This is a genomic window from Ferrovibrio xuzhouensis, from assembly GCF_042648965.1.
Lineage (GTDB): Bacteria > Pseudomonadota > Alphaproteobacteria > Ferrovibrionales > Ferrovibrionaceae > Ferrovibrio > Ferrovibrio xuzhouensis.
The window spans coordinates 1-220,804 of record NZ_JBHRYJ010000002.1; the positions used below are offsets into that span (position 1 = coordinate 1).

Sequence of the window (220,804 nt, forward strand, 5' to 3'; positions counted from 1 at the left end):
GGCGCGTGGTGAACAGCGCCATGGCGATCCAGCCGCAGCTGAGCAGCCCGAGACCGATCCACAGCCCCGCCGCAAACAGCGCAAACAGCGCGAGGATCAGGAAAAGAGCAATGACGACCTGATCCATGGCGTTATTCCGTGTGGGCGATTTCGCTGCTGTCGCTGCCTGGCACCTTGCCGCGCAGCACCAGCACGAATTCCTCGATGAAGGCGATGCAGAACACCACGGTGCCGAGCGCCATGCCGATCTGGGGAATCCACATCGGTGTCGCATCGTTGGCCGACGAGATGTCATGGAACTTGTACGACCACCAGGCCATCTTCACGCTGTAGAAAGCAAAGGCGCCCGAGGCGAGGATCGCCAGCACCAGGCAGAAAATCTCGAAGCCGCGGCGCGGCGTGCCGGAGAAGCGGCTGATGATCAGGGTGACGCGGATATGGTCGCCGCGCACGAAGGTGCCGGCCAGCGCCAGGAAGGACGCGGCGGCCATGCAGTAGCCGGAATAGGCATCGAGGCCGCGCAGATAGAAGCCGAACTGCCGGCCGGCGATGCTGACCAGGATGGTGACCAGCAGGGCGATCATGAACAGGCCGGCCAGCCAGAGGCAGGCGCGATAGAGCGGAGCAAGCGGCGAAGAGGGCATCGAAAATCCGGACGCGACGGCGGAAAGCGGCGGAGCAGAAACGATCCGGGCGGGCTCTGGGAGAGCCCGCCCGGGGGAACTTACATTTTCTTGTAGGCGTCGACGATGGCCTGACCGTCGGCGCCGGTCTTCTTGACCCATTCGTCGATCATGGTGGCGCCGACCTTCTGCAGGCCCGCCTTCAGTTCCGGGCTCGGCGGCTGCACCTTCATGCCACCCTTGACCAGGGCGGCCTTGGCCTCCTCGGTCTCGACCTTCGAGGCCTCCCAGCCGCGCTTTTCGGCGGCGGCGGCGGCATCGGTCAGCGCCTTCTGGGTGGCGGCGTCGAGCTTCTTGAAGGCATCGGTGTTGAGCAGCACGAGGTTCTTCGGCAGCCAGGCCTGGGTGTCATAGAAATACTTCAGGCTTTCCCAGACCTTGCTGTCGCGGCCGGTCGATCCCGAAGTCATGAAGGTGGTGACCACGCCGGTCGCCAGCGCCTGCGCCAGTTCGGCGGCCTGGATGGTCACCGGCTGGGCGCCGACCAGTTCGGCGATCCGCGAGGTGGCCGGGCTGTAGGCGCGCCATTTGCTGCCCTTCAGATCCTCGATCTTGTTGACCTCGGTCTTGGAGTAGATGCCCTGCGGCGGCCACGGCACGGCATAGAGCTCCATCATGCCCTGCTCGGCCAGCTTCTTGTCGATCACCGGCTTCTGCGCCTTCCACAGCTTGGCGGCATCATCGAAGCTGGTCGCCAGGAACGGCACGCCATCGGCGCCGAACACCGGAATCTCGTTCTCGACATTGACCATCAGCACTTCGCCGAGCTGCACCTGGCCGGTCTGCACGGCGCGCTTGATCTCGGGTGCCTTGAACAGCGAAGCGCCGGGATGCACGGTGATGTCGAGCTTGCCGCCGGACAGCTTCTTCACGTCCTCGGCGAACTGCATCAGGTTCTTGGAATGGAAATTGGACGCCGGATAGGCGCCGGGCAGGTCCCACTTGGTCTGGGCCTGTGCGCCGAGACCGACCAAAGCGGTACCCAGCACGGCTGCGGAAAGCCACGTCTTCAAAGACATTTGTCAGATCTCCCCATTGAGACAGGCGCCTGCCACCACACCGGCACACGCGCACTGAAATTAGTTTGTCATCGTATAATGCGCTTTGGCAAGACGAACCCGCACAGAAAGCAGCCTGCCGACAAAAGCGGCAGTGCTGCCTCTCAAGTGGTCAGAATGCGACCTATCGACAGCGCCATCTGTCATGATGCGGTCATCGCGGCTGGCTAGAGCAAGGTCCGGAACAATTGGGCGGCGCCGCCGAACCGGCTAGGATGGCGGGGGAAACGGCGGGACGCGCCGGAACGGTCGCGACAGAACGGGGCGCGGGACGGACATGGTGGCTGCAGTTGCGAAGGACGACGCCGAGCGTCCCGCCGGGAGTCCGGCATCGCCCACAGGGCCGCAGGCGCCGGCATCATGGCGTGCGCGGGTTTCCTGGGCCTTCTTCGACTGGGCCAACCAGCCGTATTTCACCGTCATCACCACCTTCATCTTCGCACCCTACTTCACCGCCAGGGTGATCGGCGATTCGATCGAAGGCCAGTCGCTGTGGGGTTTCGTGCAGGCCTTCTCGGCCGTGCTGGTGGCGCTCGGTGCGCCGTTTCTCGGCGCCATCGCCGATGCCGGCGGCCGCCGCAAGCCGTGGCTGCTGGGCTTCCAGGCAATGCTGGCCTTCGGCTGTGGCCTGCTGTGGCTGGCGCAGCCGGGCCAGCCGCAGCTGCTGCCGCTGGTGATCGTCGGTCTCGTGCTGGCCAATGTTGCCGCCGAATATTCCATCACCTTCAACAACGCACTGCTGCCGGGACTGGAAACGCCGCAGAAGGTCGGCTGGCTCAGCGGGCTCGGCTGGGGCATGGGCTATCTCGGCGGCCTGATCGCGCTGTTCGGCGTGCTGATCGTCTCGCAGCCGGAGCTGATCGGCATTACGCCGCCGCCGGGCCAGGCCCTGCTCGGCCTGCAGCGCGCGAGTTTCGAGGCCGAACGCATCATCGGCCCGGCCACGGCGCTGTGGCTCGCGGTCTTCGTGGTGCCGATGTTCCTGTTCACGCCCGACCGGCCCGGCAGCGGCCGGCCCTTCACCGAAGTGGCCCGCGAAGGCTTCCGGCGCGTCATCGGCACCATCCGTCACATGCGGCAGTACGGCAATCTGCTGCGCTTCCTGATCGCCTTCATGATCTATTACGACGGCCTGGTGGCGGTGATCGGCTTCGGCGGCATCTACGCCGCCGGCATTTTCGGCTGGGGCACCACCGAGCTTGGCATTTTCGGCATCCTGCTCAATGTGATCGCGATCCCCGCGGTGATCGCCGGCGGCTGGCTTGACGACCGCTTCGGCTCCAAGCGCGCCGTGCAGTTCGCCATCGTCGCCGTGGCGCTCGGCACGCTCGGCATCCTGTCGATCACGGCCGACAGCATCTTTTTCGGCATGGCGGTGGCGCCGCGGCAGCCCGGCGCCAGCCTGTTCAGCGCGGCCGGCGAGCGGCTGTTCTTCGTCTCGGCGGCCCTGCTCGGCCTCGGCATGGGGCCGATGCAGGCGGCCAGCCGCACCCTGGTGGCGCGGCTCAGCCCACCCGACATGGTCGGCGAATTCTACGGCATCTTCTCGCTGTCGGGCCGCGCGACCACCTTCCTGGCGCCGCTGCTGATCGGCATCGCCACCGCGGTCTTTCACACCCAGCGGATCGCCGCCGCCATCGTGCTGGCCTTCCTCGCCATCGGCTTCGTGCTGCTGTGGAAGGTGCGCGAGCCCGGCCATACCTGAAAAAAGCCCCGGTTCTCACCGGGGCTTTTGTCGTCAGGCCGTCTTGGCAAACGGCCGGGCCGGTTTCTCGATGCCGGCCAGCCGCTGTTCCTCTTCCAGCATGTAGTCGCGGGTGATCGGCAGGGTGCCGATCTGCTTGGTCAGCTGGGCCTGGAACACCATGTGGCCCCAGTGCCGGAAGGTGACTTCCGAGGCGGCCAGATAGAATTCCCACATGCGGCAGAAGCGCTCGTCATACAGCGTCCTCGCCTTGTCCCACTGGGCGAGGAAGCGCATCCGCCAGTGCTTCAGCGTCTCGGCATAATGCAGGCGCAGGATCTCGATGTCCGTCGTCCACAGCCCGCTGCGCTCGATGGTCGGCATCACCTCCGACAGGGCGGGGATATAGCCACCCGGGAAGATGTACTTGCGGATGAAGGACGGCGTGGTGCCGGGGCCTTCCGAGCGGCCGATCGAGTGGATCAGCGCCACGCCATCGTCTTTCAGCAGGCGATGCACGCCGTTGAAGTATGCGGCGTAATGCGGCACGCCGACATGCTCGAACATGCCGACCGAGACGATGCGGTCGAACTGGCCGGCCAGCTTGCGATAGTCGCAGATCTCGAACGTCACGCGATCGGCAAGGCCGCGCTCCTCGGCGCGCCGCTTGGCGATGGCGTGCTGTTCGTGGCTCAGCGTGATGCCCAGCACCTCGACGCCGCAGGTCTCGGCGAGATAGAGCGCCAGCCCGCCCCAGCCGCAGCCGATTTCCAGCACCTTCATGCCGGGTTTCAGCCGCAGCTTGGCGGCGATATGCCGCTTCTTGGCCAGCTGCGCCTGTTCCAGCGTGGTATCCGGCGTCGGGAAATAGGCGCAGGAATACTGCTTGTCGGTATCGAGGAACAGGTCGTAGAGCCGGCCGTCGAGATCGTAATGGTGGCGCACCCGGCGCGAGGCGGCGGCTTCCGGATTGAACTGGTGCCACCAGCGCATCAGTTTCTCCCAGCCGCGCTGGGCTGCCTGGAACGGCAGCTCGCCCTGCGGTCCGAGATTGCGCACCACGGTCTCGAGGAAGTCATAGATGCTGCCCCGCTCCAGCACGAGGCGGCCGTCCATGAATGCCTCGCCGACGGCGAGCTTGGGGTTGAGGGCGATCCGCCATGGGGTCAGGGCCCCGTTCAGCCGCACCACAACCGTACTGTCATTCGCCGGCTCGCCGTAATGATATGACCGGCCTTTCGGGTCGATCAGGGTCAGCGAACCGAGTTTGACGACCCGTCTGAGGAGGTCATCGAGCAACATGCGAAATCTCCTTGGCAAAAAAAGAGATAGCGCCCCATCCGGATGTTATAGTGGCGCCCTCGGGGGGCGACGACAAGGGGGGATATTCGCGTGGCGGCTGCTGAAACTTTCGGTAGGCGGCGGAGGGTGTCCATTCTCGCGGTGCTGTTGCTGGCCGGGTGTCTGGCCGGTTGCATGGCCCATGGCGACCCCGAGGAGGCCCGCTTCGACCCGACGCTCTGGCGCAGCGACAGCGACTGGGACCGCGCCATGGCCCGGAGCGAGGCGGCGCTGGCGGCCGATCCGGCCAGCGGCGTGCTGCGCCGCAGCGGACGGCTCGAGCTCACCCTGCAGGACGGCCGGACGCTGGCGGTGGCCGAGGATCGCGCCTGCAAAACCCCGCCGCGCGACCTGTGGCACGACTGCCTGCGCAAATACGCGATCTGGCATTTCCCCCGGCGCGGCTTCTGGCTGCTGGCGGTGCGGCTCTATGCCGGCGAGGCCTATGCGCTGGTCGATACCCGCAGCGGCCGCGAGACCCGGATGATCGGGCCGCCGCATTTCGCACCCGACGGCCGCAGCCTGATCGCCGTCAATGCCGCGCCCAAGGGCGGCGATACGGTCAGCGGCATCGAGGTCTGGTCGCTGGCCGGCCCGGCGCCGGAACTGGTGTTTTATCGCGGCGCCCATCTGGAAGAGGGCTTCAGCTTCGTCGACTGGGCCGGCGACCGGATCGCGCGGCTGACCGTGCAGACCCACGAGCGGGCGCCGCGCGAGGCGACGCTGTATTTCGCCAACGGCCGCTGGCAGCTCAGCCGGCCCTACTGATCAGGATTTCGGCTGATCAGGCGCCGGTGCTGAGCGGCGCGGCGGCCGCAGCGGCGCCGAGCTGGCCCACGGTGTCGACGATCAGGTCGTATTTGACGGTGACCACCATCATCTCGCGGAACCAGTTGACCACATCGCCCCAGGGGTCGTTCACCTTGGCGAGTCCGGAGACGAAGGCCACCACGGTGCCGACCTCGATCTGGCCCCGGGCGGCAAACCAGCCGCCGACGCCCAGCGCCGCGGCGACGCCGAGGTGGTGCATCAGGTTCATCAGGAAGTTCATGCTAAACTTCAGCTTGTAGATGCCCATGTTGAGCGTGAAGACGGTATTGATGCGGGCGTCCTGCGCCGCGACCGGGAACGACGGGTCGTGGTTGCTGGTGATGATGCCGCCACTGACCTCGCGCAGCACCGTGATGCGGCTGCGGACGCGGCGGTTGATCGCCCGCTGGATCAGCGGCACGATCACCATCTGCGGCGAAAAGACGGCGATGCTGAGCAGGGCGATTTCCGGCTGCAGGTAGATCATGTAGCTGAAGACGGTGAGCAGGATACCGCCCTGCAGCAGCGGCTCCGACGTGCTGATGCCGACGAAGCCGCCGATCGGTTCGGCTTCCGACAGCACCATGGAAATCTCGACGCCCTCGGCCTCGGCGGCATGGCCGTTGGCAAGGCCGGGGATGATCAGGCCGTGGATGGTGCGGCGCAGGTGACGGACGGCAGTCTCGCTGACCCAGCTGCGATAGATGTTCAGCACCAGCTTCAGCGCGCCCTCGGCCAGCGCCACGCCGGCGTAACCGATCGCCAGCCACAGGATCGCCGTGGTGGCGCCACGATGCACGGCGTCGTTGACGATGCGGCGCTGGAATTCCAGCGGAGCGGCATTGAGCAGGAAGACCGCGACCGAGAGAACCGCCAGCAGCAGCTGATGATGGCCGGTGTAGCGCCAGATATAACCAAACAGGGTTCCCGGCAGCGCCGCCGCCGGACCAGGCTGCGGTGCCTGCGGATCTGGAATGCCGATGGCGGCCACGGTCCTGCCCCTCTCCCCTCACATCAGGGCGGGGCGGCGCGCCCGCTCAGTCCTGCGGCCAGTTGTCGGCCCAGACGATGCCCTGCTTGTCCATCATACGCCGGAAGGCCGGCCGGACATAGGTGGCCGCGACGACCCGGCGGATATTCGGCCAGCACCACATCGGCCGCGGCATGCCGCGGCTCCAGCGCGCCAGCATGGCCAGCCAGATGTCGCACAGCGTGAACTGCTCGCCGGCCATCCAGGCCTGCCCGCCGATGCCGTCGTCGATCACCTGGAAGGCGCGGTAGAGTTCCTGTTCGGACGCCGCCTTCAGCGCCGCCTGGCGCTCCGGCTCGGCGAAGGTCCAGTCGGGGTGGAACCAGCCCATATAGGCGGCCTGCACGGTGTTGGTCATGTAGGTCAGCCACTGATAATAGCGGCCGCGCGCCTCGGTGCCGACCGGCGGGGCCAGATTGGCCTCCGGGTGCCTGTCGGCCAGATACTGGCAGATCGCCGCTGTCTCGAAGATGACGAAATCGCCGTCGACCAGGGTCGGGATGCGGCCGTTCGGGTTGAGCGTCTTGTAATCGGCCTGCTGGTGCTGCTTGGCTGCGACGTCGATCCGCACCAGCTCGTAAGCGACGCCGATTTCCTCCAGCACGGCCTGCGGCGCCATCGCCGCGGAGCCCGGGGACCAGAACAGCTTGTACATGGCGGTGCGCTCCCTCGTGGACTCAGTGGCGGAAATGGCGCATGCCGGTGAACACCATGGCGAGACCGGCCTTGTCGGCGGCATCGATGACTTCCTGGTCGCGGATCGAGCCGCCGGGCTGGATCACCGCGGTAGCGCCGGCCTCGACCAGCACCTCGAGCCCGTCGGCGAACGGGAAGAAGGCGTCGGATGCCGCGACCGAACCCTTGGTCAGGGCGTCGGGCAGGCCGGCAGCCTTGGCGGCATCCTGCGCCTTGCGATAGGCGATGCGGGCCGAATCGACCCGGCTCATCTGGCCGGCGCCGATGCCGACCGTGGCGCCGTTCTTGGTGAAGACGATGGTGTTCGATTTCACATGCTTGGCCACGCGGAAGGCGAACAGCATGTCGGCCAGCTCTTGCGGCGATGGGGCGCGTTTGGTGACGACCTTCAGTTCGGCCTCGGTGACCCGACCGGCATCGCGGGTCTGCACCAGGAAGCCGCCGGCGACCGACTTGACGAACCAGCCCGGGCTGAGCGGATCGGCCATGCCGCCGGTCAGCAGCAGGCGCAGATTCCGCCTTGCCGCCAGCAGTGTCTTGGCATCCTCGTCGGCGTCGGGGGCGACGATCACCTCGGTGAAGATGGCGCCGATCTTCTCGGCGGTCGCTTTGTCGAGTTTGCGGTTCATGGCGACGATGCCGCCATAGGCCGAGGTGCTGTCGCAGCGCAGGGCGGCGTCCCAGGCCGCCGCAAGGCTGTCGGCCATCGCCACGCCGCAGGGGTTCGCGTGCTTGATGATGGCGATGGTCGGCTTGTCGGAGAATTCGGAGGCCAGCTCGAAGGCCGCATCGGTGTCGTTGAGATTATTGTAGCTGAGTTCCTTGCCCTGCAGCTGCTGCGCCGTGGCGACGCCCGGCCGCTGTTCGCCGGTCACGTAGAAGGCCGCCTGCTGGTGCGGGTTCTCGCCGTAACGCAAAGTCTGCTTGCGCTCGGCCGACAGCAGCAGGGTGGGCGGGAAGCTCTCGCCGTTCTGGCGCGCGAACCAGGTGGCAATCATCGAATCATAGGCGCCGGTATGGGCATAGGCCTTGGCGGCCAGTTCACGCCGCAGCCCGAGCGGCGTTGCGCCATTGTTGGCCTTCAGCGCATCAATGATCTTCGCGTAATCGGCGACATCGACCACCACGTTGACATAGCCGTGGTTCTTCGCCGCCGAGCGGATCATCGCCGGGCCGCCGATGTCGATATTCTCGATGCAGGTGGCGAAATCGGCGCCCTTGGCCACGGTGGCGGCAAACGGATAGAGGTTCACGACGACAAGGTCGATCGGCGGGATGCCGTGCCTGTCCATCGCCGCCTTGTGCTCGGGCTCGTCGCGGAGCGCCAGGATGCCGCCGTGGATGGTCGGATGCAGGGTCTTGACCCGGCCGTCCATCATCTCGGGGAAGCCGGTATGCTCGGCGACCTCCTTCACCGCGATGCCGGCATCCTTCAGGGCCTTGAAGGTGCCGCCGGTGGACAGGATCTCGATGCCGAAGCCGCTGAGCGCCTTGCCGAAGTCCACCAGGCCGGTCTTGTCGGAAACGGACAGCAGGGCGCGCCCAACTTTTACAAGATCGGCAGGGACAAGATCGGTCGACATGGCGGGGCCTCGGCAGGCTGGACGGGGAGAAGAAAGAGAGATGGCGGCGCGGTCATAGCATGCCGGGCGGGCCGGTGAAAGCCGGTCGAAAAATCCCGGAAAACCGGGCCTGCGTCAACGGGTTAGGGGGTTTGTGCGGCGTCGCGATCCGTGCTACACGAGGCCCCCATGCACGCCTATCTGGAATTCGAGAAGCCCATCGCCGAACTCGAGGCGAAGATCGCCGAGCTGAAGCAGCTGGCGGCCGACGGCAGCACAGACATCACCGACGAACTGGAGCGGCTGGAAGCCAAGGCCGAACAGCAGCTGCGGCAAACCTATGCCAAGCTGGGCGCCTGGCAGAAGACCCAGGTCGCCCGCCATCAGGACCGGCCGCATTTCGCCGATTATGTCGCCGCGCTGATCGAGGATTACACCCCGCTGGCCGGCGACCGCGCCTATGCCGAGGATGCCGCCATCGTGGGCGGGCTCGGCCGGTTCCGCGGCCGCGCCGTCATGGTGATGGGCCACGAGAAGGGCCGCGGCATCGACGGCCGCGTGAAACACAATTTCGGCATGGCCAAGCCCGAGGGCTATCGCAAGGCGATCCGCCTGATGCGGCTGGCCGAGCGCTTCCGCCTGCCGGTGGTCACCCTGGTCGATACCGCCGGCGCCTATCCCGGCGTGCAGGCGGAAGAACGCGGCCAGGCCGAGGCCATCGCGCGCGCCATCGACTGCTGCCTCGACCTGCGGGTGCCGCTGGTCTCGGCCATCGTCGGCGAGGGCGGCTCCGGCGGCGCGGTGGCGCTGGCGGCGGCCAACCGCGTGGTGATGTTCGAACATGCGGTCTATTCGGTGATCTCGCCGGAGGGCTGCGCGGCGATCCTGTGGGGCGACGGCGGCCGCGGCCCCGATGCGGCGGCGGCGTTGCGCATCACCGCCGAGGATCTCGTGAAGCTGAAGGTGGTCGACGAGGTGGTGAAGGAGCCGCTCGGCGGTGCCCATCGCGATCCCAAGACGGCGATGGCCGATCTCGGCGACGTGCTCGACCGCCATCTGCGCGACCTTGCCGGCCAGGAGCCGGGATCTTTGCGCGAATCGCGGCGCCGCAAGTTCATCGAAATGGGTAGCGTCGGGCTCTAGAGGCCCAGAACAGACGCATGGTTGGCCTGGGCGACGGCGGTCGACAAGGGCCGCCGACATGAACCGATGTCAGCGCGGTGGCTTGGATGGCGGCTTGTCTGTTCCGGCGTCCGTTCTGTTCGTCGCCGATTCCGGACGAGCGGGTGTTCCGAGATGAGCGCTCGTCCAGGGTGGGGTATCGCTGGCCGGAAAGGACCCGACGTCGGCCTCCTCAACCCGATCGCGGGCCGGTTCGGAGCCCTGTGTGGCCGCAGTATTTGCCGGTATCCGCTTATGCTTTTTAAGCATGATGCCCTCCGTTGCTGAATGAAAGACGATCCGGGCCATGTCCTGGCGGGGACTGCGTTCTAATCGTGGGCAATCGTTTTGTCGGTGAATAGATAATCCTTGAGTTCCTTGTCGAAGCTCGGATCCTTCCGGCGAATCCATTCCAGCAGCATCGCCGCATGTTCCTTTTCCTCGTCCCTGTTGTGGGCGAGGATGGCTTTAAGGCTTTTGTCGGTGCAGGCATCCGCACGTTGCTGATACCAGTCGATGGCTTCCAGTTCTTCAATGAGTGAAGCGATTGCCCGGTGCATGTTGCGCGAATCCCCGGACAATTCGCTGACGGGTTCGTGCAGGCCTTCAAGTGCCATGATGTTTCTTCCTTCCGCTCACTGCCTGGCGACATCCACCCGCTTTCGCAGGCCATTCCCGGCATTCTGGATATCTGTCGGGGCCGGCCTGGGCCTTGATGCATGTCAACGACCGGGCCGTTCTTCGCGGCGCAGGCAACGCCGGCCTGCACTGCGGTCTATATGCCGCCGATATGCGCCGTCACCAGCGGCGCGATTTCGGCGGCGCGTTCCTTTGCGAAATCGTGGTCGCCGCCGGCGATGATGTGCAGCCGCGCATGCGGCAGCAGCCGTTCGAGATGCCGGCCGACGCCGACCGGGCTGATCGCATCGGCGTCGCCCCACAGCAGCAGCGTGGCCTGCGCGATCCTGCCGATCTCCGCCGTATGGTCGGGCTTTTCCGTCTCGATCCAGCGTGCGGCAGCGGGGAAGGCGGCGCGATACGCCGGGCGCCAGTCGGCGGCGCCGAAGCGGCCCATGTCGAGGCCTCCCGAGCCGGCCGTCAGCACCAGCTTTGATATCCTGCCCGGAAACCGCAGCGCCAGCCTGAGCGCGACGATGGCGCCCATCGACTGCGCGACCACCACGGTGTCGCCTTCCGCCAGATGGCGCTCGGCCCAGGCGGTCAGGGCATCGAATCCGTCGAAGCCTTCGCGATGGCCCTCATGGCCGAGGCCCGGCCAGTTCAGGTAGGTCTTGGCCCAGTCTGCCGGCAACAGCGCGCCAAGCGGGTGCCAGAAGGGGGCAGCACCGCCGGCACCGGGAAGAAACAGCAGGTGCGGCGCGGTCGTCATGCCCGCGTCTGTGCCGCGTAGGCCACGGCGATCGCGGCCGCCAGCCGGGCGTTGTTCTGTACCAGTGCGATATTGGCGGCGAGGCTGCGGCCCTCGGTCAGCGCGGTGATGCGGGCCAGCAGGAAGGGCGTGACGTCCTTGCCGGCAATGCCATGCACTGCCGCCTCGGCCACGGCGGCGGCAATGCTGTGCTCGATGGCGTCGCCGTCCAGCGCGTCGGCCTGCGGGATCGGGTTGGCGATCAGGAGCCCGGTGCCGGAGCCGAGCTGCTCGTGCAGGCGGATGGCGGCGGCGAGGGCGACCGGATCGTCGAGCCGCTGCGGCGTCTTCGCGCCGGACGTGCGGGCATAGAACGCGGGGAAGTCATCGCTGCCGACGGCGATCACCGGCACGCGCTGGGTTTCCAGCACCTCCAGCGTCTTCGGAATGTCGAGGATCGATTTCGTGCCGGCGCAGACCACCGCGACAGGGGTGCGGCCGAGCTCGATCAGGTCGGCCGAGATGTCGAAGGTGTTTTCCGCGCCGCGATGCACGCCGCCGATGCCGCCGGTGGCGAAGATGCGGATGCCGGCCCGGGCCGCCAGCAGCATGGTGGCCGAAACCGTGGTGCCCGCCGTGGCGCCCTGCACGGCCAGCACGGCCAGGTCGCGGCCGGACGCCTTCGCCGCGCCGCGGTCGGCGGCAAAGGCTTCCAGCAAAGCCTCGCCGAGGCCGATATGGAATTGCCCGCCGACCAGCGCGATGGTGGCCGGCACCGCGCCGGCGTCACGCACGATGGCCTCGACGCTGCGTGCCATCGCCAGGTTGTCGGGATACGGCATGCCATGGGTGATGATGGTCGATTCCAGCGCCACCACGGCGCGGCCGGCGGCGATGGCCTCGGCAACCTCGGGGGCGATGAGGAGCGGGGCGGCAGTGCTCATGACTGCGAATCCTAGCACAGGCATGGCGGCGTGGCACGCCGCCGACGGCAGGATCAGCGGCGTTGCATCGGGTCGCCGAGCGGCCAGTTGAGCAGGGCTTCGGGCACACGATAGATGTGGCGGACATCCTCGGCCCGCTTCATGAATGCGGCCAGTATCTCGGGATCGAAATGGCCCGGCTGGGTGCGATGGTCGCCTTCGGCGATGACGCGCACGGCCTCGTCGTGATCGGTGCCCTTCTTGTAGGGCCGGTCGGCCCGCAGCGCGTCGTAAACATCGGTCAGCGCGACGATGCGCGCGAAGAGCGGGATGTCCTCGCCGGCCAGGCCGCGCGGGTAGCCGCCGCCGTCGTGGCGTTCGTGATGGAACAGCGCCACCTCGGCAGCGCAATCGAGCCAGGGATGGCCGAGGCCGGACAGCAATTCATGGCCGCTGCTGGAATGGCGCTTCATCAGGCGTAGTTCGGCTTCCTCCAGCCGGCCGGGCTTGAACAGCACGGCATCGGGGATGGCGCATTTGCCGATGTCGTGCAGCAGGGAGCCCACCTTCAGTGCGCCGATCGCCTCGGTGTCGAGACCGAGCGCCTCGCCCAGCATCGCACTGCTATGCACCATGCGGCAGCCATGCTCGTAGGTGGCCGCATCCTTGGCATGGGCGGTGCGGGCAAGACCGCGGACAACCGGATAAATCTGCAAAAGCGACGAATCGGATACGGACATGACGGACGAATACGGACCTCCCGGCACGACGCCGGGCTTGGAGCTGCCGGATTATCCCTAGGCGGAGCAATCGGCAAGCCTGCACCGGCAAATTACAGGAGAATACCTGATGTTATCGAGTCACTATAAGTGGTGATTTCCCGTCGTCCAATCAGTTTTTAAAACCTCAGGAAGCATTAATTCAATATCATCCGCCTCCTGATGGTATATGGGATGCCGCCGTCAGCCCGGCCGCTTCTTCACCAGCTGGCTGCCGAAGAAGCTCATCACCGTCTCGCCCTTCTGGTTCTCGACCCAGTATTTCATCTTCACGATGCCGCGGTCGGGCTTGGACTGGCTCTCGCGTTTGCTCTCGATGCTGGCCTTGCCGTACAGCGTGTCGCCCGGCCGCACCGGCAGGTACCAGCGCAGCTCGTCGAGACCCGGCGAGCCCATGCTGCCTTTGCCGAGCAGGCCGGCCTGCAGCAGCATGCGGAAGCCGAGCAGGCCGGTGTGCCAGCCCGACGCGATCAGGCCCTGGTAGATCGAGGCTTCGGCCGCCGTCTTGTCGAGATGAAAGGGCTGCGGATCGTAGCGGAAGGCAAAATCGAGAATGTCGGATTCTGTAATACTCACGCCATCGGCGGTGATGATCTCGCCGGTGTCGTAGTCTTCGTAGTAACGCTCGCTCTTCGGCATCGTCCCGTCTCTCACAGGCTGTGTTTGCTGAAAAAATCCCGCAGGTCCTCGATGAAGGCCTGCGGCTGTTCCATCGCCACGAAATGCCCGCCCTGCGGCAGGTCGCGGCGCCGCACGACATTGTAGCCGCGTTCCAGCCAGCCGGCCGGCGGCGGCGGCACCAGGTCCCAGGGCGGCAGCAGGAAGCCGGTCGCCGGCGTGATGAAGTCGCCCGGCTGCAGCGCCAGGCCATGGGTCTCGGCGGCGGCGCGGTACAGCCAGGTCGCCGTCACCATGCTGCCGGTCAGCCAGTAGTACGCCACGTTGGCGATGATGTGGTCCATGGCGAAGGGCGGATCGCGCTCGGCCCGGCCGCGCGGGAAGCCGTGGAATTTCTCGACGATCCAGGCCGCCATGCCGGCCGGGCTGTCGGCCATGGCGAAACCGAGCGTCGATGGCTTGGTCGCCTGGATCGCGTGATAGCCGGACTCGGAGGCCTGCAGCTTTTTCACCCGCCGGATCCAGTCGGTCTCGGCGGCGCTGAGCGGCGGGCCATCCTTTGTCAGCGGCGGGCGCAGCGGCACCATGTTGAGATGCAGGGCCGCGACATGTGCGGGGAAATCGAGGCCGAGCCAGCTCGAGACGATCGAGCCCCAGTCGCCGGCCTGCACGAAAAAGCGGTCGATGCCGAGGCCGTCGACCATCAGGTCGCGCCACAGCCGGGCGATGGCGCGCGGCCCGATCGGGCGGTCCAGCGGCATCGAGAAACCATAGCCCGGCAGGCTCGGGCAGATCACCGTGAAGGCGTCTTCCGCCTTGCCGCCGAAGCGTTCGGGATGTGCCAGCGGCTCGATCACCTCGAGGAATTCGAACACCGAACCGGGCCAGCCATGGGTCAGCAGCAGCGGCCGGGGGGCCGGCCCCGAGCCGGGCTCGACCAGCACATGCACCATCTGCGTGCCGCCGCCGTCATCCGGTCGCTGCAGCGGCAGGCGGTATTGCGCGAAGGCATTCAGCCGGGCCTCCCAGCGCCGCCAGTCGAAACCCTTCTGCCAGCGCGCCACGAAGCGGCGCATGTAGTCGCCGTTGCTGCCGTACTGCCAGGCGGCACCGGCCGGCTCGGCCGGCCAGCGGGTCAGCGCCAGCCGCTGGCGCAGGTCGGCCAGCGCCGCATCGGGGATGGCGATGCTGAATTTTTCCGCCGTCGCGGCGAGGCGCATGTCAGGCCGCCCGCTTCAGCGTCGCAGTCAGCAGGCCGGCGCCGACCAGCATGGCGCCGCCGGCGCGGTTCATGGTTTTCAGCAGCCGCGGGCTGGCGACGGCGCCGCGGGCGCGGCCCATGGCGAGGATATAGCCGCCCTGGATCAGCGCCGCGAGGACGTCGAAGGTGATCATGAACACCAGCACCTGCGGCCACAGCGGGCGGGTGTGGTCGATGAACTGCGGCAGGAAGGCGGCGAAGAACAGGATGCCCTTCGGGTTCAGCAGGGTGACGAGGAAGGTCTGCATGATGGCGCGGCCGGCGCCGCCGCGCGACTGGACCAGCGGCTTCAGTTCGGCCGGCGCGCTGCGCCACAGCTTGATGCCGATCCACACGAGATAGGCGGCGCCGAGCCATTTCATCACCAGGAAGGCGGTGGCCGAGGCGGCCAGCAGCGCGCTGAAGCCGAGCACCGACAGCGTGATGGCGCAGACATCGCCGAGCGTGACGCCGATCAGGCTGAGCAGGCCGATGCGGGCGCCGCTCGCCATGGTATGGCCCATCACCATCAGCGTGGTCGGGCCGGGGATGGCGATCAGCAGGGCCGCCGCGGCGGCAAAGGCGAGCCAGATTTCAGGACTGACGGGCATGGCGATTCCTCCGGTATTTCCTGCCAGCCAGCCACAGGCCGGCGCGGCTTTGCAAGGCTTCCCATGGGGCAGTGTGAACGGATCATAAAGAGAACAATAATCTTGACAATATCAGTTTATTATCCTATTTATGTTCACTATAAATCCCAAATAGCCGGAGATCGCCATGCCGACGCCGCTGGATGAGAGCGATATCGACCGCCTGTTCAGGTCACCGCCCGTCCCGGAACCCGATCAGGACCCCTTCGGCCGCATCGGTGAGGGCGACCCGGCCTGGGACCGCGCCCGGGCCGTCTGGCTGGATGGCGCCTCGCTGGACGACCTGTTCGGCGGCAGCCAGTTCGACCTGAACGGCAGCGTCGGCGCCAACCAGCCGAACCAGCGCGGCGATGTCTTCAAGATGCAGGGCCTGCTGCATCGCGAAGGCCATCTCGATGCCGAGGCGACCGGCGGCCCGACCGGCTACTGGGGCGGCCGCGACGATGCCGCCCTGCGCGGCTTCCAGAAGGAAAACGGCCTCGCCGTCGATGGCTGGGCCGCGCCGGACGGCGAGACCATGACCTGGCTGCGCGACGCCTATCGCAGGTCGCAGCAGAACTACCCGTTCGGCGCGCAGCCGCTCGCCACGCCGACACCGGATGCACAGGCACTGGATGCGCAGGCACCGGACCTGCAGGCGCCAGTCAGGCAGGCACCAGTCAGGCAGGCGCAGGCCGCGCCGTCGCCGCCCCTGAAGATGACCGCAGACAGCGAGTCCCGCGCTCCGGGCGACGACGACAGCCGGGCGGTTCTGCGCAACAATACCCGCCAGCTCGCTGTCACGCTCGGCCTCGATCCGGCGAAGATCGATCTCGACAATCCGCAGACCCTGCGCGCGCTCGGCGCCGCGCGCTTCTACCATTATCTCGATCGCGAGCAGCAGTATAAGGCGATGCAGGATATCGAACGGCTGGGCAAAAGCGACCCCAGGCTGGCCGGCCGGCTGCGTGGCAAGATCGCCGACAGCATCTTCAGTCCGGTCTGGGAAATCCCGATGATGACGCCGGAGCGGCTCGAACAGGCGATCCGGGAAACCGAGACCAGCAAGACGGCGGCGAAGGTCATGGACGGTTTGATCGATGTCGGAACCACACTGTTGCCGGTGCCGAAAACGGCAGCCCTGATTCCGCGCGCCGGTGTGGCGGCCGGCAAGAGGGGCGCTGGCCTGCTGGAAGGCGGCTATGACCGGATGCTCGGGCAACTGAAGGCCGAGCAGAGGCGCCGCGCCGGCGGGCCCTAGGAGGGCCGGCGGAGGGGAGGGCGGCCGTCAAACCGGCGCAGCACCCAACCGATCGCGACCGCGACCGGCACGGCCATGCACAGATATACGGTAAAGTACCAACGCCATTCCCAGGCATCTTCGAACAGCAACATGGCCCGTTTCCAGGTGGTGATGCGCCGGCACAGCCGCCACCGGCGCAACGTGCGTGGCGACAGCCAGACCGGATAGGTCGCGATCATGAGCAGCACGGCCGCAGAATGGTGCCAGACCGTCTGCTTGGGCAGGTCGTAGCCGAGACTCCGTTCCAGGCGGTCACGCCGCGTGCGGGTCGGTCGTTCAGGGTCGGCTGGAGTCATGGTCGCAGCATAACATGCGGCAGACCGGCGCCGCCGTCATTTTGCGCATACACGCATACACCGCACGATCAGAGGCCGTCGATCGCCAGTGCGGCGAAGGTGGCCAGCCAGTGCTCGCCGCCGTATTCGCCGCTTTCGAGAAACGGCAGGCTGGCGGTCTCATGGGCCTCGGCCATGGCCAGCAGGGCCGGGCGCTGCGTTTCGGGCAACGCTGTGGCGATGCCGCGCAGGCACCAGGCGCGGCTGAGGTTGAGGCCGTCGAGATGCACGCCCTTGGCATCGCCGCGGTCGGCGACGATGGCGGGGACAAAACCCGGGCGCGGCAGGAAGGCGCCGAACCATGCGGCGAAGTCCGCTGCCGGCAGCACATGGCGCATCAACAGGGCCTCGGTCAGGGCGCCGGACAGGAAATCGTCGCCATTCGGTTCGTAATGCGCCGGGTAATCCGTATCGCGCAGGAAGACGCGCCGCGCATAGGCGGCAATCGCCGGCTCCAGCGTCGGTTCCTGCACGATGCGCGCGTACTGCAGCGCGGCGATCAGGCCGAAGGCGGTGTTGAAATGGGTGCCGACCCGGATCGGGTAGGTCAGCTTCGCCAGATAGGCCGGGAACAGTGCGATGATGCGCCGCTCCAACGGCGCCAGCGCCATGCGCCAGCCGGCGGCCTGCGGATGCCGCCATTGCGACAGTTCGGCCGACAGTGCCAGCAGCCAGCCCCAGCCATAGGGCCGCTGCCAGGTGCCGCGACCCGGCGCGTCGAGATAGGCGGCCTCGCCCTCGCCGGCCTCGGCCGTGAAATGGGCGGCGAACAGGGCCTCGGCTCGTGCCGCACCGGCGATCTGCGGCTGCCGGCGCAGGCAGCGCGCCAGCAGCCACCAGCCATGCACGCAGGAATGCCAGTCATAGCTGCCCCAGAAGATCGGATGCAGCCGGTGCGGCGGCAGTACGTCTTCCGGGCCGTGCATGAAATGCGTCAGGTTGTTCGGATATTCGCGGTCGAGGTTGCGCAGCGGCAGGGCGGCGAAGCGCGCCGCGCGTTCCGCCGTCAATTGGCCTGCCGCCAGGCCGCTGCCGCCCATCGCCGGCTTACCGGCCGTGGCAGTGCTTGTACTTCTTGCCCGAGCCACAGGGGCAGGGGGCGTTGCGCGGGGTGTTCTTCCAGGTCGATGCATCGTTCGGATCGACAGCGGCATTGCGGCCGCCATGCACCGGACGGGCGGGCAGCAGGCCCTGCGCCGCATCGGAATCGCTGTCGGCCTCGATGTCCTCGCCGCGGCTTTCGTGCATCGGCACCGACGGCCGGGCGAACAGCTCGGCCGGTGGCTCTTCGGCACGGATTTCGACGCGGGCGAGAATGGCGGTGATCTGCTCGCGCAGGCGGACCAGCATCTGCTGGAACAGCGCGAAGGCCTCGCGCTTGTATTCGTTCAGCGGGTCCTTCTGGGCATAGGCGCGCAGGCCGACCGCCTGGCGCAGGTAGTCCAGGTGATGCAGATGTTCCTTCCAGCTCTGGTCGAGCACCTGCAGCAGCAGGCTGCGCTCGACCATGCGCATCACGTCGGGGCCGAAATTGGCGGCCTTCTCGGCCATCCTGCGGTCGACCGCGTCCAGCAGCCGCTCGCGGATCTGCGCGTCGGCGATGCCCTCTTCCTTGGCCCAGTCGGTGACCGGCAGGTCGAGGCCGAAGATGCGGGCGATTTCCTGCTGCAGCCCGGCGGCATTCCACTGCTCGGCATAGGCCTTTTCCGGGATGTGGGCGGCAACCAGGTCCTCGACGATCTCGTGACGCATGTCGGCGACGGTCTCCGACAGGTCGTCGGTGCTCATCATCTCGATGCGCTGCTCGTAGATCACCTTGCGCTGGTCGTTCATCACGTCGTCGAACTTCAGCAGGTTCTTGCGGATTTCGTAGTTGCGCGCTTCGACCTTCTGCTGCGCCTTTTCCAGCGCCTTGTTGATCCACGGATGGATGATCGCCTCGCCCTCTTCGAGGCCGAGCCGCTGCAGCATGCTGTCCATGCGCTCGGAGCCGAAGATGCGCAGCAGGTCGTCTTCCAGCGACAGGAAGAACTTCGAGGCACCCGGATCGCCCTGACGGCCGGAGCGGCCGCGCAGCTGGTTGTCGATGCGGCGGCTTTCATGGCGTTCGGTGGCGATCACGTAAAGGCCGCCGGCGGCCAGTGTCTTTTCCTTCTCGGCGGCGACTTCGGCGCGGATCTGCGCCACCATCTTCTCTCTGACCTCGCCATCCATGCCCTGGGTTTCGGCGAGGATGCGCATCTCGGCGTTGCCGCCGAGCTGGATGTCGGTGCCGCGGCCGGCCATGTTGGTGGCGATGGTCACCGCGCCGAGCCGGCCGGCCTGCGCCACGATGAAGGCTTCGCTGTCGTGGTGGCGCGCGTTCAGCACGTTATGCTTGATCTTGCGCTGGGTCAGGAAGTCGGACAGCAGTTCCGACTTCTCGATCGACACCGTGCCGACCAGTACCGGCTGGCCCTTTTCGCGGCATTCGGCGATCAGCTTGACGATCGCCTCGTATTTCTCGCGGGCCGAGCGGTAGACCTCGTCATCCTGGTCGAGGCGGGCGACCGGCACGTTGGTCGGAATCTCGACAACCTCGAGATTGTAGATGTCGGCGAATTCGGCGGCTTCCGTCGACGCCGTGCCGGTCATGCCGGCCAGCTTCGGGTACATGCGGAAATAATTCTGGAAGGTGATCGAGGCCAGCGTCTGGTTCTCGGTCTGGACCGTGGCGCCTTCCTTGGCCTCCAGTGCCTGGTGCAGGCCGTCGGAATAGCGCCGGCCTTCCATCATGCGGCCGGTGAACTCGTCGATGATGATGACCTTGTCGTCCTTGACGATGTAATCGACGTCGCGGGTGAACAGGGCATGGGCGCGCAGGGCCTGGTTGGCGTGATGCACCACGGCGATGTTGTCGATGTCGTACAGCGACTCCGACTTCAGCAGGCCGGCGTCGCGCAGCAGCTGTTCGATATGCTCGGTGCCGGCTTCGGTGAAGTTCACCGTGCGCTGCTTCTCGTCCTTCTCGTAATCGGTTTCGACCAGGCTGGGGATCAGCGCGTTGACCTTGACGTAGAGGTCGGTGGTGTCTTCCGACGGACCCGAGATGATCAGCGGGGTGCGCGCCTCGTCGATCAGGATGCTGTCGACCTCGTCGACGATGGCGAAGTTGAACGGCCGCTGCACCATCTGCTCGCGCTGGAACTTCATGTTGTCGCGCAGATAGTCGAAGCCGTATTCGTTGTTGGTGCCGTAGGTGATGTCGCAGGCATAGGCGGCCTGGCGCTCGGCGTCGTCGATGCCGTGCACGATGATGCCGGTGGTCAGCCCCAGGAAGCCGTAGACGCGCCCCATCCATTCGGCATCGCGGCGGGCGAGGTAGTCGTTGACGGTGACGACATGGACGCCCTTGCCGCTGATCGCATTGAGATAGACGGCCAGCGTGGCGACCAGCGTCTTGCCTTCACCGGTCTTCATCTCGGCGATGCGGCCGTCATGCAGCACCATGCCGCCGATCAGCTGCACGTCGTAGTGGCGCTGGCCGAGCACGCGCTTGGCCGCCTCGCGCACCACGGCGAAGGCTTCCGGCAGCAGGTCGTCAAGCTCGGTGCCGCCATTCTGGCTGCCCAGGGCGACGCGCTGCTTGAACTCGGCCGTCTTGGCCTGCAGCTGCGCGTCGGTCAGCCCGGAAATCTCCGGCTCAAGATCGTTGATCGCCTGAACCGTCTTGATATAGCCCTTGACCGCCCGGTCGTTGGCCGAACCGAACAGCTTCTTGGCAAGCGCGCCGAACATCCACCACTCCCGCGTATTCCGGCCCCGATTTGTCGGCTGGAGAGACTTAAATCCGCGTGGCCAATAAGGAAACCGGCCACGGAAACCCGCGAGACAGATAAGCACTGGGGGGGCCGATGTCAACGAAGCCGCCCTGCGTCATAGCCACTCGCGGGCCGCCCCGCCCCGCCGTTGACCCGCGCCGATTCAAGGGGTTACATGCGACTGTCACGTTCCGGTGTTCTGCTTGCCGGCAGTACGGGCCGTGACATCCGCCTCCTGCCCCGCCGCCCCCGTATTCAAGGTTCTGTCCGTGTCCCAGACCGCCGCCGCGCCCGTCCCCGCCCTCGACCCCGTCCCGCTGGCTCAGGCCCTGATCCGCTGCCCGAGCGTCACCCCGGAGGACAAGGGCGCGCTCGGCGTGCTGGAGGCGGCGTTGGCCCCGCTCGGTTTCCGCTGCGAGCGGCTGCGCTTCAGTGCCCCCGGGACCCCGGACGTCGAGAACCTCTACGCCCGCTGGGGCAGCGGCGGCCGCAATTTCTGCTTCGCCGGCCATACCGACGTGGTGCCGGTCGGCGACATGGGCGCCTGGACGGTCGATCCCTTCGCCGGCGACATCATCGACGGCCAGCTCTATGGCCGCGGCGCCACCGACATGAAGTCGGCGATTGCCGCCTTCGCCGCTGGCGCCCAGCGCTTTCTGGCCGCCCGCAACGGCCGCCTCGACGGCTCGATCAGCCTGCTCATCACCGGCGACGAGGAAGGCCCGGCCGTCAACGGCACCACCAAGGTGCTGCAGTGGCTGGCCGAGAAGGGCGAGACGCTGTCGGCCTGCGTGGTCGGCGAGCCGACCAATCCGCTCCGGCTCGGCGAGATGATGAAGATCGGCCGCCGCGGCTCGCTGACCGCGCGGCTGACCGTGCACGGCATGCAGGGCCATGTCGGCTATCCGCATCTCGCCGACAACCCGATCCCGCGGCTGCTCGACATCCTGACCCTGCTGAAGACGCGTAGGCTCGATGCCGGCAACGTGCATTTCGAGCCGTCCAATCTCGAGATCACCACCGTCGATGTCGGCAATCCGGCCAACAACGTCATCCCGGCCAGCGCGAAAGCCGTGCTCAACATCCGCTACAGTACCGAACAGACCGCGGCCGGCCTGAAGGACTGGATCCGGCGCTCTGTCGCCGCCGTCTGCGGCCCGGAAGAGAACGGCGGGCGCTATGACCTGGTGCTGGAAGACGGCGCCATGCCGTTCCTGACCGAGCCCGGGCCGTTCGTCGCCGCCATGGCCGAGGCGGTCGAGGCCGGCACCGGTCGCAAGCCGGCGCTGAGCACCACCGGCGGCACCTCGGATGCCCGCTTCATCCAGGCCTTCTGCCCGGTGGTCGAGTTCGGCCTGATCGGCCAGACCATGCACAAGGTCGATGAGCGCGCCGGCGTGGCCGATATCGAGGCGCTGGCGCGGGTCTACGAAGGCATGCTGCAGCGCTATTTCGCGGCGGCCTGAGCCGCATGGCGCTGCCCGGACGGGACGAATGCCTGGCTGCGCTGCGCGGCTTCGTCGCCGTGCTGCGCGGCGATCCGCAGGCGCCGCGCTATTACGATCTGTCGGTCGACGGCGTCTGGCGCTCGTTCTGGCCGGGCCTGCTGCTGACCATCCCCTACACGCTGCTGCTGCCGGCCGCCGATCCCACCGTCACCACGGATGTCGGCGCGCTGCTCGGCCAGTTCGTGCTGCAGCTCGCCGTCTGGTTCGTCTATCTGGCGGTGATGATGGTGTTCTGCCGCGCCTTCGGCCTGACGGCGCGCTATGCCGTTTTCGTCATCCTGTACAACTGGGGGCAGGCAGTGCTGCTGCTGAGCATCCTGCCGGTGCTGGCGCTGGCCGCCGCCGGCCTGCTGCCGGCCGCGGTGCCGCAGGGCTGGAGCCTGCTGCTGTTGCTGTTCTGGCTGTTCGCGGTCACCCGCATGGCCCGGGTCGGCCTCGGCGCCGCGCTCGGCGCTGCCGTGCTGGCCGGCCTGCTCGACCCGGCGGTGACGGAGTTATTGCACCGCTTGGTTGATTTGATACTGTAACGTAACTTACGAAACCGAGCGGGGGCGAAGGGTGCTGCAACGGCTCCTGGCATTCTTCCTGCCGGCGCCGGTCAGCGATGCGGCGCTGCTGGCAGACCTGCGGCACGAGCAGATCCGCGCCATCACCCGCAACGTCACCGCGCTGAACATGTCCCGCCTCGGCCTTGCCGGCGTCAGCATCCTGCTGCTGGCCGGCCAGGTGCCGCCGCTCCTGCTGGCGGGCTGGATCTTTGCCTTCCTCGCCAAGACGGCGGTCGACGAACGCCAGTGGCGGCGCCACCGCGCGGCGGCGATGGCCGGCCGCAGCACGGAGCGTGATCGCAATGCGCTGGTGATCGATGCGGTGGTCTTCGCGCTGATCTGGTGCGCCTTGCTGCTGTTCCTGCTGTTCGACCTGCCGCTGATCGATACGGCCCTGCTGCTGCTGCTGGTCGGTGCGGTGATGATCTTTTCGATCATGACGCTGCATCCGGTGCTGGGCGCGGCCTATGCCTATATCGTCCCGATCTCCGGCATGATGCTGCTGCTGATCCCGCTGCTGCGCCAGCCGCATGCCGGTGAACAGTTTGCACTGCTGGCCATGCTGCTGCTGATGGGCACGCTGGTGGCGCGCGCCAGCCACCTGACCTTCGTCGAAGGCGTGCTGATCAAACTGCAGAACCGCCGGCTGTTCGAGAGTTCGGAAATGGCCAGCCGCGCCAAATCGGACTTCATCGCCAACATGAGCCACGAACTGCGCACGCCGCTCAACGCCATCATCGGCTTTGCCGAGGTGATGCGCGCGGCGCCCTACGGCCCGCTGGAGGCGCATTACAGCGACTATGTGCAGGACATCGAATCGAGCGGACGCCACCTGCTGGCGCTGATCAACGACATCCTCGACCTGTCGAAGATCGAGGCCGGCCGGATGGACCTGCGCGAGGAAGCGAGCGATGTCGCCGAGCTGGCCGATGGCTGCCTCGGCCTGCTGCGGCCGCGGGCCCAGCAGGGCGGTCTGAGCCTCGTCAGCAAGTTGCCGCCCGACCTGCCGGAATTCTGGCTCGATCCGCTGAAGTTCCGCCAGGTGCTGCTCAACCTGCTGAGCAATGCCGTCAAGTTCACCCCGGCCGGCGGCCGTGTCACCGTCAGCGCCGCGCCGGCCGGCGACGGCGACTGGGTCGTCACCGTCGCCGACAGCGGGATCGGCATGTCCCCCGAGCAGATCGCCGTGGCGGTACAGCCCTTCGGTCAGGTCGACAACAGCCTGTCCCGTGCCCATGCCGGCACGGGACTCGGTCTGCCGCTGGCCCGGCGGCTGATGGAGCTGCACGGCGGCGCGCTGGACTTGCACAGTGCCCCGGGGCAAGGTACGCAGGTCAGGATTCGGCTGCCGGCCAGCCGGCTGCTGCACCAGGCCATGGCCCGGGCCGCCGACACCTGAAGGCAGGCAACGATAATGGCACCGGGGATCGTCTCAAACCGGGGATCGTCTGAAGCTGGCGGTCGTGTGAAATCGGGGATTGTGTGAAATGGACCAGACTCTGCGTCAGCGCCTGATCGATATGGTCGAGGAGGCCCGCCGCATGCGCAATGCGCTGGCGGCCGATGGCAGCCTGTTCGTCGGCTATAACGATACCATGCGGGCGACCCATAATGCCCATGCCCGTTCGCTGGCCGATATCGTCGACAGCCAGGGCTGGCCGGATACCGCCACTGCCGGCGCCGACGGCGCCGCAGCCGCCTGGATCATCGCCCAGCATGCCATCGGCCTGCCGCGTTTCATGCGCGCCTGCCTGGAGATGATCGAAGAGGCGGCGGCCCAGGGCCGCGTGCCGCGCTGGCAGGCTGCCCTGCTGACCGACCGCGTCCGCTGGCTGGAAGGCCGGCCGCAGGTCTATGGCACCCAGTTCGACTGGAATGCCGCCGGCGAGCTGGTGCCGCTGCCGATCGAGGATGAAGCCAATGTCGACAGCCGTCGTGCGCTGGCCGACCTCACCACGATGGCCGAAGGGACCAAGCAGCGCCGTGAGGAAGCCCGGCAGAGCGGCGAGACCGCGCCGGGCGACTGGGCGGCCCGCCAGGCGGACTTCGAGGCCTGGGCCAAGGCGATCGGCTGGCGCAGCTGACGCTGCGCGGGGCGACCGGCTGGCGCAGCCAGGCAGCGCCGTTTAGTAATCCACCCGCATCAGGTAGAGGCCGTCCGGTGGCGCTGTCGGCCCCGCCGCGCTGCGCTCGCATTTTTCCAGCGCCACGCGCACGTCATCCGCCGACCAGCGCCCTTCGCCGACCAGCTTCAGCGTGCCGACCATAATGCGCACCTGGTTGTGCAGGAAGCTGCGCGAGCGGACGGTGACATGGACCTCCTCGCCGCTGCGCGTCACCGCCACTGCATCCATCGTGCGCAGGGGCGATTTCGCCTGGCATTCGCTGGACCGGAAACTGGTGAAGTCGTGATGGCCGACCAGCGCTTGCGCCGCCCGGTGCATGGCATCGGCATCCAGCGCCACCGGCACATGCCAGACCCGGCCGGCTTCCAGGCCCGGCGGCGGCCGGCGGTTGAGGATGCGGTACAGGTAATGCCGCGCCGTGGCCGACAGCCGGGCGCTGAATTCGGCATCCACGATGGCGGCATCGAGCACGGCGACGCGGGCTTCGCGCAGGTAGAAGTTCAGGCCGTCGCGCAGCCGGTCCGGTGTGAAATCGCGGTCGCGGTCGCGGTCGAGGTCGAAATGTACCACCTGGCCGCGGGCGTGCACGCCGGCATCGGTGCGGCCGGCGACGATGGTGTCGACGTTCTGGCCGCTCATCGCCTGCACGGCGTCTTCCAGCGCCTGCTGCACGCTGGGCTGCCCGGCCTGGCGCTGCCAGCCGGCGAAATTGCTGCCGTCGTATTCCAGCGTGAGGCGGAAGCGCGGCATCAGGCGAGCCGCGTGCCGCGCGGCAGCGGATGGCCGTTCAGGAAAGCCTGCACCGGCACCGGGCCCTTGCCCGGCCGCTGCAGCCGCACCAGTTTTAGTGCTCCGTCACCACAGGCCACCGTGCCGGCATCGTCGAGCAGGGTGCCGGGTGCGCCGCTGCCGGCCACGGGTTCGGCCGCCAGCAGCTTGATGCGTTCGCCGTTCAGCTCGAAGAACGTGCCCGGCCCCGGATTGAGGGCGCGCACGGCACGGTCGATCGCGGCGGCCGGCTGCGTCCAGTCGATGCGGCCCTCGTCGCGGGCGAGCTTGGCGGCATAGGTCACGCCGTCTGCCGGCTGCGGCTGCGGCGCAATCCGGCCGGCGGCAAAGTCGTGCATCGCGCGCACCATCAGCGGCGCGCCGATGCGGGCCAGTTCGTCATGCAGGTCGCTCACCGTCATGCGCGGGCCGATGGCGACTTTTTCGCAGGCCAGCACCGGGCCGGTATCGAGGCCGGCATCCATCTGCATGGCGCAGACACCGGTTTCGGCGTCGCCGGCCATGATGGCGCGCTGGATCGGTGCGGCACCGCGCCAGCGCGGCAGCAGCGAGGCATGCAGGTTGAAGCAGCCGAATTTCGGCGCGTCGAGCACCGTCTGCGGCAGGATCAGGCCATAGGCCACCACGATGGCGGCATCGGCGGCGAGCGCGGCAAACTCGGCCTGCGCCTCGGCGGTTTTCAGCGAAACCGGATGGCGGACGGCCAGGCCATGGCGCTCGGCCGCTGCCTGCACCGGCGAAGGGGTCAGCTTGTGGCCGCGGCCGGCCGGGCGCGGCGGCTGGCTGTAGACGGCGGCGACCGTGTCGCCGGCGCCGAGAAAGGCCTCCAGCACCGGCACGGCGAAATCGGGCGTGCCCATGAAGACGAGGCGCAAGGACATGGATGGGGCCCGGCTCAGCCGGCTTCGGCGAGGCGCTTCTGCTTCAGCAGCTTGCGCAGGATCATGTTGCGCTTCAGCGCCGAAATATGGTCGACGAACAGGATGCCGTCGAGATGGTCCATCTCGTGCTGCAGGCAGACCGCCAGCAGGCCATCGGCCTGCAGTTCCTGCCGGTTTCCGTTGTAGTCGAGGTGGCTGACCCTGACCTCGGCGGGACGGGCGACCTCGGCATACTGCTCGGGCAGCGACAGGCAGCCCTCTTCGTAGACCTTGTCGTCGTCGGAGATCCAGGTGAATTCCGGATTGATGATGAACAAGGGCTGCTTCTCTTCGTCCTCGCGCGCGATGTCGATCACCAGCATGCGCTTGGCGATGCCGACCTGGATGGCGGCCAGCCCGATGCCGGGTGCCGCATACATCGTTTCCAGCATGTCGTCGAGCTGGCGGCGCACGTCGTCGGTCACCGCATCGACCGGGGTCGAAATGGCTTCAAGGCGCTTGTCGGGCGCCGTGATGATCGGCAGGAGGGCCATGGGATAGTTCCGGGTCGGTTCGGTTACATTCGTCGGCGCCAGATAGGATGCGGACTGGCGGTCAGTCAAGCCCGCTGCTATCTAACCCTGTATGGATATAGTGATTTATGCCGGTTTTGCCATCCTGGCAGCCCTGCTCGGGCTGGTCCTGTGGCGGCTCTCTGCCCGCCCTGCCGGGCCGGCCGGACAAAGCCCTGAACAGGCGGCGGAATTGGCGACGGTGCAGGCCGAACTGAAAGCCGCCCTGGCCGGCCGGACCGAAGCCGACATGGACCGCACCCAGTTGCGCGGCCGGCTGGAAACCGCACTGGCGGCGCAGTCGACGGCGGAAACCCGGCTGGCGGAACTGATGGCCCAGCTCGACAGTGCACGGACGGCGCTGGCCGCCGCGGAAGCCGCCCGCGCCGAGGCCGACAAGGACCGCATCCAGCATGAGCGCAGCGCTGCGCTCGACCGCCAGAAGCTGGCCGAGCAGGAAAAGCGCTTCGCCGATTTCGAACAGACGGTCAAGCAGATGACCGAGGCCGCCAAGGCGGCGACCCTGGAGACCGGCAAGCAGTTGAGTTCGATGCTGCTGGAGACCCACAAGCGCGAGGCCGACGAGCAGAAGAAGCTGTCCGAGGAAAAGGTCAAGCAGACCACCGAGGGCCTGCTGCAGCAGGTCACGGTGATCACCGATACGGTGACCCGCCTGCACCAGCAGGTCGGCGACAGCCGCAAGACCATCGACACCGTGCACCGGGCACTGTCGCATCCCGGCGGCGCCGGCCGGCTCGCCGAGATCGGGCTGGAGAACACGCTGAAGGCCTTCGGCCTGCAGCCGGGCCATGATTTCATCATCCAGTATCATGCCGCCGGCGACGGCGAGCGCGGCAGCCTGCGCCCCGATGCCGTGGTCTTCCTGCCCGGCGATGCCGTGCTGGTGATCGACAGCAAGGCCAGCAAGGTGTTGCTCGATCATGCCGAGGCGGAAGACGAGACGGCCGCGGCCGCCGCCCTGCAGCAGCTCGCCCAGCGCATGACCCTGCACCTGCGGGCACTGGCGGCGAAGGATTACGGCAATGCCGTGCTGGCGACCTTCCGCGAGCTGAAGCGTGGCGGCAGCCTGAAGCGCAGCATGACCGCCATGGTGCTGCCCAACGATGCGGCGATCGAGAAGCTGCGCCGCGCCGATCCGGATTTCGAGCGCCGCGCGGCCGAAGCCGATATCGTCATTGCCGGTCCCTCTGCGCTGGCCGCCATCATCGCGGTGTCGCGCATGCAGATCGACAGCGGCCGGCAGGCGGAAAACCTGGAACAGATCGTCGATGCGGTAACCAGGCTGGTGGAGAGCACCGGCACGGCCTTGTCGCTGGCGGAACGGGTCGGCAAGGGGCTGCAGCAGGCCACCGAGCAGTTCGATGCCTTCAGCCGCTCGGTGAACCGCCGCCTGCTGCCGCGGGTGCGCAACCTCGCCAAGCTCGGCATCCGGCCCGGCAAGGCGCCGCAGGCGCTGCCGGGCTTCGAGGTCACCATCCGCAACACCGACGATATCATCGATGCGGAATCCGAAGAGGTCATGCCGCGCCTGCCGGGCCTCGGCGACGGCGAGGGCAAATAATGACGGCAGAGCAGAATATGGGTAGCAGCACCTATGCGCCGCGCCGCATCGCCGAGATCGTCGCCGGGATCTGCGACGGCGATCCGGACGACCGCATCACCCTGCACGAGCTGCTGGACCTCTTCGAGGTACGCGCCTTCGGCTTCCTGGTGCTGGTGTTTGCGCTGCCGAACGGCATTCCGGCACCGATCGCGCCGGGCCTGTCGGCGATCCTCGGCGCGCCCCTGCTGCTGCTGTCGGGCCAGATGGTGCTCGGTTTCGATCACCCGTGGTTTCCGAAATCCTGGCTGCGGCGCAGTTTCCGCCGCGCCGACGTGGCCCGCATGCTGCGGCCGGCGATCCCCCGGCTGCAGAAGGTCGAGAAGTATCTGAAGCCGCGGCTGGAGCGCATCGCCGGCTGGCGGGCGCGCCGGCTGATCGGCGCCATCGTGCTGTGGAACGCCATCCTGCTGTCGCTGCCGATCCCGTTCGGCAACCTGATCCCGGCCTGGGCGATCATCCTCGCCGCGCTCGGCCAGATCGAGCGCGACGGCATGCTGGTGCTGTCGAGCCTGGTCGTCAGCGTGCTGGCCACCGGCTGGGTCGGGCTGCTGGTCTTCGGCGGCCTCGAAATCATCCGCAAGCTGCTCGGCATGTAGACGATGACGGCCACCATGACCGCAGACGAGATCATCGCCGCGCTCGGCCTGCAGCCGCATCCCGAAGGCGGCTATTTCATCGAGACCTTCCGCGATGCGCAGACCGATGCCGCCGGCCGCTCGCGCTCGACGGCGATCTATTTCCTGCTCAAGGCGGGCCAACGCTCGCACTGGCACCGCGTCGATGCGGTCGAGATCTGGCACTGGCATGCCGGCGCGCCGCTGCGCCTCAGCCTCGCCGCGAAAGAAGGCGCCGCCGTCACGCAGTTGACGCTCGGCCCCGACATCGCCGCCGGCCAGCGGCCGCAGGGCATCGTGCCGACGCGCCACTGGCAGGCGGCCGAATCCCTGGGCGAGTGGACGCTAGTGGGATGCACGGTCGCGCCGGCCTTCGACTTCAGCGGCTTCGACCTCGCGCCGCCGGGCTGGGCGCCCTAGTCTCGAAATAGCGGCTTGGCGTGGTCCCCAGGCTGCGGCGGAACATCGCCGTGAAGGCCGCCGTCCCCGCATAACCCAGATCGGTGGCGACAATCCCGACCGGCTGGCCGGCGGCGAGGCGTGCCAATGCTTCGGCCAGTCTTGCCTGCTGGCGCCATTGCTGGAAGCCGATGCCGGTCTCGCGGCGGAACAGCCGTGCCAGGGTGCGGCTGCTCATGCCGGCGTCGCGGGCAATGTCTTCCAGCGGCAGCTCCTCGCCGATGCGCGCCTCGATCTGGCGGCAGACCGCCTGCAGGCGCACATCGCGCGGCTGCGGCAGATGCAGCGGCAGCGCCTCGACGGCGACCAGCTCCTGCAGCAGCAGGCGGGCGACCGCCGCGCCGCGGCTGTCGGGCGCATAGTCGAGCGGCTCGTCCATCAGCGCGAGGATCAGCTCGCGCAGCAGGCCCGAGACCTCGATCACCCGGCATTGCGCCGGCAGGCCGGGCGCGGCATCGGGCTCGACATACAGCGTGCGCATCTGCACCGGCCCGACCATGCGGACCTCGTGTTCGCAGCCGGACGGAATCCACACCGCGCGCTGCGGCGGCACGATCCAGATTCCTTTCGGTCTGGCCGCGGCCTGACCGGCCGGCATTTCCTCGGCGGTGATCCGCATCACTCCGCTGACGGCATAGAGCAGCTGGGCGCGCCGGTGGCTGTGCGGCGCGATCTCCTCGCCGGGCGCATAGTCCTTGGGCATGGCGGCGACCGGCCGCGGCGCATGCTGGTAGTCCTCGGCATTGATGCTGCGGTCTGGCCTGACAGCGCGGGGCATGTCCGATTCTCGATATAAAATGGCAGGACGGTGTTTATCTGACACCCCTAGGATCGAGGCTGCAACAGGATTCGGAGTCAGGACCATGAGTGCAGCAGCCGGGGCCGACAGCCGGCGGGTGATCGCCTTCGTCAACATCGCCCACAGCATCGACCACATGTTCGTGCTGATCTTCCCCGCCGCCGTACTGGCGATGGGCGGCAGCTTCCAGCGCTCCTACGGCGAGCTGCTGGCGCTGTCGGTCGGCAGCTTCATCGCCTTCGGTGCCGGCTCGGTGCCGTCCGGCTGGCTCGGCGACAAATGGAGCCGGCGCAACATGATGGCCGTCTTCTTCTTCGGCATCGGCGCCGCCACCATTCTCGTCGGCCTCAGCACCAGTGTGGTCATGCTGGCGGTGTCGCTGACCCTGATCGGCCTGTTCGCCTCGATCTACCATCCGGTCGGCGGCGCGCTGCTGGCCAGCCACACGACCCGGCTCGGCCGCGACCTCGGCCTCAATGGCGTCTGGGGCAATCTCGGCATCGCCTTCTCGGCGCTGATCACCGCCGGCGTCGCGCAGTATCTCGGCTGGCGCTTCGCCTTCTTTATCCCGGGCGGGCTGTCGATCCTGATCGGCATTGCCTTCGTAAGCCTGGTGCCCGACGAGCGCAATGCGGCGAAACGCAGCCCGGTCCGGGCGCAGCCTGCCGTGGTGCGCGCCACCGCGATCCGCGCCTTCGGCGTCATGGCGGCGATCACCATTTTCGGCGGCGTGGTGTTCAGCGCCGCCACCGTCTCGCTGCCCAAGCTGTTCAACGAACGCCTGCTCGGCTTTGTCGATTCCCCGGTGGCGGTCGGCGCGCTGGTCGCCGCCGTCTATGTCACCGGCGCGGTGGCGCAGCTGATCATCGGCCGCCTGCTCGACCGCCACAGCCTGCGCAGCATCTTCATGCCGCTGGCGCTGCTGCAGGCGCCCTGCCTGTTCATCGCCGCCTCGGCCGGCGACTGGGCGCTGCTGCTGGCGGCGGCCGGCCTGATGTTCGCGGTGTTCGGCCAGGTCACCATCAACGACGCACTGGTGGTGCGCTTCACGACGGACGAATGGCGGGCGCGGGCCTATTCGCTGCGCTACCTGCTGTCCTTCGGGGTCAGCGCCGCCACCGTGCCGATGGTCGCCTTCCTGCATGACCACGGCGGCGGCTTCCCGGTGCTGTTCCAGGTGCTGGCCGGCTGCGGGCTCTGTGTCTTCCTGTCCACCCTGTTCCTGCCGTACAGCCGGTCGGAACCGGCGCCGGCGCGGCCCGTGCCGCTGGCCGACGCCGCCGACTGATCCGGCCGATCAGTTCAGACCGGCAAGCCCGTCCAGCCGGGCGAGGTGGTCGCCGTCCAGAACGAGCCCCGCAGCAGAGATGTTGCCGTGCAGATGGGCGCGGCGCGAGGTTCCGGGAATCAGCAGGATGTTCGGACTGCGCTGCAGCAGCCACGCCAGCGCCACGGTCTGGACGGATTGCCCGAAATCGTCTGCCACCTGTTTCAGTCCGTCGTTCTGCAGGGGCGTGAAGCCGCCCAGCGGGAAATAGGGGACATAGGCGATGCCGTCCGCGGCCAGGGCGTCGATCATCGCGTCGTCGTCGCGATGCACCAGGTTATAGTGGTTCTGCACACAGACGACCGGGGCAATATCCCGCGCGATCCGTACCTGCGCCGCATCGACGGTGCTGATGCCGATATGAGCGATCAGGCCTTCCTCCTGCATCTGCCGCATCACCTGCATCGGAGCGGCGATATCATCCCCGGGCCCGCCTATCCGCAGGTTCACGATGGCCATCCGGTCCAGCCCCAGCCGCTGCAGATTGTCCTCCACCGATTGCCGCAGGAAGTCCGCGCCGTGCTCGAGAATCCAGCCGCCCTTCGCATCGCGCCAGGCGCCGATCTTGGTCACCAGGGTCAGGTTGTCGGGATAGGGGAACAGCGCCTCGCGGATCAGCGCGTTGGTGACATGGGGGCCGTAGAAATCGCTGGTGTCGATATGGTCGACGCCCAGCGCAATCGCCTCGCGCAGCACGGCACGGGCCTCGGCGGGATCTGCCGGGGCGCCGAAGACATGGGGGCCGGCGAGCTGCATGGCGCCGTAACCCATCCGGTTCACCGAGATGGATGTCCCGGGAAAGGTGAAGCGTCCGGCGGCGGCGGCGTCCGGGCGGGCATCTGGTTTTGCTTGGGTCATGAGGAATCTCCTTTGCCCGCCTTACATAGCCGTTCGGAAAGATTTGATAATCTGGCTACAGGCGAATAGCTTGTTCGGAATGCCGAACAATAGCCTGAACCCTTCTCTCGATGATCTGGCCATCTTCCTCGCGGTGACCGAGGCCGGCGGCTTCCGCACGGCGGCGCGCCGTCTCGGCCTGTCGCCGTCGACCGTCAGCGAGACGATCACGCGGCTGGAAGCCCGGCTCGGGGCGCCACTGCTCACGCGCACCACGCGCAGCGTCATGCCGACCGAGGCGGGTCGTGCACTGGCCGGCCGCATCGCGCCGCTGCTGTCCGAGGCGCGGCTGGCCCTGGACGATGCCGCCAGCTCGCAGCAGGAGGTGCGGGGCCGCCTGCGGCTCAACGTCCCGGGTGCCGTGATGGTCGATATCCTGCCGCCGCTGATCGACCGGTTCCTCAGGGCCTATCCCGACGTGCGGGTCGAGGTGGTGGTAGACGATCGTCTCGTCGATGTGACGGCGGCGGATTGCGACGCCGGAATCCGTTACGACGAGCATCTGGCCCAGGACATGATCGCGGTGCCGATCGGTCCCCGGGTCCAGCAGGGCGCCCTCTGTGCGGCGCCATCCTATCTGCACGACCATGGCGTACCGGCCCATCCGCGTGACGTGCTGCGCCATCACTGCATCCGCACCCGCTTTGCCAGCGGCGCGCTGACCGGCTGGCACTTCGAGAAGGCGGGTGAGGTGCTGACGTTCGATCCGCCGGCGCGGCTGGTGCTCACTACGGCTTCGGCCGGTGCGGCGATCGATCTGGCCGCTGCCGGGCACGGGCTGCTCTACACCTTCCGTAACTGGCTACAGCCGCATTTTGACAGCGGCGCGCTGACGCCGGTCCTCCCGGACTGGTGGCCGCAGTTCGACGGGCCGCGGCTCTATTTTTCCGGCCGCCTGATGCCGACGCCGCTGCGCGCCTTCGTCGATCTGGTCTCCGCAGCCCGGTCCGTGGCGGGCTGATCCGCCTGTGCCGGCTGCCGCTAGGCTTTCTTCTGCCTGAGGTCGCCGGTGCCGAGCAGGGCGCCGGCGATGATCAGGGCGCAGGCCAGCGCGACGCGCCAGCTGGCCTGGCCCTGGCCGAAGGCGATCAGCAGCAGGGTCGACAGCAAGGGCGCCGCATAGGCCATGGAGCCCAGCGCGCGGATGTCGCCGCGCTTCATGCCGTGGTCCCAGCAGAAGAAGGCGAGCCCGACCGGGCCGAGGCCAAGGCCGAGCACGGCGAGCCATTCGCCGGTCGCCGCCGGCCAGACGCTGGTCTCCAGCGCGAAATGCATCCCCCAGGAAAGCAGCGCCGTGGCGATGCAGAAGCCGCCGACCGCATCGGTCGGCACCGCGGCGAAACGGCGCGACAGCACCGAATAGGTCGACCAGGTCAGCGCCGCCGCCAATGCCGCCGCATAGCCGGCCAGATGCTGTGCCTCGAAGGCGACCTCGCCCCGGCCGAGCACGAGGTTGACCGTGCCGATCAGGCCGAGCGCCACGCCGGCGAGGTGGAACCAGCGCAGCCGCTCGCCCGGCAGCAGGCCGGAGAAGACGACGATCAGCAGCGGCCAGAGGTAGTTGATCAGGCTGGCTTCCAGCGGCGGCGCCAGCTTCAGCGCCAGGAAATACAGCGCGTGATAGCCGAGCAGGCCGCTGACGCCGAGCGCCCAGGCCAGCGGCGGCTGGCGCAGGTGGCGCAGCGGATTCTCGCCGCGCGCCAGCCACAGCGCGATGGCGGCGAGGCCGGCGACCGAAAAGCTCATGGCGTTGAGCTGCAGGGCAGGGATCGACGGCGTCAGCGCGGTGAACAGCGCCAGCGCCGCCCACAGCAGGATGGCGATGCCGCCGATCAGGGTGGCGCGGCGCCGCGCTGCGGATTCAGGGGCGGTCATGAAGAAGTGGGCGCGGGCGTCAGGCGGTGCGGGCGCCGTCAAGGCGGTAGAACAGCGGCGAGCCGTCGCCCTCCAGCAGCCTGAGCGTGCCATGCAGCAGGATCGGCTGGTCGGTATAGGCGACCGGCCGGGCGGCGCGCACCGCCATGATGCGGCCGAGGTCGCCCATCATGCAGACCGGGCAATGGAACTGCAGGCCGCCGAGCAGGAAATCCCTGTGCTGCGGGCCCTGCTGGATCGGCATCATGTAGCCGCTGATCGCGACTTTCGTTTCATCGAGACCACGCAGGCCGGCCGGAAAGCGGCTGACCGCGTCGTCGCGAAAGCGCTCAGGGCCGGCCTTCGCCAGGTCGTCCCAGTCGAGCGCGCCGGGCACGGCCGGCGCCGACAGGCGGTAATGCGCCGGCGCCGGTTCCAGCGACATGGCGCGGGCAGCTTCGGGCTTCAGCGCGAAGCCGCCGGCGGCTGCGGCGGAGAGAGTGAAGGCGGAGAGGAACTGGCGGCGCTGCATGGGGTTTCCCCGGCTGGGCGATGATGTGGCGGATACTGTACCGCCGGAATGGCTGCGCGCAAGTTAACGCCCGATCCTGCTTAATGGCATGTCCTGCTTGATGGCCTGGCCTGCGGCTCAGTGCCGCGGCCCGCCGCGGCCGGCCGAGTCTGGCTGGTTTTTGGGCATATTTCCCGCGTGCGTCCGGCCGGGAAGTTGCCTATAAACCGCTTGGGGGTCCAGCGACCCCGGCCAGCGGAGGTTGCCAGCATCGGCAGGCCGGCTGGCGGCCCCGCACGGGCCCGAACGACAGGACGCCCCGTCCATGCTGACCACCAGGCAGAAGACCCTGCGCAGGTTCTGGTACGCCACCGCCAAAATCGAAGACCTGAAAAACGGCCCGCAGCCGTTCCGCCTGATGGGCGAGGACCTGGTGCTGTTCCTCGATGCCGAAGGCCATCCGGCGGCGCTCGCCGACCGCTGCTGCCATCGCACGGCAAAGCTCTCCAAGGGCTGGTGCGAGAACGGCAACATCGTCTGCGGCTATCACGGCTGGACCTATGACCGCGACGGCAAATGCGTGCGCATCCCGCAGTATCCGGAAGGCAGCCCGGTCTCGGGCAATATCGCCACGCCGGCCTATCGCTGCCAGTCGCGCTACGGCTATGCCTGGGTGGCGCTCGACGAGCCGCTCGCCGACCTGTTCGAGATTCCGGAAGACAGCGATCCGGCCTTCCGCCGCATCGACCAGTTCTATGAGGAATGGGCCTGCGCGCCGATCCGCATGATGGAGAATTCCTTCGACAACGCGCATTTCTCCTTCGTGCACAAGGCGACCTTCGGCCAGATCGACCAGCCGAAGCCCGAGAAATACGAAATGCAGGAAACCGATTACGGCTTCTATGCCGAATCGACGGTCCCCATCCTCAATCCGCCGATCGCCCATCAGGTCACCGGCAGCACCGCGCCGACGACGCAGCGGCATATGCGCAATGCCTGGTACATGCCGTTCAGCCGCCGGCTCGACATGGAATATCCGTCCGGCATCCGCCACATCATTTTCAACTGCGCGACACCGATGGATGACGGCCGCATCAAGCTGGTGCAGTGGCTCTACCGCAACGACACCGAGGCTGATTGCCCGACCGCCAAGCTGATCGAATGGGATGCGGTGATCACCGCCGAGGACAAGGACATCCTCGAATCGACCAATCCGGATGCCTGCATCGATATCAGCCGCCGCATCGAACAGCATATGCCGTCCGACCGCGGCGGCATGATCATGCGCAAGCGCCTGCTGGAGCTGTTCCGCCAGCAGGGCGAGGGCGAGATCTACGGCGGCATGCCCGACGCAGCGCTGCGCAGCGCGGCCGAGTGACGCTTCAGCCGGCGGCGGTTTGCCCGTCGCCGGTTTCATTCACCGAGGCCCTATTCGCCCAGATACGTGCAGGATTCGCCGAGGCTGTCGCGGTACAGCGTGACGCGGCTGAGGCCGGCGACATCCGGCGCCAGGCAGCGCCAGATCCATACCGCCAGGTTTTCCATCGTCGCCGGGCCGAGGCCTTCGACCTCGTCGAGGAAATGATGATCGAGCCGCGCGCGGATGGCGGCGAACAGCTGCTCCAGTTTCTCGAGGTCGATCACCATGCCGGTGGCCGGATCGGGCCGGCCGCGCACGGCAACCCGGGCGCGGTAGGAATGGCCGTGGATGCGCCGGCTGCCCTCGGCGCCGATGTCGCGCTGCAGGGTATGCGCCGCCTCGAAGCGGAAATCCTTGGTCATTTCCAGGAGTGCGGGGAGCATCAGGGAATTCCGATCAGCTTGTGGGTCTGCAGGCTGAGTTGCCATTGCGGATGATCCTTGCAATAGGCGACGGCGGCGGCGGTATTGGCCAGCCGGTCCGGCCCGTCCATCGGCTGCAGCAGGAAACGGGTGAAATCGAGCCCGAGCAGTGCCGCCGGATCGAGGCCGGCCTGCGGATAGACCAGTTTCAGTTCGGCGCCGCGGCGCTGTTGCAGGACCGTGCCGGCCTTGGGGCTGACGCAGATCCAGTCGAGGCCGTCGGGTGCCGCGAGCGTGCCGTTGGTCTCGACCGCGATCTCGAAGCCCTCCGCATGCAGCGCATCGACCAGTGCGGCATCGAGTTGCAGCAAAGGTTCGCCGCCGGTGCAGACGACGAAACGCCGCTCCCGGGCCGCGCTGCCCCAGACGGCGGCGATGGCTCCGGCCAGTGCGGCGGCATCATTGAAACGCCCGCCATTCTCGCCGTCGGTGCCGACGAAATCCGTGTCGCAGAAGCGGCACACGGCCGTGGCGCGGTCAGCCTCGCGGCCGGACCACAGGTTGCAGCCGGCAAAACGGCAGAACACGGCGGCGCGGCCGGCCTGGCCGCCCTCGCCCTGCAGCGTCTTGAAGATTTCCTTGACCGCGTAGCTCATGGGGTTCCGTGCCGGGCAGTCTGGCCCGGCGGGCGCGCACTCAACAGCAAACCGGGCAGGCTTGCAAGCCGGGGAAGTAAGTCACGGGCCGGCAAAAGTAAAACGCCCGCCGGATGAGCGGCGGGCGGTGCAGAACAATTTCGCAGGCTCTCAGCGCTTCTTCGCGGCGGCCTTCTTCTTCACTGCCGGCTTGCGCGCAGCCTTCGGTGCCGGCAACAGGCGGGCGACGAAATCCGGCAGGGCAAAAGCGCCGAAATGGATTTCCGGATTGTAGTAGCGCAGGCCCTTCAGGCCGGCGCGGTCGTAACGGGCGAAGATCTGGCGCGGGTCGACATCGGTGATATCGGCATCCGACGCCCAGGTCATCGACATGAAGCCGCACACGTAAGTCGGCACCACGGCCAGATACGTGCCCGAATGCGCCCAGATCTTCTGGAACAGCTTGATCGCGTCGGTCAGTTCCGGGCCCTGCATGTGCGGCACGCCGTTCTGGGCGACGAGGATGGCGCCCGGCTGCATCACCCGGCGGCAATTATCATAGAAAGTTTTGGAAAAGAGCACTGTAGCGGGGCCGACCGGATCGGGCCGGTCGACGATGACGAGGTCGTAGCGTTCCTCGGTCTCCGCCACCCAGGCGGCGCCGTCGCCGACAATGAGGTTGGTGCGCCTGTCGGCAAAGGCCTTGCCGCAGATCTTCGGCAGGTACTTCTTGGCGATGTCGATCACCATGCCGTCGATCTCGACCATGGTGACGCGCTTGACGCTCTTGTGCTTCAGCACTTCCTCGAGGATGCCGCCGTCGCCGCCGCCGACGATCAGCACCGACTGCACCTTGCCATGCGCCAGGATCGGCAGGTGGGTCAGCATCTCGTGGTAGACGAATTCGTCGCCCTCGGTGCATTGCACGACGCCGTCCAGCGCCAGCATGCGGCCGAAGCGGCCGGTCTCGAAGACGCGGACCTTCTGGTATTTCGACTTGCCCTCGAAGAGGACCTTCTTGATTTCGTGACTCTGGCGGAACCCGGAATACAGCGTTTCGTTAAACCAGGTGGTCACAGAATCAGTCCCCGCTTCATCTCGGTGCACTGGATGCTGTCGGGCAGGAAGGCGCGACGCAGCACCGGAATCGCCTTGGCCGGCTGGCAGTCGCCGCAGACGAAGACATCAAGTGCGGCATAGCCCTTCTCGGGCCAGGTGTGGATCGACATATGGCTCTCGGCCAGCACGGCGACGCCGGAAATGCCGCCATTGGGCTCGAAGTGATGCAGGTCGATGTTGAGCAGGGTGGCGCCGATCTCGGCGACCGCCTCGGTCAGGGTCTGCTTTACCAGGGCCAGATTGTCGAGATGCTTGCCGCCCCAGAGATCGATGATCAGGTGCAGGCCGGCATAGCGCACGCCATCCTTGCAGATGAAATGCTCGTCGGCGGCAGCCTCCGCCGGAGCGGGGGGCACTTCGTACAGGGCGGGCTTGAGGGCCTTCTTGGTCATAACGGTCTCTCCACCAAGGGGGAGCCACTGCGCGGCTCCGCAAAGAAACAAGGTCCGATTGGCAGAGAGACTGTTGGGAAAGCCCCGTGGTTCCGGCCGGCAAGATGTGAATGCCGGCGGCCAGTGCGCCACTTTCCAAACAGTCTCTGGGAGGGGGGTATGCGGCACAACTCCCGCAGATGCAAGTGAAATTTGCCCTTTCAGGGGGCTTTTTTTGCCCACTGCCACATGTGGTGTGGAGTGTGACAGCGATGGGGCCGCAGCGTGTCAGAATCTTGTCCGCAGCGCATCCTGCGGCTCATCTTCGGTCGCGGCTGCGATCAGCCAGGCTCCGCGGCATCGGCGAAAAACTGGCAGGCGAGCAGCATGTCGATGGTCTCGCCATCGGCGGCCAGCGGCAGCCACAGCGTCTCGTAATCGTACCAGCGGTCATCCATGAACTGGCGATTGCGGACCAGCAGGGGCTGCTGGTGTTCGAGGATGAGCGTTATCCGGCCGATCAGCAGGCGGCCGTATTCCCGCGTCGGCATCTCGTCCAGCCACAGGCCGGTGGGATCAAAACCAAGCCGCGCGGTCTGGTTGGTGCCGACCAGGCGCAGGCGAAAGCGCAGCGGATCGCGATGCACCTCGATCAGCGTGAGATTGCCCAACGCGCCGCGCATCTGCAGCGGGTCGAGATCGGCGCGGGCGGGAAACCGGCGCCCCCCGCGGCAGGCCAGCCAGTAGCGGTAAAGGTCTGCGGCGGCGGCGAACCGGCATTCCCCCGGCTGCGGCGACCAGATCAGCTGGCCCTGATCGACGGCGGCGGCCATCATGGCGTCAGATCCTCCTCCCGTTGTCTCGGGTGGCCATATAAACAGGCTTTTGCTGTAAAAATATGAGCTTGCGCAGGGATGGCGGCAAGGGCCGGCTGGCCCTCGGGTCAGGGGTCGTTTCGATAGGGGGATTTGGTGGAGCCAAGCGGGATCGAACCGCTGACCTCCTGCATGCCATGCAGGCGCTCTCCCAGCTGAGCTATGGCCCCATAAAATCACGGACTTCGAAGCTTCGATGAAGCCGGGGTCCGTCGGCGGGGGCGGACCATAAGCCGCCCCCCGGTACTTTGCAAGTGTTTCATCAGCCGGATCTGCCGAACCGGATGTCCGGCAGATTCCGGCCGTTTCCGGCCTCCCTGGCGGCCAGGGAAGCCGGTCGTGGCGTCAGCGTTCCTCGTCGCCGTCCGGCGCAGCGTCGACGTCGATTTCCTCGGCGACGTCGTCTTCCTCGAACTCGTCGGCGTCGTCGATCACGTCGTCATCGATCTCGGTATCGTCGATCTCGGCATCGGCGTCGTCAGCCACCACCTTGACCGGCGGCTTCGGCACCGGCTTGACCTCTTCGACCTTGGCCGGGCGACGGCTCTTCACCAGCACTTCCGGATTGAACTCGGTGCCGCATTTGGGGCACAGGATCGGCGACTTGCTGAGATCGTAAAACGCAGCGCCGCAGCTCAGGCAGCGACGTTTGGTGCCCCATTCGGGTTTGGCCATCGACAGAATCTCCATGCCATGGGCGGCCGGATACGCGCCCGAAAAAACCGGTTCCGGCACCGTGCCCGGCCGGCTGGCCGGGGCGGCGCGATTGTGTTAAAGAAGCGCGCCCTGTCAACCCGTAATGCCGGTCTTATTTTCGCGCCGGCCGCGGCCCCACCTTCAGCGAGCGAGCCGGCCCGCCCATGACTGCCGCCCCCGATCAGTCCCCCCGCCCGTATCATGCCCGTCCGGGCCAGGCCCTCAGCGGCCGCATCGCCGTGCCGGGCGACAAGTCGATTTCGCACCGGGCGCTGATTTTCGGCGCGCTGAGTGTCGGCGAGACCCGGGTGACCGGCCTGCTGGAGGGCGAGGATGTGCTGCGCACCGCCGCCGCCATGCGGGCCATGGGCGCCGAGGTCGAGCGTCTGGGGGAGGGTAACTGGCGGGTCTGGGGCGTCGGCGTGGGCGGCCTGAGCGAGCCTGCCGACGTGCTCGACATGGGCAATGCCGGCACCGGCGCGCGGCTCGTCATGGGCCTGGTCGCCAGCCACGATTTCACCGCGGTGTTCACCGGCGATGCCTCGCTGCGCCGCCGGCCGATGGGCCGGGTGATCGACCCGCTCAGCCGGCTTGGCGCCAGCTTCAGTGGCCGCAGCGGCGGCCGCCTGCCGATGGCGGTGACCGGTACGGCGCATCCGCTGCCGATCGAATACGAACTGCCGGTCGCCTCCGCCCAGGTGAAATCCGCCGTGCTGCTGGCCGGACTGAACACGCCGGGCATCACCACGGTGATCGAGCCGGAGCCGACCCGCGACCATACCGAAAACCTGCTGCGCCATTTCGGCGCCAGCGTCGCCGTCGAGACGACCAGGGCCGGTGGCCGCGTCATCCGGCTGACCGGCCAGCCGGAATTTCGCGCCGCACCGATCGACGTGCCGGGCGATCCGTCGTCGGCCGCCTTCCCGATGGTCGCGGCGTTGCTGGTGCCCGGCTCCGAAGTGACCGTCGCCAATGTCGGGCTCAACCCCCTGCGCACCGGCCTGTTCACCACCCTGCAGGAAATGGGTGCCGAGCTTGGCTATACCAACCGCCGCGAGGCCGGCGGCGAAGCGGTCGCCGATATCGTGGTGAAGTATGCGCCGCTGCGCGGCGTCACCGTGCCGCCGGAACGCGCGCCCAGCATGATCGATGAATACCCGATCCTGTTTGCCGCCGCCGCCTGCGCCGAAGGCGACACCGTGGTACGCGGCGCCAGGGAGCTGCGGGTGAAGGAAAGCGACCGGCTCGGCCTGATGGCGCGCGGCCTGAAGGCCTGCGGCGTCGATCTCGACGAATTCGAGGATGGCCTCGTCATCCGCGGCAAGGGCCGGCCGCCGCAGGGCGGCGTCAGCATCGCCACCGAACTCGATCACCGCATCGCCATGTCGTTCCTGGTGCTCGGGCTGGCGGCGACGGACGGCATCGCCATCGACGATGCCCGCGTGATGGACACCAGCTTCCCCGGCTTCATCGGCCTGATGCAGGGCCTGGGCGGCAGCCTCGCGCCGCAGGACACCTAGACGGGCTGCGCCCGTGCCGGCTTGAAGATCAGGCCGAGCGCCACCGCGACCAGCGCCAGCGCGGCGAATTCCGGCCACTGCGGCTGTTCGCCCAGCACCACCATCGAGGAAAACACGCCGACCACCGGGATCATCAGGGTGCTCAGCCCGCTGATGCCGGCCGGCAGGATGCGCACCAGCGTGTTCCAGGCCCAGTAGCAGAACACGAAGCAGACCGTCGCGTTGTACAGCATGGCGAGCCAGGCACCGGTCGAATAGACGAACCAGCGGTCGGTCTCCAGCAGCGGCGCCAGCAGGAAGATCGGGATGCCGCCCAGCACCATCTGCCAGCCGACGAAGGGCACGGCGCCCATCGGTACGGCATAGAGCTTGGTCAGCAGGGTGCCGATCGCCCAGCTGATCGCGGCGCCCAGCACCAGCAGCACGCCGAGCGGCGATGACACCATCGACTGCCATTCGCCGCCGACCAGCACAGCAAGTCCGGTCAGGCCGATGCAGAGCCCGGCGAGCTTCCAGCCGGACAGGCGTTCATGCAGTACCAGCGCGCTCATCGGCAGCAGCCACAGCGGCATGGTGAAGGCAAGGATCGTCGTGCGCCCGGCCGGCAGCATGCCCAGCCCATAGAGCACGAAGACATTCCAGCCGGTGATGGTGAACAGGCTGATCGCGGTAAGCTTCCAGCCATAGCCGCGCGGGATGCCGAGCGGCATGCGCTTCCACAGCGCGATGGCGAACAGGCCGACGGCACCGCCGCCGAGGCAGACGGTGCGGAAGGTGAAAACCGGCACTTCGCTGAGTGCGATCTTCATGATCGGCCAGTTGACGCCCCAGAACAGGGTCAGCAGTGCCAGCAGGGTCAGCGCATAAGCGGAAATCGGCGGATGGGCGGCAGCGCTTGGGCGCGCGGCGGCGGCAGTCTGGTCAGGCATCAGGTTCGGTTTCTTGGGGGGTTCCGGTTTCTCGGGCGAGGCTTATCGTTTGTATGCTGACAGCCTAGCCCGCATGGCCGGGGAAGGCTAGAGCAGGTCCAGCACCCGTTCCGGCGGGCGGCCGACCACGGCCTTGCCTTTGTGCACGAAGATCGGCCGCTCCAGCGCCGCCGGATGCGCGGCGAGGCCGGCGATCAGCGCCGCCTCCGGCATGTCGGGGCTGAGGCCTGCCTCGGCGCCTTCCTTGCGGCGCAGGATGTCGGCGGCCTGCAGGCCGAGCTGCCCGAGCAGGGTTTTCAGCATCGCGGCCGAGGGCGGAGTCTTCAGGTATTCGACGATTTCCGGCTGCACGCCACGCGCTTCCAGCAGGTCCAGCGCCTGGCGCGATTTCGAGCAGCGCGGGTTATGATAGAGGGTGGCTGCGGCCATGGTCACGATCCTGTCGTTTCATTGCCTTAAGAATGTTGTAATAACCGTGACTTAGCACCGCACGCCAAGAGTTGCAATTTGATGACCAGGGTATAAATACTGGGGTGCATGACCCGTCACTGGACCCTCGACGACATCCCCTGGGCTGAGTTCGACCCCGGCAAGGTCGACCCGGAGCTGCTGCGCGCCGTAAAGGCGGCCGCGCTGGTCGAGCATAATGCCGACGACTACGTCACCTACCTCTGCAACGTCTTCGCCGATGACGCGGACTTCGTTGCCGCGGCCCGGCAGTGGGGCACCGAGGAGGTCCAGCACGGCCAGGCGCTGGCCCGCTGGGCCCAGCTTGCCGATCCGGCGTTCGACCCGGCGCTGGCGCTCAGGCGTTTCACCGAGAATTACCGCCTGCCGCTCGAGGCGACCCAGTCGGTGCGCGGCAGCCTGAATGGCGAGCTGGTCGCGCGCTGCGTCGTCGAATGCGGCACGTCGAGTTTCTACAGCGCGATCCGCGATGCCACCGACGAGCCGGTGCTGAAAGCCGTGGCCGCCCGCATCGCCGCCGACGAGTTCCGGCATTTCAAGCTGTTCTACGACCATCTGCAGCGCTACCAGGCCAGGCAGCCGATGGGCCGTCTGCGCCGCCTGTTCGTGGCGTTGACCCGCATGCAGGAAGCCAGCGACGACGAACTTGCCATGGCCTACTGGTGCGGCAACGGCTGCCAGGGCGCTTATGACCGCAATGCCCAGAGCGCGTCCTATGAACGGCGTGCCAGCGGGGTCTACCGCTTCGGCCATATCCAGCGCGGGCTGGGGATGGCGCTGAAGGCCTGCGGCCTCGATCCCCAGGGCTGGTTCAGCCGGCGGTTCGCGGCCCTGGTCTGGTATCTGCTGCGCCGCCGCCAGCGTCGGCTCGCTACCATCGCCGCCTGATCATCGACTCTTCGTCTGAGCATCGCTGCCGGACTTGCCAGCGGCGGCCGGAAGGTTACGCTGGTCGACATGGAAACGCGGTCAATGCCAAAGGGCCGGCACATGACGCCGGTGGCGGAAAAGGATCTCGATCCCCGCCTGCACGACATGCTGCGTTACTGGCGGGCGCGCTGCCGCGATGGCCGGCTGCCGGGGCGCTGCGATATCGACCCCATCGAGCTGAAGGCGCTGCTCGGCAATATCCTGTTGATCGACGTGGTGCGGCAGGCCGACGGGACGCTGCGCTTCCGCTACCGCCTGTTCGGCACCGAATTCATCTTCTATCACGGCCGCGACCTGACCGGCCGCTGGCTCGACGAGATTGCCAATGTCGGTTTCCGCGACGAACTGCTGGCACTGTATCGCGCGGTGGTGACGAACCGCGAGATGCGCACGCTGTCCTACGATTATCTGGTCGACGGCCTGCGCCACCGCTTCCAGGCGGTATTGCTGCCGCTCGCCACCAATGGCTGCGAGGTCGATATCGTGCTGGGCTGCGGGGTGCGCATCGCCGTCTACTAGCCGCGCCGGGCACCTGTCCTAGCCGGCGGTGTGGGTTTCCAGCCAGTCGGCGACGATGCCGATGACGTCGGCTTCCTTCGGTTCGCCGAAGATGAAATGCCCGAGCCCGGCAATCTCGCGATAGACCGCATGGCCGCGATAGCGGCCGGCAACGGCGCGGCAGGTCGCCGCCGGGGTGACCCGGTCGTCGTCGCCCGACAGCACCAGCAGCGGAATCTTCACGCGATGCGCCGACACATGGCTGCCGGCATGCCAGTCCATCCACCACAGCAGCATCTCGAACAGCGCATGGCCGGATTCCGGCACCAGGCGGGCGAAGATGTCGCGCTGGCGCGCCGGCGGCACGCGCACCAGCGAATATTCCGCCGCCATGGCGAAGTCCGGCGCCAGCGCCTTGTGCCACAGGCTGCCGGTCTTCATCAGCAGGCCGGCCGGGCCGGCGACCTCGCCGAGGCTGTGCGGCAGCAGGCCCCAGGGTGCCACCGGCGCCAGCAGCACGGCGGCGCGCGCCAGCCCGCGGGCGGCAAGCTGCTGTGCCAGCAGGCCGCCCATGGAGTGGCCGACCAGCACCGGCTGCTGCGGCAGGCGGGCGATCTCGTCCTCGAGGAAGCGGCGGTAATCGGCGAGCCGCTGGTTGTGCAGCTCGGGGTGCGGCGGCTGGCCGGCGAAGCTGCTGCCGTGGAAAGGCAGGTCCGGCGCATGGGTGCGCCAGCCGCGGCGGCTGAGCTCGGCGCGCAGCGGCTCGAACATCCAGCCGCCGACGAAGGCACCATGCAGCAGGACGATGTCGCCGCGGCTCATGCTTACGTGCGCACGCGGTCGGCGAATTCGGCGACGATCATCTCGTAGATCGGCCGCTTGAACGGCACGATGATGTCGGGCAGCGAGCGGAACGGCGCCCAGCGCCAGGCGTTGAACTCGGGATGTTCGGTGGCAATGTTGATGTCGCTGTCGCGGCCCTTGAAGCGGGCGAGGTACCATTTCTGGCGCTGCCCGCGATAGCGGCCCCGCCACACCTTGTCGGCGAGATCAGGCGGCAGGTCGTAGGACAGCCAGCCGCGGCTTTCGGCGATCACCTCGGCCTGTTCCGGCGCGACGCCGATCTCCTCGCCCATTTCACGGATCACCGCCGTCAGCGGATCCTCGCCGGGATCGATGCCGCCCTGCGGCATCTGCCAGGCTTCCGCGGTCTGGTCGATGCGCCGGGCGACAAAGACGAGGTCGTCGGCATTGAGCAGCGCGATGCCGACGCCCTCGCGATAGGGACGGGCATCGACGGGCGGCAGCGAACTCATGGGGCAGGCAACTCCGGGTCAGCGGACGGAAGCGGGCGGCGGATCAGTACGCCGGTATTGTTTCGGTATTGCGGCGTTATTGCGGCGTCTGCCGGTTGGCGATGGCCGAGACCGGCACGAGGTCGAAGCCTTTGGCATTCAGCGTGCCGGTCCAGGCCAGCAGGCGGTCCAGCGTGATCGGATAGGGCCGCGCCGACCCGACGGCGACGCCGCCGACCCGCGCGGTGCGCTCCAGTTCCTCGAGCCGCGCCTCGATCAGGTCGCCGACCGGCTGCTGGTCGATCTGCCGGTTGCTGTAGGCATAGACGCCGCCGGCCTCGCGCACCACGCGGGCGGCCACGCTTTTCGGCGCCGTGCGGATGTCGACGAACATCAGGCCGCGCGCCTTCAGCCGCTCGGCGACGAAGCCCATGTGATCGGGCGACGAGGTATATTTGCTGCCCATCAGGTTGGCGAAGCCGATGTAGCCGCTGGCGCGCGACAGCGCCCAGTCGAGCCGGCGGATATTCTCGTCCTCGTTCAGCGAGGTCAGCAGCGTATAGGGGCCGGGATCGCTGGACGGATAGTCGAAGGGCTCCATCGGCAGGTCGAGCAGCGCTTCATGGCCGATGGTACGCGCGCGTTCGACCATCGGCTTCAGGTCCTGCGCATAGGGATTGAAGGAAAAGCTGATCTCCGGCGGCAGGCGCTCGGCGGCCAGCAGGGTGAGCTGCTGGTTCAGCCCCATGTCATGCAGCACGATGGCGATGCGCGGCCGTGTCGCCGGCGCGGTGACGGGCCGGGCATAGGCCGTCCACGGCTGGCGGCCGTCACTGCCGATCTTCGGCACCGGACCGCGCGGCGTCAGTTCGGTCAGCATCGGATCGGGCGCCACCAGCAGACCGCTGGGCAGCCGGCCGACATCGGGCGGCGGCGCCTTGACGGCGGCCTTCTGCTCGGGTGCGAGGCGCGCTTCCGGCGGCAGGGTCAGGCGGGTGACGCCGATCACCACCTCGGAGCCGGGCAGGAACGGCAGCGACTGTCCGGTGGTGACCAGCCAGCCGCCGGCGCCGGCCAGCAGCAGCAGCACGCAGGTCCAGGCGCCCAGCAGCATCCGCCGGTTTACCGCGCCGAGATCGCCGCGCAGGAAGGGCGGCCAGAAGATGTAGCCGAGGTAGCGGAACAGCTTGTGCTTGAAGCCCTCGCGGCGCGGCGGCGCGGCCGGTGCCGCGGGCGTCTCGTCTTCGTCGCCGGTGATGGTCCGGATCAGGTCGGCATCGTCGTCGCCCGCGCCGTCATCCGCCATCGCCGTGGTCATCGCCGCCGCGAAGGATTCCTCCGCGGCGGGTTTGCTCTTGCGGCGGCGGCCGAACAGCCGGCCGAACAGGCCGCGCCTGCCGGCCGCTGCCGGCGCAGCGCGGTCGTCGGGATCGGCATGCAGGTCACTGTCGGCCATGGCGGCGTCCGTGCATGTCGTCCGCCCGCGGCTTCACGTGCCGGCGGCCGTTATTTCTTGGCCGTCGGCTTGGGCGGGGCGCGCAGCACTTCGAGCGCCGCCTGCAGCACGACGTCGGGACTGTCCTTGCCCGGCATGGCAGCCTGCGGCGCCTTGTCGTCGGCCGCCGGCGCCTTGTCGGTCTCATCCGAGGTATCGTGCTTGTCGGTCAGCTCGCGCCGCGCCTTCAGCGCCGCGGCGATCAGATGGTCGCGCTCGTTCCAGGCCTCGACATCGGGGGTGATGCCGACCTTGTCGATCGACCGGCCCGACGGCGTGAAATAGCCGGCGGTGGTGATCTTCATGCCGCCGAACTCGCCGAGCGGGATCATGGTCTGCACCAGGCCTTTGCCGAAGGTGGTGTTGCCGACGATGATCGCGCGGTGATGGTCCTGCAGCGCGCCGGAGACGATCTCTGAAGCAGATGCCGTACCGCCATTCACAAGCACGGCGATCGGCTTGCCGTCGGCGATATCGCCGCGCTTGGCGTTGTAGCGCTGGCCTTCCTCGGCATTCGGCCGCAGCGACCGGGTCGAGACGATCTCGCCCTGGTTCAGGAAGGCGTCAGAGACCGAGATCGCCTGGTCGAGCAGGCCGCCCGGATTCTCGCGCAGGTCGATGATGTAGCCCTTCAGCGCCGGGCCCATCTCGGTCTTCAGCTTGTCGATGGCCGCCGTCATGTCCTGGGTGGTGTGTTCGTTGAACGAGGTGATGCGCACATAGGCGAACTCGCCCTCGCGATGCGAGCGGACCACCTGGGTCTTGATCACCGCGCGGGTCAGCTTGACGTCGAAGATCTTGGCGCTGGCGTCCACGCCGCGGCGCACGGTCAGCACGATGCTGGTGTTGGGGGCGCCGCGCATCTTCTCGATGGCTTCCTGCAGCGGCTTGCCCATTACCGGCGCACCGTCGAGATGGGTGATCAGGTCGCCCGGCAGCAGGCCGGCCTTCTGCGCCGGCGTATCGTCGATCGGCGACACCACCTTCACGAGACCATTCTCCTGGGTAACCTCGATGCCGAGACCGCCGAATTCGCCGCGGGTCTGCACGCGCGCTTCCTGGAAGCTGCGCGGCGGCATGTAGACCGAATACGGATCGAGCGAGGCGAGCATGCCGTTGATGGCCGCCTCCATCAGGTCGTCGTCCTTGGTCTCTTTGTAATAGTCGTTGCGGACGCGCTCGAAGATCTCGCCGAACAGGTTGAGCTGGCGATAGGTCTCGTTGTCCTGCAGCGTGCCGACCTTGCTCGGCGCCGCGAACAGGGCCACGGAGCCCATCAATGCGAAGGCACAGACGCCGCCGAGTAAAAAGTTGCGCATCAGCCGCTTACCTTTCTGTCGCCCGAGGCCAGCCAGGGCAGCGGATTGACCGGCTCGCCCTTGCGCCTCAGTTCGAGATACAGGACCGGCTTCTCGCCCGTCCCTGACGCCCCGGCCTGGGCCTGCCCTGCCTGGACCGGTCCAGCCGGGGCAGCACTCATCTGGCCGACCGGTTCACCGGCCAGAACCCACTGACCGACCGAACGGTCTATCCGCCCGAAGCCGGCCAATAAGCTATGATATCCACCGCCATGCGCGATTATCAAGAGTTGCCCGTAGCCGCGGAAGGGGCCGGCGAACATCACTTTCCCGTCAGCGGGGGCCACCACCTGGGCGCCGGAGCGGGTTTCGATGCGGATTCCGCGTAACGGCAATCCGTTTTCATCGGTCTGGCCGAACCTGGAAACAATATGACCGCGGGCCGGCAGGGCGGCGCTGCCGTCCAGCGCTGCATAAGAATCGGGCGGCTCGCGACCGGCGGGTTTTGCCGGAGTGGCGCGATTGCGCGCCTCGGCGGCCCGGCGTTCCTGGTCGCGGCGCTCCTGTTCCATCAGCCGGTCGACCAGGGCGCGCAGGTCTTTCGCCTGTGCCGCCAGCTTGTCGCTGCGCTCGCGCTCGGTGGTGCGCTCGCCGGCGGTCTGCTCGGCGGCGGCATTGGTCTGCGCCTGCATGAATTCCAGTTCGCGGCGTTCCTGGTCGAGCCGGGCGATGGCGGCGCCGAGCTTTTCCTGCTGGCTTGCGACACCCTGTCGCAGCCGGGTCAGCCGGGTCAGTTCGTCGCGCAGTTTCGCGGCGCGGCTTTCGATCTCGGGGATCAGCGCCGCCATCAGCTGGCTGGCGCGCACCATGTCGAGCGCCGAGCCCGGCGCCAGCACCATGGCCTCCGGCGGCTGGCGGCTGAGGCGGGCCAGGCTGGCCAGCGTCTCGCCCAGTTCGGCGCGGCGGGCATCCAGCGCGGTCTGCGCGGTTTTCTCCTCGGCCAGCAGGCCGGCCAGCTTGTCCTCGGTGGCGGTGACCAGGTCTTCCTGGGTCTGCAACTTGCGGGCGGCGACCACCAGTTTCCGTTGCAGGTCGCGCTGCTGCTGCGCCAGCTTGGCGGCTTCCTGGGCCAGGCCGCGTTCGCGGTTACGGCTTTCCTGCAGCTGCTTCTGCACGTCCTGCAACTGCTGCTGCGGCGCCGGCTGGTCGGCCCGGGCGGTAAGCGGCAGGACGGCCGTCGGCAGGGCGGCGAGCAGCAGGATCAGTGCCGCCCGGTTGCGCAACAAAGGCGGCTTACGCAAGGCGGCGCGCGCTGCCCTTCGCGGTGGCTGCACCGGGCTGCGCGAGATTGTGTCCGGTCATCGCGGCGGGCTGGGGCAGGCCGAGGAAATGCAGCAGGGTCGGCGCGATGTCGCACAGCCGGCCGTCGTTGAGGCCATAGCCGTCGCTGCGCGGGCCGACCAGCAGGGCCGGGACCAGATTCGTCGTATGCTGGGTATGCGCCTGCCCGGTGGCGGGATCGCGCATCTCTTCCAGGTTGCCATGGTCGGCGGTCACCAGCATGACGCCATCGGCCTCTGCCACTGCCTGCTCCAGCCGGCCGAGCGCGGCGTCGATGGTCTCGGCCGCCGTGATCGCGGCGGGCAGCGAGCCGGTATGGCCGACCATGTCGGGATTGGCGAAATTGGCGATGATCAGGTCGTATTTGCCGGACGTAATCGCCGCCACCAGCTTGTCGGTCAGTTCCGGCGCCGACATTTCCGGCTGTAGGTCATAGGTCGCCACCTTCGGCGAAGGCACCAGGATGCGGTCCTCGCCGGCAAACGGCTGCTCCTCGCCACCGTTCATGAAGAAGGTGACATGGGCGTATTTCTCGGTCTCGGCGATGCGCAGCTGGGTACGGCCGGCCTTGGCGAGCGTCTCGCCGAGCGTGTCGGGATAGCTGGCCGGCGCATAGGCGGTGACGAGGAAGGGATTGAGCGCGGTCGAGTATTCGGTCAGGCCGACGGCCCCGGCGAATGTCACCAGCCGCGCCCGGTCGAAGCCGTCGAAATGCGGATCGAGCAGGGCGGTGAGGATCTCGCGGGCGCGGTCGGCGCGGAAATTCGCCATCAGCAGGCCGTCGCCGTCCTGCATGCCGGCAAAACCGTCGATGGCTGTGGGCAGGACGAATTCATCGGATTTCTCGGCGACATAGGACTGCTCGACGGCCGCCTCGGCGGTCGCGGCCGTCTCGCCCCCGGCATCGGTCAGCGCGGCATAGGCCAGCGCGACGCGCTCCCAGCGCTTGTCGCGGTCCATGGCATAGAAACGGCCGGACAGCGTGGCAAAACGGATGCCGTCGGTGCCGGCGATGGCTTTGCGGAAATCGGCAAGATACTCCAGCGCGCTTTTCGGCGGCGTGTCGCGGCCGTCGGTGAAGGCATGGATCAGCACCTGCACGCCCGCCGCCGCAAAGATCTTCGCCACCGCGGCCATATGGTCCTGGTGCGAATGCACGCCGCCCGGCGACAGCAGGCCGAGCAGGTGCAGCGCGCCGCCGCTCTGCTTCAGCTTCGCGATCAGGCCGGTGATGGCGGGATTGCCTGCCAGGCTGCCATCGGCAACGGCATTGTCGAGCCGGCCGAGGTCCGGCACGGCGATGCGGCCGGCGCCGATATTCATGTGGCCGACCTCGGAATTGCCCATCTGGCCGTCCGGCAGGCCGACATCGCGACCCGAGGTGCCGATGCGGGCGAAGGGGCGGGTTTCCAGCAGGCGGCGATAGTTCGGCAGCCGCGCCTGGGCCAGCGCGTTGTCGGTCGGGTCGTCGCGCAGGCCCCAGCCATCGAGGATGCAGAGGATGACGGGCGTCTTGGCGTCGGCGGTCTGGGTCATGGGTGCGGCGGTGTCACGGAAAGGGCGGAAAATTCAGGTCTCTAGATAGCGCATGCCGGTGTCGCCGTCACGCCGGGCTTTCCGGTCGCAGTGATCGATTCCGGCGATTTTCCCGCAGAACCGGGGCGATTCGATCCCCGGCCATCAGTCGCGATGATAGGGGTGGCCGGTCTGCAAGCTCCAGGCCCGGTACAGCTGTTCCAGCAGCAGCACCCTTGCCAGCAAATGCGGCCATGTCATGGCGGACAGCGACAGGGCCAGGCGGGCTTTCGCCAGCAGTTCCGGGGCAAGGCCGTCGGCGCCGCCGATCAGGAAGGCGATTTCCTGCTCGCCGCCATCGCGCCAGCCGGCCAGGGTCTCGGCGAATTTGCGGCTGGTCAGGCTCTTGCCGTGTTCGTCCAGCGCGACGATCACGGCGCCTTTCGGCAGGGCGGCCAGCAGCAGCTCGCCCTCGCGGGTCTTGCGCTCGGCGGCGCTGCCGCCCTGCTTGCGGTCCTCGACCTCTTTCACCGTCACCGGCCAGGGCAGGCGGGCGCGATAGTCTTCCAGCAGGCTCTGGGCCGCGTCATGCTTGGCGCGGCCGGCCCGGCCGACGCAGGCAATGGTGATCTTCATGGGGCGATTTTCATCGCCCCGGTCTGGCCGATATACCTGACCTGGGGCGATGCTTTCGTCAGGCCGCGGCCGGTTCCGGAATCGTCGCGCCCCACATCTTTTCCAGATTGTAGAAGCCGCGCACATCCGGGCGGAACAGGTGCACCACGATGTCGCCGGTATCGATCAGCACCCAGTCGCCGACCGCCTTGCCCTCGGCCTTCAGCTTGCGGCCGACGGTGGCGCTGACCCGCTCGACCAGATGCTCGGCCATGGCCGCGACCTGGCGCGACGAGCGGCCCGACGCGATCACCAGGTAATCGGCGACCGACGACTTGCCGGTCAGGTCGATCGACACGATGTCCTCGGCCTTGTCGTCGTCCAGCGATTTCAGGATCAGCTTGTGCAGCTTCTGCACTTCGGCGGGGATGCTCGACTTTTTCGGTTCGGGCTGTTTCGCGGCCTTTGGCTTTGCGGCGGTCCTGGCCGTCACCTTGGCCGTCTTGGTGACCTTGGTGGTCACGGTCTTCGCCGGAACCTTCTTGGCGGATGTCTTCTTGGCCGGAACCTTCTTGGCCGGAACCTTCTTGGCCGGGGTCTTCTTGACCGCTGCCGTCTTGACCGGGGCCTTTTTGGCGGCCGGCTTGCTCTTTACTGCGCCTTTTGCGGTTTTGGCGGCCTTGGGCTTGGACCCTGCGGTCGCGGCAGCGCGTTTGCGCGTCGTCGTGGTTGCGATGGCTAGACCCTCCTCGATTGCACCCCGATCCGGGGCAGCGGGGCCGTGCCCGAATCGGAGCCAGTCTACCCCGACTCGGGTTTACCGACAATTACAGCCTGATGAATCCTGCCGGCTGTGGCCGGCCAGTCACAGGCTGGCGGGGCACAGGCTGGCAGGTCACAGCAGCCACAGCCAGGTGACCAGGGCGAAGACCGGCAGCAGCACCGGCACCGACCAGGCCATGAAGCCGAAGAAACTCGGCATGCGGACTCCGGCCTGCTCGGCGATCGCCTTGACCATGAAATTCGGCGCATTGCCGATATAGGTCAGCGCGCCCATGTAGACGGCGCCCATCGAGATCGCCAGCAGGGTGCTGGCCATCGGGCCCATCAGTGCCTTGGCGTCGCCGCCGGCCATGTTGAAGAACACCAGGTAGGTCGGTGCATTGTCGAGGAAGCCCGACAGCACGCCGGTCAGCCAGAAGTACATCTCGTCGCGCGGCCCGCCCTGCGCATCGGTGGCCAGCGTGATGATGTCATGCAGCGCGCCATGCTCGCCGGCGCGCAGGATGGCGATCACCGGCACGATGGTCAGGAAGATGCCGGCGAACAGCTTGGCGACCTCGACGATCGGCTCCCAGTTGAAGCCGTTGCCTTCGCGCGTCTCGCGCCGGGTGATGACCAGCGACAGGATCGTCAGGCCGAGCAGGATGGCGTCGCGGGCGAGATTCTGCGGCTTCACCTCGATGCCCCAGACATCGAGGCTGAAATGCGGCTGCCACGAGCCCGACATCAGCACGGCACCGATGACGCCGACCAGCAGGAAGATGTTGAGGCCGCCCTGGATGCGGATCGGCGTGTCCGGCGTCGGATCGCGGGTGACGCCTTCCTTGACGTAGAAATAGCGGTCGACGAGGTAGAACACCGCCAGCAGGATCACGCTGACCAGCAGGGTCGGCGCCAGCATCGCCTCGAAGGTCCAGAAGAAGCTGACGCCCTGCAGGAAGCCGAGAAACAGCGGCGGATCGCCCAGCGGGGTCAGCGCGCCGCCGACATTGGCGACCAGGAAGATGAAAAAGACGAAGACATGGGTGCGATGGTACCGGTTGTCATTGGCATTCAGCAGCGGGCGGACCAGCAGCATGGCGGCGCCGGTGGTGCCCATCCAGCTCGCCAGCACGGTGCCGGCGGCGAGCAGGCCGGTGTTCAGGCTGGGGCTGCCGTGCAGGTTGCCGACGATGCGCACGCCGCCGGCGATGGTGAACAGCGACAGCAGCAGGATGGTGAACGGCAGGTATTCATGCAGGGCGACTTCCAGCACCACATGGGCGGCACCGCCGAGGCCCGACTGCAGCGCGAAGGGGACGAGGAAGGCGAGCCCCCAGACGGCGGCGATCTTGCCGTAATGGTGATGCCAGAAGGCCGGCGCGATCAGCGGGAACAGCGCGATCGACAGCAGGATGCCGGCAAACGGGATGCCCCAGACCAGGCCCATGGATGCGCCGTCGACGGCAGCCGCCTGCGCCGGCAGGGCGACGCACAGCAGGATTGCGGCCGCGCCGGCACTGCGGATCATGGGCAGGATCATGCGGAAAACCCCCTCGTTATCGGATTCGCGTTTCTTGCGTTCCGATATGGGGAGGCGCCGGCGAGTCTGCAACCCCGCGATGGCGGGAAACGGCGCTAAAGCACGAAGAACAGCAGGGTGACGATGACAAAGCTGGGGATCAGGATGGCGCCGCTCCAGGCCATATAGCCGAAGAAGCTCGGCATCTTCACGCCCTGCTCCTCGGCAATCGCCTTGACCATGAAGTTCGGCGCATTGCCGATGTAGCTGTTGGCGCCCATGAACACCGCGCCGGCCGAGATCGCCATCAGGGTCGCCGACAGCGGCCCCATCAGATGCTGGGCATCGCCACCGGCCATGTTGAAGAACACCAGATAGGTCGGCGCATTGTCGAGGAAGCTCGACAGGATGCCGGTCAGCCAGAAATACATGATGTTGTTCGGCGCCCCGTCGGGATGCGAGGCGAGGCTGACCAGCGGCGCCAGCGCGCCGTCGGTGCCGGCGCGCAGGATGGCAATGGCCGGGATGATGGTGACGAAGATGCCGGCGAACAGCTTGGCGACCTCGACGATCGGTCCCCAGGTGAAGCCGTTGCCCGCGCGCGTCGCCTTGCGGGTCAGCACCAGCGAGGCGCCGGCGATCGCCAGCAGCAGCAGGTCGCGCGCCAGGTTCTGCGTCTCGACATGCACGCCGCCGATCTCGACGCCGGTACCCGGATGCCAGGTGCCCGACAGCAGCACCGCCAGCACCACGGTGCCGAGCAGGATCAGGTTGATGCCGCCCTCGATGCGGATCGGGCTGTCCGGGGTCGGATCGGCCCGGGTGATGCCTTCCTTGCGGTAGAGGTACAGGTCGACGCCGTAGAACACGGCGATCAGCAGCACGACCACCAGCAGGGTAGGAAAGAACACCGCCTGGGTGGTCCAGAAGAAATCGACGCCCTTGAGGAAGCCGAGGAACAGCGGCGGATCGCCCAGCGGGGTCAGCGCGCCGCCGACGTTCGAGACCAGGAAGATGAAGAAGATCACCACATGCACGTTGTGGCGGCGGTTGTCGTTGGCGCGCAGCAGCGGCCGGATCATCAGCATCGAGGCGCCGGTGGTGCCCATCCAGCTCGCCAGCACGGTGCCGACGAGCAGCAGCGCGGTGTTCAGGCTGGGGCTGCCGTGCAGGTTGCCGGTCACCCGCACGCCGCCGGCCACCGTGAACAGGGCGAACAGCAGGATGATGAAGGGGATGTATTCGTGCAGCGCGGTTTCCAGCAGGGTATGCACGGTGATGCCGGCACCCTCGATGGCGATGAACGGCAGGATCACGCAGAGCGACCAGAAGGCGGCGACCTTGCCGTAATGGTGATGCCAGAAGCCGGCGAGGAACAGCGGCATCAGGGCGATCGACAGCAGGATGCCGGCGAACGGCAGGGTCCACAGGATGCTGAGGTCGCGGCCATCGATGCCGGCTTCGGCGGCATGGGCCGGCAGGGCGGGCAGGATGGCGACCGTTGCCGCCGCGAGCAGGGCCGGCAGGGCGCGGCGCAACAGGCGGCCGCACGCGAAACGGGCAATCGTCATAACCAGTAATCCCCCAAGAAAACCTGTGGCGGCGGAGATTAGCCGCTGCGTCCCGCCACCTCAACCCGTCACCCGGGCCCTCGGCCGCGGACCGGGCGCGGGGCCGGCGCAGGCATCGGCGAAGTCAGGCATCGGCACCCGACCGCCTTGCGGTCAGGCATCGGCACCCGACCGCCTTGCGGTCAGGCATCGGCACCCGACCGCCTTGCGGTCAGGCATCGGCGAAGGGCGGGCGATCCTCGGCGATGCCGGCCGGGTCCTGGTGGATGATCACCTCGGCGCCGGGGAACAGCTCCAGGATCTGCGCCTCGATCTCGTCGGAGATGCGATGCGCCTCGCGCAAGCTCATGCGCGGATCGAGTTCGAGGTGGAACTGGATGAAGGCCTGGTTGCCCGACTGCCGGGTACGCAGGTCATGCAGGTCGCGCGCATCCGGATGCGCCAGCACCACGGCGCGGATGCGTTCGCGGTCGCTGTCGGCCAGTTCGCGGTCCATCAGGTGGTCGAGCGCGCCGCGCACGATGTCGAAAGCGCTCTTGACGATCACCGCGGCGATGGCCAGCGCACAGGCCGGATCGAACCAGGTAAGATTGCTTTGGGTGCCGATCAGCAGTGCCACGATCACCGCGGCATTGGTCAGCAGGTCGCCGACGTAATGCAGGCGGTCGGCGGTCACCGCCAGCGATCCGGTCTGCTTCACGACATGGCGCTGGTACAGCACCAGCGCGGCGGTCAGCGCAATCGACAGCAGCATCACGGCGATGCCGGCAATGCCATGCTGCACCGGCTGCGGGTCGCTCAGGCGGTCGATCGCCTCGACGACGAGGAACAGTGCCGAGCCGACGATCAGCGCCGCCTGGCCCAGACCGGCCAGTGCCTCGGCCTTGCCGTGGCCGAAGCGGTGTTCGGCATCGGCGGGGGTAAGCGCGTGACGCACCGCCAGCAGGTTGGCCAGCGAGGCGACGGCGTCGAGCAGGCTGTCGACCAGCGAGGCCAGCATGGCGACCGAGCCGGTGGCGAGCCAGGCCGCCAGCTTGGCGGCAATCAGGATCACCGCCACCAGCACCGAGGCATTGGTGGCGCGCCGCATCAGCCGCGCCTTCAGCGCGGGATCGGCCGCCACATAGGCCTGCGGTCCGCTCATGGCCGAAGTTCGCTCATGACAGGGGCCCACTCATGACAGGGGCCCGCTCACGGGAACAGCCGTTCCGTGCTCCAGCTTTCGCCGGAGCGGGTATAGACCAGCCGGTCGTGCAGGCGGAACGGCCGGTCGGCCCAGAATTCGATGCTGGCCGGCGCGATGCGGAAACCCGACCAGTGCGCTGGCCGCGGCACCGCGCCGATGGCGTATTTCGCAGCATACTTGGCGACGGCGGCTTCCAGCGCGAAGCGGCTTTCCACCGGCCGCGACTGCGCCGAAGCCCAGGCGCCGATGCGGCTGTCGCGCGGCCGCGAGGCGAAATAGGCATCGGCCTCGGCGTCGCTGACAATGGTGACGGCGCCGCGGATGCGCACCTGGCGACGCAGGCTTTTCCAGTGGAACACCGCCGCCGCCTGCATGTTGGCCAGCAGCTCGCGGCCCTTCTGGCTTTCGAAATTGGTGTAGAAGACGAAGCCGCGCGCGTCATACTCCTTCATCAGCACCATGCGCACGTCGGGCAGGCCGCCGGTATCCGCCGTGGCCAGCGCCATGGCGTTGGGGTCGTTGGGTTCGCTCTTCACCGCCTCGGCAAGCCAGGCGGCGAAATGATCGAGCGGATCGGCATAGGCATCCATCGGGGTACCGTGACGGTTCGGGGTTACCGCAAACGCGTCGCAAGTGCTTGATCGGCGGGCCGGATCGGCACAGCGGCGGGCGCGGCAATGGTACGGGCCATATAGCCCAGGCCGCAAGATTTCCCAACCCCTGCCGCAATGCCGCCGCAATCCCTGCGCAGGATTTCCGCCATATCCCCGTGGAGAAACGGCAGGGATATGACACACAAGGATTCGAAAACCATGCACATCCTGCATCAGCGTTTTGCCACCGCCGCTGCCGCGCTTGCGATCGCCGGCATGCTGGCGGCCTGTGCCGACAGCGGGCCGAAGCAGAATGTCGGCACCGTGCTCGGTGGCGTCGGCGGCGCTGTCGCTGGCGCCCAGTTCGGCAGCGGCAAGGGCCGCCTGGTCGGCGTGGCCGCCGGCACCCTGCTCGGCGCCCTGGTCGGCTCGGAGGTCGGCAAGTCGCTCGACAAGGCCGACCGCACCTATCTGGAACGCTCCAACCAGCGCGCGCTGGAAACGGCGCCCTCGGGCACCCAGGTCTCCTGGCGCAACCCGGACAGCGGCAATGCCGGCACCATCGTGCCGCAGCCGGCCTATCAGGCCAGCAACGGCCAGTATTGCCGGGAATTCCAGCAGACCATTACGGTCGGCGGCGATACCCAGCAGGGCTACGGCACTGCCTGCCGCCAGCCCGACGGCACCTGGAAGATCGTCCAGCAGTAAGTTTTACCCGCGCGCCGGCTCCCCCCCGCCGGCGTGCATCCTTCCCCCCAGACTCAAACGGCGTGCCCCCTCGGACACGCCGTCTTTTTTTGTGGTTTGCCGGCCACCGCCGCCGGGCTAGACTGGCCGGGCGTCAGAATGACGCCGACCTACCCGCAGGAAGCAGGCCAAGAATGGTCACCGAGATTGGCGGCGAGTCCGCTCCCCCGTCCACTACGCTGTCCGCTCCCCGGGCCGCAGCCGGCGGCAAGATCGTCGCCGCGCGCGATGCCCTGGCGGCATTGTCCGCCCCCCGCAAGAAGACCGAGGCCGAGCAGAAGCTCGACGCGATCCTGCGCGACCTCAAGACCACCAGGGGCAAGGCGGCGCAGGAGGCCGCCCGGCGCAAGCTCGACCGCATCAAGGCGAAACTCGAGGCGCTGAAACTGGCGGCCGGTTCGGCAGCGGCCACCGGCGATGCGAAGCTGGCGCGCCGGGTGGCGAAAGAGATCCGCGATGCCGCCCGGGATCTCGGCCGCGCGCTGGCCGATGCCGGTTCGGGCGGCGGCAGTGCCGTTGCGACGGCGGCTTCGGCCGGAGTTGCGGCTGCGCCGGCTGAAGCGGCGGCCCCTGGTGCGGATGACAAATCCTCCACCGCCGTGCCGTCCTCTCCGCCGGCGGCCGGCAGCGACGATCTCGCCAGCCTGAAGGCCGATGCGCAGGGCGTGCTGAAAGAGCTGAAAAAGATCCTGCGCAAGCTGCGCGAGACCGGCTTGCATCCGGGCCTCGACCGGAAGGATCGCGCTGCGATGGAGCGGATGCTGGCCGAGGCCGACCGCAGCCTCGCCGGGCTTGCCGCGGCGGCGGCACCGTCGGTTGGTGGCACGGTCGACCTGGTCGCCTGAAATCAGGCGCTGCCGAAAATCACGCTGGCATTCACCCCGCCGAAACCGAAGGCATTCGACATCACATAATCGACCAGCTTGCGCCTGGCCTGCTGCGGCACGAGATCGATGCCGGCGGCTGCTTCGTCGGGCTGTTCCAGGTTCAGGGTCGGCGGCAGCAGGCCGTTGCGCAGCGCGAGGATGCTGTAGATCGCTTCCACCGCGCCGGCGGCACCGAGCAGGTGGCCGATCGCCGATTTGGTCGAGGACATCGACAGGCCGCTGGTGTCGTTGCCGAACACCGCCTTCACGCCGGCAAGCTCGGCGGCGTCGCCGACCGGCGTCGAGGTGGCATGGGCATTGATATAGCCGATCTCGGTCGGACGCAGGCCGGCGGCCTTCAGGGCGATCTGCATGGCGCGCCGCGGCCCGTCGCCGTCCTCGCGCGGCGCGGTGATGTGATGGGCATCCGCCGTGGTGCCATAGCCGAGCAGCCGCGCCAGGATGGTGGCGCCGCGCGTTTTCGCATGGGCGGCCGATTCCAGCACGACAATGCCGGCACCCTCGCCCATCACGAAACCGTCACGCGCGGCATCGAAGGGCCGCGAGGCTTTCGGCGGGTCGTCGTTATGGGCAGTGGCGAGCGCGCGGGCGGCGGCAAAGCCGGCGATGCTGACCCGGTCGATGCAGGCCTCGGCGCCGCCGGCGATCATCACGTCGGCCTCGCCGGCGCGGATCGCGCGGGCCGCATCGCCGATCGCCTGGGCCCCGGCGGCACAGGCGGTGACCGGGCAGCCGATCGGGCCGGCGAGGCCCCAGCGGATCGAGGCATGGCCGGCAGCGAGATTGCCGAGGAAGGAGGGGATGACGAAGGGCGACAGCTTGCGCGGGCCGGCGCGTTCCACCGTGCGGGTCGCTTCGGCGATGGCCGGGAAGCCGCCGATGCCGGTGCCGATGATGCAGCCGGCCCGCGTGCGTGCCTCGGCGTCTTCAGAAGGCTGCCAGCCGGCCTGGCCGATGGCCTGGGCGGCGGCGGCCAGCGCGAACTGGATGAAGCGGTCCATCTTGCGGCGGTCTTTCGGCGGTGCCGCCGTTTCCGGATCGAAGCCCTGCGGATCGTCGGCGATATCGGGCACGATGCCCGCCACCTTGGCCGGCAGGTCGCCGGTCTCGAAGCCGGTGATCCGCCGCAGGCCCGAGGCGCCGGCGGTCAGCCGCTGCCAGTTGGTATCCACGCCGCTGCCCAGCGGGGTGACGAGGCCGAGGCCGGTGACGACGACATCCTGATCCTGCATGAACCCGCTCCGTTAATAAATGTATATGCATACAATGCAGGTGCATGTAATGGGCCGGCGGGGGATTTGCAAGACCCGGCAAAGCGGCTATCAAGAGGGCATGCCGCGCAAATCATCCCGCAAATCCGCCCGGAAAACCGCCGATGCCGTCGATCTTACCTTCCGACAGCTCGATGTCGAGGGCTGTACGTCGATGCGGCTGCAGGCGGCGGCGAAGCTTGCCATGCAGGTCTACGCGCGGCATTTCGCCGACAGCGGTGTGACCTCGCCGCAATTTGCCGCCCTGGCCTTCCTGTACCGCGATGGCGGCCTGTCGGTCGGCCGGCTGGCAGAGCTGCTGGATACCGACCAGACCACGGTGACCCGCAACCTGCGCCTGCTGGATCAGCGTGGCCTGGTGCGACAGGAGGTATCGCCGGAGGATCGCCGCCGTCGCATCGTCCAGATCACCGCCGATGGCCGCCGGATTTTCCGCGCCGCCCTGCCGCACTGGCAGCAGGCGCAGGCCGAACTGGCGCGCCGGCTCGGCTCGACCCAGACCGCGCAGCTCAACCGCCAGCTCGACGGCGCGCTCGACCGCCTGCGCGACAGTCAGGGCGGCTAGGCGCCGGTCTTCGCGTTCGCCGGCGCCGGCCGCAGCATGCCGAGAATGCGCCGGGTGCGGCCGCGGCCATCCGTCTGTGCCGCGCCGACCGATTCCCGCGGGCTGCCGTCGCGCAGGCGAAAGCGCACGCTGTCCTCCGCGGCGCCGCTGCGCAGCCGCTGCATATGGCTGCGCACCGCATCGCGATCCTCCGGCAGCACCTGGTCGAGCAGGCCGGCGAGCGCGGCCGGGCAGGATTGCGGTTCCAGCCCGATCAGGCGGTAGTATTCATCCGACCAGGTGGTCAGCTCGCTTTCGGCATCCCAGGTCCAGCTGCCATGCCGGGCCATCTGCTGCGCCGCGGTGAATTCGTTGAGCACCGACCGGTAGGATTCCTCGGCGGTCACGCGGGCCGCTTCGGCCCCGGCGCGGGCGTTGTCGAGTTCGCCGATCAGTTCGGCATTGCGCAGGCGCAGCGCGAAGCCGAGCCGTTCGCGGCGGTTGCTGCCATGGGCGGTCAGGCTCATCGCCGTGCCCAGCACCAGGCCGAGCAGCATCATGTAGATGGCCGGCAGTTCGCCGGACAGGGCGGTGCGGATGCAGACCGGCACCGACATGGTCAGCAGGAAGGCATAATAGGAGGGCAGATGCAGCGCCCGGGCATTCATGCTGGTGAAGGCGAGCCCGCCCCAGGCCACCGTCATCACCATCTGCAGCGGCAGATTGTGCACCGGGAAATACAATGTGCCGAGGATGCCCCAGGTCAGGCCGGTGATCCCCGAACCGATCATGAAGCGCCGGGCCCAGGGCGCGGGATCGCCGAAATCACCGGCGAGATCGAGCAGCCGCTGGCGCTGGCGGTCGAGATACCAGGTGCCGAGCGTGTAGAGCGCGGTCAGCCCGAGGATGCTCCACCAGTCGGCATAGTCGCGGAACACCAGAAAGGCGCCGAACAGCATCGGATAGGGGACATAGCGCAGCGGCCAGCTCATCTGGTATAGCCGCTCGACCATCAGGCGGTCGATTTCCGGGCCGCGGCCTTCGAGGAGGGTTTCGTCCTCCTCGCTCAGGCGTCGCAGCAGGGCAGGCGATACCCCGCGCCGGTCTGTCATGTGAACCCGTCCCCCGCTGACGTCATGCGCCAGCCGGCATCCCACGGCGGCATGGCGGGCGAAGCCTAGCACCCGCCGGTTGGGTAAGGCCAGCGATCCGGCCCGGCGGTCCCGGGCGGTCAGACCCGGGGCGGTCAGCCTCAGGGCAGTTCGGCGCGCAGTTTCTGGCGCAGCACGTCGATCGGCACCAGCTTGCCCTCGACCACGATGTGCCAGAAGGTCCAGCCGTTGCAGGCGGTCGCGCCCATCACATGGGCGCCGATCTTGTGGATCGAGCCGCTGGCATCGGCGGTGACCAGGCTGCCGTCGGCGCGCACTTTGGCGGAATGCCGCCGGGTCGGGTCGACCAGCACGGTGCCGGCCGGCAGCAGGCCGCGCTCGACCACCCAGCCGAACGGAATGCGCGGTTCGTCCTTCTTGGACCGCGTCACCTCGACATCGTCGGGCGTCGAGGGCTGCACGGTGGCGATGCGCCGCTCGGCGGCTTTCGCATAGGTCTTGTCGCGCTCGATGCCGATGAAATGCCGGCCGAGCCGCTTGGCGACGGCGCCGGTGGTGCCGGAGCCGAAGAAGGGGTCGAGGATGACGTCGCCAGGCTTGGTCGAGGCGACGATCACCCGGTGCAGCAGGGCTTCCGGCTTCTGGGTCGGATGCGTCTTGGCGCCGTCGGCACCGCGCAGGCGCTCGCTGCCGCCGCAGATCGGGATCAGCCAGTCCGAGCGCATCTGCAGGTCGTCGTTCAGCGCCTTCATGGCGTCGTAGTTGAAGGTATAGCCCTTGGCATCCTGGCTGCGCGCGCACCAGATCAGCGTCTCATGCGCATTGGTGAAGCGCTTGCCGCGGAAGTTCGGCATCGGGTTGGACTTGCGCCAGACCACGTCGTTCAGCATCCAGTAGCCGAGATCCTGCAGCTGGGCACCGAGCCGGAAGATGTTGTGATAGCTGCCGATCACCCAGATGGTGCCGCTCGGCTTCAGGATGCGCTGCGCCGCCGCCAGCCAGGCCTTCGAGAAGGCGTCGTATTCCGAGAAGCTGGCGAACTTGTCCCAGTCGTCGTCGACCGCGTCGACCACGCTGTCGTTCGGCCGGCGCAGTTCGCCGGTGAGCTGCAGATTGTAGGGCGGGTCGGCGAAGATGCAGTCGATCGATTCCGCCGGCAGGGCATTCATCTGCGCGATGCTGTCGCCGAGCAGGATCCTGTCGAGCGGCAGTTCGGGATGCGGCTCGGCGGCGCCGGCGCGCACCGCTACCGGGGCCGCCTTGAGCGCCTTGACCCGGCCGGTCTTGCGGCCGCTGTCGGGATTGGCCGTGACCAGGCTCAGATGCCCCTTGCGAAAGGGCTTGCGGGTCGGGTCGGTAAAGCTCGGCGCCATGTGCGGATCATCCCCCAGAAGTGACCCGCAAGTCATTAGATTCTTTGGATTATCAACTGGTTAACATGGATTCATCATCTGCAATTACCACATCTTGAGTCAGCAACCGCCTCAGAGGCGCAAAACCTAGTCTGTGGTGCGGCGAGATGCCGGCGGCGCGCAGGCCGGCCTGATGCGCCGCCGTGCCGTAACCCTTGTTCGCGGCCCAGGCATAGGCCGGATAGCGGCTGTCGAGCCGGGTCATGGCGCGGTCGCGGATCACCTTGGCGACGATGGAGGCGGCGGCGATCGACAGGCTGAGTGCATCGCCGTCGACCACGGCAGTGGCCGGGCAGGCGAGCTGCGGACAATGCTTGCCGTCGACCAGCGCATGGGCCGGCCGGACCGGCAGGGCGGCAACGGCGCGCCGCATGGCCAGCAGGGTGGCGCCGAGGATATTCAGCCGCTCGATCTCGGCGACGCTGGCGGCGCCGATGCCGATGCTGGCGCTGGCCAGCACGGCGGCGAACAGCGCCTCGCGCCGCGCCGCCGTTAGTTTCTTGGAATCGTCGATGCCCGGCGGCAGCCGGGCCGGATCGAGAATGGCGGCCGCGGCAACCACCGGCCCCGCCCAGGGGCCGCGCCCGGCCTCATCGATGCCGCAGACCGGTCCGGAAAACTGCGCCTCGATGCGGAAATCCGGCAAGCTGCCCTCCTGCGGCCATGAATCGCCGATAGCCTTGCGACAGCTTGCCGTGTCGCCGCTGCCTATGGAAGACTCCGCGGCAGGATATGGAGGAACCGGAGACATGAGTGCAGTGCCCGCCAGCCATCCTGACGGCGAGATCCTGACCCGCCGCGAAGGATCGGTTTTCGTCATCGGCCTGAACCGGCCGGCCAAGCTGAACGGCTTCACGCCGAAGATGCTGCGCGAGCTGGCCGCGGCCTATACCGCCTTCGAACAGGACGCCGGGGCGCGGGTCGCGCTGCTCTATGCCGAGGGGCCGCATTTCACCGCCGGGCTCGACCTGCCCAGGGTCGCACCGCTGATGGGCGAGAAAAACCTGCTGGCCGCACCGGGCCAGATCGACCCCTGCAACAACACGGCGCCGTTCCGCAGCAAGCCGGTGGTGGCCGCGGTGCAGGGCATCACGTTTACAATCGGCATCGAGCTGATGCTGGCCGCCGATGTCGTGGTGGCCGCCAGCGACTGCCGGTTCAGCCAGCTGGAAGTGAAGCGCGGCATCATGGCCACCGGCGGCGCCACCATCCGCATGGTCGAGCGCGCCGGCTGGGGCAATGCCATGCGCTATCTGCTGACCGGCGACGAGTTCGATGTCGCCACCGCGCTCAGGCTCGGTTTCGTGCAGGAGGTCACCGAGCCGGGCGGCCAGTTCGTCGCGGCCATGACCATGGCGCAGCGCATCGCCGCACAGGCGCCGCTGGCGGTGGCGGCCACGCTGCGCAACGCGCGGCTGGCCATCGAACATGGCCCGGCGGTGGCCGTGGAGGACTTCCGGCCGACGCAGGCGGTGCTGATGCGCAGCGACGACGTGAAGGAAGGCGTCGCCAGCTTCGTCGAGCGCCGTACCGCGCTGTTCCGCGGGTGCTGATGCCATGAAACCCTGGCGCACGGGACTTCTTGCTGCCGGCCTTGCCCTCGGCCCGGTCCTCGGTCTGGCCGGTGCGGCGCTGCCGGCAGTAGCACAGGTCTTCATGTCGCCGGAGGACGCCAAGAAGGTTGGCGCCCAGGAGCATCCGAAGATCCTGCAGCAGTTCGGCGGCGCCTATGACGATCCGGAGGTCGGTGCCTATGTCGCCGGCATCGCCGGCCGGCTGGCCGGCCAGTCGGGCATGGACCCGGGCAGCTTCACGTTTACCGTGCTGAACTCGCCGGTGGTCAATGCCTTCGCCCTGCCGGGCGGCTATGTCTATATCACCCGCGGCACGCTGGCGCTGGCCAACAACGAGGCGGAAGCCGCCGGCGTGCTCGGCCACGAGATCGGCCATGTCATCTCGCATCATGCCGAGAAGCGCTACGACAAGTCGGTCTTCACCAATCTCGGCGTCGCCGGCGCCTCGATCCTCGGTTCGATCTTCCTGGGCTCAGGCGCCGGCGACCTGATCGGCCAGGTCGGCAGCACCGCCGGCGGCGCCTATCTGGCGAGCTACAGCCGCGAGAACGAGTTCGAGGCCGACCTGATCGGCGTGCGGCTGATCGGCCGGGTCGGTTACGGCCCCGACGCGCAGGCCGCCTTCCTGCAAAGCTTAACCGACTACAGCACGCTGGAAACCAGGCTGGCCGGGCAGGCGGGACAGGACCGCACCATGGACCTGTTCGCCAGCCATCCGCGCGGGCCCGATCGCGTGCAGGCGGCGATCCAGGAGGCCAACAGCTTCCCGTCCAGCCCGATCTATCGCCGCGACGACTACCTCGCGCATATCGACGGCATGGTCTACGGCGACGATCCGAAGGAAGGCGTGGTGCGCGGCCATACTTTCATGCATCCGGCTTTGCGCTTCAGCTTCTCGGTGCCCGATGACTGGCGCATCGTCAATTCCAGCGACGCCGTGCTGGCCAGCGGGCCCGGCGGCAAGCTGCAGTTCGATATCGAGACCGACAAGAAGAAGGTGAAGGCCTCGCGCAATGCGCTGGATTACCTGACCCGCATCTGGGTGCCGAACCTGCGGCTGCGCGATGCCGAGACGATCACGGTCGGCGGCATGCCGGCGGCGACCGGCTCGGCCCGCGTGCAGCTCAAGAGTGGCGGCAATTCCGACCTGCGCTTCGTCGCCGTCGGCTTTCCCACCGACGATATCCTGCGCTTCGTGGTGATCGCCCCGGCCGGCGGCCTGGGCAAGATCGAACCCGCGATGATCCGCAGCGTGAATACGCTGAAGTATCTCTCCGAGGCGGAAGCAAAAGCGATCCGGCCGCTGCGCCTGAAAATCGTGACGGTGCAGGCCGGCGACACCGCGGAGAAGCTGGCCGAGCGCCTGCCGTTCACGCGGCTGAAGACCGAGCAGTTCCGCGTGCTCAACGGCCTGCGCGACGGCGAGACGCTGCAGGCGGGCCAGAAGGTGAAGCTGGTCGAATAGGCCAGCGGGGCGCGGGTCAGTGCGCCGTGCCGCCGCTCTCCGAGCCGAGGCCCGGCAACTCGCCGAGCTGGCGGCGCAGGCGCTTCAGCGCCTGGTGTTCGAGCTGGCGCACACGCTCCTTGGAGATACCGAGCCGCACGCCGAGGCGTTCCAGTGTCACGGTTTCCTCGCTGAAGAACCGCGCATGCAGGATCGCCTTCTCGCGGGCCGGCAGGGTGGCCAGCGCGGCACCGATCCAGCCGGCGCGGCGCCGCGCATCGACGCGCAGGATGGTGCTTTCCTCCGGCGTCGGCCGGTCGTCGACCAGCAGGTCCTGCCAGGCGGACTCGCCGTCCTCGGTGACCACGGCGTTCAGCGAGCGGTCGACCGCGGCCAGCCGGCTTTCCATATGGCTGACATCGGTCTCGCTGACATTGAGCTGATGCGCCAGCAGACGGCGGCCCTCGTCGGTCAGCGCCTCGCGGCCGCCGCCCTCGATGCGGGCGCGCAGACGACGCAGGTTGAAGAACAGGGATTTATGTGCGGCGGTCGTGCCGGTACGCACGATCGACCAGTTGCGCAGCACGAAATCCTGGATCGCCGCCCGGATCCACCAGGTGGCATAGGTCGAGAAACGCACCTCACGTTCCGGCTCGAAACGCGCGGCCGCCTGCATCAGGCCGAGATTGCCTTCCTGGATCAGGTCGTTCAGCGGCAGGCCGTAGTGGCGGAAGCGCACCGCGGTGGCGATCACCAGCCGCATATGCGGGGCGACCAGGCGATGCATCGCGGTCTGATCCTGGGTTTCGCGCCAGCGCTTCGCCAGCGCCACCTCCTCGTCGGGAGAGAGGAGCGGCAGGCGCATCGCCCGACGCACGAAGGCGCGATCACTGGCGTCGGATGAAGCAGCACCCGAACGTACATAAGTCCGGTCACGTGTCATGGCAGCCTCGCTGGTCACCATGATTTACGCATGGAAACGGGGCGCGGATCACCTCACGCTTTCGTGTTTTTATTTATACGTTGGTATGACGGCCCTACTGCCGCGGCAGTGGAAAATCAGCGTGCGATCTCGGCCGGTTGCACCGGGCGCCAGGCACCGGGCAGGTTCACGCTGAGAAACCGGCAGACCGCGCCCTCGGCGTTGGCGAGCGGCAGGATCAGGCGCTTCCAGGCGGTGACCGAGACATGCGGCGGCGGCCGGTGATGGCTGAAAACCGGCGCTCCGCGCAGGGCCACCACGCGATAGATCGCGCGGAACAATTGTGTTGCATAATTGTTGTTGTCGATCTCGGAAACCCGCCGCCCGGTCATGTCCTCGCCGTACATCTCGGCGACCCGGGTGCCATAGAGGCGGAAGCGGCCGTCCCAGCCGTCATCCTCGACGTCGATCAGCAGCACATAGCCGAGCGCCGGCCGCAGGTTGAAGGGCGAAATGTCGGACGCCAGCGGCATCGGGCGGTCGCCGCGAATCTCGTGCCAATAGGCAAGGGCATGATGCAACTGGGGTTCCGGGCAGAGCGTGGCATCGGGCTGCCAGACCAGGTCGACCAGGGAGGCGCCGCGCTCCGTCATGTGACGGTCGAGCACCTCGCGGTTATCAGCGAGGAGCGCATCCACCAGAGGCTGCATCACCAGTCTGTCACTCATATCGGGGATATGATAGCAGGCGGGCTCAGATCGCGAAACTCTCCACGACGGCGCCATCGAGGCCGAAACAGGCGACATTCAGCGGCCCGCCGAAGCCGGCCCCGCCGTCGAGGCAGCAGGTGAAGGCATCGAGATGGGCGCCTTCCCCGCGCGGGTTGCAGCCGCTGATGACGCGCCGGAAACCGGCATAGGGTTGCGGCATGCCGCGGAAGGAGGGTGAGCCCCACCACAGGTGATCGGCCTGCGCCTCCAGCGACGCATGGGGGTCGACGCCGGCATGGACGAACAGCAGTTCGCCGCCGGCGGTAAACGCCGAGCGGCGGAAGCTGCCGAACAGGTCGTCATGGCCGGGATGCTTGCGGATCGCCGCGCGCAGCGTGTTGGTCCAGCGGCTGACCGCCAGCGCGCCGTCGCGCAGGATGCCGCGCACCTGCTGCGGATCGACGCCATAGCCGCGCAGGGTCGGCTCCAGGCCATGACGCAGCATCCAGTCGAATACCTCGCCGGGGCCCGGCGCGAACTGGATCTGCAAAAGCTTGCGCCACATTTCCTCCTGCGCACCGCGCAGATAGACGATGTCCTCCGCCTCGACACCGGGCAGACAGAGGAAATCGCGGCGGAAGGCGAGCAGTTCGTCGAAGGTGGCGATCGAGTCGGCGCCATGGCCGACGGTATTGCCCAGATAGATCAGCCGGTCGCCGGGCAGCAGCCGGGCAGCCAGTTCCTGGTGGGCGTCGCGCAGGCGGCCGAGTTCAGCGTGGATCGCCGCCACCGCCCAGATGCGTCGCGCATGGCGCAAGACCGCGAAGGCCTCTGATGAGGCCGGCTGACCTGCCGCCGGGGCGGCTGCGGTGGTGACATGGGGCGCGGACAAGTCGCTCACGAATCGGGTGAAATAAAACGGGTCCGGCAACCGATGCTACCGGACCCAACCCTTAAAACGAAGAGAAAAGGCAAAAATCAGGCGACCTTGAGAATCTTCTCCAGTTTCTTGGTCGCCGAATCCTCGTCGATCCGCTCGACCGCCGCCAGTTCCCGCATCAGGCGGTCGAGGGCCGACTCATAAATCTGCCGCTCGGAATAGCTCTGGTCGGGCTGGCCGGCATTGCGATGCAGGTCGCGCACCACCTCGGCAATCGATACCGGGTCGCCGGAATTGATCTTCGCCTCGTATTCCTGGGCGCGGCGGCTCCACATCGCCCGCTTGACCCGGGCGCGGCCCTTCAGGGTCTCCAGCGCGGACTTCATTTTCTGCGGCGAGCTGAGCTTGCGGATGCCGACCGAGGAGACCTTGGACAGCGGCACGCGCACCGTCATCTTGTCGCGTTCGAATTCGACGACCATCAGTTCAAGTTCGAAGCCGGCAACCATCTGGCGCTCGATGCGCAGAATCTTGCCGACGCCATGGGTGGGGTAAACGACGTGATCGCCTGCGGCGAAATCCATTTTCACTTTTGACGGAACCGGTTTGAGTTGCACGACTTTGGCCTGCTGGGCCGGCTGCTTGGGTTCGGGGGCGGCCGGGCGCACCGGCTGCGGCAGGGGGCGGGTCGGCGGCGCCGAAACGGCCATCGGCCGGCTGGGCGGCACCGGCTTTGCGGCAACAGCCTTGGCCGGCGCGGCCTTGGCCGGCGCGGCCTTGGTCGCCGGTGCCGCCTTGGCGGCCGGCATCTTGGTGGCGGCCGGCTTTGCAGCGGCAGCCTTGGCCGGCGCGGCCTTGGCGGCCGGCTTGGCCACCGGCTTTGCCGCAGCCTTCGGGGCCGGCTTCACCGGGGCCTTGGCGGCGGTCTTGGTCACGGGCTTGGCGGCGGGCTTGGCTGTCTTGGTGGCGGATTGCTTCACGGTGGCCGGTTTCTTGGCGGTGGCGGCACGAGCGGCCGGGGCCCTGGCCGCCGGTTTGGCGGTCTTCACCTTGGCCGGGCTGGATTTGGCCTTGGCCGGGCTGCTGGTCTTGGTCTTCTTCACTGGCCACCCTCGCTTGCTATCGCCCCGCCGAACAGCCACCCCGCAGGTTCGAACCCGAACCTGGCCCCAGTTGCATGCATCGGTCGAAACTAATCGCCTCGGATGCAGCCTCCGGTATGTAAACCCGGAAAACCGCTCCGCCTGTCCGGCCATGATCTGCGGACAGGGTTATTGTTCAGTTACAAACATACCACAGGCGGGGGGTTATGGACAGCAACCACATGGGCGCACACCGTTTGTGCGGCGCCCGTGCCGGTCGAAAGCGGCGCTTAACCGTTGCCGGTACCGGGTTTCGGGCTGAAATGCTTCTCGAACTTGCCCTCGACGCCTTTCCACTGGTCGGCATCGGCGGGGGCTTCGCCCTTGCGGGTGATATTCGGCCATTTTCCGGCATATTCCCGGTTCATTTCGACCCAGGCCTCGGCGCGGCCATCGGTATCGGGAATGATCGCCTCGGCCGGGCATTCCGGCTCGCAGACGCCGCAGTCGATGCATTCATCGGGGCTGATGACCAGCATGTTCTCGCCGACATAAAAACAATCGACCGGACAGACCTCGACGCAATCCATGTACTTGCACTTGATGCATTGCTCGGTCACGACATAGGTCATCGGCGGAACCCTCGCTGAACGGCCGGTTGCTGTGCCCCGCAGGCGCAGCCGCTGCGTCATATGGGGCGGCAGCGGCGGACGGGTAGCACAGCAGTATCAGCCGGTCAATTATTTGTATACATACAATACGGGGGACTCAGGAGTCCGGCTGTCCCGGCGGGATTTCGGCATAGGTCGCCCGGGCCTCGGGTGCCGGTCCGCGCCGGGCCGGCAGGCTGAGGATGCGCAGCACCCGCACCCCGGCGGGCAGGGGCAGGGTCAGCACGTCGCCCGGCCGCACGAGGGCATGGGGCTTGTCGACCACCCGGCCGTTGATGCGGATGCGGCGCTTACCCGACAGTGACTGGGCCAACGCGCGCGACTTGCAGATCCGCACCATCCACAGCCATTTGTCGAGGCGCAGGCTGCCTGCGCTTTCCGCCATCGGTCCCGAATCGGTCATAGATGCCATGATAGCGCGTGGCTGGCGCGGGTCACGGCGCTGCGATAGATTTGCAACTATGCCAGATCGTCAGCGCACGCTCATTCTCACCGGCGCCAGCCGCGGTATCGGCCACGCCACCGTGAAACGCTTCTCCGCAGCGGGGTGGCGGGTCTTCACCGTGTCGCGCCAGCCCTTTTCGGAACACTGCCCGTGGGAGGGCGGTGCCGAAAGCCATGTCCAGATGGACCTCAACGACATCGGAACCCTGCCGGCGACGATTGCCGACCTGAAAAAGCGGCTGCCCGACGGCAAACTCGATGCGCTGGTCAACAACGCGGCGATCTCGCCGAAAGGCCCCGGCGGCAGCCGCATGGGCGTGCTGGATACCGACCTCGCCGCGCTGATGCATGTCTACAACGTCAACCTGTTCTCGGTGGCGCTGCTGGCCAAGGGCCTGTTCGACGAGCTGAAGGCGGCGCAGGGCTCGATCGTCAATGTCACGTCCATCGCCGGCGGCCGCGTGCATCCCTTCGCCGGCATGGCCTATGCGACGTCGAAGGCGGCGCTGGCGGCGCTGACCCGCGAGATGGCCTGGGAATTCGGCCCCTACAACGTGCGGGTCAATGCCATCGCGCCGGGCGAGATCGACACCTCGATCCTGTCGCCGGGCACCGACGAGATCGTGCGCCGCGACATCCCGATGCACCGGCTCGGCAAGCCGGAGGAAGTGGCCTCCACCATTTATTTCCTGTGCACCCAGCCATCGTCCTACGTGAATGGCGCGGAAATTCACATCAACGGCGGCCAGCACGTCTGAGTTTCCCGCCGGGTCTTGTGGTTTTGTGTCGGGTGGATTAACCTGAAGCACACTCCCGCTGCGTATTATGCTGTCCCGGATATGCCGGGTGGCGCATCGCTGCGGGTAAGGAGCTGCTATTGTGCTGCACGGCAAACGCATCCTGCTGGTGATCTCGGGCGGCATCGCTGCCTACAAGGCGCTGGAGCTGATCCGCCGCCTGCGTGAACGCGGCGCTTCCGTGCGCTGCGTGATGAGCAAATCCGCGCACCAGTTCGTCACGCCGCTCAGTGTGGCCGCGCTCAGCGGCGACAAGGTCTACGACAGCCTGTTCTCGCTGACCGACGAAGCCGAGATGGGCCATATCGAACTGTCGCGCGATGCCGATCTGCTGGTGGTCGCGCCGGCCAGTGCCGATCTGCTGGCGCGCATGGCGGGCGGCCTCGCCGATGACATGGCGGCCACCGTGCTGCTCGCCACCGACAAGCCGGTGCTGGCCGCGCCGGCGATGAACGTGCGCATGTGGCTGCACCCGGCGACCCGGCGCAACATCGCGCAGCTTAAAAAAGACGGCGTGCGTTTCGTCGGCCCCGATGATGGCGACATGGCCTGCGGCGAATACGGCCCCGGCCGCATGGCCGAGCCGCTGGCGATCGTCGCCGGCATCGAGGCCCTGTTCGCCGATCCGCCGCCGCCGGCACCGCTGCTGCTGCGTCCCGCCGACGCCAGGGCCGTGGCGGCGAACGGCAACGGCGGCGGCGGTCTTGCCGGCCGCCGCATCATTGTCACCTCGGGGCCGACGCACGAGCCGATCGATCCGGTGCGCTACATCGCCAACCGCTCGTCGGGCAAGCAGGGCCATGCGATTGCCGCGGCGCTCGCCGCCGCGGGCGCCGAGGTCACGCTGGTGACCGGGCCGGTCAGCCTGCCCGATCCGGCCGGCGTGAAGACCGTGCATGTGGAATCGGCGCGCGACATGTTTTCCGCCTGCTTCCTCGACCTGCCGGTCGATGCCGTGATCTGCGCCGCCGCGGTGGCCGACTGGCGCGTCGCCGTCGAGGCCGACCAGAAACTGAAAAAGGCCGGCGACGAACCGCCGGTGCTGCGGCTGGCCGAGAACCCCGACATCCTGCGCGCCATCGCCACCACCGATGCGCGCCGCCGCCCGGCGCTGGTGGTCGGCTTCGCCGCCGAGACCGAGGCGGTCGTCGACTACGCGACGAAGAAGCTGAAAACCAAGGGCTGCGACTGGATTCTCGCCAATGATGTCGGTGCCGGCACCGGCACCTTCGGCGGCGACAGCAACACCATCCATCTGGTGCGTCGCGATGGCGCCACGGATCGCATTGCCGTCGAACACTGGCCGACCATGAGCAAGGCCGCCGTGGCGGCGAAGCTCGCCGACGCCATCGCCGGCTTTTTCTCCCGATCGCCGGCGAAGCCGCCCGCTGTGAAGTCCGGCGCCAGATCCAGCAAGTTGAAAGAAGTCCGTCCATGACGCGTCCGGTTCCGCTGTCCGTTCCGATCTGCCCGTTGCCGCATGCCGCGGGGCTGGCACTGCCGGCCTATGCCACGGCGGATGCCGCCGGCCTCGACCTGCTGGCGGCGGTGGATGCACCGGTCGTGCTGCAGCCCGGCGAACGCAAACTGGTGCCGACCGGGATTTCCATCGCCGTGCCGCCGGGCTTCGAGGCGCAGGTGCGGCCGCGTTCGGGGCTGGCGCTCAAGCACGGCATCACCGTGCTGAACGCACCGGGCACCGTGGATGCCGACTACCGCGGCGAGGTCGGCGTCATCCTGGTCAATCATGGCCAGCAGCCTTTCACCATCAATCGTGGCGAGCGCATCGCGCAGCTCGTCGTTGCGGCCTTCAGCCGTGTCGACTGGCTCGCCGTCGCCGAGCTGCCGGAGACCGCGCGCGGCGCCGGCGGTTTCGGCTCGACCGGCACCGCCACGGCAAAGACCGCATAGGAGACCGACTGTCATGCTGAAATGTTCGCGGCGCACCATGCATGCCCTCGAGGCCGTGGTCGACATCGCCTTCCACGCCCGGCCCGAGCCGGTGCAGTCGAAGGACATTGCCACCCGCCAGAATGTGCCGCAGCGCTATCTCGAACAGGTGATGCAGCATCTGGTGCGCAACGGCGTGCTGAAAGGCGTGCGCGGCCCGCGCGGCGGCTATACGCTGGCGCGCGAACGGCGCCGCATCACGGTGGGCGAGGTGGTGCGCATCGTCTCGGAACTGGATGCCGACGGCGAGGAGGCCTTCTCGGCCGGCTCGGAACTCGGCCGCCGCACCGTGCAGCCGATCTGGGACGACTGCCAGGCCATCATGATGGCGAAGATCGACAAGATCACGCTGGAAGACATGTGTGCCCGGGCCGAGACGGCGGGCATCGCGGCCGAACTTGAAGGCGCCGATAACTTCACCATCTGAGTGACTGACCATTCGGCCGAGTGATCGGTCCGGGGGCAGCCCGCCGGAACGCGATCAAACCATTCAACGGGAGGACTCCATGACCGAGGCGAAACCCAATAGCATCCGCCCCGTGAATCCGCCGCGCGGCCGGGTCTACGATTCGATCGTCGATACCATCGGCGCCACCCCGCTGGTGCGCATCAACCGGCTGGCCGCCGAGGCCGGCGCCAAGGCCGCGGTGCTGGCCAAGCTGGAATTCTTCAATCCGCTGGCCTCCGTGAAGGATCGCATCGGCATCGCCATGATCGAGGCGATGGAACAGAGCGGCAAGCTGAAGGCGGGCGCCACCATCGTCGAGCCGACCTCGGGCAATACCGGCATCGCGCTGGCTTTCGTCGCCGCCGCCAAGGGCTATCGCCTCATTCTGGTGATGCCGGAAAGCATGTCGATCGAACGGCGCAAGATGCTCAAGTTCCTCGGCGCCGAACTCGACCTCACCCCGGCGCCGATGGGCATGAAGGGCGCGCTGGCCCGCGCCGAGGAGCTGCTGAAGGAAATTCCCGGCGCGGTGATGCCGCAGCAGTTCGAGAATCCGGCCAATCCGGAAATCCACCGCCGTACCAGCGCCGAGGAAATCTGGACCGATACCGACGGCAAGGTCGATGTGGTGATTTCCGGCGTCGGTACCGGCGGCACGCTCACCGGTATCGGCAGCGTGCTGAAACAGCGCAAGCCGTCGGTGCGCATGATCGCCGTCGAGCCCGAGGACAGCCCGGTGATTTCCGGCGGCAAGGCCGGTCCGCACAAGATCCAGGGCATCGGCGCCGGCTTCATCCCCGGCAACCTCGACACCGCGCTGATCGACGAGGTGATCACCATCGGCAACGAGACCGCCTTCGAGACCTCGCGCCGGATGGCGAAGCTTGAGGGTATCCCGGCCGGCATCTCGTCGGGCGCGGCAATGGCGGCAGCGCTGGAAGTGGCCGGCCGCCCGGGCATGGACGGCAAGACCGTGGTGGTGATCATCCCGAGCTTCGCCGAACGCTACCTGTCGACCGCCCTGTTCGACGGCCTGTGACCGGGCCGGCGGCGGCAGCGTCATGGCGGCTTTCGGGACCGACGAACTGGAGCGCTACGCGCGCCACATCATCCTGCCGGAGATCGGCGGCGCCGGCCAGCAGGCGCTGAAGCAGGCGCGCGTGCTGGTGATCGGCGCCGGCGGGCTGGGCTCGCCGCTGCTGCTGTATCTTGCCGCGGCCGGCATCGGCACGCTCGGCATCGTCGACGACGATACCGTGTCGCTGTCGAACCTGCAGCGCCAGGTGCTGCACAGCACCGACCGGATCGGCGCGAAGAAGACCGAGAGTGCCGCGGCGGCGCTGGCGGCGCTCAACCCGCATGTGCGCGTCGTCGAGCACAGCGAACGGCTGACCGAAGCGAATGCCGGGCGGCTGTTTGCCGGCTATGACATCGTCGCCGACGGCAGCGACAATTTCGACACCCGCTTCCTGGTCAACGACACCTGCTATCGCCTGCAGAAGACCCTGGTGACGGCGGCGATCCTGCGCTTCGACGGCCAGTTGTCCACCTTCAAGGCGTATCTGGGCGATCCGCATCCCTGCTATCGCTGTGTTTTCCCGGAGGCACCGCCGCCGGGCAGCATCCCGTCCTGCCAGGAGGCCGGCGTGCTCGGCGCGCTGGGCGGCGTGATGGGCAGCCTGCAGGCGCTGGAGGTGGTGAAGGAAATCACCGGCATCGGCGACAGCATGTCCGGTCGGCTCCTGCTGTACGACGCCTTGCGCGGTGATTTCCGCACCGTAAAGCTGCGGCGCGACCCGCATTGTCGCCTCTGCGGCGACCACGAGGCCTAGCCGGCCCGTCTGCGTCGCTGGCCTCGACGGCTGCCGGCGTTTCCCCTAGCTTACATAAGGGGATTCGGAAGGACGGAAACCGGCATGTCCAGATCGACAGAAAACGCCCGCCGCCGGGCAACGGCTTGATCGCCGGGGTGTCGGAGGATGACGGCGCGGGCGACCGCGTGATCGAGCGCTGCGCGACCTGGCCGGTGCTGCCGGACCCGCGCTTCCTGCCGTTCCTGCACCACTGGGCCGCGCGCCGGCGCGGCCTGATGATGCCCAAGCAGGATATCGACGCGATTGCCCTGAAAAGCTGCCTGCCCAATGTCTGGCTGCACCGCTACCAGCCGGAGACCGATGATTTCGTCTGCCTGCTGGCAGGCGAGCAGGTCAATGCCGCCTGGGGCGGCAGCATCGCCAACCGGCCGCTCAGCCAGGTCATCCGGTCGGAACAATATGCGCTGACCAGGCACCGCTATCGCCAGATCATGCAGCTGCCGGCCATCCAGATCGTCCATCGGATCATCCAGCCGTCGACGGCGGTTGCCAAGGTGAGCGACCGGGTGATCGTGCCGGTCAGCGACAGCGACGGTAATCCGGCCGGCGTGTTCGGCATGACGCTCTACCATTTCGATCCGCTGGCCGGCATGGATTTGCCGGTCGATTCCGGCGGCGAGGCGACGATGTATCTCTGTGCCGGCCTGCCGGCGGGCGCGCCGTGACCGAAACCGCCGAGACCGGTCTGCCGGTCGGCCTGGCCGACGCTGACCTGCCGGTCGGCCTGGCCGACGCTGACCTGCCGGTCGGCCTGGCCGACGCTGACCTGCCGGTCGGCCTGGCCGACGCTGACCTGCCGGTCGGCTTGGCCGACGCTGACCTGCCGGTCGGCTTGGCCGACGCTGACCTGCCGGTCGGACCGGCCGGCGTCTGGCCGCAGTTCGACCATCCGCTGCTGCGGCTGTTCCTGCATCACTGGGCGGCACGGCGCGACGGCCTGACGATGCCGCGCGGCGCCATCGAACCGGCGGTGCTGCGCGCCTGCCTGCCCAACGTCTACCTGATGCGCTACCGCGCCGAGACTGACGATTTCCTGTGCACCCTGGCCGGCGAGAAGGTCAACGAGGCCTGGGGCCAGAGCCTGATCGGCAAGCGGCCGCAGGATTTCATGACGCCCGAGAGCGCGGCGCTGGCCCAGGCGATCTATCGTCGCATCACCCTGATCCCCGCCCTGCATGTCGGCAGTCGCGACAGCGGCTTGGGCGTCGGCCGGCCCTACAAGGCGGCCGACCGGCTGGCGGTGCCGCTGGGCGACGGGGCGGGGCGGCCCTGGGGCCTGTTCGGCCTGTCGCTCTACCATTTCAACCCGCTGACCGACGGCGGTCATGCGCCCTATGTCGGCCCCGACGTCCTCGATTATCCCTGCGCCGCTCTGCCGGCCGGACTGCCGCCGGACGTCTAGGGTCTGTACCCACGACCGGCAGGCCCGGGCTCGCCGGCGGTGGGTACAGACCCTGGATGCGACGGAATGTCGCAGGGTCGGCGCGGTCTCCGCCGCAGGCCCCGGAAGTGCGGATCGCGGCTTTCCGGTGATCCCGATTAGGTCAGCAAAACCCTAAAGTTATAAAGGGCTTGATCTGGCAGATGCGAGTGATTCGCAGATTTTCGGCCGCCCTGCGGCACCTTGACGCTCGGCAGGCCTGTACCTATGGTGCGGCCGCTTTCTGGGGCGGTTCCCCGATTCAGCCGGAGCTTCAGCCATGGCCGAACAGGATCGACCGCCATCGACAGCAGGCAGCGGAGCCGACCGGGGCCAGGAGGCCGGGGGGCCTGATTCCGAAGCGCGGGATCTGGCCGCCCTCGAGCGGATCGGCCGCGGGGTGGCGGAGATGCGCGGGCGCCAGGCGGAAGCCGCGGGTGCCAGCGCCGATCCGCGCAGTTCGCGGGCGATCGGCAAGGCCTGGTCGCTGGCCATCGAGATGGTGGCGGCGGTCGGCGTCTCGGTGTTCATCGGCTGGTGGTGCGACCGCTGGCTGGGCACCGCACCGTGGGGCCTGCTGGGATTTATACTGCTGGGGATCGCCACCGCGATGTGGACGGCGATCCGCACGGGACTGAGGATGCAGGCGAGCGCGCTGGCCGACCAGGCCGCCGATGACGCCGCAGAGAAGAAGAGAAGGGGTTGAACGTGGCTGAGGCTCATCACAGTCCGCTCGAACAGTTCAAGATCAAATGCCTCGCCTTCTGCGGCGACGGCAGCGAACTGCATGCCTTCTCGTTCACCAATTCGTCGCTGTTCATGCTGCTGTCGGTGGTCGCCATCACCCTGCTGATGGTCTACGGCATGCGCCAGCGCAGCCTGGTGCCCGGCCGCCTGCAGTCGCTGGCCGAGCTGTCCTACGAATTCGTCGCCGGCATGGTGCGCGAGAACGTCGGCCCGAACGGCCGCCAGTATTTCCCGTTCATCTTCGCGCTGTTCATGTTCGTGCTGTTCTGCAACATGCTGGGCATGGTCCCCTACAGCTTCACGCCGACCAGCCACATCATCGTCACCTTCGCGTTGGCCATCCTGGTGTTCGTCGGCGTCACCATCATCGCCATCGCGCGCAACGGCATCCACTTCTTCACGCATTTCATGCCGGCCGGCGTGCCGATGTGGCTGGCGCCGCTGATCATTCCGATCGAGATCATCTCCTACCTGACCCGCCCGATCAGCCTGTCTTTGCGTCTCGGCGCCAACATGCTGGCCGGCCATACCACGCTGATGGTCTTCGCCGGCTTCGTCGGCTCGATGATCGGGCTGGGCGGCGCGCTGTCGGTCAGCGGCATTCTGCCGCTCGCCATGGTCACCGCGCTGACCGCGCTGGAATTCCTGATCGCCTTCCTGCAGGCCTATGTGTTCGCCATCCTCTCGTGCCTCTACCTGGCCGAGGCCGTGAACATGGAACACCACTGAGTTTCACACAGTTCAACCCATCACTGCGTTCTGCCAACACTGCGTTCTCAAAGAACCAAACCAAGAGAAGGATGAGTATCATGGATCTTGCTTCCGCTAAGATGATCGGCGCCGGTATCGCTGCTATCGGCATGGGCGGCGCCGCGATCGGCGTGGGTCTGATCTTCGCGAACTTCCTCAACGGCGCGCTGCGCAACCCGGGCGCCGCGCCCAAGCTGTTCGGCAACCTGATGCTGGGCTTCGCGGTGACCGAGGCGCTCGGCATCTTCGCGCTGCTGATCGCGCTGCTGATCCTGTTCGTCTGAGCTAGATGCCTCAGCTCGAAACAGCAGCCTTCCTGCCCCAGCTCGTCTGGCTGGCGATCACCTTTGTCGTCCTCTATCTGCTGATGGCGAAGGTGGCCCTGCCGCGCGTGGCTGGCGTACTCGACGAGCGCAAGAAGCGCCTCGAGCACGACCTGGAGGAGGCGGCCCGGCTGAAGCGCGAGACCGAGAAGGCCATTGCCGAATACGAGCAGGCACTGGCATCGGCCCGCAACAAGGCCCAGGCGATCGCCGGCGATGCCCGGGCACGGATGACGGCCGATGCGGCCGCCGTGCGTGCCAGGGTGGAAGCCGAGATCGGCGAACATGCCAAGGCTGCCGAAGCGAACATCCTCGCCGCCAAGCAGCAGGCACTCGGTGCGCTCAAGTCGGTCGCCGTCGATGCGGCTGCCGGCGTGGTGGCACGGCTCAGCGGCACGGCCCCGGCGGCGGATGCCGTCGAGGCGGCCGTCACCCAGGCCCTTGCCAAGCCGGCCATGGCCCGGAACTGAGGATCGGACAGCGACAATGATGCACGATCCGCATTTCTGGGAACTGATCGCCTTCCTCGTCTTCTTCGGCATCGTCTTTTACCTGAAGGTGCCGGGCAAGGTCGGCCGCCAGCTCGACGAGCGGGCGGCGAAGATCAAGCGCGAGCTGGACGAGGCGGAGGCGCTGCACCGCGAGGCGCAGCACCTGTTCGCCGAATACCAGCGCAAGCAGCGCAATGCGCTCAAGGAAGCCGAAGAGATCGTCGCCGCCGCGGAAGCCGAGGCGAAGATCCTGGTGCGTCAGGCCGAGGACGAACTGAAGACCAGCCTGGAACGGCGCCGCCGCCAGGCCACGGACAAGATCGCCCAGGCCGAGAAACTGGCGCTGCAGGAAGTCCGCGACACCGCCGTCGAGGTGGCGATTGCCGCCGCCGGCCAGGTGCTGGCGCAGCAGCTGCAGGGGGCGGCCGCCGCGGCGCAGATCGAACGCGCCATCGGCGACGTCAAGGCCAAGCTGCACTGAACGCTGCCGTCTTCCGGGACACGAAAAGGGCCGCAGGAAACTGCGGCCCTTTTTCGTTACCCGTGCCCGTCCCGGCGCTTCAGTCGATCACGCGGCAGTAGATGCGGTAGAGCCGGATGATGTTGGCGTCCATGGCGCTGATGCGGATCGCCCAGTGCTCGCCTTCCGAGATCACCCAGTCGCGCTCGTCGGCATTGGCATGCTTGCCGAGCAGCTTGATGTCGGCGGCGTAATGGCCGAAGGATTCGATCACCGCCTCTTTCAGCTCGTGGCTGACGTCCTCGATATAGCAGACGATGAAGTTGAGGCTTTCCAGCTCGGCCTGTAGTCCTTCCGGAGTCATCAGGTGCGGCTTGACCGGCTCGCGGTCCCACCAGACCTCGTAAATGCGGCTGTCGGTCGGGCCGGTCAGCAGGAAATCGGTCAGCATCAGCTGGCCGCCCGGCTTCATCGCCGCGCGCAGCTTGGCCAGCAGCAGGCGCTTGTCCTGCACGCCCATCAGGCCTTCCTTCGACAGCACGACATCGATGCTCTTGCGCTTCAGGCTGATGTCGTCGAGCGCCAGGTTCTTGATGTTGGTGCGCTGGCGCAGGCCCTGACTGCGGGCGATCTCGGTGGCCGACATGACAAGGTCGGCATCGGGTTCGTAGGCATCCACCCACAGGCCGTCGCGGGCCAGCATGCGGCTCATGCCGCCGAGGCCGGAGCCCAGTTCGGTGACCGACATGTTGGGATTGAGACCCAGCGGCTGGGTCAGGGTCTTCATCAGCTCCTCGCCGCCGGGCTGGTTGAAGCCGTCGCCGAACAGGCGCTGCACCACCTGCTGGCGGCGCGGCGTCCAGCGTTCGATGGTCGGCAGCTCAAGGGGAACGTCGGCGGGGATTTCGGCGGGGGCCTGGGCGGGCCGGGTCGAAAAATCCTGGACCATGTGGCGCATGACATAGTCGTCGCCGTGCCACCAGGCACGCAGCTTGTCGCGCCAGGTCGGATCATTGAGCGGTCCGGAACTCTCCTTCGTCACCACAGCCATGCCCATCGTCGGTCGAATCGCAGCATCCTGACCGGGCCGGGGTTGATATTCCGTTGCCTGTCACAGCCCGGCCGGCCGTTCTGCTGCCTGTCTGTGGATAAAATGTGACGCAGACAGTCCCGATAGACAAGCGCCCGCAGAAGACCTGCGGGCGCGAATTTGCTTGAAATTCGTTTATGTTAGGCGGGTATCGGGTCCCGCCGGGCAGGCCGGTCGGGGATCAGCTGCGGCCGGCGCTGCGTTCGGGCAGCAGGTCGCGCACCCGGCGGCGGGCCTCGGTGTCGCGGATGCGGGCCGACTGGGCGGTGATGATCAGCCGCGGCGCCGGCGGGTTGGCCAGCACGGTGACCGGGTCGGTCAGCAGGCTGTCGGCGAGCTGCTTGATCTCGGCCGGCAGGGTGGTGGCGAACACGATGGTCTGGCGCTCGGTCGGCGCCGCCTCGAAGATGGCGCGCAGCTCGTTGGTGACGCCGAGCTCCAGCATGCGGTCGGTCTCGTCCATCACCATGATCTCGAGCTTGTTCAGCTCGAGCTGGCCGGCGTTGATCAGTTCGACCACGCGGCCGGGCGTGCCGATCAGGATGTCGATGCCGCGGCTCAGCGCCTGGGCCTGCGCCGCCTTGCCCGGGCCTTCATAGACCGTGGCCTGGCTCAGCCGCACGAAGCGGCCGTAGGCGCGGAAGCTCTCGTGGATATGCTGCACGCGCTCGCGCGAGGTGGTCAGCACCAGGGCGCGGGCCTTGCGGGCGCCGGCCGGATGCCGGTCGATCGACAGGTGCTGCAGGATCGGCAGGGTGAAGGCAACGGTCTTGCCGGCGCCGGCATCGGCCTGGCCGAGCAGATCACGGCCCTGCAGCAGATGCGGGATGGCCTTGGCCTGGATCGGGGTCGGTTCGACGTGCTTTTCAGCCGTGAGCGCCCGTTGAATGGGTTCGACGAGATCGAGCTGCGAGAATTGGACAGTGTTCAACATCAGTCTGCAATCAGTCTGCAATCTTTGGTTCATGCGATCGATCCGCCAGAGGCCGGCCCCCCGGATGACGACCCTGCCCTGCCCCGGCAGCGCAGAGCGCTGAGGCATGCAAGGCGGCTGTCACGGGAGCCGAGGTTACCGGAGCAGTCGTGCGGCGGTGTCCGGCGGGGGACCGCGAACCCGCGTGATACTAGCGGCGGTTCCGGGTTTTGCAAGTGCGAAACCTCATGCTGCGACAATCACGTTATGCGAGTGGGAATTGCCCCATCGCTGACCATGACCTAGCAAGGGCATATGGATTTAATTTTCTGATTTTCAAGGGCATTTTTGCAAATCCTGCAGATTCACGGAATGGTCTCGTGAGCCGCCGGAAACCGGTCGCGCAACCCGCCTGGCGGGCGTTTAAACCTCCACGTGTGGCGACTCGGGGCCGTCCGGAGGGCTTCGGCACCCCCTGCAGGGCCGCCTGGCAGGGCATACCTGTGGCCTATCCGCCACAGTGGCGGAAAGCTGCCGAAAGCCGTTGAAATCCCGGCCTTCGCCGGGCTTGCCAAGGCGGGCCCGGGCCGCTACAACCGCGCCCCTGTATCGGGCGTTCCGGCTAGAAGGGCTGCCGTGTCCGCCTTGAAGATCACTCCATACCTTCGGAGGTTATGAAATGCCCAAGCTGAAGACGAAGAGCTCTGCCAAGAAGCGCTTCAAACTGACCGCCACTGGCAAGGTCAAGCGTGCCCATGCGGGCAAGCGTCACGGCATGATCAAGCGCACCAACAAGCAGATCCGGAACCATCGCGGCACCGCGATCGTGTTCGAGGGTGATGCGCGCAAGATCATCAAGAACTACCTGCCGAACGCCTGAGCCGAAGGAGCTGAACCGCCATGGCACGTGTCAAACGGGGCGTTACCGCCCATGCCCGCCACAAGAAGGTCCTGAAGCTCGCCAAGGGCTATCGCGGCCGTAATTCCACCGTCTTCCGCGTCGCGATCGAGAAGGTCGAGAAGGGACTGCAGTATGCGTTCCGCGACCGTCGCGCCAAGAAGCGCAATTTCCGCGCGCTGTGGATCCAGCGCATCAACGCCGCCGCCCGCGAGCAGGGTCTGACCTACGGCCGATTTATCAACGGCCTCGCGCTCGCCGGCATCGAGGTCGACCGCAAGGTCCTGGCCGATCTCGCGGTGCACGAGCCCGAGGCCTTCAACGCCCTGGTGGCGCAGGCGAAAGCCGCCCTGCCCGCCGCGGCGGCCTGACCGGCCCTCGCTCGCCAGATCTACCGCGCGACCGTTTAGCGAAGGGGGCCGTCACCACGGCCCCCTTTTTGTTGCCGGTTTTCCTGCTTCGATTTCACTGCCGTGTCGCGCGCCAGCGTTAAAGAGGATTCATGACCGAGATCACCACGCTTGCCGCCGCCGCCGAACAGGCCGTTGCCGCGGCGCAGAGCCTTGATGCCCTGGAAGAGGCGCGGCTGAACGTGCTGGGCAAGAAGGGCTGGCTGTCGGCCGCGCTGAAGGAGCTGGGCAGCCTGTCGCCGGACGACCGCAAGGCGCGCGCCCAGCAGCTCAATGCGGTGAAGGAGCAGCTCGGCGCCGCCATCGAGACGCGGCGGACCACGCTGGCCGATGCGGCGATCAATGCGCGGCTGAAGGCCGAGACGCTCGACATGACCCTGCCGGTGGCCGACAGCGCCGAAGCGCAGGGCCGCATCCATCCGGTCAGCCAGGTGATCGACGAGATCACCGAGATTTTCGCGGCGATGGGCTTCACCATCGCGGAAGGCCCGGATATCGAGGACGATTTCCACAATTTCACCGCGCTCAACATCCCGCCCGAACATCCGGCGCGGCAGATGCAGGACACCTTCTACCTGCCGCCGCGCGCCAGCGACGGCGAGCAGATGGTGCTGCGCACCCATACCTCGCCGGTGCAGATCCGCACCATGGAAAGCGGCCCGCCGCCCTATCGCATCGTGGTGCCCGGCCGCACCTTCCGTTCCGACTACGACATGACCCATACGCCGATGTTCCACCAGATCGAGGGTCTGGTGATCGATCGCAACATCCACATGGGCCACCTGAAGGGCGCGCTGGTCGAATTCTGCAAGGCCTTCTTCGAGACCGACAATGTGAAGATGCGCTTCCGCCCGAGCTATTTCCCCTTCACCGAGCCGTCGGCCGAGGTCGACATCAACTGCTCGCGCGAGGGCGGTGTGCTGCGCGTCGGCGAGGGCGACGACTGGCTCGAAATCCTCGGCTCCGGCATGGTGCATCCGCGCGTGCTGCAGCATTGCGGCCTCGATCCCGACGAATGGCAGGGCTTTGCCTGGGGCATGGGCATCGACCGCATTGCCATGTTGAAATACGGCATCCCCGACCTGCGCGCCTTCTTCGACGCCGACCTGCGCTGGCTGAAGCATTACGGCTTCGTGCCGCTGGATGTGCCGACGCTCGGCCAGGGGGTGGCCCGATGAAATTCACGCTCGCCTGGCTGAAAAGCCATCTCGACACACAGGCGTCGCTCGACGAGATCGCCGCCAAGCTGACCGCCATCGGCCTCGAAGTCGAGGGCATCACCGATCCGGCCGCCGTCTTCGCGCCCTTCGTGGTCGCCGAAGTGAAAAAGGCCGAGCCGCATCCCAATGCCGACAAGCTGCGCGTCTGCGAGGTTTTCACCGGCAAAGAGACCTTCCAGGTGGTCTGCGGCGCGCCGAACGCGCGCGCCGGCATGAAGGGCGTCTTCGCGCCGGTCGGCTCGACGGTGCCCGGCATCAACCTGCTGCTCAAGGCCGCCACCATCCGCGGCGTGGCGTCCAATGGCATGCTCTGCTCGGAACGCGAGATGGGCCTGACCGACGAGCATACCGGGATTATCGACTTGGCCCCCGAGACGCCGGTCGGCGCGCCGTTCGCCTCCGTCATGGGCCTCGACGATCCGACCATCGAGATCAAGCTGACGCCGAACCGCGGCGACTGCCTCGGCGTGCGCGGCATCGCCCGCGACCTCGCCGCCGCCGGGCTGGGCAAACTGAAGCCGCTGGATATCGTCGCCGTGCCGGGCAGCTTCAAGAGCCCGGTCGCCGTGCGCCGCGATTTCAGCGCGGAAGACGACAAGGCCTGTGCGATCTTCGTCGGTCGCCTGGTCAAGGGCGTGAAGAACGGCCCGTCGCCGGCCTGGCTGCAGCAGCGGCTGAAAGCCATCGGCCTGCGGCCGATCTCGGTGCTGGTCGATATCACCAACTTCTTCACCTACGATCTCGGCCGGCCGCTGCATGTCTTCGATGCGGCCAAGGTCAAGGGCGACATCGTTGCGCGGCTGGCGAAGTCCGGTGAAAAGCTCCTCGCGCTCGATGGCCGCGAATACACGCTCGACGACACCATGACGGTGATCGCCGACGATGCCGGCCCCGAAGGCATCGGCGGCGTGATGGGCGGCGAGCATTCCGGCTGTTCGGAGGCGACCACCGAGGTCTTCATCGAATGCGCCTGGTTCGATCCGGTGCGCACGGCGACCACGGGCCGCAAGCTCGGCATCCATTCCGACGCGCGCCATCGCTTCGAGCGCACCGTCGATCCGGGCTTCGTGCGTCCGGCCATGGAGCTGGCCACCCGCATGGTGCTCGATCTCTGTGGTGGCGAAGCCTCCGACGTCATTGTCGCGGGGACGGAGCCAGACTGGCAGCGCAGCATTGCCCTGCGCCCCACGCGGCTGCAGGGCCTGGTCGGTTTCGACCTGCCGGTCGACCGCCAGGTGGCGATTCTGGAATCGCTCGGCTTCACCGTGACGAAGACCGGCGACAGCCTGTCGGTGGCGCCGCCGTCGTGGCGGCCGGATATCGACGGCGAAGCCGATCTCGTCGAGGAAATCGCCCGCCTGCATGGCTTCGACGCGATTCCGTCGGTGCCGCTGCCGGTGGCGGGTGCCGTGCCGGCGCCGGCGCTCAGCCTGTCGCAGCGCCGCGTGCGACAGGCGCGGCGCGCGCTCGCCGCCCGCGGCCTGGTCGAAGCGGTCACCTATTCCTTCATCAAGCGCGCCGAGGCCGAAGCCTTCGGCGGCGGCCAGGACGGCCTGATCCTGGTCAACCCGATCAGCGCCGATCTCGACGCCATGCGTCCCTCGGTGCTGCCCGGTCTGATCGCCGCCGCGCGCCGCAACATGGATCGCGGCACGGCAGACGTTGCCCTGTTCGAGGTCGGCCCGCAGTATGCCTCGGCGGAAGCCGGTGGTCAGGCGCTGGTCGCCAGCGGCCTGCGGCGCGGCCAGACCGGGCCGCGCCACTGGCGCGAACGGCCGCGTGCGGTCGATGCCTATGACGCCAAGGCCGATGCCATGGCGGCACTCGCCGCAGCCGGCGTCGCCGTCGACACCCTGATGGTGATGGACGGTGCGCCGGACTGGTACCATCCGGGCCGCTCGGGCACCTTGCGGCTCGGGCCGAAGACCGTGCTGGCGGCCTTCGGCGAGCTGCATCCGCGCAGCCTGCAGGCCATGGACATCAAGGGGCCTCTCGTGGGCTTCGAGGTCTTCCTCGATCGCGTGCCGCTGCCGCGCGCCGCGAAGGGCGGCGGCGGCCGGGCGAAACCGGCGCTGAAACTGTCGGACCTGCAGGCGGTCGAACGTGACTTCGCCTTCATCGTCGAGGCCGGTGTCGCTGCCGAGACGCTGATCAAGGCGGTGCGCGGTGCCGACAAGGCGCTGATCGCGCGGGTCGCGGTATTCGACGTCTTTGCCGGCCAGGGCATCCCCGAGGGCCACAAGTCGATTGCGCTGAGCGTGCGGCTGGAACCGCAGCAGCAGACGCTCACCGATGCCGAGATCGAGGCGGTCGGCCAGAAGGTCGTGGCGGCTGCCGCCAAGGCCTGCGGAGCGTCTTTGCGCGGCTGAGGCCGCAGAGAGGGTAACGGCCGCCATATGCTCATCCTGGCATGCTGATCCTCGGTATCCATCCGGGCCATCGCGATGCCTGTGCGGTGCTGTTCGATGGATACCGCATGGTGGCCGGCGTGGCGCAGGAGCGCCTGACCCGCCGGCCCGGCGACGGCGGCCGCATTCCCTTCGAGGCGATTGCCGAATGCCTGGCGGTGGCCGGCGCGGGCCCCGAGGACCTTGGAGCGGTGACGCTCTCGCGCGGCTATTTCCCCAGCCGCTATTTCCGGCATTTCCCGCTGCCGCGCCGGGTCGAGAGCCGGGTACGCGCCATGGTCGGCCTCGAACGCCATGCCAGCATGGAACGCGAAGCCATCCGCTACGGCCGCAGCGACAGCGCCGAGATGTTCTATGTCACCGCCTTCCTGCGCGATCTCGGCTGCCGTTCCGACCTGCCGCTGCGCTTCTGCAACCATCACACCGCCCAGGCACTGGCCGCGCTGTTCCATACCGGCTGGGACGAGGCGCTGGTCTATACGGCCGGCGAAGGCGGCGACAATGCGTCTTACGGCCAGCGGCTGCTGAAATACGGCCGCATCGCCACGCTGGGCGGCGACGATACGGCGCTGGCCGCGCCGGCGCATACCGATTCCCTGGCGCGTCTGGGCAGTTTCGCCGCCGAAGCGGTCGGCCTCAGGGCCCATGGCGACGCGGCGCTGTTCGCGGCGCTGGCCGCCCAGGCCGAGCCGATGCTGGCCGCCGGGCTGGCGGCGCATTTCCATGTCGCGGACGACGGCCGCATCGACAGCGATTTCGCCGGCTATGCCGGCATGCGGCGCTGGCTGCTGCGCTGGGCCGCCGGCCATCCGGCGCCGCTGGTGGCGGCAGCCGTGCAGAAGGTGACCCGGGACGTGATGGCAGCGTCGATCGCGCAGGTGCTGCAGCGTCACGAGCTGCGGCATCTCGCCGTGGCGGGCGGCCTGTTCGCCGATGCGGCGCTGAACCGGCATCTGGCCGAGACCCTGCCGCTCGCCGGTCTTGCCGTCTATCCGGCGGCCGGCGGGCGCGGCGTGGCCGAGGGCAGCGTGCTGCAGTATCTGCTGGAGCGCGACGGCGTGGCGCAGTGGCTGACCCAACGCCGGCCGCTCGACCATTTCTGCTATGGCCGCGACTACGATGGCGACATCGATCCGGTGCTGGCCGGCGCCGGTGCCAGGCTGGTCAGCAGCGAGCCCGCGCGTGCCGCAGCCGCCCTGATCAATGCCGGCAAGCTGGTGGCGCTCTATGCCGGCGGCATGGAATACGGGCCGCAGGCACTCGGCGCGCGCAGCATCCTCGCCGCGCCGCGCCGCGCCGCCGCCGAGCGCCTGCGCCACCGGCTCGGCCGCCCCGCCGACCTGCCGTTCGCGCCGGTGGTGCGCGCGGCCGATGCCGCCATGGTGTTCGACCTGCCGCCGCTGGCCCGCGATGCCGCGCGCTTCCGCGCCATCGCCTGCGCCGTGCGCGAACCCTGGCGCGAGCGGCTGGCCCCGGTGCTCTATGCCGACGGCAGCGCGCGGCCGCAGGTGCTCGACGATGCCCGCCCGTCGCTGTGCCACGATATCCTGTCGGATTATGCCGCGCTTTCGGGCATGCCGGTGCTGATCCAGGCCGGCTTCACCCTGCCCGATGAGCCGCTGGTCAACACGCCGGCGGAATGCCTGCGCGCCCTGCGCGACGGCCGGGTCGATTACGTCGCCACCGCCAGCGCGGTCTGGGAAATCCCGGCCTGAGCCGGCGGCGGGCCGGGCAGCATACAAATGTATGCTGCCCTTGATTTTCGGCCTTTATGTTCCATATATGTTCATATTTCCTGGCCAACCGGCGGCTGCGAGGCAGGGCCGGTGCAAACAGGCAGAAGGAGAAACGAACACCAGCGGTCAGAAACGGTACACAGCGGTCACCAGCGGTCACGAACGGTCACCAGCGGTCACTGCCGGTCGGAAACGGTCACTCGCGGTCACGGCCGGGCGAAAACGGTCCCCGGCGGTCGGTCAGGGACCATCCGGCGGCCCCGCAGGGGGAAGCGCCCCGGCTGGCTTCGTTGCCGGGCCCTGTTGCAGGTGCTAAAACCCCCGCCCATGAGCGCTCCCCACAAGACAGAGACTGCGGCATCCGTGCCGGCCGGCATGAAGGAACTCACCTTCATGGGCTACATGGAGGTGAACGGTCCGCTCTGGGGGCGCATCGACGATGACGGCCTGCCGGTGATGGGCTTTCGCGTCGAGGCGCGCCACTGCAACCCGATGCAGACCTGCCATGGCGGCATGCTGATGACCTTCGCCGACATGCTGCTCGGTTTCACCGTCTCGGTGGCGGTCGGCGGCAAGAAGTTCCTCCCCACCGTCAGCCTGTCGGGCGATTACGTCGGGCCGGCACCGCTCGGCAGCTGGGTGGAAGGCAAGGGCCGGCTGATCCGCGCCACCCGCAGCCTCGGGTTTGCCGAGGCGCTGATCACCGCCGATGGCGCAGCGGCCGTGCGCACCAGCGGCATCATGAAGATTCCCTCGCAGGAAACCCGCGACAGCGACGTCCTGCGGCTGTTCCGCTGACCCATTCCCTTATTCAGAGCACCACACCGTGGCGACCGATCTCGACCTGATCCGCAACTTTTCCATCATCGCCCATATCGATCATGGCAAGTCGACCCTGGCCGACCGCCTGATCGAGGCCTGCGGCGGCCTGGAAAAGCGCGAGATGACCGCCCAGGTGCTCGACAGCATGGATATCGAGCGCGAGCGCGGCATCACCATCAAGGCGCAGACCGTGCGGCTGAACTACAAGGCGCAGGACGGCAAGAATTACGTGCTGAACCTGATGGACACGCCCGGCCACGTCGACTTCGCCTACGAGGTCAGCCGCTCGCTGGCGGCCTGCGAGGGTTCGCTGCTGGTGGTCGATGCCAGCCAGGGCGTCGAGGCGCAGACCTTGGCCAATGTCTATCACGCCATCGATGCCGGTCATGAAATCGTGCCGGTGCTCAACAAGATCGACCTGCCGGCGGCCGAGCCCGAGCGCGTCAAGCAGCAGATCGAGGATGTGATCGGGCTGGATGCATCCGACGCCGTCGAGATTTCCGCCAAGACCGGCATCGGCATCGACAAGGTGCTGGAAGCGCTGGTCACCCGGCTGCCGGCGCCCAAGGGCGACCGCAACGCGCCGCTGAAAGCCCTGCTGGTGGATTCCTGGTACGATGCCTATCTCGGCGTCGTCGTGCTGTTCCGCGTCGTCGATGGCGTGATCCGCAAGGGCATGAAGATCAAGTTCATGTCGTCGGGTGCGGTACATCCGGTCGAGCGCGTCGGCATCTTCAATCCGAAGCAGACCATGATCGACGAGCTCGGGCCCGGCGAGATGGGCTTCTTCACGGCGGCGATCAAGGAAGTGGCCGATACCTCGGTGGGCGATACCATCACCGAGGACAAGCGGCAGGCTGCGCAGGCGCTGCCCGGCTTCAAGCCGTCGATCCCGGTGGTGTTCTGCGGCCTCTATCCGATCGATGCCGGCGCCTTCCCGGAACTGCGCGAAAGCCTCGGCAAGCTGCGACTCAACGATGCCAGCTTCCATTTCGAGATGGAAAGTTCGGCGGCGCTGGGTTTCGGCTTCCGCTGCGGCTTCCTCGGCCTGCTGCATCTCGAGATCATCCAGGAACGCCTGATCCGCGAATTCAACCTCGACCTGATCACCACGGCGCCGAGCGTCGTCTATCACGTCTACAAGACCGACGGCTCGATGGAAGAGGTACATAACCCGGCCGACATGCCGGACCCGATGCTGATCGACCATATCGACGAGCCATGGATCAGGGCCACCATCATGGTGCCCGACGAGCATCTCGGCAGCATCCTCAAGCTGTGCGAGGAAAAGCGCGGCCGCCAGGTCGAACTGACCTATGCCGGCAACCGCGCCATGGTGGTCTACCGCCTGCCGCTCAACGAGGTGGTGTTCGATTTCTATGACCGGCTGAAGTCGGTCAGCCGCGGTTATGCCAGCTTCGATTACACCATGGACGGCTATGAGGCCGGCAACCTGGTGAAGATGACCATCCTGGTGAATGCCGAGAATGTCGACGCTTTGGCCACCATCGTGCATGCCGGCCGCGCCGAGACCCGCGGCCGCCAGCTCTGCGAGCGGCTGAAGGAACTGATTCCGCGCCAGATGTTCAAGATCGCCATCCAGGCGGCCATCGGCGGCCGCATCATCGCCCGCGAGGATATTTCGGCGCTGCGCAAGGACGTGCTGGCGAAATGCTACGGCGGCGACATCAGTCGCAAGCGCAAGCTGCTGGAGAAGCAGAAAGAGGGCAAGAAGCGCATGCGGCAGGTCGGCAATGTCGAGATTCCGCAGGAAGCCTTCATCGCCGCCCTGAAGATCTCCGACCAGTAAGGTTTCGGCCAGTAAATCTCCGGCCAGTAGACCTGCCTCAGGCCAGCGCCCCGAAGCGCCGCCGGCGCGGCGGTCGCCGCCGGCAGAGCGCCAGCAGCAGGATACCGAGGACGCCGAGCACCAGAACGGCGGGCCAGGCGAGCAGGGTGGTTATGCCGGGGTCCCAGACGGCCGCCGGCAGCCAGGCCTGCATCGCGGCCTGGACGACGCCGAGGCTGGTCGGGTCGACCCGGGTCCAGAAGGCGCGCAGGCTGCTCAGGGCCAGCCGGCCGTTCTGCAGCCAGCCCAAACCATCACCACCCGCCGCCAGTATCGCCAGCGCCACCAGAATCCAGCCCAGAATCCGCCCCAGCAGCACGTCTCGCTCCCCGCATTTGACCTGCCTGGACAGGACTTTACGCAATTCTGCGGGTGGATTGCAAATTCGTCTCCGGCGGGTATAGTGCCGCCCGCGCTGGAGGGATGGCCGAGCGGTCGAAGGCGCACGCCTGGAAAGTGTGTATACCTCAAAAGGGTATCGTGGGTTCGAATCCCACTCCCTCCGCCATCTGGCCACCCCACCGGAGAGCCTCCATGGATTTCGTGTTTGCACCGTCCGCCACCGTTGCGGTGCCGGTTCTTGGCACCGACAAGCAGTTCCCCGTGCACCGCATTTACTGCGTGGGCCGGAACTATGAAGAGCATGCGAAGGAGATGGGCTTTACCGGTCGTGAGCCGCCGTTTTTCTTCATGAAGCCCGCCGATGCGTTGGTGGTGGTGCCGGAAGGCGCGACGGGCCATATGCCGTATCCGAGCCTGACCAAGAACCTGCACCACGAGATCGAGCTGGTGGTCGCCATCGGCAAGGCCGGCAAGGCCATCGCGGCCAGGGATGCGATGGATTACGTCTACGGCTATGCCGTGGGCCTGGATATGACACGCCGCGACCTGCAGAACGACATGAAGAAGCAGGGCCGGCCCTGGTGCATCGGCAAGGCGTTTGACTACAGCGCCCCGATGGGCCCGATTGTCCCCAAGGACAAGGCCGGTGGCATCGAAAAGGCCGCGATCTCGCTCCAGGTCAACGGCAGCCCGCGCCAGGGCAGCACGGTCGACAAATTGATCTGGAACATCAGCGAGACCATCGAGCATCTGTCGGCGGCCTGGGAACTGCAGCCCGGCGACCTGATCTTCTCCGGTACGCCCGAAGGCGTTGCCGCCGTGGTGGCCGGCGACACGCTGGTCGGCCATGTCGACGGCTTGCCGGACCTGAAGGTCCAGATCGTCTGATCGGCGGCTGGTTTCAGTGGGGCGGCGGGCAATGGCCTGCCGGCCCGAAGCTCACGCCGCCGGCACGTCGCGATAGAGCCGGGCCAGCTTGGCGCGGAAGCCGGGGCCGTTCTTGGCCAGGCTGCCGCTGACCGGATCGGCGCCGGCCAGCATGGTGTCGGTGGCATCGCGCGAGAAATTCACCACGAATTCGACCCGGCCGCGCCGGCGCTCCTCGATCCGCCACACCGCCTCGGCGAGGCCGGCGGCCGGTCCGGCCAGCGCGCCACGCAGTTCGGCCACCGCGATGCAGGCATCTTCCATCGCCTGGGTGGCGCCCTGGCCGAGGGTGGGGACCATCGGATGCGCCGCGTCGCCCAGCAGCAGGATGCGGCCGTTCGGGTCGCCGAAGGCGATGTCGCATTCCTGCAGCCGCGCCCAGTGGATGTCGTCGAGATGGCTGCAGATGGTGTCGATCATGAAGGCGCATTGGTCGCTCGGCGTGCCGTCGGCCGGCGTATAGAGCGTGCGCAGCGCCGCAGCGGTCTTGGCTGCGTCCGGCACATCCGCGTCGGCCGGGATCGGGAAAGAGCCGGCGATATAGGTGGCCTCGCCCGGCACCCGGAAGGCCAGCAGGCGGTTGGGGCCGTTGAACCACTGCTCGTAATCGTCGATCAGGCCGGGTCGCGCCGCTTCCACCAGCAGGCGGAAAATGCAGACGCCGAGGAAGCGCGGCTCGGGCCGGGCAAAAAAGGTCTCGCGCACGGCGGAATAGCGGCCGTCACCGGCAATCAGCAGGTCGATGCCGTCGATCAGCGTGGTGACGCCGGTCTGGCGGTGGCGGGTCTCGATGACGATCGGCCCGGCCTCGCCGGCGCGGGCATAGCGCATGGCGACGACTTCGGTGGCGAAGCGGACATGGGCGCGCACCGGCTGGCGCAGCAGGCGGTAGAGCGCCGACCAGCGGATGCGGATGCCGTGGTTGTCGGCGACATCGAGCAGCGGCAGGTTCATCAGTTCGCGCCCGCCGGTCAGCGAGATGCGCCAGCTGGCCCACGGCAGGCTCTGCCCGACCAGGCTGGCGGCAAGGTCGGGCAGGAAGCTATGCAGCGCCTTGATCGCATTGGGGCCGACATTCAGCCCGGTGCCGGCATCGGACTGGTCTTCCGGCGAGGCCCGCTCGATGCAGATCACCTCGGCGCCGGCGACGTCCTTCAGGCCATAGGCGAGGATGCTGCCGGCAACGCCGGCGCCGACGATGACGATGCGTTTGCGCGCTGCGGTCTCGGTCATTTGCCGCCCCAGTGCACGAAGGTCTTCTCGATGGTCAGGAACACCCAGTTCATGCCGTAGCCGAGCGCACCGGCGGCAAAAATCGCCGCATACATGGTCGGCATCTCGAACAGCATCTGCGCCTCGATCAGCCGGTGGCCGATGCCGTCGGTCGAGCCGATGAACATCTCGGCCACCACCACGATGACCAGCGACAGCGAGATGCCGTTGCGCATGCCGATGAAGGTCTGCGGCAGGGATTCCCAGAAATACACGTCGATCAGCACCCGCCAGCGGCCGGCGCCCATCACCTTGGCGGCCAGAACCCGGGTCTTGCGGGCGTTCATCACGCCATAGGCGACGTTGAACAGGATCACCAGCACGGCACCGAAGGCGGCCACCGCGATCTTGGTGCGGTCGCCGACACCGAACAGCACCAGGAACAGCGGGAAGACCGCCGATGCGGGGGTCGAGCGGAAGAAGTCGATGACGAATTCCACCGAGCGGTACAGTTTCTCGGCGGCACCGAGGATGACGCCGAGCGGGATGGCGATGGCGGAGGCAATCGCAAACGACAGCACGGTGCGATAGATGGTCTGCCAGAAATCGAACAGCAGCGGGCCGGACACCAGCCCGTCGACCAGCGCCTTCAGCGCCTCCTGCGGCGGCGGCAGCAGCACCGGGTCGGCCAGTTCCATCACCGTGGCCAGCCACCAGACAAACACCAGCAGGACGACGCCGAGCACGGGACGCAGGCGGCCGAGCCGGGCGGACGCAAACGACAGGACGGCGTTCACAGCTTGGCCTCCCGCCGGAAGACATCCAGGCAATGGCTCTTGATCTCGACGAATTTCGGGTCCGACAGGGTCTCGGCGCTGCGCGGCCGCGGCAGCGGCACTTCGACGTAATCGGCGATGCGGGTCGGCCGCCGGGTTAACAGCAGCACGTAATCGGCGAGATAGACGGCCTCCTCGAGGTCATGGCTGACGATCACCATGGTGGTGTTCGTCTCCATGAAGGCCTTCTGCATCTGATCACGCATGAACAGGGTCATCTCGTAATCGAGCGCCGAGAAAGGCTCGTCGAGGAACAGCACCTCCGGCTCCATCACCAGCGAGCGCAGGATCGACACCGTCTGCTGCTGGCCGCCGGACAGCTCGTAGGGATAGCGGTGGAAATCGATCCTGACGTCGAAGCGGGTCAGCAGCTTGGCGACGCGCTCCTCGCGCGCGCGCTTCGACAGGCCCATCAGCTTCAGCGGGTAATGGATATTGTCGATGGCGCGCAGCCAGGGGAACAGCGCCTCGCGGTAGTTCTGGAACACATAGCCGATCCGCGTCTCGTCGATGGTCTTGCCGTCGAACAGCACGTCGCCCTTATCCAGCGGGATCAGGCCGGCGATCATGTTGATGATGGTGCTCTTGCCGCAGCCGTTCGGGCCGAACACCGAGACCACCTTGCCGCGCGGCAGGTCGAGATCGAAATTCTCGTAGATGACCGTGCCGTTGAACTGCTTGGAGAGGCCGCGCACCGTGATATGGGTGCCGGGCGGAAACCAGCGATGGTCCGGCTCGCCGGCCATGGTCATGGCCGTTCCGTCCTGCACCAGCCGTACCGCGGCACGCGACCCTCCGAACATCAGCTCGCCGCCTTCTTGTCGAGGACGACGAGATACTTGGCGGTATCGACTTTCTGCTTCAGCACGCCGCTCTCGGTGGTGAAGTCGATCACCTTCTGGAAGTCCTTCTTGTCCTGGGCCGACAGCTGATCGATCATCAGCATGCGCGGCAGCGGGATGGTCATGACCAGATCGGCGGGCGTGAAGGTGTTGCCCTTCAGCAGTTCACGGGTGGTCGGATCCTGCTCGATGTCCTTCAGCGCCTTGCGCCAGGCGGCGGAGAAGCGCCTGGCGACTTCCGGCCGCTCCTTCATGAACTTGCCGGTGATGGCGCCGCCGGCCATGAAGGCATAGGCGTTCTCGCGGCCGATGATGTATTTCGATACCACGCCGGCCTCGACGGTATGAGCGGCGCCGGTCTTGTTCATCACCGTGCCGTTCGGCTCCAGCGTGTAGCCGGCATCGAAGGTGCCGGCCTTCATGGCATCGACATGCAGGTTCATCGCCAGTTCGGTCAGCGTGTAGTCGGTGCCTTCCTTCATGCCGACGGCGCCGAGCACGGCGCGCGCCATCGCCATGTTGCCGGCGCCGGGCGCCGACATGATCTTCAGCGTCTTGCCCTTGAAGTCCTTCACCGTCTTGGCGTCGAGGCCGGGTTTGGCGACGAACTGCTCCATCTGGGCGAACTTGTTCTGGCCGTAGAGGGACATGTAGTAGACCAGGCCGTCCTTCTTGGTATCGGCATTCATGCCGTCGACGGTGACCAGGTTGGCGCCGGCATCGAGGTCGCCGGTCAGCATACCCTGCACGATCGGCGGCGCGCCCATCAGCTTGACCATTTCGGCGTCGATATTCTGCTCCTTGAAATAGCCGCGCTCGAGGGCGACGAAATAGGGCAGGGCCGAGGAGACCGGAAAGACGCCGACCTTAACCTTGTCGGCGGCCCGGGCCGCGCTGCCGAGCGCCAGGCTGGCGGAGAGTGCGATGGCGGCGGTGCCGGCCAGCACCAGGGTGCGGCGGGTCAACCGGCGCAGGAAAGCGGAAGATGTCGTCGTCATCATGTCAGCGTCCTTATTTCAAGAGGCGAGGGCGTAGCGGGCGGAATCGAAGAAGCTGGCGCCGGCGATATAGCGGCGGCCGTCGGACATGTCGGGCGGGTCGCCGGTCTCGGCGCGGCCGTCGAAGGTCAGTTCGAGCTGCACGCCGTTCGGGTCGTAGACGAACAGCTGCCAGTAGGTCGTGTTCGGCACGAGGAATTCGCGCCAGTCGACGCCCTGGTCGCGGAAGCGGGTGATGAAGTCGTGGTAGCCCGCGGCGGTCAGCGAGATATGGTCGATGGCGGCGGTCCCCAGCGGCGCCCGGCCCTCGGGGCCCAGCGCCGGCCCGCCGGCATAGATATGGATGATCGCCTCGCCGACCGGGGTGGGCACGGCGATCCAGGCGCCGGGATAGCCGAAATCCGGCCGCGGCGCCTCGGCCAGACCAAGCAGGCCGCAGTAGAACCGACGGGTCTTGTCCAGATCCGCGGTCTTGATGGCCACATGGAACAGGCCGGTGATAATCCCTGACATAATCGGCCGCACTACCTGTATACAATTTGCGGGATTCAAATGTGCAAAGCGCATGCCATGCACGCGGGGGCTGCCGCACCAGCCGCCGGGGTTTCGGGATGCAGCTTTAGGGCGACAGCAGGCACGCCGCGGAAACCGCATCGCTTAACGCCGCAGCAGATGGCGCCCAAGAATTGGGCGTTTCAGCAGTGAAGCGGTGAATATACCGGCCGCATGCGGCCGAATACGGCGGAACACAAATTGCTTCGCAGGAGTGTCCGTTCGCCCTCACTTTGCAGTCCGGAGGATTTTCATGCGTGCGTCCGTTCATCGCCTCGGCATGGCGCATCCCGGCGACCTGTCGCAGCTCGCCGCCCTGTTCGATGCCGGCACGCTCGATCCGCGCCATGTCTGCGCGGTGATCGGCAAGACCGAAGGCAATGGCGGCGTGAACGATTTCACCCGCGGCTATTTCACGCTGGCCTTTTCAGCCCTGCTGGCCGAACGCAGCGGGCGGCCGCGCGCCGAGATCCTCGACAGCGTGCCCTGCGTGCTGTCGGGCGGCACCGAGGGGGTACTGTCGCCGCATTATCTGGTCTTCGCCCGCGAGGCGGTGGAGGTCGCGCCGGTCACGGGCCAAAAGCGCCTGGCCATCGGCGTGGCTTTTTCGCCGGCCATGCCGCCCGAACAGGTCGGCTGCCGTGCCCATGTCGACCTGGTCGTCGCCGCCGTGCAGCAAGCCATGGCCGATGCGGGAATCGACGATCCGGCGGATGTGCATTTCGTGCAGGTGAAGGCGCCCTGCGTGACGGCGGCCCGCGCCCAGGAGGCCGCCGCGCGCGGCGCCGCCGTGCTGACCGCCGAGTCCGGCCGCTCGATGGCTTACGCGCGGGTGGCCGGCGCCTTCGGCGTGGCGCTGGCGCTCGGCGATGCCCCGGCAGCACGGCTGACCGAAGACGCCATGTTCCGCGACTATGACCTGCAGTCCGACCGCGCCAGCATTTCGTCCGGTGTCGAGGTCGCCTGCAACGAGGTGATCCTGCTGGGCAACAGCGCCGGCTGGTCGGGCGACCTTGCCATCGCGCACCGCCCGATGGCGGATGCGCTGGACATCGGCGGCGTCTCTGCCGTGCTCGGCGATCTCGGGCTGGCCGCCGCGCCGCAGCTGTCGGCCGCCGATGCCGCGCGCATTCATGGCGTGCTGGTGAAATGCGAACCCGACCGGCGCGGCGCCCTGCGCGGCAACCGCCATACCATGCTGGACGACACGGATATCAACGCCCAGCGGCATATCCGCGGCGCAGTCGGCGGGCTGGTGGCCGGGATCATCGGCGATGGCCGGATCTTCGTTTCCGGCGGTGCCGAGCATCAGGGCCCGGATGGCGGCGGGCTGATCGCGGTGATCGCCCGGGTCTGAAAGGGCGTTCTGTCAGCCCAAAAGGCTGACGGTTTTCCTGATGTCAGCCTAAAAGGCTGACGTGCGCCGAAATCACCTTCCAGCCGTCTGCGGTGCGCATCCAGGTCTGGCTCTGGCGGCCGGTCTTGGTCGAACTGGTCCGCCTGAACTCGGTATTCGCCGTGGCGAAGTCGCGGCCATAGGTGGTGATCGCCGTGTTGAAGATCTCGCGCTCCAGCCCGGCCGGCGAGCGGCCGGCGCGGAAGGCCCTGATCTGGTCATAGCCGTAGAGGTTTTCGCCGACGCCGTAGCGGATGGTATGCGGGCTGTTGCAGAACAGCGCGTCAAGCACTGCGACATCATTCGAGGTCAGCGCCTTCTCGTAGCGCATGAAGGCGGCGGTCACTTCGGCCAGGACCTCGGGGATGTTGATCTCCATGAATTCCTCACACGGCTTTCGATGCGGCAATGCCGGTTTTTTCCAGATGGCGGGCGACGCGGAGCGCCAGGTCTTCCTTCCACGGCGCGGCGATGACCTGCACGCCGATGGGCAACTGGCCGGCGCGGTCGGCCCAGGGCGCGGCGACCACCGGCAGGCCGATGGCGGAAATCGGCTGGGTGAACAGGCCGAGATTGGCCCGTACCGGCATCTCGACGCCGTTCAGGGTCATCATCACCTGGCCGAGCTTCGGCGCGGTACACGGCGTTGCCGGGGCGAGGATGATGTCGACCTCGCGGAACACCTCGGCGACGCGGGCCCGGTACCAGGCGCGAAAGCGGTGCGCCTGCACCAGCCAGTCGGTCGGCAGCATCAGCCCGGCAAAGAAGCGGTCGCGGGTGGCAGGATCGAAATCGTCGGCGCGGGTCTTCAGCCGCTCGCGGTGCAGGTTGGCACCCTCGCTGGCGGTGATCACATAGGCCGCCGCCCGGCCCCGGCCGGCTTCCGGCAGGGTGACGCGGCGGTCGGTGCCGAGCGCTTTGGCGAAGGCGGCGACGGCAGCATGGGCTTCCGGCTCGCCGGTCGCCGCGAAGTAATCGTCGGCGACGGCAATGCGCAGGCCGGCGATGCCGGTGTCCAGCGAGGGCAGTGACGGCGCGACAGGTTTCTGGGCGCACCAGCGGTCGGCCGCATCCGGGCCCTGCATGGCATCATAGCTGAGCGCGAGGTCGGTCACCGAACGGGCCATCGGGCCGAGATGGTCGAGGTCGGCGACGAAGGGAAAACTGCCATGGCGGCTGAGCCGCCCGAAGGTCGGCTTCAGGCCGAACAGGCCGCAGAGCGACGAGGGCACGCGGATCGAGCCGTTGGTATCCGAGCCGAGTGCCAGCGGCACCATGCCGGCGGCGACCGCGGTGCCCGAGCCGCCCGACGAGCCACCGGACATGCGCGCCGGGTCATGCGGATTGCGCGAGGGGCCGTAGTGCACGTTCTCGCCGGTGAAGTCATAGGCGTATTCGCCCATGTTGAGCGCACCGACGAGGATCGCCCCGGCGGCCTCCAGCCGCTGCACCAGCGCGGCATCGGCCGTCGCCGGCTTGTGGTCGCGGTTGATCTTCGATCCGGCCAAGGTCGCCAGGCCGGCGACATCGAACAGGTTTTTCACCGCGAAGGGTACACCGGCCAGCGGCCCGAGCGGCCGGCCCGCACTGCGCATCTGGTCGATGGCGGTGGCCTTCGCGCGGGCGCGATCCGCCGTGACCGCGGTAAATGCATTCAGTGCCGGATTGGTCGCCTCGATGCGGGCCAGCGCCACCTGAACCGCTTCGGTGGCCGATGTCCGGCCGTCGCGGACCGCGGCGGCGATCTCAAAGCCCTTGCTCTGCCAGTCGATCATGGCGGCGGCTTACGGCTCGAACCGCGAGGCGGGTTCGGTCTCGTCGGGCAGCGCGAAGCCGAGAAACGCTTGCGCGATCTGGTGCGAGCGCTTCAGGTTGTCGAGCACGCCGGGCTTCCAGGCCTTGTCGAGGGTCAGGCCGAGCGCAGCGGCGGCAGCCGCCATATAGGCTTCGGCATCGAATGGGGCCCCGCTCATGCAACCTCCTCCATGATCGTGCTGTCGCTCGTGCCGGGAAAGTGGCAGGCCACCGAATGGCCGGGGCCCACGCCCTGCAGCAGCGGCATGGTCTGCTCGCAGGCCAGTGTACCCTTCGGGCAGCGGCCGTAAAAGCGGCAGACATGCGGCGAGGGATCGATCGGGCTGCGTGGCTCGCCGGCGATGCGCAGGCGCGGCGCGACCTTGCCTTCCTTGTGACTGCCCAGCTCGAAATGCGGGATCGCCGACAGCAGGGCCCGGGTATAGGGATGCTGCGGGTTGCGGAAGATCTCTTCGGCCGGGCCGGTCTCGACGATGCGGCCGAGATACATCACCATCACCCGGTCGCACAGCAGCCGCACGACGTTGAGGTCGTGGCTGACGAACAGGTAGCTCATGCCGAGCCGCTGCTTCAGGTCCTGCAGCAGCTGCAGGATCACCACCTGCACCGAAACGTCGAGCGCCGCGGTCGGCTCGTCGAGGATCAGCAGTTCGGGTTCCACGGCAATCGCGCGGGCGATGCCGACGCGGGCCTTCTGGCCGCCGGACAGCTGATGCGGGAAGCGGCCGAGCAGTTCAGGCGGCAGGCCGCACATGGCCGCCAGCTCCCCGACCCGGGCCTTCAGCGCGGCGCGCGGCAACGGCTTCAGCCGCTGGATCGGGTCGGCGATGGCGGCAAAGGCGGTATAGCGCGGGTTGAGGCTGTCGGTGGCATCCTGGAATACCATCTGGATGCGTGGCCGCCAGGGCGAGCGGCCGAAACCCTTGGCCGGCATCTGGCCGATCTCGGTGCCGTCGAGCCGGATGCTGCCGTCGGTGATGTCGAGCAGCCGGGTCAGCAGCCGCACCAGGGTCGACTTGCCGCAGCCGCTCTCGCCGACCAGGCCGAAGGTCTCGCCGCGACCGATGGTGAAGGTGACGTCGTCGACCGCATGCAGCAGGGCCGGCGGCCTGGCGGTGCCGCGGATGCGCTCAAGCAGGCTGGCCTTGCGCCCGACCGGGAACTGCTTGTGCAGCGACTGGGCGTCCAGCAGCGGTTTCTCGAACAGGTCGGTGTCGGCGGGCTCTGTCATAGCGGATTCCAGCAGGCGACCATGCTGTCGCCATGGTCGCCCAGCACGCGCGGCAGCGCCTGGTCGCAGCGCGGCAGCCGGCGTTCGCAGCGGGCGACATAGCGGCAGGGCGGGATGTCGGCCTGCCGCAGGTCGGGCAGGTTGCCGGGAATGGCGGCGAGGTCGATCAGCGACACGGCGGGCCGCGGCGTGGCGGCGATCAGCTTGGCGGTGTAGGGGTGGCGCGGATGGGCGAAGAGTTCGGCGGTCGGCGCGCTCTCGACGATATGGCCGGCATGCATGACGACGATGCGGTCGCAGTATTCGGCCGCCATGCCGAGGTCATGGGTGATCAGCAGGGTCGACATGCCCTGTTCGGCGCCCAGCTCGGCGATCAGGTCCATGATGGCGGCCTGGGTGGTGACATCGAGGCCGGTGGTCGGCTCGTCGGCGATCAGCAGCCTGGGGGCGCAGCTCAGCGCGATGGCGATCATGATGCGCTGGCACATGCCGCCGGACAGCTCGAAGGGATAGGCTTTCGCCCGCCGGGCCGGATCGGGGATACGCACCCGGGTCAGCATGTCGACGGCACGCTGCGGTGCCTCGGGGCGGGTGACATTGCCATGCTGCAGCAGCACGTCGGCGATCTGGTCGCCGACCCGGCGGATCGGGTTCAGCGCGACGCGCGGATTCTGGAAGATCATCGACATCTCGCGGCCGCGGATGTCGCGCAGCACGGCTTCCGGTGTGGTCAGCAGGTCGAGGCCGCCGAAACTGGCGGTGCCGGTCGACACCCGGCCGGCCGGATCGAGGATGCCCATCACCGTATAGGCGGTGACTGACTTGCCCGAGCCGGATTCGCCGACGATGGCGACCATCTCGCCCTTGCCGATCTCGAAGCTGACATGCTCCAGCGCGCGCACCAGGCCGCCGCGGGTGCGGAATTCGACCGACAGGTTGTCGACGGCAAGGACGGGAGCGGCCGTCATGTGCGCCTCCGGGGGTCGACGATGTCGCGCAGGCCGTCGCCCAGCAGGTTGAAGCAGAAGACCGCGGTCATCAGCGCAAGGCCGGGGAACAGCGCCACCCACCATTCGCCGGAGATCATGTAGGTGGCGCCCTCGGCGACCAGGATGCCCCATTCCGGCGTCGGCGGTGCGATGCCAAGCCCGATGAAGGACAGGCCAGCGGCATTCAGGATGGCATAGCCCATGGTCAGCGAGCATTGCACCATCAGGATCGGCAGGATGTTGGGCAGGATCTGCAGCAGCAGGATGCGGCCCTCGCCGTTGCCCGACAGCCGGGCGGCCTCAACGAAGCCGGCATTGCGGCGGATGTTGGCCTCGGCGCGGGCAACGCGGGCATAGAGCGGCGTGTTGATGATGGCGGTGGCCAGCACGATGTTGCCGACGGTGTTGCCGAGCGCGGCGACGATACCCATGGCCAGCACGAACAGCGGAAAGGCCATGATGGTATCGGCGGCGCGGCCGACGATGCGGTCGGTCCAGCCGCCGAAATAACCCGCGGCGATGCCGGCCAGCGCGCCGATGGCGAAGGTCAGCGCCACCGAGGCGAAGGCGATGCCGAGATCGAGCCGGGTGGCGACCAGCACGCGGCTGAAGATATCGCGGCCGAGCGAGTCGGTGCCGAACCAGTGCGCCAGCGACGGCGGTTTCAGCGCCAGCGCGGAATTGGTCGTCAGGGGATCGTAGGGCGCGATCCACGGGCCGAAGACGGCACAGAGGATCAGCAGGGCGAACAGGCTGAAGGCGAACAGCGTGATCGGGTTTTCGGTCAGCACATAGCGGATATGACGCAAGGTCGCGATCATGCCTCGAAGCCCACCCGCGGATCGATCACGATGTAGAGCACGTCGATGGCAAGGTTGAGCGCCACATACATCAGCGCCATGGTCAGCACGAAACCCTGGATCGGCGCGTAGTCCGAGGCGATCAGCGCTTCGATGGCGAAGGTGCCGATGCCGGGCCAGGAGAACACCTTCTCGACCAGCACATTGGCGCCGAGCAGGAAGGAGAACACCATGCCGAGGGTGGTGATCACCGGCAGCATGGCGTTGCGGAAAGCATATGTGTAGATGATCTTGTGCTTCGGCAGGCCGGACGCCCGCGCCGTGCGCACGAAATCGCTGGACAGCACCTCCAGCATCGCCGCGCGGGTCATGCGGGCAAGCGGCGCCATAGTGAAGATCGCGAGCGTGATCACCGGCAGGATCAGCTGCTTGACCGCGCCGATGAAGGCTTCCGGATCGCCGTCGAGCAAGGTGTCGATCAGGTAGAAGCCGGTGACCCGCGTCGGCGTCGAAAAGAAGATGTCGAGCCGGCCGAGCGGCGCCGGCGCCAGGCCGAGCTGATAGTAGAGGACGTAGATCAGCAGCAGACCGGTGAAGAAGGCGGGCAGGCTGACGCCGGCGGTGGTGACAATGCGGCAGGCATGGTCGATCAGCGAGCCGGGCTTGGTCGCCGCCATCACGCCGAGCGGCACGGCAATGGCGACCGAGACAAGCAGGGCGATCAGGGTGAGTTCCAGCGAGGCCGGCAGGCGGGTGGTGATCTCGGTCAGCACCGACTGACCGGTGGCAACCGAATTGCCGAGATCGCCATGGGCGAGGTCGGTCAGGTACACCACGAACTGCTGCAGCAGGCTCTTGTCGAGGCCGAGGCTGTGGCGGACCTGTTCGATGGCTTCCTGGGTCGCGGCGGGTCCGGCGAAGAAGGCGGCCGGGTCGCCGGGCAGGGCACGGGTGAGAAGGAAGGTGACGACCAGGACGCCGATCACGCTCGGGATCGCAGAGATGATCCGTTTGCCAATCAGGCCCAGCATCGTCGCCCTTCCTCCTGCACGTTACGCGATGGCTGTCTTACATCTTGCCGATGCTGCGGAAGTCGAGCTGGCGATGGAACCAGTAGGTATAGCCGGTGATGTTCTTCTGCATGCCGACATCGAGGATCTGCTGGTACAGCGGGATGCGCGGCGCGTCATCCATGGCCAGCTTGATGAAGGACAGCACGTCTTTCTTGTACTGGGCCGGATCGTCGTCGTAGCGGGCGGCGTCGATCAGGGCATCCATCTTCGGGTTCTTGTAGGACATGGTGTTGAACACGGCATTCTGGCCGTGATAGCCCCAGAAGAAGAAGTAATCCGGAAAGTTCAGCCAGCCGCCGAAGCTGGCGATATGGATCGGCCGGTTCTTCTGCAGCATGGCGTTGCGGAAGTTGGCGCCCGGGATCTTCTCGATGGTGGTCTTGATGCCGATCTTGGCCAGGCTCTCCTGCAGCAGCACGGCTTCCGGCTCGGAAGCGGTCGCATCACCGAGGTCGATCGAGATGGTGCTCTCGAAGCCGTCCGGATAGCCGGCCTCGGCCAGCAGCTTCTTGGCCTTGGCAAGGTCGGTCTTGTAGGGGAAGGGCTGCGGCCAGACCGGCTGCTTCGGCACATCGGCGCCGGCACCCGACATCGGGATGCCGCGACCGTAGATCGCCGACTTGTAGATCTCCTGGTAGGGCACCGCATAGGCGATGGCCTGGCGCACGCGGACGTCGTCGAACGGCTTCATGGTGGTGACGAGGCCGACGTACTTCAGCGAGTTCTCGATCGGCACGCCGACCACCTTGTATTTGCCCTTGCCGCCTTCGGCGATCAGTTCGGCGGCATCCTTCTGCGGCATGTCGACCGAGATGTCGGCATCGCCGCGCTCCATCAGGGCGCGCCGGTTGCCGGCCGAGGGCACCTCGCGCAGGATCACGCGCTTCATCTTCGGCAGCGGACCGCTCTTCCAGTCGTCGAAGCGGCTCAGCACGGTTTCCTGGCCCGGCGCCCATTTGTCGAGCTTGAAGGCGCCGCCGCCGGCGTCGTTGGTCTTCATCCACTCCATCGCCCACGGGTCCTTCTCGGTCGCGTGCTTCATGGCGAGCTTGGAGTTGTAGATCGCCGGCACCACGACGGCCATGTCGGGCAGCGACAGCTTGTCCTTCTTCGGCAGGTCGACGCGGAAGGTATAGTCGTCGACCACCACGAACTGCTCGGGCTTCTCGAGGCTGCCGGCCTTCATCTGGAAGGTCGGGAAGCCGCCGACGCTGACGGCGCGGTCGTAGGACCACTTCACGTCATGGGCGGTGACCGGGGCGCCGTCGTGGAACTTGGCGCCCTTGCGGAGCTTGAAGGTGACCGACTTGCCGTCGGGCGCCATGGCATAGCTCTCGGCCAGCTCCGGCTCGATCTTGCTGTAGTCATAGGACAGCGTGCCGTCAGCGAGCTTCTTGCGGCCGAAGGTGACCAGGCGGTCGTACATGTTCCAGGCGGCGACATAGGAGCGGAAGCTGGTGCCGACACCATGGATGTCCATGCTGTTCGGGCCATTCTCGACCAGCACGACCAGGGTTTCCTTGCGCGACTGCGCGGCGGCCGGCGTGACCGTGAAGGCGGCGGCGAGTGCGACGCCCGCGACGATGGCCGAGGATGCAGTCAGAAACAGACGGCGATGCATGTCAGAATCCCCCTGTGACAGCGATGGCGATAACCTCCCTAGTGCAACGGGTGTGCCAGCGCCGGGTCATGCCACTGCATGCGGCGGTAATGACCTGAGATGCCAGAGAGAATCCGGCCGGGGCGACGGCCGGCGGTCAGGAAGGCCTTGCATGCACGGCGAATAAAATGCATAAAAAATAGACATAAAAAAATGCAATCGGTCATAAAATAGTCGCGCACAATGGTGAAAATATCAATCATTTTCGTGGGTTAAATGATGGCAGAGGCGGTATACATATTGCATACAATAGACCTGTCGGCAGCCCCTGAGCAGGGTGCCGCAGGACGACACACCGGATAACAGGCTGGAAACAGGCATGGTCGGCTCTCTCGATATTCTCACCCTGCAGGCGGCTTATGCGGCCGGGCGCCTGTCGCCGGCCGATGTCGTCGCCGAGATCTATGACCGCATCGCCGCCCGCGGCGAGGATGGCGTCTGGATCACGCTGGTGCCGCGCGCGGCGGCGCTGGTCCGCGCCGCCGCCCTGGCTGAAGGCCCGCGCGACCTGCCCTTGTGGGGCATTCCGTTTGCGGTGAAGGACAATATCGATGCCGCCGGACTGCCGACCACGGCGGCCTGCCCGGCCTTTGCCTATACGCCGGACAAATCCGCCACGGTGGTCGAACGCCTGCTGGCCGCCGGCGCCATCCTGATCGGCAAGACCAACCTCGACCAGTTCGCCACCGGCCTGGTCGGCGTGCGCAGCCCCTATGGCGTCGCGGTCAATCCGTTCAATGCCGCCTATATCCCCGGCGGCTCCAGTTCCGGCTCGGCGGTGGCGGTCAGTGCCGGGCTTGCCAGCTTCGCGCTCGGCACCGATACCGCCGGCTCGGGCCGCGTGCCGGCCGGCTTCAACAACATCGTCGGCCTGAAGCCCAGCATCGGCCTGATCAGTGCGACCGGCATGGTGCCGGCCTGCCGTTCGCTCGACTGTGTGTCGGTCTTCGCCAATACGGTGGCCGACAGCATGGCGGTGCTGCAGGTCGCCGCCGCCCTCGATGCGCAGGACGGCTACAGCCGCGCGGCGCCGCCGGGCTGGCGCGCCACCGTGCCGGCGGCACCTTCCGCCTTCCGTTTCGGCCTGCCGCGGCCGGACCAGCGCAGGTTCTTCGGCAATGCCGCCGCCGAGGCGCTGTTCGACCAGGCGATCGCGCGCATGACCGCACTCGGCGGCACTGCCGTCGAGATCGACTATGCGCCGTTCGCCGAGGCCGCCGGCTTCCTCTACCAGCCGGCCGGCACCGCCGAGCGCACCGCGGCGGTCGAGAGCTTCCTCGCCGGTCATGCCGAGGACATGCATCCGGTGACCCGTGCGATCATCCTGCGGGGGCGCGACGCCAATGCCGTCGATGTGCACCGCATGCATTACCGGCTGCAGGAGCTGCGCCAGCAGACCGCGCCGGTCTGGCAGGATATCGACGTCATGCTGCTGCCGACCAGCGGCACGATCTATCGCGTCGACGAGCTGGCCGCCGATCCGGTCCAGCTCAACAGCAACCTCGGCCACTACACGAATTTCGTGAACTATTTCGATCTTGCCGCGCTCGCCGTGCCGAACGGCTTCCAGCCCGACAGCCTGCCGGCCGGCGTGACGCTGGTCGGGCCGGGTTTCGCCGAACCGCAGCTGGCCGCCATCGGCCAGGCCTTCCATGCCGCCACCGGACTGACGCTCGGCGCCACGGGGTATGCGCAGCCGGCACCGCCGCCGGCCGGAACCAGTCTGCATCCGCAGATCGCGCTGATGGTGTTCGGCGCGCATCTGTCCGGCGAGCCGCTCAATCCGCAGATGCAGGCGCTCGGCGCGCGTTTCGTGCGGGCCTGCCGCACATCGGCCGATTACCGGCTTTATGCACTGAAAGGTGGCGTCGCCCGGCCCGGCCTCGTGCGGGTGGACAGTGACGGTGCCGCCATCGAGGGCGAGATCTGGGCGCTGTCGCCGGCCGCCTTCGGCGTGTTCGTCGCCGAGATTCCAACGCCGCTCGGCATCGCCGACGTGCGGCTCGAGGATGGCGGCATGGTGAAGGGCTTTGTCTGCGAGGCGGCCGGCATCGCCGGCGCCGCCGAGATCACGGATTACGGCGGATGGCGGGCGTTTCGTCGGGCCAGCGCTGCATAGGCAGGTGGTCCGGCCGGTGCTCCTCGACGAAGTCGACGGAGGCAACGGTCACCTTGGCGACATGGGCGCGCATCGCCTGCTCGGCGGCCGGCCCGTCGCCGCGCAGGATCGCCTGCACCACGGTGTCATGCTCGGCGTGCGAACTGGTCAGGCGGCCGACCACGCGGAACTGCGACACCCGGAAGGGCAGCACGCGGCGGCGCACCGCGCGCGCAGTTTCCTCCAGGAAGCTGTTCTTGCTGGCGCGGTAGATGATGTCGTGGAAATCGTTGTTGAAGGTCGAATAGCCGTCGAGGTCGCCCTGGCGCACGAGGCCGAGTGACTGCAGATGGGCCTGCTCGAGCTGGCGACGTTCCGGTCCGGTCATGCGCACCGCGGCGAGCCGGGCGCAGGTCGCCTCGATCTCGGCCATCACCTCGAACATCTCTTCCATGCGCTTGCGGCTGGGCAGGGCGACGACGACGCCGCGATGCGGCCGCTGTTCCACCAGGCCCATGCCGGCCAGCGCCTTGAAAGCCTCGCGCACCGGGGTGCGCGACATGCCGAATTTGGTGGCGAGCTCGATCTCGTCGAGCCGGGTGCCGGGGCGCAACTCACCGTTCACAATCTGGTCGGCCAGATTTTCGCGCAGACGGTCGGCCAGGGTGGATTTTTCAGACATGCCCGAGAACGCTTCCGGCGGTGCAACAGCGATTCGACTATAGCGGAAACCCGGCCTGCATACCGCATCTTTTCGGTCTCGGTCCAGTCGCCACACGTCGGACCGCTCCGGAATGGTCAACTGCCATGTTTCTCCGGCGCCCAGCCGGTATGGACGAGATTGCGGCTGCCGGCATCGACGCCGATGTCTTCGAGTGTCGTCGCCATTGAATCGTTCCAGCGATTGAGGAAGCCGAACAGTGCGACGACGCCGGTGATCTCGACGATCTCGTCGTCGCTCCAGTGATCGCGCAGCGCCTGCTGGACCTCCGGCGCCACGGCGTTTGGTACGCAGGCGGCGGCCAGCGCGAAGTCAAAGGCGGCGCGCTCGGCTGCAGTGAAATGCGGGCTCGACCGGTATTCCCAGATGGTCGCCATGCGTTCCGGGCTGGCGCCGAAGCGCTCGGCGGCGAGGATGGGTCAGTCGGCAGCGTCGGCCGGCTTGGCGGCCGCGGCGGCTTTCTCCTGCTCCTGCAGCACGCGCCACAGCACCTTGCCGGTGGCCGATTTCGGTAAGGCGTCGGCGAATTCGACGATGCGCGGCACCTTGTAGGCGGCCATGCGTTCGCGGCACCAGGCCTGGATCGCTTCCGGCGTCATGTCGGCGGCACCCGGCTTCGGCACGATCACGGCTTTCACCGTCTCGCCGCGATGGGCATCCGGTGTGGCGATGATGCAGACCTCGCGGATGCCGGGATGGGCATACATCATGCCCTCGATCTCGGTCGGCCAGACCTTGTAGCCCGATGCGTTGATCATGCGCTTCAGGCGATCGACGATGAAGAAGTAACCCTCCTCGTCGTAATAGCCGAGGTCGCCGGTGCGGAAGAAACGCTGGCCGTCGCGTTCGAAGAAGACCTGCGCGGTTTCTTCCGGCCGGTTCCAGTAGCCAAGGAAGACCTGCGGCCCGGCGGTAACGATCTCGCCGGTCTCGTTGGGGCCGAGCTCTTCCAGCGTGTCGGGATTGACGATGCGCGAGTCGATATCGAAGACGGGGATGCCGAGGCATTGCGGCTTTGGCCGGTCGACCGGATTGATATGGGTGCCGGCGATGGTCTCGCTCAAGCCGTAGCCCTCGATGTAGTCGAGGCCGGTCAGCTCTTTCAGCTTGGCCGCCACCGCGCCGGGCATCGCCGCGCCGCCGCCGCCGATGCCGAGCAGGCTGGACAGGTCAAAGCTGGCGACCTCCGGGTCCGAGAGGAAATCGATGGCCATGGTGGTGATGTTGCGCCAGTGGGTAACACGATGGCGCCGGATCAGTTCGGCGGCGACCTTGCGGTCCCAGCGCGTCATCATCACCAGGGTCGAGCCGTTGAGGATCGGCCCGTTCATCGAATTCTGCATGCCGGTGACATGGAACAAGGGCAGGGTGGCGAGCTGCACGGATTCGGCCGACGCCGGATTCCAGGCGATCGAGCCGTAGGCGGTTGCCATCACGCCGCGGATATTGTGCAGGCAGCCCTTCGGCGCGCCGGTGGTGCCCGACGAATAAGGCAGCACGCACCAGTCATCCAGGGTGGCGTGATGCGGCTCCGCGGTCAGTCCGGCGGTGATGGCATCCGCCCAGCCCGTGGCGCCGGGTACGGTGACAGCAGCGCGCGGCGCGGTCACCACGTCGGGCAGCGCAAGATCGGTCGGCGCGGTGATGTGGTCGCGGTAGGCGGCGACCACGGCATGTTGCAGGACGCCCGCTTGCAGCAAGGGCTGGGCGAAGCCGAGCAGTTCCTGGCCGCAGAGCACGGTGGTCGCGCCGGTATCGGTGGCGATGTGGCGCAGTTCCTCGACCCGGCTCATCGGGTTGACCGGTACCACCACCGCGGTCAGCCGCTGGATGGCATAGAAGGCGATGACGAACTGCGGGCTGTTCTGCATATACAGCAGCACACGGTCGGTGCGTTTGACGCCGCAGCGTTGCTCCAGCCAGCCGGCGAGCCGGTCGACCTCCGCCTTCAGCGCGGCATAGGTCAGCGCCGAGCCGTAATAGAGAATCGCCGGCTTGTCCGGAAAGCGGCGGGCGGAAACCTCAAGGTTCTCGTACAGACTGGTCTCGGGCAGCGTCAGGTGCTGCGGCACGCCCTTGGGCCAGACACCGAAATGCCGGTCGAACATGGTTTCCTCCTGTTTATGCCGGCATCGTCAGACTTTCCGTTCCCGATTTCAATGTCTTACCCTGCGTCAAGGCTGCGCTTGACGGGCGCGGCAGAGCGGCGCATAATATTTGCAAATGCAAATAAATCCGTGGGAGGATTTTTCATGCAGGCAACAGCGCCGATGACGGCAGCGCCGCGCATCTGGGAGGGCGAGGGGTCAAGCCGGATTCCCTTCTGGGCCTACACCGATCCCGACATCTACCGCCGCGAACTCGACCGCTTTTTCTATGGCCGCGGGCATTGGGCTTACGTGGCGCTCGACGCCGAGCTGCCCGAACCCGGCGATTACAAGCTGTCCCATGTCGGCGAGCGTTCGGTGATCGTGGTGCGCGACCGTGATCGCAGCCTGCATGTGGTGGAGAACCGCTGCGCCCATCGCGGCGTGCGGTTCTGCCAGAAGCCGCGCGGCAAGGCGCGCAGCTTCGTCTGCCCCTATCACCAGTGGACCTACAAGCTGAATGGCGATCTCGCCGGGCTGCCGTTCCGCCAGGGCGTGAAGAAGGGCGATGTCACCGAAGGCGGCATGCCGGCGGATTTCGACCTGAAACAGCACGGCCTGACCAAATTCAGGGTCGCGACCTACAATGGTCTCGTCTTCGCCAGCCTCGATGTCGATGCGCCGCCGCTGGAAGAGTATTTCGGCCCCGAGGTGATGCCGTGGCTCAACCGCATCTTCGATGGCCGCAAGCTGGTCATCCACGGCACCAGCCGCCAGCGCATTCCGGGCAACTGGAAGCTGATGATGGAAAACATCAAGGACCCGTATCATCCGGGCCTGCTGCACACCTGGTTCGTCACCTTCGGCTTGTGGCGTGCCGACCAGCAGTCGCGCATGGTGATGGACGCGGAAGGCCGCCACGCGGTGATGATCTCGCAGCGCAATGCCGGCGGCGAGGCCAAGGCGGTCACCGAGGGCGTCACCAGTTTCAAGAAGGACATGGCGCTGAACGACCATCGCCTGCTCGACGTTGTGGTCGAGCCATGGTGGAACGGCCCCTCGGTCACCATGATCACGCTGTTTCCCAGCGTGATCATCCAGCAGCAGGTCAATTCGCTGTCGACCCGCCATATCGTGCCGGCCGGCCCCGGCGTCTTCGATTTCATCTGGACGCATTTCGGCTTCGAGGACGACACGCCGGAAATGACCCGGCGCCGCCTGCGCCAGGCCAACCTGTTCGGCCCGGCCGGTTTCGTTTCGGCCGACGATGGCGAGGTGATCGAATTCTCGCAAGCCGGCTTCGCCCAGACCGGCGGGCAGGGCGAGACGGTCTGCGAGCTTGATGGCCGCGGCATCGCGCCGACGCCGCATATGGTCACCGAAACGCTGATCCGCGGCATGTACGGCTACTGGCGCAAGGTGATGGAGATCTGATCATGGCCGAGCCCACCGCACTGTCCGCTGGCGCCGCCGCGTCCCCGGCCGATGCCCAGCCGCTGGTCGACCGCTTCAATGCCCTCTACGGCAGCCTGCTCGATGACGGCGATTACGCCGGCTGGATCGGCCTGTTCACGGCGGACTGCCTCTACAAGGTGATCCCGCGCGAGAATTTCGATGCCGGCCTGCCGCTGGCCACCATGGCGCTGGAAGGCGAGGGCATGCTGAAGGACCGCGTCTACGGCATCACCAACACGCTGTTCCATGCGCCCTATTACCAGCGGCATGTCATCGGCGTGGCGCAGGTGCTGGAGGATGACGGCACGGTGATCCGGGCGGAGGCGAATTACGCCGTGTTCCGCACCAAACCGGGTTCGGTCTCGGAGGTCTATAATGTCGGCCGCTATCGTGATCGCTTTGTGCGCACGCCGGCCGGCCTGCGGTTGCAGGAACGGCTCTGCGTGTTCGACAGCGAACTGATTCTCAATTCGCTGATCTACCCGATCTGAATCCGGCAGGGCAGAAAATGGGACCTCGGTTCTTCGCTGCGCTGCGACCGGAGTGACGATTTTCAGCCGGTTGTCATCCCGGCCAAGCGATGCAGACCTGCATCGCGCCGAGCCGGGACCCCATTTGCCTAGACGACGCGGTCGCGCAGGCCCTCGGCCGCGGCCAGCAGGGCGGGCAGGAAGCTGTCCTTCATCTGCTTTGGCGTGGCGCGTTCGATGCGCACGCCGATGTTCAGCGCGGCGACCACGCGGCCGTCGAAGCGGCGCACCGGCACGGCCAGCGAGCGGAAGCCGAGTTCGGCTTCCTGGTCGGACAGCGCGAAACCGTCGGCAGCCGCCTTCAGCACCAGTTTCCGCAGGGCGGTGATATCCGTCTCGGTTTTCGGCGTCAGGGCCTGCGGCTGCAGGGCGGCGAAGAAGCCGGCCCGCGCAGTGTCGTCCAGTCCGGCCAGCAGCACGCGGCCCAAGGCCGAACAGAAGGCCGGTACGCGGAAGCCGGTGCCGGGCGCCGATGAAAGGTAGCGTGATGGCGAGGCATGCGCGGTCATCACCGCCATGTCGCCATCGAGCACCGCGGCCGAGCAGGCTTCGTCGAATTCGTGGCACAGGGCATCGCAGGCGGCCTGCAGGGCTGTCGCGTTCCCGGCCGAGCCAAGATAGGCGCCGGCCAGCCGCAGCACCTGCGGGGTCAGGCGGAACAGCCGCCCGTCGCTGTCGAGATAGCCGAGCTGTTCCATGGTGTAGAGCGCGCGGCGCACGGTGGCGCGCGGCAGGTCGACGGCGCGGGCGACGTCGCTGAGCGTCATCTGCGGTCGCTCGCCGCCAAAGGCGGCCAGCACGCTAAGGCCGCGTGCCAGTGCTTCGAGGAAATCGGGCCCGAGGCCGCTCTGCTGGCGTTTTTCGGCATCGGCGGCGCGGAGACGGGTCATGGCCAATCTTTGTGCAGGAGCGGAACTGGCGCGGTTTTGCGCTTGTGACGTCACAGGGCGGCCATTATAATCGCACATAAGTTCGCTAGTCGAACAAAATCGTACCGGCCAAATCGTATTGGCCTGTGGGAGGGCCCGCGATGACCACACATGAACAGAACATGCGCATGACCCGCGTCGGTGCCGACCAGCCGGCCGGTCAGCTGCTGCGCCGCTACTGGCAGCCGGTCGCCCTGATCGAGGAACTGGAAGACATCCGCCCGGTCCGCCCGGTCAAGCTGATGGGGCAGGATTTCGTGTTGTTCCGCGACGAGCAGGGCCGCTATGGCCTGCTCGACCGCGACTGCCCGCATCGCGGCGCCGATCTCGCCTTCGGCCGGCCGGAACACGGCGGTCTGCGCTGCCCCTTCCACGGCTGGCTGTTCGATGTCGACGGCAAATGCCTGGAGACCCCGGCCGAGCCCGAGACCAGCAGGCTGTGCCAGCGCATCCGGCAGAAGAATTATCCCGTCGTGCTGCGCAGCGGCATCCTGTTCGCCTATCTCGGGCCACTGGATGCGGCGACCGGCAAGCCGCCGGCCTTCCCCGATCTCGACTGCTTCGTCGCCCCGGACAGCCATGTCTTCGCCTTCAAGGGCCATATCGCCTGCAACTGGCTGCAGGCGCTTGAGGTCGGTATCGATCCGGCCCATGCCTCGTTCCTGCACCGGTTCTTCGACGACGCGGACCCGGAGGCCAATTACGGCCGCCAGTTCCGTGCCAATTCGGCCGATTCCGACATGCCGATGACCCGGGTGCTGCGCGAATTCGAACGACCGCAGATCGAGGTCGAGCGCACCGATTACGGCATGCGGCTGTTCGCCCTGCGCCAGCTCAACGACGACAGCACCCATGTGCGGGTCACCAACCTGCTGTTCCCGCAGGCCTTCAATATTCCGCTGTCGGCCGAGATGACCATCACCCAGTGGCATGTGCCGGTCGACGACACCAATTGCTACTGGTACGCCATCTTCACCAGCTTCGCCGGTCCGGTCGACAAGGCCGAGATGCGCGCCCAGCGGCTCGAACTCTACGAGTTGCCCGATTACATTCCGCGCAAGAACAAGGCCAACAATTATGGCTTCGATCCGCTGGAGCAAAAGACCCAGACCTTCACCGGCATGGGCAACGACATCAACGTGCATGACCAGTGGGCGGTGGAAAGCCAGGGCCCGATCCAGGACCGCACCCGCGAGCATCTGGGCAGCACCGACAAGGCCATCGTCAATTACCGGTCGATGCTGATGAAGGCCATCGACCAGGTCGAGGCTGGCACCGGGGTGCCGCTGATGGTGCTGGATGCGGAAACCGCCCGGACGGTCCGCGGCCCGGTCACCGTCGACGGCGTTGCCCCGACGGCGACCTGGAAGGCATACTGGCGCGAGGTCGATGCCCGCAAGCGCCGCAACGCCCCTTGGGCAGCACCGGAACCGCAGGCAGCAGAGTAACGCAGAAGGCCAGAGTAACGCAGAAGGACCGGCGTCAGCCGGACGGGGGACAGCGTGGCGAGTTTCGTCGATAAACACGGCCTGTGGACGCCGGAGCAGCACAAGGCGGCCGCGGCCGTCGCGCAGGAGATTGCCGGCCGGAATCTCGGCGTGGTGCGGTTTTCCTTTGCCGACCAGCACGGCATCCTGCGCGGCAAGACGCTGGTGGCCGAAGAGGCTGCTTCGGCGATGCGCAGCGGCGTCGGCTTCACCACCACGCTGCTGGCCAAGGATACCGCGCATCGCACGGTGTTTCCGGTTTTCACCAAGGGTGGCGGCTTCGCCATGCCGGAAATGCAGGGTGCTGCCGACATCCTGATGGTGGCCGACCCGACCACCTTCAAGGTGCTGCCCTGGGCGCCGCATACCGGCTGGATGCTCTGCGACCTGTATTTCGCCGATGGCCGCCCGGTGCCTTTCTCGACGCGACAGATTTATCGCCAGGTACTCGGCCGGCTGAATGAGGCCGGCTACGACTACATGGCCGGGCTCGAGGTCGAGTTCCATGTCTTCAAGCTGGTGGATCCGAAGCTGGCGCCCACGGATGCCGGCCAGCCCGGCAATCCGCCCGAGGTCAGCCTGCTGACGCAGGGTTACCAGTATCTCACCGAACAACGCTACGACCAGTACGATGAGGTCTACGAGATCCTGCGCCGCGATATCCAGGGGCTCGGCCTGCCGCTGCGCTCGCTGGAGGTCGAATTCGGGCCGAGCCAGGCGGAATTCACCTTCCGCCCGGGTCTCAACATGGAATCCCCCGACACCATGGTGCTGTTTCGCGCGGCGGCCAAGCAGATCGCCCGCCGCCATGGCTATCACGTCACCTTCATGTGCCGGCCGAAGCTGCCGAATGTCTTTTCGTCGGGCTGGCACCTGCACCAGTCGCTGGTCGACCGCAAGACCGGCGCCAATGCCTTCATGCCGGCGGGCGACACGGACGTGCTGTCGCCGCTCGGCATGCAGTTCCTCGCCGGCCTGCTGGAGCATGCGCCGGCCTCGGCCGCCTTCGCCGCGCCGACCATCAATGCCTATCGCCGCTACCGGCCCTATTCGCTGGCGCCCGACCGCGCGATCTGGGGCCGCGACAACCGTGGCGTGATGGCCCGCGTGCTCGGTGCGCCCGGCGATCCGGCCAGCCGCATCGAGAACCGGCTCGGCGAGCCGGCGGCCAATCCCTATCTCTACATGGCGTCGCAGCTGCTGGCCGGCCTCGACGGCATGACGCGCAGCCTCACCCCGCCGGCTTCGGCCGATGTGCCTTACGAAACGGAAGCGCCGCCGCTGCCCCGCACCCTGGAGGCGGCGCTGGCGGCGCTGCGCGCCAGCCGCTGCTACCGCGAGGGCCTCGGCGACCGCTTCGTCGATTATTTCCTGCATATCAAGGACGCCGAGATCGCCCGCTACCAGCTCGAGGTCAGCGAGTGGGAGCATCGCGAATATTTCGAGATGTTCTGAAGACGCCTGTCACCCCGGGCTTGACCCGGGGTCCCATTTTGCTGCTGCATGACAACGGGATTCCGGCGCGCGCGACGCCACGGCGTCGCCTGGCCGGAATGACGCAATGACAAGTGGTCCAGCATGACGATCCGCAGCCTGTTCCCGACCCGTATTGAAGTTGCCCCGCTGAAGAAAAAGGGCATCGTCGCCTTCAATCGCGACCTTATCGATGTCTGCGATTCCCTGCGCCTGGCCGACAAGACCGGGCAGCGCTGGAGCGCCCGGCATTATCCCGGCGGCTATACATCCTACGGCAGCCATGACCAGATGCACCGGATTTCCTCGACCTTCGCCGCCCTGGAAAAGGCGCTCGATCCGCAGGTCCGCGCCTATGCCGTGGCGCTCGGCTACGACCTGCGCGGTCGCAAGCTGCAGATGACCGACTGCTGGGTCAACATGATGGCGGGTGCGGTCACCCACGGCCTGCACCTGCATCCGCTCAGCTTCATCAGCGGCACCTATTACGTGCAGGTGCCGCGCGGGTCGGCGGCGATCAAGTTCGAGGATCCGCGGCTCGACCGCCTGATGGCGGCGCCGCCCCGGCGCAGCGATCTGCCGCCCAGCGAGCAGCTGCATGTCAGCATCCGGCCCAAGGCCGGCCAGGTGGTGCTGTTCGAGAGCTGGCTGCGCCACGAGGTGCCGCCGGGTTTCACGACGCGCGAACGTATTTCGGTCAGCTTCAATTACGCCTGGCACGGCCGGAGCTGACTTGACCTTTGCGGCGGCTGCCCCACACTTGGAGCAGCCCTCCTGCAACCGATCCCGGATAAAACCATGGCCGCCCTGTTCGAACCGCTCCAGCTCCGGTCCGTCACCCTGCCGAACCGCATCGTACTGTCGCCGATGTGCCAGTACAGCGCCACCGACGGCGTGCCGAACAATTGGCACCGCATTCATCTGGGTCGCTATGCCACGGCCGGCCTCGGCCTGATCATCGCCGAGGCGACCCATGTCAGCGCACGGGCCCGTATCACGCCCGGCTGCCTCGGCCTCTACAATGCCGTGCAGGAAGCCGCACTGGCGGAGATCGCCGCTGACATCAAGCAGTTCGGCCCGACGCCGTTCGGCATCCAGCTCGCCCATGCCGGCCGCAAGGCCTCCAGCGACCTGCCGTGGCGCGGCGGCCAGTCGCTGCAGGGCCCGCTCGCCTGGCAGGCCGAGGCGCCGAGCGCGCTGCCGCAGGGCGAGGGCTGGCATATGCCGCAGGCGCTGGACGAGGAAGGCCTTGCCCGGGTCAGGTATGAGTTCGTCGAGGCCGCCCGGCGCGCCGACCGCGCCGGCGTCGACCTGATCGAGCTGCATGGGGCGCATGGCTACCTGCTGCATGAATTCGTCTCGCCGATTTCCAACCGCCGCAACGACGGTTACGGCGGCACGCTCGACAACCGCATGCGCTTCCCGCTCGAGGTCTTTGAAGCGGTGCGCGCGGTCTGGCCGGCGCACAAGCCGCTCGGCATCCGCATCACCGGCAGCGACTGGATGCCCGGCGAGGGCCTGGAGATTGCCGATGCCGTGCGCTACGCCGCGGCCCTGAAGGAACGCGGCGCCGATTTCGTCGATGTCAGCTCCGGCGGCGTTTCGCTGCAGCAGAAGATCGCCACAGGTCCGGGCTACCAGGTGCATTTCGCCGAGGCCGTGAAACAGGCCACCGGCCTCGTCACCATGGCGGTCGGCATGATTACCGAGGCCGAGCAGGCCGAGGCGATCGTTGCCGAGGGCAAGGCCGACCTGGTGGCGATGGCGCGCGGTCTGCTGAACGATCCCTACTGGGCCTGGCATGCCGCCGACAGGCTCGGCGGCCATGTCCATGTAACGCCGCAGTATCTGCGCGGCCGGATGCGCGGCGTCGATACCCCGCGCGAGGTGGTGCTGAAAGCGGCGCGCTGACGCCACGACAGGCTTGCCGCCGGGCAGCTTGCGCCCTATCAGTTAACCCGACCGCCGGATGAGCCGGCGGTCACGTTCTCAGGGCGGGGTGAAAGTCCCCACCGGCGGTAAGGCGCACAGGCGCCGCAGCCCGCGAGCGCCCGGCCGCTTCCATGCGGCAGCCGGGGTCAGCAGATTCGGTGCAATTCCGAAGCCGACGGTTACAGTCCGGATGGAAGAGAACGGTGCGCAGTCCGCGACGGACCGGCGTACGGCATCGTGCCGTGCGGACGGGCCGCGCCGCTGTCGCCGTGCGCCCTGATTCTGGCAATGGCCGATGAAAGGGCGCCGTCAATGAATCAGAGCCAAGCAGAACACATCACCCCCAATACCATGTCGACCGATCCGGTCAGTCTTGATGCTGTCGGGCGGGAGGCAAGGCGCATCGCCTTCATCCAGTCCGGCTGGCATCGCGACATTGTCGACCAGGCCTGGGGCTCCTTCCTGTCCGAAATGGGCCGGCAGGGGCTGCGCCAGGGCAGCATCGACCGCTTCGAGGTGCCCGGGGCCTTCGAGCTTCCGCTGCAGGCCAAGCTGCTGGCCAAGAGCGGGCGCTATCACGCTGTGGTCGCCGCCGGCTTCGTGGTCGATGGCGGCATCTACCGCCACGACTTTGTCTCGGCGGCGGTGATCGACGGCCTGATGCAGGTGCAGCTGGAAACCGAGGTCCCGGTGCTTTCCTGCGTGCTGACGCCGCATCATTTCCATGAGCACGATGAGCACCGGCAATTCTTCGTCGAGCATTTCAAGGTGAAGGGCCGCGAGGTCGCCCAGGCCTGCGCGGCCACCCTGCGCATCATGGCCGGCCTGCAGAAAGCGGCCTGACATTTGTGGTGCGGGCTCCGCCGCCGGCGGGGCCCGTGTCACACCGGCTTGATCAACCGGGCTTGCGGCCGCGGATCGCGGTGGCAACGGGATTGCGCCGGATATCGACAAAGCCGAAGTCGGTGAACCAGTCGATCACTTCCTCCTCGCTGTGCACGCCGTGATAGGTCGGCGTGTAGCCGTCAAACAGGGTAAGGGCCGACCAGTCCCGGGTTTCATGCCGGGCGGTGAACGGAAAGACCGGATACAGCAGCCGCAGCAGGTGGTTGTCGGGGTCCTGCCGGGCCGGCCCGACAATCCACTGGCACCAGTCGTTGAAGGCGACATGCGGCAGTCGTGAAGTCAGCGGAATCCAGTCCTGCCGCCGCGCCAGCCGGGGGCTGTAGACCCAGATTGCCAGCTCGCCGCCCGGCTTCACCAGCGACACCAAGCGGCGGGTATAGTCCCGCGTGTCCGGCGTATGGTGCAGGACGCCGCACGAAATGACGAAATCGAAACTTCCGGGCGCGAAGGGCAGGGCACCGATATCGGCCTGGATCACCGCCGCCGTGTTGAAGTGCTCCAGCGATTTCTGCGCGACATCGACCGACAGGCTGAGATCCGCGCCAATGACCATCGCACCCCATTCAGCCAGCAGTTCGGCGATACGCCCGGTGCCGCAGCCAGCGTCCAGTACCAGCTTGCCGGCGACCTGGTCCGGCGTCAGGCCGGTCTTATGGGTGACATCCGACTTGCTGAAGCCGGAGTTGCGCAGGCTGTCATGCTGGGTCTGCTGATATTGCGTCCACTGGAACGAGAAGGATTTGACGTAGGCATCCGAGGGAACGAAGCGCGGCACATGATTGACCACGGGCACCGTGCTGCCGTCTGCGAAGGTCAGGCCATCCGCGCCGGCCTCGGTCACGGGCGACGTGAAAACCTGCGCCAGCCGCTCGGCAAAGACGGCGTCAAGCGGTTTGCCGAAGGCGGCCGACAGGTGTTCGACTGTAACGCCCATGATCAACCCTCCACGCAGTGCAGGGCAATGCTGTCGCCGTGGCGCTGCAGGACAACCTGCAGGCTGGCGGCGGCGGCTTCCGGCGCGAGGGCAGCGGTCAGGGCTGCCGCTGTCGCCGAGTCGATCCTGCAGCCGAAGGACAGGTCGCCGCCAAGGATCGCAGAGACCATATCGTCAAGCCAGCGCCGGTGGGCGGCGGCATCGCCGCAAGCCCCGGTCAGGCCGGTACGGATGGCCGGCAGGTCGGTGAACCGGGCGGCGCCATGATCCAGCCGATCATCCTGCCAGGTCAGCGACAGGTCGGCCCAGGGCACGCCGCCTGCGGTCAGCGTGGCGCTGCACAGCCGTAGATCGCAGGACAGCGTGAAATCGAGCGACAGCCGCAGCCGCAGCGGCTGTGAAGACCAAGTCGTGGTGATGGTATCCAGGTCGATGTCCAGCCGCGACCAGTCGCCTTCGGCCAGGGACCAGCGGGCCGTGGCCTGGCCGATGCAGATGACGCCGAAGTCGAGGCTGCTGGTGTCGATGACGGCATCGGTGATTGTCAGGCTCATGGGATCGGCGGCAGCGATGCTGCCGATCTGCAGGGCGGGATCGAGATAGACCATCAGCTTGCCGAGCAGCCACAGGCCGATATTGGAAAACTCCGCGCGGCGGGCATTGAGCTCGGTGAGCGTACGGTTTTTCTGCGGATCGGCGGTCAGCACTTCCAACAGGTTGTATTTGCGGCTGTGCTGCCGCAGGTCGGCATTGTCCGACGGCGCGAAGTAGATGCGGCGGTTGATATGGATGTACCGCCCCAGCCCGATATCGCGAACCTCGTCATGGCTGGCTATCCCCGGATGCGGCAGCGCGCGGCCATCCTCTAACAGCAGGAACGGCGACTTCCCGGCCATGGCGCTGAGCACGTCCTGTTCAAGCTGAATCATGTAGCTGTGGCCGCGAAAATGCGACAGCTTCGATACCGGCTCGATATGGGGCGCACGGATGAAGGATTGCAGCAGCAGGGCAAGGCCGCGCCGGCTTTTTGCCCGGTCGTAAAGGGTCCCGAAAAAATACAGCAGCATCATGCCGCTGCAGAACAGGACCGAGAACAGCTTCTGCTTGTCCACCAGGCGGCTCCGCGACAGACGAATTCCGGCGGCAGTCGATGCCTTACCGGCCGATTCTCCGGTGACGATAGCAGAAGGGTGGCCGTCATGCAGCCACGGGGCGTCCGGCCCGTTGCCGCCGTTTCCACCGCTCCGGCAGGACGCCGAAAGGACCGGGCAGGGCTGTAATTGCCCCCCGGATCTTGACCGGTCACAAGAAAAGCCCTGCCATTGCTGGCAGGGCTTTCACGCGGCGATGCCGATCTTCAGTTGAAGGCGTTGTGGTAGGCGTTCAGCGCCGGCGCGCCGCCCAGATGCACATAGAGGACGTTGGCGCCCTTGGGGATCTCGCCTGATTGCGCCATCGCAATCAGGCCGGCCATCGATTTGCCCTCGTAGACCGGGTCGGTCAGCATGGCTTCCAGTCGGGCCGACTTGCGGATCGCGGCAATGGTCTGCTCGTCCGGCAGGCCGTAATCGGGGCCGGCAAAGCGCGGATCGATGATGATGTCTTCGTCATCGATCGGCGTGTTCAGGCCGATCATCTCGGCGGTGGCCTTGGCGATCTTGGTTACCGCCCGGCGCGTCATGTCCTCGTCGCAGGCGGTGTCGATGCCGATCAGCCGGCGCTTGCGGGCCTGTGGCTTGAAGCCGACCACCATGCCGGCCTGGGTCGAACCGGTGCAGGTGGCGGTGATGACGGTGTCGAAGAACACGCCCATCTCGCCCTCCTGCTGTTCGACCTCGTCGGCGAAATGCGCATAGCCCAGGCCACCGAGCGGGTGGTCCGAGGCGCCGGCCGGGATGGCGTAGGGCTTGCCGCCGTCGCGGCGTACCTGCTCAAGGGCATTTTCCCAGGTGGCCTTCACCGCGGTGGAATAGCCTTCGCCTTCCAGCAGGGTCTCGGCGCCCATCAGGCGCGACAGCAGGATGTTGCCGACCTTATCGTAGACCGGGTCTTCCCACTTGGTCCATTCCTCCTGCACGAGGCGGCAGCGCATGCCCAGTACGGCGGCCACTGCGGCGACCTGCCGGGTGTGGTTCGACTGGATGTTACCGATCGATACCAGCGTGTCGCAGCCCTGTTTCAAGGCATCGGCGGCGAGCCATTCAAGCTTGCGCACCTTGTTGCCGCCGAAGGCGAGGCCGGAGGAAACGTCGTCGCGCTTGGCCCAGACGGACACGCCAAGTTCGGTGGACAGCCGCTTCAGCGGCTGGATCGGCGACGGGAAGAAACCGAGCGATACGCGGGGGAACCTGTCCTGCAGATTGAGCGGCATGGCAGTCGATGTCCTGTTGGTGAGAAACAGGGACATGATAGCCGCGAGCGCCGGCAAGGTGCTTCTGGACTGATGCGGTATTTGCGGAATATATTCTGACGAAGAAGCAAATTTCTCCAGAATGATCCAAGTATAGCAGGTATTTTGAGAAGGATCTTCATCCCATGATGGCCGCGCCGGATTTCCCCGATCTCAGTGCCAGTGACCGCAAGATCCTGAAAGCGCTGCAGGAAAACGGCCGGCTGAGCAATGCTGACCTGGCCCGGCAGGTCGGCCTGAGTGAATCGGCCTGCTGGAGCCATACCAAGCGGCTGTTCGACAGCGGGGTGATCCGCGGCGTGCGCGCCCTGATCGATCCGCGCGCCGTCCAGCGGGAAATTGCGGTGCTGGTCGGCGTGGTGCTCGACCGCTCGACCAAGGACAGCTTCGCCGACTTCGCCCGGGCGGTGCGTGCCCTGCCGCAGGTGATGGAATGTTTCCTCGTCGCCGGCGACGTCGACTATTTCCTGAAGATCCGGGTGCACGACCTCGGTGCGTTCAACCGGTTCCACAGCGAAAAAATCCTGGCCCTGCCCGGCGTGCGGCAGGTGCGTACGTTTTTCGTACTCGATGAAATCAAGGCAGACGGGCCGCTGTCGCTGTAGCCTCAGCCCCGCTTCACGAAGCCGGCGATGCGTTCGACCGCGCCGTCCAGCTTGTCGGTGGTCTTGGCGAAGCAGAAACGCACCACGCTGCGCACGTGGTCCGCGGCATAGAAGGCGCTGACCGGAATGGCGGCGACGCCGGCCTCGGATACCAGCCGGGTGCACCAGGCGGCATCGTCGAGATCGTTGCTGACGGTGGCAAGGTCGATGTTGAGGAAATAGGTCGCCTTGCTCGGCAGCACGTCGAGGCCGGCGGCGGCCAGTCCGCCGGCGAAGCGGTCGCGTGCCGCCTGCAGCTCGCGGCGCATGTCGAGGAAATACGCGTCGTCCTTGGCCAGCCCGTAAGCCACGGCGGCCTGCAGGTTCGGCGGCGTCGTGAAGGTGATGAACTGATGCGCCTTGGCCAGCACTTTCATCAGCGCCGGCGCGGCGCAGACAAAGCCGACCTTCCAGCCGGTCAGCGAGAAGATCTTGCCGGCCGAGCCGATCTTGATGCAGCGCTCGCGCAGGCCCGGCAGTGCCATCAGCGGCGTATGCGACAGGCCGTCGAACAGCACATGTTCCCAGACCTCGTCGCAGATCGCGACGGCGTCGTATTTTTCGAGATAGCGGCCGAGCAGCTCAAGATCCTCGCGCGGAAATATCGTCGCGGTGGGGTTGAGCGGGTTGTTGAAGATCACGGCTTTGGTCTTCGGCGAGAAGGCGGCCTTCAGTGCGTCTTCATCGAGCCGCCAGTGTGGCGGGCGCAGGGTGACAAACTTCGGCACGCCGCCGGCGCGCTTTACCAGCGGCAGATAAGCGTCATACATCGGCTGGAACAGCACGACCTCGTCGCCCGGCTCGATCAGCGCCAGCAGGCTGCCGGCCAACGCCTCGGTGGCGCCCGAGGTCACCATCACCTCGGTCTCCCAGTTCAGGTCGAGCGCATGGAAGCGCTTGTAATGCGCGGCGATCGCCTCGCGCAGGGCGGGCAGGCCCATCATCGGCGGATACTGGTTCCAGCCGGTCATCGTGGCGTCGGCGGCGGCGCGACGCACATCCTCCGGGCCGGGGTCGTCGGGGAAGCCCTGGCCGAGGTTGATCGCCTGGTGCTGGCCGGCCAGCCGCGACATGGTCTCGAAGATGGTGGTGGGGATATCGGCGAAGATCGGGTTCATGGCGGCGCGGCGGGTGGTTTTTTCGGTGCCGTCGGGTGTAGCACGTGGCCGGCCGGCCCGGAAGCCGCCGGTTGTTTCTAGGCGGCGGCCGATTTCACAGCCTGGCGGCGCAATACGGCGCGGCGCAGCAGGCCGAGCGTCAGCGCCACGGCCAGCGAGCCGGTGATGCCGATGACCACCGCCGGGCCGCCGCCCAGCCGCGGCGCCAGCAGAGTCATGCTGAGGAAGAAGGGGACATGGCTGGCCAGTCCGATCTGGGTGGCGCGCAGCGCGGCGCGCATGCCGGTGCGTTCCAGCCGGCGCGGCATGAAGCTGCAGACCACCAGCAGGGCGACCGGGAAAGACGACAGGATGCCGGTCAGCCGCGGCCCGAGCAGGGCGGAGGCGCCGCTGACCAAGGCCACCAACAGGCCGGCGGCAATGCCGCGCAGCACGGTCTCGTAAAGCGGCGAGCGGCCGCGCGCCGCCGGTGCGGTCAGCGGCACACTGCTGCCGGTGCGCCAGGCGATCAGGGCTGCCAGCGCGAAGACGGCGAGCGAGACCGGCAGCAGGGCCGGCAGCTGGCGGATCACCAGGCCGCTGAGCAGCCAGACCAGCAGGCCGCAGGGCAGCGCGACGGTCATGGGGAAACGCCGCAGCAGGGCAATGACGGTGACGAGGAACAGCAGCACGGCGCCGACGGTGGCAAGGCTGCCCAGCGCGGCATGGGCGGCGAAATCCGGGTCGTCCTGCAGCAGCAGGAAGACGTAGGCCGGCGCGGTGACAATCGGCAGGGCCAGCACGATCCCGCCGATAAACGGCGAGGCACGCTCCATCAGCCAGATCACGCCGCCGACGAAAACGGCGGTGGCCAGGCCGCGCGCGGGAATCGCGAGCCAGGCGAGATCCGCCCAGATGGAATGACCCTGGGCCAGCAGGTCGGTGGTCATGCTCAGTCTTCTCCCGCCTGCCTGGCGCGATCCGCGTCATCCGGCGTCAGCGGTTCGCCCTGGCGCAGCCGCTGGGTCGGCGCGAACAGGCGATGGCCGCTGACCTCGGCGCCGGCCTCGCCGGTCAGCGCCAGGAAGATCAGCGCCGAGAGGGCCGAGGCCAGGCCGACCACGGCAAAGGCCGGGGTGAAATCGGCCGGCAGGATCCTGTCGCCGCCACCGGCCATCATCAGGGTGATATGCAGGGTCAGCGCGCCGAGGCCGACGCCGAACGACAGCGACAGCTGCTGCATCATGCTGGAAAAGCTGGTGGCGCGACTCATCTGCTCGGGCGGAATGTCGGCCACCGCCAGCGTGTTGACGCTGGTGAACTGCAGCGAGCGGGCGATGCCGCCGAAAAACAGCAGGCCCATGATCAGCAGATAGCTGTCTTCCGGACGGAACAGGCCGTAGATCGCCACCGTGCCGCCGGAGATCACCGCATTGCAGATCAGCACGCGGCGGAAACCGAAGCGGCGCAGGATCGGCCGGGCGATCATCTTCATGGTCATGGCGCCGGCCGCCGAGATGAAAGTGATCGAGCCGGAGTGGAAGGCGCTCAGCCCGAAGCCGAGCTGCAGCATCAGCGGCAGCAGGAAGGGCAACGCGCCGATGCCGATGCGGAACAGCGAGCCGCCGAGCACGCCGGCGCGGAAGGTCGGGATGCGCAGCAGGTTGAGGTCGACCAGCGGATGCGGATGGCGTCGCGCGTGGTAGAAATACCCTGCGCTGGCGATGGCGCCGACGATCAGCAGGGTGGCGACGGCGGCATTGGGCAGCAGGCCGCGGCCCAGCGTCTCGAAGCCGAACATCAGGCCGGTCAGTGCCGTGGCGCTGAGCGCGAAGCCGCGGACATCGAGCGGCGGCATGCGCTGCTCGCGGACGTTCGGAATGAACAGCGTGACCAGCAGGATGCCGACCAGGCCGATCGGCAGGTTGATCCAGAAGATCCAGCGCCAGGACAGATAGGTGGTGAGGAAGCCGCCGACCGGCGGGCCCATCACCGGGCCAATCAGGGCGGGCACCGTCAGCCAGGTCATGGCGCGGACCAGTTCCGCCTTGGGCACGGCACGCAGCATGATCAGGCGGCCGACCGGCACCATCATGGCGCCGCCGAGCCCCTGCAGGACACGGGCGCCGACCAGGGTCCAGAAGCTGTCGGTCATGCCGCAGAGCAGCGAGCCGATGATGAAGACGGCAATGGCGCCACGAAACACCGTGCGGGCGCCGAAGCGGTCGGCGACCCAGCCGCTGACCGGAATGAACACCGCCAGGCTGAACAGGTAGGAGGTGATCGCGAGGTTGAGCCGCAGGGGGCTTTCGCCGAGCGATGTCGCGATGCTGGGGAGGGCGGTGGCCAGCACGCTGCTGTCAAGGTTTTCCATGAACAGCGCGCAGGCGACAATGAGGGGAATGAGCATGATACGGGATGTAATGACCGGAAGTGTGATCCTAGTCGAGGAATGGTTTCAAGACCGTTGCATTTCCTGCAGGGCTGACATGAGGGGTCCGGCCGGTGCAGGCCCGCGTCTGGAGGTTCGAGCCATGCGGTGCCGTGCCGCAGTGCGGCAATCCGCGCCGCGTGATTCGCTTGATCCGCAGGTCAAACACGGGGCTTTATAGGGGCCGTGACTGTCCCCGCCGGCGTGCGGCGCCAACCGGACTGACGGAGAGCCTGGCATGCATTTCCTGCACGATGCCCTGCTGCTGGCACGGCTGCAATTCGCCTTCACGGTTTCGTTCCATATCATCTTCCCGGCCTTCACCATCGGGCTGGCCAGTTATCTCGCCGTGCTGGAGGGCCTGTGGCTGTGGACCGGCCGCGAGGTCTATATCCGCGTCTTCCGCTTCTGGGTGACCATCTTTGCCGTGGTGTTCGGCATGGGCGTGGTGTCGGGCATCGTCATGAGCTATCAGTTCGGCACCAACTGGTCGGTGTTTTCCGACAAGGCCGGGCCGGTCATCGGCCCGCTGATGGGCTACGAGGTGCTGTCGGCGTTTTTCCTCGAGGCCGGTTTCCTCGGCGTGATGCTGTTTGGTATCCGCAAGGTCGGTCGCGGGCTGCATTTCTTTGCCACCCTGATGGTCGCGCTGGGCACCTTCCTCTCGGCATTCTGGATTCTCGCCGCCAACAGCTGGATGCAGACGCCGGCCGGCTACGACATCGCGCCGAACGGCCAGTATGTGCCCGCCGACTGGCTGGCGGTGATCTTCAATCCCTCGTTTCCCTACCGCCTGGTGCATATGGTGCTGGCGGCGTATCTGACGACCGCTTTCGTGGTCGGCGCGGTCGGTGCCTGGCATCTGCTGAAGGACCGCGGCAATGCGGCGGCGCGGGTGATGTTCTCGATGGCGATGTGGATGGCCGCCATCGTCGCGCCGGTGCAGATCTTTGCCGGCGACATGCATGGCCTGAACACCCTGGAACACCAGCCGGCCAAGGTCGCCGCCATGGAAGGCCATTACGACAGCCACGACGGGGCGCCGCTGATCCTGTTCGGCCTGCCCGACAATGCGGCGGCCGAGACGAAATATGCCGTGGAAATTCCGAAGCTCGGCAGCCTGATCCTGACCCACAGCTGGGACGGCCATATCCGCGGCCTGAAGGATTTCCCGCGCGAAGACTGGCCGAATGCCACGGTGATCTTCTGGAGTTTCCGCATCATGGTCGGCCTCGGGCTGCTGATGGCGCTGCTCGGGCTCGCCTCGCTGCTGTGGCGCTGGCGCGGCCGGCTCTATGAGGCGCCATGGCTGCATCGCGCCGCCGTGGCGATGGGGCCGAGCGGCTTCCTCGCCGTTCTGGCCGGCTGGGTGACTACCGAGGTCGGCCGCCAGCCCTGGACCATCTACGGCCTGCTGCGCACGTCGGACTCGGTCTCGCCGATCGGCCTGCCCGGGGTGGCGACCTCGCTGGTCGCCTTCATCGTGGTCTATTGCATCGTCTTCGCTGCCGGCATTTTCTATCTGTTCCGCCTGATGGGGCGGCCGCCCGGGCTGGAGTCGCCCGGATCCGCACCGGTGGAGGCGCCGCTGCGTGCGGCGACCAGCGCGCCGGTCGCCGATCTGCTGGCCGAACCGGGCACGACGGGGGAGAAGACGCCATGACGCTCGACCTGCCGCTGATCTGGGCCGGCCTGATCGCCTTCGCGGTACTGGCCTATGTGATCCTCGATGGCTTCGACCTCGGGATCGGCATCCTGTTTCCGCTGTTCCGCGAGGAACGCGAGCGCGACCGCGTGATGAATACGGTGGCGCCGGTCTGGGACGGCAACGAGACCTGGCTGGTGCTGGGCGGCGGCGGCCTGCTGGCGGCTTTCCCGTTGGCCTATTCCGTGGTGCTGCCGGCACTCTATGCGCCGCTGATCACCATGCTGCTCGGCCTGATCTTCCGCGGCGTCGCCTTCGAGTTCCGCTGGCGCACCCGGCGCTGGAAGCGCGTGTGGGATTACAGCTTCGCGCTGGGCTCGCTGGTCGCCACGCTGATGCAGGGCATCGCGCTCGGCGGCCTGGTGCAGGGCATCCATGTCGTCGGCCGCGCCTATGCCGGCGGCTGGTGGGACTGGCTGACGCCGTTCAGCATCCTCACCGGCGTCGCCCTGGTGATCGGCTATGCGCTGCTCGGCGCCACCTGGCTGATCGTCAAGACCGATGGTGAAATCCAGGACCGCTGCTACCTGCTGGCGCACCGGCTGGCCATCCTGCTGGTGGCGATGATCGGCATCGTCAGCCTGTGGACGCCCTTCCTCGACGAACGGTTCCTCGCCCGCTGGTTCCACTGGCCGAACATCGCGCTGACCGCGCCGATGCCGGTGCTTGTGCTGGTCGCCGCCTGGGTATTGTGGCGGGGCCTGCACGACCGGCGCCGCGAGGTGCAGCCCTTCCTCGCCGCGCTGGCCCTGTTCGTGCTGTCCTATATCGGGCTCGGCATCAGTTTCTGGCCGATGATGGTGCCGCCCGCGATCAGCTTCCGCGACGCCGCAGCGCCGGATGCCAGCCTTGGTTTCCTGCTGGTCGGCGCCGTCATCCTGCTGCCGGTGATTCTCGCCTATACGGCCTATGCCTACCGGGTGTTCCGCGGCAAGGTGGACGAGCATGCCGGCTATCACTGATCAGGCTCAGGTGGGGCGCCGGCCGCCGCCGCTGTGGCGGCGCCTGCTGTGGTTCGCCGCCCTATGGGCCGGCGGCGTGTTCGCCGTCGGTGTCGTCGGCCTGGCGATCCGCCTCGTCCTCAAGCCGTGACCAGCCGCAGCTTTCGAGGGCCGCCTGCATATGCGGCGGCGGCAGGGCAACCGCGGTAACCGGCGGGCGTTTCGGGTAGATCGGCAGGCTGATGCTGCGGCTGTGCAGGTGCAGCGGCACATCCTGGTCGGCGACGGCATCGCCATACTGGTGGTCGCCGAGCAGCGGGCAGCCGAGTTGTGCCAGATGCACGCGGATCTGGTGGGTGCGCCCGGTGCGCGGCCGGCATTCGATCCAGGTCAGGTCGCCGGCCCGGCCGAGCACGCGGTAGTCAGTGACGGATGACTGGCCGTCCGCGGCCACCACCATGCGCCAGCCGCCACTTTTGGTGGACAGCTTCTTCAGTGCGGCATCGATGCGGCCTGCCTCGGTTGCCGGTGCGCCGCGGGTGACCGCCCAGTAGACCTTTTCGGCGCGGCCTTCCTGGAACAGCTTGCCGAGCCGGCGCAGCGCCTTCGGATGGCGGCCGAGCACGAGGCAGCCGGAGGTGTCGCGGTCGAGCCGGTGCGCCAGTGACGGCGGCTTGGGCAGGCCGAACTGCAGGTGGTGGAAATAGCGTTCGAGATTGTCGCCGCCGCCGGGACCGGCATGCACGGCAAGGCCGGCCGGCTTGTCGATCACCAGCAGCAGCCCGTCGCGATAGAGTACGCGGTTTTCGATCTCTGCAGCGGTAAGGGCGGGCGCGGCCATGGCGCATGGCGTGCACCACGGCCGCTCTCCCGTCAAGCCACGGGTGATTATTCGCCGGTTACTGCGCGCCGCGGATGGCGCAGCCCTTGTAGGTCTGGCCGCGGAACACCGCCTCGGCGCGATAGTCGTAAGTCTGCGCCGCCACCGGATCGCGGCACGGCGTATGGGTGATGGTCAGCTCCAGCCGGTTCTGGCCGCTGCCCTGCGCGTCGAGGGTCCAGGTCAGTGTTTCGCCGGCGGGGTCGCCGGCCCGTGCCGCATAATGCAACGGCACTTCGCCGGCCCGGTCGAACAGGATGCCGTCGCGGGCCACTGTCACCGCCCAATAGGGCTGGTCGCCAAAGGCGCGCCATTGCTGGCGCGGCAGCGAGGCCTCGCTGCAGTCCTCCTGCAGGTAGGTCAGCCAGCCGAGCAGCCGGCCGCGGCCGGTCAGCACCGGCTCGTTGCGGGCACAGCGCAGGAAGGGTTCGGGCATCCCGGCCGGCGTGTAGCGCGGCCCGCGCAGCGCCTGGTCATCCAGCGGCGTCGCCGGCACCAGTTGCGGTTTCTGCTGGGCGGCGACGTCGATGTTGCAGGACTTACGGCCGCCGTCATGGCCCATGACATAGACCAGCATCATGCCGTGATTCTGTGGCACCACGCTGAGCGCATAGGCCGGCTGCGCCGGATCGGCGGCAAGACAGGCGGACAGGCCGCGATAGAGGTCGGGCAGGTGCCGGCTCCAGTCGTCGGCGGTTTCGCTGCGCCGGGTCAGCCGGATGTCGTCGGGCGGTGGCACCAGGGTGGCACAGCCAGCCAGGACGGCAGCGAGGATGGCGGCAAGGGCGGGAATGGCGAGAGCTGCATGTTTCATGCAGCGATCCAGCCAAACAAATGCGGCAGGAAATCGGCAGATTGCCGGCACATGGCGGCCTCTCCTATGGTTTGACGATGATTGCAATGGAAAACATAGGCCTGCGGCCCTATGCGCCCAGCGACGCGGCGGCCGTGCGCGATCTGCACACGGCCGCCTTCCGCGCGCTCGCCGCCGGTCACCACAGTGTGGCACAGATCGCCGCCCATGAGGCGCTGATCTTGGCCCCCGATTATGCCGAAGATCTTGCCCGCAGCCATGTGCTGCTGGCGCTGCATGACACGTTCGGGCTGGCGGCCACCGCCGGCTGGCTGGCGATGCCCGGCCGGCCGGATACGGCGCGCATCCGCAAGGTCTTCGTGCATCCCGCCCTGGCGCGGCGCGGGCTGGCCAGCACCATGGTGCGGGCGGCCGAAGCGGCGGCCCGGGCGGCGGGACGGCCGCATCTGTTCGTGCGGGCCAACCTCAATGCCGTGCCGCTGTATGAAAAGCTCGGCTACCGGCCGCTGGAACCCGGCCTGATGCCGGCCGGTGGCGAAAACCTGCCCGTGCTGTACATGGAAAAGCGCGCTGTCGCCGGCTGAGCCCTTTTTTAATCAGTTGAATTTGCAACTATAGCGGACTTCTTCGTGGCAGAATCGGCCATCGATCCGGTATCCTCGTTCCGTCATTCGGCCAGAAAAGCAAAACAGCCGGGGCATGCAGGGAATTGCCGGGGGAGTTTTGGGATGTCCTCAGACGCCATGTCAGCCGAAGCCCTGCAGGGCTTGCAGCATACCGAACAGCGGTTATCGCGTGCGCGCGGCACCGCCCGGTCACGCCGCCGGGTGCCGCAGACCCAGCGGGCCTATGACGAGCTGAAACACCTGATTCTGGAAAACCGCATGCCGGCCGGCACCCAGGCGCTGGAACAGGAGGTGGCGCGGCAGCTCAACATGAGCCGCACGCCGGTGCGCGAGGCGCTGATCCGCCTGGCCCAGGAAGGCATGGTCGAGGTGCGGCCGCGCCATGGCATGCGGGTGCTGCCGGTCTCGGTGGCCGACATGCGCGAGATTTATGAAATTCTCGCCGGCCTCGAAGCCGCCGCCGCCGGTGCGGCGGCGCGCCATGGCGTCAGCAGCCAGCAATTGGCTGCGCTGGAGCAGGCGGTCGCGGACATGGAAGACGCCGAGCGGTGCGACGACCGTGCCGCCTGGGCGGCCGGCGATGCCACCTTTCACCGCCTGCTGGTCGAGGCCTCGGGCAACCGGCGGCTGGTGGCGATGGTGGAGGCGGTGCGCGACCAGTCGCATCGCGTGCGCATGCTGACCCTGCAACTGCGGCCGCGGCCGGTGAATTCCAACCGCGATCATGCCGAGGTGCTGCAGGCGATCCGCGACCGCGACGAGGAAACCGCCTACCGGGTGCATCGCCGCCACCGCGTCGAGGCCGGCCGGATGCTGATCGCCCTGCTGGAACAGCACGGCCTAGATCATCTCTGACGTCTGGTGCCGCTCAGGCGGCAGCAGGCAGCGCATCCGGCAGGGCGGCCAGCCGCAGCAGCGGCGACAGCAGGATCACCAGCGCCTGCAGGGCGAAGATCACGGCCGCAATAATCAGACAGGCCTCCATGCCCCAGAGCGCGCCCACGGCGGCACCGATCGCGGCGCCCACCGGCCGGCCGCCCTGCGCCATCAGGAACAGCGCCGAGACCCGGCCCAGCATGTCCTGCGGCGCCACCGTCTGACGCAGCGTTGTCGTGCTGATCACCCACAGGATCGGCCCGGCGCCGATCAGGAAAAAGCCGAGGCCGGCAAGGACGGGCGACGGCAGCCAGATGGTGGCCATCATCATCAGCGCCGCGACGAAGCCGGCAACGGGACCAATGCTGACGACGATGCCGAACGGCAGCTGGCGCAGCACATGCTGCGACAGCAGGGCGCCGGCGACCATGCCGAGGCCGTAGAAGGCCAGCACACTGCCGGTGCCCGCGGCGGACAGGCCGAGCCGGTGCACTGCCCAGGGCACGAAGACGGCCTGCAACACGAAGAGGCCGATGTTGAAGATCACCTGGGTCAGCAGTACCGGCCGCAGCAGGCGGTGACGGAACGTGAAGCCGGCGCCCTCGCGCAGGTCATGCAGCGGATGGCGCGGCGGCCGCACCGGCCGTGGCGGCTCGGCCAGGCCGGCCAGCAGCAGGGCAGCGCCGGCCGACAGCAGGGCGGCAACGGTGAAGGCGGGCAACGCGCCGGTCCAGCCGACCAGTGCGCCGGCCACCGCCGGCCCGGCCGCGAAGGCGACGGTGCGGGCCAGTTCGATGCGGCCATTGGCGAGCGAAAGCTGCGCACGCGGCACCAGGGCGGGGATCAGCGAGGGGGCGGCGACGCTGTAGGCGACCGTGCCCGCCGCACCGATGAAGCCGAGCATCGCCAGCAGTGGCAGGCTGAGGACATGGCCGGCGACGCAGAGCACGACGGCAGCCAGCGAAGCGGCGCGCAGGGTCTCGGCCAGCACCATCAGGGCGCGGCGCGAGCGGCGGTCGGCCAGCAGGCCGGCGGGAATTGCCAGCAGCAGGAAGGGCAGGGTCTGGGCGGTCTGCAGCAGGCCGGTCTCCGCCGCACCGGCGCCGAGCGCCAGCACCGCCACGATGGGCGCGGCGGCCAAGCCGACCTGTTCGGCCGACTGGGCCGCGAGGTTGGACCAGGCGAGACGGCGGAAGGTGGCCGGCAGGGCGGCAGTGGTGGCAGGCAGGGAGGACATGATGGCAGACCCGGCTGGTGAATGATCCAGCCGAGGATGGGGCGGGGTGCCGCCGGGCTCTATCCGCTTCTTGCCGAGCGATCTGGTTTCAGAGGTTCAGTCCGTTGCGGGTCAGCAGCCGTTCGGCGCTGTCGTTCCACACGTCCATCCGCACGATCCTGCCGCCGCGGACCACGAAGCGGTCGACATAGCGGTTGCCCTCGAAGGGCGTGCCGTCGGGCCATTCGCCATATAGCGTGCCGAGGCTGTAGACGATGGTCTCGTCCGTGCCGGGCACCACGTCGAAGCGCTCCATCTTCTTCTTCACCCATTTGTAGCGCCCGGCGTTGAAGGCCGCCGTCTCGCGCGGATGGCTGTATTTGCGGCCGCCGGTAAACGTGATCGCCAGCTCCGGCGCGATATAGCGCTGCGCGGTTTCCGGATCGGGCACCATGCTGGCCTCGAGGAAGGCGCGCACCGTCTCGGCATCGGCGCCGGCATCGATCAGGGTCGTCTGGGCCATGGGAAGCTCCGCAGGATTGTACCCGAAAACTGAATACAATCTTGCAGGCGGCCGGTGCAAGCGGCATAACGGCTGGCGGATCGTGCCAAACAGGGACGGCAGCCAGGCAGGGACAGGCAGCAGATGGCCTTCGACCTCATCCTCCGCAATGCCCGGATCGCCGGCGAGGAAGACCGCGTGGTCGATATCGGCATCAGCGGCGGCCGCTTTGCCGCGATCGAGGCGGGACTCGGCAGTGAGGGGCCAGAGCAGGATCTCGGTGGCCGCCTCGTGGTGCCCGGTTTCGTCGAGACCCATATCCATCTCGACAAATCCTGCATCCTCGACCGCTGCGCCAGCGACGGCACGCTGGCCGAGGCCATCGCCGGCGTCGCCGCCGCCAAGACAGCCTTCACCGAAGCGGATGTCTATGCCCGCGCCAGCCGCACGCTGGAACGCGCCATCATGCAGGGCACCACGCATATCCGCACCCATGTCGAGGTCGATCCGCGTGTCGACCTGCGCAGCTTTGCGGCGATCCGGAAACTCAAGACCGATTATGCCTGGGCGGTCGATCTCGAAATCTGCGTCTTCCCGCAGGAAGGCCTGCTGAACGATCCCGGCACCGAGGATCTGCTGGTCGCCGCGCTGGAGCAGGGCGCTGACCTGATCGGCGGCTGTCCCTATACCGACAGCGACCCGCATGGCCAGATCGACCGCATCTTCGCCATCGCCCGGCAGTATGACGTCGATATCGACTTCCACCTCGATTTCGACATCGACCCTTCGCGCATGGATCTCGACGAGGTCTGCCGCCAGACCGAGCGGCACAGGATGGGCGGTCGCGTCGCCATCGGCCATGTCACCAAGCTGTCGGCCCTGCCGCCAGCACGGCTGGCCGAGGTCGCGCGCCGGCTGGCCGATGCCGGCGTTGCCGTCACCGTGCTGCCGGCCACCGACCTGTTCCTGATGGGCCGCGGCCATGACCACAACATCCCGCGCGGTGTCAGCCCTGCCCATACCCTGCTGCAGCACGGCGTGACCTGCTCGCTGTCGACCAACAACGTGCTGAACCCCTTCACGCCGTTCGGCGATGCCTCGCTGGTCCGCATGGCCAACCTCTATGCCAATATCGCCCAGGTCGGCAGCCGCTCAGGGATGGCGGACTGCCTCGACATGGTGACCCGGCGCTCGGCCCGGCTGCTCAACAAGGCGGATTACGACATCCGGCCGGGCCTGCCGGCCGATCTGGTGGTGCTCGACTGCCAGGACCGGGCCCAGGCGGTGGCCGAGCTGGCGCAGCCCCTGTTCGGGCTCAAGCGCGGCCGGCGCAGCTTCACCCGCCCATTGCCTGAGCTGCATCGTCCGTAGCCACAACAATCCGGTTTCCGACCGGGAACCGACGCGCATCAAACAGGCAGTTGCCCTTTTGCTGCGCGCTACGTATGCGGCGATCCGCACGGCAATCCGCCAAAAATTCTCGTGAATCGGCTGTCGCCGGCGATATTTGCTGCCGCAACGGCATGGCATATCGATTGCATACATTATGCAACGTACCGGGTGCCTCCCCGGACCAACCGGGCCCAGACCCCTAGCCAACGGAGCAGACAGCATGAAACGCCGCACATTCGTGAAGGCCGGGCTTATCGGCGGTGCCGCCGCCGCGACCACCTTCGCCAAGCCGAACATTGCCGCCGCCCAGAGCAAGACCTTCCAGTGGAAGATGACCAACGCTTATGGCCCCGGTTCGCCCTTCTACGTCACCGGTCCGGGCAGCCCGACCTATTTCTGCGAGCTGGTGAAAAACATGTCGGGCGGCCGGCTGCAGATCCAGCATTTCGCCGCCGGCGAGCTGATCCCGGCGCTTGAGGGCTTCGATGCGGTGTCCAAGGGCACCGTCGAGATGAACTCGGCCAACAGCTACTTCTGGGCCGGCAAGGTCTTCGCCGCGCAGTATTTCACCGTGGTGCCCTTCGGCCTGAATTTCCAGGGCCATACCGCGTGGATCTATCACGGCGGCGGCCAGCAGCTGTGGGAAGAGCTGTACAAGCCGTTCGACCTGGTGCCGATGGCGATCGGCAACACCGGCGTGCAGATGACCGGCTGGTACCGCAAGCCGATCACCTCGGTCGACGATTACAAGGGCCTGAAGATGCGCATCCCGGGCCTGGCCGGCAAGGTCTATGCCCAGCTCGGCGTCGACGTGAAGCTGCTGCCCGGCGGCGAAATCTTCCCGGCGCTGGAACGCGGCGTCATCGATGCGGCGGAATTCGTCGGTCCCTACCAGGACCGCCGGCTCGGCCTGCAGAAGGCGGCGAAATACTACTACACCACCGGCTGGCACGAGCCGTCGAACGTCACCGAACTGATCATCAATGCCAAGGCCTGGGCGTCGCTGCCGCCCGACCTGCAGGCCATCGTCCGCGCCGCGGCCGCCGCCTGTAACGTGATCAGCCATACCTGGTGCGAGGCGACCAACGCCGAGGCGCTGGACGACCTGGTAAAGAACCAGGGCGTCACCGCCCAGCCGCTGCCGCCGCAGATCGTCGCCAAGCTGCGCGACGTCACCAAGCAGGTGCTGGAGGAAAACGCCGCCAAGGATGCCTCGGTGAAGCGGGTCCATGAGAGCTTCATGAAGTTCAAGGCCAACCACGACAAATGGGCCGGCGTCTCGGAAGCGGTCTACCAGAGCCAGATCCGCGGCGCGATTTCCGCGTGATCATGGCTGTCGCTTAAACCGGAGTAACTGTCATGGAACGCGTAGCGCGGATTCTCGACACCATCGTCGAACATTGCGGGCGCATCACCGCCTGGGCCTCGCTGGCCATCGTGCTGGTGATGGCATACAACGTTTTTCTGCGCTACGCGTTCAGTACCGGCTCGGTGGCCATGCAGGAACTGGAATGGCACCTCATGGCGCCGATCGCCATCCTGTCCATGGCCTATGCGATCCGCCATGACGGCCATGTCCGGGTCGACGTCATCTACAACCGGTTTCCGCCGCGCATGCAGCATGCGATCGAGGTCATCTCGTTCCTGATGGTCGCGGCGGTCTCTGCCCTTATCGTCTATCTGTCGATCCCTTATGTGATGCAGTCCTACAATATCGGTGAGGGCTCGCCAGATCCGGGCGGCCTGCCGGCCCGCTGGATTCTCAAGGCCTGCATCCCGGCCGGCTTTGCCCTGCTGGTGCTGCAGAGCCTGTCGGCCGCGATCCGCGTCATCCTGACCGGCCATCCGCAGCCCGCCGCCGAAGAAGCCGTTGATCCCGTCTCTCACGCCACGTCCCGTCATGCTGCTGAATGAAATTCTCGCCGTCTCCTGTATCGTTTCCTTCTTTGTCCTGCTTGCCTTCGGTGTCCCGGTTGCCCTGACCCTGGCGGTCAGCGGTTTCTTCTTCGGGTATCTCGGCTTCGGTGCATTGCTGTTCAACCTGCTGCCGGCGCGTATCTTCGGGGTGATCTCGAACTACACCCTGCTGGCTATCCCGCTGTTCGTCTTCATGGGGGTGATGCTGGAGAAATCCCGCATTGCCGACGAACTGATGGACGTGATCGGCCATCTGGCCGGCGCGTTGCGCGGCGGCATGGGCATCGGCATCGTGCTGGTCGGCGTGCTGATGGGCGCCACCACCGGCGTGGTTGGCGCCACCATCGTCACGCTCGGCCTCTTGACCCTGCCGGCGCTGCTGCGGCGCGGCTATGATCCGCGTATCGCCTGCGGTGCCATCTGCGCCTCGGGCTCGCTCGGCCAGCTGATCCCGCCCAGCCTGATCCTGATCCTGCTGTCGGACATCCTCGGCCTGTCGGTCGGCACGCTGTTCGCCGCCGCCGTCTTCCCCGGCCTGCTGCTCTCGGCGGTCTATGTGATCTATTTGCTCGGGCTCGGCTGGCTGCGGCCCGACCTGATGCCGCCGGTGCCGCAGGAAGAACGCGACGCCATGCCGCGGCGCGAACTGCTCGGCAAGGTGATGCAGGTCGGCCTGCCGCCGATCGGGCTGGTCGTCGCTGTGCTTGGCTCGATCATCGCCGGCATCGCCGCGCCGACCGAGGCCGCCTCGATGGGCGCGGTCGGCAGCATCCTGGTGGTGGTGATTGCCCGCCGCTTCACCTGGACCGTGCTGCGCGAGGCGGTCTATTCGACCACCCGGATCACCGCGACCATGTTCTTCGTGCTGATCTGCGCCCAGGTCTTCGCGCTGGCCTTTCGCGGCCTGCATGGCGAACAGCTGGTGCAGGATGCCTTCCGCCTGGTGCCGGGCGGCACCACCGGCGTCATCGTCTTCATGATGGTGCTGATCTTCATCCTCGGCTTCTTCATCGAATGGATCGAGATCAGCTACATCGTGGTGCCGCTGTTCCTGCCGATCCTGCAGGCCGACAACATCAACCTGACTTGGGTGGCGATCCTGATCGCCGTCAACCTGCAGAGCTCGTTCCTGACCCCGCCGTTCGGCTGGGCACTGTTTTACCTGCGCGGCGTGGCGCCGCCGCAGGTCGCCACGCTTGACATCTACCGGGGTGTCGTCCCATTCATCGGTCTGCAACTCGTTGCCCTGGTTCTGGTGTTCTTCTATCCGCCGTTTGCCACCTGGTTGCCCCAGGCGATCGGCTGGTAGCGGCGGCCGGCGCGGGGCCGGAACAAAAAAGGCCGTCTCGATGGATCTCCCGCTGTCCGACCTGCTCATCTTCGGTGCCCTGCTGCTGGCGGCCGGCGCGGTGGCCGGCATCACCGCCGGCCTGCTCGGCGTCGGTGGCGGCATCGTCATCGTGCCGGTGCTGTGGCACCTGTTCACCACCATCGGTATCGACGAGGCGGTGCGCATGAAGGTGGCGGTCGGCACCTCGCTCGCCACCATCATCGTCACCTCGGTGTCCTCGGTGCGTGCTCATCACCGACGCGGCGCAGTGGATTTCGCCCTGCTGAAATCCTGGGGACCGTGGATCTTCATCGGCGTGCTGATCGGCACGGCAGTCGCCAGCGTGGTGCGCGGCCCGGTGCTGACCGGCGTCTTCGCCACCGTGGCGCTGGTGGTTTCGCTGCATATGGGTTTCGGCAGGCAGGAATGGCGGATTTCCCATGAGCTGCCGAAAGGTCCGGTCAAGGGCCTGCTGGCCGCCGCCATCGGCGGCATCTCGGCGATGATGGGCATCGGCGGCGGCACGCTCAGTGTGCCGACGCTCACCCTGTTCGGCTATCCGGTGCATCGCGCCGTCGGCACCGCGGCTGCCATCGGTTTCATCATCGGCATTCCCGGCGCGGCCGGCTTCATTATCAGCGGCTGGGACGTGCCGAACCGGCCGCCGGCCTCGCTCGGCTATATCAACCTGCTGGGCTTCATCCTGATCGTGCCGACCTCGACGCTGCTGGCGCCCTATGGTGCCAGGCTGGCGCATGGCCTGAACACCAAGAACCTGAAGCGCGTTTTCGCCGTGTTCCTCGGCTTCACGGCGCTGCGCATGTTCTACGGACTGCTTTTCTAGGATCGCGTGATGCTGAATACCCCGCGCAGCCGCCGTAGCATGGTCACTGCCCCCCACCATCTGGCTTCGGAGGCGGGCCTGCGCGTGCTGCGCGAGGGCGGCAATGCCGTCGAGGCGACGGTGGCGATGGCGGCGGCGCTGACCGTGGTCTATCCGCATATGACCGGCATCGGCGGCGACGGTTTCTGGCTGATCGCGGCACCGGGAAAAGAGCCGGTTGCCATCGAGGCCTGCGGCCGCGCGGCCGCTGCCGCCACCATCGATCTCTATCGCGGCAAGGGTTTCGACGCGATCCCGTGGCGCGGGCCGCTGGCCGCCAATACCGTGGCGGCGACGGTCAGCGGCTGGGGCGAGGCGCTGAAACTGAGCAATGAGCTCGGCGGCCGGCTACCGCTGTCGCGGCTGGTCGAGGAGGCCGTCTGGCATGGCGAGACCGGCTTTGCTGTCACTGCCAGCCAGCAGGAGCTGACTACCGAAAAACTGCCGGGCCTGAAAGATGCACCGGGCTTTGCAGCGGCCTTCCTGCCCGGCGGCCAGCCGCCGCGCGAGGGCAGCATCCTCAAGCTGCCGGCACTGGCGGCGACGCTAAAGGCCATCGGCACGGAGGGGGCGGAAGGCTTCTATCGTGGCGCGCTGGCGCAAAAGATCGCGGCCGACCTGGCGACCATCGGCAGCCCGGTGGCGGCCGGTGACCTCGCCCGCCATCAGGCACGCCGTGTTGCGCCTTTGTCGGTGGGCCTGCGTAATGCCGGGGCCGGCGGTGCCACGCTGTATAACTTCCCGCCGCCGACGCAAGGTCTGTCGTCGCTGATGATCCTCGCCATCTTCGACCGGCTGGGCGTGACGGAAGCTGAAGACTTCGATTACCTGCATGGCCTGGTGGAAGCCACCAAGCAGGCCTTCCTGGTGCGCGACCGTATCGTCGGCGATCCCGACAGCATGCCGGAGCGGGCGGAAGACTGGCTGCAGGCCGACCGCCTCGATCAACTGGCGGCGAACATCGACCGGCGCAAGGCGCTGCCCTGGCCGCAGCCGGCCGAAGCCGGCGACACCACCTGGATGGGTGCCATCGACGGCAGCGGCCTGATGGTCAGCTTCATCCAGTCGATCTATTTCGAATTCGGTTCGGGCTGCGTGCTGCCGGAAACCGGCATCAACTGGCAGAACCGCGGCGCCAGCTTCCTGTTGCAAGAAGATGGTCCGCGCGCGCTGGCGCCCGGCCGCATGCCGTTCCATACGCTCAATCCGGCCATGGCCCGCTTCGCCGATGGTCGCGCCATGGTCTATGGCACCATGGGCGGCGAGGGCCAGCCGCAGACCCAGTCGGCGGTGTTCAGCCGCTATGCGATGTTCGGCCAGAAACTGCAGGCTGCCGCCACGGCACCGCGCTGGCTGCTCGGCAAGACCTGGGGCGAGGGCAGCGTCACGCTCAAGCTGGAAAGCCGGTTCGACCCGGCGCTGGTCGCCGCCCTGCAAGCGGCCGGTCACACTGTGGAAATGCTGCCGGATTTCACCAGCACCATGGGCCATGCCGGGGCGATTGTGCGGCATACGGACGGAGTGCTGGAGGGCGCCACCGATCCGCGCAGCGACGGGGCCGCCGCCGGCTTCTGACCCATCTGCCTAAAAATGCGACCGCTTCTGACCCGGGCTTGGGCGGAAGCCGGGCCCGGAAGCAGTTTAAGGCTGGACAAGACGGCGGCATACCGATTGCATTGTCATCAGTGTAGTCAGTGTCGTCAGTCCGAGAGCCCCGCAGGATGAGCATCCAGGTCGCGCTGCATCACCGTACCAGCTACAGCTACGATCGCCTGATCAGCCTCGGTCCACAGACCGTCCGGTTGCGTCCGGCACCGCACAGCCGGACCCCGGTGCTCAGCTATTCGCTGCGCATCGAGCCGAAGGACCATTTCATCAACTGGCAGCAGGACCCGCAGGGCAATTACCTCGCCCGGCTGGTCTTCCCGGAAAAGACCGACAAATTCGAGGTGGTGGTCGACCTGGTCGCCGACATGGCGGTGATCAACCCCTTCGATTTTTTCCTCGAACCCGATGCCGAGCATTTCCCCTTCGACTACGACCCCGGGTTGGAGCAGGAACTGGCGCCGTTCCAGCGGGTCGATCCGCCCGGCCGGCTGCTCAGCGCCTGGCTGGCTGAAGTACCGCGCGACCGCAAGCGGACCATCGACTTCCTGGTCGGCCTCAACCAGCGGCTGGCCAGCGAGATCAAGTATCTCATCCGCATGGAGCCCGGCGTGCAGACCGCCGAACAGACCCTGCAGAATAAGAGCGGCTCCTGCCGCGACACGTCGTGGCTGCTGGTGCAGGCGCTGCGTCATCTCGGCTTCGCCACCCGTTTCGTGTCGGGGTATCTGATCCAGCTGGTCGCCGACGTGAAGCCGCTGGACGGGCCCGAGGGCCCGAAGATGGATTTCACCGACCTGCATGCCTGGGTCGAGGTCTATCTGCCCGGCGCCGGCTGGATCGGCTTCGATCCGACCTCCGGCCTGATGGCGGGCGAGGGGCATATCCCACTGGCCGCGACGCCGGAGCCGCAATCGGCGGCGCCGATCAGCGGCGCGCTGGAAAAGGCCGAGACCGAATTCGACTATGCCATGACGGTGACCCGCTTCCGCGAGACGCCGCGGGTGACCAGGCCGATCTCCGACGAGAACTGGCAGAAGATGCTCAGCTTGGGCGATGCCGTCGATGCGCGGCTCACCGCCAGCGACATGCGGCTGACCATGGGCGGCGAGCCGACCTTTGTCTCGGTCGACGACATGGAGGGCGCCGAATGGAACACGGCCGCCCTCGGGCCGACCAAACGGCTGCTGGCCGGCAAGCTGCTGCGCCGGCTGGCCGACCGTTTTGCGCCTTCGCCGCTGCTGCATTACGGCCAGGGCAAATGGTATCCCGGCGAACAGCTGCCGCGCTGGGCGCTCTCCTGCCACTGGCGCCGCGACGGCGAGCCGGTCTGGCGCGACCGCGCCCTGCTGGCGGGTGATGAGGATGCCGGCGACGGCGCCACGCCGCAGGATGCCGATATCTTCGCCGCCGCGCTGGCCGAACGGCTGCAGGTCGATCCGGGTTATCGCATCCCGGGCTACGAGGATCTCTGGTATTACCTGTGGCGCGAACGGCGCCTGCCGGTGAATGTCGATCCCTTCCAGTCGCATCTGAAGGACCCCGAGGAACGCGCGCGACTCGCCCGCATCTTCGAGCAAGGCCTCGACAAGACGGCCGGCTATGCCCTGCCGCTGACCCGCGAGGATGCCGGCGGGGCCAAGCGCTGGCGTTCGGGCCCGTGGTTCTTCCGGCCGCAGACCATGTACCTGCTGCCCGGCGATTCACCGATGGGCCTGCGCCTGCCGCTCGATTCCCTGCCCTGGGTGGTGGAGAAGGACTACCCCTTCCAGTTTGTCGCCGACACCATGGCGGAGCGGCCGCCGCTGCCGCCCCATGCCGTGTTCCGCGAAGCCAACAAGCTGGTCACCGACCGCATGCAGGCCTGGGCACGCGGCCGGGATATGATCGGGCGGGGCCCGGCCGGCACGCCGGGCCGGCGCGAGCAGGTGCCGCTGCCGGCCAACCAGCAATCCGACTCATCTGTGGTGCGCACGGCCATGTGCATCGAGCCACGGGGCGGCCTGCTGCATGTCTTCATGCCGCCGCTGCAGCAGGCCGAGGATTATCTTGACCTGGTGACGGCCATCGAGGACACCGCGGCGATGCTGGGCCGCAAGGTGGTGATCGAAGGCTATCTGCCGCCGCGCGATCCGCGCCTGCTGAACTTCAGCGTCACGCCCGACCCCGGCGTGATCGAGGTGAACATCCATCCGTCCGCCGGCTGGCGTGAACTCGCCGAGCGCACCACAGTCCTCTATGAAGAGGCGCGCCAGACCCGGCTCGGCACCGAGAAGTTCATGCTCGACGGCCGCCATGTCGGCACCGGCGGCGGCAACCACGTCGTCATGGGCGCGGCCCAGCCGGCCGACAGCCCGTTCCTGCGCCGGCCCGACCTGATCCGCAGCCTGGTCGGCTACTGGCAGAACCACCCGTCGCTGTCCTACCTGTTCTCCGGCCTGTTCATTGGCGCGACCTCGCAGCATCCGCGCGTCGACGAGGGCCGCGACGATGCGCTGGTCAATCTCGAGATCGCCTTCGAGCAGGTGGCGAAGAATCAGGACCCGCAGCCCTGGCTGGTCGACCGCATCTTCCGCAACGTGCTGATCGACATCACGGGCAACACGCACCGCACCGAATTCTGCATCGACAAGCTCTATTCCCCCGATGGCCCGACCGGGCGGCTCGGCCTCGTCGAACTGCGCGCCTTCGAGATGCCGCCGGATGCCCGCATGAGCCTGGCCCAGCAACTGCTGCTGCGCGGCCTGCTCGCCGCCTTCTGGGACAAGCCCTATACTCGCCGGCCGGTGCGCTGGGGCACGCGCCTGCATGACGAATTCCTGCTGCCGCATTTCTGCCTGCAGGATTTCCATGACGTGCTTGACGACCTGAACGCGGCGGGCCTGCCCTTCGAGCGCGACTGGTTCGCCGCCCATGGCGAATTCCGTTTCCCGAAGATCGGCGAGTTTGCCGCCCGCGGCCTCGAGGTCGAACTGCGCCATGCGCTTGAGCCGTGGAACGTGCTGGGCGAGGAGGCCGCCGGTGGCGGTACCGTGCGCTATGTCGACAGCGCGGTGGAACGCCTGCAGGTCAAGGTGAAGGGGCTGGTCGACGGCCGCCACGTACTGTCCTGCAATGGTCGCGCCCTGCCGCTGCGCGCCACTGGGGCACCCGGCGAATATGTCGCCGGCCTGCGCTACAAGGCCTGGGCGCCGCCCAGCGCCCTGCATCCGACCATCGGGGTGCATACGCCGCTGACCATCGAGCTGTATGATCGCTGGAATGGCCGGTCCCTCGGAGGTTGCACCTATCACGTGGTGCATCCCGGAGGGCGCAGTTATGACACCTTCCCGGTCAACGGCAACGAGGCCGAGGCGCGGCGCCGGGCGCGGTTCTTCGCCATGGGCCATACGCCCGGGCCGATGCCGCCGCCGGCCCCGACGGCTTCGCGCGAACAGCCGCTTACCCTCGATCTGCGAACCGGATAAACTCGCGTCCCGATTCGGATGACGCCCATGAATTCGCCCCTGCAGGCCATGACTGCCCCGGCGACGGACCCAGCCGCCGCACGAGGCGCCGGCGCGTCCGCGGCGGAGGCCTATGATGAGATGGTCACCGGCCAGGGCCTGATCCGGCCGCACTGGCAGGGTCTGCTGGCCAGCCTGAGTACGCTCGGCTCGTCGGGGCTGGCCGAACGCGCCCAGCGCGCCCGGCAGTATCTCGAGGACGAGGGCGTCACCTATAATCTCTATGAGCTGCCCGACGACGGCAGCGGCAGCGAGATCGCCCCGCCACTGCCTGAGCAGCGCCCCTGGCAGCTCGACCCGGTTCCCGTGCTGCTGTCGGCCGAGGAATGGACCCGCATCGAGGCCGGCCTGATCCAGCGCGCCAGGCTGCTCGACCGGGTGCTGCGCGACCTCTACGGGCCGATGACACTGCTGGCTGAGCATCGCGTGCCGCCGGCGCTGGTTTTCGGACATCGGGAATTTCTGCGCCCGGCCTGCCGTACCGACGGCCAGGCACCCGGCCGCATGCTGCAGCATTACGCCGCCGAACTGGTGCGCGGCCCCGATGGTGTCTGGCGCGTCATCGCCGACCGCACCCAGGCACCGGCCGGTGCCGGCTATGCCCTGCAGAACCGCCGTGTGATGTCGCGCGTGATGGGCCAGGCGCTGCGTCAATGCCGGGTGCGGCCGCTGAACACTTATTTCGAATACTGGCAGGCCGACCTGGCTGCACGCGCGCCGACCCAGTCGGACAATCCGCGCGTCGTGCTGCTGACGCCGGGGCCGTACAACGAGGCCTATTTCGAGCATATCTATCTTGCCCGCGAACTCGGCGCGACCCTGGTCGAGGGTGCCGACATCGCCATGCGCGACGGCCGCGTCTACCTCAAGACGCTGGCCGGCCTCGAGCAGGTCGACGTGGTGCTGCGCCGGATGGACGGCGAATGGTGCGACCCGCTGGAACTGCGCGCCGATTCCGCGCTCGGTATCGCCGGCCTGATGCAGGCGGCCCGCGAGGGCCATGTAACGGTCTGCAACGCCCTTGGCAGCGGGCTGGTCAGCGCCCCGGGCCTGCAGGCCTTCCTGCCGAACCTGTGCGAACACCTGCTGGGCGAGACGCTGCAGCTGCCGTCGATCGCCACCTGGTGGAGCGGTCAGGCCTATGCGCTGACCGAGATCGAGCAGCGCTTCAACGACCTGGTGGTGCGCAGCGCCCGCGACCTCGGCAGCCCGCCGGTCATCGTCAGCAGCCTGCAGGACAACGAACGCGCCGACCTGCTGGCCCGCATCCGTGCGCGGCCGGCCGATTTCGTCGCCCAGGAACGCATCGTCCCCTCGGTGGCGCCGGGTCTCGGCAAGATAGGCCTCGAGCCGCAGCCGATCCTGCTGCGCGTACAGGTGGTCGCCGACGGCGAAGGCTACGTCGTGCTGCCGGGCGGGCTTGCCCGGGTGCCGGAAGACAACGACCCCTTCGGTGCCACGCTCCAGCGCGGCGGCATCAACAAGGATGTCTGGGTGGTGGCGCAGGAGCAGGGGCCGACGGTGATCCGCGGCCATGCGCCGCGCCAGCGGCTGGCGATCCGGCGCAGTTCCGGCACCTTGCAGAGCCGTGTCGCCGAAGACCTGTTCTGGCTCGGCCGCAGCGTCGAACGGCTCGATGACGGTGCCCGCCTGCTGCGCGCGGTGCTGTCGCGGCTGGTCGGCGAGGTCTCGACCGCGCGTGACCTGGTCGAGATGTCGGTGCTGGCGCGCGCGCTGGCGCGCTGCGGCATCATCGACCAGAAGGAGGCGGCGGCACCGCCGGACACGCTGTCATTTTCCAATGCGATCACCCGCGCCAGTACGCCGAACCAGATGATGGGCCAGACGCTCGACAGCATCGAACGGCTGGCGGCGGTATCGCGGCATCGCCTGTCGGCCGACATGTGGCGGATGTTCAATCATCTGATGGGTGAATTGCAGGACGCCCGGCCAGCGGCGGCCGGCGATGCCGATGCCATGCTGGAATTCTGCGACCAGATGATCCGCGCCACGGCGGCCATTGCCGGCATGCTGGGCGAACACATGACGCGCGGCTCGGGCTGGCGCTTTCTCGATACCGGCCGCCGGCTGGAGCGCGGCATCTTCATTGCCCGCACGGTCTCGGCGGCCACCACGGCGATGGGTAGCAATCCGGATTCGGCGTTCCGCATCGCGCTTGAGATCAACGATTCCAGCCTGACCTACCGCCGGCGCTATCGCGCCACCCTGCAGGCGGCGGCGGTGTTCGACCTGCTGCTGCTCGATGTCAGCAACCCCTATGCGCTGGCCTTTCAGCTGCGCAGCATGGCCCAGCATCTCGATGCCCTGCCCAATCCGGAAGCACCGCCGCGCGGCGCTGACTGCATCGCGCTGGCACAGCCCTTCACCGATCTGGTGGCGAAATTCGACCGCGATGAGATTCCGCCCGACGAGAATGCCCAGCTGGCGGTGCGCCTGCGCAGCAGCCTGGATGCCGCCTGCCAGGCGATGATGGATGTGTCGGATCAACTGACGCGCAGCTATTTCAGCCATGTGCAGATGGCGCGCGCCTTCGGCTTCGGACTCTGAGCGATGCGCTACCGGCTGCGGCACACCACCTCCTACACCTACTCCTGGGCGGTCGATATTTCGCATCACATGCTGCATCTGGCGTTGCCCGAACTGCCGCGCCAGCGGGTCAAGGCCTGCCTGGTCACCACCAATCCGCAGGCCGGACGGCTGGCGGCACAGATCGACCATTTCGGCAACCGCGTCGCCCATCTGACCATCGATGCCCCGCATACCCGCTTCGACGTCGAGCTGCGCGCCGAGGTCGAGGTCGATGCCTTTCAGGCGCCGGATGCCGCCAGTACGCCGCCCTGGGAGGGTATCCGCGACCGGCTGGCCGGCGACGGGTTTCCCGACTTCATTGCCGAGAGCGAGTTCGTGCAGGTCTCGCCACTGACCATGGCGACGCCGGAGATCGAAGCCTATGCGCTGGAAAGCTTCACCCCGGGCCGGCCGCTGCTGGCGGCGGCGCGCGAGCTGACCAGTCGCATCTTCCGCGACTTCCGCTATGACCCGGCCGCCACCGATGTCTCCACCCCGGTGGCGACCGTGATGGAGGCGCGGGCCGGCGTCTGCCAGGATTTCGCCCATGTCGAAATCGCCATGCTGCGCGGCCTCGGCCTCGCGGCCCGGTATGTCTCCGGCTATATCCGCACCGTGCGGCCGGGTGGCGAACCGCCCGCCAAAGAGGCGCCGGCCAAGCTGCCGGCGGAAGGCGGCGGCCTGCGCGGCGCCGATGCCAGCCATGCCTGGCTGTCGGTCTGGTGCGGGCCGGATTGCGGCTGGGTCGATCTCGATCCGACCAACGACCTGGTCTGCTCCGACGAGCATGTGACAGCCGCCTATGGCCGCGATTACGGCGATATCAGCCCGGTCCGCGGCGTGGTGCTGGGTGGCGGCCCGCACCGGGTCGGCGTCGCCGTCGAGCTGCTGCCGCTGGGCTAGGTCGCAGGGCCCCGTCTGCACGGGGGATAGGCAGCCGCCACGGCCGCCGCCCGCTTCTTGCGCAAGGCCGGGCGGTTTCCGGCTGGAAAACCTGCTTCCGGCCCTACTTATCTCTGGCACGGAATCTGCTTGGTAGGGATCAGCATTCCGGTGCCGAGGCGCATCGGGTTGCGAGACCCGGCTTTTTTCCGCCGGGTGGCGAGACGGACACTTACGCCGGCCGCGACGGCTTCCGCCGTTGCAGCCGGCGTTTTTTTGTCTGTGACAGGGCGGCATGGTGGCGCGGCCGGCTGGCGGGGCGGCGGGCAGCAAGCTAGGCTCCGACCCTACCAGAATCGAGGAAGCACCGGATGAAACTCTATTATTCCCCGTCATCGCCGTATGTCCGCAAGGTCAGCATCGTCGCCCTCGAGACCGGCCTCGACAGCCGGATCGAGCGGATTCCGGCCGCCACCACCCCGGTGGCGCCGAACGAGGCGGTGGCGAAGGCCAACCCGCTGGCCAAGGTGCCGACCCTGGTGACCGACGACGGCGAAATGCTGTTCGACAGCCGGGTGATCTGCGAATACCTCGACAGCCTGCACCAGGGGGCGAAACTCTTCCCCGCCGGTGCGGCGCGCTGGCGGGCCCTGCGCCTGCAGGCGCTCGGCGATGGCCTGCTCGATGCCGCCCTGCTGGTGCGCTACGAGGGCTTCCTGCGGCCGGAAGACAAGCGCTGGCAGGACTGGGCCGACGGCCAGATGCTCAAGGTGCGCGGCGCGCTCGCCGATATCGAGAAACTGGCGCCGGGTTTCGGCGACACCCTCGATATCGGTACGGTCAGCATCGCCTGCGCGCTCGGCTACCTCGATTTCCGCTACGACGACATGAACTGGCGCGGCAGCTACCCGCAGACCGCCGCCTGGGCGGCGCGGTTCTTCGCCCGGCCTTCGGTCAAGGCGACGGTTCCTGTCAATCCGACCTGATGCAGCCATGGATGCGGCGGATCGACCCTGGGCCGCCGACCGCCGCATCCTGCGGCTGCTGCGGTACTGGCGTGACGGGCGGCCGGGGCCGGGCCTGCTGCCGGGCCGCCAGGCCATCGATCCCGTCGCGCTGGGCCCCGACCTGTTGCCGCTGATGGCGCTGGTCGAGCCGATCGATGACGGCCGTCGCTTCCGTTTCCGCCTGGTCGGTACCGAACTGGCCCGCAATGCCGGGCTCGACCTCACCGGCCGCCATGTCGACGAGGTCAACCCGAACAAGGCCTATGCCGCCTATATCTCCGACCTCTACAGCCAGTGCGCGCTGATGCGCGGGCCGCTCTATTCCGAGACCCGCTACCGGGCGCCTGGCGGCCGCACCGGCCTGACCCGGCGCCTGGTCTGCCCGTTGGCCGCCGACGGGCGGCGGATCGACATGTTCATCGCCGTGCAGACCTTCGAGCTCGATGCCGAGACCGGCGCGGCGCCGACCTATACCTTCGCCGAGGATTTCCAGCCCGGCCCGACCCTGCCGGTGCTGTGCGACTGAAGCCGTCCGGATGGCTGCCGGACGCCGGCGGACGCGCTATCATGGCATCCGTTCCGTCGCCCCTCCGTCACCTTCCGCTGCCATGCGCATCCTTCTGGTCGAAGACAACCGCGATCTCGCCAACTGGCTCGCCAAACTGCTGCGCGCCGGCAATTTCGCCGTCGACTGCGTGCATGACGGCGTCGATGCCGACCATGTGCTGTCGGTCAACGATTACGCGCTGGTGATCCTCGACCTGTCGCTGCCCAAGCTCGGCGGGCTTGAGCTGCTGCGCCGCCTGCGCCAGCGTGGCAGCGCCGTGCCGGTGATCATCCTCACCGCCAACGACAGCCTCGACGGCCGCGTCATCGGATTGGATGCCGGCGCCGACGATTTTCTTGCCAAGCCCTTCGAGTTCGCCGAGCTGGAGGCGCGCATCCGGGTGCAGCTGCGTCGCTCGAACAACCGCGCGGTGGCGGTAATCCGCTGCGGCGATCTCGAGTTCGACAGCAAGACGCGACTGTTCCGGCTCGGTGGCAGCGACTTCGCCCTGCCGCCGCGCGAACACGCGGTACTCGAACACCTGCTGCTCAAGGCCGGCGAGACGGTCAGCAAGACGCAGATTCGTGAAAGCGTCTTCGATTTCGAGGCCGATGCCGACCCCAGCGCCATCGAGATCTACGTCCATCGCCTGCGCCGCAAGCTTGAAGGCAGCCAGGTTTCGATCCGCACGTTGCGCGGCCTCGGCTACATGCTGGACAGCCATGAAGATCGATAGTCTGCGCATCCAGCTGCTGTGCTGGCTGCTGTTGCCGCTGGCCGGCATCGCTGCGCTGAATATCTGGCTGACCTATCACTCGGCGGATCATGTCGCCGACACCATCACCGACCGCACCCTGATCGCCTCGGCCCGCTCGATCGCCGAGCAGACCGCCGTCACCCAGGGGGTGATCGACGTGCAGGTGCCGCCGGCGGCGCTCGAGATGTTCAACACCGGCGATGCCGACCATGTCTATTACCGGGTCGAGAGCCATCATGGCCGCCTGCTGGCCGGTTATCCCGACCTGCCGCTGCCGCCGCAGCTGCCCCCGACCATGCGCCCGGCCTATTACACCGGCGAATATCGCGACCTGCCGCTGCATCTGGTGGCGATCAGCCAGCCGGTGGTCGGCGCCGGCGCGGCCAGTCCGATCACCGTGGTGGTCGGCGTCACACTGAACAGCCATGACGTCATGCTGCGTGACCTGTGGACCGGGGCGGTCGGCCAGCAGCTTGCCCTGCTGCTTGGCGCCGCGCTCCTCGCCATGATCGGCCTCAACCGCGGGCTGGCGCCGCTGCTGCGCCTGCGCAAGGCGGTGCTGCGCCGGCGCAGCGACGAACTGGTCGCCTTCGATCCGCAGGCCGTGCAGCGCGAGCTGCGGCCGCTGACCGAGGCGCTCAACCAGTATATGAAGCGGGTCGAGCAGCAGATGGCGGCGCAGCGCCGCTTTGTCGGCAATGCCGCGCACCAGCTCAAGACGCCGCTGACCCTGCTCAGTACCCAGGCAACCTACGCGCTGCGCACCGCCGATGCCGCCGAGCGGCAGGAAACCCTGCAGGCGCTGCAGGCCAATACCCGGCAGACCTCGCGGTTGGCCAACCAGTTGCTGATCCTGGCCCGCGCCGAGCCGGGCAGCCGGCGGCCGCGCCATGAACTGATCGACCTTGCCGCCGCGGCCCGCCAGGTGCTGGAACAGCAGGCCGACCGGGCCGTGCAGCTCGGTCTCGACCTCAGCCTGACCGAGCCGGACGAGCCGGCACTGGTCACCGGCGACGGCATGATGATCCGCGAGATGGTGGTCAATCTGGTCGACAATGCGCTGCGCTACACGCCGGCCGGCGGCGCGGTGGCCGTTTCAGTCGGGCGGCGCGACCAGATCTGCGTGCTGCGGGTCGCCGACAGCGGGCCGGGGATTCCGCCGGCCGAGCGCGAGCGGGTCTTCGAGCGGTTCTACCGCGTCGCCGACAATGCCGGCGAGGGCAGTGGGCTCGGGCTGGCGATTGTCAGGGAAATCTGCCTGGCGGCAGGCGGTGCGGTGCGATTGCTCGATCCGCCGGAGGGCCGCGGCACTCTCGTGGAAGTGACCCTGCCGGCCACCGCCGCGGCTGCGGACGGGCGGACCGGCAGGGGCTGAGGCGGATCAGGTCGCCTGTTCGTTGAACGGCTGCGGCCGCCATTTCACCAGCTGGTTCTCGACCAGGGTGATCAGGAATTCGACCACCAGTGCGACCACGGCAAGGATGATCATCGCGGCGAACACGCCGTTGGCGTTGAAGGCACCCTGCGCCGTCGAGATCAGCAGGCCGATGCCCTGCTTGGCACCGAGGAACTCGCCGACGACGGCGCCGACGAGGGCGAAGCCGAAGCTGACATGCAGGCTGGCGAGGATCCAGCTCATCGCCGAGGGAATCACTACGGCGGTGGTGATCTGCAGCGGCGAGGCGCCGAGGATCTGCGCATTGGCGATCATGGCGCGGTCGGCCTCGCGCACGCCCTGGAAGGCATTGGCGAAGACGACAAAGAACACCATCACCACCGCCAGCGCCACCTTGGATGCCATGCCGAGGCCGAGCGCGATGATGAACACCGAGCCCAGCACCACGCGCGGCACCGAGTTGGCGATCTTGATGTAGATGCTGAACACATCGGCCAGCAGCTTGTTGCGGCCGAGGATGATGCCGCACAGCACGCCGCCGACGGCGCCGATGAAGAAGCCGACGAAGGTTTCCTCCAGCGTCACCCAGATCTGCAGCCACAGCGGGCCCATCGAGGTGCCTTCGGTGAACCAGACGATGATCTGGTCCCAGATACCCAACGGACTGGCAAAGAAGAAGGGATCGATCACCCCGGTGCGGGCGCCGATTTCCCAGCCGGCCAGGCCGACCACGAGGATGGCGAGACGCAGGGTGATCACGGTGATGCGGCGGCGCTTCAGCGCGGCCTGGGCGCGGCGTTCGATCTCGCTGCTGCTGTTGGGGTCGGGCCGCGCGGGGCTGCGGGCGGCACCGGTGCTGACTTCGGTATGGACGGTCATGTCTGCTGCTCCGTTCCGGCTGCGGTCAGTGGCCGCTGGCCATGGTGCGCTGGTGGCCGATCTGCACTTCCTCGCGCAGGGAATCCCAGATGGTGCGGGCGATATCGATGAACCGCTGGTCGTAGCGGATTTCGCTCATCACGCGCGGCCGCGGCAGGTCGATGTCGAATACGGTCTTCACCGTGGCCGGGCCGGCGGTCAGCACGTAAACCTGATCGGCCAGCGCGATAGCTTCCTCGAGATCGTGGGTGACGAAGACCACCGAGGCGCCGGAGCCCGACCACAGGGCCAGCAGCTCGTCCTGCATCAGCACCCGGGTCTGCACGTCGAGCGCGCTGAACGGTTCGTCCATCAGCAGGATCTTCGGCTCGTTGATGAAGGTCTGGGCCAGCGCCACGCGCTTGCGCATGCCGCCGGAAAGCTGGTGTGGGTAATGCTTCTCGAATTTTGACAGGCCGACGCGGGCGATCCAGTCGCGTGCCTTCTCGTAGGCCTTGGCCCTCGCCATGCCACGGAACATCGGTCCGGCGGCGACATTGTCGAGCACGCTGCGCCATGGAAACAACGCATCGCTCTGGAACACGAAACCGATGTCGGGATCGACGCCGTTGACCGGATGGCCCATGACGCGCACTTCGCCGGCACTCGGCGGAGCGAGGCCGGTGACGAGGTTCAGCGTGGTCGACTTGCCGCAGCCGGTCGGGCCGACGACGCAGGCGAAATCGCCCTGGCGCACCGTCATGGTGAAATCGCGCAGCGCGGTCATCGCCTTGCCTTCCGGCGTGACGAAGCGGCGGCTGACATTGATCAGTTCGATGGCCGGCGGCCGGCTATCGCCGGCGGCCTGTGGGGCCGGGCCGCGCGCGGCGGTCATGGCTGCGACATTCGACATGGTGGTTCCTCTTGCCGGCGGTGCGGGCCGGCGCTCCGGTCAGGGGCGGCAGGCAGCCGGCGGACCAGGTCCGCCGGCTGCCGTCAGGCCGTCAGTTGGCGGCGCCGATCTGCTTGGCAGCGGCATCGACGAAGGCCGTGGTGTAGGTCTTCGACAGGTCGATCTGCTTGCCCTGGATGGTCTTCTTGAAACTCGACAGCACCTTGTAGACGGTCTCGGGGCCATCCTTCGGCATGCGGCCGTCCGGGGTGAACTGCGCCTTGCCTTCGGCCAGGCCCTTCACATAGAGGTCGCGGTCGCCGGCGTAATAGTCCTTCGGCATCTTGTCGGCGATGTCGGCGGCGCTGTGGGTGGCGATGAAGTGCAGGGTCTTGACCAGCGCGTTGGCCAGCTTCTGGGTCTCGGCCTTGTGGCCGTCGACCCAGGTGGTCGCCATGTACAGCGAGGCCGCCGGGTATGGGCCGCCCAGCGCGGCAACGGTGGTCTCCGGGGTGCGCATGTCGACCAGGATTTTGGCCTCGCCGGTCTTCAGCATGCGGGCGATGGTCGGCTCGGTGGTCATGCCAGCGGCGATCTGGCCCTGCTTCATGGCGGCGATGAAGGTGTTGCCGGCACCGACGCCGAGCAGCGCGAACTCACCCGGCTTCAGGCCGTTGCGCGACACCAGATACTGGGTCAGGAAGTCGGTCGACGAACCGAGACCGGTGACACCGAGCGTTTTGCCCTTGAGGTCGGCCGGCGACTTGACCTGGTCGGCGAACTTCGCCGAGACGAGTTCGACTTCGCCGGGCGCCTGGCTGAACTGCACGACGGACTCGATATACTTGCCCTTGGCCTGCAGGTCGATCGAATGGTCGTAGAAGCCGACCACGCCCTGCACGGCGCCGGCCAGCAGCTCGTTCTCGGCCTCGACGCCGGCGCGGGTGTCGAGCAGTTCGACATCCAGGCCCTGCTCCTTGTAGTAGCCGAGGCGCTCGGCCAGCACGGCCGGCAGATAGATCTGCTTGGCCATGCCGCCGATGATGATGGTGATCTTGTTGTCGGCTGCATGGGCGGTGCCGGCGGCGCTGACCGACAGCGCGACGGCAGCGGCGGCGCCCAGAAGCGACAGGGCGAAACGGGAATAGGTTTTCGTGCGGGACACGGCTTGGCCTCCTTGGGGTGGAGCATTGGCTCCGACATTTCCTCCGGCCGCACAGCCGGGGAACGGCTGGCGGCATCGGTTCTCGACCGATGCCGCCAGCCTAGTCGGCCCAAGCTTTCAGCAAGCTTTCAGCCGGATGGCGGGTTTCCGGGCAAGGCTTATCGGGCAAGGCCTATGCAGCCAGGGCACGCCGGCGGTCCTCCACCACCCGGTCGGCCAGCTTGCCGGCCAGTTCCTGCAGGTGGTCGAAGCGGCTGACGAAGCCGCCGACCCCCATGGTCGCCGAGCGCAGCTCGACGGCGAGGTTCTGCATTTCGGCCTCCGGCATGTAGCAGTCGATGTCGTCCCAGCCGGGCCACCCCTCGCGAGCGGCAAGGCCAAGGATCTGGCCGCGCCGCGCCGATACGATGGCATGCACCTTGGCGGTATATTCGTTCGGCACGCTGAAGGTGACCGACTGGATCGGCTCCAGCAGCACCGGGGCGCATTCCGGCAGGCCCTCGCTCATGGCGATGCCGGCGGCAGTGCGGAAAGCCTGGTCGGACGAATCGACCGAATGGAACTGGCCGTCGGTCAGCGTTACTGCCACATCGACCACCGGAAAGCCGAGCGGGCCGCGCTGCAGCGAATCCTGCACGCCTTCGTCGACGGCGGGAATGAAGTTCTTCGGGATGGCGCCGCCGACCACCCGGTTGACGAAGGTATAGCCGGCGCCGCGCGGCTGCGGCGCGATGTCGACCTTGATGTCGGCGAACTGGCCATGGCCGCCGGACTGCCGCTTGAAGCGGGCATGCTGGTGGGCGCCGTGGCGGATGGTTTCCTTGTAGGCAGTGAACGGCATGCCGGTGCGCACCCCGACATTGAAGCGCTGGCGCAGCTTGTCGACGGCAAGCTTGAGATGGATCTCGCCCTGGCCTTTCAGCAGCAGCTGGCCGTCGTGGTGATCGACCATCAGGCTGGGGTCCTCGTCGCAGAGTTTGGCGAGTGCCGCCGTCAGCTTCACTTCGTCCTTGCGGTCGGTCGGCGTCAACGCCAGCGCATGCACCGCTGCGGCGGCCGCGGGCCAGTCGCGGATCGGGTTGCCCTGGCCGTCGGGGCCGAGCAGCATGCCGGTGGCCAGTTCGTCGAGGCGGCCGAAGGCGACCACGTCGCCGGGGCCGGCCTGCGGGCAGCGGTCGACCGCCGCGCCATGCAGGCGATACAGCCCGGCCAGCCGGCGGCTGCCCAGCATGGCATTCTCGGCGACGCTGCCGTGCCACAGCCGGGCGATGCTCAGCTTGCCGGTATGTGACTGGTGCAGGCTCTTGAACACCGTGGCGGCGAGATCGTCGCCGTCGGCGATGCCGAGCCGTGCGGCGGTTTCCTGTGGCGTGGGGGTTTCATGGCGCAGCGCCTTCCACAGCCGGGTGACGCCGTTGCCGTGTTCGGCCGAGCCGAAGAAGACCGGCACGATCAGGTCGGCGGCAAGGTCCTTGCGCAGTTGGCCGTAGATGTCGGCCGGTGCCGGGATGCTGTCTTCCAGCAGCTGTTCGAGCAGCGCGTCGTCGAAATCGGCGATCGCCTCCAGCATCTGCTGGCGGGCCTCGTTTTCACGCGGCTTGATCTCGGCGGGCATGCCGACCAGGTCGGAACTGGCATTCTCGCGCCAGCGATAGGCCCGTTCGCTGACCAGGTCGACATAGCCGGTGACCGCCTCGCCGTCGCGGATCGGCACCTCGCGCAGCACCAGCGGCCTCTCCGAGGCATGCTGCAGCACCGCCAGCAGGTCGCGCATGCGGATGCTGGTCTTGTCGAGCTTGTTGATGAACAGCACATGCGGGATGCGGCGCGCGTCGAGAAATTTCAGCAGCGGGACGAGCACGACGGCACGCGCCGGATCCGGCTCGGCGACGACGATGGCGATATCGGCAACCATCAGGGCGGCGAGGGTCTCCTGCGCCAGTTCGACCGATCCGGGGCAGTCGAGGAAAATCCACGGATCGTCGAGGAAGCTGCAGCAGGCAATATTGGGTTCGATGGTCATCTGGCGGCTGCGCGCCTCGGGCGCGGCATCGCCGAGACTGGTGCCGTTCGCCACGCTGCCCTTGCGCGGCAGGGCGCCCGCGGCGAACAGCAGGGCTTCGAGCAGGGTCGTCTTGCCGGCCGTATAGGGGCCGACCAGGGCTGCCACACGGGGTAATGCCGCATGGGGTGCAGCGGGATTTCTGGCGGTCATGGGCTTGTCCTCCCTTGTTGCGCGGAACCGGAACGCTCCGGATGGACCAACGGGTCCGGCCGGAGGCATGCGCCTGAAGTGGCTGTCGCGTCGGTCGGTTCTGGCGCCGGCCTGGCCGCGGCGGGAAAGCACTCAACCCTGCCGACAGGATTCCACAGAGCGGCGTCAGCGAACAGGGGCTGTTTGTGATTTCGCGCTCTTGTTGTTGCGGGCGGCGCCGACAATATCTGGGGAAAGTCCTCTCATGCCGGTTTCCGGCAGAAAGCGAAGCAAATCATGTCTGCCCCGCTGCATGTGGCCTGCACGCACTGTGCCACCGTCAATCGTCTGCCGGCGGAACGTCTGGCTGAGGGCGGCAAATGCGGCCGCTGTGGCCAGCCGCTGTTTGCCGGCCGGCCGCTGACCGTGACGGCGCAGAATTTTGACCGCCATGCCGGCGCCGACCTGCCGTTACTGGTGGATTTCTGGGCCGAATGGTGCGGTCCCTGCCGCATGATGGCCCCGGTGATCGAGGCGGCGGCGGCAGAATTCGAGCCGCGGCTGCGGGTCGCCAAGCTGGATACCGAAGCCGAGCAGGGGCTGGCCGCCCGCTTCGGCATCCGCTCGATCCCGACCCTGATCCTGTTTCACAAGGGCCGCGAGGTGGCCCGCACCGCCGGCGCCATGCCGCTGCCGCAGCTGAAGGCCTGGCTCGGTCAGGTACTGCCGGCTAATTGAGCGCGGCAAGGACCATTTCAGTCGACCGGATGCGGCCGAGCCGCGGCAGGATGGTGGTGATCGAGAAGGCATGATGGTCGGGATTGGGCGCGCTCATCATGTCCTCGACCAGCACCTGGCCATAGCCTTGTTCCCAACCGGCGCGGGCGGTCGATTCGACGCCGATGCCGGTGACGATACCCCCCAGCACGATGGTATCGATGCCGCGGCGGCGCAGCTGCAGGTCAAGCTCGGTGCCGTAGAAGGCATTCCACTGCCGCTTGGTGATCAGGATGTCGGAGGGCTGGTGATCGAGTTCGGCCGGAATGTCCCACCAGGTATCGGGCAGCTGCGGCGGCAGCGGCGGCGCCTGGTCGACCGGCTGCTTCAGGACATCGGGGAAGCCATCCGTCCAGCCGACCCGGACCAGCGCCACCGGGGCCGAAAGCGCGCGGAAACGGGCGGCCAGCCGGGCGGCATTGGCCAGCACGGCGGCGGCGGGATGGGGGGCGATGCCGAACGGCAGGATGCCCGTCTGCAGGTCGATCAGGACGAGGGCGGTGCGGCGAGGGTCGAGTTTGTCCATGGGCGGCTTTCCTTTCACTGTATATGAGGGTAACCTCATATAGGGAGTTATATGAGGATGGCCTCACAAAAGGCAAGTGCCGAAACGATCGTTCCCGTGCCCAAGCGGCCGCAGCGTCAGCGTGGGCGTGAGCGGGTCGCCGCCCTGCTGCAGGCCGGCGCCGCGGTCTTTGCCGAGCGTGGCTATGACGCCGCCACCATGACCGAGGTGGCGGCGCGCGCCGGCGCGTCGATCGGCTCGCTCTACCAGTTCTTCCCGACCAAGGAGCTGCTGGCGGCCGGCGTGCTGCAGGAATACCTCGACGGCGTCTATCGCCAGCTCGAAGACCTCGCCGGCCGTGCCGGCGCCCTGCCGGCGGCGCAGCTTGCCGACCGGCTGTTCGGCCTGCTGGCGGCGGCCCGCGCCGCCTATCCGGCCTTTGCCGCGCTGGTCGAGGGCTTCGGGCCGTTGCCGGCGATGACCGCCGATATCCGCAAGGAGATGCGCCGCCTGATCGCCGCGGTGCTGCAGGCCCGCGCACCGCATCTGGCGCCGGAGGCCCTGCAGGCACTGGCCACCGCCACGCTGCAGATGATGAAGGCGGCGGCCGCGCTGGATGCCGATGCCTCGGTGCCCGGCCGCAAGGCGGCGCTGGCCGAGCTGCAGGCGATGCTGCGCGATTACCTGGCGGCGCAGCTCAGTTAGGGCGACACGTTAGAGCGACAGCGGCCAGATCATCGGCACCAGCATCAGCGTGACGATGAAGATGAAGGCCTCCAGCGGCAGGCCGAGCCGCCAGTAGTCGCTGAAGCGATAGCCGCCGGGACCCATCACCAGCAGGTTGTTCTGGTGGCCGATGGGCGTGAGAAAGGCGCAGGAGGCGCCGACCGCGACGATCATCAGGAAGGTGTCCGGATTGGCCTTCAGCCGCTGGGCGATGTCGATGCCGAGCGGCGCCATCAGCAGCGCGGTGGCGGCATTGTTGACGATGTCGGTCAGCAGCATGGTGACCAGCAGCAGCAGGGCAAGGATCCAGATCGGCTGCAGGTCACCGGACAGGCCGACCAGCCCGTCGGCGATCAGCTTGGTTGTGCCGGTCGTGTCGAAGGCATCGCCGACCGGGATCATGGCGCCGAGCAGCACCAGCACCGAGCCGTCGACCGCATCATAGGCTTCGCGCAGGCCGATCCGCTTGGTCACCATCAGCACCACGGCGGCACCGGCGAGGCAGACCGCGGCCGGTGCCAGGCCGAAGGCGAGCGCGGCCAGCGCGGCGATCACCACGGCGATCACGAACAGCGCGCCGGGGCGCGGCCCGAGGCCGAGATCACGGGTCGCCAGCGGCAGCAGGCCGAGCCGGCCGATGGCGTCGTCGATGCGGTCGCCTTCACCCTGCAGCAGCAGCACGTCGCCGGCGGCGAAACGCCAGTTCTTCAGGCCGCTGAAGCGCCGCACGCCCTCGCGCGCCACGCCGAGGAAGTTGACCATGTAGCGCTGGCGCAGCCGCACCTCCGCGGGCGTCAGTCCTTCGACCAGGCCATAGGGGCGCACCACGGCTTCGACCAGCTTGAGGTCGCCGGCACGGGTATCCTCGATCACCTCGTTGTCGGGCTTGAACAGCGACAGGCCGAGCGGCTCCAGCAGGCTGCCGACATCATCCGGCGCCGCCTCGATCAGCAGGGTGTCGCCGGCCCGCACCGGGGTCCATTGCGCGGCGCTCGGGATCGTCACCTCGCCGCGCTTCAGTCCCAGCAGGGTGGCATCGTGTTCGTCGAGCCGCGTCGATGTCTCGCGCAGCGGCTTGCCGGCCAGCGGCGACTCCTCGCCGACGCGGGCCTCCAGCAGGTATTCCTGCACGCCCTCATGGCCGCTGCTCTTGCCGGCGGCAATGCGCTGCGGCACCAGCCGCCAGCCGAGCAGCGCGATGAAGGCGATGCCGCCGGCCGAGACGGCGAGGCCGACCGGCGCGAAATCGAACAGGTGGAACGGTTCGCCGAGCCGGTCGGCGCGCACGGTGGCGATGATCACGTTGGGCGGCGTGCCGATCAGGGTGATCAGGCCGCCCAGCATCGAGATGAAGGACAGCGGCATCAGGGTCAGGCTGGGCGAAACCTGGGCCGAGCGGCTGACCGCGATTGCCACCGGCATCATCAGGGCGAGCGCGGCGACGTTGTTCATCACCGAGGAGGCGAGCGCCGCCGGGATGCCGAGCAGCACGATCAGCAGCATCGGATGCCTGGCTTTTGCCGCCAGCCGGCTGGCCAGGTTGTCGAGGATACCGGTCGCGGCGATCGCGCGGCTGACCACCAGGGCGGCAGCCACTGTGATCACCGCCGGATGACCGAAGCCGTTGAAGGCCTCGCCGAACGGCACCAGGCCGAGTACCAGGGCGGCGAACAGCACCAGCAGGGCGACGAGGTCGTGCCGCAGCTTGCCCGAGGCGAACAGCACAAGCGCCAGCCCGAGCAGGACAAGGGTTTCGATCTGGGGAAGGGTCATCCGCGAGAGGGTATTGAAAAGGCGGTGTTTCGTCCAACGGCTTGAGCAGGCCGGCGGGTCCGGCTGCATACAACACCTGAATACAACGCCGGGCCGCCCGATTCGTTCCGCCCCGGCGATTCGTGGCCGCGTCTGCTGGTTTCCTGACCACCTGGACAAGATCTGGGCGAAGATCGCGGCTGCGACGGCAAAGCGCAGCCATGTGGGCCGCGCAAACTTGGCAGTGATGTGCAGAATGTTCTAACCTGCCGGCAAGAAATCGGGAACGGGGCAGGCTGACCGGGTATGACTGACGCGCCGGCTATAACTGACGCTGATGCGCGGAGGGGCGAAGCGCCATTGCTGGAAGCGCGCCGGCTGGTCAAGCAGTTCGGCATGCTGGTGGCGAACGACCGGGTCGACCTTGTGGTGCGGCCGGGCGAGATTCATGCGCTGCTTGGCGAGAATGGTGCCGGCAAGTCCACCCTGGTCAAGATGCTCTACGGTCTGCTGCAGCCCGATGGCGGCAGCATGCTTTGGCAGGGCGCGGCGGTGACCGTGCCGGAGCCGCGCGCCGCCCGCCGACTCGGCATCGGCATGGTGTTCCAGCATTTCTCGCTGTTCGAGGCGATGACGGTGGCGGAAAACGTCGCGCTCGGCCTCGACGACGCGCCGAACGACACCCGCAGGCTGGTGCAGCGCATCCGCGATGTCTCGGCGGCTTATGGCCTGCCGCTCGATCCCGGTCGCCGGGTCTACGAACTGTCGGTCGGCGAGCGGCAGCGCATCGAGATCGTGCGCTGCCTGCTGCAGAAGCCGCGCCTGCTGATCATGGACGAGCCGACTTCGGTGCTGACCCCGCAAGAGGTCGAGGCCCTGTTCGCCACCCTGCGCCAGCTTGCCGCCGAGGGCTGCGCGATTCTCTATATCTCGCACAAGCTCGAGGAAATCCGCACGCTCTGCGACCGCGCCACCATCCTGCGCGGCGGCAAGGTCGTCGCCAGTTGCGACCCGAAGGTCGAAACCGCGCGCAGTCTGGCCGCGCTGATGGTCGGCAGCGAATTCCGCACCGCCGAGCGTCGGTCGGAAGGCGCCGGGCGCGGCCGGCTACGCCTTGAAGTGAGCGGCCTGTCGATGGAATCCGAAACGACCCATGGCGTCGGCATTACCGATGTCAGCTTCACGGTGGCCGGCGGTGAGATTCTCGGCATCGCCGGGGTGGCCGGCAACGGGCAGGGCGCACTGCTGGCGGCGCTGGCTGGTGAACGGCCCGGCGACCGCGCCGACTGTCTGCGGATCAACGGCACGCCGGCCGGGCGGCTTGGCCCGACGCGGCGCCGCGCGCTGGGTCTTGGTGTGGTCCCGGAAGAACGCAACGGCCATGGCGCTGTGGCCGAGCTGTCGCTGGCCGAGAATGTGCTGTTGACCGGTCGTGCGCGGCTCGGTCTCGTCGCGCATGGCTTCCTGCGCCGGCGTGGCGCGCGCGCCTACGCCGAACGGGTGATCGCCGCCTTCGACGTGCGCTGCGGCGGTCCCGATGCGGCGGCTGGCAGCCTGTCGGGTGGCAATCTGCAGAAATTCATCATCGGCCGCGAAATCCTGCAGGAGCCGGACGTGCTGGTGGTGGCGCAGCCGACCTGGGGTATTGATGCCGCGGCCGTGGCCACCGTGCAGCAGGCGCTGATCGATCTGGCGGCGCGCGGCTGCGCTGTGGTCGTGATATCGCAGGATCTCGACGAACTGCTGGCGCTGTCCGACCGGCTGGCGGTGATGCATGCCGGCCGGCTGTCGCCGCCACGTTCGACCGCCAGCCTGACACTGGACGAGATCGGCCTGCTGATGGGTGGTGCGCAAGGCCATCTTGCCATGGCCGGGGCAGCCTGATGCGCATCCGGATCGAGAAACGTCCGGCGCCATCCGCCCTGCTGCTGTGGAGCACGCCGCTGCTGGCACTGGGCCTCACGCTGGCTGCCGGGGTGGTGCTGTTCGCCGGCCTCGGCGTCGATGCCGGCGCGGCGCTGTATCACATCTTCATCGAACCCGTGGTGACGCTAAGCGGCCTTGGCGAGGTGCTGATCAAGGCGGCGCCGCTGGTGCTGATCGGTGTCGGCCTTGCCATCGGCTTCCGCGCCAGTGTGTGGAACATCGGTGCGGAAGGGCAGTTGACCATCGGCGCCGTGGCGGCCGGCGGCATTGCGCTGGCCTTCTGGGACAGCGAAGGCGCCTGGATCATGCCGTTGATGGCCGTGGCCGCCATCGCCGGCGGCATGGCCTGGGCGGCGATCCCGGCGTTTCTCAAGGCGCGCTTCAATGTCAGCGAGATCCTGACCAGCCTGATGCTGACCTATGTGGCGGGCCTGTTGCTCGGCGCCCTGGTCTACGGGCCGTGGAAAGACCCGGAAGGCTTCAATTTTCCGCAGTCGCGCATGTTCAACGACTCCGAGACGCTGTCGCTGCTGGTCGAGGGTACGCGGATTCATATGGGCGTGCCGCTGGCCGTCATCATCGCGGTGATCGCCTTCATCCTGCTGGAACGCACCGTGCTCGGCTTCGAGATCAAGGTGGCCGGCCTGGCGCCGGCCGCGGCCCGCCATGCCGGCTTCAGCGCGCGGCGGCTGGTCTGGCTGTCCTTCATGATTTCCGGTGGACTGTCGGGCCTGGCCGGCATGCTGGAAGTGGCGGGACCGATCGGCCAGCTGGTGCCGGTGATCACGCCCGGCTACGGTTTCACGGCCATTATCGTTGCCTTTCTCGGCCGGCTGCATCCGCTCGGCGTCCTGGCCTCGGGCCTGTTGATGGCGCTGACCTATGTCGGTGGTGAGAATGCGCAGATCGCCGTCGGCCTGCCGCGCGCGGCCACCGGCGTGTTCCAGGGCCTGCTGCTGTTCTTCCTGCTGGCGACCGACTTCATCGCGCGATATCGCATCCGCGTTGCGACCACGCGGCAAAACGAGGTGCGGCCATGACCGCCGACATCCTGGTGCCGATGTTCGTCACCGTGATCGGTGCCGCGACGCCGCTGCTCTATGCCGCGCTCGGCGAACTGGTCTCTGAGCGCGCCGGCGTGCTCAACCTCGGCGTCGAGGGCATGATGCTGGCCGGTGCGGTCGCCGGCTTTGCCACCGTGGTGGCGACCGGCAGTCACACGCTTGGCATCATCGCGGCCGCGGCTGCGGGCGCCGGCATGGCGCTGCTGTTCGCCATCCTCACGCTCAGCCTGCTGGCCAACCAGGTGGCGACCGGTCTGGCGCTGACCATCTTCGGCATCGGGCTGAGCGCGCTGGCCGGCGCCGGTTATATCGGCACGCCGATCCCGGCCCTGCCGAAACTCGACCTGCCGGGTCTGACCGGCCTGCCGGTGATCGGTCCGATCCTGTTCGGCCAGGATGTGCTGGTCTACCTGTCGCTGGCCGCCACCGCGGCGGTCGCCTGGTTCCTCGCCCGCAGCCGCGGCGGCCGCATCCTGCGGGCCTGCGGTGAATCCGACATTGCCGCCCATTCGATCGGCTATCATGTGATCCGCATCCGCTATGGCGCGGTGCTGTTCGGTGGCGCCATGGCGGGCCTCGGTGGCGGCTATCTGTCGTTGTCGGTGACGCCGATGTGGATCGAGGGCATGACGGCGGGCCGCGGCTGGATCGCGCTGGCGCTGGTGGCTTTTGCCTCCTGGCGGCCCGGCTGGCTGCTGATCGGGGCCTATCTGTTCGGCGGGGTGACGATTTTGCAGCTTTACCTGCAGGGCTCCGGCATGCTCCAGATACCGGCGCAGGTGATGAACATGCTGCCGTATCTGGCGACCGTCATCCTGCTGACGGTGATCGCCAGCGGTGCCGGCCGCCAGCGGCTCGACGCGCCGGCCTGCCTCGGCAGGCCGTTCCGGCCGCCGAGCTGAAAATGCGTGCTGACATGGACTCCAAACGCGTAATCTGCATCAGACAAAAGGAGAGGACAGATGCTTTGGAATGTTGATCGCCGCCGCTTCCTGCAAGGAGCGGCCGCCGCCGGTCTGGTCATGACCCAGGGCATCCGGACCGCCACTGCCGCCGATCCGCTCAAGGTCGGCTTCATCTATGTCGGCCCGGTCGGCGACTATGGCTGGAGCCATGGCCACGATGTCGGCCGCAAGGCGGTCGAGAAGCACTTCGGCGACAAGGTGAAGACCACCTTCGTCGAGAGCGTCGCCGAGGGCCCCGATGCCGAGCGGGTCATCCGCCAGCTGGCCCAGCAGGGCCACGGCCTGATCTTCACGACGTCATTCGGCTACATGGAACAGACCTTGCGGGTCGCCAAGCAGTTCCCCAAGGTCATGTTCGAGCATGCCACCGGCTACAAGACCGCGCCGAACATGAGCGCCTACAACTCGCGCTTCTACGAGGGTCGCGCGGTGGTCGGCCATATCGCCGGCAAGCTGAGCAAGACCGGCAAGATCGGCTATGTCGCCTCGGTGCCGATCCCGGAAGTCGTCATGGGCATCAATGCCACGGCGATCGCCGCCCGCAAGGTGCGGCCTGATGCCGAGGTGCGCGTGGTGTGGGTGAATTCCTGGTTCGACCCCGCGAAGGAATCCGATGCCGCCAAGGCGCTGATCGACCAGGGCGTCGACATCATGACCCAGCATACCGACAGCCCGGCGCCGCTGCAGGTGGCCGAGAGCCGCGGCATCCTCGGCGTCGGTCAGGCGTCCGACATGCGCCAGTACGCGCCGAAGGCACAGCTCACCGCCATTCTCGACGAATGGGATGATTACTACATCAGCCGCGTCAAGGCGGTGATGGATGGAACCTGGAAGAGCCAGTCGGTGTGGTATGGCTTCAAGGAACACATGCTGAAGATGGCGCCCTATGGCGATGCCGTGCCGGCCGACCTGCGCAAGGAATGCGATGCCATGGTGGCCGATACCATCTTGGGCAAGTTCCATGCCTTCAGCGGCCCGATCAAGAACCAGAAGGGCGAAGTGATGGTCAAGGCCGGCGAGCGCATGGCCGACGGCGATCTCTTGAAGATGAACTGGTATGTCGAGGGCGTGAAGGCCTGAGCACTGCCGGACCAGACAGGGCGCGGACGGGACACCGTCCGCGCCTTTTTCATGCCTGCGTCACGCGCCGGCGACGGCGTGCAGGGCTTTCAGCCGGGTGAGCAGCGCCTTGGCTGAGGCCAGCGGCAGGCAGCTCGGGCCGTCGCATTTCGCCTTGTCCGGATCGGGATGGAATTCGAGGAAGACGCCGTTGGCGCCGGCGGCGACGGCTGCGGCCGCGATCACCGGCACGCCCTCACGCCGGCCGCCGGCGGCCGAGCCGAGCTCGCCCATCGATTTGGCGCCGGGCAGCTGCACGGCATGGGTCGCATCGATGGTGACCGGCGCGCCGAGCTTTTTCATCTCCGGGATGCCGAGCATGTCGACCACCAGGTTGCCGTAGCCGAACGCGCTGCCGCGTTCGCACAGGATCGTCATGTCCGGCTTTGCCGCCTCGGCCACCTTCATCAGGATGTTGCGGCAATCGGCCGGCGCCAGGAACTGTGCTTTCTTGACATGCAGCAGGCCTTCGTGGCGCATCGTCGCCCGCGCGGCCGCCACCACCAGGTCGGTCTGGCGCACCAGGAAGGCGGGAATCTGGACGAGGTCGGCCACTTCGGCCACCGGCTCGGCCTGGCCGGGTTCATGCAGGTCGGTGGCGATCGGCACGTCGAATTTCTGCTTCACCGCAGCGAGGATCTTCAGGCCCTCGGCGAGGCCCGGGCCGCGGAAGCTGTGGATCGACGAACGGTTCGCCTTGTCGAAGCTGGCCTTGAATACGAAGGGCAGGTCCAGCGCCGCGGTCACCTCTTTCAGGTGGGCGGCGGTGGCCATGGCAAGATCCATGTCCTCCAGTACGTTGAGGCCGAGGATGCAGAACAGCTTCCGCCCGTCGCCAATCGGCAGGTTCCATTTCGGCAGGGTCAGCGTGGTCATGGCACATCCTCAAGGGCGGGCAGGCGGCCGTCACGCGGCCGCTCCTGCCGCTTACCGCCGTTTGCGGCGCGGGGCAAGCCGCCCGGAGCTGTCCAGCTCAGCGGATCGCCAGCCCGAGCAGGATGCCGCCGATCAGCAGCAGCACGCCGGCGATCTCGCTGCGGGCCGGCCGTTCGCGGAAGATCAGGTAGGAGACCAGGAAGGTAAACGCCATTTCCACCAGTCCCAGCATGCGCACATAGGCCACCACCTGCAGCGCCATGGCGGTGAACCAGCCGGCCGAGCCGGCCGACGAGCTGATGCCGACCAGCAGGCCGGGCCGCCAGGCCTGCGCCACCTTGCGCAGTTCGCCCGGCTCGCGCAGCACGAGGTAGGTCAGCATCAGCAGGGTCTGGATGCTGACTGCCCAACTCAGCGTGGTGGCGGCGGCGAGCGGCAGCAGTTCCTCGCCCAGCGACAGCGAGGCGCCACGGAAGCCGACCGCGGCCGCCGCGAACAGCGCGCCCGAGGCAATGCCGATCAGTGAGGATTTCTCGCTCCAGCCGAGCAAAAAGGCGCGCAGCGGGCTGCTGCTGCCCTTCAGCGAGATCAGCAGCACGCCGATGGTGCCGATCACGATGGCGACCGCGCCGCCGGTGCTGACCGGTTCTCCCAGCAGCACGACGCCGAAGATCGCCGCCTGGATCGATTCCGTCTTGGCATAGGCGCTGCCGACCATGAAGTTGCGCATGGTCAGCGCCAGAATGAGAAGATTGGTGGCGAGAATCTGCGCGACGCCGCCGAACAGCACCCAGGCGAGGAAGACCTCGTTCGGCACCGGCACGGACCGGCCGCTGAACAGGTGCACGGCGGCCAGATAGGCGAAGGCCAGCGGCAGGCCGTAGACGAAGCGGGTGAAGCTGGCGCCATTGGTGCTCAGCCGGCCCTTCAGCTGCTTCTGCAGGGCGGTGCGGGTGGTCTGGCAGGCGGCAGCCCAGATGGTGATGGGTATCCAGGCCCACGAAGCAATCACGGTGTTTCCCCCAGCTTTGTGCTCCCTGCATAGGCCGGGCGGCCATCCGTATGCAAATGAGAAGCCCTCCCGGGCCCCTTGAGGCGAATTTGCGCCGGCGGTTCCGGGTCCGGCTGGCGGCGGTGCGCCGGCAGTGGCGGGCACCGGCCAACTGGGCTAAACCCTTTGCATGTCAGCCGAACTTCCCTCCGCACCCGTCTCTTCTTCTGCCGTGGTGATCGCCGTCGACGGCCCGGTCGCTGCCGGCAAGGGCACGTTGGCCCGCCGGCTCGCCGCGCTCTACGGCTATGCCTACCTGGATACCGGTGCGCTGTACCGCGCGGTCGGTGCGAAAGTGCTGCGCGAGGGCGGCGACCCGGGCAACCCGGTGGCCGCCGCCGCCGCCGCCGCTGGCCTGACCGATGCCGACCTGAAGGCCCCCGAGCTGCGCTCCGAACCGGTCGGCCTCGCGGCCTCCAAGGTGGCTGCCATCCCGGCGGTGCGGGCGGCCCTGCTGGACTACCAGCGCCGCTATGCCGCCACCCCGCCCGGCGGCCAGCCGGGTGCGGTGCTCGACGGCCGCGATATCGGCACCGTGGTCTGCCCCGAGGCGGCCGTGAAGCTGTTTATCACCGCGCGCGACGAGGTCCGCGCCACCCGGCGGCATAAAGAATTGATCGATAAGGGAGAAAACCCCACTTACGACCAGGTTCTGGCCGATCTGCGGCGCCGCGACGCCCAGGACCAGGCGCGCGAGACGGCGCCGCTGAAGCCGGCCGGGGATGCGCACTTGCTCGATACCTCGGATTTGGATATAGAAGCGGCCGTCCAGGCCGCGCAGGACATCGTCGCGGCCGTCCTGCAGCCCTGACGTCGCTGCAGGCCCCGCAAACCAACCCCCGACGCCGCGTCAGCGCCGGATGCCTGCACCGCCCCGCGGCTGCGCCTTTTGATCCCCGGACAGAGTTCCCGGGATATGCGCACCGGCAGGCCACCTACCCAGGGGCGCCTAGGAGACTTTATGGCTAAAACCACTGCCGCACGGGCTGATGACAGCTCGTTTGCCAGCAACGAGAATTTTGCCGACCTGCTCGAGGAGTCCTTCACCTCTTCCAATGCCATGGAAGGTTCGGTGGTCAAGGGCGTCGTCGTTGCCATCGAGAATGACTTTGCGCTGATCGATGTCGGCCTGAAGTGCGAAGGCCGCGTGCCGATGAAGGAATTCGCCGGCCCGGGTCGCGCCCCCGAGATCAAGGTGGGCGACGTGGTCGAGGTGTTCCTCGATCGCATCGAGAATGCCCAGGGCGAAGCCGTCATCAGCCGTGACAAGGCCCGCCGCGAGGAAGCCTGGGAGAAGCTGGAGCAGAGCTTCAACGCCAACCAGCGCGTCGAAGGCGTGATCTTCGGCAAGGTCAAGGGCGGTTTCACCGTCGACCTGTCGGGTGCCGTCGCCTTCCTGCCGGGCAGCCAGGTCGACGTCCGTCCGGTGCGCGACATCGGCCCGCTGATGGGCCAGCCGTCGCCGTTCCAGATCCTCAAGATGGACCGCCGCCGCGGCAATATCGTGGTCTCGCGCCGCGCCGTTCTCGAAGAGAGCCGCGCCGAGGCCCGCAGCGAGCTGGTGTCCAACCTGAAGGAAGGCCAGATCCTCGACGGCGTGGTCAAGAACATCACCGATTACGGTGCGTTCGTTGACCTCGGCGGCGTCGACGGCCTGCTGCATGTCACCGACATCGCCTGGCGTCGCGTCAACCATCCGTCGGAAGTGCTGTCGATCGGCCAGACCGTCAAGGTCCAGGTGATCCGCGTCAATCCGGAAACCCAGCGTATCAGCCTCGGCATGAAGCAGCTCGAGGCCGATCCGTGGGAGGGCGTGAAGTCCAAGTACCCGGTTACCGCGCGCTTCATGGGCCGCGTCACCAACATCACCGACTACGGCGCCTTCGTGGAGCTGGAGCCGGGCGTCGAGGGTCTGGTGCACGTCTCCGAGATGAGCTGGACCAAGAAGAACGTCCATCCGGGCAAGATCGTTTCCACCTCGCAGGAAGTGGAAGTGATGGTGCTCGAGGTCGATCCGGCCAAGCGCCGCATCAGCCTGGGTCTCAAGCAGTGCATGTCGAACCCGTGGGATGCCTTCGCCGAGAAGCATCCGGTCGGTTCGAACATCGAGGGCGAGATCAAGAACATCACCGAGTTCGGCCTCTTCATCGGTCTCGATGGCGGCGTCGACGGCATGGTCCATCTGTCGGATCTCGACTGGAACAAGCCGGGCGAGCAGGTCATCACCGAGTACCAGAAGGCTCAGGTGGTGCAGGCGCAGGTGCTCGACATCGACGTCGAGAAGGAGCGCATCAGCCTCGGCATCAAGCAGCTGGCCAATGATCCCTTCCAGTCGCTCGGCGACCTGAAGAAGGGCTCGGTGGTGACCTGCACGGTTGCCGCGGTCGACCCGCGTGGCCTGACCGTCAGCGTCGGCGACGGCGTGCAGGGTTACATCCGCAAGGTGGAACTCAGCCGCGACCGTGACGAGCAGCGCCCGGAGCGCTTCTCGGTCGGCGACAAGCTGGATGCCAAGATCGTCACCATCGACGGCCGCGCCCGCAAGTTGACCCTGTCGGTCAAGGCGCTGGAGATGGAAGAGGACCGCAAGGCGATGGAGCAGTACGGCTCCACCGACTCGGGCGCCTCGCTCGGCGATATCCTGGGTGCCGCCATGCGCAAGGCCAAGAAGGATGCCGACGAGGCCGGCCAGTAAGCCGACCCCTCCGGTTTTCCGGATTTCAGAACCCCGGCGGAGCGATCCGCCGGGGTTTTTTGTTTGCATAAGGCTGCGGCCGGCGCGGGCCGCCGGGCCGGAACCATGGCATACTGCCGCCATGCGCCCCTTCTGGTTTTGCTTCGGGCTGGTTGCCACCGGGCTTGGCATCGCCGGCGCCATCCTGCCGTTGCTGCCGGCGACACCACTCTTTCTGCTGGCCGCCTTCGGTTTCGCGCGCTCGTCGCCGCGGCTGCATGCCTGGCTGACCGGGCATCGCCGCTTCGGCCCGCTGATCACCGACTGGCAGCGTCATGGCGCCATCGCCCGCCGTGCCAAGGTCACCGCAGTCGTGGTGATGCTGGTGACGCTTGGAGCCGGCTGGGCGGCCGGGCTCGAACTCTGGCTGCTCGGTGTACAGGCGGTCGCCATGGCTGGCGCCGCCACTTTCATCCTGACCCGGCCGGAACCGCCGCCGCGCAGCAGCATCGCTGCTACGTCCGGGGACAGCCGCCCGTAACAGATGCGACGCCGCCGGCAGGCCGGCATGCATCGGAAAAATATGAACTCTCTATGTCCATTCCGTGACATTCCCCATATTCTGCCGCGAACCGTCCTGCCAGAATCGCCGACAACCGGCGCCGCCGTACCGACAAGGAAAGCATCATGACACTTAGTGCGCGATTCAGGTTCTGGCTGCTGTGCATCGGGGTGTTCGTGCTGGTCTCCGGCCTGGTGCGGCTCGGGCTGGCGGGCTGGATTGCCACGGAAGGGCATTCCGCCGGCGGCCTGGCGGGGGCTGTCGCGGTCGGTATCCTGCATGATCTCTGCATGGGTTTTGCCCTCGGCCTGCCGTTCCTGATCGGCCTGTATCTTCTGGGCTTTGTCTGGCGTCGTGCGGTCGGGCGCTGGCTGGCGCACCTGCTGCTGATCGCGTTCTGCGGCGTGCTGGTCTTCTCGTCCGTCGCGGAGTTCTTTTTCTGGAACGAGTTCAGCAGCCGCTTCAACGGGATCGCGGTCAATTACCTGATCTTCCCCCGCGAGGTCATCGGCAATATCGGCGAATCGTTCAACCTGCCGCTCTATCTGCCGATGGTGGCAGTCGTTGCCCTGGGACTCTACTGGCTGCTGCGCCGGCGCTACGTCGCGGCGCTGGCCTTCCGGCCGTCACGGAAGGAAATCCTCTGGGTCCTGCTGGGCAGTCCGGTCTTCGCGCTCGTCGTCGCGCTGGCACTGTACGGGTCGCCGATTGCCCCCAGCCGGGACCGCGAGATCAATGAGGTCGCCCAGAATGGCATGTTCAGCATGGTCCGGGCCTTCCTGACCAACGATGCCCAGTATGACGGCCTCTATGCCGGCATGCCCGAGGCCGAGGCGCTGCCCCTGCTCCGCAGCATCGTCGCCCAGGACAACACGACCTTTCTCACTCCTGACACGACGCGCAGCCTGATGCGACATGTCGACAACGGCCAGACGCCGAAGAAGCTGAATATCGTGCTGGTCATCAACGAATCCTACGGCTCGACCTATATCGACAGTCTTGACAACAGGCGGGGCGAGTCGATTTCTCCCAACATCGACCGGATCGCCAAAGACGGCCTGCTGTTCACCAATGTTTACGCCACCGGCGATCGTACCGTGCGCGGACTGGAGGCGCTGCTGACCTCCTTCGCGCCGATCCCCGGCATCTCGACGGCCCGCCGCAACGGTTCCGAGGGCATGAACTCGGTACCGTTCCTGCTGCACGGGTTCGGGTATCGCAGCGCCTTCCTGTATGCCGGCGACGCCCTGTTCGACAACATGGGACATTTCTGGTCATCGATCGGTTTCGACAACGTCTGGGATCAGGGGGACTTCACCGAGACCGGGTTTTCGACGGCCTGGGGCTATGCCGACGAATATCTCTACAAAGAGGCCACGAAGCGGCTGGACCAGATGACGGAAGGCGGCCGGCCGGCCTTCCTGGCCATGCTGACGGTCTCCAATCACCGCCCCTATACCTATCCGCAGGGGCGCATCGACAAGAATCCCAAGCAAAAGCGCAAGACGAATGCGGCCACCTATGCCGACTGGGCCTTCGGTAATTTCATCGACAATGCGCGCGGCAAGCCATGGTTCGACGATACCGTCTTCGTCTTCATCGGCGACCATGGGCCGAAGATCAACGGCGCGGCGCATGTCCCCGTCGATGGCTTCCGCGTGCCCCTGCTGTTTTATTCGCCCAAGCATATCCAGCCGGCCCGCAACCCGACCCTGGGTTCCAGCCTCGACATGGCGCCGACCCTGCTCGGGCTGCTCGGCATCAGCTTCGACAGCCCGTTCTTCGGCATCGACCTGCGTCGCGTGCCGCCGGGCGGCGGCCGCATCACCATGGCGCATAACTTCTCGGTCGCTTTCGGCACCAGGAACCAGCTTGTTGTCCTCGAGCCGAACAACTCGCTCAAGGGCTATAGTTTCGAGCCGGGGCCGAAGCCGCCGGTCTGGGAGAAAGAGCCTGATCCGGATGTCGCCCGGCTCGGCGTTGCCGAGACGCAGACCGCGCATCACATGTTCTATAGCCGGGAGTATCACGACCTGTCGCAGCCATAGGCGACAGGTCGCCGGGCAGGGCGTTCAGCCGTAGCCGAAGCCGACGGCACCGCAGAGGAATCTGTCGACGGCCCGTCCGTCGGCCGACAGCGGCAGGATCAGCCGCTCGTATTCGAGATGGCGGCCGTCGGTCTTGACGAATTTCCACTGGCGGGCCACGGCGACAGGGCCACGGCTGGCAATATCGTACTCGCCGATATAGGCCGCCGTGATGTGGTCGAGATCGATCTCGTCGAGGAACATGCCAATCAGCCTGGCGCCGTAGATTTCGCGGAAGGCATCGCCGACCAGGCGGTAGCGCAGACGGTCGCCGACCCGCTCCATGATGAACACCCAGGGCAGGACATCGGCGATCTCCTGCGGCGCGATATCCTCGCGGCTGGGTGCGGCGCGCGCCCCCTTCTTGCCGAGCCAGTAATCGTACAGCCGGCGCAGCCGCGCATCGGCAATGGTGATTTCCCCTGCGGACATGCCGGCCCCCGTTTATGGCCCCCGTTCATGGCACCAATCTATCGCGGAAGCCGTGCCGAACGCCAGATGGTGCCACCGGCAGCCAGGAAAGCATGAACCGGGCTTAATGTTTCACTGCTGCCCGGCTTGATCCGGGTCAAGGCCGGCGCTGGTCAAACGCGGAATGATCAGTCCAGGCGCGCAGGCACGGCTTGGCGATATTATGCGGCATGGAAAGAAAGAGTCTGCTCGTCGGGCTAGTCCGCGATGCCGCCAGAGCGATTACCGGAACTACAGCCTATGTCGACGCGGGCCATTATGCCGTTGGCTGATCCATCAGCATAACACATGACACAGGGCAATACAGGAGACTGACCGATGCTGCCATCGCAATCCTCGATCGATACGAAACTGTCGGCCGCCCTGCAGAAAGCGATGTACGATCACTGGCGGCTGTTTCTGGCCGAAGGGATCATCCTCGCTCTGCTCGGCCTTGGCGCCGTCATCGTTCCGCCGCTCGCCGGCCTGGTCTCCACCATCTTCCTGGGCTGGCTGTTCCTGATCGCCGGAATCTTCGGACTGCTGTTCACGCTCCGGGCACGGCAGGCTCCCGGTGTCCTGTGGTCGGCCCTGTCCGCCGTGCTGGCGCTGGTGGCGGGCGGTCTGCTGCTGTGGAACCCCCTGCAGGGGCTGGTCACGCTGACCTATGTGCTGACGGCATTCTTTATCGCCGACGGCATCCTGACCATCGTGCTGGCCATCGCCCATCGCCGCGACCTGTCGGGCCGCTGGGAGTGGATGCTGGTGAATGGTGTCATCGACCTGATTCTCGCCGGCATCATTATTTCCGGTTTTCCGGGCAGCATCGCCTGGGTGCTCGGTCTTCTGGTGGGAATCGACATGATGTTCGGCGGCGCAGCGCTGATCGCGATGGCGCTGGATGCCCGCAAGGCGGCGCCATAGGCCGCCGCCAGGTTCGGTCGCTGCGGTTGATGCGGATCAATCCCGGTCGCCGGGCGGGGTTTATGCTGATGTCGTCCACGCAACGGAGGAAACCCGCTATGGCCACACCTCAGAATTCAAAGACCGTTCCGGCGCCCGGCAATACGGACATAACCCAGGCGGCGCAGGCCCAGGCCGAACAGCTCTGGGCCGTGCAAGGCCGGGTTCTCGGCATTTACGGCGACTTCATGAAGCACTGGTTCGAGCGGCGTCAGGAAGCGGCCAGGTCAGCGATCGAAATGACGCAGAAAGCCATGCATGCCGACGGCCAGCCCGTGAATCTCCCCGCCCTCTATGGTGAATGGGTGAGCCACAGCATGCAGCGGCTGGCGACCGACCTGCAGGAATGCCAGGAATGCGGCAGCGAGATCACTGCGATGCTGGGCGGGACGATGCCGCAATGGCCGGGCTTTGCAGGCTTTGAGCCGAAGCAGGCCCGCCCGGCTGCCAAGAATTAGACTTGCCGGAGGAGGTTGCGGCAGCAATCGCGCGGCCTCCCGCCCTGGGATGGCTGGCTGTCTCGGGGCGATCCGGAATTAAGCCGGGGATTGAAGATGCCGGCTGCTACGCTATGTCGCCCTGACGCCGCGGTATCCGGCCGCCGACAGGGAGAATGCGCGATGAAAACCCCCGGTCCCGACCATCCGATCACCATCAGTCCGGCGCCACAGCGCGTGCGCGTGCATTTCAACGGCCGCGTGGTGGCCGACAGCAATCATGCCCTGATGTTGCAGGAAGCGAATTACCCGCCGGTCTTCTATATTCCGCCGGCCGATGCCGAGATGGCCCTGTTCCAGCGCACCGATCATGGCAGCCATTGTCCCTACAAGGGCGATGCCGGCTATTACAGCCTCGCCGTCGATGGCCGTCGCGCCGAGAATGCCGTCTGGGTCTACGAACAGCCCTATCCGGCAGTTGCCGAAATCCGCGACCATCTCGCCTTCTATCCCGACCGCGTCGACAGCATCGAGCGCCTGCCGCTCGGCGAATAACCGGCTATTGCGGCGCGAGCGGTCCGGATGCCACGGGTGATCCGTGGCTTATCGCCGGCCGGCTCGTAGCGGGCAGAACGACTGCAATCGCATGATGCGGAACCGGGCCGATACGGGATGCGGGATGGGGGATAATCAGGCCTTGGTGCCGGCCAGCGGGTCGAAATACAGCGCCACCTTCTTGGCCATCTGGGCATCGAGACAGCGGTATTTCATCGCCACGAAGCCTTCGTCGCTGTAGCGCACGACTTCGCCTTCGGCATCGAAGGTGAGCTGCAGCTTCGGGTTCTTGATGCGCACTTCCAGCTTGAGCAGCTCGCCTTCCAGGAAGGTGCCGGTGATCGGGCCGAACAGCAGGCCGATGGCGCTCCAGTTTTTCAGCGGGACCCGCGTGCCTTCCACCAGCACATGATCCTCCGGGCCGGCCTGGGTGCGGGTCGAACGGCGCAGGTCGCCCTGGGCGATGCGCTGGATCAGCGGATCGAGGATGCCGAGAAACTGCTCGCGGCGATGGTCGGACAGACCGGCGCTGACGGTTTTCTTACGCAGCTCTTGGGCGATCTCGACCTTTTCCTCGGTGGAATAGGCCGGGTCGACGAATTCCTTCTCGAGATCGCGGTGTTCGAACAGGTAGGAAATGTATTTCAGCAGGATTTCCTTCGGCCCCTCGCCGATCGCTTCCTCGAACAGCTGCAGGCCGGTCATCAGCTTGGGGGCCGAATAATAGCCGGGAATCAGCTTGGCCAGTTTCTCGGCGGTCACCAGCCGGACCATGCGCTTTTCGAACAGGTCGGCGGCGCCAAGTTCCAGTGCGAAATCGCGGTCGCGGGTCAGCAGGGCATAGACTTCGCGGGTGGCGGGAAATTCCTCGGCCGGTTCTTCCGAGGCCAGCGGCACCGAAGAGATCAGCAGGCGGCGCACCAGTTGCACGATGGCGTCGCGCAGGGCCGGCATCTTATGCTTGGCGGCGGCCTCGTACAGCGCGCGGGCGAAGTCGGTGTCGTAGGCGCGTTCGTCGACGGCATAGCGCTTGTCGAGGATGGCCATGAACTGGATGATGCGCAGCTTGGCGTCATGGAACCTGCCGAACAGCTCCGGCACCGCCGATTTGGCCAGCAGGATTTCGGCCAGCGCCTCGTCGAGCACTGTCACCGCTGCAGGGTCGATGCCGGATTCGAACAGCTTGAGGCAGCGGTCGGCCTTCTCGGTCCAGTTCTTCGACATGAACAGATGGTGCGCCAGCGCGGTCAGTGCGATGCGCTCGCCATAGAGCGGATCGGAGCCGGCCAGCTGGGTCAGCAGGCGATGGGTCAGCGGCGTGGTCGGCAGCCGTTTCTCGAAGGCCTCGACCTGGGTGACTGCTGCCGTGGTGATGGCGAACAGCTTCTTGACCTTGTCGCGCACCGGGCTGTTGGTTGCCTGCGCCTGGGCGACGGCGGCGCGCTGCACGAAGGCGGCGTAGAGAGTCTCGGAATTGGTAATCAGTTTGGCATGGCCGCTGTGATGCAGCAGCTCGATCGGCGTGAGGATGCTTTCGTCGAGATAGTCGCGGCAGATACGGCCGAGCATGGCGCGCGCGCGCCGCTCCGACAGGGCATGCGCGTCCTGGCACAGCACCACTCCGCCGGATGCTTCCGTAATCCCCGAAGGCGCATTCATCGTTGTCTGCAGTCCACCCTTGCCTGCCTTGCCGGCACGTCTCCGAAGTATGGCAGGATGAACCCTAAAAGGAAATGAACAGCCAGAAAGCTATCTTTTGGGGTGTTTTCCGCGGGTCAGCTTAAACTGCAGATTGATAGGCACTGCTGCGGCGGCTTATTTCCGCTTCGGCACGCGGCCGCCGGAATCGGGGGCCGCCGCGGGCCGGCCGAGTGGCGACAGCGGCCGCTCGCCGAACCTGCCGAGCGTGATCAGCCGGTCATACATCACGATGGCGCCGGCGATGCCGACATTGACGCAGAAGCTGGTCGGGATCTTGATGACATGGTCGCAGCGCGCGACCAGCGCCGGGCTCAGGCTGCCCATTTCCGGCCCCAGCACATAGGCGGCGCGCAACGGATGACGGAAGCGGGGCAGCTCGATGGCCTCATCCAGCAGCTCGATGCCGACCAGCTTGCAGCCCTCCGGCAGGGCCAGTTCGGTGGCGCTGTCATAGGCATACCAGGGCAGGTTGTCAGGCGTCCGGCTGGTGTCGGAGCGGGCCGACTTCACCGAATAGGCGGCATCGATGGTGAAGACGAAGCCGGCCCCGAAGGCATGGGCGGTGCGGAACAGGTTGCCGGCATTCATCGGCTTGCTGAGCCGCTCCACGCCGATTCCGAAATAGCCACGCATCGCGCTGTCCGCCTTTGTCGAATCCCCGGACTTTGTCCGGCTGCCGGGGTTGTGTATAAGCGCCGGACGGATACTTGGAGAACCTGCCATGGGCAAGCCTTTCGGTCCCCTGCCGGCACCCGGCACGCGGCCCTTTATCGTCGAGGTGCGCCGCGGCGCGCAAGTGGAAAGCCGCCACCCGGTGGTCGCCGCGGTGGTCGATGCCGATGGCCGGCTGGTCGCCGGCTGGGGCGATGCCGGCGCGATGATCTTTCCGCGCTCGTCGAACAAGGCGCTCCAGGCCCTGCCGCTGGTCGAAAGCGGTGCCGCCGACGCCTTTGACCTCAGCCAGGCCGAGCTGGCCATGGCCTGCGCCAGCCATGGCGGCGAGACCCGCCATACCGGGACCGTGGCCGCCTGGCTGGCCCGCATCGGCCGCGGCCCCGGCGACCTCGAATGCGGCGCCCACTGGCCCTATCACGAGGAAACCGCGCGTCAGCTCGCCCGCGACCAGGCGGCGCCGACTCCGCTGCACAACAACTGCTCGGGCAAGCATGCCGGCATGGTCAGCGTCGCCACTCATTTGGGCGAGGATATCGCCGGCTATGTGAAGCCCGACCATGCCGTGCAGCGCCGGGTGACGGCCGCCATCGAGGATGTCTGCGGCGTGAAGATCGCAGCCGAGAATTTCGCCACCGACGGCTGCTCGATGCCGACCATGGCGATCCCGCTGGACAGGCTTGCCCATGGCTTTGCCCGCTTCGTTACCGGCCAGGGACTGGCGCCGGAGCGTGCGAAGGCGGCGAAACGGCTGGCCGCCGCGGTGGCCGCCGAACCGTTTTTCGTGGCCGGGACAGGGCGCTTCTGCACGGCGGTGATGCAGGCCGGGGGCGGGCGGTTCATTGCCAAGACCGGGGCCGAGGGCGTCTATACGGCCGCCAGCGCCGAACTCGGGATCGGCGTCGCGCTCAAGGTGCTGGACGGTACCGCCCGGGCAGCCCAGACCGCGCTCGGCGGCCTGCTGGATCGGCTCGGCCTGCTCGACGAGGCCGGCCGCGAGGCGATCCGCCCTCTGGTCGAACAGCCGCTGACCAACTGGCGCGGCCTGTCGGTCGGCAGCATCGGGCTGGAGACGCCGGCGTTCTGAAGGCGGGCTGTCTGACGGGGTGTCAGGCGGCCGGTGCGTCGCCGCTCTGCTGCAGGGCCACCAGGGTCTGCTCAATGACCTCGCGTGCCAGGTCACGGGTGATGAAGACGATACGGCTGCGCCGGTCGTCGTCGGGCCAGGCCGGGATGGTCGCCGGCGGATGGAACAGGTGCTGCACGCCATGGATCACCACCGGGCGGTCGACGCCGGTGACGTTCAGCAGGCCCTTCACCCGCAACAGGTTGTCGCCGCGATAGGCCGCCAGCATGTCGAGCCAGGTGGCCAGCATGTTCCATTCGAAAGGCTGGTCAAAGGTCAGGCAGAAGGACTGAATCGAGTTGTCGTGCCGGTTGACGTCGATGCGACCGTCTTCGGTGATGAAATGCTCGTGACCATGATCTTGGCCGTGATCATGGTCGTGGTCATGGTCGTGATGATGCCCGTGATCGTGGTCGTGGTGATGATCGTCCTCGTAGGCTTCGGCACGCAGCCAGTTCTGCACGTCGAAGCTCTTGGTTGCCGGGTCGTACAGACCGGCGTTGAACAGCTGGTTCGGCGCGATATCGCCGGCAATCGCCGAGAAGACCGGCGCGCCGGGATTGAGATGCTGCAGCCGGTGGCGCAGGTGCTGCACGGCCTTCTGGTCGGCGATATCGAGCTTGGTCAGCACCAGCCGGTCGGCCACGGCGGCCTGCTTCACGGCTTCCTGGTGGTGGTCGAGCGTGCTGTCGCCGTTCACCGCGTCAACCAGGGTGACCACACTTTCCAGCCGGCAGCGTTCGGCCACCACCGGATCGCTCATCAGGGTATGCAGCACCGGGGCCGGATCCGCCAGTCCCGTGGTCTCGATGACGACACGCTTGAAGGGTTTGATCTCGCCCTTGTCGCGGCGCGCGGTCAGGTCGCGGATCGTGTTGACCAAATCGCCGCGCACGGTGCAGCACAGGCAACCTGAGCTGAGCAGCACGGTGTCTTCCTTGCTTGACGCGATCAGTGCGTGATCGAGGCCGATCTCGCCGAATTCATTGACGATCACGGCTGTTTCGCCCATCTCCGGGTGGCGCAGCAGGCGGTTGAGCAGGGTGCTCTTGCCGGAGCCGAGAAAGCCGGTGATGACGGAAACCGGGAAGCGGGTATCGATCTGTTCGGACATGGTCTGCTCCTGCGCGTCCCCTCTATTTCGGGCTGCTGCCCGGCAAAGTCCAGAGCGGGTTTACAAAGTCCAGTAGTGCAGCCCGGCGGGCAGGCTGCGGCTGCGCCACATGCCCTTGATATCGGCCACCAGGCCGCCGGCCTGCAGCAGCCGGCCGAGTGCCGCATCGTCCAGTTCCCGATAGGTCCGGTGCGGCACGGCGGCGACCACGACGTCAAAGCCGGACAGCGCATCGAGGCGCGGGCTCAGCATCACGCCGTATTCATGCTGGGCCTCGTCGGGATCGGCCAGCGGATCATGCACTGCCACGTCATGGCCAAGCTGCGTCAGATGGCCGATCAGGTCGGCGACCTTGGAGTTGCGCAGGTCGGGCACATCTTCCTTGAAGGTCAGGCCCAGTACCAGCACGCGGCTGCCCGGTCGCAGTCGGGCCGAGACCGTTTCGGCGATGTGGCGGCTCATGCTGTCATTGATTGCCCGGCCTGACAGGATGATGCGGGCGGGGTGGCCGAGTTCCTCGGCGCGGTGGGCGAGATAATAGGGATCGACGCCGATGCAATGGCCGCCAACCAGGCCGGGCTTGAATTCCAGGAAATTCCACTTGGTACTGGCCGCTTCCAGCACATCGTAGGTCGAGATGCCCATCTTGCCGAAGATCATGGCGATCTCGTTGACGAAGGCGATGTTGATGTCGCGCTGGGCGTTTTCGATCACTTTGGCCGCTTCGGCCGTCTTGATATCGGGGGCGACGTGGATGCCGCCCGCCGTGACCTTGCCGTAGATGGCAGCCAGCCGGTCCGCAATCTCCGGCGTCTGGCCGGCCACCACCTTGGTGATCCTGTCGACGGTATGCAGCTTGTCGCCGGGATTGATGCGTTCCGGCGAATAGCCGAGGAAAAAATCGCGGCCGCAGACGAGGCCGGATTCCTGTTCGATGATCGGGCCGCAGAGCTCCTCGGTCACGCCGGGATAGACGGTGCTTTCGAACACCACGATGGCGCCTGAACCGGCGGCACCCCTGAGGGCGTGGCCGACCGTGCACGAGGCGCTGCGGACGGGGCCGAGGTCGGGCTGGTTGGCGCTGTCCACCGGGGTCGGCACGGTCACGATATAGACCGCCTGTCCGGCCAGATCGGCGGCGTCGGCACTGAACCGCAGGGCGGTGGCGCCGAGGTCCCCGGCTGCCACCTCGCGGGTGCGATCCTCGCCACGCCGCAATTCGGCGACGCGGTCGGCATCGATATCGAAGCCCAACACCGGAAAATGCTTCGCCAGGGTCACCGCCAGCGGCAGGCCGACATAGCCGAGACCGATCACGGCAATCGGGCTGGAAACGGAAGGGCTGGCTGTCACGGTACGGTTCGTCCGGTTGGGCGGAAGGCGGCCTTGGGATGGCTTGTCGGCGTATCCTGCCGGGGGTGCCCTGTCAACCGCAGCCGCCGGCCGGGCCGGTTTGCCTGGAAATCCGGGCCCGCCGGGTCGTCGGCGGGTGTCATCGCTTGACCCCGCCGGTGCCCCGGGCTAGAGCCGCGGGATGGCCCGCCATCTGCTGTCCGTCGTCCAGGAAGCCCTGTTTTCCACCACCCACCGCCAGGCGGTGGGATGGGCGATGGGGGAACGCGGCCGGGAGGTCCATGTCGCCGGCCCGGCCGATCCGGCGGCAAAGAGTGCCGTGTTCGACGATTCTCACGGGTGCGCCGAATTCCCAGGCGGTAATGGCCTTGCGATTTTTCACGAGGAGCGCATGGGCGAAAGCAGAGCCGCGGTCAGTCATTTTATGACGGCCCGTCTCGAAGTTTGCCAATCCCGCCTCAACAGTAACGGAGAGCCGTGATGGAGGCGACACTACTGGCTGCGTTGCCAATCTCGCTCGGGACCGGGCTTGGTATCGCGGTCGTAATGCCGGCACTGATCCGCTGGCTGCGCCGTCGTGCCGTCCTCGATATTCCCAATGCCCGCTCCAGCCACGACGAAGCGACACCGCGCGGCGGCGGCATTGCCGTGACCGGCGGCATCCTGCTCGGTCTGGTGGCCTGGCTGACGCTGCGGCCGGATCCGTTTCTGCCGTTGCTGCTGCTCGGCATGCTGGCGCTGGCGCTGGTCTCCTGGCTCGACGATCGCCGCGGCGGCTTGCCGGTGGGGCTGCGGCTCGGCGTGCAGATCCTTGGCATCGGCATCGCGCTGGCACTGTTGCCGGGACAGCTGACCGTCACGCAGGGCCTGCTGCCGGTCTGGCTGGAACGTGCGGTGCTGCTTTTGGGCTGGGTCTGGTTCGTCAACCTGTTCAATTTCATGGATGGCATCAACGGTATCACCGGCGTCGAGATGGTGACCGTCGGTATCGGCGCGGTGCTGGTGGCTGCGTTGCAAAGCCAGGGTGCCCTGGCGGTGCCGGGCCTGATCGTGGCCGCGGCAGCACTCGGCTTCCTGCCGTGGAACTGGGGACGGGCCCGGGTTTTCCTCGGCGATGTCGGCAGCGTGCCGGTCGGCTACCTGCTCGGTGCCGTGCTGTTGCTGCTGGCGCTCACCGGGCAATGGGCAGCGGCCCTGATCCTGCCGATGTATTACTGGGTGGATGCCACCGTCACACTGCTGCTGCGCCTGCGCCGCGGCGAACGTATCTGGCAGGCCCACCGCAGCCACTTCTACCAGCAGGGGGCGCGCAGACTCGGCAGCCATGCCGCGGTCGCCGGCCGGATCGCGCTGCTCAATCTGCTGCTGGTTGGACTGGCCATGCTCTCGACATTGTCATCGGTGGCCAGCGTCCTGTCGGTTCTGGCCGCGCTGGTGCTGACGGTGCTGCTCTGCAGGCATTTCGCCGAATCGCCAAAGGCGATAGAATGACAATAACTACCCACATCTGCAGGTAACCGCAGTGGCCGTGAAGATCATGTCCCGCCTCCGCCTCAACACCCGCATCCTGCTGGTCGCCCTGCATGACGTGGTGATGGCGGCCGTGTCCCTGCCGCTGGCCCTGTGGCTGCGCTACTGGCTGGCCGACCTGCCGTGGCAGGCTCCGCATACCATTGAGGCGACCCTGATGTTCGCCGGTGTTGCAGCGATCGTCTTCCGCTACGCCGGCCTCTATCGCGGGATCTGGCATTTTGCGTCGCTGCGCGACATGCTGGCAATTTTTCGCAGTGTGACATTGACATTGCTGGTGTTTACCGTGCTGCTCTTCCTCGTCACCCGCCTCGAGGCAATTCCGCGCAGCACGCTGGTGCTGCAGTTCTTCCTGCTGTTCGGCCTGCTCGCCGGACCGCGCATCCTGTATCGCAGCTGGAAGGATGGCAGCCTGCTTGAGGGATTTACACGGTTCGACCCCAACCGCATCCCGGTCCTGCTGGCGGGTTCCGGCGCCGCGGCCGAGGTTTTCATCCGCGAGATGGAGCGCAACCGCAAGGCCGGCTACCGCGTGGTCGGCCTGCTCGACGAAAAGGCAACGCGGCAGGGCCGCGACCTGCGTGGCATCCGGGTGCTTGGCGGCGTCGAGGAACTGATCGCCGTGATCGACGGATTGCCCGAACGCGACCGGCCGCGCCGTATCATCGTGACTGATGACCGGTTGGCCGGCAGTGCCATCCGCCAGCTGGTCGAGGCGGCAGCTCAGCTCAATATCCCGGTGGCGCGCCTGCCGCGGCTGACCGAATTCCGTGCCGAGGACGGCGTGTCGCAGCAACTGCGTCCGGTGGATGTCGAAGACCTGCTCGGCCGTCCGCAGCGGGCGCTTGACCGCGCCGCCGTGGCCCGGCTGATCGGTGGCCGTCGCGTGCTGGTCACCGGCGCCGGTGGCACCATCGGTTCGGAACTGGTGCGGCAGGTCGCCGGGCTGGAGCCGGCACAGATCGTGCTGTTCGAGCAGAGTGAGCATGCGCTCTACCAGATCGACATGGAAATGGCCGAGCGGTATCCCGGGGTGCCGCGGGCGGCTCTGCTTGGCGATGTGCGCAACGCCCAGTCGGTCGATGAGGCCTTCCGGCAGCATCGACCGGAAATCGTTTTGCATGCGGCCGCCTACAAGCACGTGCCGCTGGTCGAAAGCAATGCCGGCGAGGGCGTGCTGACCAACATGCAGGGCACGAGGGCGGTCGCCGATGCCTGCCTGCAGCACAGTGTTGCCGTGATGGTGATGATCTCCACCGACAAGGCGGTCAACCCGACCAACGTCATGGGCGCGACCAAGCGGCTGGCCGAAATGGTCTGCCAGAGCCGCGATATCGGCGCATCGGCAGAGGCCAGCACCCGCTTTGTCACGGTCCGCTTCGGCAACGTGCTTGGCTCATCCGGCTCGGTGGTGCCGCTGTTCCAGCGCCAGCTTGCCCAGGGCGGCCCGTTGACGGTGACGCATCCGGAAGTGACCCGCTTTTTCATGACCACCCGCGAGGCGGTTGAGCTGATCCTGCAGGCTGCCGCGCTGCAGGCGGGAATGCTGCAGGCCGCGGGCAAGATCTTTGTGCTCGACATGGGTGAGCCGATCCGCATCCAGGACCTGGCCCGCCAGATGATCCGGCTGGCCGGTCTGCAGCCCGACAAGGACGTGCAGATCCGCTTCACGGGCCTGCGGCCGGGCGAGAAGCTCTACGAGGAAGTGCTGCACCGCGATGAGACGCTGGTGCCGACGCCGCAGGATGGCGTGCTGCTGGCGGCACCGCGCACCATCGGCCGCGCCGAACTGGATGCCGCGCTCGACCGGCTGACCACGGCGGCCCGGGCGCAGGACACGGCGGCGCTGCTGGCGCAGATCCGGGCGCTGGTGCCGGAGTTCGCCCATGCGCCGAATGGCCAGGACAAGGCCGCCGGCGCCACGACGCCGGCCAGCGCCGCCTGAACGGCACGGCGTCAGCCGCGCGCGATCAGCTCCGCCTGTTTGACGATGCCTTCGGCCTGGCGGATCGAGGCGATGTCGATCAGCTTGCCGTCCAGCGCCACGGCGCCCTGGCCCTTGGCCTGGGCCTCCTTCATCGCCTCCAGAATGCGGCGCGCCTTGGTCACTTCCGATTCCGGCGGCGTGTAGACGGTATTGGCGAGCGGAATTTGCGCCGGATGGATCGCCCATTTGCCTTCGCAGCCGAGGATGGCGGCGCGGTTGGCCTGGGCGGTGTAGCCTTCATTGTCGGAGAAATCGCCGAACGGGCCGTCGATCGGCCGCAGGCCGTTGGCCCGCGCCGCCACCACCATACGCGAGATGGCGTAATGCCACATGTCGCCCCAGAAATAGTCGCGCGGCTTGTCGCCGTCCTTGTCGGTCAGGACGCCATAGAGCGGATTGGGACCGCCGATCGAGGTCGTCCGCGCCCGCGTCGAGGCGGCATAATCGGCAACGCCGAAATGCAGGCTTTCCATGCGGGGCGAGGCGGCGGCGATCTCGTGGATGTTCTGCATGCCGAGCGCGGTTTCGATGATCGCCTCGATGCCGATGCGCTTCTTGAATCCCTTCGCCGTCTCGATCTGGGTCAGCAGCATGTCGACGGCATAGATGTCGGCGGCGGTGCCGACCTTCGGCACCATGACGAGGTCGAGCTTGTCGCCGGCATCCTCGATCACCTCGACCACGTCGCGGTACATGTAATGGGTGTCCAGTCCGTTGATACGCACCGACATGGTCTTGGCGCCCCAGTCAATGTCATGCAGCGCCTGGACGATGTTCTTGCGCGCCTGCGGCTTGTCGTCGGGCGCCACGGCATCCTCAAGATCGAGGAAGATCACGTCGGCGGCGGATTTCGCTGCCTTCTCGAACAGCTTGACGCTGCTGCCAGGCACCGCCAGCTCGCAGCGGTTCAGCCGGGCCGGGGCGGGGGTGATCGTCTTGAAGCTCATGGCGCTTAAACTCTCCCATATGGTCTTGCTGCATCTGCTAACTGTCCCTGACGGGCTTGGCAAGCCTGACGTTGTGCGAGGAGGGCGGGTAAGAAAATTACCCTTTGGCCAGAGGATGATGCTGGCGCACCAAGGCCTGTTTCCGCGCCTCCAGCACATGTGTGTAGATCTGGGTCGTGCTGATATCGGCATGGCCGAGCATCTTCTGTACCGCGCGCAGGTCGGCGCCATGGGCCAGCAGATGGCTGGCGAAGGCATGGCGCAGCACATGGGGCGAGACTTTCGCCGGGCTGATGCCGGCGGCCACCGCGAGGTCTTTCAGCAGCTGGCCGAAGCGCTGGCGGGTCAGGTGACCGCTCTCGCCACGCGAGGGGAACAGCCAGGGCGAGGCCTTGCCGCTGATGAAGTCGCCGCGCCAGCCGGCGTAATCCGTGATCGCCTGCCGTGCCGGCTCGCTCAGCGGCACCAGCCGCTCCTTGCCGCCCTTGCCGCGGATCACCAGGAAGCGCGGATCGTCGCCAAACGGCGGCCAGCGCAAACTCACCAGTTCGCTGACCCGCAGGCCGGTGGCATAGAGTACCTCCAGCAATGCAGTCAGCCGGGCGGCTTCCGCCGGTTCCTCGCGCAGCGCGCGAGCCTCGACCAGCAGCCGGTCGACTTCCGTTTCGCTCAGCAGCTTGGGCAGCGGGCGGCCGCGTTTCGGCGCATCGAGCAGGGCGGCCGGATCGTCGCTGCGGATGCCTTCCTGCACCATGAAGCGGAAGAACTGTCGCAGGGCTGACAGCCGCCGCGCCGCGGTGGCGGGCTTCAGTCCGGCATCGGCGAGCCCCTGCACATAGAGGCGCAGGCTGTCGATGCCGACACGTTCCGGCGTTTCCTTGCGGGCGGTCAGATGGCCGGTGAAATCGGTCAGGTCGTTCTGATAGGCGTCGAGGGAATTCTTCGCCAGGCCGCGTTCGGCGCTCAGCATCTCGAGGAAGGCCTCGCCGTGGCGGCCGAGCGGGCTCTGTTGCGGGCGCGCCATGGCGGCGCCGGGTCAGAAGCCGCGCAGCAGCGCGGCTTCCAGTGCCACGGCGCGGGCCGCATCGGTCAGACCGACACTGCGCAGCGCGCCCAGAGCGGTGGCCAGCGACTGGCCGTCGGCCTGCGCCGTGCCGTCGGGGCCGAGCAGCGCCAGCGCCAGCGCGACGCTTTCGGCGCGGGCACCGGCGGAGACGCTGCGCAGCAGGTTGCGCCAGACGGCCAGCGCCGGCTGCTGCCGGGCCGGACCGGTGGCGCCGGCCGGGGTGTCGGCCAGCAGGGCATCCCAGCGTTCGGCCGGCACGGCGATGCCGGCGCCCTCGGCCAGCGCCAGCAGCAGGGCGGCGCGGTTGCTGCGTTCAGCCGGGGTCAGGTCGCCCTGGGTGGCGAGCCAGGCGGTGAAGCGGGCCTCGTCCCAGGCGATATCCGGGCTGCCGGCCAGCAGCAGCATCGGCCAGGCCCGGGCGGCCAGTTCGCCGGCCTTGTCGCGGCCGGCCGGCTGGGCGGCCAGCATGGCGGCCCAGCTGCGCGCGGTCTGCGGTTCGCCGGCGGCCAGCGCCATGCGGATGATCGCCGGTGCCGCCGTAATGAAACCTTCGTCGGGCGCGAGACCGGCCAGCATCGGCTTGTAGAGCTGCGCGGTCGGCAGCTGCAGGTCGCGCGCCTGCGCCAGATCCCAGGCACGCTGCAGCAGGTCGATGCGGGTCCTCGCTTCCTCGGTCGACTGGGCCGACTGGTAGAGATAGGCGGCCGCGCGCGGCGTGGTTTCCCTGTTCTTGCCGCTGGCCATCGCCGTGCGCACGGCGTCGGGAATCTGCATGGCAGCATAGGCCTCGCCCAGCGCCTTCACCGGCAGGGCGCCGAAGGCCGCGGCCTGTTCGGCGGCGGCCAGCCGCTGTTCGGCATCGGCCTTGTCGTAGGTCGCCATGGCCGCCAGCAGGGCCGGCGGCGCCACATCCAGCGCATCCTTGGGCAGCGGCCGGCCGGCGGCGCGCAACATGGCGAAATGAAGCGCGCTGGCACCGCCCAGGGTGTCGACCTTGGCGCGGCTGTCGCCGCGCAGGGCGGCGGCGAGCGCGTTGAAGGCGGGGTCGTTGCCGCCGGCATCGCGCCACAGGCTGAGCGCCAGGTCGCCGCCGGCATAATCCTTGGCGAGATAGCGGCACAGTACGTTGGCTTTCTGCCAGTAGGCCGAGGCATCGGCCTGCAGGCCCCGGGCGACCCGCTCGCAGGCCTGCGGCAAATCGCCCTTCAGCAGGGCGGCATCGACCGGCAGCTGGTCGAGAATGGGGTCCTTCAGGCCGGGCGGCTTCGGCGTCGCCAGTTGCAGCGCGTCGCCGACATCGCCCAGACGATAGAGCTGGGCGATGCGCAGACCGAGCAGGCTTGGCGTGCCCGCCGTGCCGGCGGGGACCTGCGCCGTGGTCAGCAGCAGCCGGCGCTGCAGGTCGCGCAGCGCGAAGGAGCGGGCGGCATCGGGCAGGCTGTCGATGGCGCGCGCGGCCTGGGTCTGGTCGGTACCCTGCCACATGGTGGCGCCGAGGCCGCCATTCGAATCGTCGAGCAGGCCGGCGGTGGACGCATCCGGCGCCTGCAGCGGCTGGATCACGAAGGCGGCGTTCTGGCCGCTGCCGGATGACTGTCCGGCGGGAGAGGTTTCGGCGGCCGGCTGCCCGGTTGCCGGGGGTGTTCCGGCCGGTGGCGTATTGGCCTGCGGCGCGGTACCGGCGGCTGTGCCGGGGACCGCATTGGGGGCGGCCGGCACGGCTGGCGGTGCCGAATCGGTCGGGCCGCCCTGGTTGTTTTGCGGGATCAGGCGAATCGGCTGCGCCTGGGCGGTCGGCAGGATCAGTCCGGCGGCCAGGCAGGCCGCATAACCGGCGGCAACGGCACGATGCCGGTACGGTCTGCCCCCCCGCCGCATGGTCACTTCCCGAGCCGGTCGGCCGGGATCACCTTCTCAACCTTGGCGCGGGGCGCCGGGATGTCCCAATTGGCCAGGAAGGCGGCTCCGCCGCCCAGCAGCAGGACCAGAAACACGAGAAGGGCAATCGACATGCGGGCCATATGGCATCGGCTCCGAACTTGGGGCGGGCGCTGGCAGGCACAGCCAGCCGGGCCCGCGTGCTGGAAATGTGACGCGATTGCTTTATTGTACCGGCGTGGTGCGGCACAGGCAATGCGGCCGGCCATTTACGGAGCCATCGTGACGACAATCGACACAGCCTCCGCCGCCGCGCGACAGGCTGCGGCGCCGGATAGCAGACAGGGCGGCAGCAGGCAGGAGACCGCCGGGCAGGATGCGGCCGGACAGGATGTCGCAGTGCCCGCCGGCGATGGCCGGCAGCGCAGTCCCGTCGGCGATGGCCGGCAGCGCAGTGTCGTGCTGGTCGGGTTGATGGGGGCCGGCAAGAGCTCGGTCGGTCGCCGGCTCGCCAGCCGGATCGGATTCGATTTCGTCGATGCCGATACCGAGATCGAGGCAGCGGCCGGCGCCAGCATCCCGGAAATCTTCGCCGAGCATGGCGAGGCGGTGTTCCGCGACGGCGAGCGCAAGGTGATCGCCCGGCTGCTGGACCGCCCGGGCATCGTGCTGGCCACCGGCGGCGGCGCCTTCATGAACGAGGAAACCCGTGCCCGCATCCGCGACCGCGCGCTGTCGGTCTGGCTCAAGGCCGACCTCGACGTGCTGGTGAAGCGCTGCGCCCGGCGCACGCACCGGCCGCTGCTGAACAACGGCGACCTGCGCGGCACGCTGGCCCGCCTGATGGAACAGCGCTATCCAGTCTATGCTGCGGCCGATTACACAGTGGTCAGCGGCGACGGCCCGCATGACATCGTGGTGGACCAGATTCTTGCCATCCTGCCGGACAGCTACCGGCAGCTTGATGGCGCCGCGCCGCGCGGCGACTGAAGGAAACCGGAGATGAGCGAACGCATCGTGCAGGTGGCGCTGGCCGACCGCGCCTACGAGATCAGGGTGGCGGCCGGCCTGCTGTCGCGTGCCGGCGAGCATATCGCGCCGCTGCTGCACCGGCGCTTTGCGGTGATTGTCACCGACGAGAATGTCGCCGCGCGCCATCTCGACGCCCTGAAGCGGGCGCTGGCGCTGCAGAATATCGGCTGCGAGGCGGTGATCCTGCCGCCGGGCGAAAGCCAGAAGAGCTATGCCGGCTTCGAGCGTCTCAGCGAGGCCCTGCTGGCGCTCAAGGTCGAGCGCCGCGACCATCTGATCGCGCTGGGCGGCGGTGTGATCGGCGATCTCGCCGGTTTCGTCGCCAGCGTGCTGCGCCGTGGCATGGATTTCATCCAGATTCCGACCAGCCTGCTGGCCCAGGTCGACAGTTCGGTGGGCGGCAAGACCGCGATCAACAGCCGGCAGGGCAAGAACCTGATCGGCGCCTTCCACCAGCCGCGCCTGGTGCTGGCCGATGTCGACCTGCTGAATACGCTGTCGCCACGCGAGCTGCGCGCCGGCTATGCCGAGGTGGTGAAATACGGCCTGATCTGCGACGCGCCGTTCTTCGACTGGCTGGAGGCGAACGGCGCCGCGCTGCTGGCCGGCGACCGCAGCTTGCGCATCGAGGCGGTGGCGCGCTCCTGCGCTCACAAGGCGCGCATCGTTGCCGCCGACGAACGCGAACAGGGCGAGCGTGCCCTGCTCAATCTCGGCCATACCTTCGGCCATGCGCTGGAAGCCGAGACCGGCTATTCACAGCGCCTGCTGCATGGCGAGGGCGTCGCCGTCGGCATGGCGCTCGCCTTCCGGCTATCCGCACAACTCGGCCTGTGCGACGCCGCGCTGGCGCCCAGGGTCGAACGGCATCTGGCGGCGAACGGCATGCCGGCGCGGCTGGCCGATGTCGATGGCGCCGCAGGCTTTGCTGCCGGCAAGCTGCTCGACCATATGCGGCAGGACAAGAAGGTGCGCGACGGCCGGCTGGTCTTTATCCTGGCCGAGGCGATCGGCCGCGCCGTGCAGCGCGACGACGTGGCGCCGGCCACGGTCGAGGCCCTGCTGGCCGAACAGCTGACGCAGGCGGCCTGAGCGCAGGAGCGCCGCCCATGAGCGAAACCGAAATCATCGTCTACGGCGTCGCCATTATTGTCCTGCTGGTGCTGTCGGCCTTTTTCTCGATGTCGGAAACCGGCCTGACGGCGGCCTCGCCGCCGCGCATCCATCATCTCGAGGGGCAGGGCAAGCAGCGCGCCACCGTTGTGCTGCGCCTGCTGGAACGCCGTGATCTGCTGCTCAGCTCGATTCTGCTGGGCAACAACCTGGTCAACATCCTTGCCTCCGCGCTGGCGACCAACCTGCTGATTGCCCTGTTCGGCAGCGCCGGCGTCGTCTATGCCACCATCGCCATGACCGTGCTGGTGCTGGTGTTCGGCGAGGTAATGCCGAAGACCTATGCGATCAACAAGCCGGAGCGCGTGGCGCTCGGCGTAGCGCCGGTGATTGACGTCATCGTGCGGGTGACGGCGCCGGTGCTGCATGCGGTGCAGTGGTTCGGCAGCCGCGTGCTGCGGCTGTTCGGCGTGCATATCACCCGCGAGCAGGTGCTGAGTGCCAGCGAGGAATTTCGCTCGACCCTGCAGCTGCATGCCGAGGAAGGCACCATGGTCAAGCACGAGCGCGACATGCTCGGCTCGATCCTCGACCTTGAAGAGGTGCCGGTCGGCGACATCATGGTGCACCGGCGCAACATGGTGATGCTGGACGCCGACCTGCCGCCGCACGAAATCGTGCAGCAGGTGCTGGCCAGCCCGCATACCCGCATCCCGGTGTGGCGCGGCGAACCGGAGAATGTGATCGGCGTGCTGCATGCCAAGGATCTGCTGCGCGCCCTGTCAGCCGTGCAGTTCGAGGTTGCCCGCATCGACCTGGCGCGGCTGGTCTCGCCGCCGTGGTTTGTGCCGGAAACCACCACCTTGCGCGGCCAGCTGAATGCCTTCCGCCAGCGCCGGGCGCATTTCGCCCTCGTGGTCGATGAATACGGCGCCATCATGGGCCTGGTGACGCTGGAAGACATTCTGGAAGAGATCGTCGGCGACATCCGCGATGAGCATGACCCGGCCAGCCGGCTGTACCGGCGCCAGGCCGATGGCGCGCTGGTGGTCGACGGCATGGCGACGATCCGCGACCTCAACCGCCAGTTCGACTGGCATTTACCGGACGACGACGCGACCACCATCGCCGGCCTCGTGCTGCACGAGGCGCAGATGATCCCGGATCCCGGGCAGATCTTCGTGTTCCATGGATTCCGCTTCGAGATCCTGCGACGCCATCGCCACCAGATCACATTGCTGAAGCTGACACCGATTCCCGAAGGCGAACCCGCCAGCTCCCAGAGCTAGGGGCGGCATTACCCACAGGCGCCGGGGCGCCGGGCCTTCAGCCGTGGGTTTCTTCCTGGCCGCTGCCATCCAGCCGGACCGCCCGGAAACCGCCGTCGCCGAGCGCGACCGGGGGCGTCGCGCCGATGCCGGAGCGGCTGATAAAATAGGTCAGGATCGCGCTGCGGACCCGCGAGGTCAGGGTCTTTTCATGCCGCATCGGATCGCGGTCGACCCGGGTGGCGAAGGCATGGCGGTCGATGCCCTCGCTGGTGCAGATCGCGTCCAGCGCGGCCCATTCCACCCGCTCGAGGCGGATACTGGTGCGGCCGCGTTCAAGCCGCAGGTTGCGGGTGACGAGGCTGGGGCCGCTGGGCGGCACATCGAGATGGGCGGGGCGTCGTGTCACAGGCATAACACAACCCATAATATCTCTTTCTGCAATTTTCAAATAATAAGGTTGCAGAATACAAAAATTATAACGTGTCAGATTGTAGGTATACTTTTTAACACTATCTCTACCGTAAGGTTTCCAAGCGTTTGCAGAGGATTACCCATTCGTCCCGCCTGATGGTCCTGCGGCTTCGGTCGGGCTGAGGGCCGTCACCGCCAGGGCGTGCACCGGACCGGCCAGTTCCTCGGCCAGAATCCGGTAGACCAGCCGCTGGCGCTGGACCCGGGTCTGGCCGGCAAACTGTGCCGAAACCACGGTCAGGCGGAAATGCGTCTCGCCGGCGGCCAGCCCCTTCATGGCGGCATGACCGGCATGGCGGGCGGATTCATCCTCCAGGTCCAGCCGGAGCGGCGCCAGCGCGTCGGTCAGCTTGGCGGTGATGCGGGCGGCGATCGACATGGGAAAATCCTTAACCGGTTGAGAAATTTACAATCCAATGCAGAGGGTAGGGCAGAGGCAATCGCCTTGCCAGTATTCCCCCGGCAACCCATACTCTGAGGCATCATGACCCGTGCCCGTTCAGCACAGCGACGGATTTTTCTCGACGCCGCGGCGGAAGCCGCTTTCGGCCGCGCCGGCCTGCGCCAGTGCGATCATCCGAACTGCGCTGCGGAGGGCCTGTTTCCGGCACCGAAAAGCCGGGAACCGCGCGACGGCCGCTGGCATTTCTGTCTCGAACATGTGCGGCAGTACAATTCCGGCTGGGATTTTTTCCGCGGCATGAGTGACGCCGAGGTCCTGCGCTATCAGCGCGAGGACGTGCTGGGCCATCGGCCGACCTGGCGGATCGGCACCAAGCCGCAAAGCGAGGAGCCGCAGGTCTGGGTCAAGGACGATCTCGGCATCCTCGCCGATGTCGGCGTCATCCTGGGTGCTGCCCGGCGCAAGAGTCCTGCCGAACTGCGGCTGCATCCGCGCGAGCGCGAGGCGCTGACGGAACTGGGTTTCGACATCACGACTTTGTCGCTGCCGCTGCGGAAAGCGCAGATCAAGGCGCAGTACAAGGTCATGGTGAAGCGTTACCACCCGGACGCGAATGGCGGTGACCGCGCCGCGGAAGAAAGGCTGAAAACCATCAACCAGGCCTATGCCTATCTGCAAACGCGTGGCTATACTTGACGCGCCATTCCTCCCAGACGGCCAGTTAAGCCCAAGAAAACCCCGAGAGTGACGATGACGGCCCTTCAGACCAAGCCAGTTTCCGCGCCGGCGAGCGACATGCCGGATATCACGATTTCCGTGCGCGACGTGTTCGGTATCGACAGCGACATGCAGGTGCCGGCGTTCAGCCAGCCGACCGAGCATGTGCCGGATCTCGATCCGGCCTATCGCTTCGATCGCGAGACCACCCTCGCCATACTGGCCGGCTTTGCCTACAACCGCCGCGTCATGGTTCAGGGTTACCATGGGACCGGCAAATCCACCCATATCGAGCAGGTCGCCGCCCGCCTCAACTGGCCCTGCGTGCGCGTCAACCTCGACAGCCATATCAGCCGCATCGACCTGGTCGGCAAGGACGCCATCGTGCTGCGCGACGGCAAGCAGGTCACCGAATTCCGCGAAGGCATCCTGCCCTGGGCACTGCAGTCGCCGGTGGCACTGGTGTTTGACGAATACGATGCCGGCCGTCCGGACGTGATGTTCGTGATCCAGCGCGTGCTGGAAGTCGAAGGCAAGCTGACCCTGCTCGACCAGAACCGGGTGATCCGGCCGCACAAGGCCTTTCGCCTGTTCTCGACTGCCAACACCATCGGCCTTGGCGATACCACGGGCCTCTATCACGGCACCCAGCAGATCAATCAGGGCCAGATGGACCGCTGGAGCATCGTCTGCACGCTCAACTACCTGCCGGCCGATGACGAAGTCGGCATCGTGCTGGCCAAGTCGCCGACCTATACCGGCGACAAGGGCAAGAAGACGATCCAGAACATGGTCGCCGTGGCCGACCTGACCCGCGCCGGCTTCATCAACGGCGACATCTCGACGGTGATGAGCCCGCGCACGGTGATCACCTGGGCCGAGAATGCCCGCATCTTCAACGATGTCGGCTTCGCCTTCCGGCTCACCTTCCTCAACAAGTGCGACGAGCTCGAGCGGCCGATGGTGGCGGAATACTACCAGCGCTGCTTCGGCGAGGAGCTGCCGGAGACCGCCGCCAAGGCCGACCTGAAGTAGGCCGGATATGGCCGGCAAGCCGGAAAGCCCGATCGAACCGTTCAAGCGCGCGCTGAGTGCAGCGACGCGGGCGATCTCGCATGATCGCGACCTGCAGGTTTCCTATGGTCCGGAGACACCGGGCCTGCGCGGCAAGCGGGCTCGCCTGCCGGTGCCGGGCCGCGACCTGCCGGCGGCCGAGGTCGCGCAGATCCGCGGCCTCGCCGATGCCATGGCGCTCAGGCTGCGCCATCACGACGACAGCCTGCATTCCCGCCTGCTGCCCCAGGGCGGTACGGCGCGTGCGGTATTCGATGCCGTCGAACAGGCGCGCGTCGAGGCGATCGGCAGCAACCGCATGGCCGGCGTGGCGCTGAACCTGAACGCGGCGCTCGACGACCGCTGCAAGAGCCGCGGTTATGCCAAGGTCAAGGACCGCTCGGAAGCGCCGCTGGCCGATGTGCTCGGGCTGCTGGCCCGCGAGCGGCTGACCGGCCAGGCAATCCCGGCATCGGCGCAGAAGATGGTCGGCTACTGGCGCGACTGGATCGAGGAGAAGGCTGGCGGCGACCTCGACCAGTTGATGACAAAGATTGGCGACCAGCGTGCCTTCGCCAAAGTCGCGCGCCGGCTGATCAAGGACCTCGACCTCGGCGACGAGGAAAGCGGCGATCTCGACGACGAGAGCGAGGGCGAGGACGACAACGCCGAGGGCCAGCAGCCGCAGAGCGAATCCGACGGCGAGGATTCCGAACAGGGCGAGGCGGCCTCCAGCGGTATGCAGCAGGCCGACGCGGCCGATGCCTCGGGCGGCGAGGCCGTCGAGATGGAATCCGAATCCGGCATGGAGCAGGAAGTCGCCGGTTCCGGCGAGGAAGCCGGCAAGGGCCGTCGTCCGCCGGGTTCCGACATGGCCGGTCACGGCCGCGAAGCCACCTACAAGGCTTTCACCAAGCAGTATGACGAAGTGGTGGTCGCCGACGACCTGTGCGACACCGAAGAGCTGGCGCGGCTGCGTCATCATCTCGACCAGCAGCTCAGCCATCTGCAGTCAGTGGTCGGCAAGCTGGCCAACCGGCTGCAGCGCCGCCTGCTCGCCAAGCAGACGCGGTCGTGGGATTTCGACCTCGAGGAAGGCATCCTCGATGCCGCGCGGCTCGCCCGCGTAGTTGCCAACCCGACCCTGCCGCTCAGCTACAAGCAGGAAACCGATACCGATTTCCGCGATACCGTCGTCACCCTGCTGATCGACAACTCCGGCTCGATGCGCGGCCGGCCGATCACCGTGGCGGCGATGTGCGCCGACATCCTCGCCCGCACGCTGGAACGCTGCGCGGTCAAGGTCGAAATTCTCGGATTTACCACGCGCGCCTGGAAGGGCGGCCAGAGCCGCGAGAAATGGCTGTCGGACAGCAAGCCCGCCCATCCCGGCCGTCTCAACGACCTGCGTCATATCGTCTACAAGGGCGCCGACCAGCCCTGGCGGCGGGCGCGACGCAACCTCGGGCTGATGCTGCGCGAGGGATTGCTGAAAGAGAATATCGACGGCGAGGCACTGCTGTGGGCGCATGAACGCCTGATCGGCCGGCCCGAACAGCGCCGCATCCTGATGGTCATTTCGGACGGCGCGCCGGTCGATGATTCGACCCTGTCGGTCAATCCTGGCAATTATCTCGATCGCCACCTGCGCGAGGTGATCGACTGGATCGAGAAGCGTTCGCCGGTCGAATTGACCGCCATCGGCATCGGCCACGATGTCACCCGCTACTACAAGCGGGCGGTGACCATCGTCGATGCCGAACAGCTTGGCGGCGCCATGATGGAAAAACTGGCCGAGCTGTTCGACGAGGCCCCGCCGATGCTGCGGGTCGGACCTCGCCGCGCCGCCTGATTTTCAGTTCAGCTTTTTCAGCGACGACAGCAGGTTGCCGAGACCGGTCTTGGCATTGGCGCTGAGGCCGCCTGGTGTCGGAGCGTCGGGGCTGGCCGGTGCCGCATCACCGGCCGTTGCAGCGATCGCACTGCCGGCGCCGAGCGCCCGGTTCATCGCCCCGATCAGCTGCGGCAGGGAGATCGGCTTGGCGGCATAATCGTCCATGCCGGCCGTCAGATAAGCCTCACGGTCGCCTTCCATTGCATTGGCGGTCAGGGCGACGATCGGGATGCGTGCGGCTTCGCCCGGCAGGCTGCGGATCGTGCGGGTCGCCGTCATGCCGTCCATTTCCGGCATCTGCACGTCCATCAGAACGATGTCGTAGGGCGCCTTCTGCACCTGCTCGCAGGCTTCGATACCGTTGGTCACCATGTCGACCTGGTGGCCGAGCTGGCGCAGCATCATGCCGATCACCATCTGGTTCACCTGGTTGTCCTCGGCGACGAGAATGCGCAGCAGGCGGCGCGTGGCGGGGCCTTCCACCGCTTCCGGGCGCTGCGCCTCGACGACCGGCTCGCCTTCCGGCAGCGTGACGGTGAACCAGAAGGTGCTGCCTCTGCCCTCGACGCTGTCGATGCCGATGGTGCCGCCCATCAGTTCGACCAGCTGCTTCGAGATGGCAAGCCCGAGCCCGGTGCCGCCGAAGCGCCGGGCGATCGAGGTGTCGGCCTGACTGAACTGGCTGAACAGGTTGCCGACCTTGTCCGCGGCGATGCCGATGCCGGTATCGCACACCTTCACGGTAATCGCGTGGTGCCCATCATCGGCAGGATGGCTGGCGACGAGAATCTCGATCTGGCCCGTATCGGTGAACTTGATGGCATTGCCGACCAGATTCAGCATGATCTGGCGCAGGCGACCGGTGTCGCCCTTCAGATAGCGCGGCGCCTCGGCCGGCACCTGGGCCGAGAGCTGCAGGCCTTTCATGACTGCCCGCGGATTCATCATCGAGATGATGCTCTCGATCAGTTGCGGCAGGTCGAAATCCAGTGCCTCGAGCGTGATCTTGCCGGCCTCAAGCTTGGAAAAGTCGAGGATGTCGTTGATCAGCGTCAGCAGATGCTCGGCCGAACCGCGGGCCGTCGACAGCAGCTTGCCCTGATGTGCCGTCAGCTCGGTATTCAGCATCAGGCCGATGGTGCCGAGAACACCGTTCATCGGCGTGCGGATCTCGTGGCTCATCATCGCCAGGAATTCCGACTTCGCCCGGCTGGCTTCCTCGGCGCGGTCCTTCTCGACGGCATAACTGTCGGCCAGTTCGCGCAGGCGATAGGCCTGTTCCTCGACCTGGCGGTTGGCCGCCTGCAGGTTGGCGACATGGCGTTCCAGTGCCGCCTGTTGGTCCTTGAGCGCGGTGATGTCGCGGGCGACGGTCACGATGCCGCCATCGGCGGTGCGCTGTTCCTGCACCAGCAGCCAGCGGCCGCTTTGGGTCAGCCGTTCCATCACCGGTCCGGGATTCTGATGGGCCTTGACCCGGGTCGCAACCCAGGCCTCGGGGTCGCTGTCGCCGGCATGCCCCTTGGCAAGCCGGCTGCGCGTCAGTTCCTCGAAGGTCATGCCAGGGCGCGCCACATCCCGCATGTCGGGGTAATAATCGAGGATCCGCCGGTTGAACATGACGATTCGATCTTCGCTGTCATACAGCACGAAGCCTTCGTCGATGGCCTCGATCGCATCGCGCAGTTTCTGCTCGGCCTGCTTCAGGGCGGTGATGTCGGTCCCGATGCCGACGATGCCGCCTTCGGCCGTGCGCTGCTCACGGATCAGGATCCAGCGGCCGTCGTCGAGCTGGCGTTCGATCGGACCGGTCGGGTTGCGATGACTGGCGAGGCGCTCGGCGATCCAGGCCTCCTCGCTGCCGGCGGCCGCGGGGAAAGCTCCCAGTGCCATGCCGCGACGCAGGATCTCCTCGAAGCTGGCGCCGGGCCGCAGAATGGCAGCCAGCGGCCAGTAATATTCGACGAAGCGCTGGTTGAACAGAACGATCCGATCGTCGGCGTCGTAGAGGATGAAGCCTTCGTTGGTCGCCTCGATGGCATCGCGCAGGCGCTGTTCAGCCCGCTTCAGGTCGCTGATGTCGCCGACGATGGAGATCAGGCCGCCATCGGCCGTGCGGTGGCGCTGAGTGCGCAGCCAGTGGCCGGGAAACAGTTCGGCATCGATCGGCTCGCCGCTCGGCTCGCGGAAGTCCTGCCGCAGGGCCGCAATATAGGCATCGACGTCAAGGCCCGGCGTGAGTTCGGCCCGCCGGGCCGTGGCTGCCCGCAGGACCTCCTCGTTGTGGATGCCGACTTTCACTACAGCCGGATCATGGCCGGTCAGTGCATAGAAGCGGGCATTGGCCATGACGAGGTAGCCGTCACGGTCATACAGAGCGAAGCCTTCGGCCAGCGCTTCGATGGCATCGCGCAGACGTTGTTCGGCCCGCTTGAGGTCACTGATATCGGCAAAGACGGTGATGACGCCGCCATCGGCCGTGCGCCGCCGCACCATACGCAGCCAGACATCCGGATAGGGCTGGGCATCGACCGGATTGCCGGTCGGGTCCCAGAATTCCTTGGTGATCTGCTCGACATAGGCTTCGCGGTCGAAATCCGCGTCGTAATTCCGCCGGTCCAAAGTCAGGCGCATGATTTCGCTGAAATGCACGCCGGGCTGGATGAGGGCCGGGTCCTGGCGAGTCACCTCGTAATAGCGGTGGTTGGCCATGACCAGATAGCCATCGCGATCATAGAGCAGGAAGCCCTCGTCCAGTGTCTCGATGGCGTCGCGTAGGCGCTGCTCGGCCAGCTTGAGGTCGGTGATATCGGAAAACACACTGATCTTGCCGCCGATTGAGGTCCGCTTGCGGGTCAGGCGGACCCAGCGGTCGGGCCTGCCCTCAAAGACAGCATGGATATCCAGCGGCTTTCCGGTGATTTCCCTGAATTCCTGCCGCCGTACCGCGAGGAAGGCCTGCGCGTCGAAATTCGGATCCTGTTTCCGGTGGTGCTCGACCAGGATTGTCATGACCTCCTCGAAGGTCGTGCCTGGCTTGACGACATCGGGGTCGTGGCCGGAAAGGTCATAGAAGCGCTGGTTTGCCATGACGATGCGGTCGTCGGCATCATACAGGATGAGTCCATCGCCGATGCTGGCGAAGGCATCGGACAGAAACAGTTCGGCCTTCTTGAGGTCGCTGATATCGCTGATCACCGAAATGGTGCTGCCATCGTCGGTGCGCCGGCGAATGGTGCGCAGCCACAGGCCGGGCAGATACTCGCCATAGACCGGCTCACCCGAAGGATTGAGGTAATCGCGACGCAGATTTCCGGTGAAGTCGTCCGGCGTGCCCTGCGGCCAGTGCTCGCGGCGCAGTCCAGCCACCATTTCCGCGATGTCTTCCTGTCGCGTGCCAGGGCCGACCAGTTTGGGATCATGGCGGGTCAGTTCGTAGAACCGGCTGTTGGCCAGCACCAGCCGGTGATCCGGGCCGTAGAGCGCAAAACCGTCGGACAGGCTTTCGATGGCATCGCGCAGGCGCCGCTCGGCCCGTTTCAGGTCGGAAATGTCATAGATGACCGAGATGGTGCTGCCGTCGGACGTGCGGTGGCGCACATTGCGCAGCCACAGGCCCGGCAGATGCTCGCCATCGACCGGGGCGCCGGTCGGATTGTCGAAATCGTCGATCAGCTTCTGCACGAAACCGTCGTTTGCCTGGCCACCCCAGGCCTGCTGGCGCCGTTGGGCAATGATACGGGCAACATCATGGTAGGAGATGCCGATTTTCACCTCTGCCGGATCATGCCCGGTCAGTTCGTAAAAACGCCGGTTGGCCAGGCGCAGGCGATTGTCGGGTCCGTACAGGGTGAAGCCTTCCGCCAGGCTTTCGATGGCATCGCGCAGGCGCTGTCGCGCGACAACCAGGTCGGAGATATCCGACACGATGCTGATGACGCCGCCATCGGCGGTGCGGTGGCGCACGGTGCGCAGCCAGTAACCCGGGCGAGCCTCGACGTCGAAGGGCTGCCCGCTCGGATTCTCAAAATCCGCTCGCAGGCCGGCGACATAGGCTTCAGCCTCCGCCGCACGGTCGTTGTCATGGCCGATGGCCGCAATGCTGGCGAGAATCTCGTCATTGTGGCTGCCGGGCCGGATTTTTGCCGGGTCGTGGCCGGTCAGTTCGTAGAAGCGGGCATTCACCGTGATCAGGCGGCCGTCGCTGCCAAACAGGGCAAAGCCCTCTGACAGGGCCTCGATGGCATCGCCAAGCCGCTGTTCCGCCGCGCGGGTGCGGTGCATCTGCCGCTTCAGCAGGACGAGGAAGCCGCCTGCGGCGATGGCGGCCAGCAGCAGGGCGCCGAAACCGAACAGCACGTTTTCATACCACGAGGACAGGGCATCATCGGCGGCGATGCCGGCGGCGACCAGCAGCGGGTAGCCGGCGACATGCCGATAGACCATGAAGCGGGGGGTATGGTCGACAAGGCCGCCGTTGAAGAACTCGATCACACTCTTGTCGGTCGCTCCGGCGAGTTTTGTCCAGTTATGGATGCGGGTGCCGATGCCGGCATCGTCGTGATCGGGAATCCGGATCAGTCGCACGCCATCGTCGTTGACCAGCGCCAGCAGGGTGTTTGGCGTGACCTGAGCCTCGCGGTAGAAGGCGGCGAAGTAGTTCGGATCGATGCCGGCCGCAACGATGCCGCCGAAGCTGCCGTCTGGCTTGTTGTAGCGGCGGCTGACGCTGATGGTCCATTGGCCGGTGATGCGGCTCTTCAGTGGCGGGCCGATATACAGGCCGGCGTGCGGATGTTCGGCGTGGGTCTGGAAATAACTGCGGTCGACGCCATTGAACTTGCGCGGGATGATGGTTTCGCTGTCGACGATCGAATCGCCGTGCTCGTCGAGCACGATATAGGCACGAATCTGCGGCAGGTCGGCGAGCCGGGTATTCATTCGCTGGCGCAGGGCGGACAGCGTGTTGATCGGCAGGGTGCCGGCAACGCCACTCATGGTCTCGGTGAAATCGGTGAGGAAGATGTCGACGGCGGCAAGGCTGCGGCCGGCATGTTCCTCCAGCGTCGCGGTGAGCGCGCGGGCGGTTGCCTGGCCCGCCGCGATATCGTCACGATACTGCCGGTATAACTGGATGCCGAGAATCAGCGCGAGCAGCAGCAGCAGGCCCGCGACAAACAATGCCGGCGCCCGCATCATGCGGTTCTGGGACGTCGCTCGGTTGGTGGCCGTCATGGCTCCCGGCGGATCTCGAAAGGTGAAGGAAGCATAGCCCATGCACCCCTTGCGACAAGGTAAACATTTGATAATTCTGGCCATCCTCGCGCTGGCCATCCTCGCGCTGGCCGGGGTGGCGCAGGCCGAGCCGATAGCGGTGCGTGACGCAGTGCTGGAGCTCAACCCGGAAGCGCCGCAGGAGATGCGGCTGGGCCGGCTCGATTATCTCGGCGGCCTGATCATCGCCAGCGACGACGGCCGCTTCGGCGGCTATTCCGGCCTGGCGGTGGATCGCGACGGCCGGGGCCTCTGGGCCCTGTCGGATACCGGGCACTGGCTGCACATGGAATTCGCCACCGATGCCGCCGGGCTGCCGCAGCATGTGGTGGCCACCGACTATCGCCCGCTGCGCGATGCCCATGGCCTGCCGCTGAAAGGCAAGCACGACAGCGACGCCGAGTCCCTGCGCCATGCGGCCGACGGCAGCTGGCTGGTCGCCTTCGAACGCTGGCACCGCATCTGGCGGTATGCCTCACCGGGCGGGCCCGCCATCGAGACCGTGCCGCTGCCGGCCTCAGCGACTGACCAGCCGGAGAATGGCGGCCTCGAGGCGATCGCCACTCTGCCGGATGATGGGCTGTTACTGCTCAGCGAAGATAAGCGGGTCGGGCCGGACCAGGGCGCCGCCTGGCTGCGCCGCGGCGGCCAGTGGCTGGATCGCGTCTGGCCGGTCGCGGGCGACTTCAAACCGACCGATGCGGTGGCGCTGCCCGATGGCGATGTGGTGGTGCTGGAGCGCTATTACCGACCGCTGGTCGGGCCCAAGGCCCGGCTGCGGTTGCTGCCCGCTGCACAGCTTGCCGGCACGGCGCCGTGGCAGCCGGTGCTGCTGGCGGAATGGGCGAAGCCGTATTCGGTCGACAACATGGAGGCGCTGGATGTGCGCAAGGCTGCCGATGGCAGCCGATGGCTCTACATCATGTCGGATGACAACCAGAGCAGCCTGCAGCGTACCCTGCTGATGGTGTTCCGGCTGCGTGCCGAATAAGGCCCCGTACACAAATAAGAGCGGCCACAAATAAGAGCGGCGCACAAACGGCAACGCCCGCCGGAGCGGACTCCGGCGGGCGTCAGATGCCGTGCAGCAATGAAGCGGGGCGGCTTACGCCGCCTGCTTGGCCGCCAGCGCCTTCTTGATCTTGCGCTTCAGGACCTTCGCGTCGTCCGACAGGCGGTCGTCGCGGGTCTTGATCAGCCAGTTGTCGATGCCGCCGTTATGCTCGACCGAGCGCAGGCCATGCGACGAGACCCGCAGCGTCACATCCCGGCCCAGCGCTTCGCTGATCAGGGAGACGACATGCAAGTTCGGCAGGAAGCGCCGACGCGTCTTGTTGTTGGCGTGGCTGACATTGTTACCGGTCCGGACGCCCTTGCCGGTGACTTCGCAGCGACGAGCCATGATGAACCTCTTAAACTTTCCAGTGATTCCGCAAAATTGGCGGCTGGTTATAGGGTCTGGGGCCCGGCCCGTCAACTCGAAAAGCCCGCCAAATCCGCAGTGAAACGTCCGTCTCGCCCATCCTGTCGCGGTGCCGGCCCGGCCGGGCCGGGATTCCGGCCGGAATCCCGGCTTTCCGGGCGGATTTGCGGCACCGGAGAATTGTCGCCCGATTGTTGCTGGGGCCTGCCAATCCCGCGTTGACTCTGCCGAAGCCAGCCCGTATACAGCGGGACCGATTTTGCCGGGGGTCCACGCGGGCCCCCTGTTTGTGCGTTTATGCGCCGTTCTTTCGCGGTTTTCCGGGAGAAAGGCGTCTGTCAGACGGAGAGCCGCTGTGAAACGGACCTATCAACCGAGCAAGCTGGTGCGCAAGCGTCGCCACGGTTTCCGCGCGCGCATGGCCACTGTGGGCGGCCGCAAGGTAATCGCCGCCCGCCGCGCCCAGGGCCGCAAGAAGCTCTCGGCCTAAGTATCGCCGCGATGGCGTCGGGCGGCGTCGATCGACTCCGCCGCCGCGCGGAATATCTCCGGGTGCAGGCGGCCAACCGGCGCGTCGCGCTGCCGGGCCTGTTGCTGCAGGCTGCCCCGGCTGTTGATCCCGACAATATGACGGTCGCCACCCTGCGCATCGGCTTCACCGCCTCGCGCAAGGTCGGCAATGCCGTGCTGCGCAACCGTGCCAAGCGGCGGCTGAAGGCACTGGCGGCGGATCTGCTGCCCTGCCATGCCCAGCCCGGCCATGATTACGTGCTGGTCGCGCGCCAGGCGACGCCCGCGCGCGACTTTGCCGCCCTGCGCGGCGATCTCGAGGCCGCACTGAAAAAGCTGCGCCTGTGGCGCGCCGCGCCGTCGGCGGCCGGCGCGTCTGGTCTTGGGCCGGAGGCTGCGGCATGACGCCGCTGGCCCGTCTTCTCAGCCTGCCGGTGCAAGCATACCGGTTGTTCCTTTCGCCCTGGGTCGGCCATAACTGCCGCTACCAGCCGACCTGCTCCTGCTACGCGCTCGAGGCTTTCGAGCGTCACGGCGCGGCGCGAGGCGGCTATCTGGCCGTGCGGCGGCTGGCGCGCTGCCATCCGCTCGGCAGCAGCGGCTACGACCCGGTGCCGCCGCGGCCCGGTGCATCATCGCCGGCGTCGTCGGTACCGTCTTCATCTGTACAGCAAGGTTCCCTCTGATGTCCGACCAGAAGAATCTCATCATCGCGATCGTCGTTTCGGTGGCGATCCTGCTCGGTTTCCAGTTCTTCATCGAGAAGCCGAAGCAGGACCGGCTGCGCGAGCAGCAGGCGATCGAACAGGCGCAGAAGGCGGCGACCGCGCCGGCCGGCACCGCGCCGACCGCGTCCGGCGTCCTGCCGCAGCTGCCGACCCTGCCGCAGACCCCGGCCGAACTTGCGGTGTCGCGCGACAAGGCGCTGGACAAGAGCGCGCGGGTGAAGATCGAAGGCAAGCGCGTGGTCGGCTCGATCAATCTGGTCGGTGCGCGGTTCGACGACATCGTGCTGCCGGAATACAAGGAAACCATCGATCCGGGCAGCCCGCCGATCCACCTGATGTCGCCGACCGGCGGCCCGGAGCCCTATTACGCCGAATTCGGCTGGACCGTGACCGGCACCGGCGTCGCGCTGCCCAACGACCAGACCCGCTGGACCGCCGACCGCGACGTGCTGACGGCCGGCCAGCCGGTGACGCTGACTTGGGACAACGGCCAGGGTCTGGTGTTCCAGCGCGTCGTCAGCGTCGACGACAATTACATGTTCACCGTGACCCAGAAGGTCGAGAACAAGACCGACAAGCCGGTCACGCTGTTCCCCTACGGCCTGATCTCGCGCCACGGCCTGCCGCATACCGATGGCCTCTACATCCTGCATGAAGGCCCGCTCGGCGTGTTCCGCGACAAGGCCGGCGACAGCGGCACGCTGAAGGATTATTCCTACAAGGACATCGTCAGCGACAAGGCGGTCGAGTTCAGCAGCATCGGCGGCTGGCTCGGCTTCACCGACAAGTACTGGCTGGCAGCGCTGATCCCCGGCGACCAGCAGGACGTCAAGGCGCGCATCAGCCACACCCAGCCGAAGGACGATGTCGAGCACTTCCAGGCGGATTACCTGGGCGGCGGCATCACCGTCGAGCCCGGAAAGACTGCCGAGAATGTCAGCCGGCTGTTCGCCGGCGCCAAGGAAGTCAAGCTGATCGACCGCTACGAGGCGGAGCAGCATATCGCCAAGTTCGAGCTGGCGATCGACTGGGGCTGGTTCCATTTCCTGACCCGGCCGATGTTCTTCACCATCGACTTCCTGCGCGAGAAGATCGGCAATATCGGCCTCGCCATGCTGGCGGTGACCGTTCTGGTCAAGCTGCTGTTCTTTCCGCTTGCCTACAAGTCCTATGTGTCGATGAGCGCGATGAAGAAGCTGCAGCCGGAAATGACCAAGCTGCGCGAGCGCTATGCCGACAACCGCGAGGCGATGCAGAAGGAGCTGATGGCCCTCTACAAGAAGGAGAAGGTCAATCCTGCCGCCGGCTGTCTGCCGATCCTGCTGCAGATCCCGGTCTTCTTCTCGCTCTACAAGGTGCTCTACATCACCATCGAGATGCGGCATGCGCCGTTCTTCGGCTGGATCCACGATCTGTCGGCGCCGGACCCGACCTCGTGGCTGAACGGCTTCGGCCTGCTGCCCTGGGCGATACCTGACCTCGGCCACCTGCATGTCATCTCGATCGGCATCTGGCCGATCATCATGGGCATTACCATGTTCTGCCAGATGAAGATGAATCCGACGCCGCCGGATCCGATCCAGCAGAAGATCTTCACCCTGATGCCGATCGTCTTCACCTTCATGCTCGGCCGTTTCGCCGCCGGCCTAGTGATCTACTGGAGCTGGAACAATACGCTCAGCGTGCTGCAGCAGTACGTCATCATGCGGCGCATGGGCGTGAAGATCGGCGGTGGTGCCGACAAGCCGGCCAAACCCGTCAAGCCGGCCAAGGCCGGGAAACCGGCCAAGTAGCCGGGCCGGCGGCAGGAAGCGCGCCATGGCCGAACTGCCCGTCGCAACTGAAGAACTGACGCCGGCCGCGCTGGAACGTGGCCGGCTGCTGTTCGCCGGCCCCTGCGATTTCTTCGCCGGCGCCATGACCATGCCGCAGCTGCCGCCGCCGCGAGGCCCGGAGATCGCCTTTGCCGGCCGCTCCAATGTCGGCAAGTCGTCGCTGGTCAACGCACTGACCGGCCGCAAGACTCTGGCGCGGGTCTCGACCACGCCGGGCCGCACGCAGCAGCTCAATTTCTTCGATCTTGGCCTCGGCCAGATGTCTCTCGTCGACCTGCCGGGCTACGGCTATTCCTCGGTCGGCAAGGCCAAGGCCGAGGCCTGGACCGAGACTACCCGGGCCTACCTCAGGGGCCGGCCCGAGCTGCAGCGGGTGCTGCTGCTGGTCGATGGCCGGCACGGGCTGAAGCCCGGCGACGAGGACATCATGAAGCTGCTCGACCGGTCGGCGGTGATTTACCAGGTGGTGCTGACCAAGGCCGACAAGGTCAAGCCGGCCGAACTCGAAAAGGTGCAGGCCGCCACCGCGGCGGCCCTGTCGCGCCATGTCGCGGCCCATCCTGTCATCCGGGTGACATCGAGTGCCGAGGGAACCGGCATCGCGGAACTGCGCGCCGCGCTTGCCGCACTGGCCGAAGCGACCGTATAAACGCAGCAAAGACCCTGTTTTCAGCCCGTCCGCTTGCCCGAGAAGGATCGCCATGAAGAGCCCCGGACCGAAGCCCCTGGAAGCACACCTGCAGGAAACCGCCAAGATTCTCTCCGAGGCGTTGCCCTACATGCGCCGCTTCGCCGGCCAGACCATGGTGATCAAATACGGCGGCCATGCCATGGGCGACGAGGCGCTGGCGCATCAGTTCGCCCGCGACGTGGTGCTGATCAAGCAGGTCGGCATCCATCCCATCGTGGTGCACGGCGGCGGCCCGCAGATCGGCGCCATGCTGGAGCGGCTGAAGATCAAGAGTGAATTCGTCGACGGCCTGCGCGTCACCGACCAGGCCACCGTCGAGATCGTCGAGATGGTGCTGGCCGGCTCGATCAACAAGCAGATCGTCACCGCCATCAATGGCGCCGGCGGCACCGGCATCGGGCTGAGCGGCAAGGACGGCCGCCTGATCGAGGCACGCAAGCTGCGCCGCTCGGTGCGCGACCCCGGCTCCAACATCGAGAAGCTGCTCGACCTCGGTTTCGTTGGCGAGCCGGTGCGGGTCAATCCGGAAATCCTGCGCACCATGCAGAATTCCAACCTGATCCCGGTGGTCGCGCCGATCGGCATCGGCGAGAACGGGGAGACCTACAACATCAATGCCGATACCTCGGCCGGCGCCATCGCCGCCGCGGTCGGCGCCAGCAAGCTCCTGATGCTGACCGACGTGGCCGGCGTGCTGAACAAGGACAAGCACCTGATCCCGACGCTGACCGCGAAGGAATCACTGATGCTGATGGGCGACGGCACCATCTCGGGCGGCATGATCCCCAAGGTCGAGACCTGCCTCGATGCGGTGCGCGGCGGCGTGGCGGCGGCCCATATCCTCGATGGCCGCATCCCGCATGTCCTGTTGCTCGAACTGTTCACGCCGCATGGCGTCGGCACGATGATCGAACGGACGCCGTAAACGGCGGCCCTGAATGAAAAAGCCGCCGGCGTCAACCGGCGGCTTTTTCATGGCGACAACCGCCCCCTCAGCGTGGCGGCGTCCAGGCCTGCAGGAAGCGTTCGACCACCCGGGCGGAATTCTCCGACGCCAGGCCCATGAAAGTGCCCATCTCGTTGGCATCGGGCCCGCCGCCGGCCAGGTCCGACAGGCTGCGGAAGGCGATGAACGGCACGCCGTTGGCGTAGGACACCATGGCGACCGCGGCGCTTTCCATGTCCAGAACCTGCGCCTTGAAGGTGGCGAAAACGTATTCGCGGAAGGCGGCATTGTCGACAAATGCCTGGCCGGAGACGCCGTTGCCGCCGACCAGCAGCCGCGGCTTGTGGTCGAGGCACTGGCCCGGCTTGACGCAGTCGCGTAAGCCCACGTCGCCGATCTTGCCGGCAGCGGCCAGCATGCCGGGATCGGTATCGAACCAGAGCTTGTGGTCGGGTGCGGCGCCGGCGCGGCGCACCTCCACGGGGGCCGGGAAGATCATGCCGTAATTGGGCATGGTGGTCTGGCGCCAGGGCGGCAGCTCGTAATGGCCGTTACCCAGATCGCGGCCGAAGGTCGCCTCCAGATACTGCGACCAGTGGCTGGCCGCGACCACGTCGCCGACATGCAGCGCCGGATCGACACCGCCGGCGATGCCGCTGAACACGATGCCGGTGACATCGAAGCGGTCGAGCGCCACCTGGGTCGACATGGTGGCATTGACCATGCTGATGCCGCTGAGGAAAAGCACCACATTGCGGCCGGCCAGCCTGCCGGTGACGAAGTCGATGCCGTTGACGCTGTGGCTTTTCCGGTCGCTGGTGGCGGCCTTCAGCACCTGCCATTCCGGCGCGAAGGCCGACATCACGGCGATGCGCGGCGCCGGGTCGAGGCGGTCTGCCGCCGTGGCGGCGGCGGGCAGGGCCAGCAGCAGGAGAATGGCAAGCAGGCGGATCATGGCAGGGCTCCTGTGATGCCGTGCAGCCAGTCGCGGAAGGCGCGGATGGCCGGTTCGCGGCCGCGGCCAGGCAGATGCAGCAGATAATAGCCGCCGCGCCGGGCCACCCGATAGCGCGGCAGCGGCTCGGCCAGCCGGCCGTCCTGCAGCTCCTGGGCGACGAAGAAATCCGGCACCAGGGCGAGACCGAGCCCGTTCACGGCGGCCTCGATCGACATGAAGAAATGCTCGAAGGCCGGGCCGCGCACCGCGCCGGATTTCAGGCCGGCCACCGCGAACCATTCCGCCCAGGCGTCGGGCCGGGTCGAATGGGTCAGCAGGCTGTGGCGCTTCACGTCCTCGGGCTTTTTCACCGGCCGGGCCTTCAGCAGGGCCGGGCTGCCGACCAGGATCACGCATTCCGGCATGAGAAATTCGGCAGACAGATCCGCCGGCCAGTCGCCGGATGCCGTATTGGGGCCATACTGGATGCCGACATCGACCGGCTCGCGGGCGAAATCAATCGGCCGGTCGGCGCTGGTGACGTCGACGGTGATTTCCGGGTGACGTTTATGGAAATCAGCCAGCCGTGGCATGAACCAGCGCATCGCCAGGGTCGGCATCATGGTGATGGCCAGGTGATTGGCGTGCCGGCGTCCGCGCGCCACCAGCCGGGTGGCCGCCGCCAGCCGCTCGAAAGCATCGCTCAGCGCCGGCAGATAGGCGGCGCCGTCGCCGGTCAGTTCCAGCCCGCGCGGGCCGCGGCGGAACAGCGCGCAGCCCAGATCGGCCTCGAGCTGCTTCACCAGCCGGCTGACCGCGCCCTGCGTAACATGCAGTTCTTCGGCCGCCCGGGTGAAACTGAGGTGTCGGCCGGTCACCGCGAAGGCGCGCAGCGCGTTCAGCGAGGGCAGGCGGTCTTCATGAGAAAAACTCATAGTCTGGCGAGTTTAAATCGATTGTCGGCCGGAGGCCAGCCGGTATGATCATGGCGAAACAAAAAGCCTCCCCGGACTTGCACTAAAAATAAGCCCCAGACTGCCTAAAGCCCCAGACCGAAGGACAGCCCCATGAACGCCCAGGCCCCGATCAAGGCGGACAGCCAGACTGCTGCCACCGCTCTTCGCCCCTTCCATCTCGCTTTCCCGGTGCGCGACATTGCCGAGGCTCGCAAGTTCTATGGCGAACTGCTCGGCTGCGGCGAGGGCCGCTCGGCCGAGCATTGGGTCGATTTCGATTTCTTCGGCCATCAGGTGGTGGCCCACCTGGCGCCCGAGGAATGCGGCACCAAGGCGTTCAGCTCGGTCGACGACCATCAGGTCCCGGCCAAGCATTTCGGCGTCATCCTCACCATCCCGGCCTGGAAGGCGCTGGCCGAAAAGCTGACCGCCGCCGGCACCCAGTTCATCATCGAGCCTTATGTGCGCTTCGAGGGCGAAGTCGGCGAACAGCACACCATGTTCTTCCTCGACCCCTCGGGCAACGCGCTCGAATTCAAGGCCTTCGCCAACGATTCGGCGATCTTCGCGAAGTAAGCCTTCTCAGAGTCCGGCGGCGAGCGCGTCCCTGGCGACGCGCTCGCCCCATTCCTGCACGAAGTGCCCGGCTTCGGGCAGTTCCAGTGGCGGCGGGCAGCCGTGGATCAGCTTGCGCAACCCGTGCATCACCGGCGCTCCCAGCACCGGGTCGGCCATGCCGATCGCCATGAAACTCTTGCCGGCCCAGTCGCTCTTCCAGAAATCCCGCGCCCGCCGCGAGGTCGCCGCGCCGTCCGCTTCGGGCGAATCCGGCACCAGGTTGGGAAAGCGCCGCACGCCGCTCTTGTAGTCGGCATCGGGATAGGGCGCCGCGTAGGCGGCGGCCTCGGTGTCGCTCAGATGCGGGCAGCTGCGCTGCATCAGCTTGGCGATTGCCATGTCCGGATTTTTGTTGTTCCAGGCGCGCCAGTCGAGGAAGCCCTGGGTCAGCGGCGCATCTCCGGTGCCGAGCGCGGTGTTCATCACCAGCAGGCCGGAGAAGCGCTCGGGCAGCTTCATCGGGATGGTGAGACCGAGCAGGCCACCCCAGTCCTGGCAGACCAGCACGATATCCTGCAGGTTCAGCGCGCGGATCAGGGCGATCAGGCTGTCGCGGTGGAAATCGAAGGTATAGACCGCCTCGTCGCGCGGCTTGTCGGAACGGCCGAAGCCGAACAGGTCGGGCGCCACCACGCGATGACCGGCGGCGGTGAACACCGGCAGCATGCGGCGGTAGAGATAGCTCCAGGTCGGCTGGCCGTGCAGGCAGAGGAAGGTGCGGCCGCTATGCGGCCCCTCGTCGAGGTAATGCATGCGCAGGCCGTTGTCGTGCGTCAGGTAATGTGGCTGCCACGGATAGCCGGGCAGGCCGGCAAAGCGCTCGTCGGGCGTGCGCAGGGCCTGGATCATGGCGTCTCTCTCCCTCGTTGTTATGAGGAAGAGGCTGACGTAATTGGCCGGGAAGTCAATCCCGGCCATCGCGGACTGACGCCGGGTCAGCGCTTCTTCTTGGCTGCCGGCTTTTTCCGCTTGGCGGCCTTTTTCGCCGCCTTGCGGACAGCCTTCTTTTTGACACCGGGCGTGATGCCTTCCTTGCCGAAGACGCGGGCGAAGATGGTGTCCACATGCTTGAGGTGGTAGCCGAGGTCGAACAGGGCGGTCAGCTGCGCCGGTTTCAGCCGGTCGGTGACCTCCGTCTCGCCGAGCAGGGCCTGCAGGAAGTCGCCGCCCTGCTGCCAGATCTTCAGGGCATGCTTCTGCACCAGCCGGTAGCTGTCCTCGCGGCTCAGGCCCGCCTGGGTCAGCGCCAGCAGCACGCGCTGGGAATGCACCAGGCCGCCGAAGCGGTCGAGGTTCTTCATCATGTTGTCGGGATAGACCACCAGCTTCTCGACCACGCCGGCGAGGCGATGCAGGGCGAAGTCGAGGTGGATGGTGGCGTCCGGGCCGATGCCGCGCTCGACCGAGGAATGGCTGATGTCGCGCTCGTGCCACAGGGCGACATTCTCCAGCGCCGGCACGACGGCCGAGCGCACCAGCCGGGCGAGGCCGGTCAGGTTCTCGGTCAGCACCGGGTTGCGCTTGTGCGGCATGGCCGAGCTGCCCTTCTGGCCGGGCGAGAAGAATTCCTCCGCCTCCATCACCTCGGAGCGCTGCAGGTGGCGGATCTCGGTGGCCAGCCGCTCGATCGAGGCGGCGACCACGGCGAGATGGGCAAAGTAAGCCGCATGGCGGTCGCGCGGGATCACCTGGGTCGAGACCGGCTCGGGGCGCAGGCCGAGTTTCTTCGCCACATGCTCTTCCACCGCCGGGTCGATATTGGCGAAGGTGCCGACCGCGCCGGAGATCGCGCAGGTGGCGACTTCCTCGCGGGCGGCCTCAAGGCGGCGGCGGGCGCGCTGGAACTCGGCATGGAAGCCGGCCAGCTTGAGCCCGAAGGTGACCGGTTCGGCATGGATGCCGTGGCTGCGGCCGATGCAGGGCAGCAGCTTGAACTCGAAGGCGCGCTCTTTCAGCGCGGCCAGCACGCGGTCGCAGCCGGCAATCAGCAGGTCGGCGGCGCGCACCAGCTGCACGTTGAAGCAGGTGTCCAGCACGTCGGACGAGGTCATGCCCTGGTGCACGAAGCGGGCGGCGGGGCCGACATATTCGGCCAGGTTGGTCAGGAAGGCGATCACGTCATGCTTGGTCTCGCGCTCGATGGCGTCGACGCGCGCGATTTCCCACTTGCCCTTCTTCCAGACCTCTTTCGCGGCTGCCTTGGGGATCACGCCGAGCGCCGCCTGGGCGTCGCAGGCATGGGCCTCGATCTCGAACCAGATGCGGAACTTCTGCTCCGGCTCCCAGATGGCGGCCATTTCGGGGCGGGTGTAACGCGGGATCATGCGGGACCTCGTCGGCGGGCGGAAACGCCCGGAAGGCTGTGGAAAAGTCGCGGCAGATGTACCCCCGGACGGCCCGGCAATCAAGGCCAACTGACGCAGCGGCAGGGTTGATTCCTGAGGCCCGGGGCTGCAGCCTCCCGCTGTTCCGGGGAGAGCACCGCCATGGCCGCTGAAAACAGCCTGCCGACCGTCAACCGTCGCGACCTTGATTTCCAGCTGTTCGAGCATCTGGAGATCGGCAGCCTGACCGCGCGGCCCTATTTCGCCGACCACGACCGGGCCACCATGACGGCGGCGCTGGACACCGCGCAAGCCATCGCCGTCCAGCATTTCCAGACCCACAACCGCAAGGCGGACCTGAACGAGCCACAGTTCCACGGCCAGACCGTCCACATCATCCCCGAGGTGCGCGCCGCGCTCGACCAGTTCGTCAACGCGGGCTTCATGGCGGCGCATCGCAGTTACGACGAGGGCGGCCAGCAGCTGCCCTGGACGCTGCTGCAGGCGGCGTTCACCTGCTTCAACGCCGCCAATATCGGCAGCATCGGCTATGCCTTCCTGACCATCGGCGCCGCCAACATGATCGCCGCCTTCGGCAGCCCGGAGCAGAAAAAGCGCTTCATGCAGCCGATGTTCGAGGGCCGCTTCTTCGGCACCATGTGCCTCAGCGAGCCGCAGGCGGGCTCCGGCCTCGCCGATATCCGCACCCGGGCGACGCCCGTCAGCAACAGCCCAGCCAGCAGTAATGCGCCCGGCGTCGACGGCAGCCTCGGTTCGGCCTACCGGATCAGCGGCAGCAAGATGTGGATCTCGGCGGGTGAGCACGAGCTGACCGAAAACATCGTCCATATGGTGCTGGCCCGCATCGCCGGGGCTCCCGCCGGGGTGAAGGGCATCTCGCTGTTCATCGTGCCGAAGCGCCGCGTCGAGGCCGACGGCAGCCTCGGGCCGCGCAACGACGTGCAGCTGATGGGCCTCAACCACAAGATGGGCTTTCGCGGCACCACCAACACGCTGCTGTCGTTCGGCGAGCAGGGCGACTGCATCGGCTATCTGGTCGGCGAGCCGCATCGCGGGCTCGACTACATGTTCCACATGATGAACGAGGCCCGCATCGGCGTCGGGCTGGGCGCCACCTCGCTGGGGCTGGCCGGCTATCTCTACAGCCTCGATTACGCCAAACAGCGCCCGCAGGGCCGGGCACCCGACAACAAGGACCCGGCGTCGAAGCCGCTGCCGATCATCCAGCATGCCGATATCCGCCGCCTGCTGCTCAGCCAGAAGGCCGCGGTCGAGGGGGCGCTGGCGCTTTGCCTCTATGCCGCGTCGCTGGTCGACCGCATCCATACGGCGGAGGACGAGGGCGAGAAAAAGCGCCTGTCGCTGCTGCTCGACATGCTGACCCCGATGGTGAAGTCCTGGCCGAGCGAATTCTGCCTCGAGGCCAACAAGCAGGCGATCCAGGTGCTCGGCGGCTATGGCTATACCCGCGACTATCCGGTCGAGCAGTATTACCGCGACAACCGGCTGAATCCGATCCATGAGGGCACCCACGGCATCCAGGGCATCGACCTGCTGGGCCGCAAGATGTTGATGCAGGGCGGCGCCGGCGCCCGGCTTTTGTTCGAGACCATTGCCGCCGATATCCTGCGCGCCCGCGGCCTGCCCGATTGTGCCGCCTGGGCCGAGGAGCTCGACGGCGCGCTGGCCCGCATGATGACGGCAACCGCGGCGATGCTGCCGGCGGCGAAAGACGGCAGGATCAGCCTGTATCTGGCCAATGCCACGCTGTATCTCGATGCCATGGGCCATCTGGCGATCGCCTGGATGTGGCTGCGCCAGGCCATGGTGGCGGCGCGGCGGCTGCCGGACGCGACCGGCGACGATGTCGCCTTCTACCGGGGCAAGCTGGCCGCCGCGCGGTATTTCTATGCCTACGAACTTGGCCGGCTCGATCACTGGCTGCCGCTGCTGGCCCGGCTGGAACCGGCGACCTTGGAGATGCAGGCCGCGTGGTTCTGAGGGGCGGATTGTCAGGCGGCAATTCCGCGCTCCCCGACCGCCGGCGCCGGCGCTAGACTGGGGCAAACCTCCCCCGAGTCTTCTCCACGGAACGCTGCCCATGCCCACCACCGCCCACTGGCTCGCCTTCGCGCTGGTCTCGTTTGGCATGGTCCTGACCCCGGGGCCGAACATGCTCTACCTGATCTCGCGCTCGATCTGCCAGGGCCGGGTGGCCGGGCTGATCTCGCTGGGCGGGGTGGCGCTCGGCTTCGTCTTCTACATGCTCTGCGCCGCCTTCGGCATTACCGCCCTGCTGCTGGCGGTGCCCTATGCCTATCAGGCGCTGTGCTGGGGCGGCGCGCTGTATCTCGCCTGGATGGCGTGGGCCGCGCTCAGGCCCGGCGGCCGCTCGCCCTTCCAGGTGCGCAGCCTGCCGCAGGACAGCCCGCGCCGGCTGTTCGGCATGGGGCTGGTGACCAACCTGCTGAACCCGAAGATCGCCATGCTGTATCTGTCGCTGCTGCCGCAGTTCCTCGACCCGGAGCAGGGCCATGTGCTCGGCCAGTCGCTGGCGCTCGGCGCCACCCAGATCGTCATCAGCGTGTCGGTGAATGCCCTGATCGCCGTCACCGCCGGCAGCATCGCCACTTTCCTGGCCGGACGGCCGCTGTGGTTGCTGATCCAGCGCTGGCTGATGGGAACGGTGCTGGCCGGGCTGGCCGTGCGCATGGCGCTGGAGGCGCGGCGCTAAACCCTGAAGTTCGGGTCCTGAAAGCAGGAATCCGGCCCGTTTGCCGCACGGGCCGGATCGTCTGGTTGCGGTTATTCCGGCAGCTTGACCGGCGGCACCGGCATGGGCGTCGCCATCGGCGCCGGCATTGCGGCCGGCATGGCCTTCTTGGCGACCTTCTTCTTCGCCGCCTTCTTCTTCACGACCTTCTTGGCCTTGGCGGCCTTCTTCGCCACCTTCTTGACGGTCTTCTTGGCGGCTTTCTTGGCCTTGGCAGCCTTCTTCGCCACCTTCTTCACGGTCTTCTTGGTGGCTTTCTTGGCCTTGGCGGCCTTCTTTGCCGCCTTCTTCACGATCTTCTTGGTGGCCTTCTTCACGGCCTTCTTCTTCGTCTTCGCGGCCTTCTTGGCCGCTTTCTTCTTCGCCATCATGGTCCCCCTGTTGGATATCCGCCCGCGGCGGGATGCTGTTTCGGACTCTCACGGCTGGACTCGACTCCATCCGCCGAAATCCCGCGCTACAATAGCGCCGCATTTTTTCCGTCGGGAAGAGGAATCTTCAGATGCGCCGTCCATTCACACTGTCGCCCATGCTGCTGCTGATCCTGCCCGCAGCCCTGCTGCTGCACTCGCCGGTCGTGATGGCGCAGACGACGTCGACCGAGTCGCTGCCGCCGGCCGCCGTGCAGATGCCGAAGCGACCGGTGCCGCCAAGCGTGCCCGGTGCCACGCCATCCGGCGTCGCAATGCCCGCAATTGCTGCGCCGGAGCTGCGCCGGTCGGGCCAGCCGGTGGCCGAACCGGGCCGGGCAAAAGACGAGGGCAGTCTGCTGCGTAGCCTGCTGGGGCAGCAGGTCGGCGGCCTGACGTCCGCTGCACAGGCGAAGGTGCCGAAGCTGCCGGGCAACGACGCCTTCGGCGCGGTGCAGGAGATTCTCGCCATCCTCGAGGCCGACCCGAAGACGGACTGGAACCGGGTCGACCTCGATGCCCTGCGCCGCCACCTGATCGACATGAACGAGGTGACGCTGAATGCCGAAGCCAAGGTCGAGGCGGTCGGCGGCGGCATCCGTGTCGCCGTCACCGGCCAGGGTCGCACGCTCGACGCGATCCGCCGCATGGTGCCGGCTCATGCCCGCGAGATCGACGGCCATGATGGCTGGCATGTGGCGACAGAGGACAAGCCCGATGGCGTGATTCTGACGGTGACGGCAAAGGATGCCCGGCAGACCGCCAAAATCCGCGGCCTCGGTTTCATCGGCGTGATGGCGACCGGCGCCCATCACCAGATCCACCACCTGGCCATCGCCCGGGGTGAGCCCATGCCGCATGGGCCAGGGTCACATGGAGCCGGGTCGCACGGGGCGGCACATACCGGCGGAGCCAACCCGAAGACGCCATAGCCGCCCGGATTTTGTCCGGCGGCGAAAAGCGCGGGAAACGGCGCGGAGGTCCTGCGGTGCGATCACAATGCAGGCAGAACCTGCGATTTGTCGCCAGCCGCGCGGCTTTTGCGCTATGCTGCACCCGCTCCCGATACCTCTGACGCTGCACCCCGCGCCACCGAAAGCAGGCCCATGTCTCTTACTGCCACTGCCGTTCCGCCGGTCTCCGGCAATCCCGTGCCGCTCCGCGTCGCCGTCGCCGCCCACCAGGGGCCGAAGCTCGGCCGCAGCCTGTGGCAGGTGGCGAATTCCTTCCTGCCCTTCTTCGGCCTCTGCGCCGCCATGTACGGCAGCCGCGCGCTGGACCTGCCCTACTGGACCCTGCTGCCGCTGATCCTGCTGGCCGCCGGTTTCGTGGTGCGCATCTTCATCATCCAGCATGACTGCGGCCATGGCGCCTTCTTCCGCTCGCGGCGGGCCAATGCGGCGATGGGCTGGGTCTGCAGCCTGATCACCTGCACGCCGTTCGACAACTGGCGCCGGCTGCATGCCGGCCATCACGGTATCTGGAACAACCTCGACCGCCGGCCGGGTTTCCTCGACATCTATTCAAGCTGCCTGACCGTCGCGGAATACCAAGCCCTCGGCCGCTTCGGCCGCCTGCGCTACCGGGTGCTGTGCCATCCGCTGGTGGCTTTGGTGGTGCTGCCGCCAGTGATCTTCCTGCTGCTGTATCGCCTGCCGCTCGACACGCCAAAGGCCTGGCGGCGCGAACGCTGGTCGGTCTGGCTGACCAATGCCGGGCTGGCCGCCGTGGTGCTGGCGCTCGGCTTCACACTCGGTTTCCATGCCGTGCTGGCAATCCAGCTGCCGGTGATGGTGGTGGCGGCCACGGTCGGTGTCTGGCTGTTCTCGGTGCAGCACCGTTTCGAGGGCACCACCTGGCTGCGCCAGCGCGACTGGACCGCCGTCGGCGCCGCTATCGACGGCAGCTCGTATCTGCGGCTGCCCCGCCTGCTGCAGTGGTTCACCGGCAATATCGGTTTCCACCATGTGCACCACCTGAACCCGCAGGTGCCGAACTACCGGCTGCAGGCCTGTCATGAGGCCGTGCCATCGCTCCGGGCTCTGCCCGGGCTCAGCCTCGGCGCTGCGCTGCGCGGCTGCATGCTGGCGCTGTGGGACGAAGAGGGCGGCCGCATGGTGCGCTTCCCGCGCCGGAGCAGGCCATCGTCCGCGGCCTGACCCCTCAGCCGCCCCCTAACCGACTCCGCTGTCACCATTGCGACCGTAGCGGTCGTCGCGTTTGCGCATATCGGGCTTGCCGGCGATGTTCCGGTGCGGCACCGGCTTGTCCTGGCCTTCCGGCGCTGGCGCCGGGGTGGTGGTGCCGGCGGCGCGGCCGGTGAACTGTTCATTGCCGTAGGTGCCGGGCCCGTAGGCCTGCCTGGCTTTCGCGCCTTTCACCAGCGGCGTGGTATGGGCCGGGCCATCCGGCGCACCATGCAG

General features: G+C 67.2%; 218 protein-coding genes, 2 tRNA genes and 1 riboswitch (1 of these 221 cut by a window edge). Of the genes, 107 read left to right on the plus strand and 113 right to left on the minus strand.

Translation table 11 applies throughout. From position 1 onward, the window contains the following. Positions 1–131 precede the first annotated feature (131 nt). Positions 132–644, minus strand: a complete 513-nt coding sequence (locus tag ACFOOQ_RS10000; protein WP_379725425.1) for a TRAP transporter small permease — start codon at positions 642–644, stop codon at positions 132–134. 80 nt (positions 645–724) lie between these two features. Next, positions 725–1,702, minus strand: coding sequence for a TRAP transporter substrate-binding protein (locus ACFOOQ_RS10005; RefSeq protein ID WP_379725428.1), 978 nt, complete (start codon positions 1,700–1,702; stop codon positions 725–727). Between the two features lie 316 nt (positions 1,703–2,018). On the opposite strand from ACFOOQ_RS10005, the gene ACFOOQ_RS10010 reads away from it, so the two are divergent. Next, positions 2,019–3,446, plus strand: coding sequence for an MFS transporter (locus ACFOOQ_RS10010; protein WP_379725431.1), 1,428 nt, complete (start codon positions 2,019–2,021; stop codon positions 3,444–3,446). Positions 3,447–3,479: 33 nt separating this feature from the next. On the opposite strand, the gene ACFOOQ_RS10015 is transcribed toward ACFOOQ_RS10010, so the two are convergent. Next, positions 3,480–4,727, minus strand: coding sequence for a class I SAM-dependent methyltransferase (locus ACFOOQ_RS10015; protein WP_379725434.1), 1,248 nt, complete (start codon positions 4,725–4,727; stop codon positions 3,480–3,482). A gap of 126 nt (positions 4,728–4,853) precedes the next feature. On the opposite strand from ACFOOQ_RS10015, the gene ACFOOQ_RS10020 reads away from it, so the two are divergent. Further along, on the plus strand, positions 4,854–5,534 hold the full coding sequence (locus ACFOOQ_RS10020) for a hypothetical protein (RefSeq protein ID WP_379725437.1): 681 nt from the start codon (positions 4,854–4,856) through the stop codon (positions 5,532–5,534). Positions 5,535–5,550: 16 nt separating this feature from the next. Here the strand turns inward: ACFOOQ_RS10020 and ACFOOQ_RS10025 are convergent, their stop codons facing one another. From ACFOOQ_RS10025 to purH, 3 genes are read right to left on the minus strand one after another with little or no spacing between them, the layout of a single operon-like run. Continuing rightward, positions 5,551–6,567: a hypothetical protein gene (locus ACFOOQ_RS10025; RefSeq protein WP_379725440.1), complete on the minus strand. Its 1,017-nt coding sequence runs from the start codon at positions 6,565–6,567 to the stop codon at positions 5,551–5,553. Positions 6,568–6,613: 46 nt separating this feature from the next. Beyond that, on the minus strand, positions 6,614–7,261 hold the full coding sequence (locus ACFOOQ_RS10030) for a glutathione S-transferase family protein (protein ID WP_379725443.1): 648 nt from the start codon (positions 7,259–7,261) through the stop codon (positions 6,614–6,616). A gap of 22 nt (positions 7,262–7,283) precedes the next feature. Continuing rightward, positions 7,284–8,885 carry a bifunctional phosphoribosylaminoimidazolecarboxamide formyltransferase/IMP cyclohydrolase gene (gene purH / locus ACFOOQ_RS10035; RefSeq protein WP_379725446.1) on the minus strand — a complete coding sequence of 534 codons (1,602 nt, stop codon included), beginning with the start codon at positions 8,883–8,885 and terminating at the stop codon, positions 7,284–7,286. A gap of 168 nt (positions 8,886–9,053) precedes the next feature. Between purH and ACFOOQ_RS10040 the strand changes: the two genes are divergently transcribed. Then, a complete protein-coding gene (locus ACFOOQ_RS10040; protein ID WP_379725449.1) occupies positions 9,054–10,007 on the plus strand; it encodes an acetyl-CoA carboxylase carboxyltransferase subunit alpha in 954 nt (317 codons plus the stop codon). Between the two features lie 347 nt (positions 10,008–10,354). Here ACFOOQ_RS10040 and ACFOOQ_RS10045 read toward each other — a convergent pair whose 3' ends face one another. The 7 genes from ACFOOQ_RS10045 to ACFOOQ_RS10075 form a co-directional block, all read right to left on the minus strand. Continuing rightward, positions 10,355–10,642 (minus strand): encapsulin-associated ferritin-like protein, encoded by a 288-nt coding sequence (locus tag ACFOOQ_RS10045; protein ID WP_379725452.1) that lies wholly within the window; start codon positions 10,640–10,642, stop codon positions 10,355–10,357. Positions 10,643–10,800: 158 nt separating this feature from the next. Next, positions 10,801–11,415, minus strand: coding sequence for an alpha/beta fold hydrolase (locus tag ACFOOQ_RS10050; protein ID WP_379725455.1), 615 nt, complete (start codon positions 11,413–11,415; stop codon positions 10,801–10,803). Beyond that, entirely contained in the window at positions 11,412–12,338 is a 927-nt protein-coding gene (locus ACFOOQ_RS10055) for a pseudouridine-5'-phosphate glycosidase (RefSeq protein ID WP_379725458.1), read from the minus strand. The genes ACFOOQ_RS10050 and ACFOOQ_RS10055 overlap by 4 nt, the downstream gene beginning before the upstream one ends. Positions 12,339–12,391: 53 nt before the next feature. After that, entirely contained in the window at positions 12,392–13,057 is a 666-nt protein-coding gene (locus ACFOOQ_RS10060) for an HD-GYP domain-containing protein (protein ID WP_379725461.1), read from the minus strand. 222 nt (positions 13,058–13,279) lie between these two features. After that, positions 13,280–13,735 (minus strand): MaoC family dehydratase, encoded by a 456-nt coding sequence (locus ACFOOQ_RS10065; RefSeq protein WP_379725464.1) that lies wholly within the window; start codon positions 13,733–13,735, stop codon positions 13,280–13,282. Positions 13,736–13,746: 11 nt separating this feature from the next. Beyond that, on the minus strand, positions 13,747–14,934 hold the full coding sequence (locus ACFOOQ_RS10070; protein WP_379725467.1) for an epoxide hydrolase family protein: 1,188 nt from the start codon (positions 14,932–14,934) through the stop codon (positions 13,747–13,749). A gap of 1 nt (position 14,935) precedes the next feature. Further along, a complete protein-coding gene (locus tag ACFOOQ_RS10075; RefSeq protein WP_379725470.1) occupies positions 14,936–15,565 on the minus strand; it encodes a LysE family translocator in 630 nt (209 codons plus the stop codon). Positions 15,566–15,731: 166 nt separating this feature from the next. Between ACFOOQ_RS10075 and ACFOOQ_RS10080 the strand changes: the two genes are divergently transcribed. After that, entirely contained in the window at positions 15,732–16,844 is a 1,113-nt protein-coding gene (locus ACFOOQ_RS10080) for a peptidoglycan-binding domain-containing protein (protein ID WP_379725473.1), read from the plus strand. On the opposite strand, the gene ACFOOQ_RS10085 is transcribed toward ACFOOQ_RS10080, so the two are convergent. From ACFOOQ_RS10085 to secA, 3 genes are all read right to left on the minus strand, one after another. Then, positions 16,841–17,182, minus strand: coding sequence for a hypothetical protein (locus ACFOOQ_RS10085; protein WP_379725476.1), 342 nt, complete (start codon positions 17,180–17,182; stop codon positions 16,841–16,843). The two genes, ACFOOQ_RS10080 and ACFOOQ_RS10085, sit on opposite strands and share 4 nt — an antisense overlap. Before the next feature lie 68 nt (positions 17,183–17,250). Then, positions 17,251–18,231 carry a DUF2891 domain-containing protein gene (locus ACFOOQ_RS10090; RefSeq protein ID WP_379725479.1) on the minus strand — a complete coding sequence of 327 codons (981 nt, stop codon included), beginning with the start codon at positions 18,229–18,231 and terminating at the stop codon, positions 17,251–17,253. A gap of 37 nt (positions 18,232–18,268) precedes the next feature. Next, the gene (gene secA, locus ACFOOQ_RS10095) at positions 18,269–20,998 is read right to left on the minus strand and encodes a preprotein translocase subunit SecA (RefSeq protein WP_379725482.1); all 2,730 of its coding nucleotides are present in this window, start codon (positions 20,996–20,998) and stop codon (positions 18,269–18,271) included. A 292-nt stretch (positions 20,999–21,290) separates the two neighbouring features. Between secA and dapE the strand changes: the two genes are divergently transcribed. The 4 genes from dapE to ACFOOQ_RS10115 all read left to right on the plus strand — a co-directional run bounded on the left by dapE (position 21,291) and on the right by ACFOOQ_RS10115 (position 25,161). Beyond that, a complete protein-coding gene (gene dapE / locus ACFOOQ_RS10100; RefSeq protein ID WP_379725486.1) occupies positions 21,291–22,487 on the plus strand; it encodes a succinyl-diaminopimelate desuccinylase in 1,197 nt (398 codons plus the stop codon). A 5-nt stretch (positions 22,488–22,492) separates the two neighbouring features. Continuing rightward, the gene (locus tag ACFOOQ_RS10105; RefSeq protein ID WP_379725489.1) at positions 22,493–23,056 is read left to right on the plus strand and encodes a hypothetical protein; all 564 of its coding nucleotides are present in this window, start codon (positions 22,493–22,495) and stop codon (positions 23,054–23,056) included. Between the two features lie 31 nt (positions 23,057–23,087). Continuing rightward, positions 23,088–24,476 (plus strand): sensor histidine kinase, encoded by a 1,389-nt coding sequence (locus ACFOOQ_RS10110; RefSeq protein ID WP_379725492.1) that lies wholly within the window; start codon positions 23,088–23,090, stop codon positions 24,474–24,476. An 88-nt stretch (positions 24,477–24,564) separates the two neighbouring features. Further along, positions 24,565–25,161, plus strand: a complete 597-nt coding sequence (locus tag ACFOOQ_RS10115) for a DUF6624 domain-containing protein (protein ID WP_379725495.1) — start codon at positions 24,565–24,567, stop codon at positions 25,159–25,161. Positions 25,162–25,203: 42 nt separating this feature from the next. Here the strand turns inward: ACFOOQ_RS10115 and truA are convergent, their stop codons facing one another. The 3 genes from truA to def are packed head-to-tail and all read right to left on the minus strand — an operon-like array spanning position 25,204 to position 27,406. Further along, the gene (truA, locus tag ACFOOQ_RS10120) at positions 25,204–25,953 is read right to left on the minus strand and encodes a tRNA pseudouridine(38-40) synthase TruA (RefSeq protein ID WP_379725498.1); all 750 of its coding nucleotides are present in this window, start codon (positions 25,951–25,953) and stop codon (positions 25,204–25,206) included. After that, on the minus strand, positions 25,953–26,873 hold the full coding sequence (fmt, locus tag ACFOOQ_RS10125) for a methionyl-tRNA formyltransferase (RefSeq protein WP_379725501.1): 921 nt from the start codon (positions 26,871–26,873) through the stop codon (positions 25,953–25,955). The genes truA and fmt overlap by 1 nt, the downstream gene beginning before the upstream one ends. Positions 26,874–26,887: 14 nt before the next feature. Then, the gene (gene def / locus ACFOOQ_RS10130; RefSeq protein ID WP_379725504.1) at positions 26,888–27,406 is read right to left on the minus strand and encodes a peptide deformylase; all 519 of its coding nucleotides are present in this window, start codon (positions 27,404–27,406) and stop codon (positions 26,888–26,890) included. 91 nt (positions 27,407–27,497) lie between these two features. Between def and rmuC the strand changes: the two genes are divergently transcribed. From rmuC to ACFOOQ_RS10145, 3 genes are read left to right on the plus strand one after another with little or no spacing between them, the layout of a single operon-like run. Beyond that, positions 27,498–29,006: a DNA recombination protein RmuC gene (rmuC, locus tag ACFOOQ_RS10135; RefSeq protein ID WP_379725507.1), complete on the plus strand. Its 1,509-nt coding sequence runs from the start codon at positions 27,498–27,500 to the stop codon at positions 29,004–29,006. A 17-nt stretch (positions 29,007–29,023) separates the two neighbouring features. Beyond that, positions 29,024–29,644: an exopolysaccharide biosynthesis protein gene (locus ACFOOQ_RS10140; RefSeq protein WP_379725510.1), complete on the plus strand. Its 621-nt coding sequence runs from the start codon at positions 29,024–29,026 to the stop codon at positions 29,642–29,644. Between the two features lie 15 nt (positions 29,645–29,659). Further along, entirely contained in the window at positions 29,660–30,082 is a 423-nt protein-coding gene (locus ACFOOQ_RS10145) for a cupin domain-containing protein (RefSeq protein WP_379725513.1), read from the plus strand. On the opposite strand, the gene ACFOOQ_RS10150 is transcribed toward ACFOOQ_RS10145, so the two are convergent. Further along, on the minus strand, positions 30,042–30,899 hold the full coding sequence (locus tag ACFOOQ_RS10150; protein WP_379725516.1) for an AraC family transcriptional regulator: 858 nt from the start codon (positions 30,897–30,899) through the stop codon (positions 30,042–30,044). The genes ACFOOQ_RS10145 and ACFOOQ_RS10150 overlap by 41 nt on opposite strands. 85 nt (positions 30,900–30,984) lie before the next feature. Between ACFOOQ_RS10150 and ACFOOQ_RS10155 the strand changes: the two genes are divergently transcribed. Then, complete coding sequence (locus ACFOOQ_RS10155) at positions 30,985–32,208, plus strand: MFS transporter (protein ID WP_379725519.1); 1,224 nt, start codon at positions 30,985–30,987, stop codon at positions 32,206–32,208. A gap of 9 nt (positions 32,209–32,217) precedes the next feature. Here the strand turns inward: ACFOOQ_RS10155 and ACFOOQ_RS10160 are convergent, their stop codons facing one another. Further along, on the minus strand, positions 32,218–33,105 hold the full coding sequence (locus tag ACFOOQ_RS10160) for an oxidoreductase (protein ID WP_379725522.1): 888 nt from the start codon (positions 33,103–33,105) through the stop codon (positions 32,218–32,220). Positions 33,106–33,184: 79 nt separating this feature from the next. Between ACFOOQ_RS10160 and ACFOOQ_RS10165 the strand changes: the two genes are divergently transcribed. Continuing rightward, entirely contained in the window at positions 33,185–34,105 is a 921-nt protein-coding gene (locus ACFOOQ_RS10165) for a LysR family transcriptional regulator (RefSeq protein WP_379725525.1), read from the plus strand. A gap of 20 nt (positions 34,106–34,125) precedes the next feature. On the opposite strand, the gene yddG is transcribed toward ACFOOQ_RS10165, so the two are convergent. Both yddG and ACFOOQ_RS10175 read right to left on the minus strand, forming a co-directional pair. After that, positions 34,126–35,019 (minus strand): aromatic amino acid exporter YddG, encoded by an 894-nt coding sequence (gene yddG / locus ACFOOQ_RS10170; protein ID WP_379725528.1) that lies wholly within the window; start codon positions 35,017–35,019, stop codon positions 34,126–34,128. A 19-nt stretch (positions 35,020–35,038) separates the two neighbouring features. Further along, on the minus strand, positions 35,039–35,530 hold the full coding sequence (locus ACFOOQ_RS10175) for a hypothetical protein (RefSeq protein WP_379725531.1): 492 nt from the start codon (positions 35,528–35,530) through the stop codon (positions 35,039–35,041). 304 nt (positions 35,531–35,834) lie between these two features. Here ACFOOQ_RS10175 and ACFOOQ_RS10180 point away from each other — a divergent pair, with 304 nt between their 5' ends. Next, entirely contained in the window at positions 35,835–36,887 is a 1,053-nt protein-coding gene (locus ACFOOQ_RS10180) for an aromatic ring-hydroxylating dioxygenase subunit alpha (protein WP_379725534.1), read from the plus strand. 50 nt (positions 36,888–36,937) lie between these two features. On the opposite strand, the gene ACFOOQ_RS10185 is transcribed toward ACFOOQ_RS10180, so the two are convergent. The 7 genes from ACFOOQ_RS10185 to ACFOOQ_RS10215 all read right to left on the minus strand — a co-directional run bounded on the left by ACFOOQ_RS10185 (position 36,938) and on the right by ACFOOQ_RS10215 (position 40,966). Further along, positions 36,938–37,312, minus strand: a complete 375-nt coding sequence (locus tag ACFOOQ_RS10185; protein WP_379725537.1) for a 6-carboxytetrahydropterin synthase — start codon at positions 37,310–37,312, stop codon at positions 36,938–36,940. Beyond that, positions 37,312–37,947, minus strand: coding sequence for a 7-carboxy-7-deazaguanine synthase (gene queE, locus ACFOOQ_RS10190; protein WP_379725539.1), 636 nt, complete (start codon positions 37,945–37,947; stop codon positions 37,312–37,314). The genes ACFOOQ_RS10185 and queE overlap by 1 nt, the downstream gene beginning before the upstream one ends. A gap of 150 nt (positions 37,948–38,097) precedes the next feature. Continuing rightward, the gene (gene speE / locus ACFOOQ_RS10195) at positions 38,098–39,003 is read right to left on the minus strand and encodes a polyamine aminopropyltransferase (protein WP_379725541.1); all 906 of its coding nucleotides are present in this window, start codon (positions 39,001–39,003) and stop codon (positions 38,098–38,100) included. After that, positions 39,000–39,437 carry an adenosylmethionine decarboxylase gene (speD, locus tag ACFOOQ_RS10200; protein ID WP_379725544.1) on the minus strand — a complete coding sequence of 146 codons (438 nt, stop codon included), beginning with the start codon at positions 39,435–39,437 and terminating at the stop codon, positions 39,000–39,002. Before speD ends, speE begins: the two co-directional genes overlap by 4 nt. 320 nt (positions 39,438–39,757) lie before the next feature. Beyond that, positions 39,758–40,252, minus strand: coding sequence for a PAS domain-containing protein (locus ACFOOQ_RS10205; protein WP_379725547.1), 495 nt, complete (start codon positions 40,250–40,252; stop codon positions 39,758–39,760). Positions 40,253–40,385: 133 nt separating this feature from the next. Then, positions 40,386–40,461: transfer RNA gene (locus tag ACFOOQ_RS10210), tRNA-Ala, on the minus strand. 175 nt (positions 40,462–40,636) lie between these two features. Continuing rightward, complete coding sequence (locus ACFOOQ_RS10215; protein WP_379725550.1) at positions 40,637–40,966, minus strand: TIGR02300 family protein; 330 nt, start codon at positions 40,964–40,966, stop codon at positions 40,637–40,639. A 185-nt stretch (positions 40,967–41,151) separates the two neighbouring features. Between ACFOOQ_RS10215 and aroA the strand changes: the two genes are divergently transcribed. Beyond that, the gene (gene aroA, locus ACFOOQ_RS10220) at positions 41,152–42,507 is read left to right on the plus strand and encodes a 3-phosphoshikimate 1-carboxyvinyltransferase (RefSeq protein ID WP_379725553.1); all 1,356 of its coding nucleotides are present in this window, start codon (positions 41,152–41,154) and stop codon (positions 42,505–42,507) included. Here aroA and ACFOOQ_RS10225 read toward each other — a convergent pair. Further along, the gene (locus tag ACFOOQ_RS10225; protein ID WP_379725557.1) at positions 42,504–43,436 is read right to left on the minus strand and encodes a DMT family transporter; all 933 of its coding nucleotides are present in this window, start codon (positions 43,434–43,436) and stop codon (positions 42,504–42,506) included. The two genes, aroA and ACFOOQ_RS10225, sit on opposite strands and share 4 nt — an antisense overlap. An 87-nt stretch (positions 43,437–43,523) precedes the next feature. Next, a complete protein-coding gene (gene arsC, locus ACFOOQ_RS10230) occupies positions 43,524–43,865 on the minus strand; it encodes an arsenate reductase (glutaredoxin) (RefSeq protein WP_379725560.1) in 342 nt (113 codons plus the stop codon). 108 nt (positions 43,866–43,973) lie between these two features. Between arsC and ACFOOQ_RS10235 the strand changes: the two genes are divergently transcribed. After that, a complete protein-coding gene (locus ACFOOQ_RS10235) occupies positions 43,974–44,792 on the plus strand; it encodes a ferritin-like domain-containing protein (protein WP_379725563.1) in 819 nt (272 codons plus the stop codon). An 84-nt stretch (positions 44,793–44,876) separates the two neighbouring features. After that, positions 44,877–45,353: a PAS domain-containing protein gene (locus tag ACFOOQ_RS10240; RefSeq protein ID WP_379725566.1), complete on the plus strand. Its 477-nt coding sequence runs from the start codon at positions 44,877–44,879 to the stop codon at positions 45,351–45,353. Between the two features lie 18 nt (positions 45,354–45,371). Here ACFOOQ_RS10240 and ACFOOQ_RS10245 read toward each other — a convergent pair whose 3' ends face one another. The 13 genes from ACFOOQ_RS10245 to ACFOOQ_RS10305 all read right to left on the minus strand — a co-directional run bounded on the left by ACFOOQ_RS10245 (position 45,372) and on the right by ACFOOQ_RS10305 (position 58,746). Further along, positions 45,372–46,154 (minus strand): alpha/beta hydrolase, encoded by a 783-nt coding sequence (locus ACFOOQ_RS10245; RefSeq protein WP_379725569.1) that lies wholly within the window; start codon positions 46,152–46,154, stop codon positions 45,372–45,374. A gap of 2 nt (positions 46,155–46,156) precedes the next feature. Next, entirely contained in the window at positions 46,157–46,648 is a 492-nt protein-coding gene (locus tag ACFOOQ_RS10250) for an RNA pyrophosphohydrolase (RefSeq protein WP_379725572.1), read from the minus strand. 76 nt (positions 46,649–46,724) lie between these two features. Beyond that, entirely contained in the window at positions 46,725–48,083 is a 1,359-nt protein-coding gene (locus ACFOOQ_RS10255; RefSeq protein WP_379725577.1) for a divergent polysaccharide deacetylase family protein, read from the minus strand. 50 nt (positions 48,084–48,133) lie between these two features. Continuing rightward, entirely contained in the window at positions 48,134–49,441 is a 1,308-nt protein-coding gene (locus tag ACFOOQ_RS10260; protein ID WP_379725580.1) for a S41 family peptidase, read from the minus strand. After that, positions 49,441–50,721: a murein hydrolase activator EnvC family protein gene (locus ACFOOQ_RS10265; protein WP_379725583.1), complete on the minus strand. Its 1,281-nt coding sequence runs from the start codon at positions 50,719–50,721 to the stop codon at positions 49,441–49,443. The genes ACFOOQ_RS10260 and ACFOOQ_RS10265 overlap by 1 nt, the downstream gene beginning before the upstream one ends. Beyond that, positions 50,714–52,297 carry a 2,3-bisphosphoglycerate-independent phosphoglycerate mutase gene (gpmI, locus tag ACFOOQ_RS10270; protein ID WP_379725586.1) on the minus strand — a complete coding sequence of 528 codons (1,584 nt, stop codon included), beginning with the start codon at positions 52,295–52,297 and terminating at the stop codon, positions 50,714–50,716. Before gpmI ends, ACFOOQ_RS10265 begins: the two co-directional genes overlap by 8 nt. Before the next feature lie 144 nt (positions 52,298–52,441). After that, complete coding sequence (gene rlmH, locus ACFOOQ_RS10275; protein WP_379725588.1) at positions 52,442–52,912, minus strand: 23S rRNA (pseudouridine(1915)-N(3))-methyltransferase RlmH; 471 nt, start codon at positions 52,910–52,912, stop codon at positions 52,442–52,444. A gap of 58 nt (positions 52,913–52,970) precedes the next feature. After that, positions 52,971–53,414, minus strand: coding sequence for a ribosome silencing factor (gene rsfS, locus ACFOOQ_RS10280; RefSeq protein ID WP_379725590.1), 444 nt, complete (start codon positions 53,412–53,414; stop codon positions 52,971–52,973). Positions 53,415–53,786: 372 nt separating this feature from the next. Beyond that, positions 53,787–55,196 (minus strand): sodium:proton antiporter, encoded by a 1,410-nt coding sequence (locus tag ACFOOQ_RS10285; protein WP_379725593.1) that lies wholly within the window; start codon positions 55,194–55,196, stop codon positions 53,787–53,789. A 95-nt stretch (positions 55,197–55,291) separates the two neighbouring features. After that, on the minus strand, positions 55,292–56,746 hold the full coding sequence (locus ACFOOQ_RS10290; RefSeq protein ID WP_379725596.1) for a sodium:proton antiporter: 1,455 nt from the start codon (positions 56,744–56,746) through the stop codon (positions 55,292–55,294). A gap of 211 nt (positions 56,747–56,957) precedes the next feature. Continuing rightward, entirely contained in the window at positions 56,958–57,890 is a 933-nt protein-coding gene (locus ACFOOQ_RS10295) for a cation diffusion facilitator family transporter (protein WP_379725599.1), read from the minus strand. Between the two features lie 47 nt (positions 57,891–57,937). Next, positions 57,938–58,522 (minus strand): pyridoxamine 5'-phosphate oxidase, encoded by a 585-nt coding sequence (gene pdxH / locus ACFOOQ_RS10300; protein ID WP_379725603.1) that lies wholly within the window; start codon positions 58,520–58,522, stop codon positions 57,938–57,940. 23 nt (positions 58,523–58,545) lie between these two features. Continuing rightward, positions 58,546–58,746: a hypothetical protein gene (locus ACFOOQ_RS10305; protein ID WP_379725606.1), complete on the minus strand. Its 201-nt coding sequence runs from the start codon at positions 58,744–58,746 to the stop codon at positions 58,546–58,548. Between ACFOOQ_RS10305 and ACFOOQ_RS10310 the strand changes: the two genes are divergently transcribed. Together ACFOOQ_RS10310 and ACFOOQ_RS10315 are read left to right on the plus strand one after the other, a co-directional pair. Then, positions 58,745–59,233, plus strand: a complete 489-nt coding sequence (locus tag ACFOOQ_RS10310) for an RT0821/Lpp0805 family surface protein (RefSeq protein WP_379725609.1) — start codon at positions 58,745–58,747, stop codon at positions 59,231–59,233. The genes ACFOOQ_RS10305 and ACFOOQ_RS10310 overlap by 2 nt on opposite strands. A 173-nt stretch (positions 59,234–59,406) precedes the next feature. Further along, positions 59,407–60,117: a hypothetical protein gene (locus ACFOOQ_RS10315; protein ID WP_379725612.1), complete on the plus strand. Its 711-nt coding sequence runs from the start codon at positions 59,407–59,409 to the stop codon at positions 60,115–60,117. Between the two features lie 2 nt (positions 60,118–60,119). On the opposite strand, the gene fabF is transcribed toward ACFOOQ_RS10315, so the two are convergent. Continuing rightward, the gene (fabF, locus tag ACFOOQ_RS10320) at positions 60,120–61,391 is read right to left on the minus strand and encodes a beta-ketoacyl-ACP synthase II (protein ID WP_379725615.1); all 1,272 of its coding nucleotides are present in this window, start codon (positions 61,389–61,391) and stop codon (positions 60,120–60,122) included. Positions 61,392–61,491: 100 nt separating this feature from the next. Between fabF and ACFOOQ_RS10325 the strand changes: the two genes are divergently transcribed. Beyond that, the gene (locus ACFOOQ_RS10325) at positions 61,492–61,995 is read left to right on the plus strand and encodes a MarR family winged helix-turn-helix transcriptional regulator (RefSeq protein ID WP_379725618.1); all 504 of its coding nucleotides are present in this window, start codon (positions 61,492–61,494) and stop codon (positions 61,993–61,995) included. On the opposite strand, the gene ACFOOQ_RS10330 is transcribed toward ACFOOQ_RS10325, so the two are convergent. The 3 genes from ACFOOQ_RS10330 to ACFOOQ_RS10340 form a co-directional block, all read right to left on the minus strand. Next, a complete protein-coding gene (locus tag ACFOOQ_RS10330; protein ID WP_379725621.1) occupies positions 61,992–63,086 on the minus strand; it encodes a PAS domain-containing protein in 1,095 nt (364 codons plus the stop codon). The two genes, ACFOOQ_RS10325 and ACFOOQ_RS10330, sit on opposite strands and share 4 nt — an antisense overlap. A gap of 140 nt (positions 63,087–63,226) precedes the next feature. Then, positions 63,227–64,255: a site-specific DNA-methyltransferase gene (locus ACFOOQ_RS10335; protein ID WP_379727528.1), complete on the minus strand. Its 1,029-nt coding sequence runs from the start codon at positions 64,253–64,255 to the stop codon at positions 63,227–63,229. Positions 64,256–64,511: 256 nt separating this feature from the next. Further along, positions 64,512–65,144, minus strand: a complete 633-nt coding sequence (locus tag ACFOOQ_RS10340) for a ribonuclease HII (RefSeq protein WP_379725624.1) — start codon at positions 65,142–65,144, stop codon at positions 64,512–64,514. 103 nt (positions 65,145–65,247) lie between these two features. Between ACFOOQ_RS10340 and ACFOOQ_RS10345 the strand changes: the two genes are divergently transcribed. Continuing rightward, the gene (locus ACFOOQ_RS10345; protein ID WP_379725627.1) at positions 65,248–66,051 is read left to right on the plus strand and encodes a crotonase/enoyl-CoA hydratase family protein; all 804 of its coding nucleotides are present in this window, start codon (positions 65,248–65,250) and stop codon (positions 66,049–66,051) included. A 4-nt stretch (positions 66,052–66,055) separates the two neighbouring features. Continuing rightward, on the plus strand, positions 66,056–67,537 hold the full coding sequence (locus ACFOOQ_RS10350; protein WP_379725629.1) for a M48 family metalloprotease: 1,482 nt from the start codon (positions 66,056–66,058) through the stop codon (positions 67,535–67,537). A 16-nt stretch (positions 67,538–67,553) separates the two neighbouring features. Here the strand turns inward: ACFOOQ_RS10350 and ACFOOQ_RS10355 are convergent, their stop codons facing one another. The 6 genes from ACFOOQ_RS10355 to ACFOOQ_RS10380 form a co-directional block, all read right to left on the minus strand. Continuing rightward, the gene (locus ACFOOQ_RS10355; protein ID WP_379725632.1) at positions 67,554–68,459 is read right to left on the minus strand and encodes an RNA polymerase factor sigma-32; all 906 of its coding nucleotides are present in this window, start codon (positions 68,457–68,459) and stop codon (positions 67,554–67,556) included. A gap of 116 nt (positions 68,460–68,575) precedes the next feature. Beyond that, a complete protein-coding gene (locus ACFOOQ_RS10360) occupies positions 68,576–69,166 on the minus strand; it encodes a PAS domain-containing protein (RefSeq protein ID WP_379725635.1) in 591 nt (196 codons plus the stop codon). Positions 69,167–69,191: 25 nt separating this feature from the next. After that, positions 69,192–70,049, minus strand: a complete 858-nt coding sequence (locus tag ACFOOQ_RS10365) for a hypothetical protein (protein ID WP_379725638.1) — start codon at positions 70,047–70,049, stop codon at positions 69,192–69,194. Between the two features lie 77 nt (positions 70,050–70,126). Continuing rightward, the gene (locus ACFOOQ_RS23300) at positions 70,127–70,612 is read right to left on the minus strand and encodes a CarD family transcriptional regulator (protein WP_449265808.1); all 486 of its coding nucleotides are present in this window, start codon (positions 70,610–70,612) and stop codon (positions 70,127–70,129) included. Between the two features lie 788 nt (positions 70,613–71,400). Next, complete coding sequence (gene fdxA / locus ACFOOQ_RS10375) at positions 71,401–71,742, minus strand: ferredoxin FdxA (RefSeq protein ID WP_379725644.1); 342 nt, start codon at positions 71,740–71,742, stop codon at positions 71,401–71,403. 136 nt (positions 71,743–71,878) lie between these two features. Further along, complete coding sequence (locus ACFOOQ_RS10380) at positions 71,879–72,184, minus strand: RNA-binding S4 domain-containing protein (protein ID WP_379725647.1); 306 nt, start codon at positions 72,182–72,184, stop codon at positions 71,879–71,881. A gap of 58 nt (positions 72,185–72,242) precedes the next feature. On the opposite strand from ACFOOQ_RS10380, the gene ACFOOQ_RS10385 reads away from it, so the two are divergent. The 13 genes from ACFOOQ_RS10385 to ACFOOQ_RS10445 all read left to right on the plus strand — a co-directional run bounded on the left by ACFOOQ_RS10385 (position 72,243) and on the right by ACFOOQ_RS10445 (position 81,506). After that, positions 72,243–72,983 carry an SDR family NAD(P)-dependent oxidoreductase gene (locus ACFOOQ_RS10385; RefSeq protein ID WP_379725650.1) on the plus strand — a complete coding sequence of 247 codons (741 nt, stop codon included), beginning with the start codon at positions 72,243–72,245 and terminating at the stop codon, positions 72,981–72,983. 121 nt (positions 72,984–73,104) lie between these two features. After that, positions 73,105–74,460, plus strand: a complete 1,356-nt coding sequence (locus ACFOOQ_RS10390) for a bifunctional phosphopantothenoylcysteine decarboxylase/phosphopantothenate synthase (RefSeq protein ID WP_379725654.1) — start codon at positions 73,105–73,107, stop codon at positions 74,458–74,460. After that, positions 74,457–74,933, plus strand: coding sequence for a dUTP diphosphatase (dut, locus tag ACFOOQ_RS10395; protein ID WP_379725657.1), 477 nt, complete (start codon positions 74,457–74,459; stop codon positions 74,931–74,933). The genes ACFOOQ_RS10390 and dut overlap by 4 nt, the downstream gene beginning before the upstream one ends. 13 nt (positions 74,934–74,946) lie before the next feature. Beyond that, positions 74,947–75,399, plus strand: coding sequence for an RrF2 family transcriptional regulator (locus ACFOOQ_RS10400; RefSeq protein ID WP_379725660.1), 453 nt, complete (start codon positions 74,947–74,949; stop codon positions 75,397–75,399). A gap of 79 nt (positions 75,400–75,478) precedes the next feature. Continuing rightward, complete coding sequence (gene cysK / locus ACFOOQ_RS10405) at positions 75,479–76,459, plus strand: cysteine synthase A (RefSeq protein ID WP_379725663.1); 981 nt, start codon at positions 75,479–75,481, stop codon at positions 76,457–76,459. 22 nt (positions 76,460–76,481) lie between these two features. After that, complete coding sequence (locus tag ACFOOQ_RS10410) at positions 76,482–77,252, plus strand: HesA/MoeB/ThiF family protein (protein ID WP_379725666.1); 771 nt, start codon at positions 76,482–76,484, stop codon at positions 77,250–77,252. A gap of 125 nt (positions 77,253–77,377) precedes the next feature. Continuing rightward, the gene (locus tag ACFOOQ_RS10415) at positions 77,378–77,959 is read left to right on the plus strand and encodes a PAS domain-containing protein (RefSeq protein ID WP_379725669.1); all 582 of its coding nucleotides are present in this window, start codon (positions 77,378–77,380) and stop codon (positions 77,957–77,959) included. Continuing rightward, complete coding sequence (locus ACFOOQ_RS10420; protein ID WP_379725672.1) at positions 77,956–78,696, plus strand: PAS domain-containing protein; 741 nt, start codon at positions 77,956–77,958, stop codon at positions 78,694–78,696. Before ACFOOQ_RS10415 ends, ACFOOQ_RS10420 begins: the two co-directional genes overlap by 4 nt. Positions 78,697–78,994: 298 nt before the next feature. Beyond that, the gene (locus tag ACFOOQ_RS10425; RefSeq protein ID WP_379725675.1) at positions 78,995–79,420 is read left to right on the plus strand and encodes an AtpZ/AtpI family protein; all 426 of its coding nucleotides are present in this window, start codon (positions 78,995–78,997) and stop codon (positions 79,418–79,420) included. A gap of 2 nt (positions 79,421–79,422) precedes the next feature. Next, on the plus strand, positions 79,423–80,190 hold the full coding sequence (locus tag ACFOOQ_RS10430) for a F0F1 ATP synthase subunit A (protein ID WP_379725678.1): 768 nt from the start codon (positions 79,423–79,425) through the stop codon (positions 80,188–80,190). Positions 80,191–80,270: 80 nt separating this feature from the next. After that, positions 80,271–80,495: a F0F1 ATP synthase subunit C gene (locus ACFOOQ_RS10435; protein ID WP_144068315.1), complete on the plus strand. Its 225-nt coding sequence runs from the start codon at positions 80,271–80,273 to the stop codon at positions 80,493–80,495. A gap of 5 nt (positions 80,496–80,500) precedes the next feature. After that, the gene (locus ACFOOQ_RS10440; RefSeq protein ID WP_379725681.1) at positions 80,501–81,004 is read left to right on the plus strand and encodes a F0F1 ATP synthase subunit B family protein; all 504 of its coding nucleotides are present in this window, start codon (positions 80,501–80,503) and stop codon (positions 81,002–81,004) included. 16 nt (positions 81,005–81,020) lie between these two features. After that, positions 81,021–81,506, plus strand: a complete 486-nt coding sequence (locus ACFOOQ_RS10445) for a F0F1 ATP synthase subunit B family protein (RefSeq protein ID WP_379725683.1) — start codon at positions 81,021–81,023, stop codon at positions 81,504–81,506. Between the two features lie 79 nt (positions 81,507–81,585). On the opposite strand, the gene ACFOOQ_RS10450 is transcribed toward ACFOOQ_RS10445, so the two are convergent. Both ACFOOQ_RS10450 and ACFOOQ_RS10455 read right to left on the minus strand, forming a co-directional pair. Further along, positions 81,586–82,536 (minus strand): class I SAM-dependent methyltransferase, encoded by a 951-nt coding sequence (locus ACFOOQ_RS10450; protein ID WP_379725686.1) that lies wholly within the window; start codon positions 82,534–82,536, stop codon positions 81,586–81,588. A gap of 220 nt (positions 82,537–82,756) precedes the next feature. Further along, entirely contained in the window at positions 82,757–83,509 is a 753-nt protein-coding gene (locus ACFOOQ_RS10455) for a DEAD/DEAH box helicase (RefSeq protein ID WP_379725689.1), read from the minus strand. Between the two features lie 658 nt (positions 83,510–84,167). Here ACFOOQ_RS10455 and rpmI point away from each other — a divergent pair. The 7 genes from rpmI (at position 84,168) to lepA (ending at position 92,792) form a co-directional block, all read left to right on the plus strand. Beyond that, complete coding sequence (gene rpmI, locus ACFOOQ_RS10460; RefSeq protein WP_379725692.1) at positions 84,168–84,368, plus strand: 50S ribosomal protein L35; 201 nt, start codon at positions 84,168–84,170, stop codon at positions 84,366–84,368. 20 nt (positions 84,369–84,388) lie between these two features. Beyond that, complete coding sequence (gene rplT / locus ACFOOQ_RS10465; protein ID WP_379725694.1) at positions 84,389–84,757, plus strand: 50S ribosomal protein L20; 369 nt, start codon at positions 84,389–84,391, stop codon at positions 84,755–84,757. A 131-nt stretch (positions 84,758–84,888) separates the two neighbouring features. After that, positions 84,889–85,974, plus strand: a complete 1,086-nt coding sequence (pheS, locus tag ACFOOQ_RS10470; protein ID WP_379725697.1) for a phenylalanine--tRNA ligase subunit alpha — start codon at positions 84,889–84,891, stop codon at positions 85,972–85,974. After that, complete coding sequence (gene pheT, locus ACFOOQ_RS10475; protein ID WP_379725700.1) at positions 85,971–88,385, plus strand: phenylalanine--tRNA ligase subunit beta; 2,415 nt, start codon at positions 85,971–85,973, stop codon at positions 88,383–88,385. Before pheS ends, pheT begins: the two co-directional genes overlap by 4 nt. Before the next feature lie 41 nt (positions 88,386–88,426). Next, complete coding sequence (locus ACFOOQ_RS10480) at positions 88,427–90,139, plus strand: carbamoyltransferase C-terminal domain-containing protein (protein ID WP_379725702.1); 1,713 nt, start codon at positions 88,427–88,429, stop codon at positions 90,137–90,139. Positions 90,140–90,487: 348 nt separating this feature from the next. Beyond that, complete coding sequence (locus tag ACFOOQ_RS10485) at positions 90,488–90,958, plus strand: PaaI family thioesterase (RefSeq protein WP_379725705.1); 471 nt, start codon at positions 90,488–90,490, stop codon at positions 90,956–90,958. Between the two features lie 28 nt (positions 90,959–90,986). Then, positions 90,987–92,792 (plus strand): translation elongation factor 4, encoded by a 1,806-nt coding sequence (lepA, locus tag ACFOOQ_RS10490; RefSeq protein ID WP_379725708.1) that lies wholly within the window; start codon positions 90,987–90,989, stop codon positions 92,790–92,792. 37 nt (positions 92,793–92,829) lie between these two features. Here the strand turns inward: lepA and ACFOOQ_RS10495 are convergent, their stop codons facing one another. Next, a complete protein-coding gene (locus ACFOOQ_RS10495; protein ID WP_379725711.1) occupies positions 92,830–93,150 on the minus strand; it encodes a hypothetical protein in 321 nt (106 codons plus the stop codon). A gap of 98 nt (positions 93,151–93,248) precedes the next feature. Here ACFOOQ_RS10495 and ACFOOQ_RS10500 point away from each other — a divergent pair. Further along, positions 93,249–93,339, plus strand: a tRNA-Ser gene (locus tag ACFOOQ_RS10500). A 26-nt stretch (positions 93,340–93,365) separates the two neighbouring features. Then, the gene (locus ACFOOQ_RS10505) at positions 93,366–94,061 is read left to right on the plus strand and encodes a fumarylacetoacetate hydrolase family protein (protein WP_379725714.1); all 696 of its coding nucleotides are present in this window, start codon (positions 93,366–93,368) and stop codon (positions 94,059–94,061) included. 51 nt (positions 94,062–94,112) lie between these two features. On the opposite strand, the gene ACFOOQ_RS10510 is transcribed toward ACFOOQ_RS10505, so the two are convergent. Genes ACFOOQ_RS10510 through ACFOOQ_RS10530 form a run of 5 tightly spaced genes read right to left on the minus strand, consistent with a single transcriptional unit; the run spans position 94,113 to position 98,501 of the window. Further along, the gene (locus tag ACFOOQ_RS10510; RefSeq protein ID WP_379725717.1) at positions 94,113–95,333 is read right to left on the minus strand and encodes an FAD-dependent oxidoreductase; all 1,221 of its coding nucleotides are present in this window, start codon (positions 95,331–95,333) and stop codon (positions 94,113–94,115) included. Continuing rightward, on the minus strand, positions 95,330–96,109 hold the full coding sequence (locus ACFOOQ_RS10515) for an ABC transporter permease (RefSeq protein ID WP_379725720.1): 780 nt from the start codon (positions 96,107–96,109) through the stop codon (positions 95,330–95,332). Before ACFOOQ_RS10515 ends, ACFOOQ_RS10510 begins: the two co-directional genes overlap by 4 nt. Beyond that, complete coding sequence (locus tag ACFOOQ_RS10520) at positions 96,106–96,951, minus strand: ABC transporter ATP-binding protein (RefSeq protein ID WP_379725723.1); 846 nt, start codon at positions 96,949–96,951, stop codon at positions 96,106–96,108. The genes ACFOOQ_RS10515 and ACFOOQ_RS10520 overlap by 4 nt, the downstream gene beginning before the upstream one ends. Further along, positions 96,951–97,991: an ABC transporter substrate-binding protein gene (locus tag ACFOOQ_RS10525; RefSeq protein WP_379725726.1), complete on the minus strand. Its 1,041-nt coding sequence runs from the start codon at positions 97,989–97,991 to the stop codon at positions 96,951–96,953. The genes ACFOOQ_RS10520 and ACFOOQ_RS10525 overlap by 1 nt, the downstream gene beginning before the upstream one ends. Before the next feature lie 15 nt (positions 97,992–98,006). Beyond that, entirely contained in the window at positions 98,007–98,501 is a 495-nt protein-coding gene (locus ACFOOQ_RS10530) for a VOC family protein (protein WP_379725728.1), read from the minus strand. Positions 98,502–98,793: 292 nt separating this feature from the next. On the opposite strand from ACFOOQ_RS10530, the gene atzD reads away from it, so the two are divergent. Next, a complete protein-coding gene (atzD, locus tag ACFOOQ_RS10535; RefSeq protein ID WP_379725731.1) occupies positions 98,794–99,897 on the plus strand; it encodes a cyanuric acid amidohydrolase in 1,104 nt (367 codons plus the stop codon). Between the two features lie 43 nt (positions 99,898–99,940). On the opposite strand, the gene hpxZ is transcribed toward atzD, so the two are convergent. Genes hpxZ through ACFOOQ_RS10580 form a run of 9 tightly spaced genes read right to left on the minus strand, consistent with a single transcriptional unit; the run spans position 99,941 to position 107,707 of the window. After that, entirely contained in the window at positions 99,941–100,315 is a 375-nt protein-coding gene (gene hpxZ / locus ACFOOQ_RS10540; protein WP_379725734.1) for an oxalurate catabolism protein HpxZ, read from the minus strand. 7 nt (positions 100,316–100,322) lie between these two features. Next, on the minus strand, positions 100,323–101,711 hold the full coding sequence (locus tag ACFOOQ_RS10545) for an AtzE family amidohydrolase (protein WP_379725737.1): 1,389 nt from the start codon (positions 101,709–101,711) through the stop codon (positions 100,323–100,325). A 9-nt stretch (positions 101,712–101,720) separates the two neighbouring features. Next, positions 101,721–101,909 (minus strand): DUF4089 domain-containing protein, encoded by a 189-nt coding sequence (locus ACFOOQ_RS10550; RefSeq protein WP_379725740.1) that lies wholly within the window; start codon positions 101,907–101,909, stop codon positions 101,721–101,723. Next, positions 101,906–102,982, minus strand: coding sequence for an oligopeptide/dipeptide ABC transporter ATP-binding protein (locus tag ACFOOQ_RS10555; protein WP_379725743.1), 1,077 nt, complete (start codon positions 102,980–102,982; stop codon positions 101,906–101,908). The genes ACFOOQ_RS10550 and ACFOOQ_RS10555 overlap by 4 nt, the downstream gene beginning before the upstream one ends. Continuing rightward, positions 102,979–103,950, minus strand: coding sequence for an ABC transporter ATP-binding protein (locus ACFOOQ_RS10560; RefSeq protein WP_379725746.1), 972 nt, complete (start codon positions 103,948–103,950; stop codon positions 102,979–102,981). The genes ACFOOQ_RS10555 and ACFOOQ_RS10560 overlap by 4 nt, the downstream gene beginning before the upstream one ends. After that, positions 103,947–104,792, minus strand: a complete 846-nt coding sequence (locus tag ACFOOQ_RS10565; protein WP_379725749.1) for an ABC transporter permease — start codon at positions 104,790–104,792, stop codon at positions 103,947–103,949. Before ACFOOQ_RS10565 ends, ACFOOQ_RS10560 begins: the two co-directional genes overlap by 4 nt. Further along, entirely contained in the window at positions 104,789–105,802 is a 1,014-nt protein-coding gene (locus ACFOOQ_RS10570; RefSeq protein ID WP_379725752.1) for an ABC transporter permease, read from the minus strand. Before ACFOOQ_RS10570 ends, ACFOOQ_RS10565 begins: the two co-directional genes overlap by 4 nt. A gap of 37 nt (positions 105,803–105,839) precedes the next feature. Continuing rightward, positions 105,840–107,465, minus strand: a complete 1,626-nt coding sequence (locus tag ACFOOQ_RS10575; RefSeq protein ID WP_379725755.1) for an ABC transporter substrate-binding protein — start codon at positions 107,463–107,465, stop codon at positions 105,840–105,842. A 38-nt stretch (positions 107,466–107,503) separates the two neighbouring features. Beyond that, a complete protein-coding gene (locus tag ACFOOQ_RS10580; RefSeq protein WP_379725758.1) occupies positions 107,504–107,707 on the minus strand; it encodes a hypothetical protein in 204 nt (67 codons plus the stop codon). A 116-nt stretch (positions 107,708–107,823) separates the two neighbouring features. Between ACFOOQ_RS10580 and atzF the strand changes: the two genes are divergently transcribed. Continuing rightward, positions 107,824–109,623 carry an allophanate hydrolase gene (gene atzF, locus ACFOOQ_RS10585; protein ID WP_379725761.1) on the plus strand — a complete coding sequence of 600 codons (1,800 nt, stop codon included), beginning with the start codon at positions 107,824–107,826 and terminating at the stop codon, positions 109,621–109,623. Here atzF and ACFOOQ_RS10590 read toward each other — a convergent pair. From ACFOOQ_RS10590 to ACFOOQ_RS10600, 3 genes are all read right to left on the minus strand, one after another. Continuing rightward, positions 109,574–110,284, minus strand: coding sequence for a GntR family transcriptional regulator (locus ACFOOQ_RS10590; RefSeq protein WP_379725764.1), 711 nt, complete (start codon positions 110,282–110,284; stop codon positions 109,574–109,576). The genes atzF and ACFOOQ_RS10590 overlap by 50 nt on opposite strands. 116 nt (positions 110,285–110,400) lie before the next feature. Then, the gene (locus ACFOOQ_RS10595) at positions 110,401–110,700 is read right to left on the minus strand and encodes a carboxymuconolactone decarboxylase family protein (protein WP_379725767.1); all 300 of its coding nucleotides are present in this window, start codon (positions 110,698–110,700) and stop codon (positions 110,401–110,403) included. A gap of 42 nt (positions 110,701–110,742) precedes the next feature. Further along, positions 110,743–112,431 carry a long-chain fatty acid--CoA ligase gene (locus ACFOOQ_RS10600; protein WP_379725770.1) on the minus strand — a complete coding sequence of 563 codons (1,689 nt, stop codon included), beginning with the start codon at positions 112,429–112,431 and terminating at the stop codon, positions 110,743–110,745. 144 nt (positions 112,432–112,575) lie between these two features. Here ACFOOQ_RS10600 and ACFOOQ_RS10605 point away from each other — a divergent pair, with 144 nt between their 5' ends. Further along, positions 112,576–113,844 carry an aromatic ring-hydroxylating dioxygenase subunit alpha gene (locus ACFOOQ_RS10605; RefSeq protein ID WP_379725773.1) on the plus strand — a complete coding sequence of 423 codons (1,269 nt, stop codon included), beginning with the start codon at positions 112,576–112,578 and terminating at the stop codon, positions 113,842–113,844. 2 nt (positions 113,845–113,846) lie between these two features. Continuing rightward, positions 113,847–114,356 (plus strand): aromatic-ring-hydroxylating dioxygenase subunit beta, encoded by a 510-nt coding sequence (locus ACFOOQ_RS10610; protein ID WP_379725776.1) that lies wholly within the window; start codon positions 113,847–113,849, stop codon positions 114,354–114,356. 128 nt (positions 114,357–114,484) lie between these two features. Here the strand turns inward: ACFOOQ_RS10610 and ACFOOQ_RS10615 are convergent, their stop codons facing one another. Continuing rightward, the gene (locus tag ACFOOQ_RS10615) at positions 114,485–115,285 is read right to left on the minus strand and encodes an IclR family transcriptional regulator domain-containing protein (protein ID WP_379725780.1); all 801 of its coding nucleotides are present in this window, start codon (positions 115,283–115,285) and stop codon (positions 114,485–114,487) included. 140 nt (positions 115,286–115,425) lie between these two features. Between ACFOOQ_RS10615 and ACFOOQ_RS10620 the strand changes: the two genes are divergently transcribed. The 5 genes from ACFOOQ_RS10620 (at position 115,426) to ACFOOQ_RS10640 (ending at position 121,059) form a co-directional block, all read left to right on the plus strand. Beyond that, positions 115,426–116,772, plus strand: coding sequence for an aromatic ring-hydroxylating dioxygenase subunit alpha (locus tag ACFOOQ_RS10620; protein ID WP_379725783.1), 1,347 nt, complete (start codon positions 115,426–115,428; stop codon positions 116,770–116,772). Between the two features lie 54 nt (positions 116,773–116,826). Further along, positions 116,827–118,266 carry a glutamine synthetase family protein gene (locus tag ACFOOQ_RS10625; RefSeq protein WP_379725786.1) on the plus strand — a complete coding sequence of 480 codons (1,440 nt, stop codon included), beginning with the start codon at positions 116,827–116,829 and terminating at the stop codon, positions 118,264–118,266. Between the two features lie 123 nt (positions 118,267–118,389). Continuing rightward, positions 118,390–119,016, plus strand: coding sequence for a TIGR02466 family protein (locus ACFOOQ_RS10630; RefSeq protein WP_379725789.1), 627 nt, complete (start codon positions 118,390–118,392; stop codon positions 119,014–119,016). A 66-nt stretch (positions 119,017–119,082) separates the two neighbouring features. Beyond that, positions 119,083–120,195, plus strand: coding sequence for an NADH:flavin oxidoreductase/NADH oxidase (locus ACFOOQ_RS10635; protein ID WP_379725792.1), 1,113 nt, complete (start codon positions 119,083–119,085; stop codon positions 120,193–120,195). 70 nt (positions 120,196–120,265) lie between these two features. Beyond that, positions 120,266–120,422, plus strand: a riboswitch (FMN riboswitch). Between the two features lie 106 nt (positions 120,423–120,528). Beyond that, on the plus strand, positions 120,529–121,059 hold the full coding sequence (locus ACFOOQ_RS10640) for a 6,7-dimethyl-8-ribityllumazine synthase (protein WP_379725795.1): 531 nt from the start codon (positions 120,529–120,531) through the stop codon (positions 121,057–121,059). A 52-nt stretch (positions 121,060–121,111) separates the two neighbouring features. On the opposite strand, the gene ACFOOQ_RS10645 is transcribed toward ACFOOQ_RS10640, so the two are convergent. The 3 genes from ACFOOQ_RS10645 to ACFOOQ_RS10655 all read right to left on the minus strand — a co-directional run bounded on the left by ACFOOQ_RS10645 (position 121,112) and on the right by ACFOOQ_RS10655 (position 124,427). Beyond that, entirely contained in the window at positions 121,112–122,056 is a 945-nt protein-coding gene (locus ACFOOQ_RS10645; protein WP_379725798.1) for a class I SAM-dependent methyltransferase, read from the minus strand. A 2-nt stretch (positions 122,057–122,058) separates the two neighbouring features. Continuing rightward, on the minus strand, positions 122,059–123,168 hold the full coding sequence (locus tag ACFOOQ_RS10650) for a hypothetical protein (protein ID WP_379725801.1): 1,110 nt from the start codon (positions 123,166–123,168) through the stop codon (positions 122,059–122,061). 245 nt (positions 123,169–123,413) lie between these two features. Beyond that, the gene (locus ACFOOQ_RS10655; protein ID WP_379725805.1) at positions 123,414–124,427 is read right to left on the minus strand and encodes a 1-aminocyclopropane-1-carboxylate deaminase; all 1,014 of its coding nucleotides are present in this window, start codon (positions 124,425–124,427) and stop codon (positions 123,414–123,416) included. A gap of 164 nt (positions 124,428–124,591) precedes the next feature. On the opposite strand from ACFOOQ_RS10655, the gene ACFOOQ_RS10660 reads away from it, so the two are divergent. Then, positions 124,592–125,071: an Lrp/AsnC family transcriptional regulator gene (locus ACFOOQ_RS10660; RefSeq protein ID WP_379725808.1), complete on the plus strand. Its 480-nt coding sequence runs from the start codon at positions 124,592–124,594 to the stop codon at positions 125,069–125,071. Positions 125,072–125,073: 2 nt separating this feature from the next. Here the strand turns inward: ACFOOQ_RS10660 and ACFOOQ_RS10665 are convergent, their stop codons facing one another. The 3 genes from ACFOOQ_RS10665 to ACFOOQ_RS10675 form a co-directional block, all read right to left on the minus strand. Next, a complete protein-coding gene (locus ACFOOQ_RS10665; RefSeq protein WP_379725811.1) occupies positions 125,074–126,228 on the minus strand; it encodes an aminotransferase in 1,155 nt (384 codons plus the stop codon). 77 nt (positions 126,229–126,305) lie between these two features. Next, complete coding sequence (locus ACFOOQ_RS10670; protein WP_379725814.1) at positions 126,306–127,157, minus strand: hypothetical protein; 852 nt, start codon at positions 127,155–127,157, stop codon at positions 126,306–126,308. A 2-nt stretch (positions 127,158–127,159) separates the two neighbouring features. Next, positions 127,160–128,617, minus strand: coding sequence for a DHA2 family efflux MFS transporter permease subunit (locus tag ACFOOQ_RS10675; protein WP_379725817.1), 1,458 nt, complete (start codon positions 128,615–128,617; stop codon positions 127,160–127,162). Between the two features lie 259 nt (positions 128,618–128,876). Between ACFOOQ_RS10675 and ACFOOQ_RS10680 the strand changes: the two genes are divergently transcribed. The 3 genes from ACFOOQ_RS10680 to ACFOOQ_RS10690 are packed head-to-tail and all read left to right on the plus strand — an operon-like array spanning position 128,877 to position 131,435. Further along, positions 128,877–130,301: a cytochrome ubiquinol oxidase subunit I gene (locus ACFOOQ_RS10680; RefSeq protein ID WP_379725820.1), complete on the plus strand. Its 1,425-nt coding sequence runs from the start codon at positions 128,877–128,879 to the stop codon at positions 130,299–130,301. After that, positions 130,298–131,305 (plus strand): cytochrome d ubiquinol oxidase subunit II, encoded by a 1,008-nt coding sequence (gene cydB, locus ACFOOQ_RS10685; RefSeq protein WP_379725822.1) that lies wholly within the window; start codon positions 130,298–130,300, stop codon positions 131,303–131,305. The genes ACFOOQ_RS10680 and cydB overlap by 4 nt, the downstream gene beginning before the upstream one ends. Then, the gene (locus ACFOOQ_RS10690; protein ID WP_379725825.1) at positions 131,289–131,435 is read left to right on the plus strand and encodes a DUF2474 family protein; all 147 of its coding nucleotides are present in this window, start codon (positions 131,289–131,291) and stop codon (positions 131,433–131,435) included. Before cydB ends, ACFOOQ_RS10690 begins: the two co-directional genes overlap by 17 nt. On the opposite strand, the gene ACFOOQ_RS10695 is transcribed toward ACFOOQ_RS10690, so the two are convergent. Then, positions 131,367–132,125 (minus strand): RluA family pseudouridine synthase, encoded by a 759-nt coding sequence (locus ACFOOQ_RS10695; RefSeq protein ID WP_379725828.1) that lies wholly within the window; start codon positions 132,123–132,125, stop codon positions 131,367–131,369. The two genes, ACFOOQ_RS10690 and ACFOOQ_RS10695, sit on opposite strands and share 69 nt — an antisense overlap. Positions 132,126–132,183: 58 nt before the next feature. Beyond that, complete coding sequence (locus ACFOOQ_RS10700; protein ID WP_379725831.1) at positions 132,184–132,978, minus strand: hypothetical protein; 795 nt, start codon at positions 132,976–132,978, stop codon at positions 132,184–132,186. 86 nt (positions 132,979–133,064) lie between these two features. On the opposite strand from ACFOOQ_RS10700, the gene ACFOOQ_RS10705 reads away from it, so the two are divergent. Beyond that, positions 133,065–133,562, plus strand: a complete 498-nt coding sequence (locus ACFOOQ_RS10705; RefSeq protein WP_379725834.1) for a GNAT family N-acetyltransferase — start codon at positions 133,065–133,067, stop codon at positions 133,560–133,562. 159 nt (positions 133,563–133,721) lie between these two features. Beyond that, positions 133,722–134,459, plus strand: coding sequence for a GntR family transcriptional regulator (locus ACFOOQ_RS10710; protein ID WP_379725837.1), 738 nt, complete (start codon positions 133,722–133,724; stop codon positions 134,457–134,459). Between the two features lie 13 nt (positions 134,460–134,472). Here ACFOOQ_RS10710 and ACFOOQ_RS10715 read toward each other — a convergent pair whose 3' ends face one another. Beyond that, on the minus strand, positions 134,473–135,717 hold the full coding sequence (locus ACFOOQ_RS10715) for an MFS transporter (protein WP_379725840.1): 1,245 nt from the start codon (positions 135,715–135,717) through the stop codon (positions 134,473–134,475). 88 nt (positions 135,718–135,805) lie between these two features. Next, the gene (locus ACFOOQ_RS10720) at positions 135,806–136,219 is read right to left on the minus strand and encodes a nuclear transport factor 2 family protein (RefSeq protein ID WP_379725843.1); all 414 of its coding nucleotides are present in this window, start codon (positions 136,217–136,219) and stop codon (positions 135,806–135,808) included. A gap of 123 nt (positions 136,220–136,342) precedes the next feature. On the opposite strand from ACFOOQ_RS10720, the gene ACFOOQ_RS10725 reads away from it, so the two are divergent. The 13 genes from ACFOOQ_RS10725 (at position 136,343) to ACFOOQ_RS10785 (ending at position 153,988) form a co-directional block, all read left to right on the plus strand. Further along, a complete protein-coding gene (locus ACFOOQ_RS10725; protein WP_379725846.1) occupies positions 136,343–137,569 on the plus strand; it encodes an amidohydrolase family protein in 1,227 nt (408 codons plus the stop codon). A gap of 241 nt (positions 137,570–137,810) precedes the next feature. Further along, the gene (locus tag ACFOOQ_RS10730; protein ID WP_379725849.1) at positions 137,811–138,917 is read left to right on the plus strand and encodes a TRAP transporter substrate-binding protein; all 1,107 of its coding nucleotides are present in this window, start codon (positions 137,811–137,813) and stop codon (positions 138,915–138,917) included. A 32-nt stretch (positions 138,918–138,949) separates the two neighbouring features. After that, positions 138,950–139,504 (plus strand): TRAP transporter small permease subunit, encoded by a 555-nt coding sequence (locus ACFOOQ_RS10735; protein WP_379725852.1) that lies wholly within the window; start codon positions 138,950–138,952, stop codon positions 139,502–139,504. Continuing rightward, complete coding sequence (locus tag ACFOOQ_RS10740) at positions 139,491–140,816, plus strand: TRAP transporter large permease (protein ID WP_379725854.1); 1,326 nt, start codon at positions 139,491–139,493, stop codon at positions 140,814–140,816. Before ACFOOQ_RS10735 ends, ACFOOQ_RS10740 begins: the two co-directional genes overlap by 14 nt. Positions 140,817–140,856: 40 nt before the next feature. Beyond that, positions 140,857–141,681 (plus strand): sulfite exporter TauE/SafE family protein, encoded by an 825-nt coding sequence (locus ACFOOQ_RS10745; protein WP_379725857.1) that lies wholly within the window; start codon positions 140,857–140,859, stop codon positions 141,679–141,681. 9 nt (positions 141,682–141,690) lie between these two features. Next, positions 141,691–143,295: a gamma-glutamyltransferase family protein gene (locus tag ACFOOQ_RS10750; protein WP_379725860.1), complete on the plus strand. Its 1,605-nt coding sequence runs from the start codon at positions 141,691–141,693 to the stop codon at positions 143,293–143,295. A gap of 146 nt (positions 143,296–143,441) precedes the next feature. After that, the gene (locus tag ACFOOQ_RS10755) at positions 143,442–146,792 is read left to right on the plus strand and encodes a transglutaminase family protein (protein ID WP_379725863.1); all 3,351 of its coding nucleotides are present in this window, start codon (positions 143,442–143,444) and stop codon (positions 146,790–146,792) included. 27 nt (positions 146,793–146,819) lie between these two features. Further along, complete coding sequence (locus ACFOOQ_RS10760) at positions 146,820–149,399, plus strand: circularly permuted type 2 ATP-grasp protein (protein WP_379725866.1); 2,580 nt, start codon at positions 146,820–146,822, stop codon at positions 149,397–149,399. Positions 149,400–149,402: 3 nt separating this feature from the next. Next, a complete protein-coding gene (locus ACFOOQ_RS10765; RefSeq protein ID WP_379725869.1) occupies positions 149,403–150,323 on the plus strand; it encodes a transglutaminase family protein in 921 nt (306 codons plus the stop codon). A gap of 350 nt (positions 150,324–150,673) precedes the next feature. Beyond that, on the plus strand, positions 150,674–151,288 hold the full coding sequence (locus ACFOOQ_RS10770; protein WP_379725872.1) for a glutathione S-transferase: 615 nt from the start codon (positions 150,674–150,676) through the stop codon (positions 151,286–151,288). 7 nt (positions 151,289–151,295) lie between these two features. Beyond that, positions 151,296–151,835: a PAS domain-containing protein gene (locus ACFOOQ_RS10775; RefSeq protein WP_379725875.1), complete on the plus strand. Its 540-nt coding sequence runs from the start codon at positions 151,296–151,298 to the stop codon at positions 151,833–151,835. Positions 151,836–151,917: 82 nt separating this feature from the next. Beyond that, the gene (locus tag ACFOOQ_RS10780; RefSeq protein WP_379725878.1) at positions 151,918–152,592 is read left to right on the plus strand and encodes a response regulator; all 675 of its coding nucleotides are present in this window, start codon (positions 151,918–151,920) and stop codon (positions 152,590–152,592) included. Then, positions 152,579–153,988, plus strand: coding sequence for a sensor histidine kinase (locus ACFOOQ_RS10785; RefSeq protein ID WP_379725881.1), 1,410 nt, complete (start codon positions 152,579–152,581; stop codon positions 153,986–153,988). The genes ACFOOQ_RS10780 and ACFOOQ_RS10785 overlap by 14 nt, the downstream gene beginning before the upstream one ends. Positions 153,989–153,994: 6 nt before the next feature. Here ACFOOQ_RS10785 and ACFOOQ_RS10790 read toward each other — a convergent pair whose 3' ends face one another. From ACFOOQ_RS10790 to ACFOOQ_RS10805, 4 genes are all read right to left on the minus strand, one after another. Continuing rightward, complete coding sequence (locus ACFOOQ_RS10790; RefSeq protein WP_379725883.1) at positions 153,995–154,888, minus strand: ABC transporter permease; 894 nt, start codon at positions 154,886–154,888, stop codon at positions 153,995–153,997. A gap of 25 nt (positions 154,889–154,913) precedes the next feature. Then, complete coding sequence (locus ACFOOQ_RS10795; RefSeq protein ID WP_379725886.1) at positions 154,914–155,780, minus strand: ABC transporter ATP-binding protein; 867 nt, start codon at positions 155,778–155,780, stop codon at positions 154,914–154,916. 91 nt (positions 155,781–155,871) lie between these two features. Then, positions 155,872–156,924: an ABC transporter substrate-binding protein gene (locus tag ACFOOQ_RS10800; RefSeq protein WP_379725889.1), complete on the minus strand. Its 1,053-nt coding sequence runs from the start codon at positions 156,922–156,924 to the stop codon at positions 155,872–155,874. A 172-nt stretch (positions 156,925–157,096) separates the two neighbouring features. Then, positions 157,097–159,139 (minus strand): elongation factor G, encoded by a 2,043-nt coding sequence (locus tag ACFOOQ_RS10805; protein WP_379725892.1) that lies wholly within the window; start codon positions 159,137–159,139, stop codon positions 157,097–157,099. Positions 159,140–159,415: 276 nt separating this feature from the next. Here ACFOOQ_RS10805 and trxC point away from each other — a divergent pair, with 276 nt between their 5' ends. Continuing rightward, positions 159,416–159,856: a thioredoxin TrxC gene (gene trxC / locus ACFOOQ_RS10810; protein ID WP_379725895.1), complete on the plus strand. Its 441-nt coding sequence runs from the start codon at positions 159,416–159,418 to the stop codon at positions 159,854–159,856. Here trxC and ACFOOQ_RS10815 read toward each other — a convergent pair. Further along, a complete protein-coding gene (locus ACFOOQ_RS10815) occupies positions 159,849–160,421 on the minus strand; it encodes a hydrolase (protein ID WP_379725898.1) in 573 nt (190 codons plus the stop codon). The genes trxC and ACFOOQ_RS10815 overlap by 8 nt on opposite strands. A 96-nt stretch (positions 160,422–160,517) precedes the next feature. On the opposite strand from ACFOOQ_RS10815, the gene ACFOOQ_RS10820 reads away from it, so the two are divergent. Beyond that, positions 160,518–161,105, plus strand: a complete 588-nt coding sequence (locus ACFOOQ_RS10820; protein ID WP_379725901.1) for a TetR/AcrR family transcriptional regulator — start codon at positions 160,518–160,520, stop codon at positions 161,103–161,105. A gap of 9 nt (positions 161,106–161,114) precedes the next feature. On the opposite strand, the gene ACFOOQ_RS10825 is transcribed toward ACFOOQ_RS10820, so the two are convergent. After that, positions 161,115–163,136 carry an SLC13 family permease gene (locus tag ACFOOQ_RS10825; RefSeq protein ID WP_379727531.1) on the minus strand — a complete coding sequence of 674 codons (2,022 nt, stop codon included), beginning with the start codon at positions 163,134–163,136 and terminating at the stop codon, positions 161,115–161,117. 102 nt (positions 163,137–163,238) lie between these two features. Here ACFOOQ_RS10825 and ACFOOQ_RS10830 point away from each other — a divergent pair, with 102 nt between their 5' ends. The 4 genes from ACFOOQ_RS10830 to ACFOOQ_RS10845 are packed head-to-tail and all read left to right on the plus strand — an operon-like array spanning position 163,239 to position 167,913. Then, the gene (locus ACFOOQ_RS10830; protein WP_379725904.1) at positions 163,239–164,762 is read left to right on the plus strand and encodes an ABC transporter ATP-binding protein; all 1,524 of its coding nucleotides are present in this window, start codon (positions 163,239–163,241) and stop codon (positions 164,760–164,762) included. Continuing rightward, positions 164,762–165,844, plus strand: a complete 1,083-nt coding sequence (locus ACFOOQ_RS10835; protein WP_379725907.1) for an ABC transporter permease — start codon at positions 164,762–164,764, stop codon at positions 165,842–165,844. Before ACFOOQ_RS10830 ends, ACFOOQ_RS10835 begins: the two co-directional genes overlap by 1 nt. Then, complete coding sequence (locus tag ACFOOQ_RS10840; protein WP_379725910.1) at positions 165,841–166,770, plus strand: ABC transporter permease; 930 nt, start codon at positions 165,841–165,843, stop codon at positions 166,768–166,770. Before ACFOOQ_RS10835 ends, ACFOOQ_RS10840 begins: the two co-directional genes overlap by 4 nt. A 60-nt stretch (positions 166,771–166,830) precedes the next feature. Continuing rightward, positions 166,831–167,913 carry a BMP family ABC transporter substrate-binding protein gene (locus ACFOOQ_RS10845; RefSeq protein ID WP_379725913.1) on the plus strand — a complete coding sequence of 361 codons (1,083 nt, stop codon included), beginning with the start codon at positions 166,831–166,833 and terminating at the stop codon, positions 167,911–167,913. Positions 167,914–167,973: 60 nt separating this feature from the next. On the opposite strand, the gene kdsA is transcribed toward ACFOOQ_RS10845, so the two are convergent. Together kdsA and ACFOOQ_RS10855 are read right to left on the minus strand one after the other, a co-directional pair. Next, the gene (gene kdsA, locus ACFOOQ_RS10850; protein WP_379725916.1) at positions 167,974–168,828 is read right to left on the minus strand and encodes a 3-deoxy-8-phosphooctulonate synthase; all 855 of its coding nucleotides are present in this window, start codon (positions 168,826–168,828) and stop codon (positions 167,974–167,976) included. 97 nt (positions 168,829–168,925) lie between these two features. Continuing rightward, on the minus strand, positions 168,926–169,840 hold the full coding sequence (locus ACFOOQ_RS10855) for an EamA family transporter (protein ID WP_379725919.1): 915 nt from the start codon (positions 169,838–169,840) through the stop codon (positions 168,926–168,928). Between the two features lie 169 nt (positions 169,841–170,009). Here ACFOOQ_RS10855 and cmk point away from each other — a divergent pair, with 169 nt between their 5' ends. The 4 genes from cmk (at position 170,010) to ACFOOQ_RS10875 (ending at position 175,163) form a co-directional block, all read left to right on the plus strand. Then, positions 170,010–170,690: a (d)CMP kinase gene (cmk, locus tag ACFOOQ_RS10860; RefSeq protein WP_379725922.1), complete on the plus strand. Its 681-nt coding sequence runs from the start codon at positions 170,010–170,012 to the stop codon at positions 170,688–170,690. Between the two features lie 150 nt (positions 170,691–170,840). Beyond that, the gene (gene rpsA / locus ACFOOQ_RS10865; RefSeq protein WP_379725925.1) at positions 170,841–172,574 is read left to right on the plus strand and encodes a 30S ribosomal protein S1; all 1,734 of its coding nucleotides are present in this window, start codon (positions 170,841–170,843) and stop codon (positions 172,572–172,574) included. Between the two features lie 121 nt (positions 172,575–172,695). Then, positions 172,696–173,094 carry a YbaN family protein gene (locus tag ACFOOQ_RS10870; protein ID WP_379725928.1) on the plus strand — a complete coding sequence of 133 codons (399 nt, stop codon included), beginning with the start codon at positions 172,696–172,698 and terminating at the stop codon, positions 173,092–173,094. 146 nt (positions 173,095–173,240) lie between these two features. Further along, positions 173,241–175,163, plus strand: a complete 1,923-nt coding sequence (locus ACFOOQ_RS10875) for an LTA synthase family protein (RefSeq protein WP_379725931.1) — start codon at positions 173,241–173,243, stop codon at positions 175,161–175,163. Between the two features lie 24 nt (positions 175,164–175,187). Here the strand turns inward: ACFOOQ_RS10875 and ACFOOQ_RS10880 are convergent, their stop codons facing one another. Then, positions 175,188–175,634 carry a PAS domain-containing protein gene (locus ACFOOQ_RS10880; RefSeq protein WP_379725934.1) on the minus strand — a complete coding sequence of 149 codons (447 nt, stop codon included), beginning with the start codon at positions 175,632–175,634 and terminating at the stop codon, positions 175,188–175,190. 357 nt (positions 175,635–175,991) lie between these two features. On the opposite strand from ACFOOQ_RS10880, the gene ACFOOQ_RS10885 reads away from it, so the two are divergent. From ACFOOQ_RS10885 to ACFOOQ_RS10895, 3 genes are all read left to right on the plus strand, one after another. Then, positions 175,992–176,576, plus strand: a complete 585-nt coding sequence (locus ACFOOQ_RS10885; protein WP_379725937.1) for an HdeD family acid-resistance protein — start codon at positions 175,992–175,994, stop codon at positions 176,574–176,576. A 62-nt stretch (positions 176,577–176,638) separates the two neighbouring features. Then, positions 176,639–177,073 carry a hypothetical protein gene (locus tag ACFOOQ_RS10890; protein ID WP_379725940.1) on the plus strand — a complete coding sequence of 145 codons (435 nt, stop codon included), beginning with the start codon at positions 176,639–176,641 and terminating at the stop codon, positions 177,071–177,073. Between the two features lie 162 nt (positions 177,074–177,235). Next, a complete protein-coding gene (locus ACFOOQ_RS10895; protein ID WP_379725943.1) occupies positions 177,236–177,607 on the plus strand; it encodes a DUF427 domain-containing protein in 372 nt (123 codons plus the stop codon). A gap of 135 nt (positions 177,608–177,742) precedes the next feature. Here the strand turns inward: ACFOOQ_RS10895 and ACFOOQ_RS10900 are convergent, their stop codons facing one another. After that, entirely contained in the window at positions 177,743–179,266 is a 1,524-nt protein-coding gene (locus ACFOOQ_RS10900) for a hypothetical protein (RefSeq protein WP_379725946.1), read from the minus strand. A 156-nt stretch (positions 179,267–179,422) separates the two neighbouring features. Beyond that, a complete protein-coding gene (locus ACFOOQ_RS10905) occupies positions 179,423–179,941 on the minus strand; it encodes an RNA methyltransferase (RefSeq protein ID WP_379725949.1) in 519 nt (172 codons plus the stop codon). Between the two features lie 88 nt (positions 179,942–180,029). On the opposite strand from ACFOOQ_RS10905, the gene ACFOOQ_RS10910 reads away from it, so the two are divergent. Further along, positions 180,030–181,067, plus strand: a complete 1,038-nt coding sequence (locus ACFOOQ_RS10910; protein ID WP_379725952.1) for an asparaginase — start codon at positions 180,030–180,032, stop codon at positions 181,065–181,067. A gap of 22 nt (positions 181,068–181,089) precedes the next feature. Here ACFOOQ_RS10910 and ACFOOQ_RS10915 read toward each other — a convergent pair whose 3' ends face one another. Both ACFOOQ_RS10915 and ACFOOQ_RS10920 read right to left on the minus strand, forming a co-directional pair. Next, on the minus strand, positions 181,090–182,220 hold the full coding sequence (locus ACFOOQ_RS10915; RefSeq protein ID WP_379725955.1) for a CobW family GTP-binding protein: 1,131 nt from the start codon (positions 182,218–182,220) through the stop codon (positions 181,090–181,092). A gap of 60 nt (positions 182,221–182,280) precedes the next feature. Then, entirely contained in the window at positions 182,281–183,573 is a 1,293-nt protein-coding gene (locus ACFOOQ_RS10920; protein WP_379725958.1) for a nucleotide sugar dehydrogenase, read from the minus strand. A gap of 181 nt (positions 183,574–183,754) precedes the next feature. Between ACFOOQ_RS10920 and ACFOOQ_RS10925 the strand changes: the two genes are divergently transcribed. Genes ACFOOQ_RS10925 through ACFOOQ_RS10935 form a run of 3 tightly spaced genes read left to right on the plus strand, consistent with a single transcriptional unit; the run spans position 183,755 to position 187,048 of the window. After that, positions 183,755–184,054, plus strand: a complete 300-nt coding sequence (locus ACFOOQ_RS10925) for a hypothetical protein (RefSeq protein WP_379725961.1) — start codon at positions 183,755–183,757, stop codon at positions 184,052–184,054. After that, on the plus strand, positions 184,054–185,064 hold the full coding sequence (locus tag ACFOOQ_RS10930; RefSeq protein WP_379725964.1) for an MraY family glycosyltransferase: 1,011 nt from the start codon (positions 184,054–184,056) through the stop codon (positions 185,062–185,064). The genes ACFOOQ_RS10925 and ACFOOQ_RS10930 overlap by 1 nt, the downstream gene beginning before the upstream one ends. Positions 185,065–185,110: 46 nt before the next feature. After that, entirely contained in the window at positions 185,111–187,048 is a 1,938-nt protein-coding gene (locus tag ACFOOQ_RS10935; RefSeq protein WP_379725967.1) for a polysaccharide biosynthesis protein, read from the plus strand. A gap of 11 nt (positions 187,049–187,059) precedes the next feature. On the opposite strand, the gene ACFOOQ_RS10940 is transcribed toward ACFOOQ_RS10935, so the two are convergent. From ACFOOQ_RS10940 to ACFOOQ_RS10955, 4 genes are all read right to left on the minus strand, one after another. After that, positions 187,060–188,037, minus strand: coding sequence for an HpcH/HpaI aldolase/citrate lyase family protein (locus tag ACFOOQ_RS10940; RefSeq protein WP_379725970.1), 978 nt, complete (start codon positions 188,035–188,037; stop codon positions 187,060–187,062). Between the two features lie 97 nt (positions 188,038–188,134). After that, positions 188,135–189,061 (minus strand): site-specific tyrosine recombinase XerD, encoded by a 927-nt coding sequence (locus ACFOOQ_RS10945; RefSeq protein WP_379725973.1) that lies wholly within the window; start codon positions 189,059–189,061, stop codon positions 188,135–188,137. 12 nt (positions 189,062–189,073) lie between these two features. Further along, complete coding sequence (locus ACFOOQ_RS10950; protein WP_379725976.1) at positions 189,074–190,981, minus strand: hypothetical protein; 1,908 nt, start codon at positions 190,979–190,981, stop codon at positions 189,074–189,076. 2 nt (positions 190,982–190,983) lie between these two features. Beyond that, the gene (locus ACFOOQ_RS10955) at positions 190,984–191,124 is read right to left on the minus strand and encodes a hypothetical protein (protein ID WP_379725979.1); all 141 of its coding nucleotides are present in this window, start codon (positions 191,122–191,124) and stop codon (positions 190,984–190,986) included. 331 nt (positions 191,125–191,455) lie between these two features. Between ACFOOQ_RS10955 and ACFOOQ_RS10960 the strand changes: the two genes are divergently transcribed. From ACFOOQ_RS10960 to ACFOOQ_RS10970, 3 genes are read left to right on the plus strand one after another with little or no spacing between them, the layout of a single operon-like run. After that, on the plus strand, positions 191,456–191,971 hold the full coding sequence (locus ACFOOQ_RS10960; protein ID WP_379727534.1) for a shikimate kinase: 516 nt from the start codon (positions 191,456–191,458) through the stop codon (positions 191,969–191,971). A 12-nt stretch (positions 191,972–191,983) separates the two neighbouring features. Beyond that, a complete protein-coding gene (gene aroB / locus ACFOOQ_RS10965; protein ID WP_379725982.1) occupies positions 191,984–193,105 on the plus strand; it encodes a 3-dehydroquinate synthase in 1,122 nt (373 codons plus the stop codon). 17 nt (positions 193,106–193,122) lie between these two features. Continuing rightward, a complete protein-coding gene (locus ACFOOQ_RS10970) occupies positions 193,123–194,415 on the plus strand; it encodes an HlyC/CorC family transporter (protein ID WP_379725985.1) in 1,293 nt (430 codons plus the stop codon). A gap of 37 nt (positions 194,416–194,452) precedes the next feature. On the opposite strand, the gene ACFOOQ_RS10975 is transcribed toward ACFOOQ_RS10970, so the two are convergent. Then, positions 194,453–194,809: a ribbon-helix-helix domain-containing protein gene (locus tag ACFOOQ_RS10975; RefSeq protein WP_379725988.1), complete on the minus strand. Its 357-nt coding sequence runs from the start codon at positions 194,807–194,809 to the stop codon at positions 194,453–194,455. 135 nt (positions 194,810–194,944) lie between these two features. Beyond that, positions 194,945–195,247 (minus strand): BolA family protein, encoded by a 303-nt coding sequence (locus ACFOOQ_RS10980; RefSeq protein ID WP_379725991.1) that lies wholly within the window; start codon positions 195,245–195,247, stop codon positions 194,945–194,947. A gap of 105 nt (positions 195,248–195,352) precedes the next feature. Between ACFOOQ_RS10980 and ACFOOQ_RS10985 the strand changes: the two genes are divergently transcribed. Genes ACFOOQ_RS10985 through cobT form a run of 3 tightly spaced genes read left to right on the plus strand, consistent with a single transcriptional unit; the run spans position 195,353 to position 198,893 of the window. Continuing rightward, a complete protein-coding gene (locus ACFOOQ_RS10985) occupies positions 195,353–195,967 on the plus strand; it encodes a J domain-containing protein (protein WP_379725994.1) in 615 nt (204 codons plus the stop codon). A 54-nt stretch (positions 195,968–196,021) separates the two neighbouring features. Next, positions 196,022–197,023, plus strand: coding sequence for a cobaltochelatase subunit CobS (gene cobS / locus ACFOOQ_RS10990; protein WP_379725997.1), 1,002 nt, complete (start codon positions 196,022–196,024; stop codon positions 197,021–197,023). 7 nt (positions 197,024–197,030) lie between these two features. Further along, positions 197,031–198,893, plus strand: coding sequence for a cobaltochelatase subunit CobT (gene cobT / locus ACFOOQ_RS10995; protein ID WP_379726000.1), 1,863 nt, complete (start codon positions 197,031–197,033; stop codon positions 198,891–198,893). Positions 198,894–198,896: 3 nt separating this feature from the next. Here cobT and ACFOOQ_RS11000 read toward each other — a convergent pair whose 3' ends face one another. Continuing rightward, a complete protein-coding gene (locus ACFOOQ_RS11000) occupies positions 198,897–204,170 on the minus strand; it encodes a PAS-domain containing protein (RefSeq protein ID WP_379726003.1) in 5,274 nt (1,757 codons plus the stop codon). A gap of 67 nt (positions 204,171–204,237) precedes the next feature. Between ACFOOQ_RS11000 and ACFOOQ_RS11005 the strand changes: the two genes are divergently transcribed. Next, on the plus strand, positions 204,238–205,200 hold the full coding sequence (locus tag ACFOOQ_RS11005) for an esterase-like activity of phytase family protein (protein WP_379726007.1): 963 nt from the start codon (positions 204,238–204,240) through the stop codon (positions 205,198–205,200). 114 nt (positions 205,201–205,314) lie between these two features. On the opposite strand, the gene rpmB is transcribed toward ACFOOQ_RS11005, so the two are convergent. Beyond that, positions 205,315–205,611 carry a 50S ribosomal protein L28 gene (rpmB, locus tag ACFOOQ_RS11010; protein WP_379726010.1) on the minus strand — a complete coding sequence of 99 codons (297 nt, stop codon included), beginning with the start codon at positions 205,609–205,611 and terminating at the stop codon, positions 205,315–205,317. Between the two features lie 376 nt (positions 205,612–205,987). Between rpmB and rpmH the strand changes: the two genes are divergently transcribed. Genes rpmH through argB form a run of 6 tightly spaced genes read left to right on the plus strand, consistent with a single transcriptional unit; the run spans position 205,988 to position 210,321 of the window. Further along, the gene (gene rpmH, locus ACFOOQ_RS11015) at positions 205,988–206,122 is read left to right on the plus strand and encodes a 50S ribosomal protein L34 (protein ID WP_379726013.1); all 135 of its coding nucleotides are present in this window, start codon (positions 205,988–205,990) and stop codon (positions 206,120–206,122) included. Positions 206,123–206,133: 11 nt separating this feature from the next. Beyond that, the gene (rnpA, locus tag ACFOOQ_RS11020; RefSeq protein WP_379726016.1) at positions 206,134–206,547 is read left to right on the plus strand and encodes a ribonuclease P protein component; all 414 of its coding nucleotides are present in this window, start codon (positions 206,134–206,136) and stop codon (positions 206,545–206,547) included. Then, entirely contained in the window at positions 206,544–206,828 is a 285-nt protein-coding gene (gene yidD / locus ACFOOQ_RS11025) for a membrane protein insertion efficiency factor YidD (RefSeq protein WP_379726019.1), read from the plus strand. The genes rnpA and yidD overlap by 4 nt, the downstream gene beginning before the upstream one ends. Continuing rightward, on the plus strand, positions 206,828–208,663 hold the full coding sequence (gene yidC, locus ACFOOQ_RS11030) for a membrane protein insertase YidC (RefSeq protein ID WP_379726022.1): 1,836 nt from the start codon (positions 206,828–206,830) through the stop codon (positions 208,661–208,663). Before yidD ends, yidC begins: the two co-directional genes overlap by 1 nt. 25 nt (positions 208,664–208,688) lie before the next feature. Further along, on the plus strand, positions 208,689–209,354 hold the full coding sequence (yihA, locus tag ACFOOQ_RS11035; RefSeq protein ID WP_379726025.1) for a ribosome biogenesis GTP-binding protein YihA/YsxC: 666 nt from the start codon (positions 208,689–208,691) through the stop codon (positions 209,352–209,354). A 52-nt stretch (positions 209,355–209,406) separates the two neighbouring features. Further along, the gene (gene argB / locus ACFOOQ_RS11040; RefSeq protein WP_379726028.1) at positions 209,407–210,321 is read left to right on the plus strand and encodes an acetylglutamate kinase; all 915 of its coding nucleotides are present in this window, start codon (positions 209,407–209,409) and stop codon (positions 210,319–210,321) included. 67 nt (positions 210,322–210,388) lie between these two features. Here the strand turns inward: argB and ACFOOQ_RS11045 are convergent, their stop codons facing one another. Together ACFOOQ_RS11045 and gcvA are read right to left on the minus strand one after the other, a co-directional pair. Further along, positions 210,389–211,297: a 5'-methylthioadenosine/S-adenosylhomocysteine nucleosidase gene (locus ACFOOQ_RS11045; protein ID WP_379726031.1), complete on the minus strand. Its 909-nt coding sequence runs from the start codon at positions 211,295–211,297 to the stop codon at positions 210,389–210,391. Continuing rightward, entirely contained in the window at positions 211,294–212,214 is a 921-nt protein-coding gene (gcvA, locus tag ACFOOQ_RS11050; RefSeq protein WP_379726034.1) for a transcriptional regulator GcvA, read from the minus strand. The genes ACFOOQ_RS11045 and gcvA overlap by 4 nt, the downstream gene beginning before the upstream one ends. Before the next feature lie 132 nt (positions 212,215–212,346). Here gcvA and ACFOOQ_RS11055 point away from each other — a divergent pair, with 132 nt between their 5' ends. Further along, positions 212,347–212,811: a VOC family protein gene (locus tag ACFOOQ_RS11055; protein WP_379726036.1), complete on the plus strand. Its 465-nt coding sequence runs from the start codon at positions 212,347–212,349 to the stop codon at positions 212,809–212,811. A 6-nt stretch (positions 212,812–212,817) separates the two neighbouring features. Here ACFOOQ_RS11055 and ACFOOQ_RS11060 read toward each other — a convergent pair whose 3' ends face one another. Together ACFOOQ_RS11060 and purB are read right to left on the minus strand one after the other, a co-directional pair. Next, a complete protein-coding gene (locus ACFOOQ_RS11060) occupies positions 212,818–213,702 on the minus strand; it encodes a haloalkane dehalogenase (RefSeq protein ID WP_379726039.1) in 885 nt (294 codons plus the stop codon). A gap of 86 nt (positions 213,703–213,788) precedes the next feature. After that, positions 213,789–215,177 carry an adenylosuccinate lyase gene (purB, locus tag ACFOOQ_RS11065; protein ID WP_379726042.1) on the minus strand — a complete coding sequence of 463 codons (1,389 nt, stop codon included), beginning with the start codon at positions 215,175–215,177 and terminating at the stop codon, positions 213,789–213,791. 162 nt (positions 215,178–215,339) lie between these two features. Here purB and ACFOOQ_RS11070 point away from each other — a divergent pair, with 162 nt between their 5' ends. Then, the gene (locus ACFOOQ_RS11070; RefSeq protein ID WP_379726045.1) at positions 215,340–217,199 is read left to right on the plus strand and encodes an acyl-CoA dehydrogenase; all 1,860 of its coding nucleotides are present in this window, start codon (positions 215,340–215,342) and stop codon (positions 217,197–217,199) included. A 100-nt stretch (positions 217,200–217,299) separates the two neighbouring features. After that, the gene (locus ACFOOQ_RS11075) at positions 217,300–217,932 is read left to right on the plus strand and encodes a LysE family translocator (RefSeq protein ID WP_379726048.1); all 633 of its coding nucleotides are present in this window, start codon (positions 217,300–217,302) and stop codon (positions 217,930–217,932) included. A gap of 71 nt (positions 217,933–218,003) precedes the next feature. Here ACFOOQ_RS11075 and ACFOOQ_RS11080 read toward each other — a convergent pair whose 3' ends face one another. Beyond that, complete coding sequence (locus ACFOOQ_RS11080) at positions 218,004–218,339, minus strand: hypothetical protein (protein ID WP_379727564.1); 336 nt, start codon at positions 218,337–218,339, stop codon at positions 218,004–218,006. Positions 218,340–218,473: 134 nt separating this feature from the next. Here ACFOOQ_RS11080 and ACFOOQ_RS11085 point away from each other — a divergent pair, with 134 nt between their 5' ends. Together ACFOOQ_RS11085 and ACFOOQ_RS11090 are read left to right on the plus strand one after the other, a co-directional pair. Continuing rightward, positions 218,474–219,313, plus strand: coding sequence for a hypothetical protein (locus tag ACFOOQ_RS11085; protein ID WP_379726051.1), 840 nt, complete (start codon positions 218,474–218,476; stop codon positions 219,311–219,313). 174 nt (positions 219,314–219,487) lie between these two features. After that, the gene (locus ACFOOQ_RS11090; RefSeq protein ID WP_379726055.1) at positions 219,488–220,540 is read left to right on the plus strand and encodes a fatty acid desaturase family protein; all 1,053 of its coding nucleotides are present in this window, start codon (positions 219,488–219,490) and stop codon (positions 220,538–220,540) included. Between the two features lie 15 nt (positions 220,541–220,555). On the opposite strand, the gene ACFOOQ_RS11095 is transcribed toward ACFOOQ_RS11090, so the two are convergent. Next, positions 220,556–220,804: the 3' portion of a hypothetical protein gene (locus ACFOOQ_RS11095; protein WP_379726058.1), read on the minus strand. Its footprint extends 60 nt past the window's final position; only the last 249 of its 309 coding nucleotides appear in the window; the start codon falls outside the window, past its right edge — the gene reads right to left on this strand; the stop codon is at positions 220,556–220,558.

Coding starts and splice junctions, on each gene's coding strand:
- ACFOOQ_RS11080 (WP_379727564.1), bottom strand. CDS start 218,339: ATGGCGAAGAAGAAAGCGGCCAAGAAGGCCGCGAAGACGAAGAAGAAG.
- ACFOOQ_RS10480 (WP_379725702.1), top strand. CDS start 88,427: ATGCTGATCCTCGGTATCCATCCGGGCCATCGCGATGCCTGTGCGGTG.
- ACFOOQ_RS10560 (WP_379725746.1), bottom strand. CDS start 103,950: ATGACGGCCGCTCCCGTCCTTGCCGTCGACAACCTGTCGGTCGAATTC.
- ACFOOQ_RS10445 (WP_379725683.1), top strand. CDS start 81,021: ATGATGCACGATCCGCATTTCTGGGAACTGATCGCCTTCCTCGTCTTC.
- ACFOOQ_RS10610 (WP_379725776.1), top strand. CDS start 113,847: ATGGCCGAGCCCACCGCACTGTCCGCTGGCGCCGCCGCGTCCCCGGCC.
- ACFOOQ_RS10905 (WP_379725949.1), bottom strand. CDS start 179,941: ATGCGTGGCTATTTCGGAATCGGCGTGGAGCGGCTCAGCAAGCCGATG.
- ACFOOQ_RS10815 (WP_379725898.1), bottom strand. CDS start 160,421: ATGGACAAACTCGACCCTCGCCGCACCGCCCTCGTCCTGATCGACCTG.
- ACFOOQ_RS10940 (WP_379725970.1), bottom strand. CDS start 188,037: ATGAGCTTCAAGACGATCACCCCCGCCCCGGCCCGGCTGAACCGCTGC.
- ACFOOQ_RS10505 (WP_379725714.1), top strand. CDS start 93,366: ATGGATTTCGTGTTTGCACCGTCCGCCACCGTTGCGGTGCCGGTTCTT.
- fabF (WP_379725615.1), bottom strand. CDS start 61,391: ATGCAGGATCAGGATGTCGTCGTCACCGGCCTCGGCCTCGTCACCCCG.
- ACFOOQ_RS10425 (WP_379725675.1), top strand. CDS start 78,995: ATGGCCGAACAGGATCGACCGCCATCGACAGCAGGCAGCGGAGCCGAC.
- ACFOOQ_RS11090 (WP_379726055.1), top strand. CDS start 219,488: ATGTCTCTTACTGCCACTGCCGTTCCGCCGGTCTCCGGCAATCCCGTG.
- ACFOOQ_RS10770 (WP_379725872.1), top strand. CDS start 150,674: ATGAAACTCTATTATTCCCCGTCATCGCCGTATGTCCGCAAGGTCAGC.
- ACFOOQ_RS10835 (WP_379725907.1), top strand. CDS start 164,762: ATGCGCATCCGGATCGAGAAACGTCCGGCGCCATCCGCCCTGCTGCTG.
- queE (WP_379725539.1), bottom strand. CDS start 37,947: ATGAGCTACGCGGTCAAGGAAATCTTCAAGACGCTGCAGGGCGAGGGC.
- fmt (WP_379725501.1), bottom strand. CDS start 26,873: ATGTCCTTGCGCCTCGTCTTCATGGGCACGCCCGATTTCGCCGTGCCG.
- yidC (WP_379726022.1), top strand. CDS start 206,828: ATGTCCGACCAGAAGAATCTCATCATCGCGATCGTCGTTTCGGTGGCG.
- ACFOOQ_RS10165 (WP_379725525.1), top strand. CDS start 33,185: ATGCCGAACAATAGCCTGAACCCTTCTCTCGATGATCTGGCCATCTTC.
- ACFOOQ_RS10795 (WP_379725886.1), bottom strand. CDS start 155,780: ATGTCGAATGTCGCAGCCATGACCGCCGCGCGCGGCCCGGCCCCACAG.
- ACFOOQ_RS10690 (WP_379725825.1), top strand. CDS start 131,289: ATGCCGGCTATCACTGATCAGGCTCAGGTGGGGCGCCGGCCGCCGCCG.
- ACFOOQ_RS10870 (WP_379725928.1), top strand. CDS start 172,696: ATGCGCCCCTTCTGGTTTTGCTTCGGGCTGGTTGCCACCGGGCTTGGC.
- ACFOOQ_RS10600 (WP_379725770.1), bottom strand. CDS start 112,431: ATGTTCGACCGGCATTTCGGTGTCTGGCCCAAGGGCGTGCCGCAGCAC.
- ACFOOQ_RS10960 (WP_379727534.1), top strand. CDS start 191,456: ATGGGGGCCGGCAAGAGCTCGGTCGGTCGCCGGCTCGCCAGCCGGATC.
- ACFOOQ_RS10645 (WP_379725798.1), bottom strand. CDS start 122,056: ATGGGCGTTACAGTCGAACACCTGTCGGCCGCCTTCGGCAAACCGCTT.
- ACFOOQ_RS10780 (WP_379725878.1), top strand. CDS start 151,918: ATGCGCATCCTTCTGGTCGAAGACAACCGCGATCTCGCCAACTGGCTC.
- ACFOOQ_RS10440 (WP_379725681.1), top strand. CDS start 80,501: ATGCCTCAGCTCGAAACAGCAGCCTTCCTGCCCCAGCTCGTCTGGCTG.
- rpmI (WP_379725692.1), top strand. CDS start 84,168: ATGCCCAAGCTGAAGACGAAGAGCTCTGCCAAGAAGCGCTTCAAACTG.
- aroB (WP_379725982.1), top strand. CDS start 191,984: ATGAGCGAACGCATCGTGCAGGTGGCGCTGGCCGACCGCGCCTACGAG.
- ACFOOQ_RS10575 (WP_379725755.1), bottom strand. CDS start 107,465: ATGCATCGCCGTCTGTTTCTGACTGCATCCTCGGCCATCGTCGCGGGC.
- ACFOOQ_RS10720 (WP_379725843.1), bottom strand. CDS start 136,219: ATGGCCCAGACGACCCTGATCGATGCCGGCGCCGATGCCGAGACGGTG.
- ACFOOQ_RS10565 (WP_379725749.1), bottom strand. CDS start 104,792: ATGATCGCGACCTTGCGTCATATCCGCTATGTGCTGACCGAAAACCCG.
- ACFOOQ_RS10435 (WP_144068315.1), top strand. CDS start 80,271: ATGGATCTTGCTTCCGCTAAGATGATCGGCGCCGGTATCGCTGCTATC.
- ACFOOQ_RS10665 (WP_379725811.1), bottom strand. CDS start 126,228: ATGAACCCGATCTTCGCCGATATCCCCACCACCATCTTCGAGACCATG.
- ACFOOQ_RS23300 (WP_449265808.1), bottom strand. CDS start 70,612: ATGGATTTCGCCGCAGGCGATCACGTCGTTTACCCCACCCATGGCGTC.
- ACFOOQ_RS10235 (WP_379725563.1), top strand. CDS start 43,974: ATGACCCGTCACTGGACCCTCGACGACATCCCCTGGGCTGAGTTCGAC.
- ACFOOQ_RS10205 (WP_379725547.1), bottom strand. CDS start 40,252: ATGATGGCCGCCGCCGTCGATCAGGGCCAGCTGATCTGGTCGCCGCAG.
- ACFOOQ_RS10670 (WP_379725814.1), bottom strand. CDS start 127,157: ATGACCACCGACCTGCTGGCCCAGGGTCATTCCATCTGGGCGGATCTC.
- ACFOOQ_RS10180 (WP_379725534.1), top strand. CDS start 35,835: ATGCTGACCACCAGGCAGAAGACCCTGCGCAGGTTCTGGTACGCCACC.
- ACFOOQ_RS11000 (WP_379726003.1), bottom strand. CDS start 204,170: ATGACGGCCACCAACCGAGCGACGTCCCAGAACCGCATGATGCGGGCG.
- ACFOOQ_RS10700 (WP_379725831.1), bottom strand. CDS start 132,978: ATGAAACATGCAGCTCTCGCCATTCCCGCCCTTGCCGCCATCCTCGCT.
- ACFOOQ_RS10895 (WP_379725943.1), top strand. CDS start 177,236: ATGAAAACCCCCGGTCCCGACCATCCGATCACCATCAGTCCGGCGCCA.
- ACFOOQ_RS10260 (WP_379725580.1), bottom strand. CDS start 49,441: ATGCGCAACTTTTTACTCGGCGGCGTCTGTGCCTTCGCATTGATGGGC.
- ACFOOQ_RS11075 (WP_379726048.1), top strand. CDS start 217,300: ATGCCCACCACCGCCCACTGGCTCGCCTTCGCGCTGGTCTCGTTTGGC.
- yihA (WP_379726025.1), top strand. CDS start 208,689: ATGGCCGAACTGCCCGTCGCAACTGAAGAACTGACGCCGGCCGCGCTG.
- ACFOOQ_RS10160 (WP_379725522.1), bottom strand. CDS start 33,105: ATGACCCAAGCAAAACCAGATGCCCGCCCGGACGCCGCCGCCGCCGGA.
- ACFOOQ_RS10240 (WP_379725566.1), top strand. CDS start 44,877: ATGCCAAAGGGCCGGCACATGACGCCGGTGGCGGAAAAGGATCTCGAT.
- ACFOOQ_RS10295 (WP_379725599.1), bottom strand. CDS start 57,890: ATGAGCGGACCGCAGGCCTATGTGGCGGCCGATCCCGCGCTGAAGGCG.
- rplT (WP_379725694.1), top strand. CDS start 84,389: ATGGCACGTGTCAAACGGGGCGTTACCGCCCATGCCCGCCACAAGAAG.
- ACFOOQ_RS10755 (WP_379725863.1), top strand. CDS start 143,442: ATGAGCATCCAGGTCGCGCTGCATCACCGTACCAGCTACAGCTACGAT.
- yidD (WP_379726019.1), top strand. CDS start 206,544: ATGACGCCGCTGGCCCGTCTTCTCAGCCTGCCGGTGCAAGCATACCGG.
- ACFOOQ_RS10525 (WP_379725726.1), bottom strand. CDS start 97,991: ATGATGACGACGACATCTTCCGCTTTCCTGCGCCGGTTGACCCGCCGC.
- ACFOOQ_RS11085 (WP_379726051.1), top strand. CDS start 218,474: ATGCGCCGTCCATTCACACTGTCGCCCATGCTGCTGCTGATCCTGCCC.
- ACFOOQ_RS10115 (WP_379725495.1), top strand. CDS start 24,565: ATGGACCAGACTCTGCGTCAGCGCCTGATCGATATGGTCGAGGAGGCC.
- ACFOOQ_RS10005 (WP_379725428.1), bottom strand. CDS start 1,702: ATGTCTTTGAAGACGTGGCTTTCCGCAGCCGTGCTGGGTACCGCTTTG.
- atzD (WP_379725731.1), top strand. CDS start 98,794: ATGCGTGCGTCCGTTCATCGCCTCGGCATGGCGCATCCCGGCGACCTG.
- ACFOOQ_RS10615 (WP_379725780.1), bottom strand. CDS start 115,285: ATGACCCGTCTCCGCGCCGCCGATGCCGAAAAACGCCAGCAGAGCGGC.
- ACFOOQ_RS10680 (WP_379725820.1), top strand. CDS start 128,877: ATGCATTTCCTGCACGATGCCCTGCTGCTGGCACGGCTGCAATTCGCC.
- fdxA (WP_379725644.1), bottom strand. CDS start 71,742: ATGACCTATGTCGTGACCGAGCAATGCATCAAGTGCAAGTACATGGAT.
- ACFOOQ_RS10070 (WP_379725467.1), bottom strand. CDS start 14,934: ATGCGCCTCGCCGCGACGGCGGAAAAATTCAGCATCGCCATCCCCGAT.
- ACFOOQ_RS10040 (WP_379725449.1), top strand. CDS start 9,054: ATGCACGCCTATCTGGAATTCGAGAAGCCCATCGCCGAACTCGAGGCG.
- ACFOOQ_RS10945 (WP_379725973.1), bottom strand. CDS start 189,061: ATGGCGCGCCCGCAACAGAGCCCGCTCGGCCGCCACGGCGAGGCCTTC.
- ACFOOQ_RS10790 (WP_379725883.1), bottom strand. CDS start 154,888: ATGACCGTCCATACCGAAGTCAGCACCGGTGCCGCCCGCAGCCCCGCG.
- ACFOOQ_RS10450 (WP_379725686.1), bottom strand. CDS start 82,536: ATGGCTGTGGTGACGAAGGAGAGTTCCGGACCGCTCAATGATCCGACC.
- hpxZ (WP_379725734.1), bottom strand. CDS start 100,315: ATGGAGATCAACATCCCCGAGGTCCTGGCCGAAGTGACCGCCGCCTTC.
- purB (WP_379726042.1), bottom strand. CDS start 215,177: ATGATCCCGCGTTACACCCGCCCCGAAATGGCCGCCATCTGGGAGCCG.
- ACFOOQ_RS10075 (WP_379725470.1), bottom strand. CDS start 15,565: ATGCCCGTCAGTCCTGAAATCTGGCTCGCCTTTGCCGCCGCGGCGGCC.
- pdxH (WP_379725603.1), bottom strand. CDS start 58,522: ATGGATGCCTATGCCGATCCGCTCGATCATTTCGCCGCCTGGCTTGCC.
- purH (WP_379725446.1), bottom strand. CDS start 8,885: ATGTCGACCGATCTTGTCCCTGCCGATCTTGTAAAAGTTGGGCGCGCC.
- ACFOOQ_RS10065 (WP_379725464.1), bottom strand. CDS start 13,735: ATGCCGAAGAGCGAGCGTTACTACGAAGACTACGACACCGGCGAGATC.
- gpmI (WP_379725586.1), bottom strand. CDS start 52,297: ATGACCCAGACCGCCGACGCCAAGACGCCCGTCATCCTCTGCATCCTC.
- ACFOOQ_RS10000 (WP_379725425.1), bottom strand. CDS start 644: ATGCCCTCTTCGCCGCTTGCTCCGCTCTATCGCGCCTGCCTCTGGCTG.
- ACFOOQ_RS10705 (WP_379725834.1), top strand. CDS start 133,065: ATGGAAAACATAGGCCTGCGGCCCTATGCGCCCAGCGACGCGGCGGCC.
- ACFOOQ_RS10695 (WP_379725828.1), bottom strand. CDS start 132,125: ATGGCCGCGCCCGCCCTTACCGCTGCAGAGATCGAAAACCGCGTACTC.
- ACFOOQ_RS10510 (WP_379725717.1), bottom strand. CDS start 95,333: ATGACCGAGACCGCAGCGCGCAAACGCATCGTCATCGTCGGCGCCGGC.
- ACFOOQ_RS10775 (WP_379725875.1), top strand. CDS start 151,296: ATGGATGCGGCGGATCGACCCTGGGCCGCCGACCGCCGCATCCTGCGG.
- ACFOOQ_RS10530 (WP_379725728.1), bottom strand. CDS start 98,501: ATGTCAGGGATTATCACCGGCCTGTTCCATGTGGCCATCAAGACCGCG.
- trxC (WP_379725895.1), top strand. CDS start 159,416: ATGTCTGCCCCGCTGCATGTGGCCTGCACGCACTGTGCCACCGTCAAT.
- ACFOOQ_RS10400 (WP_379725660.1), top strand. CDS start 74,947: ATGCTGAAATGTTCGCGGCGCACCATGCATGCCCTCGAGGCCGTGGTC.
- ACFOOQ_RS10725 (WP_379725846.1), top strand. CDS start 136,343: ATGGCCTTCGACCTCATCCTCCGCAATGCCCGGATCGCCGGCGAGGAA.
- ACFOOQ_RS10890 (WP_379725940.1), top strand. CDS start 176,639: ATGCTGATGTCGTCCACGCAACGGAGGAAACCCGCTATGGCCACACCT.
- rmuC (WP_379725507.1), top strand. CDS start 27,498: ATGGATATAGTGATTTATGCCGGTTTTGCCATCCTGGCAGCCCTGCTC.
- ACFOOQ_RS10740 (WP_379725854.1), top strand. CDS start 139,491: ATGCTGCTGAATGAAATTCTCGCCGTCTCCTGTATCGTTTCCTTCTTT.
- ACFOOQ_RS10710 (WP_379725837.1), top strand. CDS start 133,722: ATGTCAGCCGAAGCCCTGCAGGGCTTGCAGCATACCGAACAGCGGTTA.
- ACFOOQ_RS10245 (WP_379725569.1), bottom strand. CDS start 46,154: ATGAGCCGCGGCGACATCGTCCTGCTGCATGGTGCCTTCGTCGGCGGC.
- ACFOOQ_RS10715 (WP_379725840.1), bottom strand. CDS start 135,717: ATGTCCTCCCTGCCTGCCACCACTGCCGCCCTGCCGGCCACCTTCCGC.
- ACFOOQ_RS10325 (WP_379725618.1), top strand. CDS start 61,492: ATGCCGCGCAAATCATCCCGCAAATCCGCCCGGAAAACCGCCGATGCC.
- ACFOOQ_RS11055 (WP_379726036.1), top strand. CDS start 212,347: ATGAACGCCCAGGCCCCGATCAAGGCGGACAGCCAGACTGCTGCCACC.
- ACFOOQ_RS10970 (WP_379725985.1), top strand. CDS start 193,123: ATGAGCGAAACCGAAATCATCGTCTACGGCGTCGCCATTATTGTCCTG.
- ACFOOQ_RS10455 (WP_379725689.1), bottom strand. CDS start 83,509: ATGTTGAACACTGTCCAATTCTCGCAGCTCGATCTCGTCGAACCCATT.
- ACFOOQ_RS10935 (WP_379725967.1), top strand. CDS start 185,111: ATGTCCCGCCTCCGCCTCAACACCCGCATCCTGCTGGTCGCCCTGCAT.
- ACFOOQ_RS10225 (WP_379725557.1), bottom strand. CDS start 43,436: ATGCCTGACCAGACTGCCGCCGCCGCGCGCCCAAGCGCTGCCGCCCAT.
- ACFOOQ_RS10885 (WP_379725937.1), top strand. CDS start 175,992: ATGCTGCCATCGCAATCCTCGATCGATACGAAACTGTCGGCCGCCCTG.
- rlmH (WP_379725588.1), bottom strand. CDS start 52,912: ATGAAGATCACCATTGCCTGCGTCGGCCGGGCCGGCCGCGCCAAGCAT.
- ACFOOQ_RS10915 (WP_379725955.1), bottom strand. CDS start 182,220: ATGTCCGAACAGATCGATACCCGCTTCCCGGTTTCCGTCATCACCGGC.
- ACFOOQ_RS10595 (WP_379725767.1), bottom strand. CDS start 110,700: ATGGCGACCATCTGGGAATACCGGTCGAGCCCGCATTTCACTGCAGCC.
- ACFOOQ_RS10950 (WP_379725976.1), bottom strand. CDS start 190,981: ATGCGGCGGGGGGGCAGACCGTACCGGCATCGTGCCGTTGCCGCCGGT.
- speD (WP_379725544.1), bottom strand. CDS start 39,437: ATGACCAAGAAGGCCCTCAAGCCCGCCCTGTACGAAGTGCCCCCCGCT.
- kdsA (WP_379725916.1), bottom strand. CDS start 168,828: ATGACCACGCTGACCCTGCCGAAATGGAACCTGCCGATTGGCGACGGG.
- ACFOOQ_RS10570 (WP_379725752.1), bottom strand. CDS start 105,802: ATGCTGGGCCTGATTGGCAAACGGATCATCTCTGCGATCCCGAGCGTG.
- ACFOOQ_RS10545 (WP_379725737.1), bottom strand. CDS start 101,711: ATGATCGACTGGCAGAGCAAGGGCTTTGAGATCGCCGCCGCGGTCCGC.
- ACFOOQ_RS10080 (WP_379725473.1), top strand. CDS start 15,732: ATGCCGACGCCGCTGGATGAGAGCGATATCGACCGCCTGTTCAGGTCA.
- ACFOOQ_RS10620 (WP_379725783.1), top strand. CDS start 115,426: ATGACCACACATGAACAGAACATGCGCATGACCCGCGTCGGTGCCGAC.
- ACFOOQ_RS10105 (WP_379725489.1), top strand. CDS start 22,493: ATGGCGCTGCCCGGACGGGACGAATGCCTGGCTGCGCTGCGCGGCTTC.
- ACFOOQ_RS10760 (WP_379725866.1), top strand. CDS start 146,820: ATGAATTCGCCCCTGCAGGCCATGACTGCCCCGGCGACGGACCCAGCC.
- ACFOOQ_RS10380 (WP_379725647.1), bottom strand. CDS start 72,184: ATGACCGATTCGGGACCGATGGCGGAAAGCGCAGGCAGCCTGCGCCTC.
- ACFOOQ_RS11045 (WP_379726031.1), bottom strand. CDS start 211,297: ATGATCCGCCTGCTTGCCATTCTCCTGCTGCTGGCCCTGCCCGCCGCC.
- ACFOOQ_RS10955 (WP_379725979.1), bottom strand. CDS start 191,124: ATGGCCCGCATGTCGATTGCCCTTCTCGTGTTTCTGGTCCTGCTGCTG.
- ACFOOQ_RS10175 (WP_379725531.1), bottom strand. CDS start 35,530: ATGCAGCGCCGCCAGTTCCTCTCCGCCTTCACTCTCTCCGCCGCAGCC.
- ACFOOQ_RS10980 (WP_379725991.1), bottom strand. CDS start 195,247: ATGTCGATCGCCGCCCGCATCACCGCCAAGCTGACCGACGCGCTGGCG.
- cysK (WP_379725663.1), top strand. CDS start 75,479: ATGACCGAGGCGAAACCCAATAGCATCCGCCCCGTGAATCCGCCGCGC.
- ACFOOQ_RS10975 (WP_379725988.1), bottom strand. CDS start 194,809: ATGCCTGTGACACGACGCCCCGCCCATCTCGATGTGCCGCCCAGCGGC.
- rnpA (WP_379726016.1), top strand. CDS start 206,134: ATGGCGTCGGGCGGCGTCGATCGACTCCGCCGCCGCGCGGAATATCTC.
- atzF (WP_379725761.1), top strand. CDS start 107,824: ATGGTCGGCTCTCTCGATATTCTCACCCTGCAGGCGGCTTATGCGGCC.
- ACFOOQ_RS10550 (WP_379725740.1), bottom strand. CDS start 101,909: ATGAGCGGGGCCCCATTCGATGCCGAAGCCTATATGGCGGCTGCCGCC.
- ACFOOQ_RS10310 (WP_379725609.1), top strand. CDS start 58,745: ATGCACATCCTGCATCAGCGTTTTGCCACCGCCGCTGCCGCGCTTGCG.
- ACFOOQ_RS10305 (WP_379725606.1), bottom strand. CDS start 58,746: ATGGTTTTCGAATCCTTGTGTGTCATATCCCTGCCGTTTCTCCACGGG.
- cydB (WP_379725822.1), top strand. CDS start 130,298: ATGACGCTCGACCTGCCGCTGATCTGGGCCGGCCTGATCGCCTTCGCG.
- ACFOOQ_RS10735 (WP_379725852.1), top strand. CDS start 138,950: ATGGAACGCGTAGCGCGGATTCTCGACACCATCGTCGAACATTGCGGG.
- ACFOOQ_RS10145 (WP_379725513.1), top strand. CDS start 29,660: ATGACCGCAGACGAGATCATCGCCGCGCTCGGCCTGCAGCCGCATCCC.
- pheT (WP_379725700.1), top strand. CDS start 85,971: ATGAAATTCACGCTCGCCTGGCTGAAAAGCCATCTCGACACACAGGCG.
- ACFOOQ_RS10060 (WP_379725461.1), bottom strand. CDS start 13,057: ATGTCCGTATCCGATTCGTCGCTTTTGCAGATTTATCCGGTTGTCCGC.
- ACFOOQ_RS10925 (WP_379725961.1), top strand. CDS start 183,755: ATGGCCCGCCATCTGCTGTCCGTCGTCCAGGAAGCCCTGTTTTCCACC.
- ACFOOQ_RS10845 (WP_379725913.1), top strand. CDS start 166,831: ATGCTTTGGAATGTTGATCGCCGCCGCTTCCTGCAAGGAGCGGCCGCC.
- ACFOOQ_RS10635 (WP_379725792.1), top strand. CDS start 119,083: ATGGCCGCCCTGTTCGAACCGCTCCAGCTCCGGTCCGTCACCCTGCCG.
- ACFOOQ_RS10485 (WP_379725705.1), top strand. CDS start 90,488: ATGAGCGCTCCCCACAAGACAGAGACTGCGGCATCCGTGCCGGCCGGC.
- ACFOOQ_RS10255 (WP_379725577.1), bottom strand. CDS start 48,083: ATGGCCGACAGTGACCTGCATGCCGATCCCGACGACCGCGCTGCGCCG.
- ACFOOQ_RS10785 (WP_379725881.1), top strand. CDS start 152,579: ATGAAGATCGATAGTCTGCGCATCCAGCTGCTGTGCTGGCTGCTGTTG.
- ACFOOQ_RS10150 (WP_379725516.1), bottom strand. CDS start 30,899: ATGCCCCGCGCTGTCAGGCCAGACCGCAGCATCAATGCCGAGGACTAC.
- ACFOOQ_RS10900 (WP_379725946.1), bottom strand. CDS start 179,266: ATGAATGCGCCTTCGGGGATTACGGAAGCATCCGGCGGAGTGGTGCTG.
- ACFOOQ_RS10910 (WP_379725952.1), top strand. CDS start 180,030: ATGGGCAAGCCTTTCGGTCCCCTGCCGGCACCCGGCACGCGGCCCTTT.
- ACFOOQ_RS10765 (WP_379725869.1), top strand. CDS start 149,403: ATGCGCTACCGGCTGCGGCACACCACCTCCTACACCTACTCCTGGGCG.
- cobS (WP_379725997.1), top strand. CDS start 196,022: ATGACGGCCCTTCAGACCAAGCCAGTTTCCGCGCCGGCGAGCGACATG.
- ACFOOQ_RS10590 (WP_379725764.1), bottom strand. CDS start 110,284: ATGTCTGAAAAATCCACCCTGGCCGACCGTCTGCGCGAAAATCTGGCC.
- ACFOOQ_RS10840 (WP_379725910.1), top strand. CDS start 165,841: ATGACCGCCGACATCCTGGTGCCGATGTTCGTCACCGTGATCGGTGCC.
- ACFOOQ_RS10640 (WP_379725795.1), top strand. CDS start 120,529: ATGAATCAGAGCCAAGCAGAACACATCACCCCCAATACCATGTCGACC.
- ACFOOQ_RS10360 (WP_379725635.1), bottom strand. CDS start 69,166: ATGAGTGACAGACTGGTGATGCAGCCTCTGGTGGATGCGCTCCTCGCT.
- ACFOOQ_RS10555 (WP_379725743.1), bottom strand. CDS start 102,982: ATGACAGAGCCCGCCGACACCGACCTGTTCGAGAAACCGCTGCTGGAC.
- ACFOOQ_RS10355 (WP_379725632.1), bottom strand. CDS start 68,459: ATGACACGTGACCGGACTTATGTACGTTCGGGTGCTGCTTCATCCGAC.
- ACFOOQ_RS10410 (WP_379725666.1), top strand. CDS start 76,482: ATGGCGGCTTTCGGGACCGACGAACTGGAGCGCTACGCGCGCCACATC.
- ACFOOQ_RS10580 (WP_379725758.1), bottom strand. CDS start 107,707: ATGATTGATATTTTCACCATTGTGCGCGACTATTTTATGACCGATTGC.
- ACFOOQ_RS10985 (WP_379725994.1), top strand. CDS start 195,353: ATGACCCGTGCCCGTTCAGCACAGCGACGGATTTTTCTCGACGCCGCG.
- ACFOOQ_RS10675 (WP_379725817.1), bottom strand. CDS start 128,617: ATGCTCATTCCCCTCATTGTCGCCTGCGCGCTGTTCATGGAAAACCTT.
- rpmB (WP_379726010.1), bottom strand. CDS start 205,611: ATGGCTCGTCGCTGCGAAGTCACCGGCAAGGGCGTCCGGACCGGTAAC.
- ACFOOQ_RS10330 (WP_379725621.1), bottom strand. CDS start 63,086: ATGACAGACCGGCGCGGGGTATCGCCTGCCCTGCTGCGACGCCTGAGC.
- ACFOOQ_RS10745 (WP_379725857.1), top strand. CDS start 140,857: ATGGATCTCCCGCTGTCCGACCTGCTCATCTTCGGTGCCCTGCTGCTG.
- ACFOOQ_RS10215 (WP_379725550.1), bottom strand. CDS start 40,966: ATGGCCAAACCCGAATGGGGCACCAAACGTCGCTGCCTGAGCTGCGGC.
- cobT (WP_379726000.1), top strand. CDS start 197,031: ATGGCCGGCAAGCCGGAAAGCCCGATCGAACCGTTCAAGCGCGCGCTG.
- gcvA (WP_379726034.1), bottom strand. CDS start 212,214: ATGAGTTTTTCTCATGAAGACCGCCTGCCCTCGCTGAACGCGCTGCGC.
- rpsA (WP_379725925.1), top strand. CDS start 170,841: ATGGCTAAAACCACTGCCGCACGGGCTGATGACAGCTCGTTTGCCAGC.
- ACFOOQ_RS10880 (WP_379725934.1), bottom strand. CDS start 175,634: ATGTCCGCAGGGGAAATCACCATTGCCGATGCGCGGCTGCGCCGGCTG.
- ACFOOQ_RS10285 (WP_379725593.1), bottom strand. CDS start 55,196: ATGATCCTGCCCATGATCCGCAGTGCCGGCGCGGCCGCAATCCTGCTG.
- ACFOOQ_RS10290 (WP_379725596.1), bottom strand. CDS start 56,746: ATGACGATTGCCCGTTTCGCGTGCGGCCGCCTGTTGCGCCGCGCCCTG.
- ACFOOQ_RS10930 (WP_379725964.1), top strand. CDS start 184,054: ATGGAGGCGACACTACTGGCTGCGTTGCCAATCTCGCTCGGGACCGGG.
- ACFOOQ_RS10315 (WP_379725612.1), top strand. CDS start 59,407: ATGGTCACCGAGATTGGCGGCGAGTCCGCTCCCCCGTCCACTACGCTG.
- ACFOOQ_RS10015 (WP_379725434.1), bottom strand. CDS start 4,727: ATGTTGCTCGATGACCTCCTCAGACGGGTCGTCAAACTCGGTTCGCTG.
- ACFOOQ_RS10660 (WP_379725808.1), top strand. CDS start 124,592: ATGATGGCCGCGCCGGATTTCCCCGATCTCAGTGCCAGTGACCGCAAG.
- ACFOOQ_RS11070 (WP_379726045.1), top strand. CDS start 215,340: ATGGCCGCTGAAAACAGCCTGCCGACCGTCAACCGTCGCGACCTTGAT.
- ACFOOQ_RS11060 (WP_379726039.1), bottom strand. CDS start 213,702: ATGATCCAGGCCCTGCGCACGCCCGACGAGCGCTTTGCCGGCCTGCCC.
- ACFOOQ_RS10055 (WP_379725458.1), bottom strand. CDS start 12,338: ATGAGCACTGCCGCCCCGCTCCTCATCGCCCCCGAGGTTGCCGAGGCC.
- ACFOOQ_RS10750 (WP_379725860.1), top strand. CDS start 141,691: ATGCTGAATACCCCGCGCAGCCGCCGTAGCATGGTCACTGCCCCCCAC.
- ACFOOQ_RS10335 (WP_379727528.1), bottom strand. CDS start 64,255: ATGAATGCCCTGCCGGCGGAATCGATCGACTGCATCTTCGCCGACCCG.
- ACFOOQ_RS10250 (WP_379725572.1), bottom strand. CDS start 46,648: ATGAGTTCGCTGCCGCCCGTCGATGCCCGTCCCTATCGCGAGGGCGTC.
- ACFOOQ_RS10010 (WP_379725431.1), top strand. CDS start 2,019: ATGGTGGCTGCAGTTGCGAAGGACGACGCCGAGCGTCCCGCCGGGAGT.
- ACFOOQ_RS10345 (WP_379725627.1), top strand. CDS start 65,248: ATGAGTGCAGTGCCCGCCAGCCATCCTGACGGCGAGATCCTGACCCGC.
- cmk (WP_379725922.1), top strand. CDS start 170,010: ATGTCAGCCGAACTTCCCTCCGCACCCGTCTCTTCTTCTGCCGTGGTG.
- def (WP_379725504.1), bottom strand. CDS start 27,406: ATGGCCCTCCTGCCGATCATCACGGCGCCCGACAAGCGCCTTGAAGCC.
- ACFOOQ_RS10655 (WP_379725805.1), bottom strand. CDS start 124,427: ATGCCGCTCAATCTGCAGGACAGGTTCCCCCGCGTATCGCTCGGTTTC.
- ACFOOQ_RS10050 (WP_379725455.1), bottom strand. CDS start 11,415: ATGACGACCGCGCCGCACCTGCTGTTTCTTCCCGGTGCCGGCGGTGCT.
- ACFOOQ_RS10605 (WP_379725773.1), top strand. CDS start 112,576: ATGCAGGCAACAGCGCCGATGACGGCAGCGCCGCGCATCTGGGAGGGC.
- argB (WP_379726028.1), top strand. CDS start 209,407: ATGAAGAGCCCCGGACCGAAGCCCCTGGAAGCACACCTGCAGGAAACC.
- ACFOOQ_RS10045 (WP_379725452.1), bottom strand. CDS start 10,642: ATGGCACTTGAAGGCCTGCACGAACCCGTCAGCGAATTGTCCGGGGAT.
- ACFOOQ_RS10350 (WP_379725629.1), top strand. CDS start 66,056: ATGAAACCCTGGCGCACGGGACTTCTTGCTGCCGGCCTTGCCCTCGGC.
- ACFOOQ_RS10085 (WP_379725476.1), bottom strand. CDS start 17,182: ATGACTCCAGCCGACCCTGAACGACCGACCCGCACGCGGCGTGACCGC.
- ACFOOQ_RS10875 (WP_379725931.1), top strand. CDS start 173,241: ATGACACTTAGTGCGCGATTCAGGTTCTGGCTGCTGTGCATCGGGGTG.
- ACFOOQ_RS10185 (WP_379725537.1), bottom strand. CDS start 37,312: ATGCTCCCCGCACTCCTGGAAATGACCAAGGATTTCCGCTTCGAGGCG.
- ACFOOQ_RS10385 (WP_379725650.1), top strand. CDS start 72,243: ATGCCAGATCGTCAGCGCACGCTCATTCTCACCGGCGCCAGCCGCGGT.
- ACFOOQ_RS10630 (WP_379725789.1), top strand. CDS start 118,390: ATGACGATCCGCAGCCTGTTCCCGACCCGTATTGAAGTTGCCCCGCTG.
- yddG (WP_379725528.1), bottom strand. CDS start 35,019: ATGACCGCCCCTGAATCCGCAGCGCGGCGCCGCGCCACCCTGATCGGC.
- pheS (WP_379725697.1), top strand. CDS start 84,889: ATGACCGAGATCACCACGCTTGCCGCCGCCGCCGAACAGGCCGTTGCC.
- ACFOOQ_RS10030 (WP_379725443.1), bottom strand. CDS start 7,261: ATGTACAAGCTGTTCTGGTCCCCGGGCTCCGCGGCGATGGCGCCGCAG.
- aroA (WP_379725553.1), top strand. CDS start 41,152: ATGACTGCCGCCCCCGATCAGTCCCCCCGCCCGTATCATGCCCGTCCG.
- dut (WP_379725657.1), top strand. CDS start 74,457: ATGACGCGTCCGGTTCCGCTGTCCGTTCCGATCTGCCCGTTGCCGCAT.
- truA (WP_379725498.1), bottom strand. CDS start 25,953: ATGCCGCGCTTCCGCCTCACGCTGGAATACGACGGCAGCAATTTCGCC.
- ACFOOQ_RS10805 (WP_379725892.1), bottom strand. CDS start 159,139: ATGACCGCCAGAAATCCCGCTGCACCCCATGCGGCATTACCCCGTGTG.
- secA (WP_379725482.1), bottom strand. CDS start 20,998: ATGTTCGGCGCGCTTGCCAAGAAGCTGTTCGGTTCGGCCAACGACCGG.
- ACFOOQ_RS10730 (WP_379725849.1), top strand. CDS start 137,811: ATGAAACGCCGCACATTCGTGAAGGCCGGGCTTATCGGCGGTGCCGCC.
- ACFOOQ_RS10520 (WP_379725723.1), bottom strand. CDS start 96,951: ATGTTCGGAGGGTCGCGTGCCGCGGTACGGCTGGTGCAGGACGGAACG.
- ACFOOQ_RS10155 (WP_379725519.1), top strand. CDS start 30,985: ATGAGTGCAGCAGCCGGGGCCGACAGCCGGCGGGTGATCGCCTTCGTC.
- ACFOOQ_RS10140 (WP_379725510.1), top strand. CDS start 29,024: ATGGGTAGCAGCACCTATGCGCCGCGCCGCATCGCCGAGATCGTCGCC.
- arsC (WP_379725560.1), bottom strand. CDS start 43,865: ATGGCCGCAGCCACCCTCTATCATAACCCGCGCTGCTCGAAATCGCGC.